This is a genomic window from Bradyrhizobium jicamae (assembly GCF_018130215.1).
Classification (GTDB): Bacteria; Pseudomonadota; Alphaproteobacteria; order Rhizobiales; family Xanthobacteraceae; genus Bradyrhizobium; species Bradyrhizobium jicamae_A.
Window position 1 is genome coordinate 56,661 of record NZ_JAFCKQ010000007.1, and the last position, 182,499, is coordinate 239,159.

Consider the following 182,499-nt stretch of genomic DNA (forward strand, 5'->3'; position numbering starts at 1 on the left):
GCCGCGGCGCAGCGCCGCGCGCAGCGCATCGTTATCGGGATAGGAATGGATCTCGGCGTCGGTGAACATCGCCTTCAGATACGCCTCGTGCGAGGTGCCGGCGATGACGCCGACCTTCTTGCCCTCGAGATATTCGGGGCGGATCTCGGGCATCACATTGTCGCGGCGCGACACGAAGCGCGCCGGCGCACGGTAATAGGGATCGGTGAAATCGACCTTGGCGCGGAGCTGCGGCGTCACCGCCATCGAGGCGATGATGGCATCGCCCCGATTGGTGGCGAGCGCATCGACCAGGGTCTCGAAGCGACGCATCTGGATGGTGCAGGTGACCTTGATCTCGTCGCAGAGCGAGCGCGCAAGGTCGACGTTGAAACCAGCCGGATTGCCGTCGGGACCGGTGAAGTTGAACGGCGGATAGTCGGTCTCGGTCAGGAAGCGGATCACGGTGAGGCGCGACAGGTCGGGCCGGTCTGGCCGGCGCCGCGGATCCCAGAAGCCCGGCACCGCCTGGGGCGCGGCTGCGGCAGCAGCCTTCGGCGGAGGGGTCGGGGTCGATGGCGTGACCGGCGAGCCGGCCGCCGGAGCGGACTTGGCGGCCGGAGCCTGGACGGAGGGAGCTTGGGCCGGCGGCGTCTGTGCCATCACGGGTCCGGCCGATGCCAGCCACGCAGCCGCCATCATCTCCGCAGCCAGGTGGACGATCTGGCGCGGCCGGACGGCAAAGGGCTGGTTGGAGTGATCTGGCATAAAATGGGCGATTAGAGGAAATCGGACGGCCTTATAGACCATCCGGCGCCCGATGCGAGCGCCGATTGGGTCAAGTGCCCGCCGGGAAGCGGGCTCAGAGATACCGTTTCAGATCGGCGGCCGCCTCCTCCGGCGTCCGGTTCAGGTTGAACGGCGAGACGAAACGGCCGTCGCGATCCATCAGATAGATCAGCGCGGTGTGATCCATCGTGTAGTCACCATCCTTCAGCGGCACCTTCTTGGCGTAGACGCGATATTCCGACAGCACCTTGGCGACTGAAGCGGGATCGCCGGTGAGGCCTTTGAGGTGCGGATCGAAGCTCGAAAGGTAATCCTTCATCGCGGCCTGGGTGTCGCGCTCGGGATCAACCGAGACGAAATAGGTGTTCACCCGGTCGGCGTCCTTGCCCATTGCCTTGAGCACCTCCGACATCTCGAACAGCGAGGTCGGACAGACGTCGGGACAGTGGGTGAATCCGAAGAAGATCAGCGTCGGCTTGCCCTTGAGGTCCTTGTCGGTGACCGTCTGCCCGGACTGGTCGGTGAGCTGGAACGGGCCGCCGATCGCGGCCGGTGCGGCGACAGTGCGCAGGCCTCCGACCGCCCACAGCATGACGAACAGGCCGACGGCCAGGCTGGCAGCGAAGGCGGCGAAGATCACCAGCGGTCGGGTCGTCCGGGGCATGATGTCAAAACATCCTTCTCGGTCAGAAACAGGCAGAGATTCCGGCGGCAATCATCTCGAAAAACACCGCCGTGCCATAGTGGAACCAGAGTACGCCGGCAGCCAGCAGGGCCATCCCTCCAATGCCGGCCCCGCCCCACAGAATCACCGACGCCACCGCGCCCTGCGTCGGCTCGGCGATCGGGTGAGGCGGGGCGGAGACCGGCTGAACCATGCGGTTCAGATAGGCCGGGTTCCGGCGGGCGGCAAGCACAATGGGGGCCGGCCCGATCACGTCATGCGGAGGGTTTGCTCGTCAATGCGATAACGGCTTGTTCGCCGAGGCCTGCGCGTCGAGATAACAGGGCTTGTACAGCGCCTGCAGCTGCTTGCCGCGCAGAAAGATCATGTGCGGCGTCAGGCCACCGCGGGCCGCGATCCATCTGCGCACCGCCGGCGGATACATCGAGTACAGCATCTGCGTCGCTTCGGGATTGGTCACCGCGCGGCCGTTGGCGCCGAAATCCCAGGCAGCATGGAAACCGAGATTGGCATGCGAGGTGACGCAAATGCGGTCGCGGGGAACCGCGCCGAGCACAATGGTGCAGGCGGACGCACAAAGGCCGTCGATGATCACGGTTTCGCCCGACGTGCGCAGGCTTTGATATTTGTCGACGTAGGTTCCGATCCGCCCGCCGCGATCATCGGCAATCCTGACCACCGCGTGTGACGCCCCCATTCCCGCCAGCAGAAGAACCGCAGCGAGCAACCCCGTCATCAACTTCATTTGGCCAGCCCCAGTCGAAACCGAATCTGCTTGTTTTGGTGATGCAGTGCAGGTGAGCGTGTTGCGAGACCGAAGTTTTGTCCAGCCGAGCGAACCGCGTCAAAACAAATTCAAATTGGGTGTTGCGCGCGGGCTGCAGTCGGGTGTGGAAAGGTCCCAAACTGAAACAATTTGCCGCGACGGCTTGGTGCCTCGGGGCCACAGGCAAGGATCATTTGGCGTTGACCGCGCGCGAGGCCGCAGTCTTCAATCATGGCGGGGTTGGGGAGAATCGGAATGGCCGAGGATGCGGATGTGATCGTGGTTGGCGGCGGGCTGGCCGGGCTTGTCGCCGCAACCGAGATTGCCGACGCCGGCAAGCGCGTCATCGTGCTCGATCAGGAAGGGGAACAAAGCCTCGGCGGCCAGGCGTTCTGGTCGTTCGGCGGATTGTTCCTGGTCGATTCGCCGGAGCAGCGGCGGCTCGGAATCAAGGACTCCTGCGATCTGGCGCTGCAGGACTGGATGGGCACAGCCGGCTTCGACCGCGACGAAGATCACTGGCCGCGCAAATGGGCGGAGGCCTATGTCGCCTTCGCCGCCGGTGAGAAGCGCGACTGGCTGCGCGCGATGGGCCATCGCATCTTCCCGATCGTCGGCTGGGCCGAGCGCGGCGGCTATGACGCGATGGGGCATGGCAATTCGGTGCCGCGTTTTCATGTCACCTGGGGCACCGGCCCGGGCATCGTCGAGCCGTTCGAGCGCCGCGCGCGCGAGGCCGCCAAGACCGGACGGCTGGTCTTCAAGTTCCGCCATCGCGTCGATGCGCTCGATGTGACCAACGGCGTGGTCGGCGGTGTCCACGGCGCAATCCTGGAGCCGACCAGCGTCGAGCGCGGAAAAAGTTCCTCGCGCAAGGTGGTCGGCGATTTCTCGCTGCGTGCGCAGGCCGTGATCGTCGCCTCCGGCGGCATCGGCGGCAATCATGACCTGGTGCGGCAGAACTGGCCGAAGCGACTCGGCGAGCCGCCAAAATTCATGATCTCGGGCGTGCCCGAACATGTCGACGGCCGCATGATCGGTATCACCGAAGCCGCCGGCGCGCGGCTGATCAACCGCGACCGGATGTGGCACTACGTCGAGGGGATCCAGAACTGGAACCCGATCTGGCCACGTCATGGCATCCGCATTTTACCTGGACCGTCGTCGCTCTGGTTCGACGCGACCGGCAAGCGCCTGCCGGCGCCGCTGTTCCCGGGCTCCGACACGCTCGGGCAACTGCATTACATCATGAGCACCGGCCACGACTACTCGTGGTTCATCCTGACCCAGAGCATCATCAAGAAGGAATTCGCGCTCTCGGGCTCGGAGCAGAATCCCGATCTGACCGGGAAAAGCTGGCGCATGACGATCAAGCGCGCCACCAACAAGGGCGCGCCGGCGCCAGTCGAGGCGTTCAAGCAGCATGGCGCCGACTTCATCGTGCGCGACAAGCTCGGCGATCTCGTCGATGCCATGAACAAGCTTGCCGGCAACGACCTTTTGAAGTTCGACGCGATCAAGGCGCAGATCGAGGCGCGCGACCGCGAGATATCGAATCCCTTCGTCAAGGACGCACAGGTGATGAACCTGCACAATGCACGCCGCTATATCGGCGACAAGCTGATCCGTACCGCCAGGCCGCACCGCATCCTCGACTCCGCGCACGGCCCGCTGATCGCAGTGAAGCTCAACATCCTGACCCGCAAGACGCTCGGCGGCTTCGAGACCGATCTCGATTCACGAGTGTTCGGCAACGACCACCAGATCATCCGCGGGCTCTACGCGGCTGGCGAAGCCGCCGGCTTCGGCGGTGGCGGCGTGCACGGCTATCGCTCGCTGGAAGGCACCTTCCTCGGCGGCTGCCTGTTCTCGGGACGGAATGCGGGACGCGCGGCGGCGAGAGCGGCGGGCTAGTCTTGCCGTGTCAGGTGCTTGCTCCGTCGTCATTGCGAGGAGCTCGCGACAAAATTGCAGAGAAATTCTCCGCTGAAGCGACGAACTCGTGTAACCAGCCCGCCGGTCTTTCCGCGCTGATGGCGAGACTATCGCGCGATCCTCGGGCGTGTCCGGTTCTTGCCCGCGACCTTGCGGCGCGCCCTCGCACGCGGCACGCGGGGAGCGACCGCCTGCTCCACAGACGCGAAATGCGCCCGCACGATCTCGAAGGCCCGCTCGGCCGCAGGCACACGGGTCCGACCGGCGCGCTCGACAATGCCCAAGGTGAGCTGCAAGCTCAGTGGAGGATTGACGTCCAGGCAAACCAGCGTGCCGTCTCGCAGATCCGTGAACACCGAAACGTCTGTGGCCGGAGCGATCGCATTGCTGGAGAGGAGCAGCGTCAGCAGGGTGGATGCGTCGTTGGTGTTGACCGAGAAATGATCCTGCAACGGTCGCGACAGCCCATACAGAGCCGCCATCTGCTCCAACAGCCCCTCGTCGGCATACCCGGATCCAATGAGCGGATACGTCCTGAGCGCATCAATGGTGATGTTTTCCCGCCCATCCAGCGGATGGCCGCGACGAGCATACCAACCGAAGCTGCAGCGGTAGACAGGCTGGACCTGCATCTGACTGTCGTGCGCCACCGCACGGATGTCGCCGATGAAGAAGTCGAGCTCTTCGCGGCGCAGTGCAGCCAGCAGCGCATCAGTGCTTTGCACGACTGTGCTGAGCCGCAATCGCGGCGCGTCCGATAGAAGTTGCAGCAGCATCGGCGCCATCAGCATGCGGGCAATCGACGAACCCATCCCGAAATGCAGTGACCCCGACTCGCCGTCACGCATCAGAGCCAGCGAGCGAGCGCCTTCCCTCTCGTCGAAGACGATTCGCCGGGCGCGCTCGGCATACATCAGCGCATAGGGCGTGGGTCGCAGGCGCCGGTCCTGGCGGTCGAACAGCGGCACGCGCAATTCATCCTCGAGCGAGCGAAGGCTGCGCGACAGAGCCGGCAGGCTCAGGTGCACGACCCTGGCGGCGGCGCTGAGCGAGCCGCGGTCCAATACCGCAAGGAAGTGGCGAAGCTGGCGAGTGTTCATGATGCAGTCACTTGCAGATCATGCAACTAAGCTAGAGTTAAATTGCAATTTACGCAAATAGATCGTGGTCCTACACTCAGGGCATCCCTTAGAGATTGCCCTGAACATGACCTGCGACGCTCTCCGCCGTCCTCTCGTGATCGTTGCCGCCGATCGGATCGATCGGCATGGCCACGCTGCGCATGCCGTCCTGCACGGATATGTCCGCGCAGCGTCGGAGTGTGCCGGCGTTATGACACTGGGCCTTCCCGCCGAAGCGGGAGCTTTCGATGCCGACAGCCTCATCGATAGCATTGACGGCGTCTTGCTCACCGGCAGTCCCTCCAACGTATCGCCCGCGTGCTATGGAGCTCCGGCGGCGCCCGACGAGATGCTGCTCGACCTGGCGCGCGATGCAGCCGTGTTGCCGCTGGTTCGGAGAGTCGTAGCCGCCGGCGTACCCATTCTCGGCGTATGCCGCGGCTTTCAGGAAATGAACGTGGCCTTCGGAGGCACGCTCGATCCGGCGGTCCACACGCGCTCTGGTCGCCTCGATCACCGCGAAGGCGATCACGCACGACCGATCGAACGCTGGTACGACGACAGCCACGACATCGACATCGCACCAGGCGGCGTGCTTGCGGGCCTGGTTGGCGAGCAGCGCGTGCCCGTCAATTCTCTCCATCACCAGGGGATCGACCGGCTTGGACAAGGCTTGCGGGTCGAAGCCACTGCACCCGACGGCCTGGTCGAGGCTTTCTCGGTCGCCTGCGCGCCGGCCTTTGCGCTCGCGGTACAGTTTCATCCCGAGATGCGTATTCACGACTGTCCTTTGGCGCAGGCCATCTTCACGGCTTTCGGCACCGCATGCCGCAAGCGCCTGTTGCATCGGTTGCGCGCCGTCGAGCCGGCGGCCGCATTGGCATAAATTCCGTCAGGAGTAGACATGTACGATATCTCTTCCCGATCCCTCGATCTTTTCAGCCCGACCTACGCCATCGCACGCAGCAAGTTTCTGGGCGCGGCCAGCGCCCGCGGCCTTGTGGTGGACAGCCATGTACTGGACCTGCCCGGCGCTGAGGGAGAAACGCTGGCCGTAGACGTGGTGCTGGACGGTCCCGCTGACGCATCGAAAATGCTGATCGTGCTCAGCGGCGTGCACGGTGTGGAGGGCTTTTGTGGTTCCGCCGTACAGGTCGGCCTCCTGACCGATGATGCACCGATGTATGCCGACACCGCGACACTGTATGTGCACGCGATAAACCCCTACGGCTTTTCACACTTGCGACGCGTCACGCAGGAGAATGTGGATCTGAACCGGAACTTCGTCGACTTCACGAAGTCACTACCGGTAAACACCGGCTACGCAGAGATCCACGATTGGCTGCTGCCGGCCACTTGGCCGCCCGGAGGGGCCGCAGAGGCCGAACTGGCCGCCTACCGCAGCCGGCATGGCGCGCGCGGCCTGCAGCGGGCCATCGGCCTCGGCCAATACATCCGTGCCGACGGCATGTTTTTCGGGGGAAGCGAACCGACCTGGAGCAACCTGACTTTCCGCTCGATCCTGAAGCGCTATACGCGAAACGTGAAGCAACTCGCGTCGATCGACATCCACACCGGGCTCGGACCAAGCGGCTTTGGCGAGCGCATCTTCGCGAGCTTCGATCAAAATGCGTTGCCGCGCGCCAAACAGTGGTGGGGCGAATTGACCGACGTCCACGCCGGCACGTCGACGAGCATTCCGTTGACCGGGCCCATCCAGACGGCGTTGTTCGAGGAGTGCCCGCAGGCCGAGCAATTCGGAATCTGCCTGGAATACGGCACCTATCCCAGCGATCGCGTCACCTCAGCACTGCGGGCCGAGCACTGGCTGCACCGTCATGGTTCAGCCGATACGGTATTGGCACAGCAGATCAAGTGCGATCTCAAAGAGGCATTTTACCCCGATGCCGACGACTGGAAGCGCGACATCTGGCGTCAAGGCCGCCAAGCCTGCCTGCAGGCCCTCGAGGGGTTGCAAGCGGATTGCCCCGTCGAAGCCTGAGCGGCTCCCCTCCATCAAACTCACGAGTTCTCCCATGAGCACTACGACCCTGAATTCCGATCTCGTGCCGCAGAGCGCCACGTTTGCAAGCGATGGCGCGCTGTCCGGGACAACGATTAGCCGCAAGGCTGTTGTCGCCGCCGTGGCGGGCAACGCGCTGGAGTTTTACGACTTCGTCATCTACGCCTATTTCGCCGTATACATCGGCAAGACCTTCTTTCCGGTGGAGGGCGAGTTCGGCAGCTTGTTGGCGGCGGTGGCGGCCTTCGGTGTCGGCTTCTTCACACGCCCGCTGGGCGGCGCGCTGATCGGTGCTTTTGCCGACAAAGCCGGACGCAAGCCGGCGATGATTCTCACGGTCGCGCTGATAACCGTCGGAACCTTGGGCCTGGCCGCTACACCCGGCTACGCCAGCATTGGAATGTTGGCTCCCATCATTGTGGTGCTATGCCGTCTGCTGCAAGGGTTCGCGCTCGGAGGTGAAGTAGGACCAGCCACAGCCTTGTTGATCGAAGCTGCGCCACCCGGACGCCGGGGCCTGTATTCGAGCTGGCAGATCGCGAGCCAAGGCCTGGCGGTGGCGGTCGGCGGCATCTTCGGTGTGGCGCTTTCGCTGCTGCTGTCACCGCAAGATCTGGCGGCCTGGGGTTGGCGCGTGCCGTTCCTTGTCAGCCTGGTGCTCGTTCCCATCGCCGTCTATATCCGCCGCGACCTGCCTGAAACCCATGGCGGCACCAAGCAGCACAGCGGCCCGGCCATCGTCGCATCGGTGTTTCGCGACCACGGCAAGATCCTGATTCTGGGCGTGCTGGCCTCGGCAGCTGCGGCTGTTGCCTCTCAGGTGGGTAACTACATGGTGACCTATGCGGTGCAGGTGCTGAAGCTGCCTGCGGCCCTGTCGCAGGCCAGCGTACTGATGGGCGGAGTGATGACCTTCGCGTTCGCCCTGGCCGGTGGCGCATTGTGCGACCGGTTCGGGCGCCGGACCATCAACCTGCTGCCGCGCTTGGCGCTGATGTTCCTGATCGTGCCCCTGTTCATGTGGCTGTCCGGCGCCACAGGTGCCGCGACCCTGCTGACCGTGAGTGCCGTGCTTGCGGCCCTCACTGCGATGTTCGGCACCGCAGGACTGGTCCAGGTGCCGGAGCTGCTCCCTATCGCGGTGCGCAGCACCGGTCTGTCGCTGGTCTACGCCATCGGCACCTCGCTGTTCGGAGGCACAACGCAATTCGTGGTGACCTGGCTACTGGCGGTCACCCACAATCCAATGGCGCCGGCCTGGTACGTTGCAGTCATGTGCGCAGTGAGCACCCTTGCGATGTGGATGCTGCCGGAATCGCGCGACGTTGACGTGAGCCGTTGATCAGGCAGCGGTGCCGTGACGTCTATTAGGCCCCGTCGCGTCCTGGTCCGGCTTACCTCCTGCCTCGGACGCGACGCCGATCATGGCAATCTGACGCGGTCAGCCATAAGGCGACATCGAGCCAATGAATGCGATCATCGAGTGAACGCATTCATCTACCTCGTGCTCAGCGCGTGAAGCAGCGAGAAGCCTGACCCGATTGAACCGCTTCTAAGGTGCCCCACTGCCGAACAGTTTCTTGCCCGCAGCAGTGCGGGACATCGCATCCCTGCAGGGATCGCTCACCTCTGCCATGTGTGACTTTATGCAGGCTCTGATACCGCCGGTGCCCGGTACAACGCCGGCGCACAGCTTTGTAACATCGGTCTTGCACGCCTTTCCTGTCACTCCTACCCCAAGCACGCGGGCCTCGCAGGTCTCCGATAGCTCGGTCAAATGGGATTTGATGCAGGCCGTGATCCGGCCTTCGCCGGGCTGAACCCCTGGGCACAGTTTCTTGAGATCGCCCCCGCAGGGGTCGCCCGCCTGCTGTGCCACGGCGACAGAACTCGACAGCAACAAGGCAGTCCATACAACGAACCCAAATCTCGTTCGCGCCATTCTAGAGTCCTCCAGGAAATTGAATTGGGGAATATACGAACGCCTGCCGCGCAGCTAAGCGGCCCCTCTGGAACGCGATAGCGGGCAAAGATGGCTTGCACTGCCGATAGCATCTCCGCTTTGATTGTCTTATTCGGTACCTGCCTGGTCAATGATCCGGCAGCATGCGCTCCGCCGAAGATTCTATCTCCAAAACGGGTCATTTTCGACGGATTCATCAGGACTTTCGGCTGGTTGATGTCCGCTTTCGCTCGTGAGCGCCGAACCAGGGCCGGGTCAGGGGCGTTGCGCCTCCACCTCCGCACTGAGGAAACGGACCCCGAACGTGTCGGCGTTGGCTTGTCCCCAATCGTAGAGTGCCTGCAACATCGGTTTCAGCATTTCGCCGCGTTTGGTCAGGCAATAGCGCGACGAGACGCCGGCGCGCTCCTGCTTCACGAAGCCGCAGTTGCAGAGATCGCGCAGCCGCTCGGTCAACACCTTGTCGCTGAGCTGCGGGATGTCGTGGCGCAGTTCGCCGTAGCGCATCGGGCGGACCTTCAGCCGGCTCAGGATCACGGTCTTCCACTTGCCCGAGAGCTGATCGATCGAGAACTCGACCGGGCAGCCATATTTGCGCTTGGTCTTGCGTATCATCCCGCTCTCCCGCGGCACTTTCCATCTGGTTCGTTGAGAGCCGCCATCGATCCATCTAAGCACGCTTTGCGGGTTGGGGAGAGCGCGAGGACCATTGCAAGGCATGACAGAGGACAGTTCGGCGAAGACTCCAAACACGATACCCAAGCGCATCGTCGTCACCCGCAATGGGCCCTATCAACCCGATCCCGACATTCCGATCGTCGATCATCTCGGCGTGCGGATTGCAACTGAAGCACCGGTGCGGCTCTGCCGCTGCGGACAATCGCAGACCAGGCCGTTCTGCGACGGCAGTCACGTCAAACGCGGCTTCACCGATGCAAAAGATCCGCGGCGGGTACCCGACAAGCTCGACATCCATGAAGGGCAGCAGGCGTACCTGTTCGACAATCGCGGCACCTGCGCGCATTCAGGCTTCTGCACCAACCGCCTCCGCTCCGTGTTTCATCCCGGCGAGGAACCGTTCATCAGCCCGAGCGGCGCACGGCTCGATGATCTCATCAACGCGGTCCGCAGATGCCCGTCGGGCGCGCTCGGCATCGGCATCGGACCCGCACGCGACGCTGCGCTGTCGGACGTCAGCCGGCCGCCGGGGATCGAGGTCTCGAAAGATGGACCCTACCGCGTCACCGGCGATGTCGAGCTGGTCGACGAGGATGGCAAGACCATCGCGCAGAATGCTGGCGCCTCGCACGAACATGTCAGCCTGTGCCGCTGCGGCTCGTCATTGAACAAGCCGTTCTGCAGCGGGATGCACTGGAGCGTATCGTTTCACGATCCCGTCCCTGATCCCCTGCGCGAGCCGACCTTGTTCGAATGGGCCGGCGGCTATCCGGCGCTGCTCGACATGACACGCATCTTCTACAGCCGCTACGTACCGGAGGACCCACTGCTCGGCCCGCTGTTCGCCCAGATGTCGCCGGACCATCCGGAACGGGTCGCGGCCTGGCTCAGCGAGGTGTTCGGCGGCCCGCGCCTCTACAGCGAGCGCTATGGCGGCTACCGGCGGATGGTGTCGCAGCATATCGGCAAGGAGATCCGGCCGGAGCAGCGCGCGCTGTGGGCGACCTACATGGTGCAAAGCGCCGACGATGCCGGGCTACCGTCCGATCCCGAATTCCGCGCCGCCTTCGTCGCCTATATCGAATGGGGCTCGCGGATCGCGGTCGAGAATTCCGGCGCCGGCGCCAAGCCGCCGCCGAACATGCCGGTGCCGCGCTGGTGGTGGGTCTGCAACGCGACACCCGGCGCGCGGCAGCCTGCCGCGGCCGGTGAAACGCCTGACGCCGGTGAGACAGATGCGCCGCCCGGTGCCGACGAGACCGTGCAGTTCGAGGAGCACATCCGGCCGCTGTTCCGGCCGATGGATCGCAACTCCATGCTGTTCGCATTCGATCTCTGGAAGAAGGCCGATGTGCTGAAGCATCGCCGGCAGATTCTGGCGCGGCTCGAGGCCGGCACGATGCCCTGCGACGGCGCCTGGCCGGCCGAACGCATCGCGCTGTTCGCCCGCTGGGCCAGCCAATCAGAAACTGAAGCCGCGAGCGAATAGCAGCTGTTGAACCGGCCGTCCGGGCGTGATGCAATCGCGCCTCGCGCGGACGGGATTTTGGCGATGCGATGGCGTCGGATCGGCATGTTGGCGCTTGGCGCGCTCGCGCTGGGTCCTGGCCCGGCGCGCAGCGAGACGATCGTGATCAACGGCACCACACGGACCTTCACGGCTCAACTGCCGGACAGCAAGCCCGCGCCGCTGGTTATCGCCCTGCACGGCAAGACGCAGAGCGGCCTCGATATGATGACGCGGACGTCGTGGCCCGCGGTCGCAAAACGCGAGCAGGTCGCTGTGGTGTTTCCCGACGGGCTCAACCGGGCCTGGGCCGACCTGCGGTCGGACGAGGAGCGCGCCAGCAACGGTCCGCCCAAGGGCACCGACGATGTCGCCTTCATCAGCCAGTTGATCCAGAAATTCATCGACGACGGCACAGCTGACCGGAAGCGGATCTATGTCACCGGCATCTCCAATGGCGGCGCAATGACCATGACGCTGCTCTGCAGGCGGCCGGACCTGTTCGCCGCGGCCGCGAGCGTGATCATGAACCTCACCAATCACTCCGCTCGCGCCTGCCAGCCGTCACGGCCCGTGCCGCTCTTGATGATGAACGGCACCGCCGACCCGCTGATCCCCTATCAGGGTGGCCGCGGCTCCAGCAGCTTCGCGGTCGGCGGATTCTGGTCGACCGACAAGACGCTGGCATTCTGGCGCGACGTCAATGGCTGCGAGGCGAGGAACGCCGGCAGCAGCGAGCTCGAGGACCGCGACCGCAACGACCACTCCACCGTGACCCGGATCGGTTCGCACTGCCCGGCCGGCCGTGACGTCGTGCTTTACCGAGTCAACGGCGGCGGCCATCGCATGCCCGGCAGCTTTGCCGATGCGCGCTTCGAGCGGCTTGCCGACAACATCCTCGGTCCGCAGAACCATGATATCGACGGCGCCGAGACGATCTGGGCCTTCTTCCAACGATTTCCGTGAGCCGAGCCTCACAAAAGCCCGGCCTTCAAAATCCGAGCCTTGCAAATTGCGCAGTGGCGGCGGACGCCGCGGCGGGGTAGAGAGTGCCCGCCATTCCAGTGGAGACCCAAATGAGCATCGAGCGTATTGAATCCGGCCCGCGCATGAGCCAGGTCGTCGTGCACGGCAACACCGTCTATCTCGCCGGCGTCGTCGCCGGCAAGGCGGCGGGCGGCAGCGTCACCGAGCAGACCAAGGACATCCTTTCGATCATCGACGGCCACCTCGCCAAGGCCGGCACCGACAAGTCGAAGCTGCTCAGCGCAACGATCTACATCACCGACATGCGGACCTTCGCCGAGATGAATGCAGTGTGGGACGCCTGGGTGTCGCCGGGCAACACGCCGGCGCGCGCCACCGTCGAGGCCAGGCTCGCCGCCCCGCAATACACTGTCGAGATCATGGTGATCGCAGCCAAGTAGGCGCGACCGCGCACACCGAGGTGAGCTTCCAATGCCCCGGATTGCAAACTGCAATTCGGGGCAGGTTTTGGTCGGCGGCCCTGAGTATTTTCGGTTCTGATTGGATCAGAACCGAAGCTCTGGATTCTTGTATTGCGGCGTTTTCTTCACACGAACCGCTCGAAAACGCTCTAAGCGCTCATCCGCGGCGTCTCCGAAGCATCGCCGATATCGGCCTGCAGCCAGCGGGCGATCCGGCGCCACGAATTGTTCAGTGCCTTGCAGCCCATGAAAAGGGCGAGGTGACCACACGATTCGGTGGCGCGCTCCTGCCATGCCGGCGGCGTGCCCAGCAATCGCGCGGTCGCCAGCGCCTGGTCGCGCGGGACCACGATGTCGTTATCGGCGGCGAGCAGGAAGACCGGCGTTTTCACCTCGGCGAGATCGAGCGCGCGGCCGAGCGCGACGAAGCCACCGTGCGCGATCCGGTTCTGGCGAAAGATCCAGTCGGTGACCTGAAGATAGTACGTGCCGGGCAGATCCAGCGTCTCGCGATTCCAGCGCTCGAAGCGATCGTGGAGCGCCTTGCCGGTCTCCGATCCAGTGAGATCTCGCTGCAACGCCGCTTCCACGTCATTTCGCGTGAGGGGCATGCTCCAGATCTGCAGCATGTTCGCGCCGCTGACGATGCCGTCTCCCTGACGCACCATCGCCTCGAAGCCCGGCTGCGGAAGCGAGACCACCATTTTGGCAATTTGCGACGGCACCGAGATGTCGATCGGGCTGCCGGCGAGCACGAGCCGCCGCACCTTGCCCGGGAAACGCGCGGCATAAAGCAGCGACAGCCATCCACCCTGGCAGAGGCCTGCAAGATCAACCGGAGGCCCGATTTCATCGACGGCGACGTTGAGCTCTGCAAGATAGGTATCGATCGAGAAGTAGCGCATATCGGGGGTGGCCGAGCGCCAGTCGGTGAGATAGAGGCGCGTAACCCCGGCGTTTCGCAGCACCTCCACCAGGCTGTGGTTCGGCGCAAAATCCGCGATCAACGAACGGTGCAGCGCGTAGGGCGCACAAACCAGCAACGGCCGGCCTTCAGCGCTTCGCGAAAAATCCACCAGACGCATCGACGGCAGCTGCAGCGCTACCCTGTTCGGCGTCGTCCACGGCAACGGCGCCTCGCCTTCGGGCCTCTGCGCGCGGTCGGCGTACCATTGCCAATATGTGTCGAGCACGACCCTCGTGGCCTCAAATGGCCACAGCCAGACGTGCTGCGCCAAGCCGGCGCCCGCATGTCGTTCCGGAGGTCCCGTCTTGTCGCTCAAGACTGTTCACCCGATTGATGGACGCCGATTTGGTCGGGGGCGCATGGGTCAAGACGTTCGCGCCCGACCGAAAACCGACGAATTCAGGCCCATCACCCTACGCCAAATCTGGCGTGAGCGGCAGCCATAAAGACTGCCGCCATCAATATTATGCCGCACGCGCCGCGTTCCGCTCGGCCTCGAGCTTCCGCGCAAACAACCAGCGGAAGTAGGTCAACGGTGCGTCGGCACCGATGGCCAGCAGCTGATAGTTCGGGTCGGCATCGAACACCTTCTGCTGGGCTTCGATGATGTCCTTGTCCTCGTTGAAGCCCTCCTCCAGGGAATGCCGCAGCGAGAGCGCGATGTTCGGATTGTCGACGTCGAAATCGTGCAGATAGTTCCAGAAGAAGTGCGTGGTCGAGCGCGTCTCCGGCGTCATGAACTGCGCATTTCGATATGACCGCGTGCCCGGAACCTGGACCCCCTTCTCGACGCCCTGCCCGGCAGGCGCGAAAGTGGTGTCGAGCGTGAAGATGCCGGGAATGATCATGCGGCCGATGTTGCGGCGGTCGATCGGATCGGTTTTGTTCGGGATCACCTTTTTGTGGTACGGCGGCGGCTCGGCGCCCATGTGCCAGCGCTCGACGCGGAAGCCGTCATCCAGCTTCTCGATCGCGACCGGCTTGGTCTTGTAGGCATACTCCTCGGAGCCACCGAGCGTGTTGGTGTGCACGAAGGCGAGATGGGCGAAGTCGCTGAGGTTATCGACGATCAGGAGCCAGTTGGCCTTGTAGTGCATATAGCCCGGCAGTCCGCGCCACTTCGGATCCTCGAGCGGCGGATAGTCGAGGACCAGCTTCGGATCGGCCTTCTCGGGATCCCCGGTCCAGATGAAGATCATGTTGTAGCGTTCGACCACGGGGTAGCTTCGCACGCCGAGCTTGGCGGGAATGACGTCCTGGCCGGGAATCTGGATGCACTTGCCGTCGGAGGCGAATTTCATGCCGTGATACATGCACCTGATGTCGTCGCCCTCGACACGCCCCATCGAGAGCGGCGCGGCGCGATGGCAGCAGCGATCGTCGAGCGCGACGACCTTTCCGCTCGATCCGCGATAGAGCACGATCGGGCGTTCCAAAATCGTCCGCGCCAGCTTCTTGCCGTCGATCAGTTCGTGATTCCACGCCGCCACATACCAGCTGTTGCGCAGGAAAATTCCGTCGTCGTCGGCCATGTCGTCCTCCCCGATGCAATGTCCGTTGCGACGACGTTAGGTGATCTCCGTCATCAGGATAATCCGATTTGGCTGGACACACTGTACCGCTGCATGGACAATCGCGCGTCATGGAGTGGCGCGACTGGGAGCTGTTTTGCGAGGTTGTCGAGCATGGCGGCTTCACCGCCGCTGCCCGCGTGCTCGGCCATCCCAAATCGAGCCTTAGTGCTGCAGTGCAACGGCTGGAAGCCAATCTCGGCCTGCGGTTGATCGAACGCACCACCCGGCATTTGCGGCTGACCGATGCCGGCGAGACCATCTATCGCAAGGTCCGCCCGCTGTTCGCGGCGCTGCACGACACCCACAGCGAGGCGCTGGCGATGAGCAGCGCGGTGGCCGGCACGCTGCGCATCAAGGCGCCCTACGAATTCGGCGCGCATCATGCCGGGCCGGTCGCCTGCGCGGTGATGAGCCGCTACCCGGAGCTTTCGATCCGGATCGATGTCGAGCACGACATCGTCAATCCAATCGCCGAGAATTACGACATCGTATTCGCGATGCTGGAGGCGCCGCTGCCGGCGGCCGGCATCGTGATCCGCCGCGTGTTCACCCTCGAGCGCGGGCTGTTTGCCGCTCCAGCGCTTCTGGAGAAATTCGGCGAACCACGAAATCTGGAGGACCTGAGGAAGCTGCCGCTGCTGACAGGTCCCAACGACACGCCGTGGGCGATCACCGCACCCGGCGGCGCCGTCGAGCATCTCGATGTCGAGAAGGCGCGCCTCACCTCTTCCAACGCGCATGTCCGCCTGCAGGCGGCGCTCGCCGGCCACGGCGTGCTGCGGGTGACCGCGAGCTACACCCGCGCCGCAGTGGCCGCCGGCCAGTTGCGGCGGCTGTTGCCGGATCATGCCTGCGAGCCCCTCAACGTCCACGCGCTGCTGCCGGCCCGGCAATTCGTCCCCGCGAAGGCGCGCTGCTTCCTTGATGCGATGGAGGCGCACGCGCGCGGCGATCCCGAGGCCTATATCAAGCCGTAGGCTTGGATCCGGTGGCCGAATTGTTCGAGCCTTGGCCACTTTTTTGGGAACCTTGTCCGGCCCGGCAGCATCCAATGCGGGCAAGCTGCGAAGAACGAGAGCGATCCCGCCATGCGACAAGCCCAGCTAACGTCCGTTGCGCCCGCCAGGGCGGGCGACGCCGCGCTCGTCAAGCGCGCGCTCGCCCGCGACGAGGCCGCCGTCCGCGCCATCATGCAGGCGAATAATCGCCGGCTGTTCCGGCTGGCGCGCGGCATCCTGCGCAACGACGGCGAGGCCGAGGACGTGGTCCAGGATGCCTATGTCCGCGCCTTCACCCATCTCGACCAGTTCCGCGGCGACTCCAGTCTGTCGACCTGGCTGTCGCGGATCGCCATCAACGAGGCGCTCGGCCGCCTGCGTCGCGAGCCGCCAAGCGTGGAGTGGTCCGAGTTGCCGCCAGGTGCCCTCGAAGCCCAAATCATCCAGTTCCCACTGTCGTCGGTGGACGATCCGGAAAAATCCATGGCCCAGCGCGAAATCCAGCACATCGTCGAACATGCGATCGACGAATTGTCCGCGGCGTTTCGCCTCGTCTTCATTGCCCGCGTGGTCGAGGGCATGAGCGTCGAGGAGACCGCGGAACTCCTCCATCTGAAGCCGGAAACCGTGAAGACGCGCCTGCACCGCGCTCGAACCATGCTGCGCCACAATGTCGAGAAGAAGATCGGCCCGGTGGTGCTGGAGGCCTTTCCCTTTGCCGGCAAGCGCTGCGAGCGGCTGACCGGCGCCGTGCTGAAGCGGCTGGGCTACAGCGCCTAGATTTTCGGGAACCTCTCCGCTTCAGCGCCATCCAACACCTGTGAGATCAACCACGCGCCGGCACCATCTCCGGCGCCACAGGAGTGTCAAACCATGTTCGTTCGATTGAGCATCGCGGTCGCCGCGCTGAGCCTGTTGAGCAGCGCCGCGCTCGCACAGGGCGCGAAGCTGACCGACCCCCAGATCGCGCATATTGCCTATACTGCCGGCGTGATCGACATCAATGCCGCCAAGCAAGCGGAGAAGAAAGCCTCCAACAAGGAGGTCAAGGCGTTCGCCAGGGACATGGCGCGCGACCATGAGGCGGTGAACAAGCAGGCGCTCGCCCTCGTCAAGAAACTGAAGGTCACGCCCGAAGACAACGACACCAGCAAGGCGCTGTCGAAACAGGCCGCCGACAAGCTCGCCGAACTCAGCAAGCTGAAGGGCGCCGCCTACGACAAGGCCTACATCGACAACGAGGTCGCCTACCACAAGACCGTCAACTCCGCCCTGGAGACACAGCTGATCCCGTCGGCAAGCAACGCCGAGCTCAAGGGCCTGCTGCAAACCGGCCTGAAGATCTTCCAGGGCCACGAGCAGCATGCCGAGCACGTCGCGGCCGACCTGAAGTAGGAGCCACGCCATGTCGTCAGGACGCCATCTCGCGACGCTTGCCTTTCTCACGTTTGGCGCGATGGCCGTCCCGGCACATGCGGCCACGATACAGATCGTGATGCAGAACCTTGTGATCTCGCCGTCCGAGGTGTCGGCCAGGGTGGGTGACACCATCGAATGGGTCAACAGGGACATCGTGGCCCACACCGCCACGGCAAGGAACGGCGACTTCGACGTGATGCTGGCACCGAAGAAGACCGGGAGCGCGGTGCTGAAGAAGCCTGGAACGGTTGATTATTACTGCCGCTTCCATCCCAACATGAAGGCGATGCTGAAAATCGCGCCGTAGCGCGCGCGATGACGTCCGAGGTAATCGATCGGCATGCGCGAACCTTCGATAGTGCGGTCAGCCGAACCATCCGGCTTCAATCGAAGGAGAACGCAATGACCGACCATGCCACAATCGCCCGCCGCTATATCGAACTCTGGAACGAGCGTACGCCGAGCCGCCGTCGCGAGATGCTGAGCGAGAGCTGGACGGCGGATGCACGCTATGTCGACCCGCTGATGAGCGGCGATGGTCACGCCGGCGTCGAGGCGCTGATCGCGGGTGTGCAGCAGAAGTTCCCCGACTTCACCTTCAGGCTGATCGGCGAGCCCAACGGATTCGGCGACCATGTCCGCTTCTCCTGGGGCCTCGGACCGGACGGCGTCGACAGCCCGATCAAGGGCACGGATTTCGCCGTGCTGAAGGAGGGCCGCATCACGAGCATCACCGGCTTCCTCGACCAGGTGCCGGGCGCCTGACGCCCGCCGTCGTTCCAGGGCTCGCGGAGCGAAACCCCGGAACGACGAGTGGACAGGCCCGCGTCAACCGATAGTACTGCTGCTTCCACGCGAGCGATGTCGCTGATAGTCTTGCCGAAACAATTCGGAGGACAGCATGAAGGCAGATTTCGCCTTCAGGACATCCGCGGTCAGCGACATCACGCCGGCCCTGCTGGCGATCGGCCGCGAGGCTTTTCCGCAGGCGCTGATCGGCGCGCTGAGGCGCGTTGCCGATGTCGGCCATTGCATGGTGTTCTCGTTTGCAGGCGCGCGCTCCGCCGCGTGCCTGCTCGACGTCGGCAACATCCCGACCGGCCGCGACCTCGGCGTAGCCTATTCCGAGCATTTCCACCGGGCCGATCCGAACCGCGACGCCGTGTTCGAGGGCCAGGCGCAAGGCGCGCCGATCGTGCTGCCGACCTTTGCCCGCCGAATGTACGACGACAGCTATCGCAAGATCTTCTTCGACGATTCCGACATCGTGGACAAGTTCGCCTCCGCGATCTGGGTCGACGACACCTGCTTCTACGTCAATTTCTACCGCATCACCGCGCAGGGCCGTTTCACCCGCGACCAGATCGCGCGACTGACCGCGGTTGCTCCTGCGGTCAGCGCGGCGGTGGCGCGCCACTTCCAGCACGACGCGGAGCCGGACATCGATCCGATGCAGCGGCTGAAGGCGCTGTTTGCAACCGCAGAGCCGCTGGCGATCCTGACCGGGCGCGAGAAGGAGGTCTGCCTGCGGATCCTCTGCGGCCTGAGCTCGGAGGCGATCGCAGCCGAGCTTGGCATCGGCCTGCATTCGGCCCTGACCTATCGCAAGCGCGCCTACGACAAGCTCGGCATCTCCTCGCAGAACGAGCTGTTTGCGATTGTCCTGCGCCTCATGGCGTTGGCGCACCGGTTGAACTGACCCGTGCTATTTCCGGGACGCTGTCCCCAACCATGGGGACAGACACCGGTGACCGGCCTGGCCTAATGTGCGGCGGGAAGAGAGAGCCAGACCATGAGCACCGCGCCGCATTTCGACATCGACGTACCGGCCTTCTGGCAGGATCCCTATCCGACGCTGGCGCGCCTGCGGAAGGAGGCGCCGATCGCCTTCGTGCCGCAGCTCGGCAGCACCTTGCTGTGCAGCCGCGACGACATCTTCGCCTCGGAGAAACAGATCGACGTGTTCTCGTCGCATCAGCCCGAGGGGCTGATGAACAAGCTGATGGGCCACAACATGATGCGCAAGGACGGCGATGCGCACATGAACGAGCGCAAGGCGATCTTTCCGGCGATCTCGCCGAAAACCGTGAGATCGCACTGGACCGCGCAATTCGACGGACATGCCACGCGCATCCTCGATGCGCTGCGCCCGGACGGCGTGGTCGACTTCGTGCAGGCGTTCGCGCTGCCGTTCTCGGCCGAATGCCTGAAATCGATCACCGGCCTCACCAACATGCGCTTCCAGGACATGAACGCCTGGTCGCAGGGCATGATCGACGGCATCGCCAATTATACCGGCGATCCCGCGGTCGAGGCCCGCTGCCATGCTGCGACGTCGGGCATCGACGCCGCGATCGACGACATGGTGCCGGTGCTGACCAGGAAGCCGGATCTCAGCCTGCTCGGCGTGATGCTGCAATCCGGCATGCCGATGGAGAGCGTCCGGGCCAACATCAAGCTGGCGATATCAGGCGGTCAGAACGAGCCTCGCGATGCCATCGCCGGCACAGTATGGGCGCTCCTGACCCATCCCGATCAGCTCGCGCTGGCGACGAGCGGTGCGATCCCGTGGTTGCAGGCGTTCGAGGAATATGCCCGCTGGATCTCGCCGATCGGAATGTCGCCGCGACGGATCGCAAAGCCGTGGACCATCCGTGACGTCGCGTTCGAGACCAGCGAGCGGGTGTTCCTGATGTTCGGCTCGGCCAACCGCGACGAGAAGCATTTCAACGACCCCGAACGCTTCGACGTGCGGCGCGACGCCAGCAAGAGCATTGCCTTCGGTGCGGGCCCGCATTTCTGCGCCGGCGCCTGGGCCTCCCGAGCCATGGTCGCCGACGTCGCCCTGCCCGCGATCTTCAGGCGGCTGACCAATCTGCGCCTGATCGACGATAGGCCGCCGCGGATCGGAGGCTGGGCATTCCGCGGCCTGCTGGACCTGCCGGTGACGTGGGATCGATAACCGGCGGCGCTCGCTGGCGCCGGAATATGCAAATGCAGAAACACTAGACGCTGACAACGCGTCCGCTGGCGTCCGCGCGGACGACTGCCGGCCGCGGCGGCGCGGTCACGAACCTGCCGATGAGCCCTCTATGTGCTGTCCGTCACCCCTGCGGCGATGGGCCTCGAAGGACTGTCACTCAAGTGTCATGAATCCATTTCAATCGACCGTTATTGATGAAAGAGCAGTCAGTTAGGCCGTTACAAGGAATTTGCGGATGAACCCGAAGCACAATGGTAGTAGTCACGACGAGGCGATTCACGATCACGATGCGGTTGACCAGAACGTCGACGAGGGCAACGGCATCAACAAGACGGTTGCCGTCGTCGCAGTGGTGGCTGTGGGTGCAGCGGTGTTCGAAGCCGCCCTGCTTCCGGGACTTGCACTCGGCGTTGCCGCGGTCGCGGCGCCGAAATACCTGCCGAAGCTGGGTAATGCGCTCAATCCGCTCTTCAAGTCCACCGTTCGCGGCACCTACAAGTTCGCGCAGAAATCCCGCGAGATGTTCGCCGAAGCCCAGGAGCAGGTGCACGACATCGTCGCGGAAGTGAAAGCTGAAGGCCAGGCGACCGACGCGAAGGCGGCCGACGGCCGCTCTCATCAGCCGGCGGCCTGATCCGGACCGGGCGGGACAGCCGGAGAGGCTGTCTCCGCGAGCCAAGACAGCGGCACTGCGTGCAATCGCGTTTGACGACGGCATGATGTGTGTCCGACGCCGGCTCCCGAGTTGCTGGAGGAATACGATGACCAAGATGAAGCTGCAGATTGCGCATCAGGTTCCTGGCCGGATTCGCATAAAGGTGCCGTCTGCCAAGGAAAATCCCGAGCTCCTCGAACAGATCAAGCAGACCTTCAACGTTATCCCCGGCATCGAGCAAGTGACGGTCAACCCGACGACGGGAAGCGTCGTTCTCCATTACGACACCGAGCGGCATGACGAATTTCATGGCCGGCTGCAGCATCACACCGGCGGCCACCACAAGCCGCCATCTGACGAGATCGACGCATTGGCAAGCAAGATCGAGCAGGAAGCAGAGTATCTCGCCGAGCATTCGCACGCGGCCAGGGTCATCGTCGATTTCTTCAAGGACTTCGACAAGGGGATCAAGGTCGCCACCGGAAACGTGGTCGATCTGAAAATCCTGCTCGCGACCGGCATCGCCGGCTTCACCATCTTCGAGGTCGGCGCCAGCGCGGCGACACCGGTGTGGGTCACGCTGGCGGTCTTCGCGCTCAACCACATGATCCAGGCCAACTTGCCCAAGGAAGACGAGGCAGAGCCGGCGCCCGCGACGGCCTAACCCCGCCACCGGCGAGAGTGCAACCTCATGGACTTCTGCTTCCGTCACTCGATGCCAGGGCGCATTCGCCTGAGCATTCCTGCGCTTGGGCAGAATCGCCGGCTGGGTGAGGCGTGCCTTGCCTGGCTGAAGACGCAGGAGGGCATTGCGAGCGCGCGGATCAACTACGACTGCGCCAGCCTCGTTCTCGAATACAATCTGAAGCACGAGCAAAGGCTGCTGCTGCTGCTTGAGCACTTCAAGACCATGAGCCTCGCCGACCTCAAGGCGCTGAGCAGCCGTGCGATGCAGGATGCGGTCGCCGCGCCCGTCGCCAACGCGCCCGAGGTCTCCAGGCGGTCGCCGCTGGCGTTGCCGACGCTGTCGCTGTTCATGGCCTTCAGCGCCAATCCGGTGGTCATGGCGATCAACATGCCGCTGATGCTGTGGAACGCGATCCCCATCGCCAAGCGCGCCTGGAAGGTATGGTCGAACGAAAACCGGCTGAACATCGATGTGCTCGACACGCTCGCGATCACCGCGTCGGTGCTCCAGGGCAATCCGATGGCGGGCTGCATCGTCACCTGGCTGATTAAGCTCGGCGACTGGATCCGCGACCTCACCGCGGCTGGCTCGCGGCGGGCGATCAACGAGCTGCTCGAGTTCCAGTCGAAGACGGCCTGGCTGCTGCGTGACGGCGAGGTCGTCTCGATCCCGGCCGCCGAGCTCCAGGCCGGCGACATCGTCGTGGTCTATCCGGGCGAGATGATCCCGGTCGACGGCGAGATCATCGAAGGCTCGGCCACCATCGATCAGAAGACCATTACGGGCGAAGGCCTGCCGGTGCATCGCGGCAAGGGCGAGGCCGCCTTCGCCGCCACCGTCATCCGCGAGGGCCAGATCACGCTCCGCGCGCTGCGCGTCGGAGCGGCCACCACGGCCGGCCAGATCGTGCACCTGATCGAGTCGGCGCCGATCGGCGATACGAGAATGCAGAACCATGCCGAGCGCTTTGCCGACCGGCTGGTGACCCCGACGCTGGCACTCGCCACCGGCACCGCGATGGTATCGGGCGATTTCAACCGCTTCCTGTCGCTGGTGATCGTCGACTACGGCACCGGAATCCGTGTCGCGGCGCCGACCTCCGTGCTGTCCTCGATGACGCTTGCCGCGCGAACCGGCATGATCATCAAGAGCGGCGGCCACATGGAGAAGCTCGCCGGAATCGACACCATGGTGTTCGACAAGACCGGCACGTTGACCCATGGCACGCCGGCGGTCATCGACGTCATCTCCTATCAAAGGAACATCACGCCGAACCATTTGCTCGGGCTCGCCGCGGCGGCCGAGACCAAGCTCCAACATCCGGTCGCGGAGGCGCTGCGCACCAGGGCGCGGCAGCTCGCCGTCAACATCCCGCCATGCAACGAGACCACCTACCGCCTCGGCCTCGGCGTCGAAGGCCAGGTCAACGGTTACTACCTCCATGTCGGCAACCAGCGCTTCATGCGCCAGAGCGAGATCGCCGTCGACCAGGCGCTGGGTGATCGCGCCGCGCTGGACGAGCGCGGCTTTTCGAGCCTCTACATCGCGGTGGACGGCAAGCTTGCCGGCCTCGTGCCTTATTCCGACGAGATCCGCGCCGAGAGCCGGTCGGTGATCCAGCGCCTGCACGCGCTCGGGGTCAAGAACAGCATCATGCTGACCGGAGACAACGCCGTCGTGGCGCGCGCCGTCTGCAGCAACCTGGGGCTGACCGAGCACTTCGCGGACATGCTGCCGGCAGACAAGGCCAGCGTGATCCAGGAGCTGCAGCGCAAGGGACGCCGCGTCGCCATGGTCGGCGACGGCATCAACGATTCGCCTGCGCTCAGCTTCGCCGATGTCGGAATCGCGATGAAGCACGGCGCCGAAGTGACGCACGAATCCGCCGACGTCATCCTGATGGAGGATTCGCTGTGGAAGCTTGTCAGGGCAGTCGAGATCTCGCAAGGCGCCGTCAGCCTGATCAGGCAGAATTATTCCATCGTCGCCGCGCTCAATACGCTGGCGCTCGGACTGGCCCTGCCCGGCGGCCTGATCACGCCCGAGGTGACCGCCCTCATCAGCAACGGCTCGGCCATCCTGGCGAGCCTGAACGGCATAAGGCCAATTCTGCGCTATCAATGAGCCAGGATGTCAGCCAGCTCCCCCTCCCTCCGGCCGATCACGCGGCTCTGCAACGCGCCGTCAAAACTCTCGAGAGTCCCAACCTTGCGGCCAAGATCGCCGACTACGCCGGCATCCCGGTCAACCGCGTCCTGAACCTCCTGCCACGGGCCGCCAACCGCCAGCTCAGCGGGCTCGTGCGCTCGGCGGTGCTGAAGGGGCTCGACGTTGCCGTCGACACGCTCAACGAGAAGCCGCCACCCTCGCCGGCGGTCGGCTTTTCGTCCCTCCTGGCCGGGGTGACCGGAGGGATCAGCGGCCTGTTCGGCTTCGGCGCGCTCGCGGTCGAGCTGCCGCTCACGACCACCCTGATGCTGCGTGCGATCGCCGAGATCGCCCGGCACGAGGGCGAGGACCTGTCGAAGCTCGAGGCGCGGCTGGCCTGTCTCGAAGTGTTCGCCTACGGCACCAAGCGGACATCGGACAATGTCGATATCGGCTATTACGCCGCCCGCGCGCTGATCAGCAAATACACCAACGACGCGGCGGCCTACATCCTGGAACGCGGCGCGGTCGATGCATCCGCTCCGGTCATCTCCAATCTCGTCAGCGAGATCGTCTCCCGGTTCGGCCTCGTGGTGTCCGACAAGGTGGCGGCCGGCGCCGTGCCCGTCATTGGCGCGGTGTGCGGCGCCACCGTCAATATCATCTTCATGGATCACTTCCAGCGCATTGCGAAAGGACATTTCACACTGCGCCGGCTGGAGCGTGTCCATGGCAGCGCCGGCATCCGGCAACATTACAGCGCGATCGCGAGCACCCTCGCGGTGACGCGCGGCGTCGCGACGGCTTCAGGTGTACGATAGAACGACCATCGGCGCCGAGCCGACGCCCGCGGACACCAGGCTGCGTGATCTTCGCCGGATGCGGGCGCTGGCGACGGCACTCCTCGTGGTGATGCTGCTGGTCTTCCTGGCGACCTCGATGGCGCTGCCGCAGTGGCCCTGGCTGGCCTATCCGCGCGCATTCGCGGAAGCCGGGATGATCGGCGCCTGCGCCGACTGGTTCGCCGTTGTCGCCCTGTTTCGCCATCCCTTGGGCATTCCGATCCCGCACACCGCGATCGTGCCGCAGAGCAAGCAGCGCATTGCAGTCGCGCTTGGCCGCTTCATCGCCAACAACTTCCTGTCGCCGCGCGTGGTCGGCGATCGCATCCGGGATGTCGACATCGCCGGATGGGGCGCGCAATGGATCGAGCGGCCGTCGAATGCCCATGGTGCGGCACAGCGCGCCGTCACGGCTTTCCAGCAGGCCCTGCGGGCAACCCCGCGCGACGAGGTCAACGCGTTCCTGAGCCGGCAGACCCTGCACGGCCTCGCTGCGGTTCAGGCCGCCCCGCTGGCTTCACGCGTGCTGACGCTGTTGTGGGCACATGGCGACGCGCAGGCGGTGATCGAGCGGTTGATCACCTCGGCGAGCACGGCCCTCGCAAACAACCGCGACACGATCAAGCAGAAGGTCTCGCAACGCTCCTATCGGTTCGTTCCGAAATGGGTCGACGGCATCGTCGCCGACCGCGTCATCAGTGGCGTCAGCCAGACCCTCGAGGAATTGCGCGAGCCGGGCCACCCCTGGCGCATCGAGCTCAAGGCCGAGGTCGAGTGCCTGATCGACCGGCTGGCGACAGATCCCGAATTCCTCGCCCGCGGCGAGGAAATGAAGCAGCGATTACTCGATAATCCAGCCGTGATACGTCAGATCGACGCGATGTGGGGCGCGATCGAGACGCGGCTGAATTCGGCTGCCACCTCGACGACCCTTGCCGCGACCATCGAGGCGGCGCTGATGTCGGTGAGCACGAGGATCCGCGACGACGCCGAGCTGCGCGACCGGATCAATCGCTGGCTGCGGGTCGCCGCGCTACGCACCGTCGCGTCGCGGCGACAGGAGATTGCGGCTTTCATCCGGAAAGTGGTCGAGAACTGGGACACCGAAACGCTGATCACGCGCATCGAACTGCAGGTCGGCCGCGACCTGCAGTTCATCCGGATCAACGGCACCGTGGTCGGAGGACTGGTCGGCCTCGTGATCTTCACCGTTTCGAAGTGGCTGTAGCGCATGATCCGGACAGGCGCGAAGCGGTTTTCCCTCGCGACAAGCGCGACGCGTTTGCGCGGAGATCATGCTCGAACAAAGAGCGCGTCAGGGAAACCGGATTCGAAGCAGTGGCAATTGCGCGAGCCTGTCGAGCAGATTGGCCACCTGGCCTGCGACCACGCTGAGGCAGCCGAAGATGAAGGCGCGGCGGGTCACGCCCGCCTTGTGGCCGGTGAAGCTCAGTCGCTCGAGGCGTGGTTCGATGCAAGCAGGCGCTCGCAAGGCGGGAAGCGTTGTCATGCCGCTTCAGCCGACGGGAATGCGGATTTCAGGCGCAGTGGTCATCCGCTCGATCGTTGCATCAAATGACAGGCAATCCGGGTTCTCGCCAGGCATCCGGCGCAATGTTTCAGCGAGCTCTTCCTGCTCGAGCAGGAACGAGCAACCGTCACGCAGGCGGGCATAGGCCGCCCACGGCACGAATTTGGTCAGCGGAAACGGAAATTCCTCGCGCGGCGACACATCGATATTCACGCCGGAGACGAACAACACGTTCTTGGTGCGGAACGCCGGCTCGCGCAGGATGCTGCGATAGGTGCGGTCGAACTCGGCCTGGGTGACAAACCGGGCGGCATCCAGCGCCGGATTGGCCGACGTCACCAGCACCGGCATCACCGGGGCGAGTGCCGCTTCGAGAATATCGTGCCCTTCGGGACCCTCGGCCGGGACGCGCCTGAACTCGAACAGGTCGGGCGAAAGCGCCGAGCCGAGGGGCGCGAACGTCTCGCCGAAACCGGCTTCACCGAGGCGCTCGCGCAGCAATGGGCTGGCACGGAATAGTTTCGAGGTGCTCAGCACATGCAGCGGCTGCCGCGATGACTCGACCAGGCTGTCGAGCCGGAGAAAGACGCCTTCGCTGCGGCTCTCGTCCAGATATTGATTGTCGATCCGGACCGCCGCCTCGTCACCGATCCGACCGCACTGCACCTGCCGGCAGGCATGCGCGTATTCGTCCTGGTACCAGTGCAGGACAGCGCAAAGCTTGCCGCAGCAATCCCCGAAGCCGCATCCGTCGGTGCGATGGCGCTGATAGACGCCGAAACGGACGGCGTCGGCGTCATAACCGACATGGCTCGCCTGGATGATGACGAGGTCCTCGCCATGATGGGCATAGGGCCCGTGGCGGTTGATCGCGACCTTGCCGCCGACGCGGCCATGGTCGAACGGAAACGTTCCGAAATGCTGGACCAGCAGCATCACCGGATAGCCCTGGCTCTCATCCGAGCAGAACGCCCGCGACGGCATCATCCGCCGGCGCTCGAAGCCGAGCGAACGGCAATAGTTGTAAAGCCGGGGAACAAATTGGCTGTAGCGCATTGCAAAGGGGCCAACCCGGAAGGTTTCGATCATCCGTCGTCTGCCCGAGCGGTGCCGCGCGGGAGCGATCCCGTCGCCGAATTCGACGGGAACGGTAGAGGCCCTTGTTGACACTTATGTGAATGCGGAGGGTGCGGCCCCGGTCGGCGCGACCAGGGCGCTCACCGTCCCCGGGGCGCTCATCGTCCCCGGGGCGCTCACCGTCCCCAGCGCAACACGACCGGATCGAGCTGACGCGCGATCTCGATCAGGCCGGCGCGCGTGGCCGGATGCAGCGGCTGCAAGGGATGGCGCACCATATCCGACCTGATGACGCCGCCCTCGCGCATCAGCACCTTGCAGGCATGCAGCCCGCATTGCCGGTTCTCGTAATTGATCAGCGGCAGCCAGCGCGCATAGGCCTGCATCGCCTCCTCGCGCCTGCCGGCGAAGAACGGATCCATGATCTGGCGGATGCCGTCGGGATAGCCGCCGCCGGTCATCGCCCCGGTGGCGCCGGCATCGAGATCGGCCATCAGCGTGATCGCCTCCTCGCCGTCCCAAGGGCCTTCGATCACGCTGCCGCCCTTCTCGATCAGGCCGCGCAGCTTGTTGGCCGCCATCGGCACCTCGATCTTGAAGTACCTGACATTGGCGAGTTCCTTCGCCATCCGTGCCAGGAAGTCGACCGAAAGCGGCGTGCCCGCCACCGGCGCGTCCTGGATCATGATCGGGATGCCGACGGCATCGGACACCACCCGGAAGAATTCGTAGATGCCGGCCTCCGGCACGCGGAAGGTCGCGCCATGATAGGGCGGCATGATCATGACCATCGCCGCACCCGCAACCTCCGCCTGCCGGCTCCGCGCGGCGCAGACGGCCGAGGAGAAATGCGTCGTCGTGACGATGACGGGGATGCGGCCGGCGACATGCTCGAGCACGGCATGCATCACGGTGTCCCGCTCGGCGTCGGTCAGCACGAACTGCTCGGAGAAATTGGCGAGGATGCAGATGCCGTGCGAGCCGGCATCGATCATGAAATCGACGCAGCGGCGCTGGCCGTCGAGGTCGAGATTGCCGTTGGCATCGAAGATGGTGGGCGCGACGGGAAATACGCCGCGATAAGGACGCTGTGCCGGAGATGCCATGTCAAACCTCGCTCATTGTCTGTCACACCTTGCGGAACGGCAGGGCCGGCCCGTCCAGCTTGCGCAGGCCCGGTTCGCGCCGCTCCAGCCACCAGCCATATTGCTTCGGCCAGGCCGCGAAAACTTCGCCGCTTCCGCCGCCAAGCGCAAGCTCGGCATGCAGCGGCCAGTTCGGATCGAACAGCGCCTCACGCCCGATCGCGACGAGGTCAGCATGACCATTCGCCAGCACGTCTTCAGCCTGCTGCGGATGCAGGATCAGGCCGACCGCGATGGTCGCGATGCCCGCGGAGCGGCGGATCCCGTCCGCGTAGGTCACCTGGAAGCCATAGCCGCGCGGGATCCGTGCAGCGGTCGCCGAGCCGAGCAGGCCGCCGGACGAGCAATCGATCAGATCGACGCCGCGCGCCTTGGCCTCGCGCGCAAACGCGATCTGATCGTCGAGTTGCAGGCCGCCGTCGATGCCGTCGACCGAGGAGATGCGCACCGACAGCGGCCGCTCCGCGGGCCAGGCGGCGCGCACGGTCTCGATGATCTCCAGCGGATAGCGCATCCGTCCGGCCCGGTCGCCGCCATAGGCGTCGGTCCGGCGGTTCGACAGCGGCGACAGGAATTCGTGCAGGAGATAGCCGTGGGCGCAGTGCACCTCGACGAATTCGAACCCGGCCTCGACCGCGCGCAAGGTGGCGCGGCGCCATTGCTCCCGCAGGGCAGCGAGCTCCGCCACGTCAAGTGCATGCGGCATCAGCCAGCCTTCTTCCATCGGGATCGCGCTCGGCGCCACCGTCGGCCACGGCCGATCGCCGCGAGCGTGATCGGCAGCATTGAGCGCTGCGTTGCCGTACCAGGGCCGCTGCATGCTGGCCTTGCGGCCGGCATGCGCGAGCTGAATCGATGGCACGGCGCCGTTGTCCTTCAGGAACGCGGCGATGCGCTCGAGCGGCGCGATCTGATCGTCATTCCAGATCCCGACATCGCCGTGGGTGATGCGCCCCTCGGCGGTCACGGCCGCAGCCTCGACCATCACGAGCCCGGCACCGCCTTGCGCGAATTTGCCGAGATGCACCAGGTGCCAGTCATTAGCGAAGCCGTCGGTCGCCGAATACTGACACATCGGCGAGATCAGAATGCGGTTCCGGGAGGTCACGCCGCGAAGCGTGATCGGCTGAAACAGGAGCGGCTGAGACATCAGAACCTGCGGGAGCAAGGTGGCGGAGGGACGGATCGCGGGAAGCTAGGCGGCTGGCCGGCTCGCCGCAAGCCGCGCAACGACGCAGGCGATCCGACCTGGATGCATGATGACGCGCGGTTCGCTGTCAGCCCAGCATATCGACGTTCGCAAATCATCCGGGATATGCCTACATTGCCCTCATGAAAAAGATCGGATTCCTTTCCTTCGGGCACTGGACGCCCTCGCCGCAATCGGGAGCGCGTTCGGCCTCCGACGTCCTCCTGCAATCGATCGACCTCGCAATTGCCGCCGAGCAATTGGGCGCGGACGGCGCCTATTTCCGCGTCCATCACTTCGCCCGTCAGCTCGCTTCGCCCTTCCCGCTGCTGGCCGCGGTCGGAGCCAGGACCAGCCGCATCGAGATCGGCACCGCCGTGATCGACATGCGCTACGAAAATCCGCTCTACATGATCGAAGACGCCGGCGCAGCCGATCTGATCGCGGGCGGACGGCTTCAGCTCGGCATCAGCCGCGGCTCGCCCGAGCAGGTCATCGATGGCTGGCGCTATTTCGGCTATCAACCGGCCGAGGGCGAGAGCGAAGCCGACATGGGGCGGCGTCACGCCGAGATCTTCCTCGACATGCTGCGCGGTCAGGGTTTTGCAGAACCCAATCCGCGCCCGATGTTCCCGAATCCTCCCGGGCTGCTGCGGCTCGAACCGCATTCGCAGGGCCTGCGCGAACGAATCTGGTGGGGCGCCGGCTCGAACGCGACGGCAGTCTGGGCGGCGAAGCTCGGGATGAACCTGCAGAGCTCGACGCTGAAGAGCGACGAGACCGGAGAAGCCTTCCACATCCAGCAGGCCGCACAGATCCGGGCCTATCGCGCTGCCTGGAAGGAAGCCGGCCACACCCGCGAGCCGCGGGTCTCCGTCAGCCGCAGCATCTTCGCGCTGGTCAACGATCGCGACCGCGCCTATTTCGGCAACGGGCAGGAGGAAGACCAGATCGGCTTCATCGATGAGAGGACGCGGGCGATCTTCGGCCGCGGTTATGCGGCCGAGCCCGACAAGCTCATCGAGCAGCTCAAGACCGATGAGGCCATCGCCGAGGCCGACACCCTGCTGCTCACCGTTCCCAACCAGCTCGGCGTCGCATACAACGCCCATGTGATCGAGACCATTCTGACCCACGTCGCGCCCGCGCTTGGCTGGCGCTGAGTGGAATTCGGATGTCGGAAAAAATGGAGCGGGCGAAGGGAATCGAACCCTCGTATGCAGCTTGGGAAGCTGCCGTTCTACCATTGAACTACGCCCGCGATCTCAATCGCTTAAGCCAGTCTCACGCGGCGAGACTTGCCCGACCATAGCCCGGGCCGAGGCAAGGGATCAAGCGTGCATTGCACTGTTCAGGCGAGATCGATCATGGGCCCGGCCAGGTTCATGAATCGCTAATAGTCGAGCCGCACCAGCGTGTCATTGATGACGAACGGTGTTGCCGCTGAAGTGGCGGCGCAGGCGCCGCTTCGCGCGAAGATGCAGGCGTCGCCGTTGCCGACGGCGGCGCAGCTGCGCCGGGAGAACGCCGCAGGCAGGTCGGCCGCGGCATCCGGTCGCGCGAGGATGCGGTTGAACGCCGGACTGGTGGTCTGGACCAGCTCCTTCAGATGCCCTCTCGCAAGGGGATCACCGGGCTGAAGTGCGTAGAGCGGCGACGGGCCCGACAATCGCTCGCGACCCGGCAGCAGATGGAACGGAAGATTGTAAAGCGCGAGACCGCACGTGTCCGGATCGCCCCGCAATTCCGCAGCGAGTCGCGCGGCGCCGATGCCGCGCATCCAGTTGTCGCGCATCGTTTCGCTTGCCCCGGCCAACGCCAGCGAAAGCAGGGCCCAAACGCCGGCGACGAACGGCACGGCCCATGGTCGCCATGCACGCCGCGAACGTAGCGCCACGATCCAGTCGACTGAACCCAGTGCCGCCAGGATGACGAACAGCACGACCGACAGGAAGATGAAGCGATATTCCTTGTGCCCGATCAGGCTGTGAAAGACGAGGTTCGCGAGCGCCACGACGAGCAACAGCGGCGCATGCCGCCAGCCGCGCCAGATCGCCGCGACCAGCAGCACTCCTGCCGCCGACCACAAGATCCAGAAATCGGCGAGGTAGGTGATCGCAGGCGTCACGCCGAATTCGGCCGCACGATCATGCAACAAATTCTGCTCGATGTTGGCAATCAGCCAGGCGAATGGCACAACGCCGTGTGTCACATCGACGATGGCGGCGAGCAGCAGCACGACCAGCCCGCCGGCGACCAGAGGGAGCAGGTTTCGCCAGCGTCTCCAGCAAGCGCCAATCGCAAGCACGGCAATAGCCGGCGCGTACTGAAAACGGCAGACGAAGGCGAGAGCAAGCAAAGCGCCGGCGACGACGAAGCGCTTTTGCGATGGTTCATCGGTCACCAGCAATGCGGCACGAACGATCAGTGCCGCGGCCAGCGGTTCGCTCAACGTGTGTGGCGCGAAGAAGACGAGATCGAACCAGACCGCAGCGGCAAACGCCGCAACGATCGCGTGCAGCCGCGAGACTCGCGCGCCGAAGAACCAGGCGCTGACCACGATGGACAGCGATGCGAACACCGCCGCCACACGCGGCACGACGAAGGCGCCTGCCCCGCCAGGCGCGATCCAATCGCCCAGCGCCACCGGCCCGGCCAGCAAGGTCGGCAGGAACCAGCCACGGATGCCGTAGCGCCACTCCCAGGTGACGATGCCGTCATGGCCGAGCATCCGCCATGCCGGTTCGAGATATTGGAATATCTCGTCGGGGTGGATGACGTTGGGCCAGAAGGCGAGCGGAAGACGAACGGCCAGGGCCAGCAGCAGCAGTGCCGCCAGCAGCCGCAGGCGTTTGATCGAACCTGTGGCTTTCGCATCATCGATCGTTGGATCGGCGCTGGTGCTCGTCATTCGTTCGCCGATCGTATCGGGAGGCTTGGAACCTCGTTGAGCTGCATGCCCGGCGAACAGATACCGCCGAAGCCTTTAGGATGCGTCACCGGCGCCGGCCGTCCCGATCCGGTCGCGACGCCGTTAACGAAACATCAAGATTCGAGATGCGCGCGATCACGGGGCTGTTATGGTCCGTGCCGGAGCTGGTGGCTTGATGGGGCGTGGGTACACCATTTTCGATACGGCAATCGGCCGATGCGGGATCGCATGGGGCGAGGCGGGTGTGGTCAGCGTGTACCTCCCCGAAGCGCGCGAGATCGAAACCCGCAGGCGGCTGTTCCAGCTCTATCGGGACACGCGCGAGATGCGGCCATCAGAAGAGATCGAGGCCGCGATCAAGGGCATCGCTGCGATCCTGCGCGGACGCAACAGTGACCTGTCGGGCGTCACACTCGACATGACCGGCATCCCTGCCTTCGCCCAGCGCGTTTACCAGTTTGTCCAAACCATTCCGCACGGCGAGACCCGCATCTATGACGAGGTAGCGAGTGCCCTGCACGCCCCGGGCGCGGCCTATTCGGTGGCGCAGGCGCTTCAGCGCAATCCCTTCATGATCATCGTGCCGTGCCATCGCGTGCTGGAGGCGGGCCATTATGCCGACCGGATCTCGCCAAACGGCGGCAGCATTTCCAAGCGACGGCTGCTCTCGATCGAGGGCGCACGGGTAAGCATGAGCAAGACACTGTTCGACGTGCTGCTGCCGGTTGAATCGTCCCGGCCGCAACCCTAAATCCCGGGGATGAATCGCAGGACGCTGCTGCAGCGCGATCGCATTACCGTGAACGAGTTTCGCTGCACCGCGGAGCCCGGCGACAGGCCGTTCGCCGAGCAGTTCGGCAGCCATTCGCTGTCCTATGTGCGCAAGGGCAGTTTCGGCTGCCATTGCCGCGGGCGTTTCCACGAGCTGGTGACAGGGTCGATCCTGGTCGGTCATCCCGGCGATGAATACACCTGCACCCACGACCACGTGGTCGGCGACGAGTGCCTGTCGTTCTTTCTGGACTCGAAGCTGGTGGAGACGATCGGTGACCGAGCTGCGGTGTGGCAGGTGGGCTCGGTGCCGCCGCTGCCGGAGCTGATGATTCTCGGCGAGCTGGCGCTGACGGCGGCAAACGGCAGCAGCGACGTCGACCTCGACGAGGTCGGGCAGCTGTTCGCCAGCCGCTTTGTCGAGGTGGTCTCGGACCGCAAGGCAAAGCCGCTTGACGTCACGCTTCGGGATCGCCGCCGCGCGGTCGATGCCGCGCTGTGGATCGACGCCAACTCGCACCGCGCCATCGATCTCGATGATGCGGCCGCGCAGGTCGGCCTCAGCACCTTCCATTTCCTGCGGCTGTTCTCCACCGTGCTCGGCGTCACGCCACATCAATATCTCGTGCGCTCGCGGCTCCGCCACGCGGCGCGCCGGCTCGCGGACGATGACAGCCCGATCACCGACATCGCCTATGACGTCGGATTTGGCGACCTCTCCAATTTCGTGCGCAGCTTCCACCGCGCTGCCGGCGCTTCACCGCTGAAGTTCCGCCAGGCCTCGCGGGGCGATCGCAAGATTCTCCAAGAACGCCTCGGCATGCCTGGCTAGGCTTGCTCCAGGCCGCGCGTCACCGACGCGCTCAACCAGCCTGGAGATATCTCAATGTACGACCATATCGGTTTGCGCGTTGCCGACCTCGACGCCAGCGTGCGCTTCTACACCGCGGCACTGGCACCGCTCGGCTTCGTGCTCTGCTCGCGTGACGACAGCGGCGCCGGCTTCGGCCCGAAGGGTGAACCCGCGCTCTGGCTGCATTTGCACAAGGGCAAGACCGGCGGCGGCGCCCACGTCGCCTTCCGTGCGCCGAGCCACGACGCCATCAAGGCCTTCCATACCGCAGGCATCGAGGCCGGCGGCAAGGACAATGGCGCGGCAGGCCACCGCAAGGACTACAGCCCGACCTACTACGCCGCGTTCCTGATCGACCCCGACGGCAACAATGTCGAGGCGGTGCGCACCTGAGTGCGGCCGCCTCTCCTCCCGTCATCACCAAGGATCAAACCATGGCTTCCATTCACAAGGACATTCCCATCGACGCGCCGGCCGACCATGTCTGGGATGCGCTGCGCGATTTCGGCGCGCTGCACACGCGCCTCGTGCCGGGCTTCGTGACCGACACCAGGCTCGAAGGTGACGTCCGCATCGTCAGCTTCGCCAACGGCACCGTGGCGCGCGAGACGCTGGTCGATTGCGACGACCTCCGGCAACGGCTGGTCTATGCGATCAAGAGCGAGCGGCTGACGCAGCACTCGGCCTCGGTGCAGGTGTTCGCCGACGGTGCTGCACGCTGCCGCGTCGTGTGGATCGCCGACGTGCTGCCGCACGAGATCGCGCCGTATATGGACGCGCAGATGGATCTCGGCGCGGCCGCGATGCAGCGCGCGTTCGCCCGCCCGGCCAGCGACCAGACCGCTGCGTGATCTTCCTCACAGAAGATTGCCTGCCCCGCCCGTAAGCCTCACTCCGTGCGTCCGGTCTCTCGCCCGCAATCGCGGCACGGGCGCACGGGAGGTTTGTCATGACTGGAGCCGACAAGGTCGTCTGCCAGGCGGCCACGCTGCTTCTCCTGTTTGCGCTGACATCGACACCCGCGAACGCCCAGTTCCTGGGCGGCGGCGGAGGTGGCCAGGACATGATGACGCAGATGGCGCCGATGCTGGAGATGATGAAGTCGAAGATGGGCAAGCGCCGCTTCGGCATGATGATGCAGACCATCGGCCCGATGATGAGCCGCATGATGGATGGCGGGGGCGGCATGATGGGCGGCAGCGGATTGCCCGGTCTCGGCGGCGGCGCGCCGAGCGGTACTGACGGCTACGAGGGCGGCCTTGGCGGCCTCGGAGGCGGCTTCGGCGGCGGCGACATCATGGGCATGCTAGGGGGCGCCGGCGGCGGCGAGTTGATGGGCATGATCCCGCAACTCATGCGCATGGCGAATCTTGGCGGTGGCGGACACCACGGCCGGCGCCATCGGCATCGATAAGCAGTCATTCCGGGATGGTCCGAAGGACCGGACCGCAGATGCACAATCGCGCATCGGGAATCCCGGGACACCGGAATCGACGCTCGGCATTGCTCCGGAATGGTGCCGGTTACGACAGCGCCGGCTGCACCTTGGCGACCGGCACGGGCTTGCCCCAGCGCGTCAGGATCACGCTGAGGCAGGAGAGCACGCCGAGCACGCCCATCGAGGCGGCAGCGAGCGCGAAGAAATTCTGTGCGGTCGCGTCATGGGTCGAGAGCCACCAACCGCCGCTGCCGATGAAGATCAGCCGTGCGGTCTGCGCCAGCACCGGGCCGAGCACCTTCGCCGCACCTTGCGAGGAAAAATACATCGACATCGCGAGGCCGATGAAGGCGTACATTGGAGCTGCGGTCGACAGATATTGATGGCTGGTGCTGCGCACATGCGGATCATCTGTGAAGAGATTGACCCACAGATCCGGGAAGACGGCGATGAAGCTGCCGACCACGCCGACCGATAGGAACGACACCGTGCCCGCAGTCCAGGCGATACGCCGGGCGCGCGCGATCCGCTCGGCTCCGACGGCCATGCCGATCATCGGCACCGAGGCGATGCCGACCGCGAACGCAACCGACGTCAGCATGAATTCGAGCCGCGCCCCGATGCCGTAGCCGGCGAGCACGGCGGTGCCGAACTGCGCCAGCATGTGGGTGAAGATCGAGATCGTCAGAACCGATTGCAGCGGCGAGAAGCACGAGACCGCACCGACCCTGAGGATGTCGATGAACATCGCCCATTGCACGCGAAGTCCCTTGAGCTTGGGCACGACGCGGGCCCGGCCGGAGAACAGGTACCAGCCCATGACGGTGATGCTGATCGAATAGGCGATCAGCGAGCCCGCGGCGACGCCGCGCATGCCGAACTGCGGCACCGGGCCAAGACCCAGCCCGAGCGTGCCGCCGAGCATGATCTGCCACACCGCGGACGACAGGATCATGGTCGACGGCAATTTCATGTTGCCGGTGCCGCGCAGGATTCCGGCCATGGTGTTCATCGTCCAGGGCAGGATCGCACCGCCAAAAAAAACTTGCGAATATGCGATCGCCTGCGCCAGCACGTTGCCGCGGCCACCGAGCAGTTCGAGCAGGCGCGGCCCGAAGATCAGCATGCCCAGCATGAATGTCACGCCGAAGGTCAGCCCGATCAGCAGCGCGTGTGCGGCAAGCGTCGAGGCGCGCTCGATCTCGCCGGCGCCGAGCGCACGTGCGATCGAGGACGCGACGCCGCCGCCCATGGCGCCGCCCGACATCGTCATGGTGAGGATCACGCAGGGAAACACCAGCGCCATCGCCGCGAGCGACTCGACGCCGAGCCGGCCGATATAGGAAGTCTCCGCGATCACGACGCAGGTCCCGGCGGAAAGCGCGATCACGTTCGGCCATGCAAGCCAGAGCAAGGTGCGCAGGATCGGCCCGTCGAGCAGCTTGTTGCGCGCCGGCTTGGTCACAGCCGGCGGCAGCGGACGTTCGTCTTCGTCGACAGGTATTTCGGCAAGGCCGAGATCGGACATTTCTGCTCCCGCGCGCAGTCGTCGGGAGCTGCGCCATGGTGTTTCACTACCATGGCGGGGCGCGATTCAACGTGCGCAGGACGCAAGGGGGGCCTGCGTGATTGCAGGTGAACCGCTGATCTAGCCGATCGACCACACCAATGGTGCGTTGGCCGCACCATGCGGCTTCAAATGCACCGGAATATGCCGCCCGCACCCGGCCGCCAGGCCCTCGAACAGGCCCGTCAGCACGCTGGCACAGGCCGGATGATAGTCCGCCACATCAGTCATCAGCTTCCAGCCCTGCTGGCGGATTTCGAACTGGCCTGAGGACTCGCTGATTTCCGCGACATCATCCTGCGACTCGAAGAGCACGCGCAGGAACGCGACAAATTCCGCCGCGCGGCCGCGGCCCTCACCGAGCGCCTGCGCGACCTCGTCGAAATACTGCATGCCGATCAACTTTCCGGTGAGATGCAGCAGATAGCTCGCATCCTCCGGACCGAACACCTGCACGATCACGGGCGCCGCCGTCTTCACATATTCCATCGCGTAGTTGCGATAGGCCTTCTCCAGCCGCGGCTTCGGCCAGCTGTCGACCGGCAGTGCCGGCGCCGTCCTGGGATCGAAGGGCGGCGCTTCCAGATGACGCGCGAAGACGAGGCGCTGGTCGAGTTCGAGCGGGTGGTCATATTCGCAGTAATAGCCTTCGAGACCGTCCTGCCCGTCGACGCTCTGCTTGGTGCAGACGAAGCCGAGCCTGAGATCGCCGAGCGCGACACCGTTGTTGGCGTGCCAGCCGCGCAGCATCGCGCGTGAGACCTCGCCGGGCACGCCGCAGATCGCGGTGCCTTTCCAGATCCAGCGCGGCGGCGGATAGCGGATCCAGGCCTTGCGGTCGGTCTCGTACATGTATTCGACATTCACGCCGCCGATCCAGTTGGAGAGATAATGATATTGCGCGGCGGCGACCGCCGGCGGCAGGCTGTCGAGGCCGAGTTTCTTCAGGCCCGGCAGGAAGCGCTCCTGCTGCTGGCGGCGGAAAACACGAAACACGAATTCGGCGGCATCGGCCGTACCGCGACGCGTCACCACGGTGAGGATAAGCCCGGTGAAGAAGGCATGGTAGAGATCGGCGACGCTGCGCCACTTCCGCCATTGCGCCTCTCGTGCAGCACTCTCGCCCGCGGTCATCTTCGCTCCCAGGTTATTGTTGGCGAGACATGCCTCGCGGACACGATCGTAGCCCGGATGGAGCGAAGCGCAATCCGGGGCAAGTCAATCCGCGCGTGCACCGCCCCGGATTTCGCTTTCGCTTCATCCGGGCTACGGAATATCGCTAGACGCGAAAATGCTTCGAAAGCTTCAGGCCCTGCGCCTGATAGTTCGAGCCGATGCGCTGGCCGTACAGCGCGTCGGGGCGCTCCAGCATGCGCTCATAGACGAGGCGACCGACGATCTGGCCGTGCTCGAGGATGAATGGCACTTCACGCGACCGCACTTCGAGCACGGCGCGCGCGCCCTTGCCGCCGGCACCGGCATAGCCGAAGCCCGGATCGAAGAAGCCGGCATAGTGGACGCGGAATTCGCCGACCAAGGGATCAAACGGCACCATCTCCGCGGCATAATCCGGCGGCACCTGCACGGCTTCCTTGGACGCCAGGATGTAGAACTCGCCGGGATCGAGAATCAGGCTGCCGTCGGGACGCGCCTTGATCGGCTCCCAGAACTCGTCGACCGCATAGCCGCCGCGGCGATCGACGTCAACAACGCCGGTGTGGCGCTTGGCACGATAGCCGACGAAGCCGCCCGAGTTCTCGCCTGAGAGATCAACCGAGAGTGCCACGCCTTGGGATAGATCGGCATCGTCGATGTCGACCAGCCGCTCCGCGGCATGCAGCGTCTCGAGCTCGTCGGTCGTGAGCACCGCATCGCCGATCCGGAAGCGCACCTGCGAGAGCCGCGATCCCTCGCGCAGCAGCACCGGAAACGTCTTCGGGCTGATCTCGGCATAGAGCGGCCCGTGATAGCCGGCGCCGATCATGTCGAAGCGGCGGGTGCCGTCGGCGATCACTCGGGTGAAGACGTCGAGCCGGCCGGTCGAGCTCTTCGGATTGGCGGCCGCCACGATCTCCGGCGGCAGCGCCAGGCTTTCCAGCAGCGGGACAATATAGACGCAATTGGTCTCCAGCACCGCGCCGTCGGAGAGATCGATCTCGTGCAGCTTCAGCTCGTCGATGCGCTCGGCGACGGTGGCATTCGGCCCGGGCAGGAAGCTGGCGCGCACGCGATAGGCGATGTCGCCAAGGCGCAGGTCGAGGCTCGCCGGCTGAATCTGGCTCTCGACAAAGTCGGAGGCGGGCAGGATGAGGCCCGCCCCCGCCATTTCCGCGATCATGCGGTCGGGCAGGATTCCGTTGGATTCTTCTTCCAGCGCAAACGACACGGCGGGTCCCTCGGGATGGTCCAGATCACGTCTGAGCGGCCATCTGAGCCCCAAAATATGGGCTTTTACGGGTTATCCGATGACCGCCTTGACGGAAAGGGCGCGAGGGAATATCAGCTGCACTTATCCCGTGGTGATTTGAGCCGGCCGGCTTGCAGCCACGTTAAATAAATCGCTAAACAGGCCGGGGACAGTGTGATCCCGGCCTGTGGAGGTAACTCCAGGCCGGTTTTTTTGTGGCCATTTCCAACCGAATGGCCGCCTTGGAGGTCACATGTCTGAATCTGAAACGACTGCGCGTTATCGCCCCGAAACCCGCCTCGTCCATGGCGGCACGCTGCGCTCGCAATTCGGCGAGACGTCGGAAGGGCTGTTTCTCACCCAGGGCTATGTCTACGACACCGCCGAGCAGTGCGAGGCGCGCTTCAAGGGCCAGGATCCCGGCTTCATCTATTCGCGCTATTCCAATCCGACCATCTCGATGTTCGAGCGCCGCATGATCGAGCTCGAGGGTGCGGAAGCCGCGCGCTCGACCGCGACCGGCATGGCCGCGGTGACGACCGCGATCCTCGCGCCGCTGAAGACCGGAGATCATGTGGTCGCCTCGAAAGCCCTGTTCGGCTCGTGCCTTTACGTGGTGCAGGATCTCCTGCCGCGCTATGGCATCGAGACGACGCTGGTCGATGGCCTCGATCTCGACCAGTGGCAGCGCGCCTTGCGGCCGAACACCAAGACCTTCTTCCTGGAGAGCCCGACCAATCCGACCCTCGACGTGCTCGATATCGCGGCGATCGCCAGGATCGCGCACAGCGGCGGGGCGCGGTTGATCGTCGACAACGTGTTCGCGACACCGATCTGGCAGAGCCCGCTGTCGCTCGGCGCCGACGTCGTGGTCTATTCGGCGACCAAGCACATCGATGGCCAGGGCCGTTGTCTCGGCGGCATCATCCTGTCGTCGGAAGCCTTCATCGCCGAACACCTCCACAATTTCATGCGCCAGACCGGTCCGTCACTGTCGCCGTTCAACGCCTGGGTGCTGCTGAAGGGGCTCGAGACGCTCGGCATCCGGGTCCGGGCGCAGACCGAGAGCGCGGCAAAGATTGCGGACGCGCTGGCGAAACATCCGAAGGTTACGCGCCTGGTCTATCCGGGCCGCGCGGACCATCCGCAGGCCGAGACGGTGAAGAGGCAGATGGGCGCCGGCTCGACGCTGGTCGGCTTCGAGGTGAAGGGTGGCAAGGCCGGCGCCTTCCGCTGCCTCAACGCGCTGAAGATCGCACGCATCTCCAACAATCTCGGTGATGCCAAGAGCCTCGTCACGCATCCGGCCACCACGACGCATCAGCGCCTGGCGCCGGAGGCCCGTGCCGAGCTCGGCATCAGCGAAGGCTTCATCCGCTTCTCGGCCGGGCTGGAGCACGCCGACGACCTGATCGAGGACCTCGCACAGGCGCTGGAGAAGGTGTGAGGCTGGATAGAAGCCGCGGAACGAACCGAGCTCCCTCTCCCGCAAGCGGGAGAGGCCAGGTGAGCAATCCGCTACGTCGCCGCAGTGGTGACGCCGCCATCGATCACGATGGTCTGGCCGGTCATGAAAGTCGACGCGTCGGAGGCGAGATAGGCCACGGCGCCCGCGATCTCGTCGGGCTCGCCGATGCGGCGGAGCGGCGAGGACGCGGTGCGTCGCTTCAGGTTCTCCGGATCCTCCCACAGCGCGCGCGCGAAATCGGTCTTCACCAGGCCAGGCGCCACGCAATTGACACGCACGCCCTTCGGCCCCCATTCGCCGGCAAGACTGCGGCACAATGCGAAATCCGCCGCCTTCGAGATGCCGTAGGCTCCAATCACGGTCGAACCGCGCAGACCGCCGATCGAGGAGATGATAACGACCGAGCCCTTGCCGCGTTCGGCCATCTGCGGGACCGCGAGTGCACACAGCCAGATGTTGCTCTTGACGTTCGAGCCCATGATCTTGTCGAAGGCCTCGTCCTTGATGTCGAGCAGCGGGCCGTAATACGGGTTCACCGCCGCGTTGCAAACCAGCGTATCGATCTTGCCGTAGTGCTTGATCGCGCCTGAAATGAGCGCCTCGACCTCCTCGCGGCGCGAGATGTTGCAGGGGATCACGATCGCATCGCCGCCGGTCTTGTTGATGCCGTCGGCGACCTCCTTGCAGGCGTCGGCCTTGCGCGAGGAGATCACGACCTTGGCGCCGAGCTTCGCCAGCAGTTCAGCCGAGGCGCGACCGATGCCGCGGCTCGAGCCGGTGACGACGGCGACAGTGCCCGTGAGATCGAACGGGGTATTTTTCACTGGTGTTGCCTCCCTGAGGTTCACACGTCATTCCGGGATGCGCCGCAAGGCGCAGGCCCGGGATCCAGTCATCTGTACGTCGAGATTCCGGCTTCTCGCTGCGCGAGCCCCGGAATGACAGCTCAAGCCAGCAGCCCACCGCCCTCGCTGACGCGGCGGAGGTGGTAGTCGGTGTCGCCGAGGGTGTTCTCGATCATGGTCAGCCGCTTGAAATAGTGGCCGATCTTGGCCTCCATCGTCATGCCGATGCCGCCATGGAGCTGGATCGACTGCTGGCCGACGAACTTCAGCGACTTGCCGACCTGGACCTTGGCCGCCGCGACCGCCGAGGAGCGCTCCCTGGCGTTGTCGAAGTCGGACGCCATGGTTGCGAACATCGACATGCTTCGGGCCTGCTCCAGCGCCACGAACATGTCGGCGGCACGATGCTGCAGGCTCTGGAACGAGCCGATCGCAACGCCGAACTGCTTGCGGGTCTTGATGTACTCGACCGTGGTCTTCAGCGACTCATCCATCGCGCCGACCGCCTCGGCGCAGACCGCGGTGCGGGCTTCGTCGGCGACGCGCTCGATCAGCGGCAGGGCGTTCTCGGGATCGCCGAGCGCGGCATCCGCCCCAACCTCGACATTGGTGAAGCTGATGTCGGCCGCATGCAGGCCGTCTTGGGTCGGATAGCCCTTGCGGGTGATGCCTCTGGCATCCGCCGGCACCAGGAAAAGGCCGATGCCGGTCTTGTCGCGCTGGCCACCCTTGGTGCGCGCGGTGACGATCAACGTGTCGGCGTTCTCGCCGTTGAGCACGACGAACTTCTCGCCGTCGATCACCCAGCCGTCGCCTTTCTTCTTCGCCGTCGTGACGACGTCGTGCAGATCGTAGCGCGAGTTCTTCTCGAGCTGCGCGAAGGCAAAGGTCTTGCTGCCGTCGATGATGCCCGGGATGTGCTTGGCCTTCTGGTCGGCCGAGCCGCCGTGGCGCAGAAAGCCGCCGCCGATCACCACCGTGGCGAGATAGGGCTCGACCACCAGCGCCCTGCCCATCGCCTCCATCACGATCATGGTCTCGACCGCGCCGGCGCCGAAGCCGCCGTCGGCTTCCGCGAAGGGCAGACCGAGCAGGCCCTGCTCGGCGAGCCGATCCCAGATGGCTTTGCTCCAGCCACCCTTCTCCTTCATGTACTTCTTGCGCGCATCGAAATCGTAGGCATCAGCGAGAAGCCCGTCGACGCTTTCCTTGAGAAGCCGCTGCTCCTCGGTCAGATCAAAATCCATTTTCGTTCCCTTAGACTGAAAGTCGTTACTGAAACCGGGGTCTCTCTTCAACCTCGCCCCGCTTGCGGGGAGAGGCCGGATCGCGAAGCGATCCGGGTGAGGGGGTACAGGCCTCTCGGCAATCCTTGCCGGGAGAAAAGCTCCTCACCCCAATCCTCCCCCCGCAAGAGCGGGGCGAGGGAGAAGAGGAGAATCAAAGCCCCAGCACCGCCTTGCTGATGATGTTGCGCTGGATCTCGTTGGAGCCGCCGTAAATCGAGACCTTGCGGTTGTTGAAGTAGCTCGGCGCGATCTGCGCGCTCCAGTCCATGCTCTCGTTCGAGCCTGCATCGCCGTGCTCGTCATAGGGTGCTGCGAAGGGGCCGATCACCTCCATCAGAAGCTCGGTCGTGGTCTGCTGGATCTCCGAGCCCTTGATCTTGAGCACCGAAGAGGCCGGATTGGGCTTGCCCTTGCCATGCTTGCCTTCATCGGCAACGACACGGAGCTGGGTGAGTTCGAGCGCCTTCAGCTCGATCTCACAGGCCGTGAGCTTCTCGCGGAACGCCGGATCCTCGATGACCGGACGGCCGCCGGACTCGACCTTGGAGGCGAGATCACGGATACGGCGCAGCCGCTCCTTCGACACGCCGACCCGGGCGATGCCGGTGCGCTCATTGCCGAGCAGGAACTTGGCGTAGTCCCAGCCCTTGTTCTCCTCACCGATCAGGTTCTCGTAGGGCACCTCGACGTCGTCGAAGAACACCTCGTTGACCTCGTGGCCGCCGTCGATGGTCTGGATCGGGCGCACGGTGACGCCCTTCGACTTCATGCTGAACACGATGAAGGAGATGCCCATCTGCTTCTTGGCATTGTTGTCGGTGCGGCAGAGGCAGAAGATCATGTCGGCGTGCTGGGCGAGCGTGGTCCAGGTCTTCTGGCCGTTGATGATCCACTTGTCGCCACGGCGCTCCGCCTTGGTCTTGAGGGAGGCGAGGTCCGAGCCGGAGCCGGGCTCCGAGAAGCCCTGGCACCACCAGTCGTCGACATTGGCGATGCGCGGCAGGTATTCCTTCTTCTGCTTCTCGTTGCCGAAGGTGTAGATCACCGGGCCGACCATGCTGACGCCGAAGGCAAGCGGCTGCGGCGCCGGGTAAGACTGCAGTTCCTCGTTGAAGATATAGCTCTGCACCGAGGTCCAGCCCGTGCCGCCATATTCCTTCGGCCAGTGGCTGACGCCCCAACCCTTCTTGTTCAGGATGCGCCACCAGGTGACCATCTCGTCCTTCGACAGGTGGCGGCCTTCCTGCAGCTTGCGCCGCGTGTCCGGCGGCACGTTGTTCCTGAAGAACTCCCGCACCTCCTCGCGAAACGCTATCTCTTCCTTGGTGAAAGCGAGATCCATCGGATCCTCCTTTTAAAGAAACCCAAACTCGTCATGCGGTGTATTGCTGATGGGGTCGAGACGTCGGCTGTTGCTGGCGCAGCTCGTGGCGCGACAGCTTTCCAACCGGCGTGCGCGGCAGCTCGGCGACGAACTCGACTGCCGCCGGCAGTTCGTGCTTGCCGAGCTTGCCGGTGAGGAAGCCTCGCAGCTCGTCGATCGAGAACGGCATCTCTCCGTCGCGCAGCTTGATGAAGGCCTTGGCGGCCTCACCGCGATATTCGTCGGGAATGCCGATGACGATCACTTCCTGCACGGCAGGATGCGTGTAGATCGCCTGCTCGATCATCTGCGGATAGACGTTGAAGCCGCCGGAGATGATCATGTCCTTCTTGCGGTCGACGAGGTAGAAGTAGCCGTCGGCGTCCATGTAGCCGATGTCGCCGGTCAGGAAGCGGTCGCCGACGAAGGCTTCCGCGGTTTCCTTCGGCCGGTTCCAGTAGCCCTTGGTGACATTCGGGCCGCGGATGCGGATTTCGCCGACCTCGCCGACCGGCATCACCCTCGTGGAATCCTCCAGCGACACCACGTCCATCTCGATGCCGGGCAGCATCAACCCGATCGAACCCGGTTTGTCGGGCCCCTCCTTCGGGTGGCCGGTGCCGGGCGAGCAGGTCTCGGTCATGCCCCAGCCGCTCTTCAGCTTCATGCCGACGCGCCGCTCGAAGACCGCGGCGACCTCGACCGGCAGCGGTGCGCCGCCGGAACCGGCGACCACCAGCGAGGAGAGATCGCGCTTGTCGAGATCGGGAAGCGAAGCGATCGCGATCCACATCGTCGGCACGCCGGGGAAGACGGTCGCGCGCTTGACCTCGATGTCGCGCATCACGGCCTCGACGTCGAAGCGCTGATGCAGCGAGATCAGATGGCCGCGGCGGATCGCCGACAGCAGCACGACGGTCAGCGCGTAGATATGGAACAGCGGCAGCACGCAGATCACGCGCTCGATCGCATTGCGCTCCAGCCGTGCCGGCTTGCCCCAGACGTCGTAGATCGACACCGCCGAGGTGAGGTTGCCGTGGCTCAGCATCGCGCCCTTTGGCAGGCCCGTGGTGCCGCCGGTATATTGCAGCAGCGCGACGTCCTCGACGTCGATCGCCGGCCATTGTGACGGCCTGGTCGCGCCGTCGACGAACCGCCCGTACGTGATGATCGCAGCATTATCGGGCAGCGCCGTCTGGGGGGTGCCGACCTTGCCCCAATTGTCGTCCTCGCAGACGATCAGCCGGTCGAGCAGTCCCTTGGCGAGGAATTTCAGCGCGGTGGGCAACAATGCCGACAGATTGCTGGTGACGAGCACCCGCGCGCCGGAATCCGACAGCTTGTGCGACAACGCGATCTCGCCGTCGAGCGGCGACAGATGCACGACGCGGGCGCCGGCCTTCAGCGCCCCGAAGAAATTGATCGGATGATCCGGCGTGTTGCCGAGGAACAGCGCGACCGACGCGCCCTTGCCGTAGCCTGCGCGCATGAAGGCGCTGGCCGCGGTTTCGACCAGGGCCTCCAGCCCGGCATAGCTGATCGGCCGGTCACGGAATTCGAGCAGGGGCCGCGCGCCGAACTCGGCGGCCGCCGATGAGAGCAGGTCCGGCAGCGTGCCGCGCGCGATCTCGTCGCTCCACCGCACGCCGCTCGGATAGAATTGTTCGCCGGGATAGGTCATGAAGACATCGATTGATATGAGGTGAGCACCGGCCCGTGGGCTCCGCTCCCCGTTGTGCGGTCGAGACGAGCGAAGCTCGCTCTTAGGGGCTGGGGAAGGGAATTCACACCGGCAGTCCCGATGCGGCCACCCCTCCCCCTGACCCCCTCCCGCAAGGGGAGAGGGAACCCAGACAGCGAGTCCGTTTCGCCGGGGCCAATCACGCCGCTTTCGACGGCGCGGCCAAGGAGGCGAAGGTCTTGCCCTCATCGGCGAGCTTCTTGAGCAGCGGCGCCGGCTCGAGCGAGGGATCGTTGGTCTCCTTGGCATAGAAGGCGAGACGATCGGCGATGTGCTTGAGGCCCACCGTGTCGGCCCAGAACATCGGGCCGCCGCGATAGATCGGCCAGCCATAGCCATAGAGCCAGACCACGTCGATGTCGGACGGCCGCGCCGCGATGCCCTCTGCGAGGATCTTCGCACCCTCGTTGATCATCGGGTACATCATGCGCTCGAGGATCTCGTCGTCGGTGACGACGCGCTTCTTGCGGCCGAGGCGGGCCAGGGTCTCGTCGATCAGCTTCTCGACCTCCGGATCCGGCAGTGCCGCGCGCGAACCCTGCTCATACTTGTAATAGCCCTTGCCGGTCTTCTGGCCGAAGCGGCCCGCTTCGCAGAGCGCGTCCGCAATCTCGGACTTGATGCCGCGGTCCTTGCGCGAGCGCCAGCCGATGTCGAGGCCGGCGAGGTCGCCCATTGCAAACGGGCCCATCGGCATGCCGAACTTGGTGACGACGGCGTCGACCTGCTGCGGCAAGGCACCTTCGAACAACAGCTTCTCGGACTGCTTGCCGCGCTGCGCCAGCATGCGGTTGCCCACGAAACCGTCGCAGACGCCGACCACCGCCGGCACCTTCGCGATCTTGCGCGCGATCGACACGGCGGTGACGAGCGCGTCGGGCGCGGTCTTGTCGGCGCGCACGATCTCGCACAGCTTCATGACGTTGGCGGGCGAGAAGAAGTGCATGCCGAGCACGTCCTGGGGCCGCTTGGTCGACTTCGCGATCTCGTCGATGTTGAGATAGGAGGTGTTGGAGGCAAGCACCGCGCCCGGCTTGGCGTACTGGTCGAGCTTGCCGAACACCTCTTTCTTGACCGCCATGGTCTCGAACACCGCCTCGATCACGAGATCGGCATCCCCGACGTTCTCGATGCCGACGACGCCGTTGATCAGCGCCATGCGCTTGGCCGGCGCATCCGCCGGGATGCCGCCGCGCGCCGCGGTCGCCTCGTAGTTCTTCTGCATGATGCCCATGCCGCGCTTGAGCTGCTCCTCGCCGGTCTCGACCAGCGTGACCGGGATGCCGGCATTGGCAAACGACATCGCGATGCCGCCGCCCATCGTACCGGCGCCGAGGATGGCGACGCGGGCGACGTTGCGCGACTTGGTGCCCTCGGGCACGCCCGCGATCTTGGCCGCCTCGCGCTCGGCGAAGAAGGCGTAGCGCTGCGCCTTGGACTGGTCGCCCGCGACCAGCTTGAGGAAGCCCTCGCGCTCCTTCTTCAGGCCTTCGTCGAACGGCAGGTCAATCGCGGCGCCGACGGCGTCGGCGGCCGCAAACGGCGCTTCCAGACCGCGAGACTTCTTGGTCATCGCCGCCACCGCATTGGTGAAGATCGAGCGATCGGCCTTGGCCGCCGCGAGCTTGCTGTCATCATCGCGCAGCTTGCGCAGCGGACGCTTCTCGGCGACCAGCTTGCGGGCAAATGCCTCGCCACCCGATGCCGGCCCTTCCACGATCTCCTCGATCAGGCCGTTCTTGAGCGCTACCTCGGCGCTGATCGGATCGCCGCCGACGATCATCTTGACCGCGAGTTCCGGTCCCACCGCGCGCGGCAGCCGCTGGGTGCCGCCGGCGCCCGGCAGCAGGCCGAGTTTCACTTCGGGCAGGCCGAGCTTCGCGTCCTTGGTGGCGACACGGTAGTGGCAGGCCAGCGCGACCTCGAGGCCGCCACCGAGCGCGGTGCCGTGGATCGCGGCAACGATCGGCTTCGGCGAGTCCTCCATCAGGCTCAGCACCTCGGCGAGACCGGGGGGCTTCGGCGGCTTGCCGAATTCGGTGATGTCGGCGCCGGCGATGAAGGTGCGGCCGGCGCAGGTCAGCACGATGCCAGCGACCTGCGGATCGGCGATCGCGCTCTTCATGCATTCGAAGATGCCGCCACGCACCGCGGCGCTCAGCGCATTCACGGGAGGGCTGTTCACCGTGACGACGGCAATGTTGTCATGACGTTCGAGCTTGACGACTTCACTCACCGGGACTCTCCCTGCATGCTTGTTCTTGAACTTGTGTTGAGTAGCTGCCCGGCTTGCCTCGAGCCGCTACGTTTAGACTAATTTCGCACTGCGAAATTTAATTCCACATCTTGACACGGAGGGTTATTTTGAAGCACGAGCCTTGTCAACGAGCATGACAAAGCGGCAGGGAATGAAGCGTTCTGGCAAGAAGGCAGCGACCGATCGCAACTTCGTCGTCGCGCTCTCCCGCGGACTTGATGTCTTGCGCGCATTCCAACCCAATGACGGCCTTCTCGGCAATCAGGAAATCGCGGCCCGCACCAAGCTGCCGAAGCCAACCATTTCCCGGCTGACCTATACGTTGACCAAGCTGGGATACCTTACACCTGTTCCAAGGTTCGAAAAGTACCAGTTGGCGCCGTCGGCAATGGCGCTGGGCTATGCGGCGCTCGCCAATCTCGGCGTTCGGCATTTGTCCGAGCCCTATCGAGAAGAAGTGATGCGTGCGACCGGCGGCGCGGTCGCGGTCGGCGGCCGCGACCGGCACAGCATGATCTACTTTGGTCAAAGCCGGAATGGGCTGACGCTCGGCGTGCAGCTCGACGTCGGTTCACGGATACCCATCGCGACCACGGCGATGGGCCGTGCCTATATTTGGGCATTGCCCGCAGAGGAACGTGCGGCTCTAGTGCGCGAGCTGCGCGACCATTACGGCAGCCGCTGGGGCAAGATGCGCGACGGCATCGAGCGGTCCGGCGAGATGGTGGCGAAGCACGGATTCACGATGTCGACGGGCGACTGGCAAAACGACGTCGCCGCGGTCGGCGTGGCCTTGAAATTAAATGACGGAACCGGTCCGTATGCGTTCAATTGCGGGGCACCGGCATTCCGCTTCACGGAAGACCGGTTGCTCAACGACATTGGACCTCGTCTTGTCGCGATGGTAAGGAACATCGAGCAGGCGCTCGGTGGAATGGCGCCGCAATCCAAAAAACAAGAAATCAAAAAATCTAGAGTAGGAGGGAAAATTGCACGTTTGGCCGAGGGGATCAGGTAGCCTCCATCACGACCGGCGAAAGGCTTCGCAGGTCCGCCCGCATCGCTTGAAGATGGCGGGCGAGACGAGATGACGCAGGCACAGCTCGCGCAGGGGAATGACCCCCTGCTCGCGGTTCGCGACGTCAGCGTCGTGTTCGGCGGCATCGTCGCGCTCAACGGCGTGTCGTTCGACATGCGCCAGGGCCAGATCCTCGGCCTGATCGGACCGAACGGCGCCGGCAAGACCACGCTGTTCAACTGCCTGTCGCGGCTCTACCAGCCGTCGTCCGGCGACATCCTGATGGAAGGCAAGAGCATCCTGACGCGTCCGCCGCACCGGATCGCCGAGATCGGGATCGGCCGCACCTTCCAGAACGTCGCGCTGTTTCCCAATCTTTCCGTGATCGACAACGTGCGGGTCGGCGCCCATGCGCGCACCTCGAGCGACATCGTCAGCGACTCGCTGCGGCTCGCCTGGGTCCGCCGCGGCGAAGCCGACATGAACAAGAAGGTGCACGCGATCCTCGCCTATCTCGACCTCGAGGAGGTCGCGCACACCGTGGTCTCGGGGCTGCCCTTCGGCACCCAGAAGCGCGTCGAGCTGGCGCGTGCCCTGGCCGCAGACCCGAAGATCCTGCTGCTCGACGAACCCGCGGGCGGCCTCAACCATGAGGAAGTCCACGTGCTCGGCGATCTGATCCGCAAGATCCGCGACGATCGCAAGATCACCGTGCTCCTGGTCGAGCACCACATGGGCCTCGTGATGTCGATCGCCGACCACGTCGTGGCGCTCAATTTCGGCCGCAAGCTCGCCGAAGGCACGCCGGCCCAGATCCAGGCCGACCCCGATGTCATCAAGGCCTATCTGGGGAGCAAGGACCAATGACCGCGATGCTCAACGTCAAGGACCTGCGCGCCTATTACGGTCAGGTCCAGGCCCTGCACGGCCTCAATTTTTCGCTCAACGAAGGCTCGCTGACCACGCTGCTCGGGGCCAATGGCGCCGGCAAGACCACCACCCTGCGGGCGATCTGCAACATGGTGCGATCGACCGGCGCGATCGAGTTCGACGGCAAGCCGATCGGCACCCGCTCGACCGAGAACGTGGTCCGCCTCGGCATTGCCCATGTGCCGCAGGGCCGCGGCACCTTCACCACCATGACGGTGGAGGAAAACCTGCAGCTCGGGGCCATCACCCGCACCGACAAGAAGAACATCGTCGCCGACATCGAACGGATGTACGATCACTTCCCGAAGCTGAAGGAGCGCTATTCGCAGCAGGCCGGCACCCTGTCGGGCGGTGAGCAGCAGATGCTGGCGGTCGCCCGCGCGCTGATGCTGCGGCCGCGGCTGATGCTGCTCGACGAGCCGTCCTTCGGCCTCGCGCCACTGATCGTGCGCGACCTGTTCCGCATCCTCGGCAAGATCAATCGTGAGGAGAAGGTGACCATCCTGGTGGTCGAGCAGAACGCGCAGCTTGCGCTCGAACTCGCCGACCAGGCCCATGTGATCGAAACCGGACGGATCGTGATGTCGGGCAACGCCAAGGACATCGCGAACAACGAAGACGTCCGCAAATCCTATCTCGGCTACTGAAGGAGCTGGCACTATGGAGCTTTTTGCCAACCAGATCCTGGCCGGCATCGCCACTGGCGCGATCTATGCCTGCATGGCGCTCGCGGTGGTCATGATCTACCAGGCCATCGACCATCTGAATTTCGCCCAGGGCGAAATGGCGATGTTCTCGACCTTCGTCTCCTGGCAGCTGATGCAGTGGGGCGTGCCGTATTGGGGCGCCTTCGTGCTCACGGTCGCCTTCTCGTTCGCCGCCGGCATCGCGATCGAGCGGTTGCTGTTCAAGCCGCTCGCCAAGGCGCCGGTCCTGACCAACGTGGCCGGCTTCATCGCGCTGTATGCGATCATCAACTCGGTCGCCGGCCTGATCTGGGACTTCACGATCAAGCAATATCCGACGCCGTTCGGCTCCTCGCCGTTCCTCGGCAGCCAGCTGATCTCGACCCACCAGGCCGGCATGATCGGCATCACGCTGTTGATGCTGCTGCTGCTGTTTTTCTTCTTCCGCTTCACCCGGGTCGGTCTTGCGATGCGCGCGGCCGCCTCGTTGCCGGAGTCGGCGCGGCTGGTCGGCATCAACACCTCCTGGATGATCGCACTGGGCTGGGGCATGGCCGCCGCGATCGGCTCGGTCGCCGGCATGATGATCGCCCCCGTGGTGTTCCTCGAGCCGAACATGATGCTGGGCGTGCTGATCTACGGATTTGCCGCCGCCGTGCTCGGCGGTCTCAGCAGCCCGTTCGGCGCGGTCATGGGCGGGTTCCTGGTCGGGATCTTCGAGAACCTGGTCGGCACCTACATACCCGGTGTCGGCAACGAGCTGAAACTTCCGATCGCGCTTGCGCTGATCATCATCGTCCTGGTCGTCAAACCGGCAGGCCTGTTCGGCCGCGCCATCGTCAAGCGAGTTTGATCATGAGCGCAGTTGAAGACGTCGTCACAGAATCCCCGGCCGTCGAGGCCGTTCCAAAGCGCGCAATGACACTCGGCTACGGCACCTCGCTGGTGGTGCTCGCCGCGCTCATCATCATCCCGCTGCTCGTGAAGAACTTCATCATCTTCCAGATGACGATGCTTCTGATCTACGGCCTCGCGGTGCTGGCGCTCAACATCCTGACCGGCGGCTCGGGTCAGTTCTCGCTCGGCCAGAGCGCGTTCTATGCCGTCGGCGCCTACACATCGGCGATCCTGATGGAGCACGCGGGCATGAACTATGCCCTGACGCTGCCGATCGCCGGCATCATCTGCTTCGCCTTCGGCTTCCTGTTCGGCCAGCCCGCATTGCGGCTGTCCGGCGTCTATCTGGCGCTCGCGACCTTCGCGCTCGCCACTGCAATGCCGCAGCTGCTCAAGCTGGGCTATTTCGAGTACTGGACCGGCGGCGTGCAGGGCCTCGTGGTCACCAAGCCGGACGCGCCGTTCGGCCTGCCGATGGGCCAGGACATGTGGCTGTATTACTTCACGCTGGTGGTCACGATCGCGATCTACATCGCTTCGGTGAACCTGCTGCGCTCGCGCTCGGGGCGTGCCTTCATGGCGATCCGCGACAACGAGATCGCGGCCTCCGCGATGGGCGTCGACGTCGCGCTGTACAAGACGCTGGCGTTCGGCGTTTCGGCAGGGATCACCGGCGTCGCCGGCGGCCTGGGTGCCATCGCGGTGCAGTTCGTCGCCCCCGACGGCTACACCATCACGCTGGCGATCTCGCTGTTCCTCGGCATGGTGGTCGGCGGAGTCGGCTGGCTGCCCGGCTCGATCGTCGGAAGCGCCTTCATCATCTTCGTGCCGAACATCGCCGAGGGCATTTCCAAGGGCCTCTCGGGCGCCGTGTTCGGCGTGCTGCTGTTCCTCGTGATCTTCCTCGTGCCCCATGGCGCCAGGCAAGTTGCGATCATTGCCCAGCAACTGGTCGCCAAACTCAAGAAGAACTAAGAACCTCAAAGAAGAAACCAGGAGACACTATGCTTTCGACACTACGGATCGCCGCGGCTTCCGCGGCGGTCATCGCCTTTGCCGCGACGTCCACTGCCGCATTCGCCCAGAAGAAATACGACACCGGGGCGACCGATGCCGAGATCAAGATCGGCAACATCATGCCCTATTCGGGACCGGCCTCCGCCTACGGCGTGATCGGCAAGACCGAAGAAGCCTACTTCAAGATGATCAACGACCAGGGCGGCATCAACGGCCGCAAGGTCACCTTCATCACCTATGACGACGCCTATTCGCCGCCGAAGGCCGTTGAGCAGGTGCGCAAGCTGGTCGAGAGCGACGAGGTGCTCGCCGTGTTCAACCCGCTCGGCACGCCGTCGAACACCGCGATCCAGAAATATCTCAACGCCAAGAAGATTCCGCAGCTGTTCGTCGCCACCGGCGCCACCAAGTGGAACGACCCGAAGAACTTCCCGTGGACCATCGGCTGGCAGCCGAGCTACCAGAGCGAGGCGCAGATCTACGCCAAGTGGCTGATGAAGGAGAAGCCCGGTGCCAAGGTCGCGATCCTCTATCAGAACGACGATTTCGGCAAAGACTACCTGAAGGGCACCAAGGACGGCTTCGGCGCCAAGGCCGCCTCCAGCATCATCATGGAGGAGAGCTATGAAGTGTCCGAGCCGTCGATCGACGGCCATATCGTCAAGATCAAGGCCGCCAATCCCGATGTGCTGCTGATCTACGCCACGCCGAAATTCGCCGCGCAGACCATCAAGAAGACCGCCGAACTCGGCTGGAAGCCCCTGCAGATCGTCACCAACGTCTCGATCTCGGTCGGCAGCGTGATGCAGCCGGCCGGCTTCGAGAATGCGCAGGGCCTGCTCTCGGCGGCCTACGCCAAGGATGGCACCGACCCGCAATGGGCCGGCGATCCCGGCATGAAGAAGTGGGCGGCGTTCGTCGACAAGTACATGCCGGGCGCCGACAAGACCGACAACGGCGTCGTCTACGGCTATGGCGCGGCACAGACGCTGGCCAAGGTGCTGGAAATGTGCGGCAACGACCTCACCCGCGCCAACCTGATGAAGCAGGCAGCGAGCCTGAAGGACTTCACGCCCGACACGCTCCTGCCCGGCGTCAAGATCAATACGTCGGCCACCGACTTCGCCCCGATCGCGCAGTTGCAGATGCAGCGCTTCAAGGGCCAGAAATGGGAGCTGTTCGGCGAGATCATCTCGGGCGACGTGCCGTCCGAATAACGCTGCACCGCAGAAACCGGATGACTGGCCCCCGCGACAGCAGTCGCGGGGGCTTTTTGTTGACGCCCGGTGCCTTTGGTATTCAATGCACACGCCAAGAACACGAGGTGGGGAAATTATGACTGCAGTACGCCTGTCCCGGACGGCGCTCGCATCGGCGCTCGCACTCTTCGTCATGACTTGCAGTTTCGCCCGGGCCCAGAAGGCCTACGACACCGGAGCCAGCGACACCGAGATCAAGATCGGCAACACCATGCCCTATAGCGGGCCTGCCTCGGCATATGGTTCGATCGGCAAGACCGAGGCCGCCTATTTCAAGATGATCAATGGCCAGGGCGGCATCAGGGGCCGCAAGATCACCTTCATCTCCTATGACGACGCCTACTCGCCAGCGAAGACGGTGGAGCAGGCGCGCAAGCTGGTCGAGAGCGATGACGTGCTGCTGATCTTCAGCTCGGTCGGGACCGCGACCAACTCGGCGATCCAGAAATACATGAATGAGAAGAAGGTGCCGCAGCTGTTCGTCGCCTCCGGCGCGTCCAAATGGAACGATCCGAAGGATTTTCCGTGGACCATGGGCTGGCAGCCCAACTACCAGGACGAGGCCCACATCTACGCGAAATACATCCTCAGGGAAAAGCCGAACGCCAAGGTCGCGGTGCTTTACCAGAACGACGATTTCGGCAAGGACTTTCTCAAGGGCCTCAAGGACGCATTCGGCGACAAGGCCTCGATGATCGTCGCCGAGGAGGGTTACGAGACCTCGGAATCCACGATCGACAACCACATCGTCAAGCTGAAGGCGGCGGGCGCCGACACGTTCATCAGCGTCACGACGCCGAAATTCGCTGCGCAAGCGATCAAGAAGGTCGCCGAGATCGCATGGACGCCGCTGCAATTCCTGGTCAGCATCTCGGCGTCGCTCGGCGGCGTGGTCCAGCCGGCCGGCTTCGAGAATGCGCAAGGCATCGTGTCGGCCGTCTATGTCAAGGACGCCGCCGATCCGCAGTGGAGCCAGGATCCCGGCATGCAGAAATTCCTGGCCTTCCTCCAGAAGGATTTTCCGGAGGGCAACAAGCTCGATGGCGCAGACGCCTTCGGCTATGCTGCAGCGCAGACCATGGTGCATGTGCTGGAGATGTGCGGTGACGACCTCACGCGCGCCAACGTCATGAAGCAGGCTGCGAGCATCAAGGAGTTTGCTCCGGACACGCTGCTGCCCGGCATCACCGTCAACACTTCGGCCACCGATTTCGCGCCGATCAAGCAGTTCAGGCTGATGCGCTTCAAGGGCGACAAGTGGGAGCTGTTCGGCGGAATCATGTCGGGCGACCAGGGCCACTGACCGCTCGCCGCGCGGCCGCCTGCCGTCCCTCGCATTCGACTAAATGACGCCCCCTGCGGCAGGTTCGCGGGGGGCTTTTTGTTGCTGGCATCAGGCGAAAGGTATTGAATGCCGCGAGGAGCCGCCAAGTGCTCCCAATCCAAAAATCGTGACGCATTCATAATGGTCCAAGGAGATCAAAATGCCTGCTATCCGTTTGGGATTGGCGGCCGTTTCGGCCGCCGTCGTGCTGCTCGCGGTAACCGCGAGCCCCTCCTTCGCACAGAAGAAATACGACACCGGCGCCTCCGACAGCGAAATCAAGATCGGCAACATCATGCCCTACAGTGGTCCGGCCTCCGCCTATGGCGTGATCGGCAAGACCGAGGACGCGTACTTCCGCATGATCAACGCCGAAGGCGGCATCAACGGCCGCAAGATCAACTTCATCTCCTATGACGACGCCTACACGCCACCGAAGACGGTCGAACAGGCGCGCAAGCTGGTGGAAAGCGACGAGGTGCTGCTGATCTTCAACTCGCTGGGCACACCGCCGAATTCGGCGATCCAGAAATACATGAACCAGAAGAAGGTGCCGCAGCTGTTCGTCGCCACCGGCGCCACCAAATGGAACGATCCGAAGGAATTTCCCTGGACCATGGGCTGGCAGCCCAACTACCAGAGCGAGTCGATCATCTACGCCAAGTACATCCTCAAGAACAAGCCGGACGCCAAGATCGCCGTGCTCTATCAGAACGATGATTACGGCAAGGACTATCTGAAGGGATTCAAGGACGGCCTTGGCAAGAAGGCGGATTCGATGATCGTCGCCGAGGACGCCTATGAGGTGACCGAGCCGACCATCGATTCCCACATCGTTCGTCTCAAGGCCACCGGTGCCGACGTGTTCTTCAATATCACCACGCCGAAATTTGCGGCGCAGGCGATCAAGAAGAATGCCGAGCTCAACTGGCATCCGCTGCACTTCCTCAACAACGTCTCCTCGTCGATCGGCAGCGTGATGAAGCCCGCAGGCTTCGATAATGCGCAAGGCATCATCTCGTCACAATATCTGATGGATCCGACGGATCCGCAGTGGAAGAAAGACAAGGGAATGATCGCCTGGAATCAGTTCCTGGATAAGTATTATCCGGAAGCCAATCGCGCCGATGCCTCGGTGATGTACGCCTACATCGTCTCGCAGGGGCTGGCGCATGTGCTGAAGGCCTGCGGCGACAATCTGACCCGCGATAACGTCATGAAGCAGGCGGCCGACCTGCGTGACCTCGAGCTCAACGGTCTGCTGCCCGGCGTCAAGGTGAACACCTCGGCGACCGACTTCGCGCCGCTTTCGCAACTGCAACTGATGCGGTTCAAGGGCGAGACCTGGGAGCGCTTTGGTGACATTTTGAGCGGCGACGTCGGCGGTTAGGCCGAGGACAGCCTACTAAAGACGCAGCCCTTGCGGCATTGCCGCAGGGGCTTTTCGTTGAGACGGCCCGCCTAAAATGATAATCACGTCGCCAAACCAAGAGCGCTCCGGCAAGGAGGCCACGACACGGTCTGAAACAGGGAGAGAGAGACATCTATGTCCGCCACCAGGAAACTTGCGGTCCTCGGGGCCGCCATCGCGCTCATCGCCGCCTCCGGCAGCGCAGCACTTGCCCAGAAGAAATACGACACCGGCGCCACCGATACCGAGATCAAGATCGGCAACATCATGCCCTATAGCGGTCCGGCATCCGCCTACGGCATCATCGGTCGCACCGAGGCCGCCTACTTCAAGAAGATCAACGATGCCGGCGGCATCAACGGCCGCAAGATCAACTTCATCTCCTATGATGACGGCTATTCGCCGCCGAAAACGGTCGAGCAGGCGCGCAAGCTGGTCGAGAGTGACGAAGTGCTATTGATCTTCAACTCGCTGGGCACACCGCCGAACACCGCGATCCAGAAGTACATGAACTCCAAGAAGGTGCCGCAGCTGTTCGTCGCCACGGGCGCCACCAAGTGGAACGACCCGAAGGATTTTCCCTGGACCATGGGCTGGCAACCCAACTACCAGAGCGAGACCCAGATCTACGCCAAGTACATCCTGAAGAACATGCCGAACGCCAAGATCGCCGTGCTCTATCAGAACGATGATTACGGCAAGGACTACCTGAAGGGTCTGAAGGACGGGCTCGGCCAGAAGGTCGCGAGCATGATCGTCTCCGAGGAAAGCTATGAGACCTCCGAACCGACGATCGACAACCACATTGTCAGGCTCAAGGCTTCCGGCGCCGACGTCTTCATCAACATCACGACGCCGAAATTCGCGGCGCAGGCGATCAAGAAGATCGCCGAGATCGGCTGGAAGCCGACCCACTTCCTCAACAACGTATCGGCCTCGGTCGGCGCCGTGATCAAGCCGGCCGGCTATGAGAACGCGCAGGACATCATCTCGGCGGCATACCTGAAGGACGCCTCCGACAAGCAATGGGACAATGATCCCGGCATGAAGGAGTTCTACGCCTTCATGGCCAAGGACTTCCCCGAGGGTGACAAGCTCGACGGCGGCACCGTGACCGGTTACGGCGTGGCCCAGACCCTGGTGCAGGTGCTCAAGCAGTGCGGCGACAACCTCACCCGCGAGAACATCATGAAGCAGGCAGCGAGCCTGCACGATTTCCGCACCGAGGTGCTGCTGCCCGGCATCAAGATCAACACCGGCCCGACCGATTTCGCCCCGATCAGCCAGCTTCAGCTGATGAAGTTCAAGGGAGAGAAGTGGGAGCTGTTCGGCGACGTGATCAGCGCCGATGTCGGCGGCTGAAGACTTTCCCGCATCGTGAAAATCCGCCCCCTGCGGCATGTCCGCAGGGGGTTTTGCCTCGTCTTTGGCTTTCAGTGGCACAATCGCCGACACCAGGGGGGCGGCGAGCCGTTTACACCTGACTTGGCGATGCGCTAAAGCGTGATCCGGAAACGTGTGAAGCGTTTTTCCCCCGCAACAGACGCGAAGCGTTTGTGCGGTGATCATGATCAGGCAAGAAGCGAAACCATGACCAACCGGCGTCCTTTCCTGCGTTCGATCTTCGATGCGGCGGTGGCGGCCGCCCATCCCGACGTCGTGCTGGCGTCGCGGCTGCGGCCCGTGCCGAAGGGACGGATCATCTGCCTCGCCGCCGGCAAGGGCGCCGGCGCGATGGCCGCGGCAGCCGAGCGGCATTATCTCGATGCACTCGAGCTCGACCCGTCACGGCTGGTCGGGATCGCGACGACGCGTCATGGCCACGGCGTGCCGACCCGGCGCATCAAGGTGGTGGAAGCCGGTCATCCCGTGCCCGACGAAGCCGGCCTGAAGGCGGCCGACGATACGCTGCGGCTCGCCGCCGAGGCGGCGGCGGACGATCTGCTGCTGGTGCTCCTGACCGGCGGCGGCTCGGCGAACTGGATCGCGCCGGTCGAGGGCGTGAGCTTCGCGCAGAAGCAACAGGTCAATCGCGCGCTGCTGCGCTCGGGTGCGCCGATCGGTGAGATGAACATCGTCCGCAAGCACCTTTCGCGTATCAAGGGAGGCCGGCTGGCGCGCGCCGGCCAGCGCGCCGCCGAGATCGTCACGCTCGCGATCTCGGACGTGCCGCATGACGATCCCTCCGCCATCGCTTCGGGGCCGACGGTACCGGATCCGACCACGCTGGCCGATGCCCGCGCCCTCGTCGCAAAGTACAACCTCTCCGTCGATGACGCCGTGCGCCGCGCGCTCGACGATCCCGCCAACGAAAGCTGCAAGCCCGATGATCCCGCTTTCGCCCGAGCGACCTTCGAGTTGCTGGCGAAGCCGAAGGCCTCGATCGACGCGGCGGCCAAGGTCGTGCGCGATGCCGGCTACGAGACGATCGCGCTCGGCGCCGATCTCGAGGGCGAGGCGCGCGAGGTAGCCGCCGAGCACGCCCGCCTCGCGCTGAAGGCCCGCGGCGAAGGCCGCCGCGTCGCCATCCTCTCGGGCGGGGAGCTCACGGTGACCGTGCGCGGCAACGGCCGCGGCGGCCCCAACCAGGAATACGCGCTGGCGCTCGCCGACCTCCTGAAGGATACGCCCGACGTCGCGGCGCTGGCCGGTGACACGGACGGCGCCGATGGCGGCGCCGGCAGCGCCACGGATCCCGCCGGCGCCATGATCGACCAGGCCACGTTTGCGAAGATGAAAGCGATCGGCCTCGATCCCAGGGCGTATCTTGCCAACAACGACGCGACCGGATTCTTCGCGCAGACCGGCGATTTGTTGCTGACGGGGCCCACACTGACCAACGTGAATGACGTCAGGGTGATTTTGGTGGATTGACCCAACCGTCATTCCGGGGCGGCGCGAAGCGACGAACCCGGAATCTCTCGCCACGATCTCCAGATTCCGGGTTCGCGCTGACGCGCGCCCCGGAATGACTGCAAGCCTCAAAATTCCTGCGCGAGCTTCGCCAGCATCTCCAGCAGCGCGGCGTGATTGGCCGGTCCGAGCACCTCGATCAGGCGCGCCTCGTGCTTGTTGGCGACCAGCTTCTTGGCGCGCGCCAGCACCGCGCGGCCCTTGTCGGTCAGGACGAGGATGTGGGAGCGGCGATCGTTGGTGGAGCGCATCCGCGCGCAGAGATCGCGGCTCTCCAGCGCGTCGAGCATGGCGACGAAGTTCGGCCTGAGGATGCCGAGCGTGGCGGCGATCTCGGTCTGGTTGCGGCCGGGGTTCTTGTCGAGCAACAGCAGCACCGAGAACTGCGCCGGCGTCAGCTGCAGCGGCGCGACGCAGCGCAGGAAGTCCTCGAACACCTTGAGCTGCGCGCGTTTCAGGGAATAGCCGAGCAGGCCGGACAGCTCGCCCAGCTGCAGCATGCTGTCGTCCCCGGCGGGATCGACCGGTTCCCTGCGCAGCGGGCGCGAGGCCCTGGCGGCGTCGGCGGCAGTCTTGGAAACAGTCATCGCTCCAGGCTCGCAATCCCGATAGAAAGATCCCGCGCGACGCTCGCGGACCTTGAGATTATAATTGATAATTGTTATGCGGTATATCAAATATCGGCCGCTTTCAACAGCCGATATCGGCCGAGGCAACCAGACCTGCTGGCTGCCGTGGCCGGACGCTTGAGGGGGAGCGCTCGGTCTTGAACACGACAATCTTGCTGTTCCTGCTACAGGACGGCATCACCAATGGCGCGATCTATGCGCTGCTCGGGCTGGCCCTGGTGCTGGTGTTCGCGGTCACGCGGGTGATCCTGATTCCGCAAGGCGAGTTCGTCACCTACGGCGCGCTGAGCTACGCCATGCTGGCCACCGGTCAGGTGCCGGGGACGGTACAGCTCGCCGTCGGGATGGGCCTCGTTGCCTTCGCTCTCGACCTGTTCTTCGCGCGCAAGGCGCTGCGGGCCCGGTTGGTGGCACGCTCGGCCGCGCTCAATATCGCCTTTCCCGTCGGGCTGCTTGCCGTCACCTACAAGGTCGCGGGCCCGACGACCCCGATGGCGGTCAACATCGCGCTGGCGCTGCTGATCGTGGCGGCGATCGGGCTGTTCCTCTACCGCATCGCGTTTCAGCCGATCGCGCACACCTCCGTGCTGGTGCTCCTGATCGCAGCCGTCGGCTGCCACCTCGCCCTGCAGGGCCTGGGGCTGGTGTTCTTCGGCGCCGAAGGCTTGCGCGGCCCGGCGCTTTCGAGCGCCGCGGTGACCGCGGGCCCGCTGCGCTTCACCGGCCAGAGCCTTGCCGTGTACGGACTGACCATCGCCTTCATCGTCGGCCTGTGGCTTTTCTTCGGCTACACCAAGACCGGCAAGGCGTTGCGGGCCACCGCCGTCAACCGGCTCGGCGCCCGCCTCGTCGGAATCCGCACCTCGCTATCGGGCCAGATCGCATTCCTGCTCGCCTCCATGATCGGTGCGATCTCCGGCATCCTGATCGTGCCGATCACGACGCTCTATTACGACACGGGCTTCCTGATCGGCCTCAAGGGTTTCATCGCCGCCATCATCGGCGGCCTGGTCAGCTATCCCTTGACCGCGATCGCGGCCATCCTGGTCGGCATCGTCGAGGCCTTCTCCTCGTTCTACGCCAGCAATTTCAAGGAAGTCATCGTCTTCACCCTGATCCTCCCGGTGCTGGTGCTGCGCTCGCTCGCGGCGCCCGCGGTCGAAGAAGAGAAGGATTGAGCGCGATGACGCAGCGGCTGCCTCTCATCATCTTCGCACTCGTGATGGCGGTGATCCCGTTCGTCCCGGGAGTTCCGCCATTCTGGATCGTGCTGCTGGACAATATCGGCCTCGCCGCGCTGGTCGCGATGGGGCTCGTCCTGCTCACCGGTGTCGGCGGCCTCACCTCGTTCGGCCAGGCCGCGTTCTGCGGTTTCGGCGCCTACACGACCGCCGTGCTGACCACCGCCTACGGCCTGTCGCCGTGGCTGACGTTGCCGGCCTCGCTGCTGGTCAGCGGCATCGCTGCCGTGCTGCTCGGCCTCGTCACGGTGCGGCTCTCCGGCCACTATCTGCCGCTCGGCACCATCGCCTGGGGCATCGGGCTGTTCTATCTGTTCAGCAAGCTCGAATTCCTCGGTCGCAACGACGGCATCTCGGGCATTCCGCCGCTCTCGATCGGCAGCTACAAGATGCTGAGCCCCGACGCGATCTACTACGCGATCTGGATCGCGGTGCTGATCTCGGCGCTGCTGACCATGAACCTGCTGGATTCCCGGACCGGCCGGGCCATTCGCGCGCTGCGGCGCGGGCACGTGGCGGCGGAAGCGTTCGGCGTACAGACGCCGCGCGCCAAGCTCCTGGTGTTCATCTATGCCGCGGTGCTGGCCGGGCTCTCGGGCTGGCTCTACGCGCATTTCCAGCGCGCCGCCAACCCGACGCCGTTCGGCGCGCAGGCCGGCATCGAATACCTGTTCATCGCGGTGGTCGGCGGCGCGGGCTATGTCTGGGGCGCCGTGCTCGGCGCAGGCATCGTCGTGATCCTCAAGGAAGTGCTGCAAAGCTATCTGCCCTACATCTTCGGCGGCCAAAGCCAGCTCGAGACGATCGTGTTCGGCATCCTGCTGGTGCTGCTGCTGCAGCTCGCACCAACGGGCGTGTGGCCGTGGCTGATGTCCCGACTTCCGCTCAAGCCGGGCCGCAAGACGCCCGACACGTCGCTCAAGCTGCCCGCCCGCGCGCAGGCAGGGCCCACCTCCTCAGTGCTGCTGCATATCGAGAAGGCGCGAAAGCAGTTCGGCGGCGTTACCGCCGTCAACGACGTCTCCTTCGACGTCAACGCCCGCGAGATCGTCGCCCTGATCGGGCCGAACGGCGCCGGCAAGAGCACCACCTTCAACCTGATCACGGGCGTCCTGACCGCGACGAGCGGCAAGATCTCCGTGCAGGGCAAGGAGGTCGAGAACGCGCCGCCGCAGGAGGTGGTCAAGCTCGGCGTGTCCAGGACCTTCCAGCACGTCAAGCTGGTGCCCGACATGACCGTGCTGGAGAACGTCGCGATCGGCGCGCATCTGCGCGGCTCATCGGGTGCGGTCTCCAGCATGCTGCGGCTCGACCGCGCCGACGAAGCCGGGCTGCTGGCGGAGGCCGCCCGGCAGATCGAGCGGGTCGGCCTGTCCGACCAGATCGACCAGCTCGCAGGCTCGCTGTCGCTTGGACAGCAGCGCATCGTCGAGATCGCGCGCGCGCTCTGCGTCGATCCGATGCTGCTGCTGCTCGACGAACCCGCCGCCGGCCTGCGCCACATGGAGAAGCAGCGCCTCGCTGCCTTGCTGCGGCAACTGCGCGACGGCGGCATGTCGGTGCTGCTGGTCGAGCACGACATGGGCTTTGTGATGGATCTCGCCGACCGCATCGTGGTGCTCGATTTCGGCACCAAGATCGCGGAGGGCACGCCGGCCGCGATCAAGACCAACCCCGACGTGATCAAGGCCTATCTCGGAGCCGCCGCATGAGCGCGCTGCTATCGGTCGCCGACGTCCATATCTCCTACGGCAAGGTCGAGGCCGTGCGCGGCGTCTCGCTCGAGGTCGCCGGAAACGAGATCGTCACCATCATCGGCGCCAACGGCGCCGGCAAGACCACGCTGCTCAACGCCATCATGGGCATCCTGCCGCTGAAGGGCCGCGCCGCCTTCGCCGGCACCGACCTTGCGCCGCTCGACATCGAGGACCGCGTCGCCACCGGCCTCAGCCTGGTGCCGGAGCATCGCGAGCTGTTTGCCAGCATGAACGTGGAGGACAATCTCGAACTCGGGGCCTTCCGCATCTCGAAGGCGACCGCCGCGACGTCGCTGGAGAAGGTGTATGCGCTGTTTCCGCGGCTCAAGGAACGGCGCAAGCAGCTCGCCGGCACGCTGTCGGGAGGCGAACAGCAGATGCTCGCAATGGGCCGCGCGCTGATGGGCGCGCCGAAGCTGTTGATGCTGGACGAGCCGAGCCTGGGGCTCGCCCCGATCATCGTGGCCGATATCTTCCGCATCGTCGGCGAGCTCCGCGCCGCCGGCGTCTCGGTGCTGCTGGTGGAGCAGAACGCGCAGGCCGCGCTCCGGATCGCCGACCGCGCCTATGTGATGGAGCTCGGCGAATTCGTGCTCTCCGGCGCGGCAAAGGATATCGCATCGAACGAGCGCGTGGCGGCAAGCTATCTGGGCTTCCAGCACGAGGGCGAAAGCGCGATCTAGCAGACAACGAAAAGCCGGCCTTCTTTCGAGGGCCGGCCCGTTTGTTTCGCAGTCGGCAACCGGCTCACATCGCCGGAACGTATTTCCCGTCCTTGACCGTCAAAAGGATGCGCGAGCGGTCGTCGAGGCCGTAGCGATCCTTTTCGGTCCAGTTGTAGACGCCCTGGGTTGCGACGATCTCCTTCTCGGAGATGAACGCCTTGCGGATCGCCTCGCGGAATTCCGGCGTGCCGGGCTTCGCCGTCTTCAGCGCAACGGGAACGACGCGCTTCAGCACCTCGAATGCGTCGTAGGAGTGGCCGGCGAACTGGCTGCGGCTGTTGGGGCCATACTTGGCTTCATAGGCAGTGTCGAGCGCAAGGCCGGGCTTCTTGGTCAGCGCGCTGTCCGGCTGCGTCTCCGGCGACATCACCGGGCCGGCCGACATGATGACGCCCTCGGCGGCCGCACCCGCGATGCGGATGAAGTCCATGCTGGCGGCGCCATGGGTCTGGTAGATCAGGCCCTTGTAGCCGCGTTCGCGCAACGCGGTCTGCGGCAGCGCGGCCGCGGTGCCGGAAGCGCCGACCAGGATCGCGTCGGGATTGGCGGCAATCAGCTTCAGCACCTGACCCGCGACCGAGGTGTCGGGACGCGCGAAGCGCTCCTCGTCGGTCATGGTAAGGCCCATCGGCACGGCCTGCGCCTTGAAGTCGTTGACCCAGAGATCGCCGTAGGAATCGGAGTAGCCGATATAGCCGACGGTCTTGATGTTGTGCGCCTTCATGTGCTCGTAGAGCACCTTGCCCATGATCGGGATCGACTGCGGCAGGTCGACCGACCATTTCGCGCGCGCGTCATTGATCGGGAACGGCGCGAGGCCGAGATGCGGAATGCCCGCCTCGTTGGCGACCGTCGACACTGCGATCGACGGCGGCGTGGTGCACGAGCCCATGATGATGTCGGCCTTGGACTCGGTGACGAAGCGTCGCGCATTGGTGGTCGCAGCCGTCGGATCGCCGCCGTCATCGAGCACGATCAGCTTCAGCGGCACGCCGCCGATTTCCTTCGGCACGAAATCGAGCGCGTTGCGCTCGGGAATGCCGAGGGCTGCGGCGGGTCCCGTGGTCGAGATCGAGATGCCGATGGTGATTTCATTGGTCTGCGCCAGAACAGGCGAACCCGGCAGCGCGAACACCGCAGCAAGCGCCGCGGCGGCAACAGTGGCCTTCTTCATTCATTCCTCCCTGCGGATATGTCTTTTGGTTTAAACCGGTTTGGCGGGCCAATTCAGCCCCTTCTTTAGGTCATGGGCACGGGCGAGTCAGCCCTTCATGAAACGGTCGATGATCTCCTGCGGGAACGGCGCCGATTTCAGCTTGCCCGGATCGTCCGGATGACGGCCGACCAGCACCCGGGTCTCGAAGGCCTCGATCGCAAGCGCCTCGCCCTTGAACACCCGATGCACCACCTCGAAGCTCGAGCGCTTGATGCTGTCGATCCGGCTCTCGATGGTGATCCAGTCGCCATGGGTTGACGGGATGTGGAATTTCGCACGCGTATCGACCATGGGAATGCCGACCAGGCCGTATTTGTGGATGATATCCTGCTTCGAGAAGCCGGCCGCTTCGAACATGATCGAGGTTGAATCATCGAACATCGCAAAGTAGCGCGGGTAATAGACGATGTTGGCGGGGTCGCAATCGCCCCACTGGATCTGAACGTCGCGCCGGTTGATGAACATCGGCTTACTTCGGCGCCATGCGAAGCGAGGCATCGAGCCGCACCACTTCGCCGTTCAGGTAAGCGTTGTCGATCATGTGCAGCGCCAGCGAGGCGAACTCGTCGGCCTGGCCGAGACGGCGCGGGAACGGGATCGCGGCGGCGAGCGAATCCTGTGCCTCCTGCGGCAGATTGGCGAGCAGCGGAGTGAGGAACAGGCCGGGCGCGATGGTCAGCACGCGGATACCGAACTGCGCGAGTTCGCGCGCGATCGGCAGCGTCATCGCGACGATGCCGCCCTTGGAGGCCGAGTACGCCGCCTGCCCGATCTGGCCGTCATAGGCGGCGACGGATGCCGTGCAGATCACGACACCGCGCTCGCCTGTCGCGAGCGGTTCAAGCTTGGACATGCCTGATGTCGCGAGCCGCAGCATGTTGAACGAGCCGATCAAATTGACCTTGATCACCTTGTCGAAATCGGCGAGCGCCATCGGCCCTTCGCGGCCGATCACGCGCTTTGCAACGCCGATGCCGGCGCAGTTGACGAGCACGCGCGCCGGACCATGCACGGCTGCCGCCTTGGCCACCGCCGCTTCGGCGGAAGCAGCGTCAGCGACGTCGCAGACCAGCGGGATGCCGCCGATCTCGGCCGCGACGCTCTCGGCGAGCTTTGCGTTGAGGTCGCAGACCGCGACCTTGGCGCCCTGCGCGGCGAGACGCCGCGCAGTCGCAGCGCCCAATCCCGATGCGCCTCCGGTGACGATGGCGGCCTGGTCCTTCAACTGCATGGCTTTCTCCTCTTCGAATTCGGGTGCGAAATTCAGGTCAGGGTGATCACCGAGGCCGGCGGCACCGGCGCATAGAGCGTGTCGATCAGTGCGCTGCGATGCTCCAGCACCGCGCGCTGGTTGATCGAACCTTTGTCGGTGACCTCGCCGCGATCGATCGACAGCGGCGTGTCGAGCAGGATCGCGCGGGCGATGCGGGTCGACGAGCCGGTGGCAGCGGCAAGGAACCTCGTGAAGCGCTCGCGGAAGGCGGCCCGCACCAGGGGATCATTGGCCGCGGCGGCGATGTCGTTCGGTGCGAGCTTCGGATTGATCAGGCGGCAGCCGTCGAGATCGAGGATGACCAGTGCCGAGATCTCGTCGCGGTTGAGGCCGGCAATCACGACGTCGCGCACCAGTGGCGCGCAGGTGCCGACGAAGCGCGCGCGCAAGGGCCCGACGCTGACCCAGGTACCGCTGGCGAGCTTGAAATCCTCGGCAATGCGGCCGTCGAAATCGAAACCCGCGTCGAAATCAGCCGGATCGGCCGGCTTCAGCGCATCGCCGAACTTGTAGAATCCTTCCTCATCGAACGCCTTGGCGGTCAACTCCGGCTGGCGCCAGTAGCCCGGGGTGACGTTCGGTCCCCTGGCCCGGACCTCGAGCTTGCCGTTGTTCGGCAGCAGCTTTGCGTCATTGCCCGGGACCGGCAGTCCGACATGGCCGGAGCGGCTCGTATCGGGACGCACCGACATGAAGAACGGCGAGGTCTCGGTGGCGCCCAAGCCAGTCAGCATCGGCACGCGATACCCCTTCTCCTGCACCGCAAGCTCGTCGAGGCTGTTCCAGATGAACGGCGACAGCGCCGCGCCGGAGAAGAACATCGCGTGAAGGCGGTCGAAGAATTTCGCCCGCAGGCCGGCATCGTCGCGCAGATAGGGCAGCAGCGACTCATAGCCCTTGGGCACGTTGAAATAGACCGTCGGCGATATCTCGCGAAGGTTTCGCACGGTCTCCTCGATGCCACCCGGCATCGGCTTGCCCTCATCGAGATACATCGAGCCGCCATTGTAGAGCGTCAGCCCGATATTGTGGTTGCCGCCGAATGTGTGATTCCACGGCAACCAGTCGACGATGACAGGGGGCTCGTCCTTGAGGAACGCCAGCGTCTCGCGCAGCATCACCTGGTTGGCGCAGATCATGCGCTGGGTGTTGATGACGGCCTTGGGGTTGCCGGTCGAGCCCGAGGTCAGCAGGAATTTTGCGATCGTGTCGGGCCCGATGCGGTTATTGATGGCGTCAAGTCGCGGATCTTCCGGAGTCACGATGAGATCGGCGAGCCGCGTCACGCCGCGGCCGGGGATCGCACCGCGGCTGGCGGCGATCTCGGTCCCGGCGGGCAAATTCGTCAACAACGCGTTCGCATACTTGTCGGCGTCGTCGACGAAGACGAGGCCGGGCGTCAACAGCTTGACCAGGAAATTCAGCTTGCCGTAGTCGCGCGACACCAGCGAATAGGCCGGCGACACGGGGCAGAACGGAATGCCGGCATAGAGCGCGCCGAACGCGATCAGCGCGTGATCGATCGAATTGCCCGACAGGATCACGATCGGCCGCTCCGCGGACAGCCCGCGAGCGATCAGGGCCGAGGCAAGACGCCGCGTCGTGTCCAGTAGTTGCGCGTATGAAATCTGCCGCCAGCCACCGCCGGCCGCACGTTCGGCCATGAAGACCCGGTTCGGCTCGGCTTTTGCCCAATGGTGCAGGCGGTCGGTGATGCGGGCCGGATAGTCGGCGAGCTTGAGTTTAGGGCGCAGATAGATCGTGCCATCGTCGCGGCGCTCGACCGTGACCTCGGGATTGCCGAACGAGATCGGACGCAGAGGATGCGAGCCTGTAACGGACACTGACGGCCTGACGCTCATGTCGGCTTCACCTTCGCGGTCTTGCGATCGAGAAATGCGCGGATGCGCTTCTTCGCTTCCTTGTCGCTCTGTGCCACCGTCGCCATCAGCGATTCCATCAACAGGCCGGTCTGGGGATTGGCTTCGGCGATCATCGGCAGCGCCTGCAACACGGCGAAATTGGTCAGCGGAGCGTTCGCCGCGACGCGCTCCGCGAGTTCCAGCGCCTTGGCCAGCGCACCGCCTTCATCGGTGAGATATTGCGAAAAGCCATAGGCCGCGCCTTCGGTCGCGGAGTAGACCCGGCCGGTCAGCATCATGTCGGCCATCCGCGGTACGCCGATCAACCGCGGCAACCGCACCGAGCCGCCGCCACCGACGAAGATGCCGCGCTGGCCTTCGGGCAACGCGAAATAGGCCGACGGTTCGGCGACCCGGATATGCGCGGCGCAGGCCAGTTCAAGTCCGCCGCCGATCACGGCGCCCTTGAGCGCTGCGATGACGGGCACGCGGCAATACTGGATCCGGTCGAACACGCGGTGCCACATCTGGGAATGGACGAGGCCCTCGGTGGCGTCGCGCTCGGTCAGTTCGGACAGGTCGAGACCGGAGGAGAAGTGGTCGCCGACGCCATGGATGACGACCGCGCCGACCGCGTCGGGAATGGCCGAGAAGCACTCCTGCAGCGCGAGGATGATCCCGTCGTTCAGCGCGTTGCGCTTGGCGGGACGATTGAGCCCCACGGTCAGTACCGCGGCGGTTTGCTCGATCTTCAGCAACGCGGTGTCGCTGGCAGCGGCGTTTCCCATCGGCTTATTGCGTCCTTATCAGAATAGTTATGTCTTATAACTAATCCGGAAGGAGTCAAGACCATCGCCAAATCCGCCGGGGAGGCACTTCCTGCCAAAGCCACATTGGCGTGCTACAGCAGCCGCATGCTTGTTCTGGATCGCCGCACCAAGATTCTCGCCATGCTGTTCGCCGCGACGGCCTATTTTGGATTGGCCTTTTGGTCGCGCGCGACCTGGGTCGATCCGCGGCCGCCTGGGAAGATTGTCCTGCGAATCAAGGGACCGTTCGAGACCGCTCCCGGCACGCATATCGCGGTGTATCATGGCCTGGACGAGCTGAAATCGCAGGCGGATTCCGCCACCGACCCGAGGCGATCTCCTGTCCTGCTGTATGAAGGAAACCGCCTGTTGGGGCCGCCGCACAGCTCGGCTTACAACATCATGACGCTCGGCGAAGGCCGTTACTCGCACTGGCACGACCAGGGCATTCTGTTCTCGAGCAGCGACAACAGCGATCCCAACACGAATCACCGGGTCTACTGGGTCGTCGTGCCGAATTAACCTCACCGCGTCCGCGACCGGCCGGTCAGATCACCTGATGGACGTCGATCACGACGCGGTCCGCGTGGCGGGCGGCGGAGGCGATGAAGATGTGCTCCATCAGCCAGCGGTATTTTTCGGAACCGGTCTCGAACTTCGGGACGGTCCGGAAATAGATCAGTTTGGGGTCGACGGGCTCGCCGCGCTTCAGCTTTTGCAGCAGTTCGACCGGCCCGAAACGGATGCCCCTGTTCTCGACATAGACCACCGCGCCGTCGTCGGTCTCGAAAGCGTATTTGGCTTCCAGTTCGATCAGCTCGTTGGGACGGATGATCTGGAAGTCCGCGCCGAAGCCGAGCACCCTGCCGTTGACCATTTCGCCCCTCACCTCTCCACCAATGATCGGGATGATGCGGCGGACGCCGGTCCCGATGTCGCCGGCGGAGGTGACCTCGGCGATCCGGGCGGTGATGGTGAAGACGTAGCGGGTCTGGATCTCTGGTGTCATGGAAAAAACTTTCGTTTAGGGATGATCTTTTCGGAAAACCGGTCTCAACTTTTCCGGATCATGCCTAGCCGATCATGCGCTGCGGCAGCCAGGTCGCAAGCAGCGGGAACAGGATCAGGATCACCAGCCGGATCAGGTCGGTGATCACGAACGGCAGCACGCCGACAAAGATTGTCGACATGTTGACATCCTTGATCACGCTCTTGATCACGAACACGTTCATCCCGACCGGCGGATGGATCAGGCCCAGTTCGACCGTCATGACGATGATGATGCCGAACCAGATCGGATCGAAGCCGAGCGAGGTCACCACTGGAAATACGATCGGCACGGTCAGGATCACCATCGCCATCGCGTCCATCAGGCAGCCGAGCACCAGATACATCAAAAGGATCAGCGCAAGCACGCCATAGGGGCCGATGCCGAGCCCGGTGAGAAAGCTGGTGACGTTCTGCGGCGTCTGCGTGATGGTGAGGAAATAGCCGAAGCAGAGCGCGCCGATCAGCACCGTAAACACCGCGGCAGCCGTGCGCGTCGCCTGCAGCAGCGATTGCAGGATGCCGTCCCTGGTAAGTTTTCCCCGCAGGATGCCGATGATGAAGGCGCCGACGGCGCCGACCGCGCCGGCCTCGGTCGGAATGAAGAAGCCGCCATAGAGGCCGCCGATCACGAACAGGAACAGCAGCAGCGGCGACCAGACGTCGCGCAGCGCCAGGAAGCGCTCGTGCCATGATGCTTTCTTTCCTGCCGGCAGGAATCCCGGCCGCGTCGCGCCGATGATGCCGATCGTGATCATGTGCATGAGGATCGCAAGCAGGCCCGGCACCACGCCGGCGATGAACAGCTTGCCGATGTCCTGCTGGGTGATGATGCCGTAGACGGCGAGCACCGTGGACGGCGGCAGCATCGCACCCAGGGTACCGCCGACGGCGATCACACCGGTGGAGAAGGATTGCGGATAGCCGAAGCGGCGCATCTCCGGATAGGCCACGGCCGAAAACGTAGCGGCGGTTGCGACCGACGAGCCCGAGATCGCCGCGAAGCCGCCGCAGGCCGCGATCGTCGCGATGCCGAGGCCGCCCTTCCAATGGCCGACGAAGGTGTTGGCGGCCCGGAACAGCTCGCGGCTGATGCCGGACACCGACACGAAGGCGCCCATCAGCAGGAACATCGGTATCACGCCGAAGGAGTAGTCGGTGACCGTGCGCATGGTGGTCTGCCCGACCAGCTTCAGCGCCGGCCCGAATCCGGTGAGGTAACCGAAGCCGGTGATGCCGACGAGGCCCATCGCCATGCCGACGGGCACGCGCAGCAGCATCAGCGCGAACAGGCAGACAAAACCGATGACGGCGACAGTCTCGGGACTCATGGCCGTCTACTCCGCAGTCTTGATCTTGGCGTCATGGATGTCTTCCGGATGGAAGATCAGCCGGTAGGTGCGGATTGCGATCAAAAGCACCGCCGAGACGTCGCCGATCCACGACACCAGGAAGAACGGCCAGACCGGCACACCGAGATCCATGGTGACGATGTGGCTGTTCCTGGTGTCGATCACCTTGTCGACCAGCGTGTAGGTCTGCACCGTCACCACGAACAGCAGCACGAGGGTTGCGAAAATGTCGATCCAGCGCTGGTGGCGCGGCGTGGCATTGGCCCAGACCAGATCGACGGTGATGTGGGTGCCGCGATAGCTCGTCGCCGCGATGCCCCAGAAGATCAGGATGCCGAGCAGGAACTGGCCGAAATTGTAGTAGTCTGGAATCGTCACCGCGAAGAACTTGCGCATGACCACCGCGACGAAGGTGTTGAGCGCAACGACGCCGACGAAGAACGCCGCGACCCATTCGATCGAGTCGATGAAGCGGTCCATGAAATTCTTGCGCGCCGGCTCGGGCGGGCCGGTAATCGCGCCGTCTCTGGTCACTTCAGGGTTGGCAGCCATGGCAAGGAACGACCGTTGTGGGAAGCCGTCATTCCGGGGCGCCCGCGAAGCGAGCGAACCCGGAATCCGGTGACTGGGCGCGAGATTCCGGGTTCGCGCCGATGCGCGCCCGGAATGACGGGATCAGATCCCCGCCTCGTACTTCTTCAGCGTGGCCTGCAGGTCGGCGTCGATCTTGTCCGGGTCGCCCCCGGCCTTCTTCACGGCCTCGGCCCAGCTGTCATGCAGCGGCTTGACCGCCTTCTTCCACTCGGCGAGCTGATCGGGCGTCAGCTGATAGACCTCGTGGCCTTCCAGCGCCTTCATCTTGGTGCGGCCATTGGCCTCGAACTCGGTCCAGGGGTCGGTGACTTTGGAGGCCCATTGCGGCGTGCAATGGTCGTCGATCACCTTCTTCTGAGCGTCCGACATCGAATTGTATTTGGCGAGATTGATGTTGTAGGTGAACACCGTCGTATAGAGCGGTACGTCCATGTGGTACTTCACCACCTTGTCGATACCGAACAGGAAGATCGAGCCCCAGGGGAAGGTGATCTCGTCCGCCACGCCGCGCTCGAGCGCGTCGCGCGCTTCGGGCGCGGAGGCCTGCACATTGGTGCCACCGAACATCTTCACCATCTCGCCGATGGTGCTCTGGGCCGGGCGCACCTTCAACCCGCTGAGGTCGCTCGGCAACAGGACCTTCTTCTTGCCGTGCAGCGCGCCCGGATCGTGGATGAAGGCGAAGCACAGCTTGGTGTCCTTCATCTCGGTCGGCGCGTATTTGTGATACCACTCGTTCAGCGCCAGCGTGCCCTTCTTGCCGTCCGAGAACACGAACGGAAGCTGGCCGGCGGCCGCGATCGGGAAGCGACCCGGCTGATAGCCAGGATTGACATAGGTGACGTCGGCGATTCCGTCGCGCGCCATGTCGTAATGGTCGAATGCCTTGCCGAGCTGCTCGGACGGGAACACGGAAACCTTGATGGTGCCGCCCGACGCCTTCTCGATGTCGGCGGCCCAGGCTTGCGTCGCCGGCACCAGCGGATGCGCCGGCGGCACCCACAGCGACACTTTGAGATTGACGGTCTTGTCCTGCGCCAAAGCGGGCGCGATGGCCGGCACGACGGCGGCGGCCACCAGCAGCGCCAACAGTGATTTCCTCATCGCATCTCCTCCTCTCCATGATTGCGGGCTTCTCGCCCGGTCTCGTTACTTAACATGTTATATAATTTACGCGCCGGTTCAAGGCGAAATACGCCCGGATGGATGCCTCGTCGCACCGCCCGACCCGGCCACAGTTCGGCCTCTTGCGGTGCGGCGAGACGCATTTCCCGGACAAACGCGCTTTGCCAAGACTGTTATATGATATAGTTGCCATAGCAAGTTGACACGGCCGCCCGCGAGAGCGGGCGCCGGGCACGAGCCTACCTTATCGGGAGGAGCACGTATTGCGGACAAAAGTAGCAATCATAGGCGCAGGTCCGGCCGGACTGTTGCTTGGGCAACTACTTCATACTTTCGGCGTAGACAACGTCATCCTCGAGCGCCAGACGCCGGAATATGTGCTCGGGCGCATCCGCGCCGGCCTGCTCGAGGAGGGAACAGTATCCCTGCTCGATAAGGTGGGCGCCGCCGGCCGGCTCCATCAGGAAGGCCTGGTCCATCACGGCGTCGAGCTGGCCTTCGGCGGCGCGCGGCATCGCATCGACATGCATGCGGCTACCGGCAAGACAGTCACGATCTACGGGCAGACCGAGGTCACCCTCGACCTGATGAACGCCCGCAAGGCGGCCGGCCTCACCACGATTTACGCCGCCAGCGACGTCAGGCCGCATAATTTCGACACCGATCATCCGCGCGTCACCTGCGTGAAGGACGGCGTCAGCCATGACATCGCTTGCGATTTCATCGCCGGCTGTGACGGCTTCCACGGTGTCAGCCGCGCCAGCGTGCCGTCACAGGCGATCACTAGCTATGAGCGGGTTTACCCATTCGGCTGGCTCGGCATCCTTTCGGAGACACCGCCGGTGTCGCCGGAACTGATCTACAACAACCATGAACGCGGATTTGCGCTCTGCACCATGCGCTCGACCCATCGCAGCCGCTATTATGTGCAGTGCCCGCTCGACGATCACATCGACCAATGGTCCGACGAGCGGTTCTGGGACGAACTGAAGCGCCGTGTCGACCAGAAGGCGGCGGACGAGCTCGTCACCGGCCCGTCGATCGAGAAGAGCATCGCCCCGCTGCGCAGCTTCGTCGCCGAACCGATGCGCTTCGGCCGCATGTTCCTCGCCGGCGACGCCTCGCACATCGTGCCGCCAACCGGCGCCAAGGGCCTCAACCTCGCCGCCAGCGACGTGCACTACCTCTCGCAGGCGCTGCGCGAACATTACGACGAGAAATCCTCGGCCGGCATCGATGGTTACTCGGCGCGCGCGCTGGCGCGGGTCTGGAAGGCGGTGCGCTTCTCCTGGTGGATGACCTCGATGCTGCACAAGTTCCCCGACGATGGCGAATTCGCTGCGCGCATCCAGATCGCCGAGCTCGATTATCTCGTCAGCTCGAACGCCGCATCGACGTCGCTGTCGGAGAATTACGTGGGGCTGCCTTTCTAGGGTAACGCTGCCGCCATCGTCCTGGCGGGAGCGCCGGCGGCGAAGCTGTCATTTGCCACTTGCGCCCCGATGGATCGCCTCGCTACGCTCGCGATGACGGAACAAGCCGCTGCAGGTTTGCCATGCTCACGCTGTACTTCGCGCCGGGCGCCAGTTCGATGGCGGTGCACATTGCCCTGCACGAGGTCGGCGCCGCTTTCGAGGCCCGGCCGATGTCGTTCAAGCGCAACGACATGCGCTCCCCCGACTTTCTCGCACTCAATCCGGTGGGCCAGGTCCCGACGCTCCTGATCGACGGCCGTCCGCTGACCGAGGTCGCCGCGATCCTGTTCTACCTCGCCAGGCGATTTCCCGACGCGGATCTGCTGCCGCGTGATGATCCGGAAGCCGAAGCGCAGGTGCTGTCCTGGATGTCCTTCATCGCCTCGACGCTGCATCCCGCACGCCGGCAGGGGCTGGAGCACGCCAAGGCTGTATGGGGGATCGCTGACCGCCGCCTCGGCACGGGCTGGGCGATCGGCACCTACTCGATCGCCGATATCCATTTGTTCCGGCTGTACTGGCGGCTTGCGAACTCGCTCAAGCCGTCGCCGGACATGTTTCCCAATCTGACGGCGCACCATGCGCGGATGATGGCCCGGCCGGCGGTGCAGAAGACGATCGAGATCGAAAGCGCTGTTGGCTACGAGTTGCCGGCGTGACACGGCGCGGACGCCTTTCAAACACCCGCGCGAATCCCGTTTAAAACTTTGTAGGCGGTGAAACCGTCACCGACATCGCGTTCAATGGCGCCAACGAAACGCTATCACGCGAGCTTCACATGACCATCGATCCATCAATCGCCGGCATCCCCCGAGATGTCCCCCACGGCTTCGAGCCGCATTTCCGCAAGAGCCCGCTCACCGACCCCTGGGAGCCGCTGTACGCGAGGAAGACCGAGAGAGCCGTGATCCTCGGCCTGCGGCTGGCCAGGCCGCATACCAACAGCCGCGGCCTGATCCATGGCGGCCTGATTGCAGCCCTCGCCGACGCCGCGATGGGCTACAGCTGCGCGCAGGCGACCGGCTGGACGACCTCCTTCGTGACGATCTCGCTGGCGGTTGATTTCGTCGGCAGCGCCAATGTCGGGCAATGGCTCGCGGTCGAAGGCGACGTGATCAAGACCGGCAGCACGATCTGCTTTGCGCAAAGCCTGATCAAGGCTGACGACGTCACGATTGCGCGCGCCAACGGCACGTTCCGTGTGGTGCCGAAAAAGGAGCCGGCGAGCTGAGTGCCGTCAACAGAATGACAAATTCTGCAACATCTCTTGACATCTTCGCCACATCCCGACGACCAAGCGCGGGTAGGATCACGGCGTTGCGATTCGGAGACCGATCTGATGTCTTGGAAATTTTCGATCATGCGAAGCGGCGTCGCGGTGTGCTTCGCACTGATGACCTTGAGCGCGTCGCATGCGGCGACAAGTCTGGACGATCTGGCGGGCGGATGGTCCGGATCGGGCTCGATGAAGCCCTCGGATGGAGCCTGGGAGAGAGTCCGCTGCAAGGTCGCATATAACGTCACGAAGCCGGGCAAGTCGATCAGCCTGAACCTCCGATGTGCGAGCGACGCCTACAAGATGTCGTTGTCCGCCAACATCGATCAAGACGGGACGCAGCTTTCGGGCAACTGGTTCGAGCACGAATACCGGCAGGGCGGCAAGATCTCCGGGACCAATTCCGACGGGCTGATCGAGGCGCGAATTGAAGGTGAGACCGTTGCCGCGCTGGTGACGATCCGCACCAAGGGTGACCACCAGTCGTTTGTCATGAAGGCCCCGGGCTCCTGGCTGTCGCAGGTTGCCGTCGAATTGAACAAGGACGCCAAATGATCGAGAGCATGATCCGGAAAAGTGTGTAGCGGTTTTCCGAAAGGATCATGCTCAAACAAAGAGCTAACGCGCGATGACGATCAAGCCTCGTCTCATCGCGCTCTAGCCGAAATGCCAGTTGCTGATTTCGGTCACGAGATCGATGAAGGTCCGCACCTTGGCCGATAGCAGCCGTGTCGTCGGATAGACGACATGGATCGGCACCGCCGGCTGCTCGAACTTGGCAAGCACGATCCTGACCCGCCCGGCCCTGAGCGATTCGGCAGCCTGATAGAACATCACCCGCGTCAGCCCACCGTCCTGCTCGGCATACTGGATGGCGGCATCCGAACTGTTGCTGGTGAAGCGTGGCGAAGGGGCGATCCGAACCTCGCGCCCGTCCTCGACGAAACGCCAATCCGGCGCGGCGGTCATGGCGCCGAACACGATCGTGTCATGGGTCGCGAGATCGGCAGGCCGGCCCGGCTCGCCGCGGCGCTTGAGATAACCGGGCGAGGCCACCACGATCCGGCGCATCTCGCCGACATGGCGCGCGACCAGCGTCGAATCCGGAAGATGCCCGATCCTGACGGCGAGGTCGACGCCATCCTCGACGAGGTTTATCCGGTGATCCGACAGCCGCAGGTCAACGCCGACGTCGGGATACCGCTTCAGATAGGCCGATACGACCGGGCTGACATGCAGCCGTCCGAACCCGAACGGAGCCGAGATCACCAGCCGGCCCTCGGGCCGGGTGCGCTCGCCCTCTACCGCGTCCTCGGCCTCCTCGACGTCGGCAAGAATTCGGCGCGCCCGCTCCAGGTAGCGGGAACCGGCATCGGTCAGCGTCACCTGCCGGGTGGTTCGCTGCAGCAGCCGCGCGCCGAGCCGCTCCTCCAGCGCCGCAATCAGCCGGGTGACGGCTGAGGGCGAGAGCGCGAGCCTGCGCGCCGCGGGGGCAAAGCCCTGCAGGTCGACCACGGCCACGAAGGCCTGCATGGCATCGAGGCGATCCATTTCACTATTGCATATTCGGCAATAGTGAAGTGTCAATTCACAAGATTGCCTACATTCCAGAAACGACCATTTTGACCCCGGGACGGCCGCGTGGTCGGCCTTGGCGGGAGGTTCGGATGTCAGACGCTCACGGCTATTCCAGCGATGTCGCGTTCACTCCGGCCGTGAAGGCGATCCAGACGCGCAAGGGCTCTCGCGAGGCCTATGCCGGGATCGAGGCCCACGGCGGCTGGCGCACCGAGATCGACGATGGTCTCGCAGGCTTCCTCGCCGACACCGGGAGCTTCTATCTTGCTACCGCCTCGGCCGAGGGTCAGCCCTACATCCAGCACCGCGGCGGACCGAAGGGCTTCATCCGGGTCCTCGACAAGACGACGATCGCGTTCGCGGACTACGCCGGCAACCAGCAATACATCACGCAAGGCAATCTCTCGGAGAATCCCAAGGCGCATATCTTCGTGATGGACTATGCGCATCGCCGCCGGGTCAAGATCTGGGGCGAGGCGCGGATCGTGGAAGATGACCCGGCATTGACGCGTTCGTTGATGCCGCAAGGCTATCGCGCGCGCCCCGAGCAGGTCATCCTGTTCGAGGTCAAGGCGTGGGACATCAACTGCCCGCAGCACATTCCGCAGAAATTCGATGCGACCGACGTGGCCGCAGCGCTGGGGTCGCGCGATCAGCGGATCGCCGAGCTCGAGGCCGAGCTGGCAGCACTGAAGGGCCAGCCCGCTCCCGCCGGCTACGCGGCCTCCTGCAGCGGCGCCCAGGCGAACTCCGGATAGTACTGCAGCATCATCCGGTCGACATAGGCGGTGAGATTGCCGAACTTCTCGGTGCGCTCGCGCAGCGGCGATTCGAAGAATGGCGTCAGGATGCCCGCGAGTGCGCCGAATGCGGTTGCGTCGGTACCGCAGGGCGCGTTGCCCATCAGATAGGGCTTGTCGCCGAGTTGCACCGAGAGCGCGAACAGCGATCGGATCGCGAGGTCGACATCCTCGTCCGGCGCATGGCGGCCGAGACCGCTCAACAGATAGTTCTCGGCGACGCGGAACTGGGCGTCCTCGCGCATCTTGTCGCGCAGGTGGTCCGGCGCGCCATCGAAGAAATGCGCCGGCCCCTTGGCGAAATTCGCATCGTCGACCCAGCGCGCGCCGACCATCGCCCAGTAGACGTGATGCTCGATCATGCGCTCGAAGGCCCAGGCCTGGGCGCGCGCCTGCAGGCTCAGCGGCGCGTCGAAATCGAAGCCGTATTTGCCCTCGACATGGGCGCGGATGAAGGTCGAATCGGCAATGGTCTCGCCGTCATCGGCGATGAAGGGCAATTGGCCCTTGGGAGACGCCGGCGGCCTTGCCAGTTCCTTGCGGTAGTCGAGCCCGGCCATCTTGAGCTGGACCTCGGTCTTGGTCACGAAGGGGCTCATTTCGGGCAAGCCGAAGCCGGCGCCAAAGCCGTAGAGGGTGATCATTGTGAAGCTCCGATTGCCTGGGGTCGTGGATGGAGGCTAGCGCCCCCCTGCTGCCACCATGGTGTCAGCAGCAGCGGCACTCGCCGTCGAACGGGCCGACGGGCGCGAGGCGGCGGACCGCCTCGCGAACCCGTTTCGCCACCCGCGCCCGCCCGTACGACCAGGCGGCTGCGACCGATTGCGCCATCAGCGCAACCAGCGCCCAGCGCAGATCGCCCGATGTGGAGTAGACTGTGATCAACTGTTCCAGCGCGAAGGACCGCGCCTGCCGGAAACCAAGCTCGTCAAGATTCGTCATGGACAAATTCCCTTCACTTGAGGTGTTGTCCTGATATAGCCCCCACCTGCTGCCAACATGCTGTCAGCAGCAGCACGGCGGGTCCGAGAAAAGCGACGAGCCGAGAGCCAAGAGACTGCGAAGAGATTTGCCATGCGACGCGCCGACCGGCTGTTTCAGATCATCCAGGTGCTCCGCCGCACCCGCAAGCCGCTGACTGCGGATGCAATCGCGGCCGAGCTCGAGACATCGAAGCGAACGATCTATCGCGACATCGCCACCCTGATCGAGCAGCGGGTGCCGATCCGCGGCGAGGCCGGCATGGGCTACATCCTGGAGAAGGGATTCGACCTGCCGCCCCTGATGCTGACACCTGACGAGATCGAGGCCTGCGTGCTCGGCGCGCAATGGGTGGTCGGCCACGCCGACCCGGCGCTGGCGCGTGCCGCCGAGGACCTGATGGCGAAGATCGCCGAGACCGTGCCCGACCGGCTGCGGCCGTTCGTGCTGGAGCCGGCGAGCCGCGCCCGCTCCGCCTGGAACCGGGAGCCGGACCGCATCGACATGGTCAAGACCCGCAGCCAGATCCACGAGGGCAAGAAGATCACGCTCAACTACCGCGACGAGCACGGCCGCGACTCCGAGCGCACCATCTGGCCGATCGCGGTCGGCTATCACGAGGCGGTGCGGCTGCTCGCGGCGTGGTGCGAGCTGCGCAAGGATTTCCGCAGTTTCCGTACCGACCGTGTCGTCACCGCTGTCTATCACGACGAGAAATATCCGGAGCGGCGCGACCTGCTCAGGGCACGCTGGCGGCGCAGCCTGGTGTGGGAAGCGCCGAGGGACACGTGATGGCCGCGGATGATATCGGAGCCCTCTGCCAGTCGTGCGGAGCGTGCTGCAGCTATTCGGAGAACTGGCCGCGCTTCACCATCGAGGATGACGCGCAGCTCGATCTGATCCCGCCGCAATTCGTCAACGCGCGGCAGTCGGGGATGCGCTGCGAGGGCGACCGGTGCACGGCGCTGTCGGGCAGGATCGGCGTTGCGACGCGCTGCGAGGTCTATGCGGTGCGGCCGGAGGTGTGCCGGACCTGCCAGCCCGGCGATGCGGAATGCGCGATGGCGCGACGCCGGCACGGCCTGCCGGTCATCGCAGGCCGCGAGACGACCTGATCAGGCCGTCACGGCGTCGCCGATCGTCTCGTCGTCGATCTCGTCATCGACGACGGGCGCGAAGGTCGAGAGCGGCTTGGTCGACAGCGTGATCGGCTTGCGCCCGCCATGCGAGGCCGTGGCCGTACGCACCGGTTCGCGCGACAGCGCGTAGAGTGTCGAGCCGACCCGTCCGCCGAAACTGACCAGCTCGCGCTCGGTGCAGCTCGTCGCGACGGCGAGCGCGAGTGCGTGCAGGTGGCTGCGGCGGTAGCAGAACAGCGCCAGCATCGCGCGGACGTCGGGCGACACGTTGGCAACCAGAAGCGACAGGCCGTTTGAATTAGCGCGATACATCTGGCCGAGCATCTCGTCGCCGACCGGGCAGGCATCGTTCTCGAAGGCGTCGCGGCTTGAAAACATTTGCAAATCCCCCTCGATCGCGAAGATGCCGCGCAATCCACTAACGAAAGGTTAACCACCGCCACCGGTCGTCCACGGGGGCGCTTGCCCGTTGCAGGCGAATCACATCCTGCGCCGCGGCGGCCGCCGCGTGACCTGGGACAAATACGGGCTGCCGTTCCTTTTCCCGCCCCCGACGCGCTTTGCTCACGCGAGCCGGCATCCCCTTCATCTTTTCGGAAAGCCGCTACACCCTTTTCCGGATCATGCCCTAATTCGCGGCCATGTAGATCGACAGCGCGAAGCCGGTGAGATGGTGCAAAGCCTGGTCGACGCCGATCAGGGTCCAGAACCAGGGATGCCCGGACTCCAGCGTCACCCCGAAATGCGAGGCGCAATAGCCCTTGGCACGGTCGACGATGATGTGGATGACGAAGTCGACGAAGGCGACGTACCAGAAGCGCGGTGCGACGACCGAGATCAGCACCAGCGCGACGGCTAGATGCACGAGGCAATGCGCCAGCAGCGGCATCGCCCAGCCGGTCTTCTGGTCCTTGCCGATCGCCATCCAGGCGTTCTGCAGCATGAAGTCGGCGATGACGTGCTTCGCGGTGAGAAGCAGCATCCATCCCACCAGCGCACCAACCGGCACCGACGATGACATGGAAGGAAACAGCAAAGCCGACGCCCCCTGGATGGGATGAATGTGGTGTAACTCTGGGTGAGGCCGTCAGCGCAATCTGGTAAAGCCGGACAATTCCAAAGCCTGTCTCATTTATGACACCTCCGGAGGCGGAATGCACCTGCGGGTCGAGTGAAAATCGCATGATGGTTCACCGCGACGGTAGTGGCGATCGTCATGTGGCATGTGGCGCCGCGGCAGCGGTTAAGGTTACGTCCTGCGACTGATTTGCATTCGGCACAGGGGGCGCTATCATCGCGGCGCCCAAGGAAATTTTCTTTCTTTTATAGTCATTTACCATTTCACCGGGCTCGCCGCATCGGTCGAGATACGGCAGGAGCTTTCCCCGGACGGGTGATGAGCCATGAGCGCCGAAGCCCCGACGCCGTCGTCGATCCTGCCGCCGCCTCGCGCCCGGGTTGTAAAGAGCAACCGGGCACAGATCGTCATCTTCTCCATCCTGACCCTGATCTTGAGCGCTGCGACCGTGTGGGGCGGCCGGGTGTGGCTGCGCAATTCGGAGACGCTGGTGTTCGCGGTCGGTGACGCCAACGGCCCGGAGGCGAGGTTCGCCACCAGGCTCAAGACCGTGCTCAAGGCCAATTCGTCGCGGTTGCGGCTGAAGGTCGCCGCGAACCCCGACAACGCCAAGGCGCTGGCGCAGTTCGATCGCCGCGACGCCGATCTTGCGATCCTGCGCACCGACGCTCGCGTGCCGCCACGCGCCCGCGCGATCGCGATCCTCGAGCATGACGTCGTGCTGGTGCTCAGCCCGGGCGACAGGAAGATCAAGTCGCTCTCCGACCTCAGGAAGAAGAAGGTCGCCGTCGTCGGCGACGGCGAGAACAGCGTCAATTTCGTCCGCAGCGCGCTCGAGATCTCCGACAGTCCCGATGTCGCACAGCGGGTGCAGCAGGCGCCGCCCAACACACCGTTCGAGAAGCTGTTCGCCTCCGGCTTCGCCGCCGTCATCGCGATCGAGCACACCTCGAAGATCGTGAAGGACAAGACCTTCGAGCAATATGCCAAGCGCGGCGGCTTCACGCTGAACGCGATCGATTCGGCCAAGTCGCTCGCCCGCAAATATCCGGCGATCTCCGAGGAAACCGTCTCGACCGGCATGCTGTCGGCCTCGCCGGCGATCCCGGACGACGACGTCGACACCATCGGCCTCGAATGGCTGCTGGTCGCGCAGTCGCAAGTGTCGACCTCGACGGCGGCCGAACTTGCCCGCATGGTCTACGAGAACAAGGCCGAGCTGGTGCTCGACGACGGCTTCGCTTCCAGGATCGAGCCGGCCGCCACCGACAAGGATGCCTTCATCATGGCCCATCAGGGCGCCGCCCAATACATCAACGACGACACCAAGTCGTTCATGGATCGCTACAGCGATATGATGTATCTCGCCGCCGCCGCGCTCAGCGTCATCGGCTCTATCTTCGCCGCGATCTACGCCAAGATCACCCGGATCGCACCGGAAAAGGCCAGCGAGCTCGCAACCCGGGTTCTCGACATCGGCGAGCAGATCGAGAACACGACCTGCATCGAGCATCTCGACCAATTGCAGGACGAGCTCGAGAAGATCCTGCGCCATGCGGTGGTCGGCCTTCGCGATGGCACCGTATCGAGCGACGGGCTCGAAACCTTCAAGCTCGGCTACGAGTTCGTCCGCGACGACATCGCCCTGCGCCGCGATCATCTCAAGCGCCACCCGGTGCAGCCGGACGACAACGTCGTGGTGGTGAAGGCCGCGAGCGGGTGAGCTTGCGGCACGATCTCGTCCCCGTCATTGCGAGGCGCGACGCGATGAAGCAAGGAGGGAAACACGCATTCTCATTCTCGCGACATGGTTTGCCCGAGTTTTGCTCTTCGTTTTCGCCACTCTGCAAGCAGAGGGCGCAGGGAAAGCCGGGTGCCGATCGCACCCGTGGGTCCCGAGCAATGGAAAGCTCGGGAGGTAGGACCACAGGTGTAACCGGGAACATCCCGGCTTTCCCTGCGCGATGGTTTACGGCTTATACGTGCTCTCCCCGGTGAGACTGGGCTTTCTTGTCACCGTCTCGCGAAGATGCTTTCGCATCTCGCGGGAGACACCTGCCACTAGGGCGTCAGGCCTGCACGATTTCGCCGTCCGCTCTGGTGCATTCGTCGCGCGCACCTCGGCGTCCACCGCATCCCACCGCGCGTTCGTGACGTGCGCTCGCCCCTCGCATCGGGTGGGACGAGCCAATTCATACATCAGATCGCACTTCATTAAAACAGAAATATTATTGCCTGATGGGCTTGACGGGTCTTGGGTGAGTTGCCCGTCGGGTTGTCTTGTCGCAGCTCTTGTCTCCACAGGCGCTGCCGAATGTCGTGATCCACGAAGCTCGGCGATCCTCCGGATTCAGCTCCCTGGCGTTCGACCCGATCGTTCGGCGAGGAAGAAGCCGATCGCAAGCGTCAGGATCCCGCCCGCCACGGCGCCGGTCAGCACGTGGGCGACCGCCATGCGGTACCGTCAGCAGGTTCTGGCTGCCGTTGCCCGTCACGATGGTGACGGCGGCCCCTTGCAGGAACGCGCCGCTCAGCGCGCCGCCGACGATACCGGCGACGCTGTGACCGACGAAGCCGAAGCGATAATCCCGGGCGGCGCCTGCGATCGCATGGGCGCCGAGCAAACCTGCGACCGTCTGAACCGCCAGCCCCCACAGCGTCCACGTCATGCGATCGGCCCTTGCGTTTGACGGCGTTGTTCGCCGGGCGCGCGTTCTCTCGCGGCGCGCGAAATGCCCCTTGATAGCCTTTCCCGGGTTAAAAAGCTGGTTCATACTGCCCGGCAGCCGGCCGTGTGCAGCGCGCCGACCGCACGATGGGTCCGGCGCGGCGCGCGTGGACTTACAAGGCTCTCGATCAGCGGACTTGCCGGCACCAGTTCATGAGACGCATCGCGGGCCTCGACACCACGGACGGGAACGAAGTCTGCGGGACGCTGACGAACGGCGGCGCATGAACGACTTCCTGCGATCCGTCAGCGCCGCCCTTTCGCTCATCGGTGAGGCCGATCCCGAGCTTCTCTCCATCGTCGCGCTCTCGTTGCGCGTCAGCCTGATGGCGAGCATCGTTGCATTGCTGATCGGCGCCCCCATCGGAGCCTGGCTCGCGATCTCACGTTTCCGCGGACGGCAATTGGTCATCGTCCTGACCAACGCGCTGCTCGGCCTCCCGCCGGTCGTGGTCGGTCTTGCGCTCTATATCCTGCTTTCGCGATCGGGACCGCTGGGATCGGCAGGACTGCTGTTCACGCCGACCGCCATGGTGATCGCACAGACGCTGCTCGCCACGCCGATCGTGGTCGCGCTGGTGCACCGTCCGTCCACCCTGCTGTGGGCGGAGTACAGCGACCTCGCGCGTACCGACGGCCTTTCGAGATTGCGCAGCATCGCCCTGTTGTTTGCACTCGGCCGCGCTTCACTGCTGACGGCGTTCCTGGCGGCGTTCGGGCGGGCGATCGCGGAAGTCGGCGCGATCATCGTCGTGGGCGGCAACATCAGGGGGTTCACGCGCACCATGACGACGGCCATCGCGCTCGAAACCAGCAAGGGCGACCTGCCCCTGGCGCTTGGGCTCGGCGTGATCCTGCTCCTGCTCAGCGTGATGGTCTCGACCGTCGCCTTCCTGCTAATGGGACGCGTTGGGGAAAAATAGCTGCTTGCCGCCGATCTTGTAGCCGGCGATCGCTTGTTGTCCCGAAGGCGAGATCAGCCAGTCCACGAACGCCTGTCCGTCCTGCGCCTTCACATTCGGATGCTTGACCGGATTCACCAGCATGACGCCATACTGGTTGAACAGTCGCTTGTCGCCCTCCGTCAGGATCGTCAAATCGCCGCGGTTCTTGAACGACAGCCAGGTGCCACGGTCCGAGAGAACATAGGCGTTCAACGACGACGCCATGTTCAGGGCCGGCCCCATGCCCTGACCGATCTCGCGATACCAGCTGTCCTTCCCGGTCCCGACGTCGATGCCCGCCTGCTTCCAGAGGCGCAGCTCCGCTTCATGCGTGCCGGAGTGATCGCCTCGAGAGATGAACGGAGCCTTTGCCGTCGCGATCTTGCGCAGCGCGTCGACGACGTCCTTGTCGCCAGCGATGTGTGCCGGATCGCTTTTCGGCCCCACGATGACGAAATCATTGTACATGACGTCGAAGCGCTTCACGCCGTGGCCCTCGGCCATGAACTTGTCTTCGGCCGGCCGGTCGTGAACGAACACGACATCGGCATCGCCACGCCGGCCGATGTCGAGCGCCTGACCGGTGCCGACGGCAACGACCTTTACCTTGATGCCCTCGGCCTTTGAGAATTCGGGCAGCAGGTAGCCGAACAGGCCCGACTGCTCGGTGGACGTCGTCGATGCGACGGTGATCGCGCGATCCTGCGCGAAGACTGCCGTGGACCAAATCAGAATCGCTCCGATTGCGGCAATTGCTCTCATCGGTGATCTCCCGTTTCCGCTTCGCTGGTTAGCCTCGGACGAAAAACCGGAGAACCCCGACATTCGGACGCTCGCAGACCGGCCCGGACAACCGTCTTGACGCCGCGACGGACCTTCGATGATCTATCAGGCACAATTCGATCAGTTGACCGCCCGGCTCGCCTTGCCCACCGAAAACTGCTGCCACGGTGTTGCCGGCGCGCCCGCGGCGATCATGCCCAGGCGATCGCCCCGCAAGGACAGACCATGAAGCGCATGCATGTTCACGTCTCCGTTGCAGACCTCTCGCGCTCGGTCGATTTCTACTCGGCCCTGTTCGCAGCCAGGCCGTCGGTCGTGAAGCCGGACTATGCGAAATGGATGCTGGAAGACCCGCGCGTGAATTTCGCGATCTCGACGCGCGGACGGCAACCGGGGCTCGACCATCTCGGCATCCAGGTCGAGAATACGGACGAATTGCACGAGGTCTATGCGCGGCTGCATCGGGCCGGCGGCGAGATAACCGACCAGGGGCAGACCACCTGTTGCTATGCCAGGTCGGAGAAATCCTGGATCGACGATCCTGCCGGGATCGCATGGGAGACCTTCCACACCACGGGCGAAAGCACTGATTATGGCGACGGCACGGGCGAGAACCGCGCCCGGGTCGCGCAAGAAAAGCAGGAAGAGAAGCAAGGCGCATGCTGTGCTGCGCGGTCGGCGGCACCGCGATCAGGCGCCTGCTGCTGACGCTCATCGGCTCGCCACGTCACCCGACGGCGGTGTCCGTGATGCTGGCGGCGTCGAGCTGCCGCCCCTCGTGATCCATGTGCAGGTAGTTCGGGTTGAACAGGCCTGCCTCCATCAGCCGATCGAGATTGGGAACGGCGAGCGTCTTGCCCTTGAGCACGATCAGGCCCGCGGCGCGCAGCTCCTGAAGCGTGCGATTGACGTGGACCTTGGAAAGGCCGGTGGCGTCGGCAAGATCGCCCTGGGTCAGCGGGAAATCGCAGCTGTCGCCCTTGGTCAACCCGCTCAGTCGGAGACGAAGCCAGATCTCGCACAGCAGATGGGCCATCCGCTCCAGCGCCGTGCGCTGGCCGAGGTTCATGGTCCATTCGCGCTGGATCGCGGCGTTGACCAGGGTCTCCCACCAGAACGCCGTGACGATGCGCGGATGACCGGCCGCGACCTGGTCGAAGAACTCTCGGGACAGATCGGCGACCGCGACCTGCGTGATGGTGCCGATCGAATGATCCATCTCGCGCAGGATGAAGACGTTGACGTCGCAGATGTCGCCGGGCAGGAAGAACGCCACCACCTGCCGCCGTCCATCCTCGAGTTGCTTGTAGCGGCAGGCCCAGCCGGACAGGATCAGATGCACGTCCTTCGGCTTCTCGCCCTCGCGCACGATATCGACACGCGGCCCGAAATGCCGCACGCGCTCGGTCGACGCCCGATTGAGAATGGCATGATCAACCGGCGAGAGCCGCACGAATTGCTCTAATTTCCGAACCAGTGATGCCAACGACACAGGTCTCCCCGGTTGTTCATCGGGTAACCGCCGGGCTGATTTCAATTACGCATGTTATCTTGCGCAGGGATCGGCGTATGTTCACTAGTGTACAGACGCCGGAGAACATGGCGTTCGCCTCGTGCCCGGCTGCGGCGCCGCGAGGCGTGCGTCAGTCCCGCCGGAAAGGGATTCCGACACCGTTCAAGCCAACGGCACGCCGTAGTAGTCGTCCACCATGCGCGTGGTGGCGATGTCGGACCAATTCCAGTCCCTGTCATTGCCGTATTTCGGCGCCTCGCGAAGCTGGTCCTCGGTGACGCCAGTGACATAACCGCCGAGGCGGGTATCGTATTTCAGCGACGGCCAGGGCAGCGGATAATGGTCGTTGCCGAGGCCCAGAATTCCGCCGAAGCCGAGCACGGCGTAGGACACGCGTCCGCTCACCTTGTCGATCATCACGCGCTCGATCGACCCGATCTTGCGATCGTCGGCACCATAGACCGCGGTGCCCTCGACCTTGTCGCTGCCGATCAGATTCCCGATCTCGTTGTCGTTGCTTGCCATCTGAGGTTTCCCTTGATCATGGCGCGATCTCCCGGGAGCAACAACCGGACGGGATCATGGTTCCTGCCGCTGCGCTGCGATCGCTGCGCGGCAACAAGGCGTTCAGCCTGTCGGGGGATCGCCGCGATCATCGGGCAGCACGCCCGAACCCGGTGTCTTCTCCTGGTCCGTCAGCCGGGGATCGCGCGTCGCTTCCCTCGCGCCGGATTTTCCGGGAGTGGAGATGTGAGCGGTCCGGGCGCGGTGCTTGTCGGCCGGCGGCTCCTGACCCTTGCCGTCCTTGACGACACCATGATTGGAATGCGCCAATTGCAAGTTCTCCCAAATCGCGGGCCCCGGCGACGACATTCGCCAGGGCCCGCAATCGAGGTGGTCCGCAGCTCTCGGGGCGCGAGCGGCGAACGCATCTGCCTTACGCGTGGCCTCGCAAATCGTTCCTGTCGCTCTTCTTCGATTCATTTTGCGAGGGATGTCACATGTTAGCGACGGCCTCCGGGAACCTGCCTAGCATCGTGCTCCCACCGGAGGCGACATGCCCAAGAAGAAACGCAACAGGTCACGACCCGCAGGCTCTTTCGAGGACCGCCTGCAGAAATTTGCCGATGATGCGCGCAGCGCCGCCCGCAAGATGCCGCCGGGACGCGACCGCGAGGCATTGATGAAGAAAGCCAGACAGACCGAAGCCGTGATGGAGGTCAGCGAGATGCTGACGCGCCGCAGGATAGACGCGCCGTTGGGAGCCGACAGGGAGAGCTGTGATGATCGAGGAGAGGTTTGACTCACGCACGCTCGCCAACATGAACGTCGCGCTCGACCGCGTCTGCGGCTGCACTCCGCACGGCGAGGAACACGCGACACGCAGGCGCGTTGCCCGGTATATCATCAAATGCGCCGGGAGCGGCCGGACCACGCTCGGCGAACTGACCGAGGCCGGGCATCGGGCCCTGGCCAAGGCTACCGCCGCCGCCGCGGGCTAGAGGCTCCAATTCCGCGCTGCTCCCCGCTTCGCAGAGGCAGACACGCATGCGAGTTGCAATCAGCATCTTCCTGCTGGCTCTTCTGGCCGCCGTCGGCGTCTACGCCTATCAAGGCATGATGGTGCCGGATGCACCAGTGCCGACCTATGGCGTCGTCGTCTTCACGATCGGTGCCGCCGTGCTGGCCATTGTCGGCATCGGGTTGATCGCGCTGCTTTTCTACTCCAGCCGCCACGGCTACGACGAGCCGCCGCATATGGAGCGCTAGCTCGCATGGCGGAGCGGATCGCGGTAGTCGAGCAACGAGACCCGTCATCCTGAGGAATGCGTAGCGCGTTCGGGTGCCGCCTCGCGTCTACGTGGTCGCGGCCGGCACGCTTGCACGGATTTCGGCGATCTTGCGCTTCAGCGACGCCTGGCGGGGATCAGGCATGATCGCCGATCGCGCCTCGGCGATTGCCGCAGCGAGATCCGGTAGCGCCAGCGTGCCGTCGAACACCGGTTTCGCCAACCCGTCGATGATCGCGTGCCAGTCCGCCACGCCCTGGCGATAGGGATCGCCGTAGCCGCGAATCATGGTCGCGGTCTCGATCACAGCCATGGTCGCCGCCGGCTGCTTGGTCAGGCAGCGGTCGATCATGTGCAGCCAGCGCTCGACCCAGACGCGCTCCTTGGCATAGCGGATCGAGAACAGCCGCCAACGCTTCAGCCCGGCCTCGATCCGCAGGCGGCGAACGCTGAAGCGGGTGTGGCCGGAAAACCGGATCGACACCCTGCGGCGGCGCCAGCCGAAGCGGTCGAGCACGCTGAGGATGGGATCGGCGACCACCGCCGGCAGGGCGTCAATCAGTTCGTCGAGGCGAAATATCTTGACGTCGTCGGCGGAGCGCACCGCAAGCCCGCCCGCCGTGGCGACCTCGCGGAGCTTGAATTGCGCGATGCGGATCGGATCCTCATAGGCCATCCGCTCGGCCATCAGCTGTGCGATGCCGGCGAGCATGGCCTCATCGACACCGCGCCGGCCGACGAAACGCCTGAACCGGTCGACATAGAGGTTCGCATAGTGGATGCTTTGATAGTCGATCAAGAGGCCAATGGCCTCGCCGATCGCCGGCGCGATCTGCGCCGGGCAGGCCTCCGGCAGCAGCGGCGGCTCGTCGTCCTGGTCGCCGATGATGTCGGCGAAGAGGTAACGGAGCGAAGCCAAAAGACCATCGTCATCGGGCACTGCGGTGCCTCCACCGACCGGGCTCACGCGGGCTTCGGCTCTGCGGCAACAGGTGCGGTGTACTGCGCCAGCCGCTGCTCCAGCGTCGAAATGTTCTGGAACAGCCGCGCGCTGGCCAGGCGCAGGAAGTAGAAGCCGAACGCCGGATTCTGGACGTAGAGCTGCTCGACCTGGTCATAGGTCACCGAGAGCACCACCCCGCTCTCGACGCATTCCAGCGTCTGGGTCCGCGTGTTCGACGGCGACAGCATTCCGAACTCGCCGACGATGGCGCCGATCGGCAGCTCGATGCCCGATTCGACCAGGCGGAAGCGGCCGCTGACGATGTAGAACATGCTGTCGGCCTTCTCGTCCTTGTAGAACAGCACTTCGCCCAGGGTGCATTTGCGCTCCGTCGTGAACGGCCGCAGCCAATCCATCGACAGGTCGCTGTTGACGGATTTCTTCACGTTGCGGACCAGTTGCAGCATCTGGTGCAGTCGATAGGTGTTGACCGGCAGCAGCACGGAATGCAGCACCAGCGTGGCGTAGTTGTGGGTCGGGACGGCGGTCGCGATCAGGATGATGTTGGTCAGGATGGCGAAGACGCGCAGCGGGATCATGGTGCGCATCGACAGCGTGGCGACCACGAAGATCGATGCAAAGAAGCTGCCAGCGGCGCCGGCGTGCTCCGCGAGGTGCGAGGTATCCATCGGAAACCAACCAATTCTCAGGAGTGAACAGCATCGCCGTATTAGTCGCCGCAGTGCGGCCGAGGTCGCAACAGCCGGCTGCATCCCAGATATACGGTGAAAAGGCGACGATTTGTCGGGATTCTCACAGTCTCTGCGCCGGAATCCGTGCAGGATGGCTAAGCTACACGCCCAACGACACGGGACATCCGGCGACTTGAAGCTGTCGGCGCGGGCGCGTTGACGGCCTTGCCCGGGACGGGCAGGCTGCGGTGTCGGCCCCGCGTCCCGAGGGGCTGTTTCAAGCACTTTATCGACAGGCACCCGAGGTCCGATGGCCAAGCCGCTCGTCTTTCCGGTTTTGGCACAATTTGTCTCCGCCACTGCCGGCCGCAACATGACCAGGACGGCCTATGTCGCGGTGACCCTCGGCGTCGCCATGATGACCGTGCTGACAATCGGGCCGGCCTATGACGCGGTCGCGCATTGGGTCGACGCCGTGCTCTGGCTATGCCTCGCCTATTTCGTGTTCGAGTGGCTGGTGCGGCTGCGCCACATGAGACAGCGGGGGCGCTTCTGGTTCTACCAGCTGTCCGGCGCCGGGCTGGTCGACGCTGCCGGCGCGCTGGCGGTGCCGCTCGCTCTGCTCGCGGGCGTCCAGCCCAAGACGGCCTGGCTGCTCGCGATCCTCTGGGTGCTCAAGGTGGTGCCGGGCATTCCCGGGCTGCGCCAGCTTCGGCGCGTGCTGGTGCAGGAGTCCGGGCCGCTGATCAGCGTGCTCGTGATCTTCCTGATGGTGGTGTTCCTGGCCTCGGTCGCGGAATATTTCCTGGAGCATGATGTGCAGCCGCAGACCTTCGGCAGCGTGCCGGCGGCGCTGTGGTGGGCGGTGGTGACGCTCACCACCACGGGCTATGGCGACGTGGTGCCGATCACCCCGCTCGGTCGCATCGTCGCAGCGATGGTGATGATCTCGGGTCTCGGCGTGTTCGGGCTGTGGACCGGTATCCTGGCGACCGGCTTCGCCGCCGAGACCCGGCGCGATAATTTCCTGAAGACCTGGGAGACCGTCAGCAACGTGCCGTTCTTCGCCAATCTCGGCCCCGCTGCGATCGCCGACGTCACCCAGATGCTGCGGACCGTGGACCTGCCGCCGCGCACCACGATCATCCGCAAGGGCACCAGCGGCGACTGCATGTATTTCGTGGCGGCCGGCGAGGTCGCGGTCGACCTGCCCGGCCGCAAGGTCTTGCTCGGCGAGGGCGACTTCTTCGGCGAGATGGCGCTGCTCGGCAACACCATGCGCGGCGCCGACGTCATCACCACCAAGGTGGCGCGGCTCCTGGTGCTTGACCTGGTCGATTTCCGCCTGTTGATGGCACGGCACCCTGAACTCGCCGAGACCATCGACGCCGAGGCCAGGCGACGCCAGCTCGAGAACCAGTAGTGGAGACCACCATGCCAGATGCGGCCGAGACCGCCAGCGGACCCGTGCTCGAGATCTCGGGCGCGCGCGCCACCATCCGCCTCAACCGGCCCAAGCATCTCAACCGGTTGCAGGCCGAGGATCTCGGTGAGCTCGTCAACCTGTTCGACCGGATCGAGGCCGATGCCTCGATCCGCGTGCTGGTGCTGACCGGAACCGGGCGCGCCTTCTCGGCCGGCTATGACCTCAATTCGGTCGCCGAACGCGCGGTGAGCGCGCGCGAGCAGCAGAGCGCGGGCTCGGCGTTCGAGGTGGTGGTCAACCGGCTCGAGGATCTGGCCGTGCCGACGATCTGCCGGCTCAATGGCGGCGTCTATGGCGGCGCGACAGATCTGGCGCTGGCCTGCGACTTCCGCATCGGCGTCGACACCGCGGAGATGTTCATGCCGGCGGCGCGGCTCGGGCTGCACTACTACCGGAGCGGCATCAAGCGCTACGTGACCCGGCTCGGCGTCGACAACGCCAAGATGCTGTTCCTGACGGCCTCGCGGATCACGGCACCCGAGATGCTGCGGATCGGCTACCTCACCGCCATGGTGCCGCTCGATCTGCTTGACGAGGAGGTCGACAAGCTCGCCAACGTCCTCGCCGGCAATGCGCCTGTTGCGATGGCCGGCATGAAGCGCGCCATCAACGAGTTCGCCCGCGGCGAACTCGACGAGGCCGCCGCTGACGCCCGCCACCGCGACAGCATGCGCGGCGAGGAGATCAAGGAAGGCATCAAGGCGTTCGCCGAGAAACGGGCGCCGAAGTTCTAGGGCCCGTACTCACGAATACATTTCAGCAACGGATGGACTCGATGCGCCGGCGCGCACATGCGGCCTAAACATCGTCTGCGATCCGCTTCTCTTCCGCCGTCGCGTTGGGTTTGTCGGTGATCACTTGCGGGCAACGGAGGCAAGCGTTGCGGCCCTCCTGACTGAACCAGCGGCAGGTTGAACGAATCTGGCAGGCCGGCAGGGCGTTGACGACGGGTGCCAAACCTTCGACGATTCTCTGGACGAGCGTGCATGCGTTGGCTTTGAAATGCTTGCAGCCGCTCGTCGCGCAAGGCGCTGCGATACGAAAGACTTCGGTCGGCCTTGCCGGTCCTGACAGTGCCAGAAGCTCCTCGGAGACGGGCAGCGTCTCGGTCAGGTAACCCACGCGGGGTGCCTCTGGAGTGCCGGTGCGCACGCCGTAGACTCGTGCGTCCTTGGCGCCCGCTTGAGCGCTCGGACAATCGAGGGGTCGGGAATCTGGTTTCGACATCAAGACCTCCAATCCACTTCCGATGCCAGGCGGGCGCCTTGGGGGATCACAGCTTGTCGACCGACGGGATGCCGTACGGCTGCTGTGGCGGGGCGACGACGCCGGTCGTGGCGCCACCGATGCCCGTCGTACCGAGGACGCCACGCAGCGGCCCCGCCAGGCTGACAAGGCCGCCAACGACCGTCTCGAGCTGGTCGGGCATCAGGGCAATGGGAGCCTCGAGAGCAGGATCGAACGGCTCCTTGGGCCGCCTGGTCGTTTTGTTGGACAACGAGGATTTTGGCATGGACATCTCCTTGTGACTGAACCGGTCCTTCAGCCGGCGCGGTCATCTTGGATCGGGTTCTCGGGCCGGTCGGTGATTGCGGTCACACAGGGGCCGTCGCGGCGACAGCCTTCCCGGGGCGCGCCAGGCCGGCGCCAGCCGCAATGGGCACGGGCGAGCGGGCTCACGCCCGCTTTGATCGCATCGCGCGCGTCTGCGCGATCCCGGGGTCGGCGGCGAGTGCCTGGTAGTGCCTGCTGTCGACCGCATAGATCGCGATGCGGCCCGCGGCATCGGCGTGAACGCCCCAGCCGAAGCGCTTGCCGAGCGGCGAGGCGCGCATGCAGGCCTGGCCCTTCGAGAAGAACGCCTCGCGCGCGAGCCCGCGCTCTTGCTTCGTCGTCTTCGCATCGAGCGAACGCCCCGCTGCCGACGTCGCGAACACGACGTCGTCGGAGGTGTATTTGTACGGCGCGCCGGCGATCATGGCGTATTGCAGCGTGCCCACCGTCGGATTGCCGCCGCGTGGCTGCGGCTCCTCGCCGCTGCGCGCGGGACAATCGTCCGCAACGCGGATGAACGTGTTGAAGCAGTTGGTGCTGTGCAGCGGCTTTGCCATCGACACTGCCTATCACACTCCCGCGGCAGCGGCATGCGCTGCTGCCATCTCGTCGTCGGCGGCCGATATGCGCTGGAAGGCCGGACGCGCGGCGATGCGCTCGGCGTAGCGAACGAAGACGTCCGTCCGGGGCACCAGGCCGAACATCATGGTCCAGTTCAACGCGATGCCCCAGAGGATGTCGGCCGCGGTGATCTGCCCGCCGAACAGATACTGCCCCCTGGCGAGCTGCGATTCCAGCGCGCCCAGCATGGTGTCGAAATCGGCATAGGGCGATTGCGTGACCGGCGCCGGCTCGCGCTTCATGAACCTGTCGATCAGGGCCGGCTCGAACGAGGAGCCGTAATAGGCGATCCAGCGCAGATAGGGGCCGCGCCTGGCATCGTCGAGCGCAGGCGTCAGGCCGGCCTGCGGGAACAGGTCAGCGAGGTAGATGAAGATCGCGACCTGCTCGGTCACCAGCGCGCCGCGGTGGTGGACCGCCGGCACCTTGCCGAGCGGATTGATGGCAAGATAGGCCGGCTTGCGCTGCTCGCCCGCCTTCATGTTGAGGACCTGCAGGTCGTAGGGCGCGCCGAGTTCCTCCAGCAGCACCCGGGCGCCGGTGGCACGGCTTTGCGGCGCGTAATACAGCGTGATGCGGTCGGTGGTGGTCATGGACAGGTCTCCTTCCGTTCAGGGCGATCCCCTTATGCGCACCTATACCTGACATCCTGTGTCAGGTATGAATCGCCGATGCGCGCGAGCCGGCTGTTTTCGATCCTGACCACCCTGCAGGCGCGGGGGCGTGTCACCGCGCCCGAGCTCGCGGAGACCTGCGAGGTCTCGGTGCGCACGATCTATCGCGACATCGACGCGCTCGCCGCCGCCGGCGTTCCGGTCTATGCCGACCGCGGCGCGGAGGGCGGCTATCGCCTGCTCGACGGCTACCGTGTCAGGCTGAACGGGTTGTCGCAGGGCGAGGCCGAGGCGCTGTTCATGGCGGGGCTGCCCGGGCCGGCCGCCGCACTCGGCCTCGATGCCGCGATGGGGACGGCGCAGACCAAGCTGATGGCGGCGCTGCCGGAGAATCTGCGCCCCAATGCGCGCGGGATGCAGCAGCGCTTCCATCTCGACGCGCCGGGCTGGTTCGGCGAGAGCGAGGAGCCGAAGCATCTGCGCGCCATCGCCGGCGCCGTGCTGCACGATCAGCTGATCGAGATCCGCTACCGGAGCTGGAAGGCCGAGAAGCGCCGCCGCGTGGCCCCGCTCGGCCTCGTGCTGAAGGGCGGCGGCTGGTATCTCGCCGGGCGCGTCGATGGCAGCGTGCGCAGCTACCGCGTCGCGCGCGTGCTCGATTGCGCGGTGCTGGACGAAGCGTTCACGCGGCCTGATGATTTCGACCTTGCCGCCTACTGGCGCGCCTCGATCGCGCGGCTGGAGGCCGAGCTGCACCCGAACCAGGCCACCGTGCTTCTGTCGCCGCTCGGCCAGAAACTGTTCGATGCGCTGGCGCATCCTTATGTGAAGGCGCGGCTGCGGGTTGCGGAGATCACCGGGACAGATGGCTGGCAAGTCGTGACCATGCCGGTCGGAAAGACGCTGTGGCACGCCGCGACCGAGCTGCTGCGGCTCGGCGCCGAGGCCGAGGTGCTGGAGCCTCGCGAGCTGCGCGACAAGATGGCGGAGATGACGGCCGCGATGGCGGCGCGTTATGCGGAGGCACCGCGGCGCCGGGTGACAGCCCGGCGCGCCTGAGCGCTACTCGTCGACGAACGTCACGGTATCCGCCACATCGGCACGTGACGTCCGATAGCCATTCACCTTGTGCGCATGGTCGGCATAGCCGAACGAGATGCCGCAGACGACGCGGCGGTCGTCGGACAGATTGAAGTGCCGGCGGATCAGGCCGGAATAGCGGGCGAGTGCGGCCTGCGGAATGGTTCCGAGCCCGAGCGCCTGTGCCGCCAGCATGAAGTTCGAGACGTAGCCGCCGCAATCGATCGCACCGTAGATGCCGAGTGGCTCGTTGGTGTGGATCACGGCGACATGCGGCGCGCCGAAGAAATTGTAGTTCTGCAGCGCCTGCCTGGAATACCCGGCCTTGTCGCCTCTGGGGATGCCGAGCGTGTTGTAGAGCTGGAAGCCGCTCTCGCGGCGGCGCTCCAGGTAGACGCCGACATATTCGCGCGGCGGCGTGAAGTCATGATCTTCCTTGGCACCGGACGCGGCCTCGGCATAGATCGCCTTGCGGAAGCGCTCCCTGGCCTCCCCGCTTGCGATCAGCACCTGCCAGGGCTGGCTGTTGCACCAGGATGCGGTGCGCTGCGCCACCGTCAGCACATGCTCGATGATGTCGCGCGGCACCTCGCGCGGCAGGAATGCGCGCACCGAGTAGCGTTCGTTGAGCAGTTCCTCGAGCGCGCCGATGCGGTCTTCCGTTGCATAACGCGGCTTGGTCACGGCATCCATGGTCAGCGTCCCTTGGTCGGAATCTTGTTGTAGGGCACGTCCTTGTCGACCCTGATGTCGCCGGGCAGCCCGAGCACGCGCTCGGCGATGATGTTGCGCAGGATCTCGTCGGTGCCGCCGGCGATGCGCATCGAGGGCGAGGACAGCAGCATCTGCTGGAACTGGCCGTGAGCGAGTTCCTCGCTCTCGCCGGTGAGGCTGCCTGCCGCGCCTTCCAGATCCATCGCATAGGCCGCGATATCCTGCAGCATCATGCCGGAGACGAGCTTGCCGATGGAGTTTTCCGGTCCCGGCCGCTCGCCTTTCGACAGCGCCGAGATCGCACGGTAGCTGGTGTATTTCAGCCCGCTCGATTTCACCGCCCAGCTCGCGAGCCTGGAGCGCACGGCGGGATCGTCGATCGCAAGACCGTCCTCCAGCATCAGGCTGGAGCAGAACTCGAACATTTCGGGGACGCCGGTCGCGAGCCGCGCGCCGATCGACATCCGCTCGTTCATCAGCGTCGTCAGCGACACGTTCCAGCCGTCGCCGACGGCCCCCAGCCGCTGGCTGTCCGGAATCACGACGTCGGTGAAATAGACCTCATTGAACTCCTGCATGCCGTTGGCCTGCTTGATCGGCCGCACTTCCACGCCCGGGCTCTTCATGTCCAGGAAGAACATCGTGAGGCCCTTGTGCTTGGGCACGTTCGGGTCGGTGCGCGCGATCAGCAGGCCGTAGTCGGAATAATGCGCGCCCGAGGTCCAGATCTTCTGGCCGTTGACGACCCAATTGTCGCCCTTCTTCTCGGCGCGGGTGCGCAGGCCGGCGACGTCGGATCCGGCGGACGGTTCGGAGAACAGCTGGCACCAGATCTCCTCGCCGGACGCGAGCTTCGGCAGATAGCGGCGCTTGGCGTCCTCGGAGCCCCATGCCATCACGGTCGGGCCGCACATGCCCTCGCCGATCTGGAACGGCTGTGTCAGCTTGCCGTAGACGCCCTCCTCCTGCTGCCAGATCACCTTCTCGATCGGGGTGGCGCCGCGGCCGCCATATTCCTTCGGCCAATGCAGGCAGGCCCAGCCGCCTTCGGCCTTCTTCTTCTGCCAGGCCTTGCCGACCTCGACCATGTCGTGCCTGGCGAGCCTGATGCGGCCGAGCGAGGATTTCGAGAGCTCCTCCTCGAACTCCTTCGGCGCGTTCGCCTCGATCCACTTGCGGACGGTGGCGCGGAATTCGGCTTCCTGCGGCGTGTCATCGAAATTCATGGCGGCTCCTTTTTCTTGTCATTCCGGGGCGATGCGAAGCATCGAACCCGGAATCTGGAGGTTAGATATGCGGCTCGAGGTTCCGGGCGCCGCTTCGCGCCGCCCTGGAACGACGGCTAAGCTCTTCCCTTGGTCGGGATCTTGTTGAAGGGAACGTCCTTGTCGACCCTGATGTCGCCGGGCAGGCCCAGCACGCGCTCGGCGATGATGTTGCGCATGATCTCGTCGGTGCCGCCCTCGACGCGGGTGCCCGGCGCGCGCAGCAGCATCGCCTGGAATTTGCCCGCGACCTCGGCATCATCAGGCCCGTTCAGCGCGCCGGCTGCACCTTGCAGGTCGAGCGCGAAGGCCGCGACGTCCTGGATCATCGAGCCGGCGACCAGCTTGCCGATCGAATTCTCCGGTCCCGGGCGCTCGCCCTTCGACAGCGCAGAGATCGCGCGCATGCTGGTGTATTTCAGCCCACTCGCCTTCACCGCCCAGTTCGCAAGCCTGGAGCGCACCGCGCGGTTCTCGATCGCGGGGCCGTCTTCCAGCATCAGGCTGCTGCAATAGTCGAGCAGCTCGGGGAAGCCGGTCGAGACGCCGGCGCCGATCGACATGCGCTCGTTCATCAGCGTGGTCAGCGACACGTTCCAGCCGTCATTGACATTGCCGAGGCGTTGCGAGTCGGGAATGCGGACGTCGGTGAAATAGACCTCGTTGAAGTCGGAGGCGCCGCTCGCCTGCTTGATCGGCCGCACCTCGACACCCGGGCTCTTCATGTCCAGGAAGAACATCGTGAGGCCCTTGTGCTTCGGCACGGTCGGATCGGTGCGGGTCAGCAGGATGCCGTAATCCGAGTAGTGCGCGCCCGAGGTCCAGATCTTCTGGCCGTTGATCACCCATTCGTCGCCATGCTTCTCGGCGCGGGTGCGCAGGCCCGCGACGTCGGAGCCGCCGGCGGGCTCGGAGAACAGCTGGCACCAGACCTTCTCGCCGGAGGCGAGCGGCGGCAGAAACGTCCGCTTCTGCTCCTCGCCGGCGAACGCCATCATGGTCGGGCCGCACATGCCGTGGCCGATGATGAACATTGCGCTGAGGCGGCCGAACGGCCCCTCCTCCTGCTGCCAGATCACGCGCTCGATCGGCGAAGAGCCGCGACCGCCATATTCCTTTGGCCAGTGCAGGCAGGCCCAGCCGGCATCGGCCTTCTTCTTCTGCCAGGCCTTGGCAACCTCAAGGATGTTGGCGCCCTTGAGCTGGACGCGGCCGAGCGAGGCCTTGCTCAGCTCTTCCTCATATTGCTTCGGTGCATTTGCCGCGATCCAGGCTTTCGCCTCGGCGCGGAACGCGGCCTCCTGCGGGGTGTCGTCGAAATTCATCTTGATCTCTTTCCGTCATTCCGGGGCACGCGTAGCGTGAACCCGGAATCTCGATCCAAACCTCTGGATTCCGGGTTCGCGCTACGCGCGCCCCGGAATGACGAATCGTCGGGCTAGGCCGCGTTCTTCTTGCGCATGCGATCGATCAGGGCGTCCTCCCAATAGGACAGGCTGCCGAGGCCGAGCGCCACCGCATTGGCGCGGCGATAGTACATGTGGCAATCGAATTCCCAGGTGAAGCCCATGCCGCCATGCACCTGGATGTTGTTCTTGGCGCAGTGCTGGAACGCCTGCGTGGCGCTGATGCGTGCGGCGGCCGCCGCTTCCGGCAGCTCGCCGGCATTGGTCGAGAGCGCCCAGGCACCGTAGTAGCAATTGGAGCGCGCCAGGGTCGCCGAGACATACATGTCGGCGAGCATGTGCTTGACCGCCTGGAACGAGCCGATCGGACGGCCGAAGGCGATGCGGTCGAGCGCGTAGTCGCGACCCATCTCCAGCGCGCGATCGGCGCCGCCGACCTGCTCGAAGGCCATCAGCACGGCGGCGCGATCCAGCACTTGGCTGATGACGCTCCAACCGTCGCCGTGCTCACCGAGCGGCTCCGCCTTGGCGTTCTTGAATGTGATCTCGGCCTGGCCGCGGGTCAGGTCGATATTGGTCAGCGGCTTGACCTCGACGCCCGCAGCCTTCAGCTCGACGATGAACAGCGATATCTCGGACTCGCGACTGCCGGAACCGGTCCGCGCAGCGACCACGGCGAAATCGGCGATCGCGCCATCGGGCACCGGCTTCTTGAAGCCGTTGAGCGCGCCACCATTGGCTGAGACGTTGATCGCCTTCGGCGACGGATTGCCCTTGCCCTCGAACAGCGCCAGCGTGCCGATCGCCTCGCCTGCGGCGATCTTCGGCAGCCATTTCTGCTTCTGCGCATCCGAGCCTGCGATCAGGATCGCCTCTGCGGCGAGGTAGACGGTCGAGGAGAACGGCACCGGCGCCAGCGCGCGGCCCATTTCCTCGGCGATCACGCAGAGCTCGAGATGGCCGGCGCCGGCGCCACCGAACTTCTCCGGGATCGCGACACCGAGGAAGCCCATCTCGGCGAGGCCCTTCCACAGCGCCTTGTCATAGGGCGCCTTGCCGTCGAGCACCTCGCGCACGGCCTTGGGCGGGCATTGCTCGGCGAGGAACTTGCGCGCCTCGTCGCGCATCTGCTTCTGTTCGTCGGAGAAATCGAAATTCATGGCGGCTACCTTTTTCTTGCTGTCGTTCCGGGGTGATGCGCAGCATCGAACCCGGAATCTCGATGTACTAACCTCTGGATTCCGGGTTCACGCTTCGCGTGCCCCGGAATGACGTTCTGGTTGCGAATGATCGATATCGCTGCGCTCTACCCATCCTGCGTTCAGTTCAGAATGATCACCTCGTCGCCGGGCTTGTCCGCATAGAGCTTCTCGACGAGAGCGGCACGACGTTCGAGGCCGGCGCGCTGGTTGATGTAGCCCTTGTCCGTCAGCTCGTTGCCGTCGATCGAAGGCGGCTCGACCATCAGCATCGCGCGCGCAACGCGCATGCTGCTGCCGGTGGTCGCGGCATTGTGCGCCTGCAAACCCTTCTTCAGGCAGGCGATCACCTCTGGATGGCTGATCACGTCCTGATAGTTCGCCTCTGCATTGCCGACGAGCTGTCGGCACGCATGAAGGTTCGGCCAGCACAACAGCCCGATGAATGCGCGGTCCTGTCCCGCGACCAGCGCGTCGTGCACAACAGGCGTCGCGGCGGCGATTGCGTCCGTGCGCAGCGAGCCGACATGGACGAAGGTCCCGGTCGTCAGCTTGAAGTCCTCGACCACGCGGCCGGCGAAGATGATGCCCTGAAGCGGATCTTCGGCGTCGACGAACACGCCGGCATCGCCGATGCAGTAGAAGCCTTCCTCGTCGAACATCTTCCTGGTCAGGTCAGGCTGGCCGAAATAGCCCGGCGTGACGTTGACGCCGCGCAGCCGCAATTCATATTTCGAGCCGCACGGCACCATCTTCAGCTCGACGCCGGGGAACGGCAGGCCGATCAGGCCGACGCGCTCGGTGTCCCAATAGGTGCCGGTCGAGGTCGGTGCAGTCTCGGTCGAGCCCCAGCCGGTGTAGAACACGATGCGCTCGCCGGTGGTCTTCACCGCCAGCGCCTGCATGCGGTCGTAAAGATCGTCGGGCAGCCGCGCGCCCCCATAGGCCATGATCGAGAGGTTCTTGAAGAAGCTGCGGCAGAGCGCATCGTCCTTCTCCATCGCCGCCGCGAGCGCGGCATAGCCGGCCGGCACGTTGGCATAATAGGTCGGCGATACCTCGCGCAGGTTCCTGATCGTCTCCTCGAGCTGGCCCGGCATCGGCCGGCCGTCGTCGATATAGAGCGTGCCGCCGTCGACCAGCACCGGATTGAAGGCGGCGTTGCCGCCCATGGTGTGATTCCACGGCATCCAGTCCAGCACGGTCGGGATCGGGCCGCCGCGCTCGCGCGGGCGCACCTGCATCATCATCGCCGCATTGGCGCACATCATCCCCTGGGTGTTGATGACGGCCTTGGGCATCCCGGTCGAGCCCGAGGTGAACAGCAGCTTGCCCACGGTCCCGGGCGTGATCTTCGCGATCGACCCGTCGACCGCTGACGTCACCGGCGTCGCGGCGAGATCGGCGAAGGCAACGCTCTTGATGCCGTCGCACGGGCGCAGCACGTGGACCACCGTGATGCCGGTGAGATCGAGGGCCTTCAGTGCCTTCTCGAAGGTCGGGCCGTCCTGCACCATCACGACGGCCGGCTTGATCAGGTCGAACAGATATTTGAGCTTGAGGTGGTCCTGGCTCATCAGCGAATAGGCCGGCGACACCGGCGCCGCCGCCAGCCGCGCCTGCATCGCGGCCTGGGTCATCAGCGCATGCTCGATTGAATTGCCTGACAGGATCGCGACGGGACGGCCTTCCGCGAGGCCGAGATCGAGCAGGCCTTGCGTCAGCGCATCGACGGTTCGTTTGGCTTCGCCATAGGACAGCTTGCGCCACTGGCGGTCAGGACCACCGCGCTGCGCGAGCCAGATCCGCTCCGGCGCCTCGTCAGCCCATTTCGCGAGATAGGCTGGAATATGGGTCGCATAGGCTTGCAACGGAATCCGCGACTTCAGGACGATGGTGCCGTCGTCGCGCCGCTCGACCGCGATGTCGCGCTCGAGCCAGTCCACCTTGCGAAAGGCCGGCTTCGTCATCACTGCTGCGGCACTCCCATCCATTTTGCGTCTCCCGGAATTTCTCGTCCTTTGCAGGATCTTGTCTCAGCGCCTGATATAGACAGGCTTTCGTTTCTCGAGGAAGGCCCTGATTCCCTCCTGGAAATCTTCGGAGCGGCTGCACAGCACCTGATTGCGATCCTCCATCGCAATCACGGCCTCGATCGAGCCGGCGTCGACACTCATGTTCAGGCATTCCTTCGACAGGCGGAGGCCGACTGGCGAGGCCGTCATCATCGCATCGACATAAGGATTGGCCGCGGCGTCGAGATCGGCGGCATCGACCACCTCCGACACGAGGCCGACGGCGAGCGCGCGGTCGGCCTTGATGAAGCGTCCGGTGAGGATCAATTCGGAAGCAACGGAGACGCCGACGAGGCGCGGCAGGAAATAGCTGGTGCCGATGTCGCAGCCGCCAAGGCCAAGCTTGATGAAGGCGCAGTTCATCCGCGCATTGCTTGCGGCGATGCGGATGTCGGCGGCGAGCGCCAGCGCGAAACCGCCGCCGGCGGCCGCGCCCTGCACCAGCGCGATGATCGGCTGCGGACAGCGCCGCATCAGCATCACGATGTCGGCAATGCGGCGCTGCGAGTCGAGCGATTCCGTGACGCCGGGCGGCTCGGCCTGCCCGCCGCGGCGCGCCATCGCATGCTTGAGGTCGAGGCCGGCGCAGAAATTGGCGCCGGCGCCCTTCAGCACGACGACGCGGGTGTCGCGGTTGCGCTGCAGGCCCTGGAAGTAGCTGTTGAGCGCATCGATCAACGAGGGATCGAGCGCATTCAGGCTTTCAGGGCGATTGAGCGTGACCCAATCGACCCCGTCGTGATGTTCGATCAGCAGCGGTTGAGACACGCGGGCATTCCTCCTCACCGTCGTCCCGGCCAAGCGAAGCGCGAGCCCGGACCCATAACCACCGGCAATAGTCGTTGCGGCGGGCTGCGGCCCCATCGCGCTTCAGTGGAGAAAGCCGGGGTTATGGGTCCCCGCGTTCGCGGGGACGACAACCGAGTGTTATCGCGGCGCCATGCGGATGGCGCCGTCGAGGCGGATGGTTTCGCCGTTGAGCATCGCGTTCTCGACGATGTGCACGGCCAGCGCGCCGTACTCGTCGGGCTCGCCGAGGCGCGCCGGATGCGGCACCTGGGCGCCGAGGCTCTTGCGGGCTTCCTCGTTCAGACCCATCAAGAGCGGCGTGAAGAAGATGCCGGGCGCAATGGTGTTGACGCGGATCTTCAGGCTGGCGAGGTCGCGCGCGGCAGGCAGTGTGAGGCCGACGATGCCGCCCTTCGAGGCCGAATAGGCGATCTGGCCGATCTGGCCTTCATAGGCGGCAACGGAAGCCGTGTTGATGACGACACCGCGCTCCTCGCCGATGGTCTCGATGGTGGCGGCGCGCTCCGCGAACAGGCGCAGCGCGTTGAAGGTGCCGATCAGATTGACATTGATGATGCGGACGAATTTTTCGAGCGGATAGACGCCATCCCTGCCGACGATGCGCTGCGAGCCGCCGATGCCGGCGCAGTTCATCAGCACGCGCGCCACACCGTGCGCGGCTTCCGCCTTGGCGATCGCCGCCTTCATCTGCTCTTCGCTGGTGACGTCTGCATGAAGCGCTACGCCCTTCACTTCTGCCGCGACCTTCTCGGCATTGTCCTTGTTCTGGTCGAGCACACCGATCCTGGCGCCCTTCGCGGCCATGGCGCGGGCGGTCGCGGCACCGAGGCCGGAGCCACCGCCGGTGATGAGAACGGCAACGTCTTTCAATTGCATGGGAACAGCCTTTCCTTGAGCGTTTCTTCTCTAGACTTTGTTATCCGGCCGCCACGGCGGCCGTTTCGTTCTTGGAATTGAGCATGCCGCCGAAGATCAAGGCTTCCATGTGCTTGATGTATTCGCGGCAGACCTCGTCGGTGACCGGACCAACGCCGACCGCCCGCGACATCGCGTGGCGGGCGAAGAACAGATGATCGCATGCGCCGATCAGGCTGGTGTAGAACAGTACCGGATCCACTTTCCGGAACTCGCCGGCCTTGACGCCTTCGGCGAGCAGGCGACGATGAAATTCGAGCAGCGGCGCGACGAAGAATTTCGACACCTCGTCGGCGGCGTCAGGCGAGCTCTCATGCAGGAGACAATGGATCAGCCGGTTCATGTAGGGGAACTGGTGATAGGCGCGGATGATGCCGCCGATATGCAGCCGCAGTTTCGCGGTCGGCGTGATCGGCTGCGCCAGCAGATATTCGAGCTGCGACATCTCGGTGGCGGCATCGCGCGCCAGCAGCGCCAGCAACAGCCCTTCCTTGTTGCCGAAATGATATTTCACCAACGCGGCGTTGACCCCGGACTTCTGCGCAATGTCGGACAGCGACACTTCGATCGAGGCGCGCTCGATCATCAGCTCGCTGGCCGCAACCAACAGCTTGTCGGCGGTGGCGTTTTTGCTCGCGGCAAGTCTCGTCGGTACGCTGGTATTCAACTGCGCTCGGGTCCTGGGGGCGGTGGAATGTCGAGGCCGCACATAAACCCATGGCGGGGCTGCACTCAAGAGTTAATTGATTGATTGACTAAATACGGGGGCGTCCCTTAAATCCGGCCGATCTTTGAACAGCCCAATCCAGAACATCAGGGAGATCAGACATGGCCGAGGCATATATCGTCGCCGCCGCTCGCACCGCGGGCGGCCGCAAGGGAGGGCGTCTTGCCGGCTGGCATCCGGCCGATCTGGCCGCGACCGTGCTCGACTCGCTGGTGGAACGATCAGGGGTCGATCCGGCGCAGATCGAGGACGTGATCATGGGCTGCGTCATGCAGGCCGGAGAGCAGTCCAACAACATCGCGCGCAACGCGGTGATGGCCTCGAAACTGCCGGAGAGCGTGCCCGCCACCTCGATCGACCGCCAGTGCGGCTCCTCGCAGCAGGCGCTGCACTTCGCAGCCCAGGCGGTGATGAGCGGCACCATGGACTGCGTGATCGCCGCCGGCGTGGAATCGATGACACGCGTGCCGATGGGCCTCGCCTCGCAGCTCCCGGCCAAGAACGGCTTCGGCCACTACAAGAGCCCCGGTATCGAGGCGAAGTATCCGAACATCATGTTCAGCCAGTTCACCGGCGCGGAGATGATGGCGGAGAAGTACGGCCTGTCGAAGGACGTGCTCGACGAATATTCCTATAACAGCCATCAGCGCGCGATCGCGGCCACGCAGGCCGGCTACTTCAAGGACGAGATCGTGCCGGTGAAGATCACCCGCGCCGACGGCTCGACCGACACCCACCACATCGATGAAGGCATCCGCTTCGACGCCAGCCTCGACGGCATCAAGGGTGTCAAGCTGATCGCCGAGAACGGCAGGCTGACGGCGGCGAGCGCCAGCCAGATCTGCGATGGCGCCTCGGGCGTGATGGTCGTCAACGAGAAGGGCCTCAAGGCGCTCGGCGTCAAACCGATGGCGCGCATCCACCACATGACCATGATCGGCCATGACCCCGTGATCATGCTGGAAGCACCGCTGCCCGCCACCGAACGCGCGCTGAGGAAGGCCGGCATGTCGATCGACGACATCGACCTGTTCGAGGTCAACGAGGCCTTCGCCTCGGTGCCGACCGCCTGGCTGAAGACGACAGGTGCCGATCCGGCGCGCCTCAACGTCAACGGCGGCGCGATCGCGCTCGGCCATCCGCTGGGCGGAAGCGGCACCAAGCTGATGACGACGCTGGTCAACGCACTGAAGCAGCGCAACAAGCGCTGGGGCCTGCAGACCATGTGCGAAGGCGGCGGCATGGCAAACGTCACCATCGTCGAACGGCTGTAACAGTCGCGCGAATAGCGGCTGGCGAATAGCGAATAGAGGAACGAACAAGGAGAAGCGGACGGCGAGTAGCGGGTGACGAATAGAGGAGCACGCAAGATGTCCCTATTCGCCATTCGCTACTCGCTATTTGCGCGAGAGACACCGATGACCCATCCCTCCGTCCACGCCCGCACTACGCCCGACAAGATCGCCTACCGGATGGCGGGGACCGGCAAGTCCATCAGCTATCGCGAGCTCGACGAGCTCTCGAACCAGGGCGCACATCTGTTCCGCTCGCTCGGTTTGAAGGCCGGCGACCACATCGCGCTGTTGATGGAAAACCGGCTCGCTTTCATGGAGATCTGCTGGGCCGCTCAGCGCAGCGGGCTCTATTACACCGCGATCAGCCGCTACCTCACGGAGGAGGAGATCGCCTATATCATCAAGGATTGCGGCGCCAAGGTGTTCATCACCACGCCGCAGTGCGCCGACAAGGTCAAGGGCCTGATCAAGGGCGAGCCGGGTGAGCCGCTGTTCTACATGATGGACGAGCCCGCCCCTGGCTTCCGCTCCTATGACAAGGAAGCGGCCGCGCAGCCGACCACGCCTGTCGCCGACGAGGTTGCGGGCTACGACATGCTGTATTCCTCCGGCACCACCGGCCGGCCGAAGGGCATCAAGAAGGAATTCGAGGGCAACCGGATCGATGTACCGAACCCGTTCCTGCGCATCCTCTGCGCCGACATGTGCGGCATGAATGCCGACAGCATCTATCTGTCGCCGGCGCCGCTCTATCATGCGGCGCCCTTGCGCTTCAACATGATGGCGACCGTGCTCGGGGGCACCTCGGTCATCATGGAGCATTTCGACGCCGAGGAATTCCTGAAGCAGGTCGAGAAGCACCGGATCACGCAATCGCAGCTGGTGCCGACGATGTTCGTGCGCATGCTGAAGCTGCCCGACGACGTCCGCGCCCGCTACAACGTCTCCTCGCTGAAGGGCGCGATCCATGCGGCGGCACCGTGTCCGGTCGACGTCAAGGCGAAGATGATCGAATGGTGGGGACCGATCCTGATCGAGTATTACGCCGGCTCGGAAGGCAACGGCGTCACGGTCTCGACCTCGCAGCAATGGCTCAGCCATCGCGGCACCGTCGGTCGCGCCGTGGTGGGCAAGGTCAAGATCCTGGACGAGAACGAGCAGGAGGCGCCGACCGGCCAGATCGGCCAGGTCTATTTCGCCGATGCGCCCGTCTTCTCCTATCACAACGATCCCGAGAAGACGAAGAAAGCCTATAACGCGAAAGGCTGGTCGACGCTCGGCGATGTCGGCTATCTCGACGACGAGGGCTTCCTCTACCTCACCGACCGCAAGAGCTACATGATCATCTCAGGCGGGGTGAACATCTATCCGCAGGAGACGGAGGACGTGCTGATCACGCATCCCGCGGTCTCCGACGTCGCGGTGTTCGGTGTGCCGAACGAGGAGATGGGCGAGGAGGTCAAGGCCGTGGTGCAGCCGCACGACATGGCGAAGGCCGGCAAGGACCTCGAGGCCGAGCTGATCGCGTTCTGCAGGCAGCATCTGTCGCCGATCAAATGCCCCAGGAGCATCGACTTCGAACCGGAGCTGCCGCGAACGCCGACCGGCAAGCTGGTGAAGCGCCATTTGCGCGACAAATATTGGCCGAAGAAGGCGTAGGCGAAGATCTCTGGGAGGTGCGCAATGAACACGACAACGGATCTCCCCGACGTTCCGCTCCCCTCCACCATCCGCTCGCGTTACGTCGACGGCATCAATGGCCTCACGATGCATGTGCTGGAGGCGGGCTTCGAAACGTCAGGCCGTCCCTGCCTGCTGCTGTTGCACGGCTTCCCCGAGCTCGCCTTCTCCTGGCGCAAGGTGATGCCGGCGCTGGCTGCGGCCGGCTATCACGTGATCGCGCCGGATCAGCGCGGCTATGGACGCACGACGGGATGGAGCGCCGACTATGACTGCGAGCTCGCACCGTTCCGCCTGCCGAACATGGTACGCGACGCGCTCGGGCTGGTCGCAGCGTTCGGTTACAAACATGTCGACGCGGTGATCGGGCATGATGCCGGGTCATCGGTCGCAGCATGGTGCGCGCTGATCCGGCCCGATGTGTTCCGCGCCGTGGTGATGATGAGCGCGCCGTTTGCAGGACCGCCGTCGCTGCCGTTCAACACCGCCAACGCGCCGGCGAGGCCCGCGACCGAGGATCCCGTGCATCGCGAGCTGGCGGCGCTGCCGCGCCCGCGCAAGCATTACCACTGGTACTACTCGACGCGCGCGGCCAATGCCGACATGCATCGCGCGCCGCAGGGCGTGCATGATTTCCTGCGCGCCTACTACCATCACAAGAGCGCGGACTGGACCGACAACAAGCCCTATCCGCTGCAATCATGGTCGGCGGGCGAATTGGCGAAACTGCCGACCTACTATGTGATGGATCTCGCCAGGGACATGCCGGCGACGGTCGCCGAGGAGATGCCCTCGCGCGAGGCGATCGTCGCGAACACCTGGCTGCCGGACCATGAGCTCGCCTATTACAGCGCCGAATATCAGCGCACCGGGTTCCAGGGCGGGCTGCAATGGTATCGCTGCGGCACCTCGGGCGCGTTCGTGCCGGAGATGCAGACCTGGGGCGGCCGTACCATCGACGTGCCCTCCGCCTTCATCTCGGGAAGGCAGGATTGGGGCACCTATCAGCGGCCCGGCGCGTTCGAGGCGATGCAGACCAGGGCCTGCACCAACATGATCGGCTGCCACCTGATCGACGGTGCCGGCCATTGGGTGCAGCAGGAGCAGCCGGACGAGGTCGGCCGCCTGCTGCTTCGGTTCCTGGCCCGTGCGGCGCAATAGGACGACGTCCGGAAACATCGAGGAACATTCGTCGGAACCTGGCGTTGCGGTCAGCCGGTTGTTCGTCCGGTGACCTGATCAGGAGGAGAATTATGGAGAAGAAGATTGCCGGACTGCTGGGTGCCGTCGCGTCGCTTGGCGCGCTCGGCGCAGTGCAGGCCGCGCCGGCGCCGGCCGACGTTCTGCAGGCGAACTCCTATGCGGAACTGCTGGAACCGATCTCGGATGCCTCGGCCAAGCTGCAAGCCCTCGACGAGGCCACGCCGCCGCAAGCCCACGAGAACGTGCAGCTCGCGCAGTACTATCATCACCATCATCACCACCATCATCATCACCGCTACTATCGCCGCTATGGGCCGGTCGTCGTGGTGCCGGGCTATCGGCGCCACCATCACCATCATCACCACCACCATCATCATCACCATCACGGGTATTATCGCTACTGAGCAGTGCGAAGCGCGACAACGGGGCCCACAGGCCCCGCTGTCCTCCGGCGATGATGCCGGCGACTGCTCAGTCGTGGCGCGCCTTCTCCTTGGCGGCGCGATGCAGGTGACGATAGGTGCCGTCGAACACCGTGTCTGACGACGACGTCCACTCCGTGCCGGCGGCGAGCTTGGGCCGGTTGTTGTAGATGCGGCGCGACTGCAGTTCGCGTTCGGCAGACTCCTCCTCGCCCATCGGCTCGAGCTGGAAATTGGCCTCCTCCGGAATCACGATGATCTGCGCGAACGGCTCGTTCGGCCGGAAGATGTGCGTGCGTCCTTCAGCCGGTGATTTGAACACGCAGAAGAACATCATCGGCCACCAGTTGCGGATCAGCGCGGGAACGGCGATCGGCACGGTATCGGTGCGATCGGTGTAGAAGCGCGGATGCGGTTCGGTGCGGACCGCCATGCCTTTCGCGACCTTGAGATCGAGCAGGATCTGATAGGTGTAGAAGGTGTCACCGAAATTCCGGAACGGCGGCCACTGCACACCGCTGTCCGGCGGCGCGCCCCAATCGGCGTCAAGCTGCAACCTGCCGTCCTTGGTGGTGACGTGCAGTTCGAAATCATAGGGATAGAACAGCTCGATCCCGTATTGCGCGCCTTCAGAGAACGGCACGCAATGCCAGACCTGCTCGCGCGAGCCGTCGGTGCGCGGATCGCGCTTGCCGGCCCAACCCGGAATCTCCAGCTTCGTCCGCCGCGGCGCCAGGCGCGGATCGTTCAGGCGGTATTTGACGGTCTCCATGGCATCCCCTTCGCGAGCAGCAGGAACTCGAACGGGCGTAGGGCGGCCCGGTTCCTTCTTTTGTGATCGTGAACGGGCGACTGTGCGTGCTTTTGGATTGACCTTGCCTTGGGCGACAAATATTAGAATTATTCTAATTCTAAAGCAGGTAAAGAAGGCGCTGCCGTGAAGAATTTCGCCGATCTGACCGAGCGCGAGGTGCTCGCGGTCGCGATTGCCTCCGAGGAGGAGGACAGCCGGATCTACATGAGCTTCGCCGAGGACCTCGCTGAGCGCTATCCCGATACCGCGAAGGTGTTCGAGGAGATGGCCGAGGAGGAGCGCGGCCATCGCCACCGGCTGCTCGAAACCTACGAGCAGCGCTTCGGACCGCATCTGCCTCCGATCCGGCGCGAGAACGTCAAGGGCTTCCTGCGCCGGCGGCCGATCTGGCTGACCAAGAACCTGTCGCTCGACACCATCCGCAAGGAGGTCGAGACCATGGAGTTGGAGGCCGAGCGCTTCTATGCAAAGGCGGCCGGGAAGGCCGAGGATGTCGGCGTGCGCCGCCTGCTCGGCGATCTCGCGGAAGAAGAGAAGGGCCACGAGAAGCTTGCGGTGAAGCTCACCGGCGACATCCTCAAGCCCGACGTCCGCGCCGAGGAAGACCGCACGCGGCGACGGATGTTCGTGTTGCAATATGTGCAGCCGGGCCTCGCCGGGTTGATGGACGGTTCGGTCTCGACCCTGGCGCCGCTGTTCGCCGCCGCGTTCGCCACGCACCACAACTGGCAGACCTTCCTGGTCGGCCTCGCCGCCTCGATCGGCGCCGGCATCAGCATGGGCTTTGCCGAAGCGCTGTCCGACGACGGCTCGCTGACCGGTCGCGGCTCGCCATGGCTGCGCGGCATGACCTGCGGCCTGATGACGACGGTCGGCGGTCTCGGCCACACCATTCCCTATCTCGTTCCCGACGCCTGGCCGAACGCATTCTGGATCGCGACCGCGATCGCCGGCCTCGTCGTGTTCATCGAATTGTGGGCGATCGCCTTCATCCGCGCGCGCTACATGGACACGCCGTTCCTGCAGGCGGTGTTCCAGATCGTGCTCGGCGGCGCGATCGTGCTCGCCGTCGGCATCCTGATCGGCGCGGCGTAGCGCGAGGTGCGGCATCCCGGCCGGCTTGTCGTCGATACTATCCTCGGCTACGCGTTCGCGGTGCCGGGCGCCACCAGCCGCTGCGGACGTCAACATCCGCGGGGGAGTCAATGGCCAAACGATTGCACTACGGAACCACGGCCAAGCTGCTGCACTGGGTGATCGTCGCGCTGCTCGCCGTGCAATATCCGATCGGCTGGCTGATGCCGGACATTCATCGCGGCCAGTCCCCGGGTGCGGCGATGACGTTCCACATTTCGTTCGGCATCGTCATCCTTCTCCTGATCGTATTGCGGTTCATCTGGCGGCTCACCCATCCGGTGGCGCCGGAGAGCTCGCTGCCGCCCTGGCAGCGGCTCGGTTCGGAAGTCGTGCACTGGATGCTCTATGTCCTGGTGCTGGCCACCACCGTCAGCGGCTGGTTGTTCGCGTCGTTCCGCGGCTGGGCGGTGTCGTTCTTCTACATCATGCCGCTGCCGATGCTGGCCTCGGACAACGCGGCAGCGGGCAAGGCGATCGATGGCCTGCACCAGGCCGCGGAATGGTCGCTCCTGGTGCTGATTGGCGCCCACATCGCCGCGGCGCTGGCCCATCTGCTGGTCTTCCGCAGCCGGGTCATGCAGCGCATGCTTCCGGGGTAGCTTCGCCCACGCAATTGCGATCAAGCCGAGCTTGCCGGGCCGCGCCATTCTGCGCATGATCCGCGCCAAACCGGGAGCACGCCGTGGCCAAATCGCAATGGAGTTTCAAGACCGCCGTCGGATTGTCGGCGGCGCTGAAGACGAAGCAGGTTTCGGCAGTCGAGCTGGCAGAAGACGTCATCGGCCGGATCGAACGGCATGACGGCAAGATCAACGCGGTCTGCGTGCGCGATTTCGAGCGCGGTCTCGCCGCTGCGCGCGCTGCCGATACGGCGATCGCGCGCGGCGAGCACCGGCCGCTCACCGGCATCCCGATGACCGTGAAGGAATCCTTCAACGTCGCCGGACTGCCGACGACCTGGGGCAACCCGGCGCAAAAGGATTTCACGCCGAGCGAGGACGCGCTGTCGATTGCGCGGGTAAAGGACGCCGGCGGCGTGATCCTCGGCAAGACCAACGTGCCGCTCAACCTCGCGGACTGGCAGAGCTACAACGAGGTCTACGGCACCACCAACAATCCCTACGATCTCGGCCGTACGCCGGGCGGCTCCTCCGGCGGATCGTCGGCCGCCCTCGCCGCAGGCTATGGCGCGCTGTCGCTCGGTTCCGACATCGGCGGCTCGCTGCGCGTGCCGGGCTTTCATTGCGGCATCTATGCGCACAAGCCGACCATTGCGCTCTTGCCGGCGCGCGGCCACACGCCGCCGCCATTCGCGCCGCTGCCGTTCGACGGCGATCTGTCCGTGATCGGTCCGATGGCGCGCGGCGCGGCCGACTTGTCGCTGCTGCTCGACGTGATGGCCGGTCCCGATCCGCTCGAAGCCGGCAAGGCCTACCGTCTCGACCTGCCGACGGCACGGCACACCAGCCTGAAGGATTTCCGCATCCTCGTGATCGACACCGATCCGGTGCTGCCGACCGACCGGACGATCCGCGGCACCATCGACAGGCTGGCCAGCAACCTCGACCGCATCGGCGCGAAAATCTCGCGATCGAGCCCGCTGCTGCCGGACTTCGCCGCCTCCTCGCGTCTCTATATGCGGCTGCTGCTGTCGTTCCTCGGCGCGACCTTCCCGCAAGAGGTCTATGCCGGCGCCTGTTCCGCGGCCGCGGCGCTTCCGGCCGGCAATACCAGCCTGCAAGCCGAGCGGCTGCGCGGCATCGCACTCAGCCATCGCGACTGGGTGATCGCCAACGGCGCGCGGGCGCGGCTGCGCGCGCAATGGCGCGAGCTGTTCAAGTCGTTCGACGCGGTGATCTGCCCGATCATGCCGACAGCGGCCTATCCGCACGATCATTCAGCGGAGCAGGAACAGCGCCGAATCCTGATCGACGGCGAGCCGCACGTCTACACCGACCAACTCGCCTGGCCCGGCATTGCAACCCTTCCCGGCCTGCCCTCCACCGCGATCCCGACCGGCTTTGCGCCGGACGGATTGCCGATCGGCGTTCAGATCGTCGGCCCGTGGCTCGAGGACCGCACACCGCTCAAGCTCGCCGAGCTGATCGAGCGCGAATATGGCGGGTTCGTGCCGCCGAAGATGTTTGATGATTGAGAGCTAACAGAGCCGTCATTGCGAGGAGCGAAGCGCCGAACGGAGAGACAGGGAGCAACAACGATGAGCAACGATCTCGAAGAGCTCACAAAACTCAACAAGGACTATGTCGATTCCGTCCAGAACTGCGACGTCAAGCGCTTCGACGAGATCCTGGCGCAGGACTTCTACGCCACCAATCCCGACAAGAGCCTCGTCGACCGTGCCGCCTTCCTGAAACAGACGGCCATTCCGGTGAAGATCAAGGGCCTGACGGCCGAGGATGTCAAAATCCGCATCCTCGGCGATTTCGCCATCATCCATGCCCGTACCAGCTATCTCGACGCCGAGGGCAGGCAGGCCTTTGGACGTTACACCGATTGCTGGGCGAAGCAGAACGGAACGTGGCTCGCGGTCTCCGCGCACGTCGCACGGTGATTTCAACCGTCGTCCCGGCCGAGTGCGCGATCGCGCACGGAGGCCGGGACGACGACACCTCAGCTATCGAACATGATGACGCTGCGCAGGGTCTTGCCGGCCTTCATGTTGGCAAAACCTTCGTTGATTTCGCTCAGCTTCAGCTTGGCCGAGATCCAGTCCTCGAGATGCAGCCTGCCGCGCATGTAGAAGTCGACGAGTCGCGGCATGTCGACGCGGAAGTGGTTGGAGCCCATCGATGACCCCTGGATCTTGCGCTCGCGCAGGAAGTCGAAGCCGTGCAACTCGATCTTCTGGCCGAACGGGATCATGCCGACGATGGTCGCGGTGCCGCCGGGGGCCAGCATGCCGAACGCCTGCTCGGCCGTGTCCTTGCGGCCGAGCACCTCAAAGGAATGCTGCACGCCGCCGCCGGTAAGCTCGCGCACCTGCTGCACCACGTCGCCCCGCGCCGGATCGACGATGTCGGTGGCGCCGAGTTTCGTCGCGAGCTGCAATTTGGCCGGATTGGTGTCGATCGCGATGATACGGCCGGCGCCGGCGATCTGCGCGCCGTTGATCGCGGCCATGCCGACGCCGCCGCAGCCGATCACGGCCACCGTTTCGCCAGCCGTCACCTTCGCCGTGTTGACGACCGCACCATAGCCGGTGATGACGCCGCAGCCGATCAGCGCGGCGAGATCGAGCGGCATCTCCTTCTTGATCTTCACGATTGCGTTCTCGTGCACCAGCATCTGCTCGGCAAAGGACGAGAGGTTGAGGAACTGGTGCAGCTTCTCGGACCTGTTCCAGGACAGACGGTTGGAGGCGCCGGGCAGCATCTTCACCGTAGTATCGGTGCACAACACGGTGCGGCCGGTGGTGCAATTGTCGCAGGTGCCGCAGAATACGGACAGGCAGGTGACGACGTGGTCGCCCGGCTTCACATAGTTGACGTCGGAGCCGACCTTCTCGACCACGCCGGCCGATTCATGTCCGAGCACCGCCGGCAGCGGGTGCGGATAGAGCCCTTCCATGAAGTGCAGGTCGGAATGGCAGAGGCCCGCGACCGCAGTGCGGATCAGGACCTCGCGCGGCCCCGGGTTGGGCACACTGACATCCTCGATCACCAGCGGCTTGTTGACTTCATGCAGGACGGCGGCCTTCATCGGGGTCTCCTTGACGTTCTTGATTGTTTGAATGGTGCGCTCGGCTCGCAGCCTACGCCGCGAGAAGCAATTCGCCAACCTCGGCCATGCCGATGGCACGATCGCCGAGCAGATGCTCGGTCATCCTGCGCTGAACGGTATTTTCCGTTAGCCGGAACGGATCGCCAGGCGTCACGCGATGGTCGATCACCATCCGCGACAGCAGCAGGCGCCGCGCGTCGCCGCGCATCTCGTGGATGCGTCCGCCTTCCCAGGCCAGCGCCACCGCGCTTGCGACATGATAGAGCAGGCTGGTGGCGCGCCGCGCATCGCCCTCATTGTCCACGCGGCTCGCCACCTCGCGCGCGAACACGACCGCGCGGTCGCTGAGATCGCGCAGGCGGCTGCGCCACCCCTCGGGCACGTTGACGCTGTCATCGAGCCGCGCATGCAGGTCGGCGGCGAGCGCATTGTCGGCGCCATGGCGGCCGACCGCGCGCTTGAGCGCATCGATCGCCACGATGTTGCCGGTGCCCTCCCAGATCGAGCCGAGATGCGCATCGCGCAGCAAGCGGGGCGTGACGAATTCCTCGATGTAGCCGATGCCGCCGCGCATCTCCATGGCGTCACCGCAGACCTTGCGGGCGTCACGCGTGGCGCGGAACTTCAAGGTCGGCGTCAGGATGCGGAGCAGCGCCGCGGCGTCCTGGCTGCCGGCCTCGGCGCGGTCGAGCGCATCCGCGGTCAGGAAGCTCATCGACAGCGCCTGCTCGGTCGGCAGCATGATCTTCATGAGCTGCCGGCGCGCCAGCGGCAGGTCGATGATGCGCTGGCCGAACACCACGCGGCCCCGCGCCACCGTGATCGCGTCGTGCCAGGCGCGACGCATCAACGCGGTCGATTTCACGCCGTTGGAGAGCCGCGAGGAGTTCACCATCTCGGCCATCTGGACGAAGCCGCGGTCGAGCTTGCCGACGGCATAGGCGATCGCGCCATCGAATTTGATCTCGCCCGAAGCCATCGAACGGGTACCGAGCTTGTCCTTCAGGCGAACGATCCGGTAGTGGTTCTGCGAGCCGTCATCGAGGAAGCGCGGCATCAGGAACAGGCCGACGCCCCTTGTGCCGGGCCCTGCGCCCTCCGGGCGCGCCAGCAGCATCACCACCCTGGCATCGGCATTCGAACAGAACCATTTTTCGCCATAGAGCCGCCAGTGGTCACCCTCCTGCACGGCCCGCGTCGTCAGCGTGCCCACGTCGGAGCCGCCTTCCTTCTCGGTCATGAACTGGCCGCCCTGGGTCAGCTTGCTCATGTCGGTCTGCGTCAGGCCGTCGAGATATTTCGCCTTCAGCGCCTCGCTGCCGAAATTCGCGAGCAGCTTGGCGCAACCGTCGGTGACGTTGATCGGGCAGCCCATGCCGAATTCGGCCTGGTTGAACAGGAAGGTGAATGCATGCTTGGCGACGACGGGATATTTGTCGGGCCAGCCCATGATGCCCTTGCGGATCGACAGCGCGTGAATGCCGAACTCGCCGAAGGCAGCCTTCTCGATCTCGCGGTAGGCCGGGTGATATTCGATCGACTGGACGTCGCGGCCGAACTTGTCGCGCTGGTGCAGCACCGGCGTGTGCTTGTCGGCGAGCCGCGCGCATTCGTCGAGAGTGCCGCCGGCGAGTTCGCCAAGCCGGTCGAGATGCGGCTCGATATGGCGAAACAGCGCCTCGGGCAGATGCAGCTTGAGAAGATCAGTCAGCGCCGGATCGGCCCGGTAGAAATTGATTCCCGTCGTGTCGGGGGCGAGCAGTCCGGGCTGGCCGGCGGGTGATTGCGTGTGATCTTGCTCGAGCGGCTGCATTGAAATCCCGGCTTCGGTCCTCATTTCTTCAGGCGAGACTATCCTCCTCCGGCCCAGCAAAGGAAAGCCAAATGGATATTCCAGAGTACAAGATCGCCCTGATCGTCGGCGCCGGCGAGGGCCTCAGCGGCTCGCTCGCGCGGCTATTTTCGCGAGAGGGAATTCGCGTGGCGCTGGCGGCACGCAGCACCGAGAAACTCGGTGCGCTCTGCTCCGAGACCGGCGCCCGCGCCTATGCCTGCGACGCCACCAAGGCCGAGGACGTGGAACGGCTGTTCGGACTGGTCGAGCGCGAGATCGGAACCCCTGATATCGTGGTCTACAATGCCAGCGGCCGGACCCGCGGACCGTTTCTCGAGTTGGTCCCTGCCCAGGTCGAGCAGACCATCGCAATCTCGGCCTTCGGTGGTTTCCTGGTGGCGCAGGAAGCCGCCAAGCGCATGCTCCCCAACAGGAAGGGCGCGATCCTGTTCACCGGCGCCTCCGCCAGCGTGAAGGGTTATGCACAGTCGGCGCCGTTCGCGATGGGCAAGTTCGCGCTGCGCGGGCTGGCGCAGAGCATGGCACGCGAATTGTCGCCGCAGGGCATCCATATCGCGCACTTCGTGATCGACGGCGGCATCCGCAGCAAGGCCCGCGTCGAACCCGCCGACCGGCCGGACTCGATGCTCGACCCCGACGCGATTGCGCTCAGCTACTGGAACGTGCTGCAGCAGCCGCGCAGCGCCTGGAGCTGGGAACTCGAATTGCGGCCCTGGGTGGAGAAGTTTTGAGAGGACGAACATCATGTGAACGGCGTAGGGTGAATGCACCCATCCGCCGTATCCGTCATTGCGAGCGAAGCGAAGCGTCCATAATGCCGCCAGCCGAGATATGGTTGCTTCGTCGCTCCCCGCAATGACGGCAAGAATTGACCTCGGGAGAGAACATGACCAGCGAAATCAAGATCGATACCGGCACCGACGAGCTGCTCTGCGTGATCCGCGACCGTGTCGCGGTCATCACGCTGAACCGGCCCGAGGCGCGCAACGCGATGTCCGACAATCTGACGCCGGCGCTGCGCACGATGATCCGCGTCTGCGGCGAGAACCCCGAGGTCGGCGTGCTCCTCGTCACCGGCGCCGGCAAGGCGTTCTGCGCCGGCGGCGACGTCAAGGGCATGGGCGCCAACCGTGACAGGAAGAAGCTGGAGATGTCCTATGAGGACAAGGTCGCCGATCTGCAGGAGCGCCAGCGCCTGCTCACCGGCGCGCTCGCCTCGGTGCGCAAGCCGACCATCGCCGCGCTGCCCGGCCCGGCGGTCGGCGCCGGGCTTGCGATCGCATTGGCCTGCGACATCCGCATCGCCGCGCAATCGGCTTTCGTCTCCACCGGCTATTTGCGCGTGGCGCTGAGCGGCGATTACGGCATCGCGTGGCTGCTGACGCGCCTGGTCGGCACTGCGCGCGCCCGCGAACTGATGTTCACCGCCGCGAAGGTCGATGCCACGCGGTGCGAGCAGATCGGCCTCGTCAACCGCGTGGTGCCGGACGAGACGTTGGGCGAAGAGGCCTTCACGCTCGCGAAATCGATGGCGGAAGGTCCAACACTCGCGTTGCGCTACATGAAGGACAATCTCGACGAGGCGCTGCTGTTCGATTTCGCGACCGCGCGCGATCACGAGGCCGAGCGGCTGATCCGCCTGACCACGACATCCGATCACAAGGAGGCGGTGCAGGCGTTTATCGAGAAGCGCAAGCCGGTGTTCAAGGGGAATTGATGATCCCTCTCCCCGCTTTCGGGACGCGGCGATGAAGCCGGTAGCCCGGATGGAGCGCAGCGGAATCCGGGACAGGGCTCTCCGCCGTAAGACTGATCCCGGATTGCGCTTCGCTGCATCCGGGCTACGCAGCTTCATCGCGCGCAAAGTCCACGAACGCCCGCAGCGCAGCGGGCAACTGACGGCGGCTCGGGTAATAGAGGAAGAAGCCCGGATAGGCCGGGCACCAGTCGGCGAGCACGCGCAAGAGCCTGCGCCTGGCGATCAGCGTCTCGACCTGCGCCTCGAACACGTAAGCCAGGCCTGCCCCGTCCAGCGCCGCATCGACCATGAGATCCTGGTCGTTCAGCGTCAGCGGACCCTCGACGTCGATATCGACCTCGATGCCGCCGCGCTCGAACTCCCAGCGATAGATGACGCCGCTGGTAAAGCGATAGCGGATGCAGGGCAGGCCTTTCAGCTCGTGCGGCGTGGCGGGTGGCTTGTGGGCCTTGATGTAGCCGGGTGAACCAACCACGGCAAAGCGATGCCGGGGACCGATCGGGACTGCGATCATGTCGGCCGCGATGGTCTCGCCGAAGCGGACGCCGGCGTCGAAGCCCGCGGCAACCATGTCGATCAGCGCGTCGTTGATCATGATCTCGACGCTGACATCGGGGAAGGCCTTCAGGAAGCGGGTGACGATCGGCAGCAACACCAGCTGCGCCGACTGGCGGGCGGCCGTGAAGCGCAGCGTTCCCGCCGGACGCCCACGGAAATTGTTGAGGTCCTCCAGCGCATCATCGATGTCGCGGAAGGCCGGGCTGATCCGCGCGAACAGAAGCTTGCCGGCTTCCGTCAACGCGACACTGCGGGTGGTGCGGTTGATCAGGCGCAGACCGAGCCGCTCTTCGATGTTGCGCAGCGCATGCGACAGCGCCGATGCGGACACGCCGAGCTCCGTCGCCGCCGCGCGAAAACTCCTGTGGCGGGCGATGGCGAGGAAGGTGCCAAGGTCGGACGGGTTGATCCGCATTGATGAATTTTTCTCAATAGCTTAACGAGTATATAGATGATTATTTCATCTATGGCGAGCCGCTATCCCTTTGGCCCATCGGGCTCGGCATCGCGCCGGCCACAACAAAAGGGCAAGACCATGCGTGTCTGGTTCATCACGGGAGCTTCCCGGGGTTTCGGCGCCTTGATTGCCGAAGCGGCACTCAAGGCCGGCGATGCGGTGGTCGCTACCGCCCGCGACCCCAAGACCGTCACCGCCCGCCTGGGTGCGCATGAGCGATTGTTGGCCACACGGCTGGACGTCACCAGCGAGGCCGAGGCCCATGCGGCTGCAAGCGATGCGGTCAAGAGATTCGGCCGCATCGATATCCTGATCAACAATGCCGGCTACGGGCTGCTCGGCGCGGTCGAGGAGGCGAATGCGGAAGAGACGCAAAGGCTGTTCGGCACCAATGTATTCGGGCTGCTCGGCGTCACGCGCGCGGTGTTGCCGCATATGCGCCGGCAGCGCTCCGGCCACATCATCAACATCTCCTCGGTCGGTGGCTACACCGGCTATCCGGGCTGGGGCGTCTATGGGGCGACCAAGTTCGCGGTGGAAGGCATCAGCGAGGCGCTGGCCGGGGAGGTCGCGCCGCTCGGCATCAAGGTGACGGTGGTCGAACCCGGCTTCTTCCGCACCGACTTCCTCGACGACGCTTCACTGGCACGCACCGCGCAGCAGATCGAGGATTATCATGCGAGCGTCGGCAAGACCCGCGCGCTTGCCGCCGACTTCAATCACGGCCAGCGTGGCGACCCGCGCAAGCTTGCCGGCGCGATGCTTCAGCTCGTCAACGCCGAGGAGCCGCCGCTGCGGCTGCCGCTCGGCAGCGACACGGTCGAGCGTATAGAAGCGAAGCACGCGTTCGTTGCGAAAGAGCTTGCGGAGTGGCGGCAGGTCGCGGCGTCGACGGATTTTACGGATTGAGGGCGAAGGTGGGGCCGGCAAAAAAGAAGCGGCCCGGTTCTGAGGGGCCAGAACCGGGCCGAGTTTCGTCAAACCGCAAGCGAGGACATCGCGGCCATGCGGGAAGCGGCGGCAAGCCGCCAGCTGGCACAGGGAATGTCTTGCGGTTTGACGTGGATCTCTTTGGTGAAGCGCACCAGCTTCCAGTCGCCGGGGCTGGCGGTGAAGGCGTAGTCCGACTTGCGGGCGAGGCCGATCATGTTGGTGTTGGAACGCAACGTATCGCCGAAGATCCGCTCGGCTCCAAAGGACGCCGCGCGGCATTCGAGGTTCTTCAACAGGGCCTTGCCAATGCCGTGGCCCTGCCACCGGTCGTCGATCGACAGGCCGAACTCGACGCTCGACGTGTCGGCATGGAAGGCATAGCGGGCCTCGCCGACAATGGTCTCGAAGCCATCGACCACCATCGTCGCGACCACCGTGAACCGGTCAGCCTCGCCGACGTGGATGAAACGTTCGAGCTCCGTCTTCGGCAGCTCGCTCAGCGCACCCAGGAAGCGGTTGTAGCGGGACCCGGCCGACAGCGCGCGGATATAGGCCTGCAGTTCCTCGCGGTCGCGCGGCTCGACGAACCGCACCTTGATCTCGCGACCGTCCTTCGCGCGCAGCACGTCGGAATATTGCTTGAGATCGTCGAGATGCAGCGCAGTCATGACACGCTCCCGGGGTGAAAGAATTGACCGGCGCCCCTCGATCGAGGCGGCGCCGGTGACGGCGGCCTGTCAGGCCCGCCAGAACGGCTTTTCGGTTTCGAAAGCCACGTCGCTCCGGGACATGCCGATGTCGTGCAGGTCGCGGTCGGACCACTGCGCCAGCTCGCGGCGGCGCTCGTAGCGGTCCCACCAGACATGGAGGGTCTCGCCGACCTGGCTCAGGAGACCATCGGCATGATGATTTGTCATCGATTCATGGGTGAAAATGGACATCTGCGGCTCCTATCGCTAAGCTTTGAAGGTAATATCTGCGCTGTCGGAGCTTTTCACAAACGACACTTTGTACCGTTTCGCATGAATTAAAGTCATGCATTGGAGTCACGAAAAGATGACCAGCAGACTGCCTTCGCTGAACGGTTTGCGGGCGTTCGAGGCCGCCGCGCGGCACATGAGTTTCACGCTGGCGGCGTCCGAACTGAACGTTACGCAGACCGCGATCAGCCATCAGATCCGGCGGCTCGAGGAAGAACTCGGGGTGCGCCTGTTCGTCCGGCAGAACCGGTCGCTGAGCCTCACGGCGGAGGCCGTCGAATACCTTCCCGGCGTCCGTGCCGCCTTCAACGACCTGCGGCTGGCGACCGACCGCCTGCTGCGCCGGGACGACGATCACGTGCTGACCGTCTCCACCCTCGCCTCGCTCGCCGCCAAGTGGCTGCTGCCGCGGCTGTCGGCTTTCCAGGAGGCGCATCCCGGCATCGACGTCCGCATCACCACCTCGACCGGCCTGGTGGATTTCCAGCGCGACAAGGTCGACGCCGCGATCCGCTACGGGCGCGGCCAGTGGTCCGGCCTGCGGTCCGACTGGCTGATGGCGGATGAGCTGTTCCCGGTGTGCAGCCCCTCCCTGCTGCAAGGAAGCAAGCCGCTGAAATGCCCCGAGGACCTCAAGGATCACGTGCTGCTGCATACCAGCGGCGCCAACACGGACGACTGGCGACTGTGGCTGACCGCGGCTGGCCTGCCGACCGACATCTCCAGGCAGCCCGGCCTCACCTTCGACCTGACATTCGTGACCGTTCAGGCCGCGATCGACGGGATCGGCGTTGCGATGGGTCGAACATCCTATGTGCGAGACGACATCGCGAAGGGACGCCTGGTGGTTCCCTTCAAGATTGCACTGCCCGCGGATGCCGGCTTCTATCTGGTCTCGCCGCAGGGGCGGGCGGATTCGCCGAAGCTCGCGGCGTTCCGGGACTGGCTCAGCGCCTCGGCGCGCGCGCCCGCCTGATGCAGGCTGCGTCGAGCCGCGTCAAGACATGTCGGCTTACGGCTTTTTTCTCATAGGCGCGGGCGCAATTTCAGGTTGGTCATGCCGGACGGGCGTGCCAGATTGCCGCACAAGGCAGGCTAACTGCCCTGGCTGGCGAGACACTTTTCGCCGGCCGTTTTGTCACGGGGAGGAAGGGCGTTATGCCGCAGTCGGGTTCATCGCAAGCACCGCAAATCAAGTCGCGCCTCGGCGCCATCCTGCGCGCGACCAGCGGAAATTTCCTTGAGCAATTCGACTTCTTCCTGTTCGGCTTCTATGCGCAGGACATCGCGAAGGCGTTCTTTCCGGCCCAGAACGAGACCGCGGCGCTGCTCAATGCGTATGGCGTGTTCTGGCTCGGCGCGCTGATGCGCCCGGTCGGCGCCGTCGTGCTCGGCTCCTATATCGACCGCATCGGCCGCCGCCAGGGCCTGATCGTCACGCTCGCGCTGATGGCGCTCGGTACCGTGGTGATTGCATTCTGCCCGTCCTACGCATCGATCGGCATTTCCGCGACGATCATCGTGCTGATCGGCCGCCTGATCCAGGGGTTCTCCGCCGGCGTCGAACTGGGCGGCGTCTCCGTCTATCTCTCCGAGATCGCGACACCCGGCAATCGGGGGTTCTACACCTCGTTTCAATCGTCCAGTCAGCAGGTCGCCATCTTCGTCGCAGCCGTCCTCGGCTTCATTTTGCGCGAGGCGATCCCTGGCGACACCATCCTGACTGCCATCGGCGGCGGCGTCGCCAAATGGCGCATCCCGTTCTTCGTCGGCTGCATCATCATCCCCGTCATCTTCATGCTGCGGCGATCGCTCGAGGAAACCCCGGCCTTCCTGGCCATGAAGAAGCATCCGACCCCGAGCGAGGTGTTCGCCTCGGCGATCGCGAACTGGCGCATTGTCGTCCTCGGCATGATGATCGCGGTGCTGACCACCACGACGTTCTATTTCATCACGGTGTATGCGCCCGGCTTCGGCAAGGAGCTGCATCTTTCGGCGACCGGGACACTGCTCGTCACCCTGCTGGTCGCGGTGACGAACTTCATCTGGAACCCGGTCGGCGGCGCGCTGTCCGACCGGATCGGCCGCAAGCCGGTTCTGCTCGCGATCGCGTGCCTGTCGTTCGTGACGGCCTACCCGGCGCTGTCCTGGCTCTCGCATGAGCCCACGCTCGGGAAACTGCTGGCGGTCCAGATGATGTTCTCGTTCTACTTCGGCGTCTACAGCGGCACGATGCTGGGATGCCTGGTCGAGATCGTGCCTGCCCACGTCCGCACCACCTGTTTCTCGATCGCGTTCGCATTGGCGGCCGGCATCTTCGGCACGTCCACTCCCTTTGTCGCAACCAAGCTGATCAGCATGACCGGCCACGACAAGGCCTCGCCCGCCTATTGGCTGATGTTCGGCGCCGCGCTCGGCATCGTCGCCGCGCTGATCGTCTACCGTGGCGGACAGACCGCCGAGCAGCGCAACACGGTTGCGGCCTGATCGCCCGCATTGCATCCGGGGCAGGCCGTTCGCCTGCCCCGGCATGTTGCTTTCCATGCCAACAACGATAACAAGAGTGCATGGTTGATCTGACGCGCAGGTTCGACGTGCTGGTGATCGGGGGCGGCAACGCCGCCCTCTGCGCTGCAATCAGCGCCAGACGGGCCGGCGCCTCGGTGCTGGTGCTGGAAGGCGCGCCGAAGTTCTACCGCGGCGGCAACACTCGCCACACGCGCAACATGCGCTGCGCCCACGACGCGGCGACCGAGATCCTCACCGGCCCCTACACCGAGGAGGAATTCTGGAAGGATTTGCTGCTGGTGACCGGCGGCCAGACCGACGAGGAGCTGGCCCGCTTCATGATCCACGAGTCCAAGGACATCCTGAACTGGATCGTCGAACAGGGCGTGCGCTGGCAGCCCTCGCTCGGCGGCACCTTGAGCCTCGGCCGCACCAACTCGTTCTTCCTCGGCGGCGGCCGCGCCATGCTGAACGCGCTCTACCGCACGGCCGAGGAACTCGGCGTCGACATCCTCTACGACGCCGAGGTGATCGATCTGAAGATCGAGGACGGCATGTTCCTCTCGGCCGCGCTGAAGCAGCCGGTCGGCGGCAGGACCGAGGTGCGCGCCTCGACGCTGGTCGCGGCCGCCGGCGGCTTCGAGGCCAACATCGAATGGCTGAAGCAATACTGGGGCGAGGCCGCCGACAATTTCCTGATCCGCGGCACGCCGTTCAATCGCGGCGCGATCCTGAAGATGCTGCTGGCCAAGGGCGTGCAGGAGATCGGCGACCCCACGCAGTGCCATGCCGTCGCGATCGACGCCCGCGCGCCGAAATTCGACGGCGGCATCATCACGCGACACGACTCGGTCGTGTTCGGCATCGTCGTCAACAGGCATGCCGAGCGTTTCTATGACGAGGGCGAGGACATCTGGCCGAAGCGCTATGCGATCTGGGGTCGCCTGGTCGCCGCCCAGCCCGACCAGATCGCCTACATCATCTTCGACTCGTCGGTCGTGACCAGCTTCATGCCGACGCTGTTTCCGCCGATCGCGGGCGCGACCATCGCCGAGCTCGCCGGCAAGCTGACGCTCGATCCAGCCGCGCTGGAAAAGACCATCACCGAGTTCAACGCCGCTGTGCAGCCAGGCACCTTCGATCACACCATCCTCGACGACTGCCGCACCGAGGGCATCACCCCGCCGAAGACGCACTGGGCGCGCCGGATCGAGACGCCGCCCTACCTCGCCTATCCGGTGCGGCCCGGCATCACCTTCACCTATCTCGGCACCCGCGTGAACAGGCAGGCGCGGATGCTGATGAAGGACGGCAAGCCTTCCGCCAACATGTTCGCCGCCGGCGAGATCATGGCCGGCAATGTGCTCGGGAAGGGCTACGCCGCCGGCATGGGCATGACCATCGGCAGCGTGTTCGGCCGCATCGCCGGGCGGGAAGCGGCCAGAAATGCCCGGAATTGAGGCTGGCGCGATGCACGGGACGAAGATCTTGCAGGAGGCCGACCGTCTGATGACGGTGTGCAATTCCTGCCGCTATTGCGAGGGCCTGTGCGCGGTGTTTCCCGCGATGGAGATGCGCCGCGCCTTCTCCGACGGCGACCTCAACTACCTGGCCAATCTCTGCCATGCCTGCGGCGCCTGCTACACCGACTGCCAGTTCTCGCCGCCGCACGAGTTCAACGTCAATGTGCCGAAGACGCTCGCGGTCGCGCGCACCGAATCCTATGCTGCCTATGCCTGGCCGCGCGCCTTCGCCGGCGCGTTTGCACGCAACGGCCTCGTCATCAGCCTGATCGCCGCGTTGAGCGTCGCCGTTTTCATCTTCGGCTTTGTCGCGGTCAACGATCCGAGCGTGCTGTATGGCATCCATACCGGCCCGGGCGCCTTCTACAGATTGATGCCGCACGATGTGATGGCGATGCTGTTCGGTGCCGCCCTGCTCTACGCCATCCTGGCGCTGGCGATGGGCGTCCGCGCGTTCTGGCGCGATATCGGCGAGCCGGTCGGCATGAGGACGGACGCGAAGGCGCTATTGCAGGCGGTCCGCGACGCCGGAGAGCTGCGCTATCTCGATGGCGGCGGCGTCGGCTGTTTCAATGAGGACGACCACCCGACCGACCGCCGCAAGCTGTATCACCATTTCACCTTCTACGGCTTTGCGCTGTGCTTCGCGGCAACCTGCGTCGGCACGCTGTATCACTACCTGCTGGCACGCGAGGCGCCCTACGCGTGGTGGGATCTGCCGGTCGTATCAGGCACGCTTGGCGGAATCGGCCTCGTGCTCGGTCCGATCGGCCTGCTCACGGAGAAGCGGAAGCGCGATCGCGTGCTGGTCGACGAGCAGAGCACGGGCATGGACACCGCGTTCATCGTGATGCTGTTCCTGACCGGCGTGACCGGGCTTGCCCTGTTGCTCTGGCGCGATACGGGTGCGATGGGCCCGCTGCTGGCACTGCATCTCGGCGTGGTGTTCGCGCTGTTCATCACCATGCCCTACGGCAAATTCGTGCACGGCATCTACCGTTTCGCGGCGCTGGTGCGCTACGCGCGGGAGCGGCAGATGATGCAGGAATAGGCGAGCTCTGTCCTCGTCATTGCGAGCCGCTACAACTCCACCACGACGTAGTCGCTCTCCACCGCGACCCTGACGGTCTCGGCGACGTACGGGCCCTTCACCAGATGAGTGCCCGGCTCGACATTGACCGGATAGGCGCGGACGCGGAAGCGGCGGGGGTCGCAATAGGATTGGCCGGTGCGGATGTCGAATTCCCAGCCGTGCCAGGGGCAGCGGATGATCTCGCCGAGTTTCGTGTACTCGATCTCGCCTGGATCGGACGACGTGGCGAGCCCGATCAGCGGCCCCTCGCACAGCGCCGCGCCCTGATGCGGGCAGCGGTTCAACAGGCCGAAGAACTCGCCCTTGACGTTGAAGACCGCGATCGGCCGGCCGTCGATCTCGAGGAATTTTCGCGACCCCGGCGGCAATTCATCCACCGGGGCGATCACATGACGCGCCATCAAGCTATGCCGTAAAGTTTCTTCGCATTGTCGAGATAGAAGGCCTGCCTGTTGGCGTCGCTGACGCCTGGCGGCAGCACGCGCGATGGCTCGTCGTAGTCCCAGTGCGGATAATCGGTCGCGAACAGCAGCTTGTCCCAGCCGATCCATTCGATCACCTGGAACAGATGGTCGCGGCTCTCCGGATCCTCCATCGGCTGCGTGGTCCACCAGATGTGGTCGCGGATGTATTCCGACGGCTTGCGCTCGAGATGCGGCACCTCGGCGTGCAGCTTCGAAAACACCTTGTCGAGCCGCCAGGCCAGCGACGGCGCCCAGCCGAAGCCGGCCTCCACCATCACCATCTTCAATTTCGGAAAGCGCGCGAACACACCTTCGAGCACCAGGCTCGCCAGCACGGTCTGCTGGCACTGCGAATGACCGACCATCTCCTCGATGTAGTAGCTCGGCCAGCCGGATGCGGTGATCGGGTTGCCGCCGTAGCCGAAGGCATGCACGCCGACCGGCAGTCCGGCTTCCTGCGCGGCCTCGTAGATCGGCCAGTAGCGACGCTGGCCGAGCGGCTCGGCATTGCGGCTGAGCAGCAGCACCTGGACGAAGTTCGGATCGCCTGCGCGCTTGCGGATCTCGGCGGCGGCCGAGACGCCGTCCTCATTGGCGACGACGACGGAGCCCTTCAGCCGTGCGTCCTTGCTGGTCCATTTCTCGATCTGCCAGTCGTTGACCGCCGCACAGATCGCCGCGGCCAGGTCGTGGTTGCGCAGGCCCTGCCCGGTGGCCAGCGGATTGAGCACGCCGAGCACGACATTGTTGGGATCGAGATGCTGCTTCTGCATGAAGGACAGTGACGAGCCCTGGGGCCCACCCTCCGGCGGATAGGCGTCGCGGCGCGCGGCGTTGGGCTGGGCCTTCGGATAGGGCGGGCCTTCCATCATGCCCTGATGGGCGTGGGCGCCGAAGCTTTCGAGATGGCTGTGCCAGCGCTTCGCCAGGAACGGATACAACTCGTCCCTGGTCGCGCGCGCCGGATGGATGTCGCCATCGGCGATCGCGGTCTTGATGCCGGTGGACGCTGCACTCTGCGGACGCTCGCGAATCTGAATGTTCATGGCGTCGTCTCCTTGACCCTCAAGCGCGAATAGGTCGCGAGCGGATTGTCGATCATGATCTTGCGGACCAGATCAGGCGACAGGCCTTCCGGCAGCACCGCATCACCGTCGAACTGCCAGTGCGGATAGTCCGTCGAGAATAGGATCAATTCGTCCGACTGCATATGGTCGAACAGCCGGTTCAGCGTGTCCGGTTCCGGCGGAGCGTCGACCGGTTGCAGCGAAAAGCGGATGTTGCTGCGCACAATTTCCAGCGGCGCGCGGTCGACCCACGGCGTCTCCATGCGGATGCCGCGCCAGAACTTGTGCAGCCGCCACAGGAACGGCGCCAGCCAGGTGAAGCCGCTCTCCAGCATCACCATCTTCAGGTTCGGATGGCGCGCGAACACGCCTTCGACGATCAGGCTGGTAAGCTGGGTCTGGAACGCCTGCGCCTGCGCGACATAGTCCTCGATGTGATAGGAGCCCCAGCCGACCGAACTCGGCGGGTTGTGATAGGCGCTGCCGGCATGGATGCCGATCGGCAGGCCGAGCCGCTCGGCCGCGGCATAGATCGGCCAGTAGTAGCGCTTGCCGAGCGGTATGTCGCCCATGACAAGCATCAGCACCTGCACGAAGCGCTTGTCCTCGGCGCAACGCTCGATCTCGGCGACCGCCTTCTCGATGCTCTGCACCGGGATCACGATCGAGCCGCGCAGGCGATCGTCCTTGTCGAGCCACTCCTTGACCAGCCAGTCGTTCAGCGCGCGGCAAAACGCGTTTGCCATGTCCTCGGAGAACACCATCTGCACGCCATAGAGCGGATTGCAGATGCCATAGGCCGTGCCGAATTTGTCGAGCGCCTGGGCCTGCATATCGGCGATGGCAGAGCCCGGCTTGCCCTGCGCCGGCCGCCAGTCCGGGCGCGACGAGATCGGCGAGTTGACCGGATAGGATTGCGAGATCAGGTCCGCCATGCCGCGCGTCGTCACCTGGTCGCGCCAGTAATCGGTCATGTAGGGCACGAGGCTGGTGAGATGAGGCACGGCGGGATGCAGGTCGCAATCCACGCCGCCCGCGATCGGCGACGTCATGGTGTTTCCTCTCACGGCATCTTGTCCCCGCGCCGCTCGGTTGTTCCGATATTCAAGCAGGCTCACCGGTGGGCCGCAACTTGCGCAAACGGCGTGGCCGTGTGCTAGGAAAACATGGGCCGGCGGGGGAGATTTTCGATGATTCGAACCGGATTGACGACGCTTGCGGCCGCCATGGCGTTCGGCGGATGGGCGCTGGCCCAGCAACAACCGGCCGCGCCGGTACCGCCCGATTTATCCAGGGTCGAGATCAAGACCACCGACCTCGGCGATGGCGTCTACATGCTGGAAGGCCAGGGCGGAAACATCACCGTGGCGACGGCCAAGGACGGCATCATCATGGTCGACGGCGAGTTCGCGCCGCTGCACGACAAGATCAAGGCCGCGATCGCGACGATCTCCAACCTGCCCATAAAGTACCTGATCAACACCCATTTCCACGGCGACCACACCGGAGGCAACGCACCCTTCGCCAAGGACGGCGTCATCGTCGTCTCCGAGATCAACGTCAAGACACGGCTCGCGGCCGGGACCACCAACGGCCTCACCGGCGTCAAGACGCCGCCGGCCGCAGCGGACGCACTGCCGGCCAAGACCTACACCGGCGCCTACAAGATCCGCATGAACGGCCGCGTCGCCGATCTCAAGCACATCGCCAACGCCCATACCGACGGCGACACTTACGTATGGTTCAAGACCGCCAACGTGCTCGCGACCGGCGACACCTTCACCAATGGCCGCTATCCGAACATCGACTTCGCCAATGGCGGCAACATCGCCGGGATGATCGCGGCCACCAACATCTATGTGAAGCTGACCAACGCCCGGAGCCGGATCGTGCCTGGCCACGGCCCGATCGCGGACAAGGCTGCGCTTCTGACCTATCGCACCATGCTGATCACCGCGCGCGACCGCATGGCAAAGCTGGTCAAGGACGGCAAGAGCGAAGACGACGTGCTGGCGGCAAAGCCGTTCGCCGATCTCGATACGACATGGGCGCCCACCGAGCTGGCGTCGAAGAACTTCATCCGCGTCGTCTACCATTCGCTGGCCGACAAGTCGGAGACGAAGCCGCTGCTGAAGCGGATCCTGCACAGGAGTTGACATGAAAGAGCTCATCGCGATCGCCGAGCGGATCGCACCCAGGCTGATCGCAGGCAAGCAGACGATTGCGGTCGCGGAATCATCGACCGGCGGCTTGATCTCCGCGTCACTGCTCGCGGTACCAGGTGCATCGGCCTATTTCCTCGGAGGAGGCGTGATCTATACGCGCGACGCGCGTCGCGTGCTGATGGACATTCCCAATGATGCCATGCACGGCATCCGCTCCGCTTCCGAGCCCTACGCGCAACTGCTTGCGCGCCAGATCCGCGAACGCCTCTCCACCGACTGGGGCTTGTCGGAAACCGGCGCGACCGGCCCGACCGGCAACCGCTATGGCGACGCCGCCGGCCACAGCTGCCTGGCGATCGCCGGCCCGCGGCAGCAGGTGATCACGATCGAGACCGGCAGTTCCGACCGGCAGGCGAACATGCAGGCGTTCGCGAAGGCAGCGCTGGAGTTGTTGCTGGAGAATTTGTCGTAGACCGGAGTGCAATCCGGGACAACTCGATCCGCATCGCGACCGTTCCCGGATTTCGCTGCGCTTCATCCGGGCCACGAAGAGTGAGAAACTCTCACTTCTCGCGGAATGAGCGCATGAACTGGTCGCTCAGCGGCTTCATCAGGTAGGACAGCATGGTGCGATCGCCGGTCTGGACGAAGGCTTCCACCGGCATGCCCGGGATGATCTTCACCTCGCTGCCGAGGCGGGCGACCTCTTCCGGCGGCATCGAGACGCGGATGGTGTAGTAGCTCTGCCCGGTGCGCTGATCAGTGGTGGTGTCGGCGGAGACGCGGGTGACGACGCCGTTCAGCTCGGGCGTGGTGCGCTGGTTGAAAGCGGAGAGCCGCAGCAGCGTCTTCTGTCCGATCTGCAGCTTGTCGATGTCCTGCGGATTGACCTTGGCCTCGACCGACAGCGCGTCGGTCTTCGGCACGATCATCATGATGGCATCGCCCGCGGTGATGACGCCGCCGACCGTATGCACCGTCGATTGCAGCACGACGCCGTCCTGCGGCGCGCGGATGTCGACGCGGCGGAGCTGGTCTTCGGCGGTGACCTTGCGCTCGACGAACTCGCCGATCTTGTCGTTGGTCTCGCGGAGGTCCTTGGAGACCTCAGCCAGCATATCCTTGTCGACCTGGATGATCTGAAGCTCGGTCTCGGTGATCTTGCCCTTGGCCTGGGCGCGCTGCGAGATGTATTGCGCGCGTTCGCCGGCGAGCCGCGCCGCGTCGCGTTCCAGCGTGGTCAGGCGCGTGAGCTGCACCAGATGCTGCTCGTAGAGCTGCTGGACGCCGACCAGTTCCTGCTGCACCAGCGCGATCTCCTTGTCCTTGGCCGCTTCCTGCGCCTCGAGGCCCGAGATCTCCTCGTTGAGCTGGGTGACGCGTTCGCGCAGCTGCGCCTTCTGACCGACCCGGCCGTTGACGCGGACCTCGAACAGCTTGGTTTCGCTGGCGATGATATCGCGCACGTCGGGATCGCTGGCGGCCTGATCGGTGAGCTGCGGCGGAAATGCGATCTTGTTGCGGCCCTGCTGCTCGGCCTCGAGCCGGGCCGAGCGGGCGTAAAGTCCGTTCAACGTCTTGACCACGATCGCAAGGCTCGCCTTGACCACCGTCTCGTCGAGACGCACCACGACGTCGCCGGCCTTAACCGTGTCGCCGTCGTGCACCAGGATCTCGCCGACCACGCCGCCGGTCGGATGCTGCACCTTCTTGACGTTGGAATCGACCACCACCTGGCCGGGCGCGATCAGCGCGCCCGAGATCGGCACGGTGGAAGCCCAGCCGCCGACGCCGCCGCCGAGAACCAGCACGACGGCAAGGCCGACGATCAGATGCTTCTTGATCGAGCGCTGGGCGCTGCGCGGCTTGTCGATCATGACTTGGCTGCCCCCGCATCGGCGACGATCTTGATCGGGGTCGGCGGCGCGACCCGCTGCAATACCTGGCCGAGCACGGTCTCCTTCGGACCGAAGGTCTGCATGCGGCCCTCCTTCAGCACCAGGAGCTGATCGACGCCCTCGATGCCGACCGGCCGGTGCGCGACCACGACGACGATCGCGCCGCGTTCGCGCGCGGCACGCACCGCACGGGTCAGCGCCTCGTCGCCATCGCTGTCGAGATTGGAGTTCGGCTCGTCGAGCACGATCAGGAACGGATTGCCGTAGAGCGCGCGAGCCAGCGCCACGCGCTGCGCCTGGCCGGCGGAGAGCGCGGAGCCCTGCTCGCCGACCTGGGTGTCGTAGCCCTCGCGCATCTTGATGATCATCTCATGCACGCCGGCTTCCTTGGCGGCGGCGATGATACCCTCGGATTTGGCTTCGGGGTCAAAACGGCTGATGTTCTGCGCCACCGAGCCGTTGAACAGCTCGACGTCCTGCGGCAGGTAGCCGACATAGCGTCCCAGCACATCCGACGACCATTGGTCCAGCGCCGCACCGTCGAGCCGCACCTTGCCGCGTGCCGGCGTCCAGACACCGACCAGCGCACGGATCAGCGACGACTTGCCGGAGCCGCTCGGACCGATCACGCCGAGACCCGTGCCGGCCTCGACCGCGAAGCTGATGTCCTGCACGATCAAACGCTGGTCGCCCGGCGCGACCATGCTCACGCCCTCGACCGACAGCCTCCTGGTCGGCGGCTGCAACAGGGTCTGCTCGGGCCGCGCCGGCATCTGCTGCAGGAGACGATTGAGCCGCTGCCAGCTCTGGCGCGCGGCGACGAACCCCTTCCAATGCGCGATCGCAAGATCGACCGGCGCCAGCGCCCGCGCGCTCAGGATCGAGCCGGCGATGATGATGCCGCCGGTCGCTTCCTGGTGGATCACGAGATAGGCGCCGACAGCGAGCACCGAGGATTGCAGCATCATGCGCAGCACCTTGGCGACGGCACCCAACCCGCCGGTAACGTCGCTGGCACGCTGGTTGCCGGCCAGATAATCCTCGTTTGCCTCGTTCCAGCGCTTGTTCATCCGCCCGGCCATGCCCATCGCGACGAGCACCTCGGCGTTACGGCGGCTGGAGGCGGCGAGATCGTTGCGCCGCGCCGCGAGCGTCATCGCCTCCTTCGCCGGACTGCGCGACATGTATTCGGTGATCAGCGTCAGCGTCACCAGGATGACGGCGCCGACCAGCGCGGTGACGCCGAGCAGCCAGTGGAACGCAAAGCAGATCGCCATGTAGAACGGCAGCCAGGGCAGGTCGAAGAACGCGCCCGGTCCCATGCTGCCGAGGAAAGAGCGGACATTGTCGAGGTCGCGCAGCGGCAGCAGACCCTCGGTGCGATTACCCATCATCAGGGGCATCCGCACGACAGTGTCGAACACCCGCGCATTGAGGGCTTCGTCGAGCGAAGTTCCAACGCGGCCGAGGATCCGGCCGCGCAGCAGATCGAGCACGCCCTGGGCCATGTAGAGGCCGGCGGCGATCACCACGAGGCCGACCAAGGTCGGAACACTGCGGCTCGGCAGCACCCGGTCGTAGACCTGCAGCATGAACATCGAACCTGTCAAATAGAGCAGGTTGATCATGCAACTCATGAGACCGACGCCGATGAAGGCACTGCGACACGCTCGCAGCGCCTCACCCAGTTCGGAACGCCGGACGGCGGGAGCGACTGCCATTAAATTGGATCTCTGCAAATCGGGATCGGTAATGGTCACGTTTTACCGATGTTCGCGACCATCGTCCATTTGTGGCTTTCGTTCATTTAAGTCGCGTTAACCCGGGGCCGGGTTCGCGGCTCGATTTCGAGATGGCACGGGGAGTTGAAGGAAAATGGCTAGCTTGCCGCCGAACCGATCCGGGCCGGGGAAAAGGGCACGAGAATGACCGACATCGAGACCCGGCCGATCTCGCCATGCCGGTCGAGCAGCACACCGCTGCCGACGCCGAGCCCGCTCTCCGGACGCCAGCGGGTCTCGGCCCGGATGCCGACCCATTCGCCACGTGGCGGCCTGAACAACTGGACCGCCAGATTGGGATTGGGGTCCGCGACGACATCCTGGACAGGCCGGCCGATGCCATGGGTCCAGTCGGCGGGACCGAGCACCTGCGCGAGCGGACCGGCGCCCGGGATCACGCTGTGAAGCATGCGGAACCAGGCGGCATCGCCGCCGGCGCGAGCCTCCATCGCGTCCATGAACCAGCTGCGGCCTTGGATTGCGTGCGGGCGATGCTGCGGAAACGCGGAGGGATCGACAGAATCGGCCGCATAGCCACGAAAACCTGGAACCTCGACCGCGCGTTCGCGTGACATGGTGATCCGGACCGTGGCGCAGGGCTGCGCATCGCCGACCGGCCACAACGTGTTGTCGACGACGCTGACGCGGCCACCTTCGGTCACGACGGCAAGCTCGGTGCGCAACTCCGCCATCGGCGTCGGCCGCAGGAAGCAGGCTGCGGCCGAGATCGCCGTTCCCCAGTTGCGCGCGCCGGCCAGCGCCTCGACCTCCGCGGTCAAGAGACTCGCGACCGCCCCGCCCTGCAGGCCGGCGAATGGCCCCGCCGCAAGGGCGGAAGGTCTCCAATGATGCGGCGTATCAAGCGGTTCGAAGATGGCCAACAGGGGCGGTCCGTGAGATGAGAAACATTGAGCAATCCGGCAATCTGAGCCAGGAATAATGGCCATGACAAAAGGCAATTCGTCACTTCAGGTGAACCAGATTCATCTATCGGGCGGACCTGACTCCCGGCTGATTCCGCCGTTGACGGCACTGCTCGCTTTCGAGCGCGCGGCGACGCTATTGAGCTTTCGCCGGGCCGCGCGCGACCTGGCACTGAGCCCTTCCGCGATCAGCCATCAGATCCGCGGGCTGGAAGAGCAGTTTGGCACCAAACTGTTCGTGCGCGGCGCGCGCTCGGTGCGCCTGACCGCCGAGGGCGAGCGCTATCTTGCAAAAGTGTCGGCGGGGCTGGCGACCTTGCAGGAGGCGAGCCGCGACATGCTGCAGCAGCGCCGCGAGACCAGCGGCGAACTGTGGATCAGCTCGCTGCCGTTCTTCACCAGCACCGTGCTGCTGCCGGCACTGCCGGAGTTCAAGCGGCGGCATCCGCAATTGACGCTGCGGATCGAAGCCACCCATCAATATGCCGATTTCAACGCCTCGCGCGTCGACATCGCGATCCGCTACGGACGGGAGCATGCGGCGGGGCTGAAGATCGAGCCGCTGATCGAGGTCAGGAGCCTGCCGGTCTGCGCGCCGGCACTCGTCAAGGGCGGCTTGCGAACACCCACGGACCTGGCCCGCGAGGTGCTGATCCATGTCACCGGCCAGCCACGGACCTGGCCCGTTTGGCTCAAGGAGGCCGGGCTACCGCATCTGGCGCCGCGCGGGCATTTGTGGCTCGACAGCGTGCCGGCGATGCTTGAGGCCGCCGAGCACGGGCTCGGGGTCGCGCTGGGGATGGCGCCGCTCATCAAGCTGCGGCCGGGCTTCGGCAAAAGGCTGGTCGCGCCCTTCGCGTTCGAGGCCGCGCAGGTCGAGACGATCTACCTGATTTCCCGTACCGAGCAGGCACGGGACCGGCGGATATCAGCTGTCCGACGCTGGATCGCGGACGCCGTCGCCCGCGCGGGCTGACTACCTTCGCACCAGCCGAACGATCAGCAGCAGGATGATCGCGCCGATCGCGGAATAGATGATCTCGGACACCAGGCCGCCGCCGAGATGGAAGCCGAGCCGCGGGAAGATCAGCGTGGAAATGAACGCGCCGGCGATGCCGACCACGATGTCGCCGACGATGCCGAGACCCGCACCGCGCACGATCTTGCCGGCGAGCCAGCCCGCGGCGAGGCCGACAAACAGAATGACGATGATGCCTTGACCCGACAGATACATGGACGCCCCCAGTCCCTGCGCGCCATGCTGCGCGCCGCCCGGAACCTAGCGTTATTTCCGCGAGGTGACGACTGGAATCTGACGCAAGCGCTAGCTTGCTGCCATCGCCGGCCCGGCCAGCACGCAGCGCGCGAGATGGCCGGGCGCGATCTCGACGCTGGCCGGCAACCCTTCGCTGCAGCGCGGCTGGGCGAGGCCGCAGCGCGGCGCAAAGGAGCAACTGGACGGTGCGCGATCGAGCGAGGGCGGCGTGCCCGGGATCGTCCCCAGCCGCTCGCCGCGCCTGGCGCCGTGAATGGTCGAGGCCAATAACCCCTTGGCGTAGGGATGGACCGGCGTGCGCACGATGTCGCGAAGAGCACCCCGCTCCACGATCTGGCCGGCATACATCACCGCGACGCGGTCGCAGATCTCGATCGCGACGCCGATGTCGTGGGTGACGAAGATGACGGACATGCCGAACTCGCGCTGCAACTCGCGCAGCAGCAGCAGGATCTGGATCTGCACGGTGGCGTCGAGCGCCGTGGTCGGCTCGTCCGCGAGCAGGATCTTCGGCTTGCAGGCTAGCGCCAGCGCGATCATCGCGCGCTGCCGCATGCCACCCGACATCTCGTGCGGATAGGAGTCGAGCCGACGCTTCGCCGAGGGAATCCGGACCACCTCGAGCATCTCGAGCGCACGCGCGACAGCTTCGCGCTCGCTCTTGCCCTCGTGCCGCATCACGGTTTCGGCGATCTGCCGGCCGATGGTGTAGACCGGATCGAGCGCCAGCGCCGGCTCCTGGAAGATCATCGAGACCGTCTGGCCGCGGAAGGCCGACAGCGTCTCGTCGTCCATCGCCAGCACCTCCTGGCCCAGCACTGCGATGCTGCCGGAGATCTGCGCCCGTTTCTTCGGCAGCAGCCGCATCAACGCCCGCAGCGTCACGCTCTTGCCGGAGCCGGACTCGCCGAGCAACCCCAACACCTCGCCTTCGCCGAGCGACAGGCTGAGATCGTTCACGGCATGAATCGTGCGATCGCCGGTGAAGCGGATGGTGAGGTTGCTGATCTCGACGAGGTTGGTCATGCTGACGTCGGCATCCGGGCATGGAAGTCGGTCACACGCTGGAAGGCGGCGCCGATCCGGAGCAGTACGGCCTCTTCAAAGGCGCGGCCGATCAGCTGCATGCCGACCGGCAGGCCCGTCCTGGTGAAGCCGGAGGGGATCGCGAGCGAAGGCAGGCCAAGATAGTTGACCGGGCGGGTGAACCGCGTCAGCCGCTGGATCACGGCCTCGGCGCCCGGGCCGTTGCCGACGTCGCTCTCGGCAATGGTCGGCGCCGGGATCGGCCCGACCGGTGCGATGACCGCATCGATACCGCTGACGGCAGCATTGTGCGCGGCAAGCGCCGGCCCGCGCCAGCGCATCGTCTCCAGATAAGTGACCGCCGGAATGGCGAGGCCGTTCTGCAGGCGCATCAGGACCTGGGCGCCGTAATCCTGCGGCCGCTCGATCATCCAGCGCTTGTGGAAGGCGGCTGACTCCGCCGCAAGCACCAGTTGCGACGCGGCGCTGAGCTGGCGCTGATCCGGCAGCTCGACCTTGACGATCTCGGCGCCGTCCTTCCTCAGCGTCTCGATGGTCTCGTCGAGGACGCGCGCGACCTCGGGATCGAGATCGTCGACATAGAACGCCGTGGGCACGCCGATCTTCAGCCCCTTCAGCGGCTCGCGTGTCGCAGCAAGATAGTCCGGCACCGGTTGCGTCGAGGCCGTGAGATCCTCGGGATCGGAGCCTGCCATCAGGCCGAGCAGCAGCGCGCAATCCTCGGCGGTCTGCGCCAGCGGACCGACGGTGTCGAGCGACTGCGACAGCGGCATCGCGCCGGCGCGGCTGACGCGTCCGACCGTGGTCTTGAGACCGGTCACGCCGCAGAAATGCGCGGGCATCCGGATCGAGCCGCCGGTGTCGGAGCCGAGCGCAGCAAAGGTCAGGCGCGCGGCAACCGCCGAACCCGACCCGGACGACGAGCCGCCGGTGATGTGATCGACGTTCCAGGGATTATGCACTGCGCCGTAATGCACGTTGTGGCCGGTCGGGCCGAACGCGAATTCGACCATCTGCAGCGAGCCCAGCCGGACCTGCCCGGCATCCTTCAGCCGCTGCAGCGCGGTCGCGGTCGTCTTCGGCACGAAATCGCGGCGGATCAGCGAGCCGCAGGTCACGACCTTGCCGGCCTCGTAATACATGTCCTTGTGCGCCATCGGCACGCCATGCAACACACCGTGGCTGCTTCCCTTGGCGAGATCGGCGTCAGCCGCGTCGGCGGCGGCGAGCGCCTGTTCCGCCTCGATTGTCATATAGGCGTTGAGACGCGGCTGCCATTCCGCGATCCGGTGCAGCACCGCGCGCGTCACCTCGCGCGAGGACACCTTCTTCTCGGCAATCGCCTTGGCGACCGCGACGAGCGTCATCAATGCGGGCTCGGTGCTCATTTCGACACCTTCCCGGGCTTCTGTGCGATCTGCGCCAGCAGGAAGCTCGCGGGTTCAAGGTCCATGGGCAGCGTGCCGGAGATCGGCGTAAATCCGTCGAATGCGGGCCCGATCGACGTCGCGATGCGGTTGGCAACCTCGTCGTCGGCCGGCACGTCGGCGACATGCGCCATCGCCTTGACGTCCTTGGGGGTGGGTCTTGTCATGCCGCATCGTCTCCTCTTGCCTTTGCCGGCGCACGGCTGTGCCCCGAGCCCGGGACGGCCATGTAGCACGCCGCCTGATGGCCCATTGTATCGAGATCGCCGAGCTTTGGCGTGTCGTTTGCGCAGACCGGCTCCGCGAACGGGCAACGGGTGTGAAACCGGCAGCCCGACGGCGGATCGATCGGATTCGGCGGGTCGCCCGAGATCGGCGGCACCTCGGTGCGCCGGTCCGGAACGGATGAGGGCATCGCCGCCAGCAGGGCGCGCGTATAGGGATGCGCGGGCGCGTCCCAGACGGCATCGACCGGGCCGAGTTCGACGACCTCGCCGAGATACATCACCAGCACGCGGTCGGAGATGTAGCGGACGACGTTGAGATCATGGCTGATGAAGAGATAGGTCAGGCCGAATTCGCGCTTGAGGTCGGCGAGCAGATTGAGCACCTGCGCCTCGACCGATTTGTCGAGCGCGGAGACCGCCTCATCGAGGATCACCAGCCGCGGCGACAGTGCCAGCGCACGGGCAATGTTGACACGCTGGCGCTGGCCGCCGGAAATCTCGTGCGGATAGCGGTTGGCGAAGGTTTCGGGTCGCAAGCCAACCTTGCCGAGCAGTTCGCGCGCCAGGGTGCGGGCAGCGCCGTCGGCCATCCCGTGAACCTTCGGTCCGAACGCGATCGATTCCTCGATGGTGAGGCGCGGATTCAGCGAGGCGTAGCTGTCCTGGAACACCATCTGCATGCCGCGGCGCAATTCGCGCAAGGACAGCGATCGGCCGACCTGCATGCCGTCATAGACGATGTCGCCGCCGTCGCGCGGCATCAGATGCATCAGCAGCCGCGCCGTGGTCGACTTGCCGCAGCCGGACTCGCCGACGATGCCGACGGTCTCGCCCTTCATGACGGCGAACGATAAGTTGTCGACCGCGCGCACCGTCTTTTGCGGGCTGAAAAGCCCGCCACGGACCGGGAAGTGCTTGGTGAGGCCTTTGACCTGGAGCAGCGGCTGCGCGATGCCGCCGACGTCCGCGACGGGCTCCAGCATGTCGGCCGGGAGATTTGCCTCGGTCATCATCTCAGTTCCTGATGTCCATCGCGCTGCGCATGCCGTCGCTGAGGAGATTGAAGCAGATCGAGACTGCGAAGATCATCGCGCCGGGCAGCGCCGCCACCCACGGGTTGACGTAGATCGCGGTGCGCAGGGTGTTGAGCATCAGCCCCCATTCCGGCTCCGGCGGCTTTGTGCCCAGACCCAGGAAGGACAGACCGGCGGCCAGGATCATCGACACCGAGATCAGTCCGGTGGCGTAGACGAAGATCGCGCCAAGCACGTTGCCGAGCATGTGCACGCGCATGATGGTGATGGGACCTGCGCCGGAAGCGCGCGCCGCCTCGACGAAGTCCATGTTGCGCACGCCCGTGGTGACGCTTTCGGCGACGCGGGTGATCTGCGGCACAAACACGATGGTGAGCGACACGATCGAGTTGGTGATGCCGGCGCCCAGCGCGCCGGAGATCGCGATCGCAAGCAGCACCGAGGGGAAGGCGTAGAACACGTCGACCGTGCGCATGATCGCGGTGTTGATCCTGCCGCCGACATAGCCGGCGACCAGGCCGAGCGAGGTGCCGATCGCAAAGGCGAAGATGACAGGCAGGATGCCGACGATCAGCGACAGCCGCCCGCCATAGATCAGCCGCGCCAGCATGTCGCGGCCGAGTTCGTCGGTGCCGAGCGGATAGCCTGGCGTGCCGATGTGGCGAAGCCGGCGGATCATCGAGCCCTGGTAGGGATCGGCGAGGCCAAGCCACGGTGCGAGCAGTGCGGAAGCAAATATCAGCACCAGGATGATGGCGCAGGCCATGCTGACCTTGTCGCCGACGATGCGTCGGGCAACGGTCGCCCAATAGCCCCGCGCCTTGGTCGCGGGTGCCGCCTGCAATGCGGAATCGAGCATCGCGCTCATGGCCTAGCTCCGCTTGATGCGCGGATCGATCGCGGCCTGCGCGATGTCGACCAGGAGATTGAGCAGCACGAAGAACAGCGCCAGCACCAGGATCGTGCCCTGCAGCAGCGGCAGGTCGCGCTGGAAGATCGCCGAGTTGAGCAATAGCCCCGAGCCGGGCCAGGAGAACACCGTCTCGATCAGGATCGAGCCGCCGAGCATGTAACCCAACTGGAGTCCCATCACCGCGAGCGCCGTCGGTGCGGCGTTCTTGACGACGTGGCGGAACACCGCGGTCTCGCGCAGTCCCTTGGCGCGCAGGGCCTCGACGAAATCCTGGCTCAGGATGTCGCCGGTCAACGCACGCACGGTGCGGGTGATGATGCCCATCGGGATCACCGAGGTCGTGATCGCAGGCAGCACCAGATAGCGCAGATGCTCCCAGTCCCATGCCCAGGCGCCGGAGCCCCCGGGCCCGGCACCGACCGCGGGCAGCCAGTTGAGCTGCACCGAGAAGATGATGACCAGCACCATGCCCAGCCAATAATGCGGCAGCGAGACGCCGGCGATGGCAACCGACGTCGCGACCTTGTCGACCCAGGTATCGCGGAAATAGCCGGCGATCAGGCCGAACAGCAGACCGAACGTGAAGCCGATCATCGCAGCCGCGACCGCCAGCATCACGGTGTTGCCGACCGCGCGCATCACCTCCGTCAGCACGGGACGGCCGGTCGCGATCGAGCTGCCGAGATCGCCATGCAGCGCGCGCCACAGCCACAGCCCGAACTGCACCGGCAACGGACGATCGAAGCCGTAGGCCGAGCGCAATTGCGCAGCGAGTTCCTGCGAGGCATCGGCCGGCAGTACCGCGACCAGCGGATCGCCGGGCGTGATGTGCACCAGCAGGAAGCACACCAGCGCCACGCAGATCACGATCGGAATGACGTAGACGATCCGTCGGGCGATATAGGCAAACACGTTGCGCTCTTTCCTCCCTCCCCCTTGTGGGAGAAGGTGCACTGATGACGCGGCTACAGCCTCAAGGCACGATCGTGACCGGCGAGAAGTCGACGAACCAGCTCTTCGCCTGGACGAAGCCCTTGATCTTCGGGCTCATCGCGCGCGGCGCGACATCGTGAGCGACATAGAGAAACGCCGCGTCGTCGACGGAAGCCGCGTGCAATTCGGCGAGCGCGGCATCGCGTGCGACCGGATCGAAGGTCTGCCGCGCCTTCTTCACCAATTCATCGAACTTCGGATTGTTGATGAAACCCCAATTGTTCGAGACCGGCGGCGCCATCCCCGACTGCAGGAAGCGCACCAGCGCGAAGAACGGATCCATCGCCGCGTAGGTGACGTTGGTCGCGTTCGAGCCGTTGGCCGACGGATCCTTCGCCCCGCGCCGCCAGTTGGTGAACAGCGTGTTCCATTCGATGACGTCGAGCTGCACATCGAAATAGCACTCGGCCAAGGCCTGCTGCAGATACTCGTTCATCGGCAGCGGCAGCATCTGGCCCGAGCCCGACGCCGAGGTCTGGACCTTGACGGTCAGCTTCCTGTTCGGACCATAACCCGCCTCCTGCATCAGCTTCTGCGCGGCCGGCTTGTCGTATTTGATCTGGAAGGTCGGGTTGCCGCGCCAGGGATGACCGGGCTCGAAGGTGCCGGTGGCCGGCACCATCAGGCCGGCGAGCAGGCCATCGCGCAGGCCTTCACGATCGACGCAGAGATTGGCGGCCTTGCGGACGCGGATGTCGTTCCACGGCGAGCCCTCGACGCGGGAGAACTGCCACGGCCAGACATGCGGCTCCTCGTTGGAATAGAGCACGAAGCCACGCTGCTTGATCTCGGGCAGTGCATCGGGCGCCGGCGCCTCGATCCAGTTGACCTGTCCCGACAGCAGCGCCGCGGTGCGCGCATTGGCCTCCGGCATCGGCAACAGCACCATCTTGTCGACCTTCGGCACGCGCGCCTTGTCCCAATAATTGTCGTTCTTCACCAGTTCGAGGCGTTCACGCGGCGTGAAGCTCGACATCTTCCACGGTCCGGTGCCGGAGGCATCCTTGGCGAAAGCCGCCCAGGCGGCCTGCGATCTCGCCTTGGCATCGGCGCCTTCAGCCTTGCCGTAGAACTGCTGCCACTTTGCCGGGCTCGCCATGAAGAGATTGGTGAGGTTGATCGGCAGGAAGCTGTCCGGCTCCCTGGTGAGCAGTTCGACCGTCATGTCGTCGATCTTGCGGGCCGAAACCAGCGTCGGCATGCGCGATGCGGTGACGCCGACCTGGCTCGGGTCGAACTGCGGCGCATCCTGCTTCAGCACCTTGTCGACATTCCAGACCACGGCATCGGCGTTGAACGGCGAGCCATCGTGGAAGGTGACGCCGGGACGCAGCTTGAAAGTCCATTTCGTCTTGTCGGCGTCATCAACCTTCCACTCGGTGGCGAGGCCCGGGATCACGACGCTGGCCTTGTCCGCCGACGACAGGTCCCACATCGTCAGCGCGTCATACATCGTGAGGCCGGTGAAGCGGTTGCCCTCGAACCCCTGGTCGGGCTGGCCGAGCGTGCGCGGAATATCGGCTGCCGTCATGCCAATGCGCAGCACGGTCTCGGCGCCGGCGGCGGCCGGCGCGCCCGCGGCCAGCGCGCACGCCAGCATGACGGCCGCGGCCTTGATCTTCTTGTTACGCATCGTGGCAACCTCTCTCGGCGTCAGGTGATTTTTTTGGTGATTATTGCGTGACTATTTCTTGGGCAAGCGTATGCAATGCCTGTGCCAAGGGGAATAGTTGTTCGGCAGATAACCGCAGGCCGCGTCATTTCTTCCCCCTTTGCGACAGGACGCAGCGAGGATGCCTAATCTGGCATCATGCTTGCAAGCTTTGGCCCCAAGCTTAGCCTACGGAGCCCCTCACTATGCGCGCACGCAATTTCATTCTGGTGGCGGCAATGGCGCTTGGCCTGGCCATGGGCTGGCCGGTGATCCCAGCGCGCGCCGAGTCCATTGTGCGCTACGGCATATCGATGGCCGACATTCCCTTGACGACGGGTCAGCCCGACCGCGGCGCAGGGGCCTACCAGTTCACCGCCTACACGATCTACGACCCGCTGGTCGCCTGGGACATGGACGTCTCCGACAGGCCGGGCAGGCTGGTGCCGGGGCTCGCGACCGAATGGAAAGTCGACGACAGCGACAAGACCAGGTGGCGCTTCACCTTGCGCAGAGGCGTAAAATTCCACGACGGCAGCGACTTCAACGCCGACGTCGTGATCTGGAATCTCGACAAGGTGCTGAACGACAAGGCCCCGCAATTCGACAAGCGGCAGAGCGCGCAGGTCAAGACCCGGCTGCCCTCGGTCGCGAGCTACGCCAAGATCGACGACTTCACTGTCGAGATCACGACCAAGACGGTCGACTCCTTCTTCCCCTACCAGATGCTCTGGTTCCTGGTCTCGAGCCCCGCGCAGTATGAAAAGCTCGGCAAGGACTGGGACAAGTTCGCCAGCCAGCCCTCCGGCACCGGCCCGTTCAAACTGACCAAACTGGTGCCGCGCGAGCTCGCCGAGCTTTCGAGGAATCCGGACTATTGGGACAAGAAGCGGATTCCCAAAGTCGACAAGATGATCCTGATCCCGATGCCGGAGGCGCTGACACGCACCAATGCGTTGCTGGCGGGACAGGTCGACCTGATCGAGACGCCGGCACCCGACGCCGTGCCGCAGCTGAAAGCCGCCGGCATGAGGATCGTCGACAACGTCACGCCGCATGTCTGGAATTATCATCTGAGCGTGCTGCCCGGCTCGCCCTGGACCGACATCCGCCTGCGCAAGGCGCTCAACCTCGCGATCGATCGCGACGCGGTGGTCGGCCTGATGAATGGCCTGGCCAAGCCGGCCAAGGGCCAGGTCGATCCGTCGAGCCCCTGGTTCGGCAGGCCGACCTTCGAACTGACATACGACCTCGCAGCCGCGAGGAAGCTGGTCGAGGAGGCCGGCTACTCCAGGGACAAGCCGCTGAAGACGACCTTCATCATCGCGCAGGGCGGCACCGGGCAGATGCTGTCGCTGCCGATGAACGAATTCCTGCAGCAGAGCTTCAAGGAGATCGGCATCGACGTCGACTTCAAGGTGGTGGAGCTCGAGACCCTGTATACGCACTGGCGCAAGGGCGCGGGGGACGAGATGAATGCCGGCATCACCGCCAACAACATCGCCTATGTGACATCGGATCCGCTGTACGCCATCGTGCGCTTCTTCCATTCGGGCCAGGTCGCGCCCGTCGGCGTCAACTGGGGCGGCTACAAGAATCCGAAGGTCGACGCGCTGATCGACGAGGCCAGGCAGACCTTCGACACCGCAAAGCAGGACGAACTGCTGGCGCAGGCGCATGCGCTGATCGTCGACGATGCCGCCCTGGTCTGGGTGGTGCACGACACCAATCCGCACGCGCTGTCGCCGAAGGTGAAGACCTTCGTGCAGGCGCAGCACTGGTTCCAGGATCTGACGCAGATCGGGCTGGAGTAGGTCACCCCAGCCGCCCCGCGTGTGGTCATGCGCGGGCCGTCGTGGTGATCGGGCCGAAGCTCACCTCAGATTGGGCCGGCGCCGCGACAGTCTCGGTTGTCCGTTTCGAGACGCCTCACGAACGACGGATCGTGGATTATCCATTGCGCACGATGCCGCTTGTCGCGAAGAGGAAAACGGCTCGCGGTCGGCGGCATCGCCCGGCTGCGCTCACCGCACGGGATCGATCGGCGTCTTCAGGCCGAGCCGCGCCTCGATCGCTTCTGCGGCTTCCAGACACAAATCCTCTCGGAGGCGAGGGCCCATGACCAGCACGCCGATCGGCAGCCCCGTCGCCTCGTCGCGGCCGGCCGGCACGCAGGCCGACGGCAGGCCCATCAAATTGGCAGGGACCACCGGGCGCATCATCTCCATGGTCGCAGCCGTTCCTTCCGGTGTCGCCGAATCGAAGCCATGCGCGAAGGGCAGTTGCGTCCAGGTCGGCGACAGCAAGAGCGGCCGCTCGGCCATGAAGGTCGACCAGGCCCGCGCGACGCCGTCGCGCTCGACCATCAGGTTGGAGAACGCAGCTGCGCCGGCGAGCGGCGGCACGGCCTGATTGGCGACGTTGAGGAAGGCGAGCGCGTCGGCGCCCATCATCTGCGACAGCGGCTCCAGCACGGAGGCGAAGTCGCCCATGATCAGGCGCGCCCAGCAGCTGATCGCGTCCTCGTAACGCGGCGGGCTCGCTTCCTCGACGACATAGCCCGCGTCGGCCAACGCTTGCGCCGCGCGGCGCACAGTTGTCGCGACTGCCGGATGCGTGCTTCCGCCGGGCGGCTCGGCCAGCACCGTCACACGGAGCGGCCGTGCCAGCGGCGGGCCCTCGAACGGCGCGTCGATCGACCAGGGATCGCGCGGATGCGCGCCCATCAGGACGCGGAGGCCAAGGCGAACATCGGCGATCCGTCGGGCCATCGGGCCCTGCACGTTCATCAACTGCACCGCGAGCAGATGCTCCTGCGTCGGCACAAAGCCAGCATCGGGGACGCGCCCGGCAGAGGGGCGGATGGATGCGATGCCGCAGGCATTGGCGGGGTTGCGCAGCGAGCCGCCGATATCATTGCCGAGACCGATCGGGCTCATGCCGCTGGCGAGCGCGGACGCTTCGCCGCCGCTGGACCCGCCGGCAGTACGTTCGGGGTGCCAGGGATTGCGAGTTAACCCGTGCAACGAACTCACGGTGTGGACGCGGAGTGCCATGTCGGGAAGATTGGTGCGGCCGATCGGGATCGCGCCGGCAGCACGCATGCGTTCGACGACGGGTGCATCCATCGGCACCACCGCCTGGGCCAGCGCCGGCACGCCCCAGGTGGTGGGCAGGCCGGCCATGTCGATGTTCTCCTTCACCGTAAATGGCACGCCGTGCAGCGGTCCGACCTTCTCGCCAGCCGCCAGCCGCCTGTCGGCCTGCCCCGCTTCCGCGCGGGCCTCGTCGGCCAGGATATTGGTGATCGCATTGAGCGCGGGATTGACGGCATCGATGCGTGCGAGGTGCGCATTCACCACCTCGGCCGAGCTCAGCTCGCGACGCGCGATACGCTGCGCGATTTCAGTCGCCGACATCTGCCAGATCTCGCTCATGCGATATTTCCTCCCTCGCCCAGGGCCGTGATCTTGCTCGGAAAGCCTGGAGGCAGCAACGAAAAACGACCCCGGCCGAAGCTCACATCATGTGGGGGCCGGCGCCGTCTGCCGCCTCCAGCACGGCCGCGCGCCATTCGCGCTTGACGGGGAGAATTGGCGGCATTGGCGCCAGGCTCGGCTCCGCGGTCGCCGGCGCGATGGAGTCGATGTGTTCGGTTCGAGACGCCTTGCGCATGAACAGATTGTAGATCATCCATTGCGCGCGATGCCGCTTGCCGCGGACAGGAAAACGGCTTGCGATCGACTGCGTCGAATAGAATCCCATATAGGCGCTGTTCTGACCGATACGAAGCTCGTCTGCCGACATTCCACCCGGGCGGTACACCACGTGGCCCTGATCGTACATCGTCCAGTCGAACGAGACGATGCGACCGGCCTTCTTCATCTCGTACCAGGTCAGCGTGCCCGGATAAGGTGTCAGCACCGAATAGGCACAGGCGTCGTAGCCGGCCGTGACGTTGAAGTTCACGGTATCGTCAAAAACGGAGGTGGTGTCGCCGTCAAACCCGAACATGAACAGGCCAAACACCATTATTCCATACGAATGAACCTTCTCCACCAGGGCCTGGAAATTCTCGGGGCGGTTGACATGCTTGTGGACGCTCTTCAGCGTCTCGCGCGATATGGATTCGAACCCGATACTCAGCATTGTGCAGCCGCTCTCGGCGGCGAGCTCGAGCATGCTGTCATCATTGGCAAGCTTGGAGGTGACGCCGGCCTGCCATTGAATGCCGCGTCCCTTCAACGCCCGCATGACCTCTTTTGGACGTTCGGGGGTACCAAAGAAGTCGGCATCATTCACCGAGATCGTGCGCGCGCCACAGTTCTCCATTTCATGGATGACTTCATCGACCGGACGGTAGCGAAACTTGAGACCATTCATCAGCGGCTCGGCGCAGAACGTGCAGCCCTGGTGGCAGCCGCGTGAGGTCTGGACAAAAGTTCGGTTCACATAGCGGCTTTTCTTCAGCAGGTCGTAACGCGGCATCTGCAAACCGACCATCGGATGAAGCTTCTCGGATTTGTAGGTCCCGCGCATCGTCCCCTGACTCAGATCGTCGAGCAGCTTGTCGATCACGAGTTCGACCTCCCCAACCACAACCGCATCCGCGTGCTCAAGGGCCTCTCGCGGCATGAAGCTGGGATGTACACCCCCCATCACCACGGGTACGCCCTTGGCGCGGAACCGATCCGCGACTTCATAACCACGATTGACGTAGCTCGTCATCGCGGAGATCCCTACGAGATCGGCCTTCAGATCGAAGTCGATCGTCTCGATGTTCTCGTCCGTGAGCACCACCTGATACTGGTCTTTCGGGATGCAGGCGGCGACGGCCAGCAAGCCCGCCAGCGGGGAATAGAGCGCGCGATTGAAATAGATCGGGCGTGTCGTCAACGAGTCGGTCTTCGGATTGATCAGGTGGATGAGGCGAGTACGCACTGGAACCTCCTGTTGTACGATCCGGTCTTTGGCAACGACGCGCGGCGAACCGGGTGAGGCGTCAATCGACCTCCATCACCAGTCAAACGCCGTGCCGGGAGCCCCTCTCAGCCTTCCTTGAAAGCGAGTATTCCAGGTTCGCTACTCCTCAAGCCTGAAAGCGGAAAAGGTTCCAAGGCAGCTCGCAAAAAACATCGCCGGAGCGATGCGGCTGCCGGGACATTCGTCCGCGCTGACGCAGGCGGGGCGGAGCCATGGCGCGACGCAACTGCCCAACGGCGGATTTCCGTTACGTGCCTATTTGAGCTTATAGGTGCCGGTTTGGTGATTGCAGTCCTGAAACGTTCCGGCCTTGACGACCGGAAACGAGCCCAATGGGTGGACGGTGCCGGTCATCGTCATGCCCTCATATTTGCCGGTGCCAGCAACAATTTCCCGGGTGAGACTTCCATCGCTCGCAAGCGAATAATTCGACAGGCGCTTATCACCGTCCACATCCAGGCTCTCGCATACGGCGGACCCGGTGAACTTCCCCTCCAGCGATGCGTTCATCCCCACGCAACGAAAGCTGTTCTTGTCAAACATGCCGCCGGAAGGATTGCTGAGGATCGTCCCCGTCATTTCATAACTGGATGCGGTGTCGGTCTTGGAGAACGTGATCGCGTTGCTGACGCCCGACCAGCACGCGGTGTAGTCGTAGCTGCCTTCCTTTGGCAGCTCGGTCGCGAGTGCAGAGCCGGCCGCCACGGGGACCAGGAATGCTGTCGTCAAGAAGAACAAGCTAACGGATGTTCGCATCGTGTCCTCCCTAAAAACAAATTCGTTCATCGAAGATCCCGCGTCCCAGCCTTCGCGGGACGCTGCGCAAGGATAACGCGGCAATCGCGCGCAGGGAATGAGGAAGTAAGGAGATGCCAGAGGCGTCACGCCTCTACCCGGCGCCTTGGCGTCGTCAAATTCGCCGAACTCGTCGCCGATGGCGCCGATGGCGCCGATGCCCACTCGAGGCCGATTGGCACAAACTGCACATGCCGGGCGACAGGCGAAGGTGCGCGCGCCACAACATGGAGTTTACGTCGCCTATTTCGTCGTCAGCGCAAAGGCTCCATCCCAATCGTCCGGTGGCGGCTCCTTCTGGAAGTTGCGGATGCGCGCCTCGTAGAGGCCGTACAGGTATTGCAGCGACTGCGCGTCGTCGCTCCTGCGGCCGCGCTCGATCGCGGCAAGCGCGCCGTCCCAGTCACGGCTGCGATAGCAGGCAAGCATCTCGATGGTGAGGTTGCGCAGCCGCTGGAACCGGCCGGAGGCAGCGACATCCTCGCGGCCTGCGATCGCGTAGATCACCTCGGGCTCCTTCTTGCCCTTCACCATGATGAAGTCGAGCTCGAGGATCGCGAACTTCTCCTTCACGGCGAGCGCAGTCTTCGAACCCACGATGATCGGAAAGCCGTATTCCTTGGATTGCCCCTCCAGGCGCGAAGCCAGGTTGACGCTGTCGCCGAACACCGAATAGTCGAACCGCACGTCGGACCCCATATTGCCGACCACGCAGGGGCCGGTGTTGAGACCGACGCCGATGTTGAGCGGCACATAGATGTGGCCACCTTCCTTTGCCTCCTCCTCGCGCGTCTGGTTGAGCCGGTCGACGCGCTCCAGCATGTCGAGCGCGGCCTCGCAGGCGTTGAGCTGGTGATCCCGGTCGTCGAGCGGCGCGTTCCAGAACGCCATGATGGCGTCGCCCATATATTTGTCGATCGTACCCTTGCGGGCCAGGATCGCGTTCGAAAGCGGCGTCAGGAACCGGTTCATCAGCGCGGTGAGGCCCTGCGGATCGCTCTTGTAGGTCTCCGAGATCGAGGTGAAGCCGCGCATGTCCGAAAACATGATGGTCATCTCGCGCTCCTCGCCGCCGAGCACGAGCTTCTCCGGCGAAAGCGCGAGTTGCTCGACCAGCGCCGGCGACATGTATTGCACGAATTGCGAGCGGATCTGCCGGCGCTGCTGCTGCTCGCGCACGAAGCTCGCGAAGATCAGCGTGAGGTAGATCGCCGTCGTCGACATCAGCGGATAGGTGAAGTCGATCAGCAGGCGGTGCTCCTTGAAGAAGAACCAGGATGTGCCGACCAGGACCGATGCGAACATGCCGCCGACCGTCACCAGCGTCACGGGTCCGAATCTCGGCGCGAACGCGATCACCAGCAGGCCCATGATGATCGCGCCGAGGAACTCGAGCACGATGCCGTAACTCGGCTGCTGCACCACCGCCCCGGTCAGGGCGCTTTCCAGCAGCTGGGCGTGGATCTCCACACCCGGCATCGCCGAGGAGGCCGGCGTGGTCTTGATGTCGTTCAATCCGACCGCCGATGTCCCGATCAGCACCAGCTTGCCCGATATCTTGTCGACCGGCACAGTCCCTTCGAGCACGTCGGAAGCGGACACATAGATCGACGGATCCTGGCGCGCGAAATGCACCCATAGCTGTCCGTTGCGATCGGTCGGGATCTCCAGTCCCCTCAGCGCAATGCTCTTGACCCCGCCCTTGTCGGACTTGATCAGCACCGTCTGCGTGCCGGTGACGATCCGCAATATTTCGAGGCTGAGCGACGGCATCATCATGCCCTGCGCCCGCATCACCATCGGCACGCGTCGGACGATGCCATCCCGCTCGGTCTTGATGGTGAACAGGCCGCGCCCGGCGGCAGCGCGCTCCAGCACCGGCACGTTTCGCAGCAAGCCGGCGAACTGGTAAAGGAATGGCTCGGCCGGCTCGCCGAGCGTGGCAAATCCTGTCGTCGGCAGGGTCTCGTCGAGTTCCGACCTCACCTGCGCGAGCCCGGTCTCGCCCAGCACCACGCGCGACCGACGGATCGCGTTGGACAGGATCTCGTCGTTGGTCGGCAGCTCCCGCAGCCGCTTCCTGGTGACCTCGTCGATGAAGCGCATCTGAGCGGCCACCTTGTCCGGATTGAGCCGGTCGGGCTCGGAGAACACCACGTCGAAGCCGATCGCGACCGCGCCGAGATTGGTCAGGTTGATGATGATGTCGGCGATGGCCGTTCGCGGCCACGGCCACTGGCCCAGTTTGGCCAGGCTCTTCTCGTCAATATCGACAATGGTGACCGGATGGATCGTCTTCTGGCGGGGTTCGAAGCGCTGGAACGCGTCGAAGACCCTGACCCTCAGTTCCTCGACCGGCGCCGGATCCCAAATCCGCAGGGCCGCGCTGCCGATCAGCAGCGCCACGCAGGCCAGCCGCGCATAGCCGAAGCGCCGCGCGAACCACCGTCGTATCGCCCTGAGCCATTTCATGCGGCCTGAATATCATGCTTGGAAGCTTGTTCCAATCAGACGCGCAACTCGCCGCGCAGGACGGGGCCGCTGCTTCGCGCCTCGGCGTCCATCAAGCGAAATGAAGGATGAAATCGTGCTGGGTCAGACTCGCCTTCGACACGTTGTGCAGCGTAATCGTGTCGGCGGCATCGACCGTGATCAGCGTATCGGCGGAATTCGACGACGACGTCGTGACGTTCTGATTGAACCAGGAGCTGAAGTCGCTGGTCGAAACGACCGCGGACAGGTCGATCTGATCCTGACCGGGCGTGAAGTTCAGGATCGTGTCGTGATTGAAGTTCGGCGCAAACACGAACTTGTCCTGATAGCCGGACGCAAAGAACACATCCTTGTCGCTGGTGCCGGTCAGCGTGACCGGCTGCGTCGGGTTCTGCTGGACGTTGAAGATCAGATTGACCGTGTCGCTGGCACCATGGCCGTCGGCGACGGATACCGTCACCATGTCGGTGGCGGGCGGCGCGGCGCCCTCGTCATAGGCGATGCCGGACGCGAGCGTCGCGTTGATATCGGTCAGGTGCCCCGTCTCGGCGCCCGGTATGACGCTGCTGGTGCCCGAGCCGGCCGTGTGGGCCGTCAGGGTGAAACTCTCATCGGCCGTTGCATCCGCATCCGTGACCGTCAGGCCGGCGATCGTCGCCCCGCCCGCATTTTCGCTCACTGAGAGATTGTCGGCATTGATGACGGGAGCATCATCTGCGCCGGTGACGTCGACCGTCAGGGTCGCGGTCCCCGTGGCTCCGTGCACATCGATGGTCTCGACCTTGAACGTATCGGTATGGTTGCCCGCGGCCAGTGCGTTGATCTCGGCAGCATTGGGAACGTAAGTGTAGCCGCCGTTCGCATTGACGGTCAGCGCGCCGTAGAGGCCCGTGATCGCGGCATTGGTGGGAATGTCGTTCGCATCGAGCGCGGCGTAGGTCAGGGTCGCGGTCTCGCCATGGTCGACATCGTTGCCGTGAAGCGTGCCGGTGAGCGGGTTGAAGGTGTCGTAGGCGACGGTATCCACGACCGTGCCGGCATTGACGCTGGCCAGCGTCGGCGCGTCGTTGGTGCCGTCGATCGTGATGGTGATGGGCTCGTTCACCACCCCGCCGTGATGGTCGTCGACCTGGACGTTGTAGGTCAGCGTCAGCGTCTCGCCGGCGGCGAGGTAGTCGAAGCTCTTGTCCGGGGCCGAGAAGGTCCAGGCATCGGAACCGGTGGCCCCGTTCGTCGAATCCGACAGCTTGCCGAGCGTCAGCCAGCTCTGCACGGCATCGAGGTCAAGCCCGGACGTGACGCCGGACTCCGTCACACCGGTGATCGTGACGCTATGGGTGTCGCTGAGGTCGGGATCGGTGAAGGCGATCGCGCCAGCGGCGATATCCGGGGTGCTCGAATTGGTCGTATCGGGCGCTTCGGCGATTGTCGCCGTCTGCGGTGCCGAGGTGATGACGGGCGCGTCGTTGGTGCCGATGATCGTGATGGTGACCGGCTGGGTCACGACGCCGCCGTGATGGTCGTCGACCTGGACCGTGTAGGTCAGCGTCAGCGTTTCGCCGGCGGCGAGATAATCAAAACTCTTGTCCGGGGCCGAGAACGTCCCGCTTTGCCAACCGGTGACCCCACCGGTCGAGTCGGTAAACTGGTCCAGCGTCACCCAACCCTGCACGGCATCCAGGTCAAGCCCCGAGGTGACGCCGGTCTCGGTCACGCCGGTGATCGTGACGCTATGGGTGTCGCTGAGGTCGGGATCGGTGAAGGTGATCCCGCCAAATTCGACATGCGGGGTGTTCGAATTGGTCGTATCGGGCGCTTCGGTGATCGTCGCAGCCAGCGGTGCCGAGGTGAAGACGGGTGCGTCGTTGGAGCCATCGATCGTGATCGTGACAGGCTCGTTCACCACCCCGCCATGGTGATCGTCGACCTGGAGGTTATAGGTCAGCGTCAACGTCTGGCCGGCAGCGAGATAGTCGAAGCTCTTGTCGGGGGCCGAGAACGTCCAGGCATCGGAGCCGGTGGCTCCGCCGGTCGAATCCTTCAGACTGCCCAGCGTCAGCCAGCTCTGCACGGCATCCAGATCAAGCCCCGTGGTGATGCCGGTCTCGGTCACGCCGGTGATCGTGACGCTATGGGTGTCGCTGAGGTCGGGATCCGTGAAGGTGATCGCGCCATGGGCGGTATCAGGCGTCGCTGAACCGGTTACTCCAGGGATTTCCGTAATCGCGGCCGCCTGCGTCGGCGAAGTGATGATTGGCACATCGTTGGTGCCGGTGATGGTGATGGTGACCGGCTGGGTCACAACGCCACCGTGGTGGTCGTCGACCTGGATCAGGTAGGTCAGCGTGAGTGTCTCGCCGGCGGCGAGGTAGTCGAAACTCTTGTCCGGCGCCGCGAAGGTCCAGTGGTCGGCTCCCGTGACTCCGTCGGTCGAGTCCGTCAGCTTGCCCAGCGACAGCCAGCTCAACACGGTCGCATGGTCTGGAAGGCCCGTGGTGACACCGATCTCGCCCACCCCGGCAACAGTGACGTGGTGGGTGTCGCTGAGATCGACGTCGGTGAAGGTCACCAGACCCGAGGCGGTATCCGGCGTGATGGAACCGGTTACTCCTGGAATTTCGGTGATCGCAGCGGCCTGCTTCGGCGAGGTGATGACCGGCGTGTCATTGGTGCCGGTGATCGTGATCGTGATCGGCTGCGTGACCACCCCGCCGTGCTGATCGTCGACCTGGACGAGATAGGTCAGCGTCAGCGTCTCGCCGGCGGCAAGGTAATCGAAGGCCTTGTCCGCCGCGGAGAAAAACCAGGAGCGGGATCCCGCGGCACCGTCGGTCGAGTCGATCAGCGAGCCGAACGTCAGCCAGCTCAGCACCGTTGCCTCGTCGGCGAGACCGGTGGTGACGCCGGATTCGGTCAAGGCGACGACGGTGACGCTGTGGGTGTCGGTCAGGTCGGGATCTGTGAAGGTGATCGTGCCGCTGGCGGTATCCAGGAAGGGAGAATTCCGCACCGCCGGGATCTCGGTGATCGCGGCCTGCTGCGGCGCCGACGTGATGACCGGCACGTCGTTGGTGCCGGTGACGGTGATCGTGAAGGTCTGGTAGCTGACCTGCTCGGACGGCGCGAAATTGTTGTCGACGGCCACCGTGTAGGTCAGCCTCAGCGTTTCACCGGCCGCCAGGAAGTCGAAGGCGCCGTCGGGAAGGCTGTAGGTCCAGGTGGCGGAGCCGACGTTCAAATTGCCGGGAGTCTGCTCGATCTGCAGTGGAATCTCGACCGCCTTGATCGCGGCCAGCTGCTTGGCCGTCAACGACGAGGTGACGTCGACATTGGCGGCATCATAGTAATTGAAGGACGTGAAGCTCGCACTTGCACTCGGACGATCACCGACATTGATGTCGACCCACCTGATGACACCGGAGACCGTGTCGGCGGACTGGCTATGCGAGAGATCCAGCCGCTCGTCGAACGACGTACCCTGGGTCACCAGGACCGTCGGCGCCAGCGCGACGTGTCCGAACGCATTGGTCGGCCCGGCCGCCGGATGGCTGGCGATGTTCGCCAGGAAGATCGTCGCCGGCACCACGATATCGGTGCTTGCGAGCTTGAAGTTCGTCGTTTCCGGGATGACGCTGTCGGTGAAATTTGTCGTGAGCTTGGTGTTCGTATTGCTGTTGTCGGTGAACTTCAGCGCGAACACGTCGGCGATGAGTTTCTGCGCATCGGCCGAAAGCGGCGCCGACGCCAGGAAGCTGACGCTGCCCTGGCCGTTGACGACCGTCTGCGTGCCGGCCTGATCGACGGTTGCGATCGGGTTGAGCGTCGTCTTGTCGAACAGGATGTAGGAGCCGGTGGTGCCGTCCGGCTCGACCAGTACCTGGAAGCTGGCCGGCGGGGCGCCGCCCTGAGCCGGGACGGTGAAGTCGATCTCGACCAGCACTGCGGTGCCGCGGATGCCCATGGTCGCGACCGGCGTGTCGACCTTCATGTCGCCATGCTTGGCGGTGGCGCCGGCAACAAACGAGATCGTGCCCTGGACCAGGCTCATCAATGACGAATTGTTCGACCCGTTCGGGTCGTACACCATCTCGTTCAACACCATCTTGGCGTTCGGGCCGAGACCGAACACGGTGCCGTCGATGAAGGTGATGCCGAGTGACGAGTCGGCGCCGGCCTGGACCACGTCGCCCTTGAGGACGTTGTCGCCCTGGTTCAGCACGATCGCGACGCCGTTGCGAACCGCAGTGGCACTGCCGGCCAGCTTGCTGACGTGACCGATGACCTTGGGTGGCTCGACGGCGCCGGCCTGCGCATATTGAGTGTAACCGGTCAGCGCGTTGACGATGTCGCCGGTCAGATGCGCGCCGTCGGGCGAGGCCAGCGCAGCGCGCTTCTCGCCCTTGAAGTAATCCTGCAACACCAGTTCCCGATCGTCCTTCGACAGGACCAGATCGAGGCCGGAACGCTTCAGGTCGCCGGTAAAGAGGAGTTGCGCGTCGTTGACGACGATCGCGCCGGGCGGTGCATGAGTGGAAACGCTGTCGACATGGACATGCCCACCGACGTGAGCGTCCAGACCCGGCGAAAAGCCGTCGAATTTCTCGACAAAGTTCACTGCGGATCACCGCACTAAGGTTAATAATTATGGAATAAGCAAACGATTACGCTTGCATATCATCGGAAAGACCCCGACGGAACCATTCTGTGCTTGCGCGGGTCCCGACCTTCGCCGCGATCTTGACGGGCTGCTCAGCCCCTTCTGCCTGATCTCGTGTAGTTTTGGTTTATTTGCAGGTAACTGGAGGTGAGATTCGACCGAAGATACGTAATTGTCCACGTATTCGTGGTATTGTTTGGCATATCATTACTTGCCTCTATTTCCCCTCAATTCCCGAACGGGATTTGAGCCCAATTTTCCGGTTAAAGCTGTGAATTGGCTTACAAAATCACAGATATTCCAGCAGGCGCCAGATTAACCGGAAAACAAGGATAAGGCGCCGGCAGGCGGCAAAAGGTTCGCCGGAACCGTTCATGAAACCGATAAAGTTTTCGGCACCCCGACGAGGCAGCCTTCACGGTCTTTTGCGCTTCCCGCGCCGATTCGGCCGGTCTTAAACCGATTCAAAGTCCCACGTCCCATGCTCACGGCACGAAACGATCCGGTCACGTGCGGGCGATAGGTCGCCTCGCCGATGCCTGGACCACGGGTGTCAAATGGGGATCCTGCTTCGCTCGCGCGTTCTGCGCGCCATCATTCTTGCTTGCGGCCTGGCCTCGATCGCGCCGGTCGGGCAGCTCAATGCCGCATCGCTGCTCACACCCGCCCCGGCGGAGCTGATCAGGAAATCGGCCGAGCCGTTCGGGCTGCCCACCGCGTTGCTGATCGACGGTGGTCTGCACGACAAATGGCTCGGCGTGCAGCACCATCTCGCCGACGAGCTGGTGCAGCTTGCAATCTGCGACGGCGATCGCGAGGGCTGCGCCTCTCCCGAGGCGCTCCGCTTCCTCGCCATCATCGATCTGGGGCGCGCAAGCGAAGGCCGTGCCCGGCTCGGCCAGATCAACCGCGCCATCAATCTCGCGATCCGCCCGGGCAGCGACCTCGCGCTCTATGGCCAGCTCGACGTCTGGACCTCGCCGCTCGCGACCCTCGCCAGGGGCGCCGGCGACTGCGAGGACTATGCGATCGCGAAATTCGTCGCGCTGCGCCAGGCCGGCATCGCGGCCGAGGATCTGCGGATCGTCGTCTTGCGCGACCTGCTCAGCGGCGAGGACCACGCGGTCGCCGCGGTGCGGCTCGACGGTCGTTGGTTGACGCTCGACAACCGCCGCATGGCGATGATTGAGGATTCCGACGTCCATAACGTTCGGCCGACCTTCGTGATCGGCGAGAACGGCACCAGCAGATATGTCGACGAGGCCCCCCTCGCCGAAGCGGCGCTGCAATCGCCGACGCGGATGAATTGACGAACCATCGCGCCGGCGGTGCAGGCACGAGGTGCTCGCGACAGAATTGCGAAGCAATTTTGCGCTGAAGCGACGAAGCAATCCATTGCACCATTTTCGGTGAGATGGATTGCCTCGCTCGCGATGTCTCCGAGCCACCCTCCTCAGAACATCAGATTATCCTTCACCAGCACCCAGCGGCCTCCCTTGACCTGCTGCACCTGGGTGATGGTGTTGGCAAGATGATCGGTCTTGGAGAACTTGGTCGGCGGCGAGTTGAAGATGTCGAGGAACTTGTCGCCTGATTCCAGGGCATCGAGCATCTTCTGGCCGGTCAGATCCTTGCCCGCCTTCTGTGCGTAGAAGGCAAAGGTCTCTACGGCGTTGTAGCCGATGATGGCTTGGGTGTTGGCGTCGGTGCCGAACATCTTCTTGTAGTTGACGAGCCAGTCCTTGACCCTGCCCTTCGCGGTGTCCTCGTAGGGGATCTCGAAGCCTGACGCCGCATAGAGCCCCTCGACCGCTTCCTTGCCGAGTGCCGGCACTTCCAGCACGTTTGTCGGGGTGGCGCCGAGGAAGGTCACGTCCCAGCCGAGCTTCCTGGCCTCGCTCATCGCACCGATGGTCTCGCGGATGATCGTGCCGAGCACGACGAGATCGCAGCCGTCGGACTTCATCTTGGCGACCTGCGCCGAGAAGTCGGAGGCGCCGCGCTTGTAGCTCGTGATCGAGGCCGGCTGTATCTTCATCGCCGCGAGCTGCTGGTTGAAGCCGTCGAGCACGTTTTTCCCGTACTCATCGTCCTGGTGCATGATGCAGGGCTTCTTGAAGTTCTTCCAGTCCATCATGTATTTGAGCGCGGCGCGCGTGCTCTCGACATAGGGCAGCAGGTTGTTGAACTTCAGCCGTTCCTGCGGCTTGTTCGGATCGAACTTGAAGGTGAATTCGGCCGCTGTCAGCGGAAACAGCTGCAGCACGCCGGCGTCGAACAGGATGTCCTGCGCGGCGAGCACCGTCGGCGAGCCCATCGGGCCAATCATCGCAAAGACCTTGTCGCGCTCGACCATCTTCTGGGTGGCCAGCACGGCGCGCTTGGGATCGTAGCCACTGTCCTCGAGAATCATCTTGATCTTGCGGCCGTTGATGCCGCCGCTGGCATTGATCTCCTCGACCGCCATCTTCATGCCGTTGGACACCGGAACGCCCCAGACCTTGATCGGGCCCGAGAGATCCTGGTGCGTCCCGATCACGATCTCGGTCGGCGAGACGCCTTCATTGGTGACCTTGGTCTGGGCTGCGGCCGGCAGACAGGTCAGCGCCAGCGCGCTGACCGCAAGGCCCAGCGCATTCAGCAATTTCGACATTGCAGTCTCCTCCTTCATTGGCCCGTGTTGAGCGAAGGGTTGGGCCCTCGTCAGCCCTACGCCGTTTGTCCTCGATTCCTCGTGAGCATGATCTTGCCGGAAAGCCGCCTCGCGCCGTTCCGGATCATGCTCTAGGCGACCGCGCGCTCGCCATACATGGCGTCGATCTCGGTCGCGTAGCGCTTGTTCACGAAGCTGCGCTTCAGCTTCATGGTCGGCGTCAGCTCCTCGTCCTCCGGGGTGAGCTGGCGCTCGATCAGGTAGAACCGCTTGATGGTCTCGACGCGCGCGAAATTGGCGTTGACCGTCTCGATTTCGCGGTGGATCAGGTCCTGGATCTCGCGGGCGCGGCACAGGCTTGCATAGTTGGTGAAGGGGATGTCGTGGTCCTGGGCGAATTTCTCGACATTCTCCTGGTCGATCATGATCAGGCAGGTGAGATAGGGCCGTTTGTCGCCGATCACGACCGCGTCCGAAACATACGGCGAGAACTTGAGCTGGTTCTCGATCTCCGACGGCGTGACGTTCTTGCCGCCCGAGGTGATGATGATGTCCTTCATCCGGTCGGTGATCTTCACATAGCCTTCATTGTCGATCGAGCCGACGTCGCCGGTGTGCAGCCAGCCCTTGGCGTCGATGGTCTCGGCGGTCTTCTCCGGCTGGTTGAGATAGCCCATGAACAGGAAGTCGCCCTTGATCAGGATTTCGCCCTTCGGGCAGATCATCACCTCGCCCCACGGCGCGGCCTTGCCGACCGAGCCGAGCTTGATGCGGTCGGACGGCATCAGGGTGGCGACGCCGCAATTCTCGGTCTGGCCGTAGACCTCGCGCATGTCGATGCCGAGCGCGAGATACCAGCGGATCAGGTCCGGCGCGATCGGCGCAGCGCCGGTGAAGGCGATCCGGCAGCGGTCGAGCCCGAGCATGCGGCGGATGTTGCGGAACACCAGCCAGTAGGCGGCGCGGTTCATCAGCCGCAGCGACAGCGGCGGCGTCTCGCCCTCCAGCCGGCATTCGGTCATGCGATGACCGACCGCCAGTGCGCGGCGGTACATCCAGTTCTGGAACGGAGTTGCATCCTTCAGCGCGATGGTGATGCCCGAATAGAACTTCTCCCAGATCCGCGGCACGGCGAGGAACGCGGTCGGCTGCACCTCGCGCAGATTGTCCGGCACCGTCTCCGGACTTTCGGCGAAGTTCATCACCGAGCCGAGTGCGAGCGAGATGTAGTAGCCGCCGACCCGTTCGGCGACGTGGCAGAGCGGCAGGAACACCAGCCGCTCCTCGCTGTCGGTCGAGGGGAAGAGATCGTTGGCATGGCGCATCTGGTGCGTCACGCTGCGGTTGGAGTGCATCGCGCCCTTGGGCGGTCCAGTCGTTCCCGACGTATAGACCAGGATCGCAAGATCGGACGCTGTGCGGCTGCCGGTCATCTCGTCCCACAGCGGCTCGTTCCCCGACGCGTGATTGCGGCCGATCGCCATGAATTCGGCAAGCGACAGCACCATCGGATCGGAGAAGCCGCTCAGGCCCTCCATGTCGAACACGACGATCTTCTCGAGCGTCGGGCAGCGCGCGCGGCAGGCCAGTACCTTATCGAGCTGTTCCTCGTCCTCGACAAAGACGATCCTGGTGCGGGAATCGTTGAGGAGATACTCGACCTGCGCCGACGAGTCGGTCGGGTAGATGCCGGACGACACGCCGCCGGCGCACAGGATGCCCATGTCGGCATAAACCCACTCCGGCACCGCATTGGCGATGATCGAGGCGACATCGCCGGGGCTGAAGCCGGTGGCATGCAAGGCGAAGGCGATGTCCTTGGATATCTGCAGCCATTCTCGCCAGCTGGTCGGCTGCCAGATGCCGAACGTCTTCTCGCGGATCGCGGGCCTGTCGCCCCGCGTCTCCACCGCCTTCAGAAAGCTCCTCGCAATCGTGTCGGCGACTGTCAGCACCGCCGGTCTTGCCATGCGCGCCTCCTCCTCTGCCGCCTGTCTCCCGTGCCGGTCCCCGCCGGTCTTGTTCGCGAAACAGGCCTGAAATCTAGCTCCAAGTCCCTCTCAACGCCAAATCTCCCGGGCACCAGGTCTTCCTAGCGCCACGTCTTCTTCTTTTTCCAGCGCCGCTCGCCCCGCGCGCCCGCTTCCTTGGCGCCGAGATAGAACTCCTGGATGTCGGGTGAATCAATCAACCGCTCGCAAGTGTCGTTCATCACGACGCGGCCGATCTCCAGCACATAACCGTAGTGCGCCGTCTCAAGCGCGATCTTGGCATTCTGCTCGACCAGCAGGATCGACATGCCCTGCTCCTCGTTGACGCGGCGGATGATGGTGAATATCTCCTTCACCAGGATCGGCGACAGGCCGAGCGACGGCTCGTCGAGCAGTAACAGCGTTGGGCGGTTCATCAGCGCCCGCCCGATCGCCAGCATCTGCTGCTCGCCGCCCGAGAGCTGCCCGGCCGGCTGGTCCAGCCGCTCCTTCAGCCGCGGGAAATAGCCGTAGACACGCTCGAGATCCTTGGCCACGGCGTCACGGTCCTTGCGCGGATAGGCGCCCATCATCAGGTTCTCGCGCACCGACAGGAACGGAAACACCTCGCGTCCCTCCGGCACATGGCTCAAGCCGAGCCGCACGATCTTGTCAGCCTCCATGCGCTGGATCGGCCGCCCCAGGAATTCGATCGTGCCCTTCTGCGGATCGAGGATGCCGGAGATCGTCTTCAGAACCGTGGTCTTGCCGGCGCCGTTGGCACCGAGCAGCGTCACGATCTGCCCCCGCGGCACTTCGAGGCTGATGCCGCGGATCGCCATGATCGGCCCGTAGTAGCTTTCGATGTTGGAGAGCTTCAGGATGATGTCCGACACGCTCATGGCATCACCCTCATGCGCCGAGATAGGCTGCGACGACGTCGGGATGGTGCTGCACCTCGGACGGCGAGCCCATCGCCAGCACGCGGCCGTAATTCAGCGCGATCACGCGGTCGGAGACGCGGTTGACCAATGTCATGTCGTGCTCGACCATCAGCACGGTGATGCCGAGCTCGCTCTTCATGTCGCGGATCCAGAACGACATGTCGTCGGTCTCTTCGACATTGAGCCCCGATGACGGCTCGTCCAGCAGGATCAGCTTCGGCTCCGAGCACAGCGCACGCGCGAGTTCGATCACCTTGCGCACGCCGTAGGGCAGGCCCGAGATCAGCTTGTCGCGGTAGGGCTCCAGATCGAGGAACTCGATCACCTGCTCGACCCTGCGGCGATGTGCCTTCTCGGTGGCGCGCACGCTCGGCAGGAACAGCAATTCCTGCCAGAGCTGCGTGGTGGAATGGCGATGGCGGCCGACCAGGAGGTTGCTCAGCACGGTCGCATTCTCGAACAGCTCGATGTTCTGGAAGGTGCGAGCGATGCCGAGCCTTGCGATATCGTAGGCCGGCTGTCGCGTGATGTCCTGATCCTCGAAGAAGATCCTGCCCGAGGTCGGCGGATAGATGCGCGAGATCAGGTTGAAGATCGAGCTCTTCCCGGCGCCGTTGGGCCCGATGATCGACAGGATCTCGCCCTTCTCGACCGCGAAGCTGACGGCATCGACCGCTTTCAGGCCGCCGAAATGCAGGGACAGGTTCTCTGCGCGGAAATAGCTCATCGGTTCCGCTCCGACTTCACATAGATCTTCTGCCGCTTGAAGGTCGCGCGCTTGTAGAGCGGGAACAGCTGAAAGAACAGCTTGATCTTGAGCCAGCGGCCGTAGAGTCCGAGCGGCTCGAACAGCACGAACACCACGATGATCACGCCATAGATCGCGCCCTTCAGCCCGTTCGCCGACGCAAACGCCGCGACCGCGTCCTGAATGTGCCCGGCGCGCACCTCGCCGGCGCCGAACGTCGCGGCGATGCCCGATATCACGCCGGGCATGTCGTCCTTCAGATAGGTCAGGAACGGGTCGATCATCACCAGGAAGATCGCGCCCAGCACCGCGCCGTGCAGGCTGAAGATGCCGCCGATCAGGATCACGATGATGAACTCGATCGAGAGCTGCAGCGTGAACATCTCCGGCGAGATGAAGGACATCTTGTGCGCGAACAGCACTCCGGCAAGGCCGGTGATGCCGGCCGATATCGCGAACGACTTCACCTTGTAGAGCGAGACGTTGATGCCCATGCTGCGCGCCGCGGTCTCGCTGTCGCGGATCGCGACGAAGGCACGCCCGGTCGGCGAGCGCAGCAGATTGAGGGTGCCGACGATGGTCAGCACCAGCACCGCAAGACAGAGATAATAGAAGGTCGGACCATCGCGCGAGATGGTGGCGCCGAGCAGCTGGATGGTCTTGACCCGCATCCCCTCATTGCCGTTGGTCACGCTCTCCCAGCGCGCCATGATCTCCTCGACGATGAAGGCAAAGGAGATCGTCGCGATCACGAGATAGATGCCTTGCAGCCGCAGCGCCGGAAAGCCGACCAGCGCGCCGACCACGCCGGTCAGGAGCCCCGCCGCGAGGAAATAGACCGGAAACGGCACATTGAACTGCTGCAGATAGGCCGCAGTGTAGGCGCCGATCGCAAGGAAAGCGGCGTGACCGAGTGACGCCTGCCCGGTGAAGCCGGTCAGGATCATCAGCCCGACGCCGACGGTTGCATAGATGCAGACGAAGACGAGCTGGCTCATCAGATAGCTCGACAGCACGTAGGGCGCGATCACGAGCGCCGCCAGCAGCAGGCCATATGAAGTGACGTAGCCCGAATGCGGGAACAGCCTGATGTCGTCCTGGTAGTCGGTCTTGAAGAGAAACCGCATGTGTCCTCCTCAAACCTTCTTGCGTGCGTGCAGGCCGAACAGGCCCTCGGGCTTCAGCAGCAGGACCGCGAGCAGCACGATGTAGGGCGCGACATCCTTCCATCCCTGCGGCAGGTAGAAGCCGGCCATGCTCTCGATCACGCCGATCAAGACGCCGCCGACCACGGCGCCGGGGATCGAGCCGAAGCCGCCGAGGACGGCGGCCGGAAACGCCTTCAGCCCCAGCACGAGCCCCACGTTGGAATGGATGAAGGTGATCGGCGCCAGCAGCACGCCGGCGCAGGTCGCCACCGCCGCCGAGATCGCCCAGACGATCGACACCACCCGCTTGACCGGAATGCCCATGTAGTAGGCAGCCAGCATGTTCTCGGAACTGGCGCGCATCGCGGTGCCGAGCGTGGTGCGGTTGAAGAACAGGTAGAGCAGCGCGCACAGGATGATGGTCGCCGCGATCACCGACAGCTTGTCATAGGCCAGCACCAGATTGCCGATCCGCAGGACACCCTGGCTGAACGGCGTCTCGATCTTGAAATCGTCGGTGCCCCAGATCATGCCGGCGACCGAGCGCAGGAAATAGCCGAGCCCGATCGTCGCCATGATGATCGAGAATTGCGGATAGCCGAGGATCGGCCGCACCACGATCCGCTCGGCCAGCATGCCGAACAGCGCCATGCAGATGACCGCGCCGGCAAAGCCGACCCAGTAGTTCAGTCCGAGGATGCCGACGAAAGTGAAGGCGAAGAAGCCGCCCAGCATCATCAAATCGCCTTGCGCGAAATTGACGACCTCGGTTGCCTTGTAAACGAGCACGAACCCAAGCGCGATCAGGCCGTAAACGCAGCCAAGCGCAACGCCGCTGACGAGTTGCTGAACAAAGTCCAGCATCGTTCCCTCCCCGATGCACCGGCAATTCCTGCCGATCGCCTTGGTGCATCCCGCCTTCGCGCCCTTGTGCCGCAAGCACTGAAAGCCGCCTATGTCCGGGGGCCGATTGAGCCAAAAGGCCCGATCCGTGTCAACAAACCGCCGGCCGGCCCGCATTATCACAATTGGGGAGAAATCCGGCAGCACGGACTATTACGGATATCGTCTCCGATTTGGCCAGCGCGATTCATTGTGCCGAAACAGTTTCTGCCCCACACTGCGCAACCGAAGAGCGCAATCCGGGATCATCACGCCATCATGACATCGGGGCTGTCCGCACTCGAGGTGCGAGGGTTAACGAAGCGTTTTGACCGCCCGGCGGTCGACGCGCTCGATCTCACGGTGCGTGTCGGCGAGTTCTACGCGCTGCTCGGCCCCAACGGCGCAGGCAAGACCACCACCTTGCGCATGGTGGCGGGTCTGCTGCGGCCCGATGCCGGCTCGGTGTCGATCCTCGGCATCGACGCGCTGACCGATCCGGTCGCCGCCAAGCAGGTGGTGGCCTGGGTCTCGGACGAGCCGATGATTTACGACAAGCTGACCCCGCTGGAGTACCTTGAGTTCGTCGCCGGGCTCTGGGGCGTCGATCCCCGCGTCTCCGAAGGCTCGGCGCACGACCTTCTGGTGTCGCTGGGGCTCGAGGCGCATCTCAACGAGCGCTGCGAGGGCTTTTCCAAGGGCATGCGCCAGAAGGTGGCGCTCGCCGGCGCGCTGGTGCATGAGCCGCGGCTGATCATTCTCGACGAACCGCTGACCGGCCTCGATGCGCTGTCGGCGCGTCACGTCAAGGGACTGCTGCAGGAGCGCGCGCGCGCCGGCTGCACCGTGATCATGACCACGCATATCCTCGAAGTCGCCGAGCGCATGGCCGACCGGATCGGCGTGATCGCCGCCGGAAAGCTGATCGCCGAGGGCACGCTCGCCGAGTTGCGTCAGCAGAACGGACGCAACGACACCAGCCTCGAGGACATGTTCATCGCGCTGGTCGACACCGAGGCGGCCGCCGCGTGAGTTCCGCAGGCCACCTCTCCTGGTTCGTTCGCCACGAATTCCGCCTCGCCTGGCGTGAATGGCTGGCGATGATGACCGGCGGCCGGCGCCGCCGCAACCGTGCAGTGATCGGGCTGTTGATCGCCGCCGCGATCCTGCATCTGCCGGCCTATGCCGTGGTCGGCCGCTTCGCCGATTTGCGCTTCCCGCTCGATCCGTCATCGCTGATCGTGCTGTCAGCGACGATCTTCCTGTCCTGGGCCCTGATGCTGTCGCAGGCGATCGAATCCGTGACACGGGTGTTCTATGCCCGCGCCGATCTCGACCTGATCATGTCGTCGCCGGTGAAGCTCACCAACATCTTCTCGGTGCGGATCGCCGCGATCGCGCTCTCGGTGACGAGCATGGCGCTGCTGCTCTCGACGCCGTTCGTCGACGTGCTGGTCATCCTCGGCGGGGCACGCTGGCTCGCCGGCTACGGCGTCGTGGTCGCGATCGGCCTGTCGGCCGCGGCGGTCGCGATCGCCATCACCGTGTTCCTGTTCCGCCTGATCGGCCCGAGCCGGACGCGGCTGGCAGCACAGATCGTCTCCGCCGTCATCGGCGCCGGCTTCGTGATCGCGCTGCAGATCGTCGCCATCCTCTCCTACGGCACGCTGTCGCGCTTCGCCGTGCTCAACTCTGCCACCGCGGCGCACCTCGCTCCCGGTCCGAACAGCCTGGTCTGGTGGCCGGCCCGCGCGGCGCTTGGTGATCTCGAAGTGATGCTGCTGCTCGTCGCCGGCGGGCTCGTGATGCTTGGCATGGTGATGGCGGTGTTCGCGCCACGGTTCGCCGACACCGTGGTGAGCGTCGCGGCCAATCCGGCTGCCACCATCCGCAGCCGCACCCGCGCATTCCGCATCGGCTCGCGCCAGCAGGCACTGCGCTGGAAGGAATTCCTGCTGCTGCGTCGCGACCCGTGGCTATTGTCGCAGAGCCTGATGCAGATGCTCTATCTGGTGCCGCCGGCGCTGATGCTGTGGCGGAGCTTCTCCGGCTCCTCGACCGCCATCGTGCTTATCACGCCCGTCATCGTGATGGCGGCGGGTCAATTGGCCGGCGGCCTGGCCTGGCTGACGATCTCGGGCGAGGACGCCGCCGATTTGGTGGCGACCGCCCCGCTGCCGCCATCGCGCGTGATCCGTGCCAAGATCGAGGTGGTGCTGATCGCGATCGCCGCCATCTTCACGCCATTGATCACGGCACTGGCGTTCGCCTCGCTCCGGCAGGCCGTGGTGACGGCGATTGCGGTGGTCATAGCGACCGCATCCGCCGCAGCGGTCCAGCTCTGGTTCCGAGCGCAGGCCAAGCGCAGCCAGTTCCGCCGCCGCCAGACCTCGTCACGTGTCGCGACCTTCGCGGAGGCCTTCTGCTCGATCGGCTGGGCCGCGACCGCGGCACTGGCGTTGACGATCCCGGGCGCCGCCATCGCCAGCGGCATCCTGACCACGATGACACTGGCCACAGCCTGGAAGATCAGCCCGAAGAAGGCGTGAGCTTACGCCCTCATCATGTGACGGCTGCATCGGCCTGCGATCAGGCGACGCTTGCGATCGACCGGATCAGGCACCCATCAGGCCCTGATCAGTTCCATCACGGCCGCAGCAAAGGCTTCCGGTGCTTCCTGCGGCAGATTGTGACCGGCGTGCGGGATCACCCGATACGCCCGGCGAGCGCTGTACTTCGCCGCGGTGGCGACGCCGTCGGTGGCGGCCGTGACGCCATCGTCGCCTCCGTCGAGCACGATGGTGGGGACCTCGATCACCGGCAATGCGGCCAGCCTTCGCTGCAACTCGGCATATTGCGGATCGCCCTCGGCAACGCCGAAGCGGTGGCGATAGCTGTGGATCACCACGTCGACATAATCCGGGTTGTCGAATGCGATGGCGCTGCGCTCGAAGCAGGAATTGTCGAATTGCCAGCCCGGCGACCATTGCGACCACAATAATCTGGCGATCCCGCGCCGGTTGGCGGCAAGCCCGGCGCGGCCGCGCTCGAGCTGGAAATAATACTGGTACCAGAGCGGCACCTCGCGCTCCGGCCGCGCCGGCACCATCGCGTTCGCGATGTCCTGGATCATGTAACCGTTGCTGCAGACGAGCCCGATGCAGCGCTCCGGCCAGAGCGCCGCACCGATCGAAGCCGCGCGGCCGCCCCAATCGTAGCCGGCGAACACCGCGCGTTGGATGCCGAGCGCATCCATCAGCGCCATCATGTCGGCGCCGACGGCGGCCTGTTCGCCGGAGCGCAGGGTGCTCTTGTCGCGGAACCTGGTGAGGCCATAGCCGCGCAGATAGGGCACGATGACACGGCAGCCTTGCGCCGCCAGGTCGGGCGCGACGTCGACAAAGGAATGGATGTCATAGGGAAAGCCATGCATCAGCATGACGACCGGACCGCTGGCGGGACCCGCCTCGTAATAGGCGATGTTGAGCACGCCGGCGTCGACGTGACGCAGCGGTTCCAGCCGCTTCGTCGAAGGCGCGCGCGTCGCTGAGGCAGTTTCGGTCACGGCCGGCTCCCCTGATGTCGATGGCTTGTGCGGCATGGTAACGCCTCTCGGCGGAATAATCGCCGATATCGTGTTGCAGGGCACGCCATGGAGCGATGCGCCGGCGTCATCATGACGGGAGCCTCGATCGGCGATAATCTTCCGGCCGCGGACGTCGTGACGGACGGAACATGCCATGCCGAGACTGCTCGCCTTGCTCGTCCTGCTCGGGGCCTTCATCGGTCATGCGCGGGCGGAAGAAGCCCAGCGCAGCGAGTGCCTGGCGATGGCAAATGCGCCGCCGCGCGCGATGCCGGTCAGCTTCCGCCGCGTGGCGGCCAAGGCCGACGAGGTCGCGATCACCTATGCCGGCCATTCGACCTATTACATCGAAACGCCGGGCGGCATCCGCATCGCGACCGATTACAGCGGCGCCTATCAGGTCGGCCGGCTGCCCGACGTCGTAACCATGAACCGGGCACACTCGACGCACTACACGCTGTTTCCCGATCCCCGGATTCCCCATGTGCTGCATGGCTGGGGCGAGAACGGGCAGGCTGCGCATTACGCGATGCGGATCGGCGACGTCTACATCCGCAACGTCACCACCGACATCCGCCGCTATTGGGGCGAAGGGCCCGGCGGCGAGATGATCAAGGACGGAAATTCGATCTTCATCTTCGAGGTTGCCGGCCTCTGCATCGGCCATCTCGGCCACCTCCACGTCAAGCTCGACGACAGCCATTTTGCGGCGATTGGCCGCCTCGACATCGTGATGGTGCCGATCGACGGCACCTATACGATGTCGCTCGACGGCATCTCCGAGATCACGAGGCGCCTGCGATCCGCCGTTGTGCTGCCGATGCACCGCTTCTCGACCCCGCTCGACGAATTCATGCGCCTGATCGGCCAGCAGTTCGAGATCGACCAGCGCAGCGAACGCACCTTGCGCATCTCGCGGGATACGCTGCCGGCGACGCCGACCGTGATCATCCTCGACGGCGTCTGAGCGCCCTGACACGATTTCGTGCGCCGGTCATTTTTCGCGCTTGACCTAGAGTATGCTCTAGCATGTTCACTCGGGACTGTCGGCGACGTCAATAAAGAGGACCAGCAGCATGACGACCACCACGCTTCCCCACCGCAAGCTCGGCCAGAACGGTCCAGAGGTCTCCGCCATCGGTCTCGGCTGCATGTCGCTATCCGGCGTCTATGGCGCCAATGACGATGCGGCGACGCCTGACTTGATCCGCCATGCCATCGACCTGGGCATCGACTTCCTCGACAGCGCCGACCTCTACGGCTGGGGCCACAATGAGGAGCTGCTGGGCCGCTCGCTCAAGGGCCTGCGTGACAAGGTCGTGATCGCCACCAAGTTCGGTCAGGTCAGGACCGCGACGGGACAGGGCGTCGACGGGCGGCCCGCCTATGTGCAACAGGCCTGCGAGGCAAGCCTGAAACGGCTCGGCATCGAAACCATCGACCTCTATTACCAGCACCGCATCGATCCGAACGTCCCGATCGAGGACACGGTCGGCGCCATGGCACGGCTCGTCGAGCAGGGCAAGGTCCGCCATCTCGGCCTCTGCGAGGCGCGGCCCGAAACCATCCGTCGCGCCCACAGGGTGCACGGACTGGCCGCGGTGCAGACCGAGTATTCCCTGCTCTACCGCAGGGAAGCCGAGGAGACGCTGGAGACCACGCGGGCGCTCGGCATCGCCTTCGTCGCCTATTCGCCGCTCGGCCGCGGCTTCCTGACCGGGCAGATCCAGTCGCAGGCCGACATCGCCGGCGATCGCCGCGGCGATCATCCGCGCTTTGCCGGAGACAATTTTTCCCGCAACCGCGATCTGGTCGGCGGCATCGTGGCGATCGCGCACGACAAGGGCTGCACGCCCTCGCAGCTCGTGCTCGCCTGGCTTCTGGCGCAGGGACAGGACATCGTCCCGATCCCCGGCACCAAGCAGCGCGGCCGGCTCGAGGAGAACATCGGCGCGCTGGAAGTCACGCTGTCGCCGGAAGACAATGCGCGGATCACTGCGGCAATTCCGCCGGGCGCCGTGGCCGGCGAGCGCTATCCGGCCGGTGCGATGAAGGCAGTCTATCTGTGATGGATGCCCGCACACCGCCTTCACGGGCCGCGCCGGGCGCGCTCTACATCGGCGACATCGCCCGCCGCTCCGGCCGCAGCGTCCACACCATCCGCTGGTACGAGGCGCAAGGCCTGATGCCCGGCGTCGTCAGGGACCGCGGCCGCCGCCGCGTCTACAGCGACGACCATATCGGCTGGCTCGATCTGGTGGAGCGGCTGCGCCTGACCGGCATGTCGATCCGGCAACTACGCGAATACACCGTGCTGGTGAAGCAGGGCAGCGCGACCTTGCGCAAGCGCCGCGCGCTGCTTGCCGACCACCAGCGCCGTGTCCAGGCGATGATTGCCAAATGGACCGAGGCGCTCGCGCTGGTCGACGCCAAGATCGAGTTCTACGACGAATGGGTCGCAAAGGGCTCGCGCCCTGCGGTCTCTGCCCAGCAGCGCGCACGCGCCAGGCCGCCTGCGACCAGGCCCTGACGGCCAACCCCAATGCCCCCGTTTGACGCATTCCCCCCGGCCTCGTTATCCTCCGAACAGCCGACATCGCATCGGCGGCCGACAAGAGCAAGAACAGGGAGCATGATCCATGGCCAGCACTCTGCCCGCCTCGGCGAGCGGGCTTTTTGCCAATCCGCGTGAAGACTGGCTTGCCCAATATAGCGAGGAGATCATCGACCCTGGCCGGCCGATCGTCGATCCGCATCATCACCTCTGGGACCGCGGCGGACTGCGTTATCTGATCGAGGAGATGCGTGACGACATCGCCTCCGGCCACAACATCATCGCGACCGTCTATGTCGATTGCCGCTCGATGTACCGCGCCGGCGGGCCGGAAGCATTCCGCCCCGTCGGCGAGGTTGAATTCGCCAACGGCGTCGCCGCGATGTCCGCGAGCGGTGGCTATGGCAAGGCCGCGATCTGCGCCGGCATCGTCAGCCACGTCAATCTCCTGCTCGGCGATCAGGCCAGGGCCGTGCTGGAGGCGGAGATCGCTGCCGGCAACGGCCGGTTCCGCGGCATCCGCCATTCCTCGGCCTGGGACGAGGACCCCGACGTCGCCCACATGTATGCGAACCGTCCGAAGGGACTGCTGCTCGATCCGACGTTCCGCAGGGGCTTTGCCTGCCTGGCGCCGCTTGGCCTCAGCTTCGATGCCTGGCTGTTCCATCCGCAGATCGGCGAGCTCGCCGACCTCGCCCGCGCCTTCCCCGAGACCCGGATCGTGCTCGACCATTGCGGCGGCCCGGTCGGGATCGGCCGCTTCGCCGGCAAGCGCAACGAGACCTTTCCGGTCTGGAAGGCCTCGATCCGGGAGATCGCCAGCTGCTCGAATGTCGTCGTCAAGCTCGGCGGGCTGGCCATGTGCCTGCTCGGCTACGATTTCCACCTCCGCCCGAAGCCGCCGTCCTCGGAGGAACTTGCGGCCGCCTGGCGGCCTTATGTCGAAACCTGCATCGAGGCTTTCGGCCCCGACCGTTGCATGTTCGAGAGCAACTTCCCACCTGACAAGGGTCAATGCAGTTACCAGGTGATCTTTAACGCGTTTAAACGGCTTGCGTCACAATATAGCGAAGTTGAAAAGACTGCGTTGTTCTCAAAGACGGCAAAGGATGTTTATCGGCTCCACATCGGGTAGTCTTGCGACTCATGGATGACAGCATCACCATCCGGCCGCTCCGGGAGACTGATGCGGACGCGGTTGTCGCACTCTACAGCAAGGCGGCCACGGTGGAACCGAGGCTTGGGCCGATCACGCTGCCGCAATGGGGCCAGTTCCTGAAGCTGCCGCAGAACCGCGGCGGGCGTGACTTTCGCGTCGCCGAGCGGAATGGCCGCCTCGTCGGACTCGCCGAATCCTCCCTGCGCGACCATGGCGGGCATCATTGCCGGTTCCTCAAGATCGTCGTGGTGCCCGAGGCGCGACGCCGTGGCACCGCGCTTGCGCTGTTCGATGACGTGCTGGCAATCGACGCCGGCGACGACCTCGCCATACAGACGCTGGTAAGTCCCGACTGGCCGGCGGGAATGGCTTTCGTATCGGTGTTCGGCTTTGCCCGGATCGAATCCGAGATCGGCATGAAATGCGTGGAGCCGTTGCAGCCCGCGCGCACGCTTGCGGCGGCTCGCGCCAGCATCGAACGGGCCGGCGATGTCACGGCCTGCGCGGCCGAGATCGCGCATATCCACAATACCGCCTACGCCTCGGACGCCGCGTTCCGCCTGTATTCGCCGGAAGAGATGGCGCAACTGCTGACCGAGAGCGAGGTCTGGATCGCCTCGGAAGACGGGCAGGTGTCGGGCTTTTGCCTGACCGAGCCGGAGCAGAACTCGATGTGGATCGAGTCGGTGGCGGTCGATCCCGCGCGGCAGGGACGCGGGCTCGGCCAGGTCCTGGTCTATCACGTGCTGACCGCGCACGAGGTTTCGGTCGAGCATCCGTGCTGGCTGAACGTCTCGAGCCGCAACCCCGCCGCGCTCAAGATCTATCGCCGGCTCGGATTTCGGCCGCAGCACGAGACCTGCCGCTTCAGCGCGACGCGAGGCGAATTGATCGCCGCGCGTCATCGCCGGTTCAACTGAAGCCGCCGCTACGCCCATTCACCCTGCCGGAATACCGGCACGCTGCGTCCGTCGGCATGGATGCCGTCGATATCGGTATGCGCCGAGCCGATCATCCAGTCGATGTGGATCAGGCTCTTGTTGCCGCCCTGCTCGGCGATCTGCTGCGGCGTCAGCCTGTCGCCGTTGACGAAGCACTTCGAGTAGCATTGGCCGAGCGCGATGTGCGAGGCGGCGTTCTCGTCGAACAGCGTGTTGAAGAACAACAGTCCGCTTTTCGAGATCGGCGAGGAGTGCGGCACCAGCGCGACCTCGCCGAGCCGGCGCGCGCCCTCGTCGGTGTCGAGCACCTTGTTCAACACCTCCTCGCCGCGCGAGGCCCTGGCCTCGACGATCCGGCCTTCCTCGAACCTCACGGCGATGTTGTCGATCAGCGTACCCTGGTATGACAGCGGCTTGGAACTGACGACGTGGCCGCTGACGCGCCGGCAATGCGGCGTCGTGAAGACCTCTTCCGTCGGGATATTGGCGTTGCAGACGATGCCGTTCTTGGCGGTCGAGGCGCCGCCTTCCCATTCGTGGCCGTCGGCGAGCCCGATGGTCAGATCCATGCCCGGGCCGGAATATTTCAACGCATGGAAGCGCTGGCCGTTGAGCCATTCGGTGCGCTCGCGCAGCTTCGCATTGTGCCTCTCCCAGGCCGCGACGGCGCCGTCCTGGTCGACCCGCGAGGCGGAGAAGATCGCATCCGCAAGCTTCGCCACAGCGACATCCTCGGCATCGCCGGCGAAGACCTGCTTCGCCCAGGACGCACTCGGATAGGCGATGATGTTCCAGTTGGTGTCGAAATTGACGATCTTCTCCAGCGCCGGCTGGTAGGCGATCGAATTGGCCTTGCTGGCGCGCGCGACCTTGGCCGGATCCTCGCCCGACAGCAGCATCGGATTGTCGCCGACGATCGCAAGCCGCGCCGTGTTGGCACCGAACGCCTTGGCCATGCCTTCATAGAGCCAGGTCGCGGCGCGATCGAAGCTCGCGTCGTTGGCGTAGCGGTAGCGCGCCAGCGTCACCTCCTCATCCGAGAAGAACGGGGTGACGATGCCGGCACCGGCCTTGTAGGCATGTTCGGCGATCCGGCGCACCAGCGGCATCGCCACAGCCGGGGCCGTCAGCAGGAGATCCTGTCCCGGCTGCAGCCGCAGCCCGACCTTCACCGCGACTTCGGCGAGCCGGTCGAGCTTCACGGGGTCGATCGAGGCGGTAAGTTGACGTTGATGTGCGGTCATGAAGCGTCCGGCATGTCGGTTGAGGGATCAAGGATTCGTAGTCCAATTCGAGCCGCCTTCGCAAGGTTCCCGCCGTCTCCGCCGATCACGCCACGGCGAGCGGACACCTACCGCCTCACCGATGTCAGCACGCGATCGACCATGTCGGGCGCGAGCCCGAGATAGTTCTTCGGCGCAGTCAGGTGGTCGAGCGTCGAGCGATCGATACGATCAGCCACGCGCGGGTCCGCGGCCAGTGCATCGGCGAGCGCGAGGCCCTTGTCGCTGGCAACGCGGCAGGAGTCGTAAACGACGTCATGCGCCTCCTGGCGGCCGATCTGGGGCGCGAGGCCCATCATCACGGCTTCGGCAACGATCAGCCCGCGGCTGATGTCGAGATTGTCGGACATGCGCTTCTCATCGACGACGAGACCACCAAGCGCGAACTTTGCCTGATGCAGTGCGCCCGCGGTCAGCACGAAGCTCTCGGGGATCGCCATCCATTCGGCGTGCCATGGCCCGGTCGCGCGCTCGAAATCCTGCACCATCGCATCGAGCATGAGCCCCGCATGCTGACGCACCGCCTTTGCCGCGGCCAGCATCAGTTCCGACGAGATCGGGTTGCGCTTCTGCGGCATCGTCGACGACGCGCCGCGTCCTTTCACGAAGGGCTCATAGACTTCGGCAAACTCGGTGGAGGCCATGATCATGATGTCGAGCGCGATCTTGCCGAGCGATCCGGTCACGAGCGCGAGGAAGTTCACCGCCTCTGCCAACCCGTCGCGCGCGACATGCCAGGTCGAGACCGGTATGCCGAGGCCGAGTTCCTCGCACAGCGCCTGCTGCACCTCAAAGCCCTTGTCGCCGAGCGAGGCCAGCGTGCCGGCGGCGCCGGCGAACTGTCCGACCAGCACGCGCGGCTTGAGCTCAGCCAGTCGCTCGGCATGACGGTCGAATGCGGCGAGCCAGATCGCGGTCTTGTAGCCGAAGGTCACCGGCAGCGCCTGCTGAAGGTGGGTACGGCCGGCCATTGGAGTGTCGCGATACCGCTTCGAAAGACCGGCGAGAATGCCGCGCAGCGCGGCGATGTCGTCTGCAATGATATTCAGGCCGTCTCGGATCTGCAGCACCACGGCGGTGTCCATGATGTCCTGCGTGGTGGCGCCCCAATGGACGTAGCGGCCGGCCTCGCCGCACTGCTTCGCCATCTGGTGCACCAGCGGCATGATCGGATAGCCGACGATGTCGGTCTCCTCGCGCAGCAGGTCGAAATCGAGCGCGGCAACGTCGGTCCGCGCCGCAATCTCCACGGCCGCCTCCGCCGGGATCACGCCGCAGCGCGCCTCGGCCTTCGCCAGCGCGACCTCGACCTCGGCATAGCGCGAGATCAGCCGCAGATCGGAGAACACCTCGCGCATCTCGCTTGTGCCGAAGGCGTCGCGGAACAGCACGGAATCCAGAACAGTGGTCGAGGTCGGAAAGGCGGGCATGGGCGCATCCTGTTGCCGGTCGCAATTCGGCAACGTCCCTACCATGGCCCGCGTGGAGACCCTATTCCTCCGCGGCCACTGCGCCGAATACCTCGGCCGCGATCCTGCTGGTCTCGATCGCGGCCGGAACGCCGCAATACATCGCGACCAGCAGCAGCACGTCCTGCACCTGAGCGGGGGTACAGCCATTGGCCAGCGCGCCCTTGGCATGGACGCGGAACTCGGCCGGCTTGCCGCTCGCCGCGGTGATGCCGAGCATGACGAGACTGCGGATCTGGTCGGACAGGCCGCCGCGCTCCCAGACATCGCCATAGACGTAGGCGTTGATGATGTCCTGCAGCGGAGCGCCGAATTCGCCGGCGGCGGCCATCCGCTGCGCGACATCGGCCTCGCCGAACATCTGCTGACGCCGGCGCAAGCCGCGCGCATGGAGATCGCTGGTATCGACCATGGGGTATCAGGCTCCCTGTTTCGGTCATTTATACGGACATATTTGATCGACCTCAATCGCAGCTTGCGGTCAGCGCTTGCGTATTCGCTCCATTTGTCCGTATAAATTCGCACAAAATGGCCTCCGGAGGGATCGGGATGAGGTTGCGCAATCGCCTGCTTGCCGTCCTGTTTCTGTCCGCTGTCGTAAGCCTGCCGGCGCTGGCCGCGGATGATTTCCCGCAACGGCCGCTGAAGATCATCGTCCCCTTTCCGCCAGGTGCCGGCCCCGACAACGTCGCACGGCTGATCGCCCGGCATTTGCAGGACGCCTTCGGCCAGACCGTGCTGGTCGAGAACCGGGCCGGCGCGCTCGGCAGCATCGGCGCGCAGGAAGTCGCGCGCAGCGCGCCCGATGGCTACACGCTGCTGATGGGCACCAACACCACGCATGCCAGCAACGTCGCGACCTTCAGGAGCCTGCCCTATGATCCGGTGAAGGATTTTGCGCCCGTGATCCGCACCACGACGACGGCAATGGTGCTGCTGGTCAACCCGAAATTCGCCGCAAGGGACCTGCCGCAGTTCCTGGATTACGCCAGGGCGCATCCGAATTTGACCGGAGGTTACGGTTCCGGCGCCTCGCAAATCTCGATCGCGCAACTGCAATCGCGCGGCGGGTTGTCCGTGGTCGCCGCCTCCTATCGAGGTGTGCCGCAGGCGATGACCGACGTGATGGCCGGCGTGATCGACCTGACCTTCGGCGACTTCTCGGTCGCGATCCCGCAGATGCAAGGCGGCACGTTGCGCGGCATCGGCGTCACTTCCGCGGCGCGCAACGAACTCACCCCCGGCCTTCCCGCGCTGTCGGAGGCGATGCCCGGCTTCGAGGCTACGATCTGGTACGGACTGTTCGCGCCGGCCGGCACGCCGGCGGCTGTCGTCGACAGGCTCTACGCCGAATGCGCGAAATACCTGGCGATGCCGGAGACCAGGACGAAGCTCGCCGATGTCGGGGTGATCGTGGCGCCGCTGGCACCGACCGAATTCGGCGCCTTTGTCAAAAGCGAGGTCGTGCGCTGGTCGGCCGAGGTGAAGGCCGCCGGCATCGAGCCGCAATGATCCGGACCGGCGGGATTGCGTCATGGACGGCGGAACACCGGTTGGAGTGATTGGCCTGGGATTGATGGGATCAGCCCTGTCCGCGCGCCTGATCGACGCCGGCGCGGGAGTGATCGGTTTCGACATCGACGCGGCCAGGACCGGCGCGTTGAGCGGGATCGGCGCCGAATTCGCTGATTTCGCAGCTGACGTGGCGGCCCGCTGCGGAACGGTGATCATCGCGGTATATGACGCGGCCCAGATCAGGGCATTGCTGCCCGATATCGCCCGCGCCAAGGCGTCGCCGCTGGTGATCTGCACCACGACCTGCGCGCCAGACGAGATCACGGGCATTGCCGAATTTGCGGCGCGCTCGCGCCTTGCCTTCATCGAGGCGCCGATCTCGGGAACCAGCGCCGAGGTCCGCGCCGGCACCGCCACCGCGCTGGTCGCCGGCGAAGCCGATGTCATCGCAACAGCCGCAGCGACGCTCGATATCCTCTGTCCGCTGCGGGTCAATGTCGGCGCGATCGGCAATGCCAGCCGCACCAAGCTTGCGATCAACCTGATCCTGCAGAGCAACCGCGCTGCGCTCGCCGAGGGCCTCGTCTTTGCCGAGAGCCTCGGCCTCGACGGCGCCGCCTTCCTTGCGGCCGCGCGCCGGTCGGCGGCATATTCTGCGGTGATGGACAGCAAGGGCGAGAAGATGCTGGCGCGCGATTTTTCGCCGCAGTCGCATATCGCGCAGACCCTGAAGGATGCCGAGTTGATTCTGCGCGAGGCCGAACGGCACGGCGTTGCCTTGCCGATGACGGCGGCGCAGGCCGGGCTGCTGCGCGCGGCTATCGCCCTGCAAGGCCCGGGCACCGACAGTGCCGCGGTGATCGAGGCGATCCGTGCGCGGCGCGCCGACAAAGAGGAACGCAGATGATCAATTGCGCGATCGCGGGCCTCGGACGATGGGGCCGTGCGCTGGTCGAGGCCGCCCGCCACGAACCGCGGCTCAACATCGTCGGCGCGATCGAACCTGATGTCATCGGCGCGAGGGATTTTTGCGGGGCACATGGCCTCCGGCCCGCGGCGAGCCTCGAGGAGGTCCTGGCCTCCCCCGAGATCGACGCCGTGCTGCTGGCGACGCCGCATTCGCTGCACAAGACACAGGTGATCGCAGCGGCCGCCGCGGGCAAGCAGGTGTTCTGCGAGAAGCCGCTTGCGCTGCGGCGCACCGACGCGGCGGAGATGTTCGCCGCCTGCCGCAAGGCCGGCGTCGTGCTCGCGGTCGGGCATAACCGCCGCTTCTGGCCGTCGATGCGGGCGCTGCGCGGGATCGTCGCCAGCGGCGAGCTCGGCACGGTCCTGCATGTCGAGGGCCACAACAGCAACGAGAACTCGCAGGGCATCACCGCGGGCTGGCGGCTGTCGCCGGAGGAATCGCCCGGCGGCGGACTGACCGGCGCCGGCCTGCATGTGCTCGACGGCATTGTCGCCCTGCTGGGTCCGGCGCGCCAGGTCTATGCCCGTCTCGCCAGGCGCGAGGCCGGGCCGCCGCCGCTCGACACTGCCATGCTCGCGATTGAATTTGTGAATGGCGTCAGTGCAACCCTTGCGACAATCCGCGCGACGCCGTTCTATTGGCGGGTGCATGTGTTCGGAACGAAGGGATCCGCCGAGGTGCTGGACGAGGTGACGATGGTGCTGCGCAAATCCGGCGAAGCGCCCGCGACCGTGCGTTATCCGGCGCTCGACACGCTCGCCGCGGAACTGTCGGCCTTTGCCGACGCGGTCGAGGGCAGGCACCCGTTCCCGGTACCGGAGGCCGACGTGCTGGCGACGCTTGGCGTCTTCGAGGCCGCGCTCCGCTCGATGCAGACGGCTCAACCGGTGGCATGCCAGTGAGCCGTCATGCCTGACAATCCGCCGAAGGCGAAATCGTCCCGCTACCGCGACATCGCCACCCGGCTGCAAAAGGACATCCGGCTCGGCACCTACGCTGTCGGCAGCCTGCTGCCGACCGAAACCGAGCTGATGGCGAGCTACCAGGCGAGCCGCCAGACCGTGCGCGAGGCGCTGCGCATCCTGATCGACCAGGGCCTGATCGTGCGCCGCGCCGGCCTCGGCTCGGTGGTGATCGCGGCCGAGCCGCCGGTGCTGTTCACCCACAGCGTCAAATCCCTGGGGGAATGGCTGCGCTATTCCAACGAGACCTATCGCGACGTGGTGCAGAGCGGCGACGTCGTCGCCGACCGCAGGCTCGCCGCGCTGCTGAAATGCGAGCCCGGCAAGAACTGGTTCCTGATCGAGGCGGTGCGCCGCTCGGATCAGTTTGCAGCTCCCCTCGGCTGGGCCGAGATCTACGTGCTTCGCAAGTTCGCCGATGTCGTGAAGCGAAGCGACCACGGCCGTACGCCGGTACACGAGCAGATCGCCAAGATGTACGGCCAGACCACCGAATATGCGCAGATGGAGATCTTCGTGCGCGGCATGCCGGCGCCGCTCGCCAAGGCGCTCGGCGTCAAGACCGGCTCGCCGGCGCTCACGGTGGTGCGCCGCTACTACGGCCTGCGCGAGGAATTGTTCGAGGTCACCATCACGACCCACCCGGAAGGCCGCTATACCTACACGATGGACATGCAGCGCTCGCTGCGGCCGCGGCTCTAGAGCTGTCTCCGATCCGACGGAATCGGAATGGAGCTCCAGACTCTTGTCTTGACCCGTTTTCTCGGCGCGAACCGGTATCCAACTCGCTCGAAAAGGCGCTAATGCGAGCGAGCCAGATGCGTGTTGGCGGAAGTGTGCGCCATCTGCGGGGTGCCTGACACGCCCCAGATCGCCACCGCGATCAACGCGGCAGCCCAGACATAAGGCGCAACATTCGGCCTGTTCATTTCCAAGACCATCCCAACTTCCGACGGGACCGATGAATCGCCCAACCCGCCGCAGGGTCAAGGTGTCATCAGCCACGCCACTTTCACAAGACCGACTAAGGTTAGACCTTGTCGGTTTCAGGACGTTGTCGTGCAAATTCCGAAATGATTTCATCGGAACCGGCGCCATCTCATCCAAATTGATGAGATTGCGAGCCAACAACGGCGGCTATTTCGTTCGAAGCGCAATCGAGAGAATTTTCTGCCCAAATTCGAGTCAGACGCACAAGAAACATTCCAATCCGTGCTCACTGAATTCTTTTTGATTGTCGCCCGGAGTCCGGCCGTGCGATCAATCCCCGTGACAACGTGATGACAAGGGCTCTCCCGTGACTGCGCAATCGGCCAAACCACAAGGCGGCCACCGCCGCTCCTCCAGCGAATCGCATGAGGAGGTGGCACGATCGCTCGAGCGGGAGCTGAACTTCCTGGCCGAGGAACGGCGGGAACGGGCGCTCGAGCTCGGCCTCGACATCGGCGCTCCGCCGACCAAGGTGCGCGAGTAGACTGGAGCCGGGCGACGACACTGGGGATGAGGACGTAACTCTGCATTCTCGCGACATGAATCGTCCGAGTTTTGTCTTTTGTTCCGCCCACTCCTTGAAGAGAGGGCGCAGGGAAAGCCGGGTGCCGATCGCACCCATGGGCCCCGTGCAGTGTAGAAAGCACGGGGGTAGGACCAC

The 182,499-nt window shown here is 64.8% G+C and carries 179 protein-coding genes, 1 tRNA gene and 1 riboswitch (1 of these 181 cut by a window edge); of the genes, 88 read left to right on the top strand and 92 right to left on the bottom strand.

Features of this window, described 5'->3' with window-relative positions; all coding sequences use genetic code 11:
* From JQ586_RS11240 to JQ586_RS11255, 4 genes are all read right to left on the bottom strand, one after another.
* On the bottom strand, window positions 1-642 hold the 5' portion of the coding sequence (locus tag JQ586_RS11240; RefSeq protein ID WP_212394792.1) for a transporter substrate-binding domain-containing protein. 252 nt of this gene lie to the left of the window's left edge; only the first 642 of its 894 coding nucleotides appear in the window; it begins with the start codon at window positions 640-642; its stop codon lies off the left edge, out of view.
* A gap of 199 nt (window positions 643-841) precedes the next feature.
* Entirely contained in the window at window positions 842-1,432 is a 591-nt protein-coding gene (locus JQ586_RS11245) for an SCO family protein (RefSeq protein WP_212394613.1), read from the bottom strand.
* A 22-nt stretch (window positions 1,433-1,454) separates the two neighbouring features.
* On the bottom strand, window positions 1,455-1,646 hold the full coding sequence (locus JQ586_RS11250) for a hypothetical protein (protein WP_212394614.1): 192 nt from the start codon (window positions 1,644-1,646) through the stop codon (window positions 1,455-1,457).
* An 81-nt stretch (window positions 1,647-1,727) separates the two neighbouring features.
* Complete coding sequence (locus JQ586_RS11255) at window positions 1,728-2,198, bottom strand: hypothetical protein (protein WP_212394615.1); 471 nt, start codon at window positions 2,196-2,198, stop codon at window positions 1,728-1,730.
* 276 nt (window positions 2,199-2,474) lie between these two features.
* Between JQ586_RS11255 and JQ586_RS11260 the strand changes: the two genes are divergently transcribed.
* Window positions 2,475-4,133, top strand: coding sequence for an FAD-binding dehydrogenase (locus tag JQ586_RS11260; RefSeq protein ID WP_212394616.1), 1,659 nt, complete (start codon window positions 2,475-2,477; stop codon window positions 4,131-4,133).
* 128 nt (window positions 4,134-4,261) lie between these two features.
* Here JQ586_RS11260 and JQ586_RS11265 read toward each other — a convergent pair whose 3' ends face one another.
* Window positions 4,262-5,254 carry a LysR family transcriptional regulator gene (locus JQ586_RS11265; RefSeq protein WP_212394617.1) on the bottom strand — a complete coding sequence of 331 codons (993 nt, stop codon included), beginning with the start codon at window positions 5,252-5,254 and terminating at the stop codon, window positions 4,262-4,264.
* Between the two features lie 190 nt (window positions 5,255-5,444).
* Between JQ586_RS11265 and JQ586_RS11270 the strand changes: the two genes are divergently transcribed.
* From JQ586_RS11270 to JQ586_RS11280, 3 genes are read left to right on the top strand one after another with little or no spacing between them, the layout of a single operon-like run.
* Entirely contained in the window at window positions 5,445-6,161 is a 717-nt protein-coding gene (locus JQ586_RS11270; protein WP_312016955.1) for a gamma-glutamyl-gamma-aminobutyrate hydrolase family protein, read from the top strand.
* Between the two features lie 18 nt (window positions 6,162-6,179).
* The gene (locus tag JQ586_RS11275; protein ID WP_212394619.1) at window positions 6,180-7,277 is read left to right on the top strand and encodes a M14 family metallopeptidase; all 1,098 of its coding nucleotides are present in this window, start codon (window positions 6,180-6,182) and stop codon (window positions 7,275-7,277) included.
* Window positions 7,278-7,311: 34 nt separating this feature from the next.
* Complete coding sequence (locus tag JQ586_RS11280; RefSeq protein ID WP_212394620.1) at window positions 7,312-8,640, top strand: MFS transporter; 1,329 nt, start codon at window positions 7,312-7,314, stop codon at window positions 8,638-8,640.
* An 876-nt stretch (window positions 8,641-9,516) separates the two neighbouring features.
* Here JQ586_RS11280 and JQ586_RS11285 read toward each other — a convergent pair.
* Window positions 9,517-9,876, bottom strand: coding sequence for a helix-turn-helix domain-containing protein (locus tag JQ586_RS11285; protein WP_212394621.1), 360 nt, complete (start codon window positions 9,874-9,876; stop codon window positions 9,517-9,519).
* Between the two features lie 103 nt (window positions 9,877-9,979).
* On the opposite strand from JQ586_RS11285, the gene JQ586_RS11290 reads away from it, so the two are divergent.
* From JQ586_RS11290 to JQ586_RS11300, 3 genes are all read left to right on the top strand, one after another.
* Complete coding sequence (locus JQ586_RS11290; protein ID WP_212394622.1) at window positions 9,980-11,428, top strand: CDGSH iron-sulfur domain-containing protein; 1,449 nt, start codon at window positions 9,980-9,982, stop codon at window positions 11,426-11,428.
* 63 nt (window positions 11,429-11,491) lie between these two features.
* Window positions 11,492-12,412, top strand: coding sequence for a PHB depolymerase family esterase (locus JQ586_RS11295; protein ID WP_212394623.1), 921 nt, complete (start codon window positions 11,492-11,494; stop codon window positions 12,410-12,412).
* A 110-nt stretch (window positions 12,413-12,522) separates the two neighbouring features.
* Complete coding sequence (locus JQ586_RS11300; RefSeq protein WP_212394624.1) at window positions 12,523-12,873, top strand: RidA family protein; 351 nt, start codon at window positions 12,523-12,525, stop codon at window positions 12,871-12,873.
* Window positions 12,874-13,043: 170 nt separating this feature from the next.
* On the opposite strand, the gene JQ586_RS11305 is transcribed toward JQ586_RS11300, so the two are convergent.
* Together JQ586_RS11305 and JQ586_RS11310 are read right to left on the bottom strand one after the other, a co-directional pair.
* Window positions 13,044-14,177, bottom strand: coding sequence for an alpha/beta fold hydrolase (locus JQ586_RS11305; protein WP_249147483.1), 1,134 nt, complete (start codon window positions 14,175-14,177; stop codon window positions 13,044-13,046).
* A gap of 148 nt (window positions 14,178-14,325) precedes the next feature.
* Window positions 14,326-15,393, bottom strand: a complete 1,068-nt coding sequence (locus JQ586_RS11310) for an aromatic ring-hydroxylating dioxygenase subunit alpha (RefSeq protein WP_212394625.1) — start codon at window positions 15,391-15,393, stop codon at window positions 14,326-14,328.
* A gap of 68 nt (window positions 15,394-15,461) precedes the next feature.
* Here JQ586_RS11310 and JQ586_RS11315 point away from each other — a divergent pair, with 68 nt between their 5' ends.
* From JQ586_RS11315 to JQ586_RS11370, 12 genes are all read left to right on the top strand, one after another.
* Window positions 15,462-16,412 carry a LysR family transcriptional regulator gene (locus tag JQ586_RS11315; protein ID WP_249147484.1) on the top strand — a complete coding sequence of 317 codons (951 nt, stop codon included), beginning with the start codon at window positions 15,462-15,464 and terminating at the stop codon, window positions 16,410-16,412.
* Window positions 16,413-16,523: 111 nt separating this feature from the next.
* Window positions 16,524-17,213, top strand: coding sequence for an RNA polymerase sigma factor (locus tag JQ586_RS11320; RefSeq protein ID WP_212394626.1), 690 nt, complete (start codon window positions 16,524-16,526; stop codon window positions 17,211-17,213).
* 93 nt (window positions 17,214-17,306) lie between these two features.
* Window positions 17,307-17,828 carry a DUF4142 domain-containing protein gene (locus tag JQ586_RS11325; RefSeq protein WP_212394627.1) on the top strand — a complete coding sequence of 174 codons (522 nt, stop codon included), beginning with the start codon at window positions 17,307-17,309 and terminating at the stop codon, window positions 17,826-17,828.
* Between the two features lie 10 nt (window positions 17,829-17,838).
* On the top strand, window positions 17,839-18,159 hold the full coding sequence (locus JQ586_RS11330) for a cupredoxin domain-containing protein (RefSeq protein ID WP_212394628.1): 321 nt from the start codon (window positions 17,839-17,841) through the stop codon (window positions 18,157-18,159).
* A gap of 95 nt (window positions 18,160-18,254) precedes the next feature.
* Entirely contained in the window at window positions 18,255-18,617 is a 363-nt protein-coding gene (locus tag JQ586_RS11335; protein ID WP_212394629.1) for a nuclear transport factor 2 family protein, read from the top strand.
* Between the two features lie 136 nt (window positions 18,618-18,753).
* On the top strand, window positions 18,754-19,551 hold the full coding sequence (locus JQ586_RS11340; RefSeq protein ID WP_212394630.1) for a helix-turn-helix transcriptional regulator: 798 nt from the start codon (window positions 18,754-18,756) through the stop codon (window positions 19,549-19,551).
* Window positions 19,552-19,644: 93 nt separating this feature from the next.
* Entirely contained in the window at window positions 19,645-20,814 is a 1,170-nt protein-coding gene (locus JQ586_RS11345) for a cytochrome P450 (protein ID WP_212394631.1), read from the top strand.
* Window positions 20,815-21,070: 256 nt separating this feature from the next.
* Entirely contained in the window at window positions 21,071-21,469 is a 399-nt protein-coding gene (locus JQ586_RS11350; protein ID WP_212394632.1) for a DUF5132 domain-containing protein, read from the top strand.
* A gap of 127 nt (window positions 21,470-21,596) precedes the next feature.
* Entirely contained in the window at window positions 21,597-22,154 is a 558-nt protein-coding gene (locus JQ586_RS11355) for an HMA2 domain-containing protein (RefSeq protein WP_212394633.1), read from the top strand.
* A gap of 27 nt (window positions 22,155-22,181) precedes the next feature.
* The gene (locus JQ586_RS11360; protein ID WP_212394634.1) at window positions 22,182-24,302 is read left to right on the top strand and encodes a heavy metal translocating P-type ATPase; all 2,121 of its coding nucleotides are present in this window, start codon (window positions 22,182-22,184) and stop codon (window positions 24,300-24,302) included.
* Window positions 24,299-25,147 (top strand): EcsC family protein, encoded by an 849-nt coding sequence (locus JQ586_RS11365; protein ID WP_212394635.1) that lies wholly within the window; start codon window positions 24,299-24,301, stop codon window positions 25,145-25,147. Before JQ586_RS11360 ends, JQ586_RS11365 begins: the two co-directional genes overlap by 4 nt.
* A complete protein-coding gene (locus tag JQ586_RS11370; RefSeq protein ID WP_212394636.1) occupies window positions 25,137-26,396 on the top strand; it encodes a DUF445 domain-containing protein in 1,260 nt (419 codons plus the stop codon). The genes JQ586_RS11365 and JQ586_RS11370 overlap by 11 nt, the downstream gene beginning before the upstream one ends.
* 87 nt (window positions 26,397-26,483) lie before the next feature.
* Here the strand turns inward: JQ586_RS11370 and JQ586_RS11375 are convergent, their stop codons facing one another.
* The 4 genes from JQ586_RS11375 to JQ586_RS11390 all read right to left on the bottom strand — a co-directional run bounded on the left by JQ586_RS11375 (window position 26,484) and on the right by JQ586_RS11390 (window position 30,071).
* On the bottom strand, window positions 26,484-26,678 hold the full coding sequence (locus tag JQ586_RS11375) for a hypothetical protein (RefSeq protein WP_212394637.1): 195 nt from the start codon (window positions 26,676-26,678) through the stop codon (window positions 26,484-26,486).
* A gap of 6 nt (window positions 26,679-26,684) precedes the next feature.
* Entirely contained in the window at window positions 26,685-27,788 is a 1,104-nt protein-coding gene (locus JQ586_RS11380) for a hypothetical protein (protein WP_212394638.1), read from the bottom strand.
* A gap of 164 nt (window positions 27,789-27,952) precedes the next feature.
* Window positions 27,953-28,882, bottom strand: coding sequence for a dihydrodipicolinate synthase family protein (locus tag JQ586_RS11385; RefSeq protein WP_212394639.1), 930 nt, complete (start codon window positions 28,880-28,882; stop codon window positions 27,953-27,955).
* A 22-nt stretch (window positions 28,883-28,904) separates the two neighbouring features.
* The gene (locus tag JQ586_RS11390) at window positions 28,905-30,071 is read right to left on the bottom strand and encodes an NADH:flavin oxidoreductase/NADH oxidase (RefSeq protein WP_212394640.1); all 1,167 of its coding nucleotides are present in this window, start codon (window positions 30,069-30,071) and stop codon (window positions 28,905-28,907) included.
* A 182-nt stretch (window positions 30,072-30,253) separates the two neighbouring features.
* Between JQ586_RS11390 and JQ586_RS11395 the strand changes: the two genes are divergently transcribed.
* On the top strand, window positions 30,254-31,273 hold the full coding sequence (locus JQ586_RS11395) for an LLM class flavin-dependent oxidoreductase (RefSeq protein WP_212394641.1): 1,020 nt from the start codon (window positions 30,254-30,256) through the stop codon (window positions 31,271-31,273).
* Between the two features lie 24 nt (window positions 31,274-31,297).
* Here the strand turns inward: JQ586_RS11395 and JQ586_RS11400 are convergent.
* Window positions 31,298-31,371, bottom strand: a tRNA-Gly gene (locus JQ586_RS11400).
* Window positions 31,372-31,503: 132 nt separating this feature from the next.
* Complete coding sequence (locus JQ586_RS11405; RefSeq protein WP_212394642.1) at window positions 31,504-33,021, bottom strand: 4-amino-4-deoxy-L-arabinose transferase; 1,518 nt, start codon at window positions 33,019-33,021, stop codon at window positions 31,504-31,506.
* Between the two features lie 196 nt (window positions 33,022-33,217).
* On the opposite strand from JQ586_RS11405, the gene JQ586_RS11410 reads away from it, so the two are divergent.
* The 5 genes from JQ586_RS11410 (at window position 33,218) to JQ586_RS11430 (ending at window position 36,080) form a co-directional block, all read left to right on the top strand.
* The gene (locus JQ586_RS11410; RefSeq protein WP_212394643.1) at window positions 33,218-33,793 is read left to right on the top strand and encodes a methylated-DNA--[protein]-cysteine S-methyltransferase; all 576 of its coding nucleotides are present in this window, start codon (window positions 33,218-33,220) and stop codon (window positions 33,791-33,793) included.
* A gap of 9 nt (window positions 33,794-33,802) precedes the next feature.
* On the top strand, window positions 33,803-34,645 hold the full coding sequence (locus tag JQ586_RS11415) for an AraC family transcriptional regulator (RefSeq protein ID WP_212394644.1): 843 nt from the start codon (window positions 33,803-33,805) through the stop codon (window positions 34,643-34,645).
* Window positions 34,646-34,699: 54 nt separating this feature from the next.
* The gene (locus JQ586_RS11420; RefSeq protein ID WP_212394645.1) at window positions 34,700-35,059 is read left to right on the top strand and encodes a VOC family protein; all 360 of its coding nucleotides are present in this window, start codon (window positions 34,700-34,702) and stop codon (window positions 35,057-35,059) included.
* A gap of 41 nt (window positions 35,060-35,100) precedes the next feature.
* Window positions 35,101-35,517 (top strand): SRPBCC family protein, encoded by a 417-nt coding sequence (locus tag JQ586_RS11425; RefSeq protein WP_212394646.1) that lies wholly within the window; start codon window positions 35,101-35,103, stop codon window positions 35,515-35,517.
* A 98-nt stretch (window positions 35,518-35,615) separates the two neighbouring features.
* Window positions 35,616-36,080 carry a hypothetical protein gene (locus JQ586_RS11430; RefSeq protein WP_212394647.1) on the top strand — a complete coding sequence of 155 codons (465 nt, stop codon included), beginning with the start codon at window positions 35,616-35,618 and terminating at the stop codon, window positions 36,078-36,080.
* A gap of 109 nt (window positions 36,081-36,189) precedes the next feature.
* Here JQ586_RS11430 and JQ586_RS11435 read toward each other — a convergent pair whose 3' ends face one another.
* The 3 genes from JQ586_RS11435 to JQ586_RS11445 form a co-directional block, all read right to left on the bottom strand.
* Window positions 36,190-37,632: an MATE family efflux transporter gene (locus tag JQ586_RS11435; protein ID WP_212394648.1), complete on the bottom strand. Its 1,443-nt coding sequence runs from the start codon at window positions 37,630-37,632 to the stop codon at window positions 36,190-36,192.
* Between the two features lie 120 nt (window positions 37,633-37,752).
* Window positions 37,753-38,805 (bottom strand): hypothetical protein, encoded by a 1,053-nt coding sequence (locus JQ586_RS11440; RefSeq protein WP_212394649.1) that lies wholly within the window; start codon window positions 38,803-38,805, stop codon window positions 37,753-37,755.
* A 145-nt stretch (window positions 38,806-38,950) separates the two neighbouring features.
* Window positions 38,951-40,057 carry a 2'-deoxycytidine 5'-triphosphate deaminase gene (locus JQ586_RS11445; protein ID WP_212394650.1) on the bottom strand — a complete coding sequence of 369 codons (1,107 nt, stop codon included), beginning with the start codon at window positions 40,055-40,057 and terminating at the stop codon, window positions 38,951-38,953.
* A gap of 120 nt (window positions 40,058-40,177) precedes the next feature.
* Window positions 40,178-40,257: riboswitch (SAM riboswitch) on the top strand.
* Window positions 40,258-40,331: 74 nt separating this feature from the next.
* On the opposite strand from JQ586_RS11445, the gene JQ586_RS11450 reads away from it, so the two are divergent.
* Window positions 40,332-41,525, top strand: a complete 1,194-nt coding sequence (locus JQ586_RS11450) for an O-succinylhomoserine sulfhydrylase (RefSeq protein WP_212394651.1) — start codon at window positions 40,332-40,334, stop codon at window positions 41,523-41,525.
* Window positions 41,526-41,596: 71 nt separating this feature from the next.
* Here the strand turns inward: JQ586_RS11450 and JQ586_RS11455 are convergent, their stop codons facing one another.
* The 5 genes from JQ586_RS11455 to JQ586_RS11475 form a co-directional block, all read right to left on the bottom strand.
* Complete coding sequence (locus JQ586_RS11455) at window positions 41,597-42,370, bottom strand: SDR family NAD(P)-dependent oxidoreductase (protein WP_212394652.1); 774 nt, start codon at window positions 42,368-42,370, stop codon at window positions 41,597-41,599.
* A 122-nt stretch (window positions 42,371-42,492) separates the two neighbouring features.
* Window positions 42,493-43,638, bottom strand: a complete 1,146-nt coding sequence (gene pimD / locus JQ586_RS11460; RefSeq protein WP_212394653.1) for a pimeloyl-CoA dehydrogenase small subunit — start codon at window positions 43,636-43,638, stop codon at window positions 42,493-42,495.
* A 193-nt stretch (window positions 43,639-43,831) separates the two neighbouring features.
* Window positions 43,832-45,022 carry a pimeloyl-CoA dehydrogenase large subunit gene (gene pimC, locus JQ586_RS11465; protein WP_212394654.1) on the bottom strand — a complete coding sequence of 397 codons (1,191 nt, stop codon included), beginning with the start codon at window positions 45,020-45,022 and terminating at the stop codon, window positions 43,832-43,834.
* A gap of 31 nt (window positions 45,023-45,053) precedes the next feature.
* Entirely contained in the window at window positions 45,054-46,724 is a 1,671-nt protein-coding gene (gene pimA / locus JQ586_RS11470) for a dicarboxylate--CoA ligase PimA (RefSeq protein WP_212394655.1), read from the bottom strand.
* A 199-nt stretch (window positions 46,725-46,923) separates the two neighbouring features.
* Window positions 46,924-49,020: a 3-hydroxyacyl-CoA dehydrogenase NAD-binding domain-containing protein gene (locus JQ586_RS11475; protein WP_212394656.1), complete on the bottom strand. Its 2,097-nt coding sequence runs from the start codon at window positions 49,018-49,020 to the stop codon at window positions 46,924-46,926.
* A 172-nt stretch (window positions 49,021-49,192) separates the two neighbouring features.
* Here JQ586_RS11475 and JQ586_RS11480 point away from each other — a divergent pair, with 172 nt between their 5' ends.
* From JQ586_RS11480 to JQ586_RS11525, 10 genes are all read left to right on the top strand, one after another.
* Window positions 49,193-50,059, top strand: a complete 867-nt coding sequence (locus tag JQ586_RS11480) for an IclR family transcriptional regulator (RefSeq protein ID WP_212394657.1) — start codon at window positions 49,193-49,195, stop codon at window positions 50,057-50,059.
* Window positions 50,060-50,128: 69 nt separating this feature from the next.
* Window positions 50,129-50,926 (top strand): ABC transporter ATP-binding protein, encoded by a 798-nt coding sequence (locus JQ586_RS11485; protein WP_212394658.1) that lies wholly within the window; start codon window positions 50,129-50,131, stop codon window positions 50,924-50,926.
* Entirely contained in the window at window positions 50,923-51,636 is a 714-nt protein-coding gene (locus JQ586_RS11490; protein WP_212394659.1) for an ABC transporter ATP-binding protein, read from the top strand. The genes JQ586_RS11485 and JQ586_RS11490 overlap by 4 nt, the downstream gene beginning before the upstream one ends.
* A 13-nt stretch (window positions 51,637-51,649) precedes the next feature.
* The gene (locus JQ586_RS11495) at window positions 51,650-52,528 is read left to right on the top strand and encodes a branched-chain amino acid ABC transporter permease (protein ID WP_212394660.1); all 879 of its coding nucleotides are present in this window, start codon (window positions 51,650-51,652) and stop codon (window positions 52,526-52,528) included.
* Window positions 52,529-52,530: 2 nt separating this feature from the next.
* Window positions 52,531-53,547 (top strand): branched-chain amino acid ABC transporter permease, encoded by a 1,017-nt coding sequence (locus JQ586_RS11500; protein WP_212394661.1) that lies wholly within the window; start codon window positions 52,531-52,533, stop codon window positions 53,545-53,547.
* Window positions 53,548-53,576: 29 nt separating this feature from the next.
* Window positions 53,577-54,806 (top strand): ABC transporter substrate-binding protein, encoded by a 1,230-nt coding sequence (locus JQ586_RS11505; RefSeq protein WP_212394662.1) that lies wholly within the window; start codon window positions 53,577-53,579, stop codon window positions 54,804-54,806.
* 118 nt (window positions 54,807-54,924) lie between these two features.
* Entirely contained in the window at window positions 54,925-56,151 is a 1,227-nt protein-coding gene (locus tag JQ586_RS11510; protein ID WP_212394663.1) for an ABC transporter substrate-binding protein, read from the top strand.
* A 181-nt stretch (window positions 56,152-56,332) separates the two neighbouring features.
* Complete coding sequence (locus tag JQ586_RS11515) at window positions 56,333-57,562, top strand: ABC transporter substrate-binding protein (RefSeq protein WP_212394664.1); 1,230 nt, start codon at window positions 56,333-56,335, stop codon at window positions 57,560-57,562.
* Between the two features lie 156 nt (window positions 57,563-57,718).
* Window positions 57,719-58,945: an ABC transporter substrate-binding protein gene (locus JQ586_RS11520; RefSeq protein ID WP_212394665.1), complete on the top strand. Its 1,227-nt coding sequence runs from the start codon at window positions 57,719-57,721 to the stop codon at window positions 58,943-58,945.
* Between the two features lie 228 nt (window positions 58,946-59,173).
* A complete protein-coding gene (locus JQ586_RS11525) occupies window positions 59,174-60,457 on the top strand; it encodes a glycerate kinase (protein ID WP_212394666.1) in 1,284 nt (427 codons plus the stop codon).
* A 107-nt stretch (window positions 60,458-60,564) separates the two neighbouring features.
* On the opposite strand, the gene JQ586_RS11530 is transcribed toward JQ586_RS11525, so the two are convergent.
* Window positions 60,565-61,083 carry a MarR family winged helix-turn-helix transcriptional regulator gene (locus JQ586_RS11530; protein WP_212394667.1) on the bottom strand — a complete coding sequence of 173 codons (519 nt, stop codon included), beginning with the start codon at window positions 61,081-61,083 and terminating at the stop codon, window positions 60,565-60,567.
* Window positions 61,084-61,262: 179 nt separating this feature from the next.
* On the opposite strand from JQ586_RS11530, the gene JQ586_RS11535 reads away from it, so the two are divergent.
* Genes JQ586_RS11535 through JQ586_RS11545 form a run of 3 tightly spaced genes read left to right on the top strand, consistent with a single transcriptional unit; the run spans window position 61,263 to window position 64,806 of the window.
* A complete protein-coding gene (locus tag JQ586_RS11535; RefSeq protein WP_212394668.1) occupies window positions 61,263-62,303 on the top strand; it encodes a branched-chain amino acid ABC transporter permease in 1,041 nt (346 codons plus the stop codon).
* A gap of 5 nt (window positions 62,304-62,308) precedes the next feature.
* A complete protein-coding gene (locus JQ586_RS11540) occupies window positions 62,309-64,078 on the top strand; it encodes an ABC transporter permease subunit (protein WP_212394669.1) in 1,770 nt (589 codons plus the stop codon).
* On the top strand, window positions 64,075-64,806 hold the full coding sequence (locus JQ586_RS11545) for an ABC transporter ATP-binding protein (RefSeq protein WP_212394670.1): 732 nt from the start codon (window positions 64,075-64,077) through the stop codon (window positions 64,804-64,806). The genes JQ586_RS11540 and JQ586_RS11545 overlap by 4 nt, the downstream gene beginning before the upstream one ends.
* 64 nt (window positions 64,807-64,870) lie before the next feature.
* Here the strand turns inward: JQ586_RS11545 and JQ586_RS11550 are convergent, their stop codons facing one another.
* The 5 genes from JQ586_RS11550 to JQ586_RS11570 form a co-directional block, all read right to left on the bottom strand.
* Window positions 64,871-66,022, bottom strand: coding sequence for an ABC transporter substrate-binding protein (locus JQ586_RS11550; RefSeq protein WP_212394671.1), 1,152 nt, complete (start codon window positions 66,020-66,022; stop codon window positions 64,871-64,873).
* A gap of 87 nt (window positions 66,023-66,109) precedes the next feature.
* Window positions 66,110-66,529: a thioesterase family protein gene (locus tag JQ586_RS11555; RefSeq protein WP_212394672.1), complete on the bottom strand. Its 420-nt coding sequence runs from the start codon at window positions 66,527-66,529 to the stop codon at window positions 66,110-66,112.
* Between the two features lie 4 nt (window positions 66,530-66,533).
* Window positions 66,534-67,295 (bottom strand): SDR family NAD(P)-dependent oxidoreductase, encoded by a 762-nt coding sequence (locus tag JQ586_RS11560; RefSeq protein ID WP_212394673.1) that lies wholly within the window; start codon window positions 67,293-67,295, stop codon window positions 66,534-66,536.
* Window positions 67,296-67,327: 32 nt separating this feature from the next.
* The gene (locus JQ586_RS11565) at window positions 67,328-69,199 is read right to left on the bottom strand and encodes a feruloyl-CoA synthase (protein WP_212394674.1); all 1,872 of its coding nucleotides are present in this window, start codon (window positions 69,197-69,199) and stop codon (window positions 67,328-67,330) included.
* Entirely contained in the window at window positions 69,196-69,987 is a 792-nt protein-coding gene (locus JQ586_RS11570) for a crotonase/enoyl-CoA hydratase family protein (protein ID WP_212394675.1), read from the bottom strand. The genes JQ586_RS11565 and JQ586_RS11570 overlap by 4 nt, the downstream gene beginning before the upstream one ends.
* Window positions 69,988-70,113: 126 nt before the next feature.
* Between JQ586_RS11570 and JQ586_RS11575 the strand changes: the two genes are divergently transcribed.
* Window positions 70,114-70,530: a hypothetical protein gene (locus JQ586_RS11575; protein ID WP_212394676.1), complete on the top strand. Its 417-nt coding sequence runs from the start codon at window positions 70,114-70,116 to the stop codon at window positions 70,528-70,530.
* Window positions 70,531-70,555: 25 nt separating this feature from the next.
* On the opposite strand, the gene JQ586_RS11580 is transcribed toward JQ586_RS11575, so the two are convergent.
* The 4 genes from JQ586_RS11580 to JQ586_RS11595 all read right to left on the bottom strand — a co-directional run bounded on the left by JQ586_RS11580 (window position 70,556) and on the right by JQ586_RS11595 (window position 74,105).
* Window positions 70,556-71,017 (bottom strand): DUF3237 domain-containing protein, encoded by a 462-nt coding sequence (locus JQ586_RS11580; RefSeq protein ID WP_212394677.1) that lies wholly within the window; start codon window positions 71,015-71,017, stop codon window positions 70,556-70,558.
* Between the two features lie 64 nt (window positions 71,018-71,081).
* Window positions 71,082-72,386 carry a TRAP transporter large permease gene (locus JQ586_RS11585; protein WP_212394678.1) on the bottom strand — a complete coding sequence of 435 codons (1,305 nt, stop codon included), beginning with the start codon at window positions 72,384-72,386 and terminating at the stop codon, window positions 71,082-71,084.
* Between the two features lie 6 nt (window positions 72,387-72,392).
* On the bottom strand, window positions 72,393-72,959 hold the full coding sequence (locus tag JQ586_RS11590) for a TRAP transporter small permease (protein WP_212394679.1): 567 nt from the start codon (window positions 72,957-72,959) through the stop codon (window positions 72,393-72,395).
* Between the two features lie 123 nt (window positions 72,960-73,082).
* Window positions 73,083-74,105, bottom strand: a complete 1,023-nt coding sequence (locus tag JQ586_RS11595) for a TRAP transporter substrate-binding protein (RefSeq protein WP_212394680.1) — start codon at window positions 74,103-74,105, stop codon at window positions 73,083-73,085.
* Window positions 74,106-74,389: 284 nt separating this feature from the next.
* On the opposite strand from JQ586_RS11595, the gene pobA reads away from it, so the two are divergent.
* The 4 genes from pobA (at window position 74,390) to JQ586_RS11615 (ending at window position 77,432) form a co-directional block, all read left to right on the top strand.
* Window positions 74,390-75,559, top strand: coding sequence for a 4-hydroxybenzoate 3-monooxygenase (gene pobA, locus JQ586_RS11600; RefSeq protein WP_212394681.1), 1,170 nt, complete (start codon window positions 74,390-74,392; stop codon window positions 75,557-75,559).
* A 122-nt stretch (window positions 75,560-75,681) separates the two neighbouring features.
* On the top strand, window positions 75,682-76,260 hold the full coding sequence (locus JQ586_RS11605) for a glutathione S-transferase family protein (RefSeq protein ID WP_212394682.1): 579 nt from the start codon (window positions 75,682-75,684) through the stop codon (window positions 76,258-76,260).
* Window positions 76,261-76,379: 119 nt separating this feature from the next.
* Window positions 76,380-76,832, top strand: coding sequence for a PaaI family thioesterase (locus JQ586_RS11610; RefSeq protein WP_212394683.1), 453 nt, complete (start codon window positions 76,380-76,382; stop codon window positions 76,830-76,832).
* 108 nt (window positions 76,833-76,940) lie between these two features.
* Window positions 76,941-77,432 carry a hypothetical protein gene (locus JQ586_RS11615; RefSeq protein WP_212394685.1) on the top strand — a complete coding sequence of 164 codons (492 nt, stop codon included), beginning with the start codon at window positions 76,941-76,943 and terminating at the stop codon, window positions 77,430-77,432.
* 102 nt (window positions 77,433-77,534) lie between these two features.
* Here the strand turns inward: JQ586_RS11615 and JQ586_RS11620 are convergent, their stop codons facing one another.
* Window positions 77,535-78,428, bottom strand: coding sequence for a LysR family transcriptional regulator (locus JQ586_RS11620; RefSeq protein WP_212394686.1), 894 nt, complete (start codon window positions 78,426-78,428; stop codon window positions 77,535-77,537).
* A 116-nt stretch (window positions 78,429-78,544) separates the two neighbouring features.
* Between JQ586_RS11620 and JQ586_RS11625 the strand changes: the two genes are divergently transcribed.
* Entirely contained in the window at window positions 78,545-79,213 is a 669-nt protein-coding gene (locus JQ586_RS11625) for a pyridoxamine 5'-phosphate oxidase family protein (RefSeq protein ID WP_212394687.1), read from the top strand.
* Here the strand turns inward: JQ586_RS11625 and JQ586_RS11630 are convergent.
* Window positions 79,171-79,899, bottom strand: a complete 729-nt coding sequence (locus tag JQ586_RS11630) for a glutathione S-transferase family protein (protein WP_212394688.1) — start codon at window positions 79,897-79,899, stop codon at window positions 79,171-79,173. The two genes, JQ586_RS11625 and JQ586_RS11630, sit on opposite strands and share 43 nt — an antisense overlap.
* Before the next feature lie 64 nt (window positions 79,900-79,963).
* Window positions 79,964-80,197 carry a hypothetical protein gene (locus JQ586_RS11635; protein WP_212394689.1) on the bottom strand — a complete coding sequence of 78 codons (234 nt, stop codon included), beginning with the start codon at window positions 80,195-80,197 and terminating at the stop codon, window positions 79,964-79,966.
* 132 nt (window positions 80,198-80,329) lie between these two features.
* Here JQ586_RS11635 and JQ586_RS11640 point away from each other — a divergent pair, with 132 nt between their 5' ends.
* Together JQ586_RS11640 and JQ586_RS11645 are read left to right on the top strand one after the other, a co-directional pair.
* Window positions 80,330-81,028: a YafY family protein gene (locus JQ586_RS11640; protein WP_212394691.1), complete on the top strand. Its 699-nt coding sequence runs from the start codon at window positions 80,330-80,332 to the stop codon at window positions 81,026-81,028.
* Entirely contained in the window at window positions 81,028-81,351 is a 324-nt protein-coding gene (locus JQ586_RS11645) for a YkgJ family cysteine cluster protein (protein ID WP_212394692.1), read from the top strand. The genes JQ586_RS11640 and JQ586_RS11645 overlap by 1 nt, the downstream gene beginning before the upstream one ends.
* Here JQ586_RS11645 and JQ586_RS11650 read toward each other — a convergent pair whose 3' ends face one another.
* Both JQ586_RS11650 and JQ586_RS11655 read right to left on the bottom strand, forming a co-directional pair.
* A complete protein-coding gene (locus JQ586_RS11650; RefSeq protein WP_212394693.1) occupies window positions 81,352-81,753 on the bottom strand; it encodes a hypothetical protein in 402 nt (133 codons plus the stop codon).
* A 250-nt stretch (window positions 81,754-82,003) separates the two neighbouring features.
* Entirely contained in the window at window positions 82,004-82,357 is a 354-nt protein-coding gene (locus JQ586_RS11655; RefSeq protein ID WP_212394694.1) for a DUF3307 domain-containing protein, read from the bottom strand.
* A gap of 421 nt (window positions 82,358-82,778) precedes the next feature.
* Here JQ586_RS11655 and JQ586_RS11660 point away from each other — a divergent pair, with 421 nt between their 5' ends.
* A complete protein-coding gene (locus JQ586_RS11660; protein WP_212394695.1) occupies window positions 82,779-84,176 on the top strand; it encodes a TAXI family TRAP transporter solute-binding subunit in 1,398 nt (465 codons plus the stop codon).
* A gap of 505 nt (window positions 84,177-84,681) precedes the next feature.
* Here JQ586_RS11660 and JQ586_RS11665 read toward each other — a convergent pair.
* The gene (locus tag JQ586_RS11665; RefSeq protein WP_212394696.1) at window positions 84,682-85,122 is read right to left on the bottom strand and encodes a hypothetical protein; all 441 of its coding nucleotides are present in this window, start codon (window positions 85,120-85,122) and stop codon (window positions 84,682-84,684) included.
* Between the two features lie 283 nt (window positions 85,123-85,405).
* Between JQ586_RS11665 and JQ586_RS11670 the strand changes: the two genes are divergently transcribed.
* Window positions 85,406-86,104, top strand: coding sequence for an ABC transporter permease (locus JQ586_RS11670; protein WP_212394697.1), 699 nt, complete (start codon window positions 85,406-85,408; stop codon window positions 86,102-86,104).
* On the opposite strand, the gene JQ586_RS11675 is transcribed toward JQ586_RS11670, so the two are convergent.
* Complete coding sequence (locus JQ586_RS11675) at window positions 86,078-86,887, bottom strand: extracellular solute-binding protein (RefSeq protein ID WP_212394698.1); 810 nt, start codon at window positions 86,885-86,887, stop codon at window positions 86,078-86,080. The genes JQ586_RS11670 and JQ586_RS11675 overlap by 27 nt on opposite strands.
* Before the next feature lie 246 nt (window positions 86,888-87,133).
* Here JQ586_RS11675 and JQ586_RS11680 point away from each other — a divergent pair, with 246 nt between their 5' ends.
* On the top strand, window positions 87,134-87,616 hold the full coding sequence (locus JQ586_RS11680) for an ArsI/CadI family heavy metal resistance metalloenzyme (protein ID WP_212394699.1): 483 nt from the start codon (window positions 87,134-87,136) through the stop codon (window positions 87,614-87,616).
* Between the two features lie 19 nt (window positions 87,617-87,635).
* On the opposite strand, the gene JQ586_RS11685 is transcribed toward JQ586_RS11680, so the two are convergent.
* The 3 genes from JQ586_RS11685 to JQ586_RS11695 all read right to left on the bottom strand — a co-directional run bounded on the left by JQ586_RS11685 (window position 87,636) and on the right by JQ586_RS11695 (window position 89,255).
* Window positions 87,636-88,394, bottom strand: a complete 759-nt coding sequence (locus tag JQ586_RS11685) for a Crp/Fnr family transcriptional regulator (protein ID WP_212394700.1) — start codon at window positions 88,392-88,394, stop codon at window positions 87,636-87,638.
* A 189-nt stretch (window positions 88,395-88,583) separates the two neighbouring features.
* Complete coding sequence (locus tag JQ586_RS11690; protein WP_212394701.1) at window positions 88,584-88,946, bottom strand: PRC-barrel domain-containing protein; 363 nt, start codon at window positions 88,944-88,946, stop codon at window positions 88,584-88,586.
* A 102-nt stretch (window positions 88,947-89,048) separates the two neighbouring features.
* A complete protein-coding gene (locus JQ586_RS11695; RefSeq protein ID WP_212394702.1) occupies window positions 89,049-89,255 on the bottom strand; it encodes a hypothetical protein in 207 nt (68 codons plus the stop codon).
* 223 nt (window positions 89,256-89,478) lie between these two features.
* Here JQ586_RS11695 and JQ586_RS11700 point away from each other — a divergent pair, with 223 nt between their 5' ends.
* From JQ586_RS11700 to JQ586_RS11710, 3 genes are read left to right on the top strand one after another with little or no spacing between them, the layout of a single operon-like run.
* Window positions 89,479-89,724, top strand: a complete 246-nt coding sequence (locus JQ586_RS11700) for a hypothetical protein (RefSeq protein WP_212394703.1) — start codon at window positions 89,479-89,481, stop codon at window positions 89,722-89,724.
* Complete coding sequence (locus JQ586_RS11705) at window positions 89,705-89,923, top strand: hypothetical protein (protein ID WP_212394704.1); 219 nt, start codon at window positions 89,705-89,707, stop codon at window positions 89,921-89,923. Before JQ586_RS11700 ends, JQ586_RS11705 begins: the two co-directional genes overlap by 20 nt.
* 46 nt (window positions 89,924-89,969) lie before the next feature.
* Window positions 89,970-90,191, top strand: a complete 222-nt coding sequence (locus JQ586_RS11710; protein WP_212394705.1) for a hypothetical protein — start codon at window positions 89,970-89,972, stop codon at window positions 90,189-90,191.
* An 87-nt stretch (window positions 90,192-90,278) separates the two neighbouring features.
* Here JQ586_RS11710 and JQ586_RS11715 read toward each other — a convergent pair whose 3' ends face one another.
* Together JQ586_RS11715 and JQ586_RS11720 are read right to left on the bottom strand one after the other, a co-directional pair.
* Window positions 90,279-91,151 (bottom strand): DUF6537 domain-containing protein, encoded by an 873-nt coding sequence (locus JQ586_RS11715; protein WP_212394706.1) that lies wholly within the window; start codon window positions 91,149-91,151, stop codon window positions 90,279-90,281.
* A 23-nt stretch (window positions 91,152-91,174) separates the two neighbouring features.
* A complete protein-coding gene (locus JQ586_RS11720; protein ID WP_212394707.1) occupies window positions 91,175-91,843 on the bottom strand; it encodes a Crp/Fnr family transcriptional regulator in 669 nt (222 codons plus the stop codon).
* A gap of 313 nt (window positions 91,844-92,156) precedes the next feature.
* Here JQ586_RS11720 and JQ586_RS11725 point away from each other — a divergent pair, with 313 nt between their 5' ends.
* Together JQ586_RS11725 and JQ586_RS11730 are read left to right on the top strand one after the other, a co-directional pair.
* Complete coding sequence (locus JQ586_RS11725; protein WP_212394708.1) at window positions 92,157-93,269, top strand: cyclic nucleotide-gated ion channel; 1,113 nt, start codon at window positions 92,157-92,159, stop codon at window positions 93,267-93,269.
* Between the two features lie 11 nt (window positions 93,270-93,280).
* Window positions 93,281-94,066, top strand: a complete 786-nt coding sequence (locus JQ586_RS11730) for an enoyl-CoA hydratase/isomerase family protein (RefSeq protein ID WP_212394709.1) — start codon at window positions 93,281-93,283, stop codon at window positions 94,064-94,066.
* Window positions 94,067-94,130: 64 nt separating this feature from the next.
* Here the strand turns inward: JQ586_RS11730 and JQ586_RS11735 are convergent, their stop codons facing one another.
* From JQ586_RS11735 to JQ586_RS11750, 4 genes are all read right to left on the bottom strand, one after another.
* Window positions 94,131-94,559 (bottom strand): hypothetical protein, encoded by a 429-nt coding sequence (locus JQ586_RS11735; RefSeq protein ID WP_212394710.1) that lies wholly within the window; start codon window positions 94,557-94,559, stop codon window positions 94,131-94,133.
* Window positions 94,560-94,605: 46 nt separating this feature from the next.
* Window positions 94,606-94,845, bottom strand: a complete 240-nt coding sequence (locus JQ586_RS11740) for a hypothetical protein (RefSeq protein WP_212394711.1) — start codon at window positions 94,843-94,845, stop codon at window positions 94,606-94,608.
* Between the two features lie 163 nt (window positions 94,846-95,008).
* Complete coding sequence (locus tag JQ586_RS11745; protein WP_212394712.1) at window positions 95,009-95,443, bottom strand: DUF6157 family protein; 435 nt, start codon at window positions 95,441-95,443, stop codon at window positions 95,009-95,011.
* 12 nt (window positions 95,444-95,455) lie between these two features.
* Window positions 95,456-96,100 (bottom strand): glutathione S-transferase family protein, encoded by a 645-nt coding sequence (locus JQ586_RS11750; RefSeq protein ID WP_212394713.1) that lies wholly within the window; start codon window positions 96,098-96,100, stop codon window positions 95,456-95,458.
* 78 nt (window positions 96,101-96,178) lie between these two features.
* Here JQ586_RS11750 and JQ586_RS11755 point away from each other — a divergent pair, with 78 nt between their 5' ends.
* On the top strand, window positions 96,179-97,180 hold the full coding sequence (locus JQ586_RS11755) for a YafY family protein (protein WP_212394714.1): 1,002 nt from the start codon (window positions 96,179-96,181) through the stop codon (window positions 97,178-97,180).
* Between the two features lie 3 nt (window positions 97,181-97,183).
* Here the strand turns inward: JQ586_RS11755 and JQ586_RS11760 are convergent, their stop codons facing one another.
* The 8 genes from JQ586_RS11760 to JQ586_RS11795 all read right to left on the bottom strand — a co-directional run bounded on the left by JQ586_RS11760 (window position 97,184) and on the right by JQ586_RS11795 (window position 106,252).
* Complete coding sequence (locus JQ586_RS11760; protein ID WP_212394715.1) at window positions 97,184-97,894, bottom strand: nitroreductase; 711 nt, start codon at window positions 97,892-97,894, stop codon at window positions 97,184-97,186.
* 2 nt (window positions 97,895-97,896) lie between these two features.
* On the bottom strand, window positions 97,897-99,141 hold the full coding sequence (locus JQ586_RS11765; RefSeq protein WP_212394716.1) for an acyl-CoA dehydrogenase: 1,245 nt from the start codon (window positions 99,139-99,141) through the stop codon (window positions 97,897-97,899).
* 116 nt (window positions 99,142-99,257) lie between these two features.
* Window positions 99,258-100,505, bottom strand: coding sequence for an acyl-CoA dehydrogenase (locus JQ586_RS11770; RefSeq protein ID WP_212394717.1), 1,248 nt, complete (start codon window positions 100,503-100,505; stop codon window positions 99,258-99,260).
* A 113-nt stretch (window positions 100,506-100,618) separates the two neighbouring features.
* On the bottom strand, window positions 100,619-101,746 hold the full coding sequence (locus JQ586_RS11775; protein WP_212394718.1) for an acyl-CoA dehydrogenase family protein: 1,128 nt from the start codon (window positions 101,744-101,746) through the stop codon (window positions 100,619-100,621).
* Between the two features lie 161 nt (window positions 101,747-101,907).
* Window positions 101,908-103,779 carry an AMP-binding protein gene (locus JQ586_RS11780; protein ID WP_212394719.1) on the bottom strand — a complete coding sequence of 624 codons (1,872 nt, stop codon included), beginning with the start codon at window positions 103,777-103,779 and terminating at the stop codon, window positions 101,908-101,910.
* Window positions 103,780-103,821: 42 nt separating this feature from the next.
* On the bottom strand, window positions 103,822-104,628 hold the full coding sequence (locus JQ586_RS11785; protein ID WP_212394720.1) for an enoyl-CoA hydratase/isomerase family protein: 807 nt from the start codon (window positions 104,626-104,628) through the stop codon (window positions 103,822-103,824).
* Window positions 104,629-104,787: 159 nt separating this feature from the next.
* Window positions 104,788-105,546: an SDR family NAD(P)-dependent oxidoreductase gene (locus JQ586_RS11790; protein WP_212394721.1), complete on the bottom strand. Its 759-nt coding sequence runs from the start codon at window positions 105,544-105,546 to the stop codon at window positions 104,788-104,790.
* Between the two features lie 40 nt (window positions 105,547-105,586).
* On the bottom strand, window positions 105,587-106,252 hold the full coding sequence (locus JQ586_RS11795) for a TetR family transcriptional regulator (protein ID WP_212394722.1): 666 nt from the start codon (window positions 106,250-106,252) through the stop codon (window positions 105,587-105,589).
* 161 nt (window positions 106,253-106,413) lie between these two features.
* Here JQ586_RS11795 and JQ586_RS11800 point away from each other — a divergent pair, with 161 nt between their 5' ends.
* From JQ586_RS11800 to JQ586_RS11815, 4 genes are all read left to right on the top strand, one after another.
* Window positions 106,414-107,586, top strand: coding sequence for an acetyl-CoA C-acetyltransferase (locus JQ586_RS11800; RefSeq protein ID WP_212394723.1), 1,173 nt, complete (start codon window positions 106,414-106,416; stop codon window positions 107,584-107,586).
* A gap of 144 nt (window positions 107,587-107,730) precedes the next feature.
* On the top strand, window positions 107,731-109,266 hold the full coding sequence (locus JQ586_RS11805; RefSeq protein WP_212394724.1) for an acyl-CoA synthetase: 1,536 nt from the start codon (window positions 107,731-107,733) through the stop codon (window positions 109,264-109,266).
* Window positions 109,267-109,290: 24 nt separating this feature from the next.
* Window positions 109,291-110,448: an alpha/beta fold hydrolase gene (locus JQ586_RS11810; RefSeq protein ID WP_212394725.1), complete on the top strand. Its 1,158-nt coding sequence runs from the start codon at window positions 109,291-109,293 to the stop codon at window positions 110,446-110,448.
* A gap of 92 nt (window positions 110,449-110,540) precedes the next feature.
* Window positions 110,541-110,894 (top strand): hypothetical protein, encoded by a 354-nt coding sequence (locus JQ586_RS11815; protein ID WP_212394726.1) that lies wholly within the window; start codon window positions 110,541-110,543, stop codon window positions 110,892-110,894.
* Window positions 110,895-110,961: 67 nt separating this feature from the next.
* Here the strand turns inward: JQ586_RS11815 and JQ586_RS11820 are convergent, their stop codons facing one another.
* Entirely contained in the window at window positions 110,962-111,684 is a 723-nt protein-coding gene (locus JQ586_RS11820; protein WP_212394727.1) for a hypothetical protein, read from the bottom strand.
* Window positions 111,685-111,849: 165 nt separating this feature from the next.
* Here JQ586_RS11820 and mbfA point away from each other — a divergent pair, with 165 nt between their 5' ends.
* From mbfA to JQ586_RS11840, 4 genes are all read left to right on the top strand, one after another.
* Window positions 111,850-112,821: an iron exporter MbfA gene (mbfA, locus tag JQ586_RS11825; RefSeq protein ID WP_212394728.1), complete on the top strand. Its 972-nt coding sequence runs from the start codon at window positions 111,850-111,852 to the stop codon at window positions 112,819-112,821.
* A gap of 110 nt (window positions 112,822-112,931) precedes the next feature.
* On the top strand, window positions 112,932-113,462 hold the full coding sequence (locus tag JQ586_RS11830; RefSeq protein WP_212394729.1) for a cytochrome b: 531 nt from the start codon (window positions 112,932-112,934) through the stop codon (window positions 113,460-113,462).
* A gap of 83 nt (window positions 113,463-113,545) precedes the next feature.
* Window positions 113,546-115,018, top strand: coding sequence for an amidase (locus tag JQ586_RS11835; protein WP_212394730.1), 1,473 nt, complete (start codon window positions 113,546-113,548; stop codon window positions 115,016-115,018).
* 63 nt (window positions 115,019-115,081) lie between these two features.
* Window positions 115,082-115,435, top strand: a complete 354-nt coding sequence (locus JQ586_RS11840; protein ID WP_212394731.1) for a nuclear transport factor 2 family protein — start codon at window positions 115,082-115,084, stop codon at window positions 115,433-115,435.
* 59 nt (window positions 115,436-115,494) lie between these two features.
* Here JQ586_RS11840 and JQ586_RS11845 read toward each other — a convergent pair whose 3' ends face one another.
* Window positions 115,495-116,583, bottom strand: coding sequence for a Zn-dependent alcohol dehydrogenase (locus tag JQ586_RS11845; protein ID WP_212394732.1), 1,089 nt, complete (start codon window positions 116,581-116,583; stop codon window positions 115,495-115,497).
* 52 nt (window positions 116,584-116,635) lie between these two features.
* The gene (locus tag JQ586_RS11850; protein WP_212394733.1) at window positions 116,636-118,417 is read right to left on the bottom strand and encodes an acyl-CoA dehydrogenase family protein; all 1,782 of its coding nucleotides are present in this window, start codon (window positions 118,415-118,417) and stop codon (window positions 116,636-116,638) included.
* A gap of 71 nt (window positions 118,418-118,488) precedes the next feature.
* Here JQ586_RS11850 and JQ586_RS11855 point away from each other — a divergent pair, with 71 nt between their 5' ends.
* Together JQ586_RS11855 and JQ586_RS11860 are read left to right on the top strand one after the other, a co-directional pair.
* Window positions 118,489-119,190, top strand: coding sequence for an SDR family NAD(P)-dependent oxidoreductase (locus JQ586_RS11855; RefSeq protein WP_212394734.1), 702 nt, complete (start codon window positions 118,489-118,491; stop codon window positions 119,188-119,190).
* Between the two features lie 155 nt (window positions 119,191-119,345).
* Window positions 119,346-120,176, top strand: a complete 831-nt coding sequence (locus tag JQ586_RS11860) for an enoyl-CoA hydratase (protein WP_212394735.1) — start codon at window positions 119,346-119,348, stop codon at window positions 120,174-120,176.
* 124 nt (window positions 120,177-120,300) lie between these two features.
* Here JQ586_RS11860 and JQ586_RS11865 read toward each other — a convergent pair whose 3' ends face one another.
* Complete coding sequence (locus tag JQ586_RS11865; RefSeq protein WP_212394736.1) at window positions 120,301-121,191, bottom strand: LysR family transcriptional regulator; 891 nt, start codon at window positions 121,189-121,191, stop codon at window positions 120,301-120,303.
* A gap of 120 nt (window positions 121,192-121,311) precedes the next feature.
* Between JQ586_RS11865 and JQ586_RS11870 the strand changes: the two genes are divergently transcribed.
* Window positions 121,312-122,142, top strand: coding sequence for an oxidoreductase (locus tag JQ586_RS11870; RefSeq protein ID WP_212394795.1), 831 nt, complete (start codon window positions 121,312-121,314; stop codon window positions 122,140-122,142).
* 68 nt (window positions 122,143-122,210) lie between these two features.
* On the opposite strand, the gene JQ586_RS11875 is transcribed toward JQ586_RS11870, so the two are convergent.
* Together JQ586_RS11875 and JQ586_RS11880 are read right to left on the bottom strand one after the other, a co-directional pair.
* Window positions 122,211-122,834, bottom strand: coding sequence for a GNAT family N-acetyltransferase (locus JQ586_RS11875; RefSeq protein ID WP_212394737.1), 624 nt, complete (start codon window positions 122,832-122,834; stop codon window positions 122,211-122,213).
* Between the two features lie 69 nt (window positions 122,835-122,903).
* Complete coding sequence (locus JQ586_RS11880; protein WP_212394738.1) at window positions 122,904-123,107, bottom strand: DUF1127 domain-containing protein; 204 nt, start codon at window positions 123,105-123,107, stop codon at window positions 122,904-122,906.
* A gap of 115 nt (window positions 123,108-123,222) precedes the next feature.
* Here JQ586_RS11880 and JQ586_RS11885 point away from each other — a divergent pair, with 115 nt between their 5' ends.
* The 4 genes from JQ586_RS11885 to tcuB all read left to right on the top strand — a co-directional run bounded on the left by JQ586_RS11885 (window position 123,223) and on the right by tcuB (window position 128,228).
* Window positions 123,223-124,122, top strand: a complete 900-nt coding sequence (locus JQ586_RS11885; RefSeq protein ID WP_212394739.1) for a transcriptional regulator GcvA — start codon at window positions 123,223-123,225, stop codon at window positions 124,120-124,122.
* Window positions 124,123-124,304: 182 nt separating this feature from the next.
* A complete protein-coding gene (locus tag JQ586_RS11890) occupies window positions 124,305-125,633 on the top strand; it encodes an MFS transporter (protein WP_212394740.1) in 1,329 nt (442 codons plus the stop codon).
* 80 nt (window positions 125,634-125,713) lie between these two features.
* On the top strand, window positions 125,714-127,114 hold the full coding sequence (gene tcuA / locus JQ586_RS11895) for an FAD-dependent tricarballylate dehydrogenase TcuA (RefSeq protein WP_212394741.1): 1,401 nt from the start codon (window positions 125,714-125,716) through the stop codon (window positions 127,112-127,114).
* Between the two features lie 10 nt (window positions 127,115-127,124).
* Window positions 127,125-128,228, top strand: a complete 1,104-nt coding sequence (gene tcuB / locus JQ586_RS11900; RefSeq protein WP_212394742.1) for a tricarballylate utilization 4Fe-4S protein TcuB — start codon at window positions 127,125-127,127, stop codon at window positions 128,226-128,228.
* Window positions 128,229-128,257: 29 nt separating this feature from the next.
* Here the strand turns inward: tcuB and JQ586_RS11905 are convergent, their stop codons facing one another.
* From JQ586_RS11905 to JQ586_RS11915, 3 genes are read right to left on the bottom strand one after another with little or no spacing between them, the layout of a single operon-like run.
* The gene (locus JQ586_RS11905) at window positions 128,258-128,671 is read right to left on the bottom strand and encodes a Rieske (2Fe-2S) protein (RefSeq protein ID WP_212394743.1); all 414 of its coding nucleotides are present in this window, start codon (window positions 128,669-128,671) and stop codon (window positions 128,258-128,260) included.
* Entirely contained in the window at window positions 128,671-129,780 is a 1,110-nt protein-coding gene (locus tag JQ586_RS11910; protein ID WP_212394744.1) for an amidohydrolase family protein, read from the bottom strand. Before JQ586_RS11910 ends, JQ586_RS11905 begins: the two co-directional genes overlap by 1 nt.
* Entirely contained in the window at window positions 129,777-130,853 is a 1,077-nt protein-coding gene (locus tag JQ586_RS11915; protein ID WP_212394745.1) for an amidohydrolase family protein, read from the bottom strand. Before JQ586_RS11915 ends, JQ586_RS11910 begins: the two co-directional genes overlap by 4 nt.
* Window positions 130,854-130,991: 138 nt before the next feature.
* Here JQ586_RS11915 and JQ586_RS11920 point away from each other — a divergent pair, with 138 nt between their 5' ends.
* Both JQ586_RS11920 and JQ586_RS11925 read left to right on the top strand, forming a co-directional pair.
* On the top strand, window positions 130,992-131,957 hold the full coding sequence (locus JQ586_RS11920; RefSeq protein ID WP_212394746.1) for an MBL fold metallo-hydrolase: 966 nt from the start codon (window positions 130,992-130,994) through the stop codon (window positions 131,955-131,957).
* 1 nt (window position 131,958) lies between these two features.
* On the top strand, window positions 131,959-132,438 hold the full coding sequence (locus JQ586_RS11925) for a CinA family protein (RefSeq protein WP_212394747.1): 480 nt from the start codon (window positions 131,959-131,961) through the stop codon (window positions 132,436-132,438).
* A gap of 91 nt (window positions 132,439-132,529) precedes the next feature.
* Here JQ586_RS11925 and JQ586_RS11930 read toward each other — a convergent pair whose 3' ends face one another.
* The 3 genes from JQ586_RS11930 to JQ586_RS11940 form a co-directional block, all read right to left on the bottom strand.
* Window positions 132,530-133,843: an HlyD family type I secretion periplasmic adaptor subunit gene (locus tag JQ586_RS11930; protein ID WP_212394748.1), complete on the bottom strand. Its 1,314-nt coding sequence runs from the start codon at window positions 133,841-133,843 to the stop codon at window positions 132,530-132,532.
* On the bottom strand, window positions 133,840-135,585 hold the full coding sequence (locus JQ586_RS11935; protein ID WP_212394749.1) for a type I secretion system permease/ATPase: 1,746 nt from the start codon (window positions 135,583-135,585) through the stop codon (window positions 133,840-133,842). The genes JQ586_RS11930 and JQ586_RS11935 overlap by 4 nt, the downstream gene beginning before the upstream one ends.
* 158 nt (window positions 135,586-135,743) lie before the next feature.
* The gene (locus JQ586_RS11940) at window positions 135,744-136,526 is read right to left on the bottom strand and encodes an acyl-CoA thioesterase domain-containing protein (protein WP_212394750.1); all 783 of its coding nucleotides are present in this window, start codon (window positions 136,524-136,526) and stop codon (window positions 135,744-135,746) included.
* Window positions 136,527-136,590: 64 nt separating this feature from the next.
* Between JQ586_RS11940 and JQ586_RS11945 the strand changes: the two genes are divergently transcribed.
* Window positions 136,591-137,544 (top strand): LysR substrate-binding domain-containing protein, encoded by a 954-nt coding sequence (locus JQ586_RS11945; protein ID WP_212394751.1) that lies wholly within the window; start codon window positions 136,591-136,593, stop codon window positions 137,542-137,544.
* Here the strand turns inward: JQ586_RS11945 and JQ586_RS11950 are convergent, their stop codons facing one another.
* The 8 genes from JQ586_RS11950 to JQ586_RS11985 all read right to left on the bottom strand — a co-directional run bounded on the left by JQ586_RS11950 (window position 137,545) and on the right by JQ586_RS11985 (window position 145,085).
* Window positions 137,545-137,802, bottom strand: coding sequence for a GlsB/YeaQ/YmgE family stress response membrane protein (locus tag JQ586_RS11950; RefSeq protein ID WP_212394752.1), 258 nt, complete (start codon window positions 137,800-137,802; stop codon window positions 137,545-137,547).
* A gap of 90 nt (window positions 137,803-137,892) precedes the next feature.
* Window positions 137,893-138,870 carry an ABC transporter ATP-binding protein gene (locus tag JQ586_RS11955; protein WP_212394753.1) on the bottom strand — a complete coding sequence of 326 codons (978 nt, stop codon included), beginning with the start codon at window positions 138,868-138,870 and terminating at the stop codon, window positions 137,893-137,895.
* Complete coding sequence (locus JQ586_RS11960; RefSeq protein ID WP_212394754.1) at window positions 138,867-140,279, bottom strand: amidase; 1,413 nt, start codon at window positions 140,277-140,279, stop codon at window positions 138,867-138,869. Before JQ586_RS11960 ends, JQ586_RS11955 begins: the two co-directional genes overlap by 4 nt.
* Window positions 140,276-140,485 (bottom strand): hypothetical protein, encoded by a 210-nt coding sequence (locus tag JQ586_RS11965; protein WP_212394755.1) that lies wholly within the window; start codon window positions 140,483-140,485, stop codon window positions 140,276-140,278. The genes JQ586_RS11960 and JQ586_RS11965 overlap by 4 nt, the downstream gene beginning before the upstream one ends.
* Window positions 140,482-141,555, bottom strand: a complete 1,074-nt coding sequence (locus JQ586_RS11970; protein WP_212394756.1) for an ABC transporter ATP-binding protein — start codon at window positions 141,553-141,555, stop codon at window positions 140,482-140,484. Before JQ586_RS11970 ends, JQ586_RS11965 begins: the two co-directional genes overlap by 4 nt.
* A gap of 4 nt (window positions 141,556-141,559) precedes the next feature.
* On the bottom strand, window positions 141,560-142,447 hold the full coding sequence (locus JQ586_RS11975; protein WP_212394757.1) for an ABC transporter permease: 888 nt from the start codon (window positions 142,445-142,447) through the stop codon (window positions 141,560-141,562).
* A 3-nt stretch (window positions 142,448-142,450) separates the two neighbouring features.
* The gene (locus tag JQ586_RS11980; RefSeq protein WP_212394758.1) at window positions 142,451-143,404 is read right to left on the bottom strand and encodes an ABC transporter permease; all 954 of its coding nucleotides are present in this window, start codon (window positions 143,402-143,404) and stop codon (window positions 142,451-142,453) included.
* Window positions 143,405-143,465: 61 nt separating this feature from the next.
* Window positions 143,466-145,085: an ABC transporter substrate-binding protein gene (locus JQ586_RS11985; RefSeq protein WP_249147503.1), complete on the bottom strand. Its 1,620-nt coding sequence runs from the start codon at window positions 145,083-145,085 to the stop codon at window positions 143,466-143,468.
* Window positions 145,086-145,375: 290 nt separating this feature from the next.
* Here JQ586_RS11985 and JQ586_RS11990 point away from each other — a divergent pair, with 290 nt between their 5' ends.
* Window positions 145,376-146,950, top strand: a complete 1,575-nt coding sequence (locus JQ586_RS11990; RefSeq protein ID WP_409410976.1) for an ABC transporter substrate-binding protein — start codon at window positions 145,376-145,378, stop codon at window positions 146,948-146,950.
* Between the two features lie 210 nt (window positions 146,951-147,160).
* On the opposite strand, the gene JQ586_RS11995 is transcribed toward JQ586_RS11990, so the two are convergent.
* The 5 genes from JQ586_RS11995 to JQ586_RS12015 form a co-directional block, all read right to left on the bottom strand.
* The gene (locus JQ586_RS11995; protein ID WP_212394761.1) at window positions 147,161-148,573 is read right to left on the bottom strand and encodes an amidase; all 1,413 of its coding nucleotides are present in this window, start codon (window positions 148,571-148,573) and stop codon (window positions 147,161-147,163) included.
* Between the two features lie 82 nt (window positions 148,574-148,655).
* Window positions 148,656-149,978, bottom strand: a complete 1,323-nt coding sequence (locus JQ586_RS12000) for a B12-binding domain-containing radical SAM protein (protein ID WP_249147487.1) — start codon at window positions 149,976-149,978, stop codon at window positions 148,656-148,658.
* A 396-nt stretch (window positions 149,979-150,374) separates the two neighbouring features.
* Window positions 150,375-151,079 (bottom strand): hypothetical protein, encoded by a 705-nt coding sequence (locus tag JQ586_RS12005; protein WP_212394763.1) that lies wholly within the window; start codon window positions 151,077-151,079, stop codon window positions 150,375-150,377.
* A 78-nt stretch (window positions 151,080-151,157) separates the two neighbouring features.
* Window positions 151,158-153,386 (bottom strand): CHASE2 domain-containing protein, encoded by a 2,229-nt coding sequence (locus tag JQ586_RS12010; protein ID WP_212394764.1) that lies wholly within the window; start codon window positions 153,384-153,386, stop codon window positions 151,158-151,160.
* 91 nt (window positions 153,387-153,477) lie between these two features.
* Window positions 153,478-158,022 (bottom strand): VCBS domain-containing protein, encoded by a 4,545-nt coding sequence (locus JQ586_RS12015; protein WP_212394765.1) that lies wholly within the window; start codon window positions 158,020-158,022, stop codon window positions 153,478-153,480.
* Between the two features lie 599 nt (window positions 158,023-158,621).
* Here JQ586_RS12015 and JQ586_RS12020 point away from each other — a divergent pair.
* Window positions 158,622-159,374 (top strand): transglutaminase-like cysteine peptidase, encoded by a 753-nt coding sequence (locus JQ586_RS12020; RefSeq protein ID WP_212394766.1) that lies wholly within the window; start codon window positions 158,622-158,624, stop codon window positions 159,372-159,374.
* 143 nt (window positions 159,375-159,517) lie between these two features.
* Here the strand turns inward: JQ586_RS12020 and JQ586_RS12025 are convergent, their stop codons facing one another.
* From JQ586_RS12025 to JQ586_RS12050, 6 genes are all read right to left on the bottom strand, one after another.
* Entirely contained in the window at window positions 159,518-160,717 is a 1,200-nt protein-coding gene (locus tag JQ586_RS12025; protein ID WP_212394767.1) for an ABC transporter substrate-binding protein, read from the bottom strand.
* A gap of 131 nt (window positions 160,718-160,848) precedes the next feature.
* Complete coding sequence (locus JQ586_RS12030; RefSeq protein WP_212394768.1) at window positions 160,849-162,687, bottom strand: long-chain fatty acid--CoA ligase; 1,839 nt, start codon at window positions 162,685-162,687, stop codon at window positions 160,849-160,851.
* Between the two features lie 122 nt (window positions 162,688-162,809).
* Window positions 162,810-163,589 (bottom strand): ABC transporter ATP-binding protein, encoded by a 780-nt coding sequence (locus JQ586_RS12035; protein WP_212394769.1) that lies wholly within the window; start codon window positions 163,587-163,589, stop codon window positions 162,810-162,812.
* Window positions 163,590-163,599: 10 nt separating this feature from the next.
* Entirely contained in the window at window positions 163,600-164,358 is a 759-nt protein-coding gene (locus JQ586_RS12040; RefSeq protein ID WP_212394770.1) for an ABC transporter ATP-binding protein, read from the bottom strand.
* Window positions 164,355-165,506 carry a branched-chain amino acid ABC transporter permease gene (locus JQ586_RS12045; RefSeq protein ID WP_212394771.1) on the bottom strand — a complete coding sequence of 384 codons (1,152 nt, stop codon included), beginning with the start codon at window positions 165,504-165,506 and terminating at the stop codon, window positions 164,355-164,357. The genes JQ586_RS12040 and JQ586_RS12045 overlap by 4 nt, the downstream gene beginning before the upstream one ends.
* Before the next feature lie 9 nt (window positions 165,507-165,515).
* Window positions 165,516-166,391 (bottom strand): branched-chain amino acid ABC transporter permease, encoded by an 876-nt coding sequence (locus tag JQ586_RS12050; RefSeq protein WP_212394772.1) that lies wholly within the window; start codon window positions 166,389-166,391, stop codon window positions 165,516-165,518.
* A 297-nt stretch (window positions 166,392-166,688) separates the two neighbouring features.
* On the opposite strand from JQ586_RS12050, the gene JQ586_RS12055 reads away from it, so the two are divergent.
* A complete protein-coding gene (locus tag JQ586_RS12055) occupies window positions 166,689-167,441 on the top strand; it encodes an ABC transporter ATP-binding protein (protein ID WP_212394773.1) in 753 nt (250 codons plus the stop codon).
* A complete protein-coding gene (locus tag JQ586_RS12060; protein WP_212394774.1) occupies window positions 167,438-168,958 on the top strand; it encodes a permease in 1,521 nt (506 codons plus the stop codon). Before JQ586_RS12055 ends, JQ586_RS12060 begins: the two co-directional genes overlap by 4 nt.
* Window positions 168,959-169,035: 77 nt before the next feature.
* Here the strand turns inward: JQ586_RS12060 and JQ586_RS12065 are convergent, their stop codons facing one another.
* Entirely contained in the window at window positions 169,036-169,920 is an 885-nt protein-coding gene (locus tag JQ586_RS12065; RefSeq protein WP_249147506.1) for an alpha/beta fold hydrolase, read from the bottom strand.
* A 229-nt stretch (window positions 169,921-170,149) separates the two neighbouring features.
* On the opposite strand from JQ586_RS12065, the gene JQ586_RS12070 reads away from it, so the two are divergent.
* The 5 genes from JQ586_RS12070 to JQ586_RS12090 all read left to right on the top strand — a co-directional run bounded on the left by JQ586_RS12070 (window position 170,150) and on the right by JQ586_RS12090 (window position 174,628).
* The gene (locus JQ586_RS12070) at window positions 170,150-170,962 is read left to right on the top strand and encodes an MBL fold metallo-hydrolase (protein WP_212394776.1); all 813 of its coding nucleotides are present in this window, start codon (window positions 170,150-170,152) and stop codon (window positions 170,960-170,962) included.
* A gap of 109 nt (window positions 170,963-171,071) precedes the next feature.
* Complete coding sequence (locus tag JQ586_RS12075) at window positions 171,072-172,064, top strand: aldo/keto reductase (RefSeq protein WP_212394777.1); 993 nt, start codon at window positions 171,072-171,074, stop codon at window positions 172,062-172,064.
* Window positions 172,064-172,525, top strand: coding sequence for a MerR family transcriptional regulator (locus JQ586_RS12080; RefSeq protein WP_212394778.1), 462 nt, complete (start codon window positions 172,064-172,066; stop codon window positions 172,523-172,525). Before JQ586_RS12075 ends, JQ586_RS12080 begins: the two co-directional genes overlap by 1 nt.
* Before the next feature lie 109 nt (window positions 172,526-172,634).
* Window positions 172,635-173,684: an amidohydrolase gene (locus JQ586_RS12085; RefSeq protein ID WP_212394779.1), complete on the top strand. Its 1,050-nt coding sequence runs from the start codon at window positions 172,635-172,637 to the stop codon at window positions 173,682-173,684.
* A gap of 11 nt (window positions 173,685-173,695) precedes the next feature.
* The gene (locus JQ586_RS12090) at window positions 173,696-174,628 is read left to right on the top strand and encodes a GNAT family N-acetyltransferase (RefSeq protein WP_212394780.1); all 933 of its coding nucleotides are present in this window, start codon (window positions 173,696-173,698) and stop codon (window positions 174,626-174,628) included.
* 8 nt (window positions 174,629-174,636) lie between these two features.
* Here the strand turns inward: JQ586_RS12090 and JQ586_RS12095 are convergent, their stop codons facing one another.
* The 3 genes from JQ586_RS12095 to JQ586_RS12105 form a co-directional block, all read right to left on the bottom strand.
* Window positions 174,637-175,893: an aminopeptidase gene (locus JQ586_RS12095; protein ID WP_212394781.1), complete on the bottom strand. Its 1,257-nt coding sequence runs from the start codon at window positions 175,891-175,893 to the stop codon at window positions 174,637-174,639.
* A gap of 107 nt (window positions 175,894-176,000) precedes the next feature.
* A complete protein-coding gene (locus tag JQ586_RS12100) occupies window positions 176,001-177,362 on the bottom strand; it encodes an adenylosuccinate lyase family protein (protein WP_212394782.1) in 1,362 nt (453 codons plus the stop codon).
* 61 nt (window positions 177,363-177,423) lie between these two features.
* The gene (locus tag JQ586_RS12105; protein WP_212394783.1) at window positions 177,424-177,813 is read right to left on the bottom strand and encodes a carboxymuconolactone decarboxylase family protein; all 390 of its coding nucleotides are present in this window, start codon (window positions 177,811-177,813) and stop codon (window positions 177,424-177,426) included.
* Between the two features lie 137 nt (window positions 177,814-177,950).
* On the opposite strand from JQ586_RS12105, the gene JQ586_RS12110 reads away from it, so the two are divergent.
* The 4 genes from JQ586_RS12110 to JQ586_RS12125 are packed head-to-tail and all read left to right on the top strand — an operon-like array spanning window position 177,951 to window position 181,550.
* Window positions 177,951-178,913 (top strand): tripartite tricarboxylate transporter substrate binding protein, encoded by a 963-nt coding sequence (locus JQ586_RS12110; RefSeq protein WP_212394784.1) that lies wholly within the window; start codon window positions 177,951-177,953, stop codon window positions 178,911-178,913.
* A gap of 22 nt (window positions 178,914-178,935) precedes the next feature.
* Window positions 178,936-179,823: an NAD(P)-dependent oxidoreductase gene (locus tag JQ586_RS12115; protein ID WP_212394785.1), complete on the top strand. Its 888-nt coding sequence runs from the start codon at window positions 178,936-178,938 to the stop codon at window positions 179,821-179,823.
* Entirely contained in the window at window positions 179,820-180,788 is a 969-nt protein-coding gene (locus JQ586_RS12120; protein ID WP_212394786.1) for a Gfo/Idh/MocA family protein, read from the top strand. The genes JQ586_RS12115 and JQ586_RS12120 overlap by 4 nt, the downstream gene beginning before the upstream one ends.
* Window positions 180,789-180,794: 6 nt before the next feature.
* Window positions 180,795-181,550 carry a GntR family transcriptional regulator gene (locus JQ586_RS12125; RefSeq protein ID WP_212394787.1) on the top strand — a complete coding sequence of 252 codons (756 nt, stop codon included), beginning with the start codon at window positions 180,795-180,797 and terminating at the stop codon, window positions 181,548-181,550.
* A gap of 98 nt (window positions 181,551-181,648) precedes the next feature.
* On the opposite strand, the gene JQ586_RS41100 is transcribed toward JQ586_RS12125, so the two are convergent.
* Window positions 181,649-181,777 (bottom strand): hypothetical protein, encoded by a 129-nt coding sequence (locus JQ586_RS41100; RefSeq protein ID WP_283815435.1) that lies wholly within the window; start codon window positions 181,775-181,777, stop codon window positions 181,649-181,651.
* A gap of 368 nt (window positions 181,778-182,145) precedes the next feature.
* Between JQ586_RS41100 and JQ586_RS12130 the strand changes: the two genes are divergently transcribed.
* Window positions 182,146-182,322: a hypothetical protein gene (locus JQ586_RS12130; protein ID WP_212394788.1), complete on the top strand. Its 177-nt coding sequence runs from the start codon at window positions 182,146-182,148 to the stop codon at window positions 182,320-182,322.
* Window positions 182,323-182,499: the final 177 nt, after the last annotated feature.

Excerpts from the sequence above, each read along its gene's own strand:
- JQ586_RS11245 (WP_212394613.1), bottom strand. The coding sequence starts at position 1,432 with ATGCCCCGGACGACCCGACCGCTGGTGATCTTCGCCGCCTTCGCTGCC.
- JQ586_RS11250 (WP_212394614.1), bottom strand. The coding sequence starts at position 1,646 with ATGGTTCAGCCGGTCTCCGCCCCGCCTCACCCGATCGCCGAGCCGACG.
- JQ586_RS11255 (WP_212394615.1), bottom strand. The coding sequence starts at position 2,198 with ATGAAGTTGATGACGGGGTTGCTCGCTGCGGTTCTTCTGCTGGCGGGA.
- JQ586_RS11260 (WP_212394616.1), top strand. The coding sequence starts at position 2,475 with ATGGCCGAGGATGCGGATGTGATCGTGGTTGGCGGCGGGCTGGCCGGG.
- JQ586_RS11265 (WP_212394617.1), bottom strand. The coding sequence starts at position 5,254 with ATGAACACTCGCCAGCTTCGCCACTTCCTTGCGGTATTGGACCGCGGC.
- JQ586_RS11275 (WP_212394619.1), top strand. The coding sequence starts at position 6,180 with ATGTACGATATCTCTTCCCGATCCCTCGATCTTTTCAGCCCGACCTAC.
- JQ586_RS11280 (WP_212394620.1), top strand. The coding sequence starts at position 7,312 with ATGAGCACTACGACCCTGAATTCCGATCTCGTGCCGCAGAGCGCCACG.
- JQ586_RS11285 (WP_212394621.1), bottom strand. The coding sequence starts at position 9,876 with ATGATACGCAAGACCAAGCGCAAATATGGCTGCCCGGTCGAGTTCTCG.
- JQ586_RS11290 (WP_212394622.1), top strand. The coding sequence starts at position 9,980 with ATGACAGAGGACAGTTCGGCGAAGACTCCAAACACGATACCCAAGCGC.
- JQ586_RS11295 (WP_212394623.1), top strand. The coding sequence starts at position 11,492 with ATGCGATGGCGTCGGATCGGCATGTTGGCGCTTGGCGCGCTCGCGCTG.
- JQ586_RS11300 (WP_212394624.1), top strand. The coding sequence starts at position 12,523 with ATGAGCATCGAGCGTATTGAATCCGGCCCGCGCATGAGCCAGGTCGTC.
- JQ586_RS11310 (WP_212394625.1), bottom strand. The coding sequence starts at position 15,393 with ATGGCCGACGACGACGGAATTTTCCTGCGCAACAGCTGGTATGTGGCG.
- JQ586_RS11320 (WP_212394626.1), top strand. The coding sequence starts at position 16,524 with ATGCGACAAGCCCAGCTAACGTCCGTTGCGCCCGCCAGGGCGGGCGAC.
- JQ586_RS11325 (WP_212394627.1), top strand. The coding sequence starts at position 17,307 with ATGTTCGTTCGATTGAGCATCGCGGTCGCCGCGCTGAGCCTGTTGAGC.
- JQ586_RS11330 (WP_212394628.1), top strand. The coding sequence starts at position 17,839 with ATGTCGTCAGGACGCCATCTCGCGACGCTTGCCTTTCTCACGTTTGGC.
- JQ586_RS11335 (WP_212394629.1), top strand. The coding sequence starts at position 18,255 with ATGACCGACCATGCCACAATCGCCCGCCGCTATATCGAACTCTGGAAC.
- JQ586_RS11340 (WP_212394630.1), top strand. The coding sequence starts at position 18,754 with ATGAAGGCAGATTTCGCCTTCAGGACATCCGCGGTCAGCGACATCACG.
- JQ586_RS11345 (WP_212394631.1), top strand. The coding sequence starts at position 19,645 with ATGAGCACCGCGCCGCATTTCGACATCGACGTACCGGCCTTCTGGCAG.
- JQ586_RS11350 (WP_212394632.1), top strand. The coding sequence starts at position 21,071 with ATGAACCCGAAGCACAATGGTAGTAGTCACGACGAGGCGATTCACGAT.
- JQ586_RS11355 (WP_212394633.1), top strand. The coding sequence starts at position 21,597 with ATGACCAAGATGAAGCTGCAGATTGCGCATCAGGTTCCTGGCCGGATT.
- JQ586_RS11360 (WP_212394634.1), top strand. The coding sequence starts at position 22,182 with ATGGACTTCTGCTTCCGTCACTCGATGCCAGGGCGCATTCGCCTGAGC.
- JQ586_RS11365 (WP_212394635.1), top strand. The coding sequence starts at position 24,299 with ATGAGCCAGGATGTCAGCCAGCTCCCCCTCCCTCCGGCCGATCACGCG.
- JQ586_RS11375 (WP_212394637.1), bottom strand. The coding sequence starts at position 26,678 with ATGACAACGCTTCCCGCCTTGCGAGCGCCTGCTTGCATCGAACCACGC.
- JQ586_RS11380 (WP_212394638.1), bottom strand. The coding sequence starts at position 27,788 with ATGATCGAAACCTTCCGGGTTGGCCCCTTTGCAATGCGCTACAGCCAA.
- JQ586_RS11385 (WP_212394639.1), bottom strand. The coding sequence starts at position 28,882 with ATGGCATCTCCGGCACAGCGTCCTTATCGCGGCGTATTTCCCGTCGCG.
- JQ586_RS11390 (WP_212394640.1), bottom strand. The coding sequence starts at position 30,071 with ATGTCTCAGCCGCTCCTGTTTCAGCCGATCACGCTTCGCGGCGTGACC.
- JQ586_RS11395 (WP_212394641.1), top strand. The coding sequence starts at position 30,254 with ATGAAAAAGATCGGATTCCTTTCCTTCGGGCACTGGACGCCCTCGCCG.
- JQ586_RS11405 (WP_212394642.1), bottom strand. The coding sequence starts at position 33,021 with ATGACGAGCACCAGCGCCGATCCAACGATCGATGATGCGAAAGCCACA.
- JQ586_RS11410 (WP_212394643.1), top strand. The coding sequence starts at position 33,218 with ATGGGGCGTGGGTACACCATTTTCGATACGGCAATCGGCCGATGCGGG.
- JQ586_RS11415 (WP_212394644.1), top strand. The coding sequence starts at position 33,803 with ATGAATCGCAGGACGCTGCTGCAGCGCGATCGCATTACCGTGAACGAG.
- JQ586_RS11420 (WP_212394645.1), top strand. The coding sequence starts at position 34,700 with ATGTACGACCATATCGGTTTGCGCGTTGCCGACCTCGACGCCAGCGTG.
- JQ586_RS11425 (WP_212394646.1), top strand. The coding sequence starts at position 35,101 with ATGGCTTCCATTCACAAGGACATTCCCATCGACGCGCCGGCCGACCAT.
- JQ586_RS11430 (WP_212394647.1), top strand. The coding sequence starts at position 35,616 with ATGACTGGAGCCGACAAGGTCGTCTGCCAGGCGGCCACGCTGCTTCTC.
- JQ586_RS11435 (WP_212394648.1), bottom strand. The coding sequence starts at position 37,632 with ATGTCCGATCTCGGCCTTGCCGAAATACCTGTCGACGAAGACGAACGT.
- JQ586_RS11440 (WP_212394649.1), bottom strand. The coding sequence starts at position 38,805 with ATGACCGCGGGCGAGAGTGCTGCACGAGAGGCGCAATGGCGGAAGTGG.
- JQ586_RS11450 (WP_212394651.1), top strand. The coding sequence starts at position 40,332 with ATGTCTGAATCTGAAACGACTGCGCGTTATCGCCCCGAAACCCGCCTC.
- pimD (WP_212394653.1), bottom strand. The coding sequence starts at position 43,638 with ATGGATTTTGATCTGACCGAGGAGCAGCGGCTTCTCAAGGAAAGCGTC.
- pimC (WP_212394654.1), bottom strand. The coding sequence starts at position 45,022 with ATGGATCTCGCTTTCACCAAGGAAGAGATAGCGTTTCGCGAGGAGGTG.
- pimA (WP_212394655.1), bottom strand. The coding sequence starts at position 46,724 with ATGACCTATCCCGGCGAACAATTCTATCCGAGCGGCGTGCGGTGGAGC.
- JQ586_RS11480 (WP_212394657.1), top strand. The coding sequence starts at position 49,193 with ATGAAGCGTTCTGGCAAGAAGGCAGCGACCGATCGCAACTTCGTCGTC.
- JQ586_RS11485 (WP_212394658.1), top strand. The coding sequence starts at position 50,129 with ATGACGCAGGCACAGCTCGCGCAGGGGAATGACCCCCTGCTCGCGGTT.
- JQ586_RS11490 (WP_212394659.1), top strand. The coding sequence starts at position 50,923 with ATGACCGCGATGCTCAACGTCAAGGACCTGCGCGCCTATTACGGTCAG.
- JQ586_RS11495 (WP_212394660.1), top strand. The coding sequence starts at position 51,650 with ATGGAGCTTTTTGCCAACCAGATCCTGGCCGGCATCGCCACTGGCGCG.
- JQ586_RS11500 (WP_212394661.1), top strand. The coding sequence starts at position 52,531 with ATGAGCGCAGTTGAAGACGTCGTCACAGAATCCCCGGCCGTCGAGGCC.
- JQ586_RS11505 (WP_212394662.1), top strand. The coding sequence starts at position 53,577 with ATGCTTTCGACACTACGGATCGCCGCGGCTTCCGCGGCGGTCATCGCC.
- JQ586_RS11510 (WP_212394663.1), top strand. The coding sequence starts at position 54,925 with ATGACTGCAGTACGCCTGTCCCGGACGGCGCTCGCATCGGCGCTCGCA.
- JQ586_RS11515 (WP_212394664.1), top strand. The coding sequence starts at position 56,333 with ATGCCTGCTATCCGTTTGGGATTGGCGGCCGTTTCGGCCGCCGTCGTG.
- JQ586_RS11520 (WP_212394665.1), top strand. The coding sequence starts at position 57,719 with ATGTCCGCCACCAGGAAACTTGCGGTCCTCGGGGCCGCCATCGCGCTC.
- JQ586_RS11525 (WP_212394666.1), top strand. The coding sequence starts at position 59,174 with ATGACCAACCGGCGTCCTTTCCTGCGTTCGATCTTCGATGCGGCGGTG.
- JQ586_RS11530 (WP_212394667.1), bottom strand. The coding sequence starts at position 61,083 with ATGACTGTTTCCAAGACTGCCGCCGACGCCGCCAGGGCCTCGCGCCCG.
- JQ586_RS11540 (WP_212394669.1), top strand. The coding sequence starts at position 62,309 with ATGACGCAGCGGCTGCCTCTCATCATCTTCGCACTCGTGATGGCGGTG.
- JQ586_RS11545 (WP_212394670.1), top strand. The coding sequence starts at position 64,075 with ATGAGCGCGCTGCTATCGGTCGCCGACGTCCATATCTCCTACGGCAAG.
- JQ586_RS11550 (WP_212394671.1), bottom strand. The coding sequence starts at position 66,022 with ATGAAGAAGGCCACTGTTGCCGCCGCGGCGCTTGCTGCGGTGTTCGCG.
- JQ586_RS11555 (WP_212394672.1), bottom strand. The coding sequence starts at position 66,529 with ATGTTCATCAACCGGCGCGACGTTCAGATCCAGTGGGGCGATTGCGAC.
- JQ586_RS11560 (WP_212394673.1), bottom strand. The coding sequence starts at position 67,295 with ATGCAGTTGAAGGACCAGGCCGCCATCGTCACCGGAGGCGCATCGGGA.
- JQ586_RS11565 (WP_212394674.1), bottom strand. The coding sequence starts at position 69,199 with ATGAGCGTCAGGCCGTCAGTGTCCGTTACAGGCTCGCATCCTCTGCGT.
- JQ586_RS11570 (WP_212394675.1), bottom strand. The coding sequence starts at position 69,987 with ATGGGAAACGCCGCTGCCAGCGACACCGCGTTGCTGAAGATCGAGCAA.
- JQ586_RS11575 (WP_212394676.1), top strand. The coding sequence starts at position 70,114 with ATGCTTGTTCTGGATCGCCGCACCAAGATTCTCGCCATGCTGTTCGCC.
- JQ586_RS11580 (WP_212394677.1), bottom strand. The coding sequence starts at position 71,017 with ATGACACCAGAGATCCAGACCCGCTACGTCTTCACCATCACCGCCCGG.
- JQ586_RS11585 (WP_212394678.1), bottom strand. The coding sequence starts at position 72,386 with ATGAGTCCCGAGACTGTCGCCGTCATCGGTTTTGTCTGCCTGTTCGCG.
- JQ586_RS11590 (WP_212394679.1), bottom strand. The coding sequence starts at position 72,959 with ATGGCTGCCAACCCTGAAGTGACCAGAGACGGCGCGATTACCGGCCCG.
- JQ586_RS11595 (WP_212394680.1), bottom strand. The coding sequence starts at position 74,105 with ATGAGGAAATCACTGTTGGCGCTGCTGGTGGCCGCCGCCGTCGTGCCG.
- JQ586_RS11605 (WP_212394682.1), top strand. The coding sequence starts at position 75,682 with ATGCTCACGCTGTACTTCGCGCCGGGCGCCAGTTCGATGGCGGTGCAC.
- JQ586_RS11610 (WP_212394683.1), top strand. The coding sequence starts at position 76,380 with ATGACCATCGATCCATCAATCGCCGGCATCCCCCGAGATGTCCCCCAC.
- JQ586_RS11615 (WP_212394685.1), top strand. The coding sequence starts at position 76,941 with ATGTCTTGGAAATTTTCGATCATGCGAAGCGGCGTCGCGGTGTGCTTC.
- JQ586_RS11620 (WP_212394686.1), bottom strand. The coding sequence starts at position 78,428 with ATGGATCGCCTCGATGCCATGCAGGCCTTCGTGGCCGTGGTCGACCTG.
- JQ586_RS11625 (WP_212394687.1), top strand. The coding sequence starts at position 78,545 with ATGTCAGACGCTCACGGCTATTCCAGCGATGTCGCGTTCACTCCGGCC.
- JQ586_RS11630 (WP_212394688.1), bottom strand. The coding sequence starts at position 79,899 with ATGATCACCCTCTACGGCTTTGGCGCCGGCTTCGGCTTGCCCGAAATG.
- JQ586_RS11635 (WP_212394689.1), bottom strand. The coding sequence starts at position 80,197 with ATGACGAATCTTGACGAGCTTGGTTTCCGGCAGGCGCGGTCCTTCGCG.
- JQ586_RS11640 (WP_212394691.1), top strand. The coding sequence starts at position 80,330 with ATGCGACGCGCCGACCGGCTGTTTCAGATCATCCAGGTGCTCCGCCGC.
- JQ586_RS11645 (WP_212394692.1), top strand. The coding sequence starts at position 81,028 with ATGGCCGCGGATGATATCGGAGCCCTCTGCCAGTCGTGCGGAGCGTGC.
- JQ586_RS11650 (WP_212394693.1), bottom strand. The coding sequence starts at position 81,753 with ATGTTTTCAAGCCGCGACGCCTTCGAGAACGATGCCTGCCCGGTCGGC.
- JQ586_RS11655 (WP_212394694.1), bottom strand. The coding sequence starts at position 82,357 with ATGCTGCTTCTCACCGCGAAGCACGTCATCGCCGACTTCATGCTGCAG.
- JQ586_RS11660 (WP_212394695.1), top strand. The coding sequence starts at position 82,779 with ATGAGCGCCGAAGCCCCGACGCCGTCGTCGATCCTGCCGCCGCCTCGC.
- JQ586_RS11665 (WP_212394696.1), bottom strand. The coding sequence starts at position 85,122 with ATGACGTGGACGCTGTGGGGGCTGGCGGTTCAGACGGTCGCAGGTTTG.
- JQ586_RS11670 (WP_212394697.1), top strand. The coding sequence starts at position 85,406 with ATGAACGACTTCCTGCGATCCGTCAGCGCCGCCCTTTCGCTCATCGGT.
- JQ586_RS11675 (WP_212394698.1), bottom strand. The coding sequence starts at position 86,887 with ATGAGAGCAATTGCCGCAATCGGAGCGATTCTGATTTGGTCCACGGCA.
- JQ586_RS11680 (WP_212394699.1), top strand. The coding sequence starts at position 87,134 with ATGAAGCGCATGCATGTTCACGTCTCCGTTGCAGACCTCTCGCGCTCG.
- JQ586_RS11690 (WP_212394701.1), bottom strand. The coding sequence starts at position 88,946 with ATGGCAAGCAACGACAACGAGATCGGGAATCTGATCGGCAGCGACAAG.
- JQ586_RS11700 (WP_212394703.1), top strand. The coding sequence starts at position 89,479 with ATGCCCAAGAAGAAACGCAACAGGTCACGACCCGCAGGCTCTTTCGAG.
- JQ586_RS11705 (WP_212394704.1), top strand. The coding sequence starts at position 89,705 with ATGATCGAGGAGAGGTTTGACTCACGCACGCTCGCCAACATGAACGTC.
- JQ586_RS11710 (WP_212394705.1), top strand. The coding sequence starts at position 89,970 with ATGCGAGTTGCAATCAGCATCTTCCTGCTGGCTCTTCTGGCCGCCGTC.
- JQ586_RS11720 (WP_212394707.1), bottom strand. The coding sequence starts at position 91,843 with ATGGATACCTCGCACCTCGCGGAGCACGCCGGCGCCGCTGGCAGCTTC.
- JQ586_RS11725 (WP_212394708.1), top strand. The coding sequence starts at position 92,157 with ATGGCCAAGCCGCTCGTCTTTCCGGTTTTGGCACAATTTGTCTCCGCC.
- JQ586_RS11730 (WP_212394709.1), top strand. The coding sequence starts at position 93,281 with ATGCCAGATGCGGCCGAGACCGCCAGCGGACCCGTGCTCGAGATCTCG.
- JQ586_RS11735 (WP_212394710.1), bottom strand. The coding sequence starts at position 94,559 with ATGTCGAAACCAGATTCCCGACCCCTCGATTGTCCGAGCGCTCAAGCG.
- JQ586_RS11740 (WP_212394711.1), bottom strand. The coding sequence starts at position 94,845 with ATGCCAAAATCCTCGTTGTCCAACAAAACGACCAGGCGGCCCAAGGAG.
- JQ586_RS11745 (WP_212394712.1), bottom strand. The coding sequence starts at position 95,443 with ATGGCAAAGCCGCTGCACAGCACCAACTGCTTCAACACGTTCATCCGC.
- JQ586_RS11750 (WP_212394713.1), bottom strand. The coding sequence starts at position 96,100 with ATGACCACCACCGACCGCATCACGCTGTATTACGCGCCGCAAAGCCGT.
- JQ586_RS11755 (WP_212394714.1), top strand. The coding sequence starts at position 96,179 with ATGCGCGCGAGCCGGCTGTTTTCGATCCTGACCACCCTGCAGGCGCGG.
- JQ586_RS11760 (WP_212394715.1), bottom strand. The coding sequence starts at position 97,894 with ATGGATGCCGTGACCAAGCCGCGTTATGCAACGGAAGACCGCATCGGC.
- JQ586_RS11765 (WP_212394716.1), bottom strand. The coding sequence starts at position 99,141 with ATGAATTTCGATGACACGCCGCAGGAAGCCGAATTCCGCGCCACCGTC.
- JQ586_RS11770 (WP_212394717.1), bottom strand. The coding sequence starts at position 100,505 with ATGAATTTCGACGACACCCCGCAGGAGGCCGCGTTCCGCGCCGAGGCG.
- JQ586_RS11775 (WP_212394718.1), bottom strand. The coding sequence starts at position 101,746 with ATGAATTTCGATTTCTCCGACGAACAGAAGCAGATGCGCGACGAGGCG.
- JQ586_RS11780 (WP_212394719.1), bottom strand. The coding sequence starts at position 103,779 with ATGGATGGGAGTGCCGCAGCAGTGATGACGAAGCCGGCCTTTCGCAAG.
- JQ586_RS11790 (WP_212394721.1), bottom strand. The coding sequence starts at position 105,546 with ATGCAATTGAAAGACGTTGCCGTTCTCATCACCGGCGGTGGCTCCGGC.
- JQ586_RS11800 (WP_212394723.1), top strand. The coding sequence starts at position 106,414 with ATGGCCGAGGCATATATCGTCGCCGCCGCTCGCACCGCGGGCGGCCGC.
- JQ586_RS11805 (WP_212394724.1), top strand. The coding sequence starts at position 107,731 with ATGACCCATCCCTCCGTCCACGCCCGCACTACGCCCGACAAGATCGCC.
- JQ586_RS11810 (WP_212394725.1), top strand. The coding sequence starts at position 109,291 with ATGAACACGACAACGGATCTCCCCGACGTTCCGCTCCCCTCCACCATC.
- JQ586_RS11815 (WP_212394726.1), top strand. The coding sequence starts at position 110,541 with ATGGAGAAGAAGATTGCCGGACTGCTGGGTGCCGTCGCGTCGCTTGGC.
- JQ586_RS11820 (WP_212394727.1), bottom strand. The coding sequence starts at position 111,684 with ATGGAGACCGTCAAATACCGCCTGAACGATCCGCGCCTGGCGCCGCGG.
- JQ586_RS11830 (WP_212394729.1), top strand. The coding sequence starts at position 112,932 with ATGGCCAAACGATTGCACTACGGAACCACGGCCAAGCTGCTGCACTGG.
- JQ586_RS11840 (WP_212394731.1), top strand. The coding sequence starts at position 115,082 with ATGAGCAACGATCTCGAAGAGCTCACAAAACTCAACAAGGACTATGTC.
- JQ586_RS11845 (WP_212394732.1), bottom strand. The coding sequence starts at position 116,583 with ATGAAGGCCGCCGTCCTGCATGAAGTCAACAAGCCGCTGGTGATCGAG.
- JQ586_RS11850 (WP_212394733.1), bottom strand. The coding sequence starts at position 118,417 with ATGCAGCCGCTCGAGCAAGATCACACGCAATCACCCGCCGGCCAGCCC.
- JQ586_RS11855 (WP_212394734.1), top strand. The coding sequence starts at position 118,489 with ATGGATATTCCAGAGTACAAGATCGCCCTGATCGTCGGCGCCGGCGAG.
- JQ586_RS11860 (WP_212394735.1), top strand. The coding sequence starts at position 119,346 with ATGACCAGCGAAATCAAGATCGATACCGGCACCGACGAGCTGCTCTGC.
- JQ586_RS11865 (WP_212394736.1), bottom strand. The coding sequence starts at position 121,191 with ATGCGGATCAACCCGTCCGACCTTGGCACCTTCCTCGCCATCGCCCGC.
- JQ586_RS11870 (WP_212394795.1), top strand. The coding sequence starts at position 121,312 with ATGCGTGTCTGGTTCATCACGGGAGCTTCCCGGGGTTTCGGCGCCTTG.
- JQ586_RS11875 (WP_212394737.1), bottom strand. The coding sequence starts at position 122,834 with ATGACTGCGCTGCATCTCGACGATCTCAAGCAATATTCCGACGTGCTG.
- JQ586_RS11880 (WP_212394738.1), bottom strand. The coding sequence starts at position 123,107 with ATGTCCATTTTCACCCATGAATCGATGACAAATCATCATGCCGATGGT.
- JQ586_RS11885 (WP_212394739.1), top strand. The coding sequence starts at position 123,223 with ATGACCAGCAGACTGCCTTCGCTGAACGGTTTGCGGGCGTTCGAGGCC.
- JQ586_RS11890 (WP_212394740.1), top strand. The coding sequence starts at position 124,305 with ATGCCGCAGTCGGGTTCATCGCAAGCACCGCAAATCAAGTCGCGCCTC.
- tcuA (WP_212394741.1), top strand. The coding sequence starts at position 125,714 with ATGGTTGATCTGACGCGCAGGTTCGACGTGCTGGTGATCGGGGGCGGC.
- tcuB (WP_212394742.1), top strand. The coding sequence starts at position 127,125 with ATGCACGGGACGAAGATCTTGCAGGAGGCCGACCGTCTGATGACGGTG.
- JQ586_RS11905 (WP_212394743.1), bottom strand. The coding sequence starts at position 128,671 with ATGGCGCGTCATGTGATCGCCCCGGTGGATGAATTGCCGCCGGGGTCG.
- JQ586_RS11910 (WP_212394744.1), bottom strand. The coding sequence starts at position 129,780 with ATGAACATTCAGATTCGCGAGCGTCCGCAGAGTGCAGCGTCCACCGGC.
- JQ586_RS11915 (WP_212394745.1), bottom strand. The coding sequence starts at position 130,853 with ATGACGTCGCCGATCGCGGGCGGCGTGGATTGCGACCTGCATCCCGCC.
- JQ586_RS11920 (WP_212394746.1), top strand. The coding sequence starts at position 130,992 with ATGATTCGAACCGGATTGACGACGCTTGCGGCCGCCATGGCGTTCGGC.
- JQ586_RS11925 (WP_212394747.1), top strand. The coding sequence starts at position 131,959 with ATGAAAGAGCTCATCGCGATCGCCGAGCGGATCGCACCCAGGCTGATC.
- JQ586_RS11930 (WP_212394748.1), bottom strand. The coding sequence starts at position 133,843 with ATGATCGACAAGCCGCGCAGCGCCCAGCGCTCGATCAAGAAGCATCTG.
- JQ586_RS11935 (WP_212394749.1), bottom strand. The coding sequence starts at position 135,585 with ATGGCAGTCGCTCCCGCCGTCCGGCGTTCCGAACTGGGTGAGGCGCTG.
- JQ586_RS11945 (WP_212394751.1), top strand. The coding sequence starts at position 136,591 with ATGACAAAAGGCAATTCGTCACTTCAGGTGAACCAGATTCATCTATCG.
- JQ586_RS11950 (WP_212394752.1), bottom strand. The coding sequence starts at position 137,802 with ATGTATCTGTCGGGTCAAGGCATCATCGTCATTCTGTTTGTCGGCCTC.
- JQ586_RS11955 (WP_212394753.1), bottom strand. The coding sequence starts at position 138,870 with ATGACCAACCTCGTCGAGATCAGCAACCTCACCATCCGCTTCACCGGC.
- JQ586_RS11960 (WP_212394754.1), bottom strand. The coding sequence starts at position 140,279 with ATGAGCACCGAGCCCGCATTGATGACGCTCGTCGCGGTCGCCAAGGCG.
- JQ586_RS11965 (WP_212394755.1), bottom strand. The coding sequence starts at position 140,485 with ATGACAAGACCCACCCCCAAGGACGTCAAGGCGATGGCGCATGTCGCC.
- JQ586_RS11970 (WP_212394756.1), bottom strand. The coding sequence starts at position 141,555 with ATGACCGAGGCAAATCTCCCGGCCGACATGCTGGAGCCCGTCGCGGAC.
- JQ586_RS11975 (WP_212394757.1), bottom strand. The coding sequence starts at position 142,447 with ATGAGCGCGATGCTCGATTCCGCATTGCAGGCGGCACCCGCGACCAAG.
- JQ586_RS11985 (WP_249147503.1), bottom strand. The coding sequence starts at position 145,085 with ATGCTGGCGTGCGCGCTGGCCGCGGGCGCGCCGGCCGCCGCCGGCGCC.
- JQ586_RS11990 (WP_409410976.1), top strand. The coding sequence starts at position 145,376 with ATGGCGCTTGGCCTGGCCATGGGCTGGCCGGTGATCCCAGCGCGCGCC.
- JQ586_RS11995 (WP_212394761.1), bottom strand. The coding sequence starts at position 148,573 with ATGAGCGAGATCTGGCAGATGTCGGCGACTGAAATCGCGCAGCGTATC.
- JQ586_RS12010 (WP_212394764.1), bottom strand. The coding sequence starts at position 153,386 with ATGAAATGGCTCAGGGCGATACGACGGTGGTTCGCGCGGCGCTTCGGC.
- JQ586_RS12020 (WP_212394766.1), top strand. The coding sequence starts at position 158,622 with ATGGGGATCCTGCTTCGCTCGCGCGTTCTGCGCGCCATCATTCTTGCT.
- JQ586_RS12025 (WP_212394767.1), bottom strand. The coding sequence starts at position 160,717 with ATGTCGAAATTGCTGAATGCGCTGGGCCTTGCGGTCAGCGCGCTGGCG.
- JQ586_RS12030 (WP_212394768.1), bottom strand. The coding sequence starts at position 162,687 with ATGGCAAGACCGGCGGTGCTGACAGTCGCCGACACGATTGCGAGGAGC.
- JQ586_RS12035 (WP_212394769.1), bottom strand. The coding sequence starts at position 163,589 with ATGAGCGTGTCGGACATCATCCTGAAGCTCTCCAACATCGAAAGCTAC.
- JQ586_RS12040 (WP_212394770.1), bottom strand. The coding sequence starts at position 164,358 with ATGAGCTATTTCCGCGCAGAGAACCTGTCCCTGCATTTCGGCGGCCTG.
- JQ586_RS12045 (WP_212394771.1), bottom strand. The coding sequence starts at position 165,506 with ATGCGGTTTCTCTTCAAGACCGACTACCAGGACGACATCAGGCTGTTC.
- JQ586_RS12050 (WP_212394772.1), bottom strand. The coding sequence starts at position 166,391 with ATGCTGGACTTTGTTCAGCAACTCGTCAGCGGCGTTGCGCTTGGCTGC.
- JQ586_RS12055 (WP_212394773.1), top strand. The coding sequence starts at position 166,689 with ATGACATCGGGGCTGTCCGCACTCGAGGTGCGAGGGTTAACGAAGCGT.
- JQ586_RS12070 (WP_212394776.1), top strand. The coding sequence starts at position 170,150 with ATGCCGAGACTGCTCGCCTTGCTCGTCCTGCTCGGGGCCTTCATCGGT.
- JQ586_RS12075 (WP_212394777.1), top strand. The coding sequence starts at position 171,072 with ATGACGACCACCACGCTTCCCCACCGCAAGCTCGGCCAGAACGGTCCA.
- JQ586_RS12080 (WP_212394778.1), top strand. The coding sequence starts at position 172,064 with ATGGATGCCCGCACACCGCCTTCACGGGCCGCGCCGGGCGCGCTCTAC.
- JQ586_RS12085 (WP_212394779.1), top strand. The coding sequence starts at position 172,635 with ATGGCCAGCACTCTGCCCGCCTCGGCGAGCGGGCTTTTTGCCAATCCG.
- JQ586_RS12090 (WP_212394780.1), top strand. The coding sequence starts at position 173,696 with ATGGATGACAGCATCACCATCCGGCCGCTCCGGGAGACTGATGCGGAC.
- JQ586_RS12095 (WP_212394781.1), bottom strand. The coding sequence starts at position 175,893 with ATGACCGCACATCAACGTCAACTTACCGCCTCGATCGACCCCGTGAAG.
- JQ586_RS12100 (WP_212394782.1), bottom strand. The coding sequence starts at position 177,362 with ATGCCCGCCTTTCCGACCTCGACCACTGTTCTGGATTCCGTGCTGTTC.
- JQ586_RS12105 (WP_212394783.1), bottom strand. The coding sequence starts at position 177,813 with ATGGTCGATACCAGCGATCTCCATGCGCGCGGCTTGCGCCGGCGTCAG.
- JQ586_RS12110 (WP_212394784.1), top strand. The coding sequence starts at position 177,951 with ATGAGGTTGCGCAATCGCCTGCTTGCCGTCCTGTTTCTGTCCGCTGTC.
- JQ586_RS12115 (WP_212394785.1), top strand. The coding sequence starts at position 178,936 with ATGGACGGCGGAACACCGGTTGGAGTGATTGGCCTGGGATTGATGGGA.
- JQ586_RS12120 (WP_212394786.1), top strand. The coding sequence starts at position 179,820 with ATGATCAATTGCGCGATCGCGGGCCTCGGACGATGGGGCCGTGCGCTG.
- JQ586_RS12125 (WP_212394787.1), top strand. The coding sequence starts at position 180,795 with ATGCCTGACAATCCGCCGAAGGCGAAATCGTCCCGCTACCGCGACATC.
- JQ586_RS41100 (WP_283815435.1), bottom strand. The coding sequence starts at position 181,777 with ATGAACAGGCCGAATGTTGCGCCTTATGTCTGGGCTGCCGCGTTGATC.